Genomic DNA, 200166 nt, shown 5'->3' with positions numbered 1-200166 from the left:
ACCCGGCCGGCGTGTGATGGCCCCCTTCCCTCGGCTCAGCCGAGGGAAGGGGGCCTTCACGCGCTTCCCCCACGAGCCAGGCCCGCAGGCGGCAACAACCGGACACCCGGTGGGCGGAAAGTGTCCCGTGTGGACATAGCGCACGACTGGACCCGCGCCGCCCAGTCCGGAACCGCACCGCGAAGACCCGGCAGCGTCCAAGACCCCCGGTACCTTTCGGCTCCAGCTCCACGAAGACCGCCCGACCACGCCACCGACCTTAGGTTCCTGGCATTGACCTTGAGGGTAGGTAAGGGGACCTTCACGGCAGCGAGCCGGGGCCCTCCCAGGTGAGTCAAGCCTGGAAGGGCCCCGCCTGCTGCGGAGAGCCGGGAAAGCGAGGTCCGACGGTGCCCGAATCACCATCGGTCCCGGTTTCTCCCGGCGTCCCCAAAGGGGTGGCGGTGGGTGCGGAGGCCCAGCAACCCACCGCCACCTGGTGGGACCGCGGCCGCCGCGCGCGGCCCCGGTCCTCCTCGCGAACCCGGGTCACCCGGCGGGAACGCGAGCCCAGGGCATCTCCTCCTGCGCGGGAACGGCCGCGGTAGGCGTCTCGGACAGGAAGTCCCGCTCGAACGGGGCCAGGATGTCCTCCCCGATGGTCGCCGACGCGGCGAACGACGGTTCCGCGGGAGCGGGCGTGGGGAACACCGGCTCGGGCACCGGCAGCCGCCGGTCGAGTTCGGCGGTCCAGTGGATCATCGCCTTCGGCCGGTCCCAGCCCGCCGCGCCGATGAGCCTGCCGTCGCGGACGAAACCGGTGACCCCATCGGAAAGTTCGATCGTGTCCTTGCCGAGCGACGGCATCCCGACGGTCTGCAGCCGCGCGTCGTACAGCGACGACCAGGCGCGGGGGAGCGGGGTGTACGGCCGCGCGTTGCCCCGGCCCAGCATCAGGCTTTCCGCCGCCGCCCGCCCGGATTCGACGCCGTTCATCCAGTGCTCGACCCGGCGCGGGGTCTCGTCGATCCGCAGGTTCGGCCATTTCGCGATGTCACCGGCGACCACGACGTCTTCCGCCCCGACGGCGAACAACGTGGATTCGCACAGGACACCGTCGTCGATGGTCAGCCCCGAGCCACGCATCCAATCGACGGCGGGCACGCTGCCGATCGACAGCACCACGCAACTGGCGACCAGGAACTGGTTGTTGGTCAGATGCAGCCCGACCGTCTCCTTGGTGCTGATCCAGTTCCGTACCTCGGTGTTCATCGCCAGCTTGGCGCGGTGGTGCTGGTGTTCCTTCGTCAACGCCTCCGCGATCCGCTCCCCGAAGCGGTGCAACGGCGCCTTCGCGTGGCCGATGAGGGTGACGTCGCGGCCCATGTACCGCATCGACGCGGCGAACTCGTTCCCGATCAGGCCACTGCCGATCACCACGACGGATTTGTTGCTGTTCCCCAAGGCCCGCCGGACGGCGAGGGAATCCTCCACGGTGCGCAGGACCCGGACCCGGGGGTCATGGCGCGGCGAGCCGGGGAGATGCCGGGGGTAGACACCGGTCGCGACGATCAGGCCGTCGTACCAAAGGGATTCCCCGCCGGGCAGATGCACCGTGCGTTCCTTGGTGTCGAGCCAGGTCGCGCGGGTGCCGAGTCGCCAGTGGACGTCCAGGTCGAGGTAGGGCTCCAGACCCGCCGCCACCGGTTTCACCCCGCCGGTGATGAGTTCCTTCGACACCATCGGCCGGTGATACGGCTTCCGCGGCTCGTCGCCGACCAGCACGACCTCGCCGTCGAAACCGAGTTCCCGCAGGCGTTCCGCGGAGCGGAAGCCGGCGACGCCCGCTCCGACGATGACGATCCGATCTCCGTCACTCATCGTCGTACGCCCCTTCTCCCTTGACTCTGATGGCTTGTTTGGGGCAGAGCCGGGCGGCGGAAATGGCCTGATCCAGACCATCCCGGTCGACCATCCGGCGGATGCGGAGCTTGCCGTCCGGTCCGATCTTGAACGTGGCGGGCGCTTCCATCTCACAGAAGCCGAAGATCTCGCACCGCTCGTTGTCGACGCTGACGCGAGTACCGCGCCGTACGCTTCCGAAGATCATTTTTTCGTTTCTCCAAGTCTTTTCGCGGTCGCTAGACCAGTTCCTCGACCAGACCCAGTCGTTCGAGGTACCGGGTGGGCGTGAACCGCAGCGCGGTCAGCACTACCGCGGGGACCAGCAGCGTGATCCCGCCGAACCACAGCAGGCCGAGATGTCCGTTGGCGATGGCGCCGAAGAACGCGTGCAGTGCCGTGATCGCGACCGCCGGATAGGCCAGCCGGTGGATCCACAGAAAACGCCGGTAGGAACTGAACCGGCTGATCCCGCCGGTCAGCGCGACGGCGATCATGACCTCGAGGCCGACGACGCCGAGTTCGTGCCGCGCCAGCGTGCCGGGCAGGAGCGGGATGGAGATCTGCGCCAAGGTGAAACCGTCGGGCAGGAACAGGAACGACATCGCGTGCACTACACCGAACGACAGGGCGAGGATGCCGAGCACCATATGCGAGCTGCGCAGGGCCTTCCGGCCGGTCAGCGACTTGATCCAGCCGGTCGCGGTGAACACGCCCCAGCACAGGGTGAGACACATGAAGCCGTACGAGATCCGGGCGGAGGTCTGCGCCATGCCCTTGATGCCGGGGTCGGTGTCCGTTTTCTGGGTCAGGACGATCACCACCTCGGACCACTGGTCAAACATTGATCTCTCCTGGGGCACTGGGAACCAGTTCTGGTTCGGCTGCGACCGCGCGTTTGCGGGTCCGGGTGTTCTTGCTGCGCAGGGACCGGATGGCGAAGAAGAGCCCGCCGCCGAGCGCCACCGCGAGCACCAGGCCGAGGGCGAACTCGCCGAAACCGACGTCCATGGCGGAGTTGGGGTTGTTCGCCTGTGGCACGGGGGCTTCCGGCAGCAGTGACAGGTCGACGCCGCCGGTGCTCTCCAGCAGGGTCATATGCCGCAGCACCGCCTGGTTGGCCGTGGTGGCGTAGTCCCGCATGACGTCGTTGCGGGTACCCGCCCTGACCTGCGCGATGATGGGGAAAAGCACACCGTGCGCGTAGCGGAGCCGGGTGGCGAAGATCCGGTCGAACTCGCTGTCGTCGCGGGCGGCCTTCATCTCGCCGAGCCACGCCGACTGCTGATCCGAAGGCTCGCGCGGCAGGGCGATGCCGAAGCGGTCGGCGATCGCGTGCGTGGCGGTGTCGAGCCTGCCGTGATCGATCATCAAGGTCCGGCCGACCTCACGGGTCCGCTTGCTCTTTCCGCGTTCCTGCGCCCACATCCCGGCCGGCATTTCCCACAGCCCGGCCAGTTTGACGTTCACGATCAGGTTCTTGTCCGAGGCGGTGAGTTCTTGGGCGTGCGCGTCGTCGGCGGGGCCGAGCAGCGTCACCGAGGCGATCGTCAGCAACACCAGCAGCAGGCGGGAAAAACGGGAGAGGACCGGGCCGGGGATTTCCCCGGAGAGGTCAGATGCCGAGGTCATCGGCCTGCCAGGTGTCCGCGGTGAGCAGCACTTTCGTACCGTCCGGTTTGACCGGGAACCACGCGTCGTCGGCGCCCTGCCCGCCGGTGTCGCCGGGCATCGCGTCCTTCGCGTTGCGGTAGAGCGGCCATCCCGCGAGCGTGACCTGCTCGGTGCCGTCGTCCCTGGTCACGGTGCCGACCAGGGCGCGATCGATCCCGGTCACCACGAGATCCCCGCCTGCCTTGGCGGGAATCCAGGTCCGCGCGCAGGTGCCGGTGCAATTCGATTTGGGCGGGTTCACCGTGTCCTTGTCATAGCGGTAAAGCGTGAAGCCATTGGTGTCGGTGACCAACGGTCCGAGGTCGAACAGAATCGCCGCCGTGACACCGGGGGCCGGTTCGGCCGAGGGATCGGGCATTCCCGGGATTTCCGCCGCGCCGGCGGCGGGGGCCGCGCCCGGCGAGCCGTTCGGTCCCGCGGTACCGGTGGTGCAGGCCGCGATCGACGCGATCGCGGCGAAAGTGAGGGTCAGAGGTATGACCGAGCGTGACACGGGGTTCACGGAAATCCTCCTGTCGGGGCCAGAGGAGAAAGCCATCGCCGCGGGGCGATGGAGTGCGGGCGCGTTTAACTCCACTGTGGACAGTGAGGTTCCACGGTGGATTCGGCGGTGCGGGGGACAGCGCCGGGTCGGGGGTCTTCGGTAGGGGATACGGTCACGAGTCGAGAACGGTTCAAAAAACTTTCCCCCGTGCCAGAACCGGGGCTGATCGGTTTTGGTACTGGACTTATCGCCCTCGGGCACACAAAGATGTGCCGCGTGGGACGCCACTCTCGGATACTGCAGCCAATGGTCGATCATGAACCCGCGTCGAACGGGCATGACGACCTCATCAGGGCGTTGTACCAGGAGTTCGGTTCGAGCCTGATGGCGTTCGTGCTGAAGCTGACCGGTCACGATCGTCAGTGGGCCGAGGACGTGGTCCAGGAGACGCTCATCAAGGCGTGGCGCAACGCCGGCAAACTCGACCGGCAGCCGGAAATGCTGCGCGCGTGGCTGTTCACCGTGGCCAGGCGCATCGTCATCGACGGCTGGCGGAGCCGCAGCGCCCGCCCTCAAGAGGTGGAGGAACTGGAGTCGGATTCGATCGGCGTACCGGACGAGTCGGAGAAGACGCTCGCGGCCATGATCGTTTACGAGGCCCTGCGCAATCTTTCCCCGGAACAACGAGAAGCCGTCCAGCAGACCTACCTGCGTGACCGCACCGTGAACGAGGTCGCGGCGACGCTGGGGGTTCCGCCGGGTACGGTGAAATCGCGGATCCACCATGCCGTGCGCGCGTTGCGCAGGGCGCTGCAGGAGCGGGGGTGAGCGAGGTGTCCGGAGCGCCGCATACGGATATCGCCGCCTACGTGCTGGGCGTCCTCGGCGAAGAGGATCACGCCAGGTTCGAGGCGCATCTGCTGGAGTGCCCCGAGTGCCAGGTCGAACTGGTGGAGATGTACCACCTGCCCGACATCCTGGACATGGTGAAGAAGAGCTGGCCGGACCCGCCGGTGAAAGGCCCGGGGCCGCGGGTGCTGCGGATGCTGCTCGCGGACGCCGCCAAGGCGGGCCGCCGTCGCAAGATCATCCGGCTCGCCACGGCCGCGGCCGTCCTCGTGCTGATCGTCGGAGGGCCGCTCACCGTACTTTCGCTCACCGACCGTGAACCGGTCATCACGCAGGCCGCGCCCACCGTCGTCACCGCAGTGTCGCCTTCGCCGCCGCCTCGGGAGACCGGTCCGGACGGTGGCGCCGCCCCCTTCGGCTGGTCCGAGGCTGGCAATGCGGTCGCCGCCGAGGTCACCGTCCAGGAGAAGGAGTGGGGCAGCGCGGTCGAGCTCGAACTGCGCGGCCTCACCGGGCCGATGACGTGCCAGCTTTTCGCCTACTCCCACGGCGGAGAGGCCTACGTCGTCAACAACTGGAGGGTGCCGTCCAAGGGATACGGCGTTCCCGGTTCCCCGGATCCGCTCGTCGTCACCGGTTCGACGGCGTTGCAGAAGGCCGACATCGAACGCTTCGAGGTCCACAAACAGGACGGCACCGTCCTGGCGATCGTGCGCCGGTAGTTTTATAACGGAAAGATAACGGCGGGGTCGCGTTTTGAACCGGCCCCCTTCTGGAACCGTATCTCTCAGTAGCCGGATCTGGACCGGCGGGCGGACAGCAGGTCCGTCGCGAATTCGGCAATCGGCGTATTCGACAAATGCGTGGCTCATGACTGGGTACCGGTGGTTTTTTCGGTGTGCCCGGAAACGAATGAGGTGAGCAAGTCAATGGCACGAAATCAAGGGCGCCATCGTATCGCCCGCAGGACCAAGATCGCGACCGCGTTGCTGGGCCTGTCGATCGCGGTCGGTGGACTGGTGGTGGCCACTACGACCGGCGACTCCGACAGCGCCTCCGCGGACGAGGTGGACAAGTCGCTCTTCGTGGACATCACCAAGGTGCGGCCCAACGTCGACAAGCCGGTGCCGGGGGCGAACGCGTCCACGGGCTCGTTCACCGTCGACTGCGGCAAGAACGAGAACGGGCACTTCAATCCCGACAACTTCATCGCGCAGCCGGGTATCCGCAACGGCGCTCAGCATCTGCACGACTACGTGGGAAACCTTTCCACGAACGCGGATTCGAACAACAACAGCCTGCTGGGCGCCGGCACCACCTGCGAAAACGGTGACGAATCGGCGTACTTCTGGCCGGTGGTGAGGATCGACACCGAAGAGGAGGGTGAAGAGCAGCAGGGCGCCGATCAGAACCGTGACGGTGACCGGAACCGGCAGCGGAACCAGGACAACGAGCGGAACCAGGACAACGACAAGCAGAACAACCAGAACCAGCAGAACGCCGGCCAGAACCAGGCCGAGCTGGAAGAGCCGAACGCGGACAACGAACTCGCCGGCAACGACGGGGAGATCCAGCGTCCCGCGACCGTCGACATCACCTTCAAGGGCAACGCCAAGAAGAAGGTGAAGGAGATGCCGAAGTTCCTCCGGATCCTTTACGGCGACGCGAAAGTCACCGCGAACGGCCCCGCGAACGCGCGGGAGAGCTGGACCTGCACCGGCTTCGAGGACAGGGTCATCAAGCAGTACCCGATCTGCCCCGAGGGCAGTGACGTCAAGCGGGTGCACACCTTCCCGAGCTGTCTCGACGGCAACAGCATCGACAGCGAGAACCACCGGGACCACATCAAGTACCCGAACGAGAACGGCGAATGCGCGAAGGGCCTGACCGCCGTTCCCGAGCTCACCATCTCGCTGACGTACAAGATTCCCCGGGCGATCCAGGTCGCCGGGCAGTACAAAGTGGACTCCTTCCCTGAGGAGGACCACAACCCGTTCTCCGACCACGACGATTTCGCGAACGTGATGTCGAATCAGATCATGGATCGCCTCGTCGATTGCGTCAACGAGGGTCGCAAGTGTCGCGAATGAATCGCTGACCAACCGTCCATAGTGTACCCATTGGTGTGATGAAGTCCTTGCGCGCCAACGTAAACAATAATGCACACACTTGCATAGTGATCGTTGTCACGTGAATTTGTTTCGCTGGAACAGGTGACAATCGGGGCTGATCGAGTTTATTGTTCAATTCAGAACAGCGCACGAAGTTCACAACTTCAGCAGAGATTTCCCGAAGTGATCGGGTCTCAGGCGTCCTCGGCTCACTCCGACAGCCGGGGCGGTTCAACGGAAGCGAGAACCGGCGAACAGGAGGAAAATACTCCGGCCCGGCGGGTCCCCCCTTACACCTCACCCACCCGCCGGGCCGGCCCTACTCGCGAACCGATCGACACAACTGAAGAACGCTCCGCAAGCGTTTACCCGCCCTGGCGGTGGGCTTTTCCTCCGGGAAGCCCACCGCCAGGGTTTTTTCGCTAGGTTGGCGGCATGGGTGAGCAGAAGGACCGCATGCTGCGCGGCGAGTTGTACCGGGACAACGACCCCGAACTGGTCGCGGACCGCAGGCGCGCGCAGGCGCTCGTCGACCGGTTCAACGGCACGGGTGCCGAGGAGACCGGTGAGCGGGACACCATCCTTCGCGAGCTGCTGGGCAAGCTCGGCGAGGGATCCTGGATCATGCCGCGGTTCCAGTGCGACTACGGCTATCTGATCGAGATCGGCGCCAACAGTTTCCTCAACTACGACGCCATCCTGCTCGACTGTGCCCCGATCAAGATCGGCTCCGACTGTTCGATCGGCCCGCGTTGTCAGCTGCTGACCGCGCTGCACCCCATGGAAGACCACGAACTGCGGCGGGCTCGCTGGGAATCGGCCGCCCCGATCACCATCGGGAACAACGTCTGGTTCGGCGGTGGTGTCATCGTGTGCGCCGGGGTCACCATCGGAGACGACACCGTGGTGGGCGCGGGCAGCGTCGTCACGCGGGATCTGCCGTCGAAGGTGTTCGCCGCGGGCAACCCGGCTCGGGTCATCCGCGGACTTTGAGCGGCTCGTTCACCGGATGGCGGGCGTGATACGCGTGCGCCTGATGTGCTCGAACACCATCGACGTGCGCACGTCGGCCACTTCGCCCCGTTCGGTCAGCTTGTCGATGACGAAGGCGTAGAGGCTTTCGTTGTCGGGGACGGCGACGTGCAGGATGAAGTCCTCGGTCCCGGTCGTCACGTAGAGCCCGACGATGTCGGGCAGGGTGTTGACCCAGTTCCGGAAGGCTTCGATGTTCCGCCGTGACGGCGGCCGCACCCGGACGGCGATGAGCGCCTGCACCCCGCGGCCGATCGACGGGAGATCCACGTCCAGCAGGGCGCCGCGGATCACGCCGCGCTCACGCAGGCCGCGCGTCCGGTCCAGTGCGGTGGTCGGCGAGACCCCCACCGCCGCGGCCACTTCGCGATTGGTCTTCCGTGCGTCCGACTGCAATTCCGCCAGGATCGCCTGATCAAGTTCGTCCAACCGTGCCATAGCGGGCCTCCTGCCGTATTAAGTACGAACACGGTGGACTCTAGTCGTATACCCACTTAGCTTGGCCCTGTTCGTCCGTTGATGTGAGCAGGAGATCAGCTGAATGTCCGAGTACGGTACGGCCATCGGGTTCGCTCCCGAGGAGATCGACCCCACCGCGTCCACCCGATCGGCCCGGTTGAAGTGGGTCGTCGTGGTCAACAGCGAGCTGCCGCCGGGGCGTGCGGTGAACGCGGCCGTCTGCACGGCCGTGGCCACCGCGACGACCGTGACGGGGCTGCTGGGAGAGGACGCGTTCGACGCGGACGGCGAGCGTTATTCGGGCCTGCCGTGGACCGGCTGCTCGGTGCTGGCGGCCGACGCCGCGCAACTGCGCGCCATCCGCGCGAAGGCCGCGGCCTCGCCGGGGTGTCACGTCTCCGACATGCCGGGGATCGCGCAGCAGATCCGCGTCTACGCCGATTTCCTCGCGACGATGAAGGAGATCCCGACCGAGGAGATGGACTTCTGCGCGATCGGGATCGTCGGACCGCGGAACCGGGTCGACAAGCTCGTCGGGAAGCTGCCCTTGCTGCCGTGACCAGGTGCCCTGCCTGCGGCTCCACCACTACGGCGAGACAAGGCAAGGGGAGCACGCCCGGCTCTTGACTGTCCACAATGGACGCTCTTCGGGACAACTGTGCCCGGTTTGGGCAAGTTGCGCGATTTCACGAGGGGGTCGTGAGTGTTAATGAGGGTTCTAACCCGAATCGCCACTCACGACCCCGCGACGAAACGTGCAAAGCAACATCAATCGGACACTCAACCCCCCGGTGATGTCCCTGTGGACATCGAGGCCCCGCCGGCGTCCAGAATCAGGCCTGGCCTACCTCGGCTCACCCTTGATCAACGGAGGATCAGGGACGTTGAGCGTCCCCGATCCTCCGTTGATCAAGCCCCATCCACCGGCGCACGCGGCCCCGCGACAGTGCAGGAATAGCCGACTGCCCGGCAAGATCTCGACTTTGCAGGGTCACTGCGCCTAGCGCAAGGAAGGGGTCCTTCATGTACACCCCAGCCGGCTGGGGGCCCAAATCACTCACGACTCGAGCAGGTCGCGCAGCGCTTCGGTGAACTGGGCCGGGTTCCGCTGCGGCGCGAGATGGGCCCCGGGCATCTCGGTGAACGGAAGCCCCAGTTCCAGTGCGAGGATCTTCGCCGGCTGATAGTGGTAGTGCCCTCGGCTGCCGACGCCCGCCACCGGGAAGATCTCGGTCTCGACCCTGCGCAGTGCCCGCAGATCCGGGAGATAGTCGAGGATCTCGGACAGCTCGCGGCCGAACAGCCGCTTCCAGTCCTCCTCGTTCGGCAGCCGGATCGCGCGCAGTTCGGGCAGCGCGGCGCCGGCGATACCGTCGGTGAACCGTTTGAACGCCCCCATCAGGTCGCCGGCCTGCGCGAGCCGGACCTGCGCGTTGGCCTCGTCGAGCCAGCCGAGCGCGTCCGGCAGCAGCTGGACGGCGGGCGGTTCGTGGGCGACCAGCACGCTCACCGCTTCCGGGTGGCGGGCGACGAGGTCGAGGCCGATGAGCGCGCCCGCGCTGGTCCCGAACACCAGCGCGGGCCCGCCGCCGACCTGCTGGAGGACGGCGTACGCGTCGTTGGCCTGCTTCGGGACACTGACCGGCCCGGTGCTGGTGTCGGTGCTGCGGAAGTGACCGCGCCGGTCGTAGGTGACGACCGTGTAGTCCTCGGCGAGCAGCTTCGTCATCGCCCGGAAGGTGTCCGCCGAACCCAGCCCACCGGCGATCAGGAGCAGAAGCGGCCCTTCGCCGGTGCTGCGGACGTACAGCTCACCGTCCTCGACCGGACAACGACTCTCCGAGATCATGGCCGAAGTCAAGCACAGCGCGCTCGCCCCGTTACCCGGAGCCCAGCCGCCGCAGGATGTCCGTGGCGTCGGCCACGATCGTCTCGATCAGCTCACCGACGGCGGGTAGGTCGTCGAGCAGGCCGACGACCTGCCCGGATGCCAGCACCCCGGCGCTCCGGTCGCCCTCGACCAGCCCGGCGCGCAGGAGCATCGGCGTGTTGGCGGCCATCAGCACCTGCGACCAGGTCCGGTCGCCGCCGCGTTTCATCCGCAGCCCTTCGACAGCCAGCGAACGCCACGACAGCCCGCTCAGCCGCCGGAACTTCGCGGCGTTGCGGACGGCCCTGGCCAGCCCGCTCACCGGACCAGCGGATTCGAGTGCGTCGACCAGCTCCGTCCGGAGGACGCGATGCGGCATTCCGTCCACCTTGCGGGTGACGACGGTGCCGTTGAGATCACGGGCGAGGTATGCCTGCTTGATCTCCTCGGGGACGGTGCTTTCCTTCGTCAGGAGGAACCGGGTGCCCATGGCGACGCCGGCCGCCCCGTAGGCGAGCGCGGCGGCCAGTCCCCGGCCGTCGAAGAACCCGCCCGCCGCGACCACCGGGATGTCGACGGCGTCCAGCACCGAAGGCAGCAGCAGTGTCGTCGCGACGCCGCCGGTGTGCCCGCCGCCTTCGCCACCCTGCACGATGACCGCGTCCGCGCCCCAGCCCGCGACCTTCTCCGCGTGCCGCGCCGCGCCGACCGACGGGACGACGAGGACGCCGTTGTCCTTCAGTCGCGCGATCATGTCCTTCTTCGGCGCCAGCGCGAAGGAGGCGACGCGGACTTCCTCGGTGATGAGCAGCTCGACCCGGCGTGCCGCGTCTTCGGCGTCCGCGCGGAGATTGACGCCGAACGGCCGCGACGTGCGGCTCTTGACCTCCCTGATCGCCGCCGCCAGTTCGTCGTAGGTCATCGTCGCGGACGCGAGGATGCCCAGACCGCCCGCTTCCGCCGTCGCCGAGACGAGCCGCGGTCCGGCGACCCAGCCCATGCCGGTCTGCACGATCGGATGCCGGATCCCGGCCAGTTCGGTCAGCGCGGTCTTCACGACGGGACTTCCTTGTCCCGCACCGACTTCGGATCCAGGCTGTGCCGGATCAGCAGCAGCTCGGACTCGGTCGGCAGCCGGGATTCGGTGACGTCGTCGGTGATCAGCGGGAACGACGTCGCGTCGACGACCTCGTCCACCGAGACCCCCGGATGCACGGAAAGCAGCCGCGGCGCGTGGTCTTCGCCGCCGAAGTCCAGCACCCCGAGGTTGGTGACGACGCGGTGGACGTCGTGATGCCGCAGCCCGGCCGCGCGCGCCCTGGCGTAACCGACGCCGGACACGACGTCGACCTGGTCGACGAAGACGCGCTTGCCGTGGCGCGGAACCCAGTAGCTCGTGCGGTGGTTGGCGGTGTTGCCCGGTCCGCCGCGTACGCCGAGAAGTTGCTTCTTCGGCCGGGAATGGTCGCCGATCGCCGAGATGTTCTGGTTGCCCTCGCGATCGATCTGGTTGGCGCCCATCACCACATGGCGCTTTCCGCGCGGTACCACGGTGTCGAGGACCTTGCGGAACGGTTGCCAGCCTTCGACGACGGCTTCGGACGTCATCAGGTACGCCTCGCCGTCGGACAGCAGGATGTCCGGTTCGAAGGTCAGCCTGGCGAGCCGGGCGCCCAATGACGGGATGAAACCCATGGGGCTCACCACGATCTCACCGTCACCGCGGAACAACTCGGCGCAGGCCACGACGGCGACCTCGGCGCGGGTGATGTCACTCATGCGGACTCCCCGAATTCGGCGACGGCCTTCTGATAGTGCGCTTCGTCTCCGGAAAGGAACCTGTCGACGAATACCGGCCAGGCGTCGGGATCCTTGGCCGCCTCGGCGTAGTGGCGCTGGAATCGTTCGTCCCGTCCGTAGTCCGGGACGGCGGTGGTGAAATGCGCGCCGTTCGGCGTCTCGGCGACGCCGGTGACGAGCATCCGGCTCAGCAGCAGGCTTTGTACCGGTCCCGCTTCGGTGAGCTCGGCCGTGTCCACGATCTTTTCCGTTGACACGTAACACTTGTCGGCGGCGAGTGCGAACAGTTCGTCGAAGTAGGGGTCCGGTCCGAGATACTGCGCGTTGCCCCGGGCGTCGGCGCGGTTGAGGTGGACGAAGGCCGCGTCGAGGTTGAGCGCGGGCACGGCGAGCAGTTCTTCGGCGTCGTCGTAAGGGGAGCGGATCGTGCGCAACGACGGGTTCAGGTCCATGACGGCGGAGCCGAGTCCCGCACGTGTCGGCAGGAAGGGAAGCCGTTGCGCCGCGGCGGAAAGGCCGGTCCCGAAGACGCCCTCGTCGTATTCGGTGACGGTGATCGTCCCGGATTCCCTGGCGCGGGAGAACCACGGGTCGTACGGGATCGAGTCGAGCGTGACGAACCCGAAGACCAGATGCCTGATCTTGCCCGCCGACGCCAGCAGCCCGACGTCCGGACCGCCGTAGGAGACCACGGTGAGATCCTTGACCGGCGAGCGCAGGATCGCGCGCACCAGTGCCATGGGCTTGCGCCGGGAACCCCAGCCGCCGATCCCGATCGTCATCCCGTCGGTGAGTTCCGCGGCGATCTCGTCCGGCGTCATCCGCTTGTCGGCCATCACTTCCCCCGCTCGTCCAAGAACTCCTGGCGCGCCCCGTCGGAGACGCCTGCCAGGTTGAGTTCGAAGGTGAATCCCTGCTCGAAGCGATAACTGCGGTGCACGGGCTGGACGTCGATGCCGTTGATGGCCTGTTTCGCCGCGCGGATCACGCGGGTGTCCTTCGCCGCGATCTGCCGCGCCACGCCGAGCGCGGTCTCGTCGAGTTCTTCCTTCGGTACCACCGCGTAGACCGAACCGTGGTGGTGCAACTGGCCCGCGGTGATCGTCGACGCCGTGTAGTACAAGGCCCGCATCAAGTGCTGGGGGACCAGCCGCGCGAGATGGGTCGCCGCGCCCAGCGCGCCGCGATCGACCTCGGGGAGCCCGAAGGTCGCGTCCTCGCTCGCGACCACGATGTCCGCGTTACCGACCAGGCCGACTCCGCCGCCGAGACAGAAGCCCTGTACCGCGGCGATCACCGGGACGGCGCAGTCGTAGACGGCGGAGAACGCCGCCGCGCAGCCCTCGTTCGCGCCGATCAGCGCGCCGTACCCCGGATCGCGCTGGATCTCCTTGATGTCGACACCGGCGTTGAACCCGCGGCCTTCCGCGCGCAGCACCACGACATGCGTCGCGGGATCGCGCCCCGCGTCGGTGACGGCGGAGGCGAGGGCGAACCACCCCTTCACGCTCAGCGCGTTCACCGGGGGCGCGTCGACCGTGACCACGGCGATGCCGGGCTCCGGTGAGTGGGTGGAGACGCTCATCGTGCACCCTTTCCCGCTACCAAACCTAGCACTTGCTTGGTACGTTAGCAGGGCGTCCGGCCCGGGTACAGCGACGTGAAGGAGGTCCGGCATGGGACTCGAACTCCGGCTCGACGGCGCCGTGGTGCTGGTGACCGGTGGGGTACGCGGCGTCGGCGCCGGGGTCACCAGGACTTTTCTGCGGGCCGGCGCCGAGGTCGTCACCTGCGCCCGCACCGAACCCGAGCGGCCGGTCCGCGCCGAGGACAGGGCGTCGACGTTCATCTCCTGTGACGTCCGCGATCCCAAGGAGGTCGACGCGCTCTTGGAGGAGATCCTCCGGCGTCACGGCAGGCTCGACGTCGTGGTCAACAACGCGGGTGGCGCGCCGTACGCCGAGGTGGCGGACGCGTCGCCGCGGTTCCACGAGAAGGTGATCGGGCTGAACCTGCTGGCACCGCTGACCGTCGCCCGCGCGGCGAACGCGATCATGCAGAGTCAGGAGCGCGGCGGCGTCATCGTGAACATCAGCAGTGTCAGCGGGACGAGACCGTCGCCGGGGACGGCCTCCTACGGTGCGGCGAAAGCGGGTTTGGACAATCTGACCGCGACACTGGCCGTGGAGTGGGCGCCGAAGGTGCGGGTCAACGCGCTCGACGTCGGCATGGTCCGGACAGAGCACACGCATCTGCATTACGGCGACGAGGCCGGGATCGCGGCGGTGGGCAAGACCGTCCCGTTAGGACGGTTGGCCGAACCGGACGAAATCGGGTCCTGTGCGGTGTTCTTGGCTTCCCCGTTGGCTTCCTATGTCAGCGGTGCCTGTTTGGCCGTGCACGGCGGGGGAGAGGTGCCCGCCTTCTTGGCCGCCTCCAATTCTCGAACCGAACGAAAGGAGCCGGTGTGAGCGGGATCGCCGACGGCCGGATCGTGGTGGTGACCGGAGCCGGTCGTGGCATCGGCCGGGCACACGCGCTCGCGTTCGCCGCCGAGGGCGCGCGGGTGGTGGTGAACGACCTCGGCGCCGGCATCGACGGCAGCGGCGGTTCGGCCGGCCCCGCGCAGGACGTCGTCGACGAGATCGAGGCGCTCGGCGGCAAGGCTGTCGCGAACACCGACGACGTCGCGTCCTGGGACGGGGCCGCCGCCCTGGTGCGGACCGCCGTCGAAACCTTCGGCGGGCTGGACGTCTTGGTCAACAACGCGGGCTTCCTGCGTGACCGGATGCTGGTGAACCTCGCCGAGGACGAATGGGACGCGGTCATCCGTGTCCATCTGAAAGGGCATTTCGCGCCGACACGGCACGCCGCCGAGTACTGGCGCGCGGAGGCGAAAGCAGGCCGGACGCGGGCGGCGCGGGTGATCAACACCAGCTCCGGCGCGGGCTTGCTCGGCAGCGTCGGGCAGGGCAACTACTCGGCCGCGAAGTCCGGGATCCTGGGCCTCACCCTGGTCGAAGCCACGGAATTCGCTCGCTACGGCGTCACCGTGAACGCGATCGCCCCGGCCGCCCGGACCAGGATGACCGAAACGGCGTTCGCCGAGGACATGGCGGCGCCGGAGGACGGATTCGACGCCATGGCACCGGAAAACGTGTCACCGCTGGTGGTCTGGCTCGGCAGCGAGGAGTCGTCCGGGGTGACCGGGCGGGTGTTCGAGGTCGACGGCGGACGCGTCTCGATCGCGCAGGGCTGGCGGCACGGTACGGTGCGGGACAAGGGATCCCGGTGGTCACCGGCCGAACTCGGGCCCGTCGTCGCGGAGCTGGTGGCGGAGGCTCCAGCCCCTGAAGCCGTTTATGGCGCTTAAGGCTTCGGTACAGGTGTCGTGAGCGGCGATGACGGTTCTGGCCAAGGGTGTTTTGGTACCTATGGCGGGACGGCCCGGACGGCCATCACGAGCCTCACCTGTCACAAACGGCTGCGCGTGAAGGCCCCCTTCCCTCGGCTCAGCCGAGGGAAGGGGGCCTTCACGCGCTTCCCCCACGAGCCAGGCCCGCAGGTGACGAGCAGGTACCTAAGAGACGGTTCTGTTGAGGGGTAAGGCAAAGGTGGCGTGTTCGGGCGGGAGGCGGTCTGGGCGCTGTGGCACCGCACTCGCGTGCTTGACGCCGTACCTCGCGTGCTCAGAGCCGATAAGTGCTGCGAAAGCTTCTTTCACCACACCGAGCACTCTTTCCCGCAACCGATGGTCGGTGCCTCAAACGTCTCGCGCGAGGTCCCGGATCCCGGGAAGCGGCTCGAAACCCGCCGACCTGTAGGCGGCGACGGCGGCGACGTTGGCGCTCGGCGTGTAGACGGCCGCGCTCGACGAGCCGAGTTCCCGGAGCGCGGCCGCCGCGGCGATCGTGATCGCCCGGCCGTAGCCGTGTCCGCGATGGCCCCGGTGCACCCCCATCGGCTCGATGATCCCGGGCTTACCCCGGCCCGCCGACCACACCGTCACCGCGGCCACCGCTTCGCCGCGGTCGTCGTACGCGACCAGGCACCGCGCGTCGGAGTACGGCAGTCCGGACGCCATCGCGTGCCAGCGTTCCGTGGAGAAAGTCGACTTGTCGAACGACTCCCGCAGGACGGCGGCGTGGACATGCCCCTGTTCGGATCCGATCACCTCGATCCGCAAGCCGGGGTCTTTCACCGGCTCCGTGAGATCGAGGCGGAGCGGCGTCCAGGGTTCGTCGAGGCGCCAGCCGTGCTCGGGCAAGAGATCTTGGAGCAGCGCGTCCTTCGGTGATTCGATGGCCACCTTCCCGGCAGGCAGGACTCCTCGTTCCGGGTCGATCACGTCTTCGGCCAGCCGTCGCGCCAGTTCCTCTTCCCGGCGGACGTCCGGCGCGGTCGTGAGCCGCAGGAGGTCGGCTCCGTCGAGCAGCCCGACGGCGAGAATCCGGCCGTCACGGCGCCAGATCCGGACCGCCGCGGCCGTAGCGTCCGCACCGAAGCGCCAGAACCAGCCCAGATCGCCGGGATGCAGCTGCCAAGCCACCCCTTCGGATTGCCAGTCCCGCATCGCGTCCACGGCCTCATGCAGTCCGTCGAGGTCCGGTCGCTCCAAGCTGATCGCCATACCGGCGATCACACACCACACGCGAAGGGCTCGCATCCGGTTTTCGGCGCGGCCAAGATGGGGGAGTGAAGTCACTTCAGCGCCGCCTCTGGGGGGCGGTCGAGCCGCTGCACGCCGTCGTCTACTTCGCCCCGGAAACGGCGGCCGCGGCCAAGGCCGCCGGTCTGCCGAGCTGGTGGATGGGCTATTTCGCCGGACGGGTCGCGCCGCTCGGGCCGCTTGCGGAACCACCCGCGACGGCGATGTTGTTCGGGTTCGCGCCGCGGATGGTCGCGCGATCCCTGCCCGACGCCTGGAAATACGCCGAGCCGTCGGTCGTGCTGCGGAGCCGGATGGACGCCGTCGAGACGGCCTTGAAGCGGATCCTGCCCGCCGACGCGGCCCTGGAAGAACTCGCCGACCTGCTCGAACAGGCCGTCACGGGCTGCGATTGCGCGGCCAGGCCACTCGCCGCCGCGTGGTCGTCGGTCGCGAGGCCCGCCACTCCGGCGGGAAGGGTCTGGCTCGCGGCGACGGTGCTGCGCGAGCATCGCGGGGACGGCCACGTGCTCTCCGCCGTCGCCGCCGGATTGCGCGGGCTCGACACGACATTGACCCACATCGGCAGCGGGGCGGTGACCCGCGAGGTCATCCAGATCAACCGCGGCTGGTCCGACGACGACTGGGACGAGAGCGTCACACGGCTGACCGGGCAAGGCCTCCTCGACGGCGAACTGAAGCTCACCGACGCGGGAATCGCGCTGCGCCAACGGATCGAGGACGAGACCGACCGCCTCGCCACCGGCCCGCTCGACGCTCTCGGCGAGGACGGCGCCGCCGAAGTCGTGCGGCTCGCCGTCCCGTTGAGCCGCCACGTCTTCGACGCCGGGGCCATCCCCTTGCCGAATCCGATGGGGGCACCGCGGCCCTGACCGCTCGAAAACTGTCGGACCCCGGTGGGACGCTGTGCGGCATGGCTACGTGGCGACAGTTCAGTGAAGAGGCACCCGAGCTGGCGGCGAAGATCCGGGAGCGGTTCACCGCGGCGAAGTCACACGTGCTGGCGACCATCCGGCGGGACGGTTCGCCTCGCGTCAGCGGTAGTGAGGTCGATTTCCGTGAACAGGACCTGCTGATCGGTTCGATGATCGGCGCGATGAAGGCGAAGGACCTGCGGCGTGACGGCAGGTTCGCGATCCACGCCGCCTCGGCGATCGACGAGGGCGGCGCGGACGCGAAGGTGTCGGGTGTCGCGGTCGAGATCACCGATCCGGCGGAGGTCGCCCGCCTGCAGGGCGACGACGGGGAGGCCCACGTCTTCCGGCTCGACCTCACCGAGGCGGTGCTGACCTGGGTCGAGGGCAACACCATCTTTTTCGACTTCTGGAAGGAGGGCCAGGGGAGCAAACGGCTCGCGAGGCCGGACAACGGTCCGGTGGTCGAGGTCGCGCTGGGCGAGGAACGCTAGATCCGTTCGATGATGGTGCCGGTGGAAAGCGCGCCGCCGGCACACATCGTCACCAGTGCGGTGCTCGCGTCCCGGCGTTCCAGTTCGTGCAGTGCCGTGGTCAGCAGCCGCGCGCCGGTACTGCCGACCGGATGCCCGAGGGCGATCGCGCCACCGTTCACGTTGACCTTGTCCTCGTCGGGCCGGTGCACCCGCTGCCACGACAACACAACTGAAGCGAAGGCCTCGTTGACCTCGAACAGGTCGAGGTCGCCGATCGCCATCCCCGCCTTGGCCAGTACCCGTTCGGTCGCCTGCACGGGACCGTCGAGGTGGTAGTACGGCTCCGCGCCGACCAGAGCCTGGGAGACGATTCGCGCCCGCGGCTTCAGGCCCAGTGCCTTGGCCCGGTCCGAGTCCATCAGGAGGAGCGCGGCCGCGCCGTCGGAGATCTGCGACGACGTCCCGGCCGTGTGCACGCCGCCTTCGAGGACGGGCTTGAGCTTGGCGAGGCCTTCGACGGTCGTCTCGCGCAGGCCCTGGTCGCGGTTCACCAGGCGGGTTTCGCCGGTCGGCGCGCCGTCCTCGCCGAGCACGGGTGCCTTCACCGCGACGACCTCGCGGTCGAAGTGCCCGGCCGCCCACGCGGCGGCGGCCTTGGCCTGCGAGGCCGTGCCGAAGCGGTCGACGTCGTGGCGGGTGATCCCACGCCGCTGCGCGATCCGCTCGGCCGCGCCGTACTGGTTCGGCATGTCGATCGACCACGCCTGTGGCCGTGGCGTGCCGATGCCCTCACCGCGGTTCGCGCCCAGCGGTACCCGGCTCATCGCTTCGACGCCGCACGAGACGCCGACGTCGATCGCCCCGGCCGCGATGAGGCCGGCGATCAGGTGCGTCGCCTGCTGCGCCGAGCCGCATTGGGCGTCGATGGTGGTCGCGCCCGTCGTCTCGGGGAGCCCGGCGTGCAGCCACGCCGTGCGCGTGACGTTGCCCGCCTGCTCGCCGGCCTGGGTCACCGCTCCGCCGATCGCCTGTTCGACCAGCGCCGGATCCAGTCCCGCGCGGTCGAGCAGGGCGCGCTGCGCCGCGCCCAGGATCTCGGCGGCGTGCAGCCCCGCCAGTTGGCCCCTGCGCTTGCCGACAGGGGTGCGGACCGCCTCGACGATCACCGGACTACCCACGTTCGCCTCCTGGAGAACACCGTTCACTACCGAAAAAGTAGAACACGTTCTTAATTTGAGCAAGTCATCCCAGGGTTGGCGGGTTTTTGATCACTGGTCGCGGTTCCTGCTCCTGGCAGGGCATCCATGATCGCGCTAGGCCAAGTTAACGGGTTTCACTAAAAACTCTTCACTTGGTAAACACCGTATGCTTCAATCGGCTCTAGAACGTGTTTCATTGGCGAACCGCGTAGGAGGTAGCCCGTGGCCGCTCCCCTGATCCCCGCCGGTTTCGATTTCACCGATCCGGATCTGTACGCCACCAGACTGCCTCTGGCGGAGTTCGCCGAACTCCGGCGCACGGCACCGGTCTGGTGGAACCCGCAGCCGCACAACACCGCGGGATTCCGCGATGACGGCTACTGGGTGGTCAGCAGGCTGGAAGACGTCAAGGCGGTGTCGAGGGACAGCGAGCTGTTCTCCTCCCGGGAGAAGACCGCGATCATCCGCTTCGACGAGAACATGACCGACGACAGTCTCGAAGCCAACCGGCTCGTCCTGCTCAACATGGACGCGCCGCAGCATACGAAGCTGCGCCGGATCGTCTCGAAGGGCTTCACACCGAGGTCGATCGCGAAACTCGAGGACACCCTGCGCGACCGCGCGGAGCGGATCGTCAGCGAGGCCAAGAAAAAGGGCTCCGGAGACTTCGTCACCGACGTCGCCTGCGAACTTCCGTTGCAGGCCATCGCGGAGCTGATCGGCATCCCGCAGGAAGACCGTCTCAAGGTCTTCGACTGGTCCAACCAGATGGTCGCCTACGACGATCCCGAGTACGAGGTCGAACCGCTCGCCGCGTCCGCGGAGATCGTCGGCTACGCCTGGAACATGGCCGAAGAACGCCGCAAATGCCCGATGGACGACATCGTCACGAAGCTGGTCCAGGCCGACGTCGACGGCGAATCGCTGGCCTCGGACGAATTCGGCTTCTTCGTCATCCTGCTCGCCGTCGCGGGCAACGAGACGACGCGCAACGCGATCACCCACGGGATGAAGGCGTTCCTCGACCACCCCGACCAGTGGGAGCTGTACAAGAAGGAGCGGCCGAAGACCGCGCCGGACGAGATCGTCCGCTGGGCCACCCCGGTGGTCGCCTTCCAGCGCACCGCGACCCGGGACACCGAACTCGGCGGGCAGCGGATCCGCAAGGGCGACCGGGTCGGGATGTTCTACAGCTCCGCGAATTTCGATCCGGACCACTTCGACGAGCCGGAGAAGTTCGACATCCTCCGCGAGGACAACCCGCACGTCGGTTTCGGCGGCACGGGCTCCCACTACTGCATCGGCGCGAACCTCGCCAGGCTGGAGATCGACCTGATCTTCAACGCCATCGCCGACGTCATGCCGAACATCAGCGAAGCCGCCCCGCCCGACAGGCTCCGGTCGAGCTGGCTCAACGGGATCAAGCACTACCAGGTGCACTACGGCTGAGTCACCGGAGACTTCGTAGGGCACCATGGAGGCCATGGGTCCCCACGTGCAGGTCGACGTCGAAATGTCCTTCCGGGTCACCAAACCGGGCCCGGCCGCGTTCGTGGTCGCGATCGCCGGCGGGGCGGCACAGGAAGAGTTCGCCTATCCCGCGCCGCCGCGCCAGGTGGCGTTCGAGCACGGGACGCGGGCGCAGGTCGTCGACCTGCCGCCCGGTGAGCACGTCGTGCGCTACCGGGCCGAGCGCGCCTTCGGCCCCGCCGAGGGCGAACCGGTCGGTATGGAAGACCTCATCCGGTACACCCGGCCCAGCCGGTACTGCCCGTCGGACCGGTTGGGTGGGCTCGCGTTGTCCCGCTTCGGCGGGCTTCCCGACGCGCGCACCCAGGTCGAGGCGATCGTCCGGCACGTGGGCGAGCACCTGTCCTATGTGGTCGGTTCCGGCTCGCCGACCGACGACGCCGTCGACACCTACCTCGCCGGGCAAGGGGTTTGCCGCGATTACGCGCACGTCTGCATCTCGTTGTGCCGGGTGATCGACATCCCGGCCAGGTTCGTCGCGGTCTACGCGCCCGGACTGTCCCCAATGGACTTCCACGCCGTGTTCGAGGCCGCGATCGACGGCCACTGGTACGTGTTCGACGCCACCGGTCTCGCGCCGAGGCAGGGTATGAGCCGCATCGCGACCGGACGCGACGCCGCCGACACCGCGTTCCTCTCCACCCTCGGCTGTGAGCTGGACTTTCTCGGTAACACCGTCCTGGCGACCGCGGGCCCGTCGCTGCCGGAGGACGACGGTTCGCAGCTGATCGCGCTCGCTTGATCGCGTGTTGCCCACGAGCTGTGACCTCGCTGGGGTAGACAGTCCGTGTGAGGGAGAAGCAAGCACCGACGAAATGGAAGCGGCTGCGTGCCCGCTACCGCTGGCTGGACCACGTGGCGCGGGCGGTGAACCGCTACATCGAGTACGGCGGTTACCACTACGTCGCGTCGATCACCTACTTCAGTCTCTTCTCGCTGGTGCCCATCCTCATGGTCGCGGTGTCGGTGGCGGGATTCGTGCTGGCCAGCCAGCCGCAGCTGATCGAGACGATGCTGAACGCGATCACCGGCACCCTGCCCGGCGGTCTCGGTGACAAGGCCGGGGAACTGCTCACCGGGTTCGTGGAACAGCGCACCAGTGTCGGTGTCATCGGTCTGATCGTCGGGCTGTACTCCGGCTGGAACTGGATGAACGCGCTGCGGGACGCGCTCACCGCGCTGTGGGGGCAGAACCGGTCGGATCTCCCGCTGTTGCGCACGATCGCCGCGGACCTCCTCGCGCTGCTCGGCCTCGCGACAGCGCTGCTGGTCTCCTTCGCGATCACCATTTCCGGCTCCGCGCTCGGCCGGTACCTGCTGGGCCTGGCCGGGGTGGACGACACCGCCTGGGGGCACAACGTGCTTTCGGCGATCTCGATCCCGCTGGCGTTGCTGGCCAACTGGCTCGTGTTCCTCTGGGTGCTCACGCGGCTGCCGAGGAAACCGGTCGGGGTCCGCAGCGCGATGCGCGGCGCGGTCGCGCTGGCGCTGGGCTTCGAACTGCTGAAGCTGGCCGGGGGGATCTATCTGCGGTTGATCGGCAACTCGCCGACCGGCGTCGCGTTCGGCTCGATCATCGGTCTCATCTTCTTCATCTCACTGGTGGCCCGGATGCTGGTGTTCGTCACGGCCTGGACCGCGACCGCACGCGACGCGCCGCCCGAGCCGGTCCGCCCGCCGCCGCCCGTGGTGGTCCGGCCCGTGGTCGCGCCGTCCGATCGGCACGGTCTCAAACCGGCGCTGGTGGGCGCGGTGACCGGGGTGGTCGCCACCCTCGCCGCGCAACGGCTTCGCCCGCGCCGCCGCTCCTAGCCCCGCGCAAGGCTCAGGACCCGGGCTTCGCCGACCCCACCACCCACATCGAGAAGAACTGCGACCCGCCGCCGTACGCGTGCCCGAGCGCGACGCGCGCGCCGTCGACCTGGTAGTCCCCGGCACGCCCCATCACCTGTTTGGCCGCTTCGGAGAACCGGAGCATCCCGGACGCGCCGATCGGGTTGGACGACAGCACGCCGCCCGACGGGTTGACCGGCAGCCGCCCGCCGAGCGCGGTCTCGCCCGCCTCGGTGAGCTTCCAGCCTTCGCCCTCGTCGGTGAACCCCAGGTTCTCCAGCCACATCGGCTCGAACCACGAGAACGGCACGTAGATCTCCGCCGTGTCCACTTCGGACAGTGGATCGGTGATCCCGGCGGCCTTCCACAACGCGGCGGCGGCGTCGCGGCCAGCCTGCGGGTTGACCTGGTCGCGGCCGGCGAAGGTCGTGGGTTCGGTGCGCATCGCGGTCGCGTGGATCCACGCCGCTCCACCGGGAACGGCGTCACCGGCGGCCTCGTCACCGAGCACCATCGCGCAGGCCCCGTCCGAGGACGGGCAGGTTTCGTCGTAGCGGATCGGATCCCACAGCATCTGGGACGCCTGCACCGACTCCACCGTGATGTCGGGCTGCCGCAGATGGGCGTAGGGGTTCAGGGCCCCATTGCGCCGGTCCTTGGCCGCCACGATCGCACCGATGTGGTCAGGCGCGCCGGATCGCCGGATGTACGAGCGCACATGCGGCGCGAAATAGCCGCCCGCCCCGGCGCCTACCGGCATCTGGAACGGCGGCAGGATCGACAGGCCCCACATCGCGTTCGACTCGGACTGCTTCTCGAAGGCCACCGTCAGCACGCGCTGGTGCACCCCGGCCTGCACCAGCGACGCCGCCACGAGCGCGGTCGACCCGCCGACAGAACCGGCGGTGTGCACGCGCAGCAAGGGTTTCCCGGTCGCGCCGAGCGCGTCGGCGAGGAACAGTTCGGGCATCATCACGCCCTCGAACAGGTCCGGAGCCTTGCCGAGGACGACGGCGTCGATGTCCTCCCAGCCGGTCTGCGCGTCGATCATCGCCCGGTCGATCGCCTCCCGGAGCAGGCCGGGCATGGACACGTCGGTGCGCTTGGCCCTGTGGTGGGTCTGGCCGGTTCCCAGTACGGCCGCGAGGTGCTTCACGAGAGGACCTCCAAGGTCGCGACCAGGTTCTGCTGCAGGACGGGGCCGCTGGTCGCGTGGGCGAGGGTTTTGCGCGCGCTGCCGTCGAGGATGCGGTTCGCCGCCTCGCCGATCCGCGCCAAGCCGGCCGAGAACATCGGGTTGCCGGTCAGCACACCGCCGGAGGGGTTGATCCGCACCCGTTCGTCCAGGCCCAGCGCGGCGCGCAGGATCAGTTCCTGATGGGTGAACGGCGCGTGCAGTTCGGCGATCTCGACACCGTCGAGGTCGAGTGCCCTTCCCGCGGCCACTGTGGACGGTGACCGGGTGAGATCCCGCACGCCGAGAGCGGGGGAGTCGACCCGGTGCTCGATCCCGGTGATCACCGCGGGGCTGTCGACGAGGTCCGCCGCCCGCTCCGCCGAGGCGAGCACGATGACGGCGGCACCGTCGGTGACCGGTGCGATGTCGTGGGCCCGCAAGGGATCCGCGAAGTACGGGGTGTCGAGCAGTTCGGAGACCTCGACCGGGCCGGAGAACTGCGCGGCGGGATTCGCGGCGGCGTCGGCACGGCTGCGCGCGGCCACCTCGGCGAGATCCTTTTCCGACCACAGTCCCGCTTCGAGGCCCAGCCTGGCCTGGATCCCGGCGACACTCACCGAGTCCGGCCACAGCGGCGCGACGACGTAGGGGTCCATCTGCAGCGCCAGCACCCGCCGCAGCTGCCCGGCCGAGGATTTGCCGAAGCCGTAGACGAGCGCCGTTTCGACCTCGCCCATCCGGATCTTCAGCCACGCCTCGTAAAGCGCCCAGGCGGCGTCCATTTCGACGTGTGACTCGTGGATCGGCGGAAAGGCGCCGATGGCGTCGACAGCGGCGATGAACGAGAACGCGCGGCCCGCGAGGTAGTCCGAGGAGCCGGAGCACCAGAATCCGATGTCCTCTTTGGACAGACCGGTGCGCTCGAAGACCTCGGCGAAGATCGGCACCAGCATTTCCACGCCATTGGTGGTGCCAGGGGTGTCACGGACGTTGGGGGCCTGCGCGAAGCCCACTACTGCTACATCTGGCACAGCGGTCCTCACAGATGGTGGGCGAAGGATTCGTAGGGCGCGTCCGGCTCGCCGGTCGGCTCGAAATGGCCGATGTTCTCCAGCGACGTCCACCATTCGTCACGCGGTTTCCAGGCCGCGCGCACGCGCATGCCCATCCGGACGTCGGCGGCGTCGCAGCCGAGGACCAGGTGCAGGAACGCGATGTCCGCGCCGTCGAGCAGGATGTACGCCGCGACATACGGCGGTTTGATCCGCTGGCCGAGGAACGGCACGTTCACGATGCAGAACGTGGTGACGATGCCGGTGTCGGGGAGTTCGACCTCGTCGGTGGTCGGGACGCCGTCGGTCGGGCACGCGCCGCGCGGCGGGATGTAGACCTTGTCGCACGACGGGCAGCGCTGGCCGATCAGTTTTCCTTCGGCGAGCCCGCGCAGGTACCGGCTTTCCTCCGGCGACGCGGAATGCCGGTAGCGCAGGTGGATCGGCGTGATCACCACGCTGACCGGCGCGCCGTCCTCGCGTTTCGCGATCGGGGGAGGCGCCTCGGTGGGATCGGTGTCGGGACCGTCGGCGGGGACGAAGTAGGCGATGTCCCGGATGTGGCCGACCGTCTCGTCCGCCCAGCGGATCCGCACGCGCTGTCCGGTGTGGACTCCTCCCGGGGAGCCCGCGTCGACCGCGTGCAGGATCGCGGTGTCGGCGCCGTCGAGCTTGATCAGGGCCCACGCGAACGGCCGCGACAGGGGCTGGCCGTCGAGCGGTTCGGTGATCCACGACCAGGACACGATCTCGCCCTCGCTGGCGACCGGCACGAACTCGGACAGCGCCTCGGCGGTCACGGGGTCGTATTCCAGTGGCGGCACATGGACGCGGCCGTCGCTGCCGCGGACGCCTTCGACCCGGCGCTCGCGCAGGGCGTTGACGAACCGGCCGAGTACCGGTCCGACCGAACGGGTGTAGTCGAAGCCCACGTTGAGCGGGGCCGACAGCGGGAGTTCTGGTGCACTCACAACTTGAGTGAAACACGTTCTCGATTTCACGGCAAGCTCGGTCATCTGGGCGTCATCGACGCTTGCTCTTGAGTGGAACGCGTTCTAGATTTGCGCGTATGCCGACAGCCACGGGGACACTTGGGGTCTGGAACATCGCCGCGCGGGAGCCGGAGCGGATCGCGCTCGTCGATCCGGACGGCCGCTCCATCGGCTACGGGGACCTCGCCGCGAAAGCGAACGCGTACGCCCGGGGCCTGCAGGCCCTCGGGCTCGAGGCCGGGGACGTGGTCGTCGTCCTGCAGCCCAACGGGGACGAACTCGTGGCGGCCTACTTCGCCGCCATCCAGTCCGGGTTGTACATCGTGGTGGTCAACTGGCATCTGGTCGGTCCGGAGGTCGCCTACATCCTCTCCGACAGTGGCGCCAAGGCGTTCCTCGCGCACGAACGGTTCGCCGACGTCGCGATCGCGGCCGCCGACGAGGCCGGGATCCCGGAGCGGGCGCGGTTCGCGGTGGGCGACGTCGCGGGCTTCCGGCGGATCGAGGAACTCGGTTCGGGTGAGGGAGACGGGCGTCCGGAGCGGCGCACGGCCGGCTCGCCGATGCTCTACACGTCGGGGACCACGGGGCGGCCCAAGGGGGTCCGGAGGCCGCTGAGCGGCGCCGATCCCGACGAAGTCCCCGGCGCTTCGACATGGTTCTTCGGCATCTTCGGACTGGCGCCGCACGACGGGCACGTGCATCTGTGCGGGTCGCCGCTCTATCACACGGCGGTGCTCAACTTCGTCGCCATCTCGCTGCAACTGGGGCATACCGCGGTGCTGATGGACCGCTGGGACGCCGAGGAGATGCTGCGGCTGATCGAGCGGCACCGGGTCACGCACAGCCATATGGTCCCGACGCAGTTCCGGCGGTTGCTCGCGCTGCCGGACGACGTCCGCGCGGCCTACGACCTGAGTTCGCTGCGCGTGATGATCCACGGCGCCGCGCCTTGCCCGCTGGAGGTCAAACGCCGGATGCTCGACTGGTGGGGGCCGGTCGTCACCGAGTACTACGCGGCCACCGAGGGCGGCGGCACGGCGATCTCGGGGGAGGAATGGCTCAAGAAACCGGGTTCGGTAGGGCTGCCGTGGCCGGGTTCGACGATCAAGATCCTCGACGACGAGGGCAAGGAGCTGCCCGCCGGTGAGACCGGCACCGTCTACATGAAGATGGGCGACTCGAAGTTCGAGTACCACAAGGACCGGGCGAAAACCGACAAGGCGCGGGTGGGGGACCTGTTCACCCTCGGCGACGTCGGGCATCTCGACGAGGACGGCTACCTCTTTCTGCACGACCGCAAGGCGGATCTGATCATTTCCGGCGGGGTCAACATCTATCCGGCGGAGATCGAGGGTGAACTGGTGATGCACCCCAAGATCGCCGACATCGCCGTGTTCGGCGTCCCGCACGAGGACTGGGGCGAGGCGATCAAGGCCGTCGTCCAGCCCGCCGACGGTGTCGAGCCCTCCGACGAGCTCACCGCCGAGATCCTCGAGTACGCGGCGTCCCGGCTGGCGAAGTTCAAGCTCCCGCGTTCGGTCGACTACCTGCCCGAACTCCCGCGTGACCCGAACGGGAAGCTCTACAAGCGCAAGCTCCGCGACCCCTACTGGGCCGGTCACGCCCTGCCCTGACCGCATTTATTGAGGGGGTAAGGCAAGCGCGGCGTGTCTCGGCGCGGGACCGGGCTGCCTGACGAAAGCCGGACCGCGCCCCCAGTGCCCCAGTGTCCATAAGGGACACTTTTCCGGAGATGGGTGACCGCACATAGCGTCGTCAATCGGACACTGGGTCCCGAAAGGTGTCGCTTGTGGACAGTCGCGCGACGCACGCCCCCTCGGCGGGGAGCTCCTCGCCTGCCGCCAGGTAGCGAAGGCGTCTTGAGGGGCTCGCATTTTGCTTACCCACTGTGTGGAGCTTGGGCGGGTTACCGGGGCGGTCCGGGTGGGGAACATTCCGGACGTTGAGTGTCCGGAATCTTCCCCGCTCGATCGCCGGTCCACCGGTCGTGCTCGACCACGAGCTTGATCAACGGAAGATCCGGGACGTTGAGTGTCCCGAATCTTCCGTTGATCAAGGGGGTAAGACCGGGCGACGATGCCCGCGGAACCACCCTCGTCCAGGTCAGGCCCAAGCCCGGTCCGTGAAGGCCTCCTTCACTACCTTCAGGGTAGGGAAGGAGGCCTTCACGGCAGCCAGCCGATGACGCCACTTTGCCTCACCCCTCGATGGTCCTCTAAATGCGATAGTTCACTCCACGAACTATCGCGTTCAGAGGACGAAACGCGTGGGGTCAGCGGCCCCGGAAGACGGGCTTGCGCTTCTCGGCGAAGGCGCGGGGGCCTTCCTTCGCGTCTTCGCTCGCGAAGACCTCGATGCCGTACTGTGCGTCGAGCTTGAAGGCCTCTTCCTCGTGCATGCCCTCGGTGTCGCGCAGGGTCTTGAGGATCGCGCGGACCGCGAGCGGTCCGTTCGCGGAGATCAGCCCCGCCAGCTCCATCGCCTTGTCCAGCGCCGTGCCGTCGGGGACGACGTACCCGATCAGGCCGATCTCCAGCGCCTCACTCGCCTTGATGTGCCGTCCGGTCAGTAGCAGGTCGGCGGCGACGGTGTACGGGATCTGGCGGGGGAGCCGGACGGCCGAACCGCCCATGGGGAACAGGCTCCACCGCGCCTCCGACACCCCGAACTTCGCGCTCTCGCCCGCGACGCGCAGGTCCGTGCCCTGCAGGATCTCCGTACCGCCCGCGATCGCCGGACCCTCCACGGCCGCGATCAACGGTTTCGTCAGCCGTCGCCCCTTGAGCAGGCCTTCGATCCGGCTCGGGTCGAACGTGCCCTTCTCGAACGAGTCGGACGGCGAGTTCTTCGACATCGACTTCAGGTCCGCGCCCGCGCAGAACGCGCCACCCGCGCCGGTGAGTACGCAGCACCGGATGTCGTCATCGGTGTCGACGCGGTTCCACGCCTCGACCATGATCCCGAGCATCTCGCCGCTGAGCGCGTTGCGGACCTCCGGCCGGTTCATCGTGACCACGAGGGTGTGGTCGATCTTTTCCACCAGCGCGTGCGGTTCGCCCACCGGAGCCTCCACTGAAATCGCCACCATTGCCCAGAACGATAACATGTTCTACTTTGAGGGAGTGGCACTCAACATCGCGGATCTACTCGAGCACGCCGTCGACGCCGTGCCGGAGCGCATCGCGGTCGTCTGCGGCGATCGGCGGGTCACCTTCGCCGAATTGGAAGAGCGCGCCAACCGGCTGGCGCACCATCTCGCCGCACACGGCGTGGGACCCGGATCCCACATCGGTGTCTATTCCCGGAACTCGATCGAGGCACTGGAATCGATGATCGCCGCGTACAAGCTGCGCGCGATCGCGATCAACGTCAACTACCGCTACGTCCACGGCGAACTGCGGTACCTGTTCGACAACGCCGACCTCGTGGCGCTGGTCCACGAGCGCGGTTACTCGGACAAGGTCGCCGCCGTCCTGCCGGAAACACCCAAACTGAAACACGTTGTCGTTGTCGACGACGGAAGTGACGGCGACTGTTCGTCCTACGGCGGCGTGGACTACGAAGCCGCGCTCGCCGAAGGCTCACCCGAGCGTGACTTCCCCGAGCGCAGCGCCGACGACATCTACATCCTCTACACCGGCGGAACCACCGGATATCCCAAGGGCGTCCTGTGGCGCCACGAGGACATCTGGCGCGCGCTCGGCGGCGGCATCAACTTCGTCACCGGCGAGTACGTCCCGGACGAATGGACGCTCGCCGAACAGGGCAAGTCGGGCAGCCTGGTCCGGTTGCCCGCCGCGCCGCTGATCCACGGCGCCGCGCAATGGGCCGCGTTCGGCGCGCTGTTCACCGGTAGCCCGGTCGTGTTCGTGCCGCGATTCGACGCGCACGAGATCTGGAAAGCCGTGCAGGACAACAAGGTTCAGGTGCTCACCATCGTCGGCGACGCGATGGCGCGGCCACTGATCGAGGCCTACCGCGAGGGCGAGTACGACGCGTCGTCGATCGTCGCGGTGTCGAGCCACGCCGCCCTGTTCTCCCAGTCGGTGAAGCAGGAGTTCCTGGCGATGCTCCCGAACGTGGTGATCACCGACGCGATCGGATCCTCCGAAAGCGGCTTCACCGGCATCGGCATGGTCAGCAAGGACTCCGATCATTCCGCCGGTCCCCGGGTCAGTTTCGGCAAGGACGCGATCCTGGTGGACGACGACGGCGGGCTCGTCGACCCGAAGCCCGGCGCGATCGGGTTGATCGCGCGCCGCGGGCACGTCCCGCTCGGCTACTACAAGGATCCCGTGAAGACCGAGAAGATCTTCATCGAGGTCGACGGCAAACGGTACGTCGTTCCGGGTGACTACGCGCGCTACGAGGAAGACGGCACGGTGACCCTGCTCGGCCGGGGATCGCAGTGCGTGAACACCGGTGGCGAGAAGGTCTACCCCGAAGAAGTCGAGGGTGCCCTGAAGTCGCATCCTGACGTGTTCGACGCGCTCGTCATCGGCATCCCCGACGACCGGCTCGGCCAGCGCGTGGCCGCGGTGATCCAGCAGAGGCCCGGCAAAGAGCTGGACGTCGCCGCGCTCGAGGCGCATGTCCGGACCGAGATCGCCGGGTACAAGGTGCCGCGCACCCTCTGGCTCGCCGAGGAGATCGGGCGGTCTCCCAGCGGGAAACCGGACTACCCCTGGGCGCAGCGCTACGCCAGCGAGCACGAGCCCGTCACCATCCAACCGGCGTAAGAAGGAATTTCATGCGGACGTCTCTCTGTGACCGGCTCGGGATCGACCTGCCGATCGTCGGGTTCACCCCGTCCGAACACGTCGCCGCGGCGATCAGCCGGGCGGGTGGGCTGGGCGTGCTGGGCTGCGTGCGGTTCAACGACGCCGCCGAACTCGACGCCGTCCTGTCCTGGATGGACGAGAACACCGGCGGGAAACCCTATGGCGTCGACATCGTGATGCCCGCCAAGATCCCGGCCGAGGGGACGTCGATCGATCTCGCGAAACACATCCCCCAGGGGCATCGCGACTTCGTGGAGCGGACTCTGCGTGACCTCGCCGTCCCGCCGCTGCCGGACGACACCGACGAACGCGCCGGCGTACTGGGCTGGCTGCATTCGGTCGCCCGGTCGCATGTCGAGGTCGCGCTCAAACACCCCATCCGGTTGATCGCCAACGCGTTGGGTTCACCGCCTGTCGACGTCATCGAGCAGTGCCACGCGAAAGGTGTGCCGGTCGCGGCTTTGGCGGGTAAGGCCGAACACGCCGTCCGGCATGTCGACAACGGCGTCGATCTCGTGGTGGCGCAAGGTTACGAGGCGGGCGGGCACACCGGCGAGATCGCGTCGATGGTCCTGCTGCCCGAGGTCGTCGACGCCGTCGGTGACCGGGTGCCGGTGCTCGCCGCGGGTGGGATCGGCTCGGGACGGCAGGTCGCGGCGGCGCTCGCGCTGGGCGCTTCCGGGGTGTGGATGGGCTCGTTCTGGCTGGCCACCGAGGAATACCTGCAGACCATGGGGGAATCCGAGGCCATGCAACGGGCCCTGGTCGCGGCGGGCTCGTCCGACACCGTCCGGACGCGGATCTACACCGGCAAACCGGCGCGGCTGCTCAAGACGCGGTGGACCGAGGCGTGGGCCGCGCCCGACGCGCCCGAACCGCTGCCGATGCCGCTGCAGAACCTGCTGGTTTCCCACGCGCACAACAGGATCCACCACGCGGCGGATCCGACCGTGGTCTCGATGCCGGTGGGGCAGATCGTCGGGCGGATGGACCGGGTGCGGCCGGTCGCCGACGTGGTCGCGGAACTCGTCTCGGGTTACGAGGAAGCACTGTCGCGTTTGGACAAGACCCGCTGAAGTCGCCCCCCTCGAACGCTATGAAAGGTCCTTTCCTTGCAAAATTTGCAAGGAAAGGACCTTTCATGGCATGCCGTGCGATGAAACTAGAGCCCGGCGGCCGCGTTCTTGATCGCGGTCGCGAAGGTGCTCACCTCGGTGTAGACGCCGGGAGCGTGCGCCCGCGCGCAGCCTTCGCCCCAGCTGACGATGCCGACCTGGATCCAGGCACCGGCGCTGTCGCGGCGGAACATCGGGCCGCCCGAGTCACCCTGGCAGGTGTCGACGCCGCCGGAGTCGAGGTTGCCCGCGCAGATCTCGGCGCTGTCGATCAGGTCGGCGTAGCTGCCGCCCTGCGCCTTGCAGGTCGCGTCGGAGACGAACGGGACCGTGGCCTTGAGCAGGTAGCGCTGCTGCGCCCCGCCCTCGGTCGCGGCACCCCAGCCGGCGACGGTGAAGGTGCCGTTGTTGTAGGCCGTCGTGCCGGCGATCGGCAGCGTCGGGATCCCGCTGACCGGGCTCGCGAGCTTGATCAGCGCCCAGTCACCACCGGTGGAGGTGGGGTAGGTCGGCGACCGGTACACGTAGGTCGACTTGACCTTCTTGGCCGAGGTGCTCTGCAGGTCGACGACACCGAGAGTCGCGGTGATGGTCGTGTTGGCGCCGGTCCGCGACACGCAGTGCGCGGCGGTCAGCACGATCTGCTGGGTGTAGAGCGCACCACCGCAGCCCATGGAAAGCCTTACCATCCAAGGGAATTCACCCTGGGCGGCTCGGGTTCCACCGACCACGTCGGTGGACGGCGGCTGCGCGGCCGCGGCGGGCGGGGCCGTGGCGAGGGCCGCCAGGGTTCCGGTCGCCGCGACGGCGATCAGGGTCTTTTTGAGCAGGCTGAACCGACGCTTGATGTCCAAGGGTTCATTCCTTCCGGCTGTCCACAGTGGAGGCAGGGAGACTGACTGCGGCCATCTGACTACAGCAGGTGGGCGGACACCGGGACAACCGACTTTCTTCGGATCTTTCGCCCGATGATGGTGATTAACGGACGTCGGACGCGAAGCGCCGACGAATGGCGTAGCCCAGAGCGCCTAACGCCAGTACTCCTGAACCGGTGAGCACCGAAACCGCCGGAAGACTGAACGCGAGCACCAGGCAGCCGAGCAGCCCCACGATGGCTATCACCCGGGAGCCCGGCCGCAGAGTCAGCGCGCTGGCGTTCGCGACGGCGTAGTACGCCAGCACCGCGAACGACGAGAAGCCGATCGCGCCGCGGAGGTCGACGGTGCTCGCGAGCAGGGCGACGACGACGCCGACGGTGAGTTCGGCCCGGTGCGGGACGCCGAAGCGGGGGTGGACCGCGGTCAGACAGCGGGGGAGATGCCCATCGCGCGCCATGGCCAGCGTGGTGCGCGACACGCCCAGCACGAGCGCGAGCAGCGAACCCACCGCGGCGAGCACCGCGCCCACCCGCACGGCGGGGGTCAGCCACGACCAGGACGACCTCTCGACCCCCTCCGCGATCGGGTCCGGGCTGCGGCCCAGCAGATCCGGCCCGAGCTGGTACAGCAGGACGAAGGCGAGCACGGCGTAGACGATCAGCGCCAACCCGAGCGCGATCGGCACCGCGCGGGGGATGGTGCGCGCCGGATCGCGGACCTCCTCACCCAGTGTCGCGATCCGCGCGTAGCCGGCGAAGGCGAAGAACAGCAGACCGGCGGCTTCGAGGACACCGCCGACGCCGGGGGTGACCGCCGGGCCCGGGGCCCCCGCCGCGAGGCCGCCGCCGAAGAGCATCGCCGCCACCGCCAGCGCGAGGATCGTCAGCGTGATGGACACGATCAGCCTGGTCGCGAACGCCGAGCGCTGGACACCGCGGTAGTTGAGCCCGGTCAGCGCCGCCACGACGCCGACCGCGAACAGGCCTCGCCACGGCTGGCCGAGTCCGGGGGCGGCGTAGGTGACGACGGTCAGCGCCATCGCCGCGCAACTGGCGGTCTTGCCGACCACGAACCCCCAGCCGGCCAGATGCCCCCAGAATTCGCCGAGCCGTTCGCGTCCGTAGACGTAGGTGCCGCCGGACGCCGGATAGAGCGCGGCCAGCCGTGCCGAGGACGTCGCGTTGCAGTAGGCGACCACGGCGGCGAGGGCCAGCCCGGCCGGGAGCCAGGCCCCCGCGGCTCGCGCGGCGGGGGCGAAGGCGACGAAGACCCCCGCCCCGATCATGGAGCCGAGGCCGATGAACACGGCGTCGCGGGTGCCGAGCCGCCGGGCGAGGGAGTTCTGTTCGTCCACGAGTGTGAGCGTGGCATGAACACTTCGTTCGGGTCAGTACAGCCCAGGTGAACTCGGCCTAAGATCTGGACAGTGAGAACACGTTCACCAAGAGTCCATCCTTCTGCCGACGGTCCGGTCCGGGACGGTATTCCCGAACACGGCCGCGTTCCACGCTATTACGCGGTCAAAGTCGAACTGCTCGACGTGATCTCCGAATTGGGGCAAGGTGCGGTACTTCCCACCGAAAGGGAACTGTCCGAACGTTTCGAGGTTTCTCGCGCGACGGTCCGCCAGGCCGTCGGCGAGCTCGTGCTCGAAGGCCGTCTCAGCAGGCGGCAGGGGAGCGGCACCTACGTCGCGGGCCCCAAGCTCGTGCAGCCGCTCGCTTTGGTGAGTTACACCGAAGGACTCAGGAGGCAGGGCATCGATCCCGGCCGGAATCTGATCTCTTTGGAGCGCCGGGAAGCCGGTCCGTCGCTGGCTTCGGAACTGGAAATCGATCCGGACGACGACGTGATCCACATCGAGCGGGTACTGCTGGCCGACGATGAGCGGGTCGGGCTGGAATCGACCTATCTCACCGCCGCGCGATTCCCGACGCTCATGGATGTGTTCGATCCCACACAGTCGCTCTACGCGTGTTTAAGGGAAAGGCTCGGCGTGGTCTTCGACGGCGCCGAGGAGCGAGTCGAGACCGTGCTCGCCACACCCCGGGAAGCGCTGTTGATCGGGACGAATCCGGCATTGCCGATGCTGTTGATGCACCGGACGTCGTGGGGAACCGACGGCATCCCGTTCGAACGCGTCCGGTCGCTGTTCCGCGGCGACCGGCTGTCCTTCGAGACCCGCCTCGGCCGCGTGGAGTAACCCCCTCGCGCGCTTGGTCCTCCAGCTGCGGTATTTGCACTTTCAACGACCGCGTTCCGAGGACGAAACGCGGCGTAATGTAACGTAAAGATAACAGGTCTGGTCCAAGTTTCGGTGGTACTTCACCTAGGGTTAGGGCCAAGGTCACGAGGCGTTGGTGCGCGCAGGCGAGCGTCTCCGGTGTGCGAATCCTCATCATCGGCGGCGGAGTGCTCGGCACTCAGCACGCCTGGCAGGCCGTCGAACGCGGCCACGACGTCGTCCAGATCGAACGCGAACCCGAGGCCCGTGGCGCGTCCGTGCGCAACTTCGGGCTGGTCTGGGTCGGCGGCCGCGCCACCGGGCCCGAACTGGAGACCGCCGCCAGGGCGCGAGTGCTGTGGGAGCGCATCGGCGAACGCGTGCCCGGGATCGGCTTCCGGCCGAACGGCTCGCTCACCGTCGTCCGTACGGAGGCCGAGCTCGCCGTCGCCCGCGCCGCCGCGGCGAGCACGGAGGAGCGCGGCTTCAAACTGCTCGACGCCGCCGAGACCCGCGCGCTGAACCCGGCACTGCGCGGCGACTTCCTCGGCGCGCTCTGGTGCGACCGCGACGCCGCCGTCGAACCGCGCGTCGCCCAGCCCGCGCTGCGCGCCGAACTGGCGAAATCCGGCCGCTACAGCTGGGTGCCCGGCCGCGAGATCCGCGACCTGACCACCCGCGGCGTCGTCGACGACACCGGTGAGACCCACGAAGGCGACGTCGTCGTCCTGTGCACCGGTGCCTGGACGGGCGGGCTGGTGAAGGAACTCGCCGGGCAGACCCCGATCCGCCGGGTACGGCTGCAGATGGCCCAGACCGAGCCGCTCGGGGAAACCCTCACCACCACCGTCGCCGACGCGGACAGCTTCCGCTATTACCCCGCGTACCGCGGCGAGGCGCTCGACGACCTCAACGCACACCAGCCGCAGGGAGCCGTCGCCGCGGCGAACGCGATGCAGTTGCTCATGGTCCAGCGCCTCGACGGCTCGCTGACCATCGGCGACACCCACTCCTACGACGAGCCGTTCTCCTTCGACACCACTGAAGACCCGTACGACCACCTGGCGGAGGTCGCCGGGGCGCTGCTCGGACGGCCGCTCCCGCGGATCGCCCGCCGCTGGGCCGGGGTCTACGCCCAGACCGTCGACACCGCCCGGATCGTCCACCGCGCCCGTGTCGCGGACAACGCCTGGCTCGTCACCGGCCCCGGTGGCCGGGGCATGACCTGTTCCCCCGCCATCGCCGAAGACACCGCCGAGGAGCTGTCGTGGTGAACACCGAACTCGTCGTCCTGGACATGGCGGGTACCACCGTCGCCGACGACGGCCTGGTGATCCGTGCCTTCACCGAGGCGATCGCCGCCGCCGGAGTGTCCGAAGAGGACACGCGCTACCCGGGAATGCTCGACTACGTCGTCGAAACCATGGGCCAGTCCAAGATCGTCGTCTTCCGTGCCCTGCTCGACGGGAACGAGGATCTCGCCCAGCGCGCGAACACCGAATTCCAGGCCGCCTACGGGAAGCTCGTCGCCGATGGCCATTGCGAGCCGATCCCCGGCGCCGAGGAGACGATCCAGGAACTGCGCGCCCGAGGCATGAAGGTCGCGCTCACCACCGGCTTCGCGCCCGCCACCCAGAACGCGATCCTGGACGCACTGGGCTGGCACGGCCTCGCCGACGCCGTGTTGGCGCCGGGAGAGGGCGTGCGTGGCCGTCCGTTCCCCGACCTGGTTCTCACCGCCGCGTTGCGGCTCGAAATCGGTGACGTCCGCCGGATCGCCGTCGCCGGTGACACCCCGTCGGACGTCCAGACCGGTTTGCGCTCCGGCGCCTCGCTCGTCGCCGGAGTGCTCACGGGATCGGCGAAGAAGCCGGAGCTCGAAGCCGCCGGAGCCACCCACGTCCTCGAATCCGTCCGCGACCTGCCTGCTGTTCTGTCCTAAAAGGAGTTTTGACGACATGAAGAAACTCGCGGCCGCCGCCCTCGCCGGGCTGCTCACGATCACCCTGGCCGCCTGTGGTGGCACCGCCGGTGGCGCGTCCGGCGACCAGACCGTCACGCTGTACACAGTGGACGGACTGGAAGACTGGTACGCCCAGCGCGTCGAGGAGTTCAAGGCGAAGACCGGGATCACCGTGCAGGCGGTGACCGCCGGATCGGGCGAGGTCGCCTCGCGGGTGGAGAAGGAGAAGGCCAACACCCAGGCCGACATCCTCGTCACGCTCCCGCCGTTCATCCAGCGCGCCGCCTCGCAGGGGCTGCTCGCGGCCACGGCGCCGTCCGGGATCGACCAGGTCCCCGCCGGGCAGAAAGACGGCCAGGGCCGGTACTTCGCGATCATGAACAACTACCTCAGCTTCATCCGCAACCCCCAGGCCTCACCCAAGACCTGGGACGACCTCCTATCCCCCGCGCTCAAGGGCAAGATCCAGTACTCGACACCCGGCGAGGCGGGCGACGGCACCGCCGTACTGCTGCAGCTCCAGCACGTCCTCGGTGAACAGGGCGCGCTCGAATACCTCACGAAACTCGAAGCCAACAACGTCGGCCCGTCGTCCTCCACCGGGAAGCTGCAGCCGAAGGTGGCCAAGGCCGAGATCCTGGTGGCCAACGGCGACGTCCAGATGAACCTCGCCTCGATCGAGAAGAGCGGCGGATTCGAGGTCTTCTTCCCGGCCGACGCCCACGGCAAGCGGTCCACGTTCGCTCTCCCGTACTACGCCGGTCTCGTGAACAACGCGCCGCACGCCGAGAACGCCAAGAAGTTCCTGGACTTCCTGCTCTCGCCCGAGGTGCAGGGCAAGGCCGTGGACGCTTTCGGCGCCCCGGCGCGGACCGACGTGACGCCGTCCGGCCCGCGGGCGGACAAGGTGAAGGCCGCGCTCGACGGCGTCGAGATCTGGCAGCCGGACTGGGACGCCGTACTCGCGAAGCTCGACGCCGACCTCGCGGCGTACAAGAAGGCCGTCGGCCGATGACCCCGGCGGTCGAGTTCCGCGGGGTGTCCGTCCGCTTCGGACAGACGACCGCCCTCTCACCACTGGACCTCACCGTGGCGAGAGGGGAGACGCTGGCCATGCTCGGGCCGTCCGGCTCCGGCAAGTCGACGGCCTTGAAGGCACTCGCGGGTTTCGTCGTGCCGAGCACCGGCCGGGTCCTGCTCGACGGCGAGGACGTCACCGACCTGCCGCCGCATCGGCGCGGACTCGGCGTGGTCGTCCAGAGCTACGCGCTGTTCCCGCACATGCGCGTCGAGGCGAACGTCGCCTTCGGGCTCAAGGCACGCAAGACTCCTCGTGCCGAGACCGAGAGCCGGGTCGCCGAAGCGCTGGAACTGGTCGGGATGGGCAAGTACGCCCGCCGCTACCCTCGTGAGCTTTCGGGCGGGCAGCAGCAACGCGTCGCGCTCGCGCGGGCCTTGGCCATCCGGCCGCGGGTGCTACTCCTCGACGAGCCACTGTCCGCTTTGGACGCCGCCCTGCGCGAGGACATGGTCGCGGAACTGCTCCGGCTGCGCGCCGAACTGCCCGACACCACGCTGATCTACGTCACCCACGACCAGGGTGAGGCGCTGGCGCTGGCCGACCGGATCGCGGTTATGCGCGATTCGAAGCTGGTCGAACTCGGCCCGAGCCGTGAGCTGTACCAGCGTCCGTCGACGGAGTTCACCGCCGGCTTCCTCGGCGCGTCCAACCTCCTCCCGGTGGAGCTGATCCACACCGACGGCACCCGGGTCCGGCTCGGTGGCCGGGAACTGGCGGCGGATCCGTCCGGTGCGATCAGGGCCGGGCAGCCGGTCGCGCTCGGTGTCCGGCCGCACCGGGTCGGGATCACCGCGGTGGACGCCCCCGGCGCGCTGCCCGCGATCCTGCGCGGCGTCCAGTGGCGCGGCACAGGCTTCCGTCTCGATCTCGAACTCACCCACGACGGCGGCGAGGTACGGGCCGAGGTGCCGGACGTCGAGGGACTGCCCGGGGTGGGGGAGCGGGTCGGAGTGTCCATTCCGGACGGTTGCCCGCTGGTGGGGATCGGATGACCGGCCTCGCACTGGCCGCCACGTCGGCACCGGCGCGGCGGCGGGAGAAACCGGCGGCCCGCGGCTGGCTCCTGCTGCCGCCGGTGCTCGTCCTGCTCGGGTTCTTCGGCTATCCGCTCGTGCTGGTCGTCCTGCAGTCGCTGGAATCGAAGACCGGCGAGTTCGGTTTCTCGGTCTGGCTGGACGTGCTGGGTTCGGCGGAATTCCGCGACGCCGCCTGGAAGACCGTCGCGCTCGCCCTCGGCGCCACCGCGGGCTGTGTGGTGCTCGGGACGTTCCTCGCACTGGTGATCGCGTTCGTCCCGTTCCCCGGCGCGCGGACCCTTTCGCGGCTGGTGGACACCGTCCTCGCGTTCCCCTCGTTCCTCATCGCGCTCGCGTTCACCTTCATCTACGGCAGCGCGGGAATCCTGGGCGCCGGCGGTTTCCTGTACTCGCCGTTCGGGATCCTGCTCGCGGAGATCACCTTCTACACGCCGTTCGTGATGCGGCCGGCGCTCGCCGCGTTCGGCCAGGTCTCTTCGGCGCAGATGGAGGTCGCGGCCAGCCTCGGCGCGAAACCCGGACGCGTGCTGCGTCAGGTGATCCTGCCGGAAGCGTGGGTGTCACTGGCTTCGGGCGCCTGCCTGACCATGCTGCTGGCGATGAACGAGTTCGGCATCGTGCTGTTCCTCGGCGCCAAGGACGTCACGACGTTGCCGATGCTGGTCTACGGCAAGGGGATCGTCACGTTCGACTTCCCGCAGGCGTGTGTCATCGCGGTGGTCAACGTCGTGTTCTCCCTTGCCTTGTACGGAACTTACCGGCGTCTGACGAAGGGAGGCCGTCGTGCTGCTGTGGACGAGGCGTAGCCGGATCCTGCTGTGGACGGTGTTCGCGGTGCTGTTCACCGCGATCGTGCTGGCGCCGCTGCTGATGATCGCGCTGGCGTCGGTCGCCGGGAACTGGACCGGTTTGCTGCCGGGCGCGCTCACCGGTTCGCATTTCGCGCAGGCGTTGTCCGGGGAGACGTTCGCGAGCCTTTCGGTGAGCATCCAGACCGGTGTCATCGCCTCACTGGTCTCGGTGCTGCTGGGGACGTGGGCCGCGCTCGCCGCGCAGTCCGCCGGACCTCGGGTCCGCAAAACCGTCGACACCCTGTTCCACCTGCCGATCGCGGTGCCGTCGGTGGTGCTGGGACTGGCTTTGCTGGTGGCGTTCAGCCGTCCGCCGCTGGCCTTCAATGGGACGCGCTGGATCGTGCTGCTCGGGCACGTGATGATCCTGCTGCCGTTCTCCTTCAGCACCGTCTCCGCCGCGATCGCGCGGATGGACCCGCTGCTGGCCCAGGCGGCGGCGAGTCTCGGGGCGGGGCCGGTGCGGGTGCTGCTCCAGGTCCGGCTGCCGGTGCTGCTGCCGTCGATCTCGGCGTCGGCGAGTCTCGCGCTGGCGATGTCGATGGGCGAACTGGGCGCGACGATGATGCTGTACCCACCGGACTGGCGCACCCTGCCCGCGAGCATTTTCGCCCTCACGGACCGGGGACAGGTGTTCCTCGCCTCGGCGAGCACGGTGCTGCTGCTGGCCGTCACCCTCGCCGGGGTCGTGCTCCTCGGGCTGGTTCGCGGACGCGCGGCTCAGCGGTAATGCAACCGCATCGGGCGTTCGTTCCGTCTTGAAGCCATGAAGAACGCAGCGAAGACGCTAGGCGCGGGGCTCGTGCTCGCCGCGACGGCGGCCTGCGGCGCGGGCGGCCCGGGAGCACCGGCGAACACGGAGGTCCCGCCAGTCGTCACCACACCCTCGGATCTGCCCACCTCGCTCCCGGCCAGCCCGCCGGTCGCGAAACCGCCGATGTCGCGGCCGACCGTCGGTCCGCCGCCCTCGGACAAGATGCTGCCGCCGTCGCAGGTCGACGCCAAGGTGCCCGCCCAGGTCAGCGCCGAGAACGGCGGCCTGAACGTGTACCTCGAACTGAGCGGTTGCGACGAGGCGAAGGCGAGCCTCGCCGAGGAGAACGCGCAGCGGGTCGCGGTCAAGGTGAAGATCGACCACGGCAAGCCGGGGCAGATGTGCCCGCAGGTCATCCGTTACGCCGTCCTGCCGGTGAAGCTCGCCGAACCGCTCGGTCCGCGGACCGTCGTCCTGGAAGTGGGTTGAGATCATGTGCAACCCCACGACGGCCCCGTTCCGTCCCAGTCACATGAGGTACTTAACGAATGTCATCGGCCTAGGCCTGATCGTCGTTGCGGTATCCGCCTGCGGGGCGCAGAACCAGGCGGTGGAACCCGGGAGCGGCCAGGGCAGCGGCAACCTGAGTACCGTGCCGCCCTCCTCGTCGCCGTCTCCCGCACCGGGGAGCCAACCCGGTGTACCGGGCGCACCACGCCAGGAGGTTCCGGAAGGCAGCACCAAGCTGCCGGACAAGCAACTCGACGCGTCGGCGCTGCCCGCGGACTACCCGCGTGAGGTCCACACCAGCAACGGCGGGACGATCCTGAACATCCGCGGCCAGGAAGGCGGCTGCGGGCACGCGACCGCGGAGGCGGCGCAGCAGGACGGGACCCGGGTCACCATCAACCTGACCGAACTCAAGGGCCAGACCGGCCAGATGTGCACGATGGACATCCGGTACCCGGTGATCTCGGTGACGCTCGCGGCGCCGCTGGGAGAGCGGACCGTGGTGTTGAAGCAGATGCGGTAACGCGCTCGCGCGCGCCATGAAAGGTCCTTTCCTTGCAAAATTTGCAAGGAAAGGACCTTTCCTCTCACCGGAAGCTGATCTGCAGCACCGGCTCCGAGGTCGCCTCGAAGAAGTCGTTGCCCTTGTCGTCGATGACGATGAACGCGGGGAAGTCCTCGACCTCGATCTTCCAGACCGCCTCCATCCCCAGCTCGGCGTACTCGAGGACGTCGACCTTCTTGATGCAGTCCTGCGCGAGCCGCGCGGCCGGGCCGCCGATCGAACCGAGGTAGAACCCGCCGTGTTCCTGGCACGCGGCGGTCACCTTCTTGGACCGGTTGCCCTTGGCCAGCATCACCAGGGAACCGCCTGCCGCCTGGAACTGCTCGACGTAGGAGTCCATGCGGCCCGCGGTGGTCGGCCCGAAGGAGCCCGACGCGTAGCCCTCCGGCGTCTTCGCCGGGCCCGCGTAGTAGACGGGGTGGTCGCGAAGGTACTGAGGCATCTCTTCGCCCGCGTCGAGCCGCTCGGCGATCTTCGCGTGCGCGATGTCGCGGGCGACGACGAGCGGGCCGGTCAGCGACAGGCGGGTCTTCACCGGCAGTTGCGAGAGCTGCGCGCGGATCTCGGCCATCGGGCGGTTGAGGTCGACGGTCACCACCTCGTCGGACAGGTCGTCCTCGGTGACGTCGGGCAGGAACCGCGCCGGGTCGCGTTCGAGCTGCTCCAGGAACACGCCGTCGGCGGTGATCTTCGCCTTGGCCTGGCGGTCGGCCGAGCACGAGACCGCGACACCGACCGGGCAGGACGCGCCGTGCCGCGGCAGGCGGATCACGCGGACGTCGTGGCAGAAGTACTTGCCGCCGAACTGCGCGCCGATGCCGAACTGGCGCGTCATCTCCAGCACCTGCTGTTCGAGGTCGACGTCGCGGAAACCGTGGCCCAGCTCGGACCCCTCGGTGGGCAGGTCGTCGAGGTAGCGGGCGGAGGCCAGCTTCGCGACCTTCAGGTTGAACTCCGCCGACGTGCCGCCGACGACGATCGCGAGGTGGTACGGCGGGCACGCGGCGGTGCCGAGGCTGCGCAGTTTCTCGTCGAGGAACTTCGCGAGCCGCTTCGGGTTCAGGACCGCTTTCGTTTCCTGATAGAGGAACGTCTTGTTCGCGCTGCCGCCGCCCTTGGCCATGAACAGGAATTCATAGCTCGGGTTGCCTTGGCCGTCTTTGTGATAGAGCTCGATCTGCGCGGGCAAGTTGGTACCGGTATTGCGCTCATCCCAGAAATTCACCGGCGCCATCTGCGAATAGCGCAGATTCAACTCCTGATAGGCGTCGAAAATGCCTCGCGACAGCGCGCGTTCGTCGTCGGCGCCGGTGAGCACGCCCTCGCCGCGCTTGCCGATCACGATGGCGGTGCCGGTGTCCTGGCACATCGGGAGGACGCCGCCGGCGGAGATCGCCGCGTTGCGCAGCAGATCCATCGCGACGAACCGGTCGTTGCCGCTGGCCTCGGGATCGTCGACGATCGCGCGCAGCTGCGCCAGGTGCGACGAGCGCAGCAGGTGCTGGATGTCGGTGATCGCGGTCTTGGCGAGCTTGGTCAGCGCCTCGGGCTCGACCTTGAGGAACTTCCGGCCCGCCGCCTCGACGACCTCGACACCTTCGGTGCCGAGCAGCCGGTATTCGGTGTGGGTGTCCTTCGCGAGCGGAAGGACTTCAGTGTGCTGGAACGTGGTGGGCGCCACTGCGCGGGCTCCTTTGCCGGCATCGGGAACCCGCCCACGGTACTAGGCGGGCCTCGCGTGACCGGCGTCACGTCCAGGTGAAGGCGGCGGAATGCAATTCGCACTCCGCAATTTGTCGCGGGGCCGCACAAATTAGTTCGGGAGGCCGGGCCCACCCCGACGGACCCGACCTCCCGGGGAAAGCGATCCGGGCGCGAACACCCGACCGCGAAGACTTATTACCTGCTCGACGGTCTCGTGACGCAGGTCATAAGTCAACGCTGCCGAACGGGTGTCGCTTTTCGAGCGCCTAAAGGCGCAGTGAAGATTACGAAGCGTAAGCGCGCAGGCGGTCGGCCCGCTCGCCCTGACGAAGCTTCGACATGACCTCTCGCTCGATCTGGCGAACGCGCTCACGGGAAAGCCCGAAGTGCTTGCCGATCTGGTCGAGGGTGCGCGGCTGGCCGTCGTCGAGACCGTAGCGCAGGCGGATCACCTGGGACTCCCTGTCGTCCAGCGTCGCGAGCACGCGGCGCAGGTCGTCCTGGAGCAGACCGGAGATGACGGCGCTCTCGGCGTCGGTCGCCTCGGAGTCCTCGATGAAGTCGCCGAGCGGGGCGTCCTCCTCGGTGCCGACCGGCATGTCGAGGCTCACCGGGTCACGCGAGTGGTCGAGCAGATCGGAGATCTTGTGTGCCGGGATGCCCGATTCCGCCGCCAGTTCCTCGTGCGTGGCGTCGCGTCCGAGCTGCTGGTGCAGGTCACGCTTGATGCGGGCCAGCTTGTTCACCTGTTCCACCAGGTGGACCGGCAGCCGGATGGTGCGTCCCTGGTCGGCCATCCCCCTGGTGATGGCCTGGCGGATCCACCAGGTGGCGTAGGTCGAGAACTTGAACCCCTTGGAGTAGTCGAACTTCTCCACCGCGCGGATCAGACCCAGGTTCCCCTCCTGGATCAGGTCGAGCAGCGGCATCCCCCGGCCGGTGTAGCGCTTCGCGAGCGAGACCACGAGGCGGAGGTTGGCCTCCAGCAGGTGGTTCTTCGCGACGTGGCCGTCACGCACGAGGGCCCTCATCTCGGAGCGCCGCTTCGGCGTGAGATTCTCGGCGGTGTCGAGAACGTGCTGGGCGAACACCCCGGCTTCGATGCGCTTCGCCAGCTCGACCTCGTCGGCGGCGGACAGCAGCGCCGTCTTGCCGATTCCGTTGAGGTACACGCGAACCAGGTCCGCGGCCGGGCTCTGGGCGTCGAGGTCGGCGTCGGTGAGCACCCCCGCTGTCACCGGCTCCTGGGTGGATTGCGCCGGGATACGGCGCTCGCGAATCCCGCGCGCTTCGCGTTCGAGAGTCTGGACTGACATTCTGCCTCCCCGGTCACGGGCTGAACGTGCTGCGGTGTGTCCGCCGGATCCGTCTCGGCGTAGCAAGCCCTGTGGAAACCCGCTACTCCTCGCCGTCCCAGCTTGGCTGGACACTTGGCTCAACGCCGGGAGGTCCGAAAACGTTCCCGGCCGCTATTGAGGAGACGGGCGGCTGACCTGGGGCGTTGCTCGACCAACCCTGAGCTTTTCCTGAGAATGCCCGCGCCGGGGAGAAACAAACGTGGTCTAGACCTCTAGCAGAACCGTGAAGGGACCGTCGTTCACGCTCCGGACCGCCATCATGGCACCGAACCTGCCCGTTTCGACGCGGGCGCCGCGTTCACGCAAAGCCTCGACCACGGCCTCCACGAGCGGCTCGGCGGTTTCGGGCCGGGCGGCCGCCGTCCACGACGGACGCCGGCCTTTGCGGGTATCGCCATAAAGAGTGAACTGGCTTACGACAAGTAGGGGAGCGCCGGTGGTGGCACAGGACTCCTCGTCGCGAAGTATGCGAGCTTCGTGCAGTTTGCGTGCCATCGTCGCCGCTTTCGTCACGTCGTCGTCGACGTGGATTCCCAGCAGCACCAGCAAACCCGGCTCGGAGATGGCGCCGGTCACCTCGTCGCCGACGGTCACGCTCGCCTCCGTGACCCTCGCCACCACCGCGCGCATCAGACGGCCGGGAGGAGCATGCCGTGCCGGACCAGTTCGCGGACGACGGGCAGTGCGGCGGCGGCCAGTTCCTCCGGTTCGAGGCCCTGCGCGGCCGCCAGGAGCACGATCAGGTCTTCCAGGGGGAGCGCGCCCTGACAGCCGGCGAGCAACCGGGTCGCCAGTTCGTCCACCTCATGCGACCACCCGGGACCGTCGGTGCGGTGCAGCCGCTGGACGGTGGTGGCCCAGCCCTCCTCGCCCGGCTCGGCGACGCTCTCCAGCAGAACGCTCTCCGGAACGCGGAACCGGACATCGAGGAGCGAATCCCCGTTGGCGCGCAGCCATTCCACCCGGTCCAGCCAGTTCGCCGCCTCGGCGCCCAGCGGATCGTCGTAGGCCTGGCGGAGGTCCTCGCACACGATCGTCGGCGTCTGGCCCGCGGCGCGGCGAAGGGTGACGAAGCCGAAGCCGATGCCCTGGACGTTGTTTTCGGCGAACCAATCGAGCCAGGCGCCGGATTTCGCGCGGCCTTCGGGGGAGCGGGGGTCGATACCCGCGTCGCGCAGCCACGTGCCGACGTAGAGGCCCGGATCCGCGATGTCCCGCTGGACGAACCACGCGTCGGTCTCGGCGGGAAGCCAGCGGGTCACCCGATCGCCCCAATCCTCGCCCTCGACGTGCAGCCAGGACGCGAGGAGCTGGCCGGTCCCGCCGTCGTTGAGGAACCCGGGCAGCTGCCGCACCACCAGCGCGCTGGCGTCGTCGCCGGCGAGGCCGGAGTCGCGGTAGGTGTAGTCGACCCTCGGCGGGCCGACCACGAACGGCGGATTGCAGACGATCTGGTCGAACCGGCGGCGCGCGACCGGCGCGAACCACTCGCCCCGCACGAGTTCGACGTCCAGTTCGTTGAGCCGGAAGGTGGCCGCGGCGAGCGCCAGCGCACGGGCCGAGACGTCGGTGGCGGTGACCTTCTCCGCGTGGCGGGTGGCGTGCAGCGCCTGCACGCCGTTGCCGGTCCCGAGGTCGAGCAGGCTGCCGACCTCGCGGCGGCTGGTGGCGCGAATGAGACTGAGCGAGGCGTGCCCGACCCCGAGCACGTGGTCCTCGGGCACGGTCCGGCCGAGAACGTCGGCGTCGAGGTCCGAAACGACCCACCAGGAGCCTTCATCGTCGCCGTGCGGGCGGACGTCGAGCCCGGCCCGGTAGCCGTCGGCCGCCGGAACGAGCAGCGTCGCGGCGACCGCGTCATCCAGCGCCAGTGGCGCGAAAGCGGCTTCGACGTCCTTCTCCGGCTCGGTCGAGCCCAGGAGGAACAGCCGGATCAGCGTGCCGAGTTCCCCGGCGTCGCGTGTCGCGCGGTAGGCGAGTTCGGGCTCGCCGCGGCCGAGGGCGGCGTGGGCGGAGCCGAGGGCCTCGACCACGCCGTCGGCGTCGTAACCCGTCCGGCGGAAGGCGTCCCGCAGCCTCGCGCAGACTTCGTCGGACAGTTCGGGGAGGGCCGCTCGTGTGCTCACGTTGGGTAATACTGCCAGGATGAGGTCGTGAGCCTAGAAAGTGTCCTGGCACCGCTGAAGGCGGCGCTGCCCGGACTGGAAGACCTGTACACCGACTTCCACCGGCATCCGGAGCTGTCGTTCGCCGAAACCCGCACCGCCGCCGAACTGGCCAAGCGGCTCGAGGCCGACGGCTACGAGGTGCACACCGGCATCGGGCGCACCGGGGTCCTCGGCGTATTGAGGAATGGCCCCGGTCCGAAGGTGATGCTGCGCGCCGACATCGACGCGCTGCCGGTCGAGGAGAAGACCGGCCTGCCTTACGCCAGCACCGCCCGCGGAGTCGACGCCGACGGCCGCGACGTCCCGGTGATGCACGCCTGCGGTCACGACATGCACGCCACCTGGCTCTCCGGCGCCGCCTCGCTGCTGGCGGCCGGACGTGAGCACTGGTCGGGCACGCTGATGGTCGTCTTCCAGCCGGGAGAGGAAGCCGGGGACGGCGCCGCCGGGATGGTCCGCGACGGGGTCTTCGGGCCCGCGGGCAAGCCCGATGTCGTACTCGGCCAGCACGTTGTCCCCGGTCCCGCGGGCTGGGTGCTGACCAGGCCGGGCGTGCTCATGGCGGCCACCGACGCGCTGCGCATCACCCTGCACGGCCGGGGCGGGCACGGTTCGCGCCCCGAGACGACGGTGGATCCCGCGGTGCTCGCCGCGTCCGTGGTGCTCAAGCTGCAGACCATCGTTTCGCGGGAGATCGCGGCGACCGAGTCGGCGGTGGTGACCGTCGGTTCGCTGCACGTCGGCACCGCGCACAACATCATCGCCGACCACGCCGTCCTCGAGGTCAACATCCGGTCGTTCGACCAGGCGGTGCGGGAGAAGGTGGTCGCGGCGGTCGAACGGATCGTGCACGGCGAGGCGGCCACCGCGGGCGCGCCGAAACCGCCCGAGATCGAGCGCATCGGCGCCTTCCCGGTCACCGAGAACGACGAGACGGCCACCGACGCACTCACCGCCGCGTTCCGCGACCACTTCGGCGAGGGGCGGGTGATGCCGGCACCGCTGGTCACCGGCAGTGAGGACTTCAGCGAGTTCGGCCGCGCCGCCGGGGTACCGTCGGTGTTCTGGCTGGTCGGCGGGATGGACGAGCAGCAGGTCATCTCCGCGATGACCGCGGGGCGCTTCGAACAGGACATCCCGTCGAACCACTCGCCACTGTTCGCGCCGATCCCGCATCCGACCCTTTCGGCGGGCGTCGAAGCACTCGTCGTCGCGGCCTGGCATCGGCTCACCCACCCGGGTGTCGGATGAGCCCGGCGAGTGGGAGCATGGAAGCCGGAGGTGGTGCTGTGAACGCGCCCGCCCACGGTCCCGAACCGAGGGAACCCGCTCCGGTGCTGATCACCGAAGCCGCCCCGTCCTACGAAGACCAACTGGCCAAACGGAAGCGGAAGTACATCATCATGATGTCGTTCCGCATCCCGTGCCTGATCCTCGCCGGGATCTTCTACCAGACCTGGTGGCTGGCACTGGCGTTGATCGCGATCTCGATCCCGCTGCCGTGGATCGCCGTCCTGGTGGCCAACGACCGGCCGCCGCGCAAGAGCGAGGCGGTGAACCGGTACCAGGCCGAACCGACCCGCATCGAGGGCGGCGGGCACCAGGTCATCGACGGCGGCTGACTCGTTTCGCGCGTGCCATGAAAGGTCCTTTCCTTGCAAAATTTGCAAGGAAAGGACCTTTCATGGCGTGTGACGGGGGTGGCTACGGCCGCGGATCGGCCTTCGCCGTGAGACGAGGGCGAGGTCGTTCCGCCTGTTCGCGAGCTACGGCCACCCGTGCCGTGCTGAAGGGGCCTTTCCTCTCATCGCATGCGGTGAAAGCGTCCTTCAGCCCCTGCCGCAACCCCAGACCGCGGTCCGTGAAGGCCTCCTTCCCTACTTTGAAGGTCAGGGGCCCGGCAAAGTCGGCATCGTGCAGGTCGGGCACGTCTTCGTCATGGCGCAGGTCGTCGATGAAGGAATTGGGACGTTGAGTGTCCCAATTCCTTCATGGACGCGGGGCACATTCGGTCGCCGGGACCCTGACTCTGAAGGTAGGGAAGGAGGCCTTCATTTGTGTACCTACGGCTGACGTCCGGGCGGCGCGAGGTGTCTCGAAGGGGCCCTTTGAGACGTTCAGCGTCTCCGCGAGAGGGTCGCGAGCGCCACACTTGAGACGCTGAACGTCCCAGGCGAGGCGCAGGAGACATCCGCCCTCCTCATCATTCACGACCCACGCACCATGCGGCCCCTGGAACCCTCGAACGAAGACGCAGGTGCCGAAGTGCGCCGGTCGAAACAGCGACGCCGCGCGTCAGGGTTGCGGACCGACCTTCGCCACCGCCTGGGCACCCAGCCGCGTACCGGCCCGAAGGACCTCCACCGTGGACTCGCCGCGCAGCCACGCCGCGAGCACTCCGGCGTCGAAGGCGTCCCCCGCGCCGGTGGAATCGACGCAGTCGGCGGGCTGCGAAGGCACCGAAGTGATGTTGCCGCCCGCGTCCACCCAGCTGGCGCCGTCGAGACCGGCGGTGACCACGACCTCGCCGACGTAGCCCAGCAGTTCCTTCGCCGCCGCCGGATCGCTCGACCCGGTCAGCGCGACCAGTTCGCTCGTGTTCGGCATCAGCAGGTCGACGCCGCGCACGTCTTCGAGGAACTGCGCCGGATCGGTGATCAGCGTCGCCGCCTGCGGGTCGACCGAAGTCGTCAGCCCGGCCTTCTTCGCCGCGGCCAGCGAGGCGAGCGCCGCGGGCCGTGAGGTCGGGTACAGCAGGACGTAACCCGAGAGGTGCAGGTGACTCGCGCCGCTCAGCGCCTCCTCGGTGATGTCCTCGGGGCTGAACCGCGCGTTCGCGCCGCGGTCGGCGAGCATGCTCCGTTCACCGGCGCCGTCGACGAGCACCACGACGCAGAACGTCGGTTCCTCGGGATCCACCGCGAAGGAGCAGCGGACACCCGCCGCCTCCAGTTCGCTCTTCACCATGCGGCCACCGGAATCGTCGCCGATCCGCGCGATCAGCGTGGTCTCCGCGCCCTCGGCACGCAGCCAGAGCGCGGTGTTCGCGCCCGCGCCGCCACTGGTGAAGTGGACCTTCGCGCGGATGTCGCCGCCGTGCGGGATGGGGCCCTCGTGGCGCGCGACCACGTCCAGGCCGACGTCGCCGACGACCACGATGCCGCTCATGCCGCGGTCCCGGCGAGCGCGACGGCCACCGCGGTGGCGAGTTCCGCGTTGGACAGCACCAGTGCCTCGTTCGCGTCGAGGCTCACGCCACCGCTCGCGGTGTGGAAGTGCTCCAGCAGCACCGGCGTCACGTCGCTGCCGTGCACTCCTCGCGAGCGCAGGAGCTCCAGCCCTTCGGCGAGCAGCCGGTCGTGCAGTTCTTTGTCCATTTCGGACGCTTCGGGGATCGGATTCGCCAGCAGTACCCCGGAATTCGCGTAGGCCCGATGCGCGGCGATGACGGAGGCGGCCTGCGCGGCGTCGTCGACCCGCCACGGCACTTCGAAGCCGGACGAGCGGAGGTAGAAGGCGGGGAACTCGCCGGTGCGGTAGCCCAGCACGGGTACCGAGTTCGTCTCCAGCACCTCGAGGGTCGCGGCGATGTCGAGTACCGACTTCACCCCGGAGCACACGACCGTGGTCGGCACCTTCGCGAGCACGCCGAGATCCGCCGAGACGTCCCAGCTCTGCGCCGCGCCCATGTGCACGCCGCCCAGCCCGCCGGTGGCGAACATGCCGATCCCGGCCGCGGCCGCCAGCGCCGCGGTGCTCGCGACCGTCGTCGCCCCGGACCGGCCGAGGCCGACGGCCGGGCCGAGGTCGCGCAGGGAGAGCTTGTCCAGGTCCGCGCCGGGCGCGCAGACGCGCTCCAGCTGCTCGCCGGTGAGGCCGATCAGCGGGACGCCGTCGAGGACGGCGATCGTCGCGGGCACGGCACCGCCGTCCCGCACGATCCGCTCCAGCCGCTTGGCGACGTCGAGGTTGCGGCCGGGCGGGAGACCGTGGGAGAGGATGGTGCTCTCCAGCGCGACGACGGGATCACCGTCGGCGAGGGCGGAGGCGACCTCTTCGTGAAGGGACAGTTGCGGAGTCACGAGCGAACATCATCGGTGATGTGGGTCCGCGTCACGCCAGTGGGTCAGTTCGGTGGCGAGATTCTCCCTGGCCTTGCTCTCCCAGCGTGCCCGCGCGATGTCACTGCGGTACAGCCGCGGCCGGGCCAGCAGATTCTCCAGCACGGCCGTGCGGCCGGCGCGCCAGTCCTCGTCGGAGTAGATCGAGTACTCCGCACGGACGCCGCTGGCGTACTCCTCGTAGACCTCGGGCGCGGCCCCGAGGATCGCGAGATCGGCGTCGAGCAGCGTCGTGGCGAGGAGGTCGTCGTCGGGAGCGGAGTGCTCCATCGTGGCGAGGATCAGGCCTTCGGCGCGCGCGATGTCGGCTTCGGGGACTCCGGCGTTGGCGAGCTCGGCCCGGGTCCAGGCCGCGCTGGCTCGTTCGTCGTCGCCGGGGCGGGCGTCGTAGACGACGTCGTGTGTCCAGGCCGCGATGGCGACGAGGGCTCGTTCGCGGGCGCTCAGCCCGAAGGCGACGGCGAGCGCGCCGCTGTCGTGGGCGACGGCGGTGGCGTGCCGGAGATCGTGATAGTGGCGGTGCGGCTCGGCGTAGCGGGTTTCGAGGTCGTTCCACGCGACGGCGGCGATCTGATGGTCGCCGCCGAGCCGGGTGACCGCGGTGGTCCAGGTCATCAGTCGAAGATCCCGCGTGCTTTGGCCACCTCGTGCAGCCAGCCTTCGAGCTGGGGCTCCCAGTTGACCCGGTCCAGCGCGGCGTGGTCGACCTTGAACAGGCCGAGGAACTCCTGCCCGCGCCCGCCGAACCCGCCGCTCTTGGACACCCGGACCCGTTTGGTCACCTCGAGCACGACCTGCGTCTGGACGGCCGAGGACAGGAAGGTCACCGCCACCGAGGTGAAGACCGGCGCGAAGCGCGGCGAAGGGGTGAAGCGGATCTCCTGGAAGAACGGCAGCTGCTGGGTCGCGCCGTCGACCCGGCCGCGTTCCAGCACGGCCTCGCGGAAGACGAAACCGATCCGGCTGAACGCGTCCAGGATCCGCTTCTGCGCGGGCAGCGGTTCGATGGCGGCGCCGTCGACGTCGACCGGGTCGGTGACGGAGTTCGCGATGTCGAGGCTGGTCTGCAGGCCGACGGCCATCCCGGTCAGCGGCTTGCCGAAGACGCTGGAGATCGGCGTCTCCCAGGGCAGGGCCACCTCGAACGGGATGCGGACCTGCTGCCCGGCCGCGACGCGCTCGCGGCCTGCCAGCTGCTGGGTGCCGAACTCGAGGTCCTCGACGCCGGGGTCGCGCTCGTCCGGGATCTGGACGCGGGCGAGCAGTTTCACCGCGAGACCGTTGATCTCTTGATCGACTTCCCCGCCGAGCAGCAGGACCTCGCCGCGCAACGGGCGGCCGGGGGAGACCGTGCGGTCGAGCAGCCGGGCGTCGATCTTCGCCCCGCCCGAACCGAACGTCGCGAGCACCTTCTGGAACATGAGCGAGATCCTGCCAGGTCCCCGGTGTGCGCAGGAGGATTTGGGGCATTATGGAGGGGTGAGCACACAGACCCTTCCGAAGCCGGATACCCGTCCCGAGGGCACCGACGGCACCGACGACGACGCGCCGAAGATGTTCCACTACGTGCGCAAGAACAAGATCGCCGAAAGCGCGGTCATGGGAACGCACGTGGTGGCGCTGTGCGGTGAGGTCTTCCCGGTGACGAAGTCGGCGAAGCCCGGTTCGCCGGTCTGCCCGGACTGCAAGAAGATCTACGACGGCCTCAAGCCGGGCGACTGACGGCTGACCGTCCGGTGTCCGAAACCGGACAAAATCTGAAAATCCTTCACATGGTGGCTGCCCGGCCCGGTTTTCGCTGGTAATTCAGTACTCGCCAGCGAAAACCCGCCGGGACGGAGCCTTCATGCGTAGAACCGGGATCGTGCTCGCCATCGCCGCGTTGGTCGCGGTGTTCTCACCAGCCGCCGCCCAGGCCGTGACAGGCTGGACAACGGTCGGCTCGGACAACGCCCGCCCGCTCGACGAGGGCCAGGGCCTCGCCACCATCGAGCGGCCCGCCGGCACCATCTTCCGCTACACCGGGATCGCGACCGTGCCGGTGAACCTGTCGTCGCAGGGCTGGAACCACGTCGGCGACCCGGGTTCGGCGCAAGGCTGGTACGTCGAGCCGTACCAGCGCGACGACCGGGGAGCGAAGCTCTTCCGCGTCGAGTCACCCACCGGGACCTGGGCGAACTACACGCACACACTGGAATCGTGGGAGGCGAACAACAACTCGTTCGCCGCCGTCACCCCCGACGCGCGCTGGATGGTGGCGGGCGAGTGGGGCACGATGGACCGGCTGCTCGTGCACCCGATGCCCGGCGTCGCGCACACGAATCCGGCGGCGAACCTGCCCTACGTTTCCGCGATCCGGCTCGACAAGCCGGTGCGCGACATCCAGGGCTGCGACTTCGTCACCGCGACGCGGCTGCTGTGCGCGTCCGACGACCCCGAAGGCTCGCTGTTCGGGACCACCAAGCCGTTGCTGCAGGTGGATCTCTCGGGCGCGCTGTCCGGTTCGGATGTGACCGGGCGGGTGACCTCGCTGGGGCAGTTGCCGCTGAAGAGCACCTGTAGCGGGAACTTCGAGACCGAGGGCGTCGACGTCGCCGCCGATGGGACCCTGCGGGTCATCGTGCTGTCGCCGTCGTGGTGTGTGGCCTTCGACAGCAAGACCTGGCGGTTCCGGAAGGCGTAACACCTTTCGGCCCCAGTACATGATGGCCCCCTTCCTAGCGCCAGGCGCAAGGAAGGGGGCCATCATGTACTTCACTCGGACCACTCACGAGCCACCTACGAAGCCGGCTCCGGAGTCAGCGTCTCGGTCGCCGGGGCCGCCGGGGAACGCTTCGCGTCCTTCTTCGCGCGGCGCTTCTCTTTCCGCGTCTCGACCATCGTGTACAGCGTCGGCACCAGGATCAGGGTCAGCAGTGTCGAGCTGACCAGCCCGCCGATGACCACGATCGCGAGCGGCTGGCCGATGAACCCGCCCTGTCCGGTCAGGCCGAGCGCCATCGGGATCAGCGCGAAGATGGTCGCGGCCGCGGTCATCAGGATCGGCCGCAGCCGCCGCCTGCCGCCCTCGGTCACCGCGTCGGCGACGCTCATCCCCGAAGCCCGGTACTGGTTGATCAGGTCGATCAGCACGATCGCGTTGGTCACCACGATGCCGACGAGCATCAGCATCCCGATCAGCGCGGGCAGGCCGAGCGCCGTCCCGGTGGCCAGCAGCAGCCCGATCGCGCCGGTCGCCGCGAACGGGATCGACACCAGCAGGATCAGCGGCTGGAGCAGGCTGCGGAACGTCGCCACCATGATCAGGTACACGATCGCGATCGCGGCCAGCAGCGCGAGGAACAGGTTCCCGAACGCCTCCCGCTGGTCCTCGCTGACCCCGCCGAGCTTGTACGCCGCGCCACCGGTGAAGGTCAGACCGTCCAGTTTGGACTGGATGGCCCTGGTGGTGGCGGCCAGGTCCGCGCCGGTGTTCTTGGCGGTGACGGCGGTGCTCAGCTCACCCGACGTGCGGTGCACCGCGGCCGGGCCATCCACAGTGGACACGTTCGCGACCGAGTCGAGCCGGACGACGCCGGTGGCGCCCGGGATCGGCAGCGCCTTGATCGCGTCCACCGACACCGGGGCCGCCGTACCCGCGCGCAGCACGATGTCCGTGCGCTGCCCGTCGACCGGGAGCTGGGTCACCGTGCGACCGGCGATGGCCTGGTTCGCGATCTGGCCGATCGACGTCACCGAAAGCCCGCTCGCGGCGGCCTTGGCGGCGTCGACCTCGACCTGCACCCGCGGCGAGCCCTGCGCGAGGTCACTGGTCACCTCGGTCAGGTCCGGCACCTCCGACAGGGCTTGGCGGACCTGCTCGGCGGCGGGCTTCAGCGCGGCCTCGCCGGGGGCGGTGACGGTGATCGAGACCCCGTCGGAGTTGAAGCCGGACGCGTCCGCGCCGACCTTGACCTCGCCGAGTTCCGGCCGCTTCAGCTTGTCCCGCAACCGGTTCGACAGCGCGTCGAGGTCGGTGTCCTTGGCGACGGTGACCGAGATGCTGGTCGACGTCCCGCCCATGCCGAAGAAGCCTGCCCCGCCGATGCTCACCTGGTAGGTCTCCACGGCGGGTTCGGCGGCGAGTGCCTGCTCCACCGCACCCGCGGCCTTCTCCTTGGCCTCGGAGCTGGTACCGGGCGGCAGTTTCTGCGACAGGTTCAGTGTCGTGCCACCGGACTGGTCGAGGAAGTTCGTGTTCAGCCGTGCCGCCAGCCCGACCGTGCCGCCGAAGATGATCAGCGCCAGCAGGACCACGGTGACGCGGCGCCGGGTGGCGAACCGGATCACCGGCACGTACCCGCGCTGCAGCAGCCCGCGACGTTCCTTGTCCTCGGCCGCCTGCCGCGTGAGCTCGGCCTCGTGCTCGTTCGCCGGGGTCTTGGGCGGCTTGAGGAACCAGTACGCGAGCACCGGCACGATCGTCAGCGAGACCAGCAGCGACGCCAGCAGCGCCACGGTGACGGTGATCGCGAACGGCGAGAACAGCTCGCCGACGAACCCGCCGACGAAGGCGATCGGCAGGAACACCGCGACCGTGGTGAGGGTGGACGAGGTCACCGCGCCCGCCACCTCACGCACGCCGTCGAGCACCGCGCGCTGTTTCTCCTCGCCGTAGGCCAGATGTCGTTTGATGTTCTCCAGCACCACGATCGAGTCGTCGACCACCCGCCCGATCGCGATGGTGAGCGCGCCGAGGGTGAGCAGGTTCAGCGACAGATCACCGGTCCACAGCGCCAGCAGCGCCACCACCACCGAGAGCGGGATCGACACCGCCGTCACGAGAGTGGACCGCAGCGACATCAGGAACAGCAGGATCACCACGACCGCGAACGCCAGCCCCAGCAGTCCTTCGGTGGTCAGCCCGCTGATCGCGTCCTTGACCGGGGTGCCCTGGTCGAACACGACGCTCATCTCGGCGCCGATCTTCTTCGACAGCTCAGGCAGCTTGTCCCGCACCGAATCCGAGATCGCGACCGCGTTCCCGTTCTCCACCATGGTGATCGAGAGCCCGAGGCTCGGCTTGCCGTTGGTGCGCGTGATCGACGTCGGTGGCGCGAAGCCCGCCTGGACGTCCGCGACGTCACCCAGCTTGACCGGTTTGCCCGCCGCGGCACCGGGACGCGGGGTCGGCGCCAGGTAAAGGTCCCTGATCGTGTCCACTGTGGTCGGTCCGCCGCCGACCTGGACGGTGAGCGTCCGGTCGCCCTCGGTCAGCGTCCCGGCCGGGACCGCGGCACCGGCGGTCTGCAGGGTGGTCGCGATCGACGACGGGTCGACGCCCGCCGCGGCCAGCTTCGCGTAGTCCAGCGCGATGGTGACCCGCGGCTGCCGCGCGCCGGTCACCTGGACGTCGCGGACACCGTCGATCTTGCGCAGTTCCGGCGCGACCTCCCCGGTCAGCGCGGGTGCGAGCGCCTGCGGGTCGCCGGTGGTCCCGGCGGCGAGCAGCACCACCGGCAGGTCGTCGGTGGATCCCGCCGACACCGACGGCTCGGTGTTCTGCGGCAACCGCGCCTTGACGCCGTCGACGACGCGCTGGATCTGCCCGACGGCGGCGTCGATGTCCGTGCCGAACTCGAACCGCGCGGTGATCCGCGACAGGCCCTCCGACGACGTCGAGCTCAGCTCTTCGAGCCCCTTCAAACCCTGGAGCCCGCCTTCGAGCGGCTCGGTCACCTGCCGGTCGACCGCGTCCGGCGACGCGCCCGAGTAGGGCGTGATGATCTGCGCCTGCGGGAACTGCAGTGACGGGAACAGCTGCTGCTTCAGCTGTGGCAGGGCGAAGGCGCCGAAACCGATCACCACCAGGGCGAGCAGCCCGATGAGACTTCGGTTGCGCAGGCTCAATCCGGCCAGCGTGGACATGACGGTCTCCCCCAGGAATGGCTCGGGACGGGCGGGTCGCCGCGAGCCTTTCATGGCGGAGGGCGGACTGGATTCACACCACGGGTGGAATCCCGCCTACGACTCCGGGATGAGGGCATCCCCCATCCGGTGTCAACTTCGCCGTTCGGTCACCTGATCGGCTTCGCTCTGCGTCTCTTCGTTCACCGAGTGTTCCGATCCGGCCTCGTCGTCCTGACGGGGCCGTCGCAGCGGGACGGTGGTCCGTTCCCACCGTTTGCGGCCCTCCTCGGCGCGGATCCGTTCGCTGGCCCGTTCCATCTCCAGCCGCCGCCACTTCCGGCGCTGGCGTTTGGTCGCCTTCGCCGGCCACAGCTCCTGGATCGCGCTGTTGAAGTAGGCGCCCCCGACCACCGCGAGCCCGATGAAGAACATCAGCAGCAGGAACGCGATCGGCGCGGCGAGCGCGCCGTAGGTGTAGCCGGTCTTGGTGATCCAGTTGAGGTAGATGCGCAGGCCGACACTGGAGAGCAGGAACACGATCATGGCGAGCATCGCGCCGGGCAAGCCGCGGTGCCATGGCAGGCGGCGCGGCAGGGAGAGTTTGTAGAGCGTGGTGAGCGCCAGCACGATCATCCCCCCGAGAACGGGGTAGTACAGCGTGCCGACCCAGTACGAAACCGTGTCGCGCCAGTCGTTCGGGAAGAACTGGGGGAGCAGGTCCGGGCCGATCGCCAGCAGCGGCAGGCCGACCACCAGGATGACCAGCCCGGCAAGGTAGAGCAGCAGCGCGAAGATCCGCTGCCAGACGTCGTTGCGGACGCCGTACTGGTCGTGCGCCACGGTGATCGCGTCGACGAACGACGACATCGCCGACGAACCCGCCCACAGGGAGATCAGGAAGCCGATCGAGACGATCTCGCCCTTGCCGACGAACAGGATGCTGTTGACCGTCGGCTCGATGATGTCGTGGACGGCGTTGTCGCTGAAGATCGTCTTGCTGAAGGTGATGATCCGGTCGTGGACCGCGGTCACGACCTCCTGGCCGAACCAGTCGCCGACGAAACCGAGGCAGCCGAGGAGCCCGAGCAGCAGCGGCGGCAGCGACAGCGTCTGCCAGAACGCGGCTTCGGCGGCCTCGGAGAAGATGTTGCCTTCCCACGCCTTGTTGAGCGTGCGGCTGAGCAGGCGCAACGGACCTCTGCGGACCTTCACGGCCCCAGCGGCCGGCTCTTCCCGGCCGTTCTCCTCGCTCATGCAGCTCCTCCGCCAGCGCCGAGCGCCCTTGACGGTGTCCAGCATGGTCCATGTCGTGGCATTCGGCTCGTCACCCCTGGCATTTCGGGTGAGTAAACCGACAACGGGGGTGGCGCTTCCGGCGTTCCACGGGCCCGGCGGGTAGGCTCACTCCAGTGCCCTCACCTCAGGCGCCGGCGTCGCGGCCGGATACCAAAGTGGGGGCTTTTGCTTGTCAGACAGCGGTGAGCAGCGCTTTTGAGGGAGAGGGAGGTGACCGGCATGTCGGAAACAGTGGAACGTGATCGTGGCACGTTGGGTGCGCCTCCCGCGGCGAAGGACAGCACCGCCCGGCCGCTGCGTGCCTGGCAGCGCCGCGCGCTGACGAAGTACCTGACGAAGAAACCGAAGGACTTCCTGGCGGTCGCGACGCCGGGCGCGGGCAAGACGGTGTTCGGTCTCCGGATCGCCGCCGAGCTGCTGAGCGACCGGACCGTCGAAGCGATCACCATCGTCGCGCCGACGGAGCACCTGAAGCACCAGTGGGCCGCCTCGGCGGCGGCCGCGGGTATCGCGATCGACTCGAACTTCCGCAACGGCGCCGGCGCCACCTCACGCGACTACCAGGGTGTCGCGGTCACCTACGCGCAGGTCGCGGCACATCCGACGCTGCACCGCGTGCGCACCGAGAACCGCAAGACCCTCGTCATCCTGGACGAGATCCACCACGGCGGTGACGCGAAGTCCTGGGGCGACGCGGTCCGCGAGGCGTTCACGCCCGCCGTCCGCCGTCTCGCGCTGACCGGGACGCCGTTCCGCAGCGACGACTCGCAGATCCCGTTCGTCACCTACGAACCCGACGGCTCGGGTTTCCAGCGCAGCAAGGCCGACCATGCCTACGGCTACGCCGACGCGCTCGCCGACGGCGTGGTCCGGCCGGTCGTCTTCCTCGCCTACTCCGGTGAGGCCTCCTGGCGCACGAGCGCGGGGGAGGAGTTCACCGCGCGGCTCGGTGAGCCGCTGACCGCCGAGCAGAACGCGCGGGCCTGGCGCACGGCGCTCGACCCGGCTGGCGAATGGATCCCGGCGGTGCTGCAGGCCGCCGACACCCGCCTCGCGCAGCTGCGCGCCAACGGCATCCCGGACGCCGGTGGCCTGGTGATCGCCACCGACCAGGAGTCCGCGCGCGCCTACGCCAAGATCCTGCAGCGCATCTCCGGCCAGAACCCGACGGTCGTCCTCTCCGACGACCCCAAGGCGTCCGGGCGGATCAAGGAGTTCTCCGACTCGACCGACCGCTGGCTCGTCGCGGTCCGGATGGTGTCCGAAGGCGTCGACGTCCCGCGCCTGGCCGTCGGCGTCTACGCCACGAGCGCGTCGACCCCGCTGTTCTTCGCGCAGGCCATCGGCCGGTACGTGCGTTCCCGCAAGCCCGGCGAGACCGCTTCGGTCTTCCTGCCGAGCGTGCCGGTGCTGCTGGAACTCGCCAGTGAGCTGGAAGCGCAGCGCGACCACGTCCTCGGCAAGCCGCACCGGGAGAAGGAAGGCTGGGAGGACGAACTCCTCGCCCAGGCCAACCGCACCGAGGACGAGCCGGGCGAAGAAGAGAAGGCGTTCACCTCGCTGGGCGCCTCCGCCGAACTCGACCAGGTCATCTACGACGGCAACTCGTTCGGGACCGCGGTGTTCTCCGGTTCCGACGAGGAGCAGGAGTACCTCGGGCTGCCGGGGCTGCTCGAACCGGACCAGGTCCGCGCCCTGCTGCGGAAGCGGCAGGAAGAGCAGATCGCCGACGAGAAGCGGCGCAAGCCCAAGGCCGAGGAGGCCGCGCCGGTCGCGCGGCCGCAGTCGGTCAGTGAACGGCTCGGCAGCCTGCGCAAGGAGCTGAACGCCCTCGTGGGCGTGCACCACCACCGCACCAAGAAGCCGCACGGCGCGATCCACAACGAGCTGCGCCGGGTCTGCGGCGGGCCGCCGACCGCGATGGCGACGGTGGAGCAGCTCGAAGAGCGCATCGTCACCCTGCGTTCCTGGTAGCCGCTTCTTACTTACACACGTGGCTGAAGGGTGCTTTCCCCGCATTGCATGCGAGGAAAGCGCCCTTCGCCGCGTGTGATGCGGGGAAGGGGGCCTTCACGCGCAGCCGGGTCTTACTTACGGCCCGCGCCTCACACGAGCCCTCACGGTGCGTTGCCATGCGCCCCGGTCGGGAAGCGACTCAGCATCCGCGGGGCAGGGTGAAGACGTGCTATGAAAGGTCCTTTCCTTGCAAATTTTGCAAGGAAAGGACCTTTCATAGCGTTGGGGACCGGGACACCCCGGCAGTCGCAGTCACGCTCCGTGAGTGGTGGCGGTCACACTGTCAGCGCACCTGGACTTCGTACGCCTTGCTACGGCCACGTTGCCAAACCGTGTCCATTTGATGAGGCTTAATCGATTCAGCCGTCTTCCGCGAAACCCTTTCGGCGGCATATGTTGTCGCCCACAACATATGCGCGATGGTGCGACGGGTCCTCCTGGATCGCCGCCCGCGAGCAAGATTCGGAAAGGTTCGAGGATGCGCAGCAGAACCCTTACCCTCCTCGCCGCGACAGTGGGCGCCGGCCTGGTGCTCTCCGCCTGTGGCGCCAACACCGCGGACTCCGGGAGCGGCAATTCCTCGCAGTCCGCGCCCGCTCCCGGTGGTGCCGCCACCGGTGGCAAGGTCGGCGTCATCCTCCCGGAGACCGCCAGCTCCGCGCGCTGGGAGGCGTTCGACAAGCCCTACCTGACCAAGGCGCTCAAGGACGCGGGCTTCGACGCCGACGTCCAGAACGCGCAGGGTGACGTCCAGAAGTTCACCACGCTGGCCGACGGCATGATCGGGCAGAACGTCAAGGTCCTGATCATCGCCTCCATCAACAGCGAGGTCGGCGCGGCGGTGGCCCGCAAGGCGCAGGCCGCGGGTATCCCGACGATCGACTACGACCGGCTGAACCTCGGCGGCAGCTCCGACTACTACGTCTCGTTCGACAACGAGAAGGTCGGCCAGCTGCAGGGGCAGGGCCTCGCCGACGCGCTGAAGGACAAGAAGGGCGCCGAGGTCATCATGATCGAGGGTGCCCCGACCGACAACAACGCGACGCTGTTCGCCAACGGCCAGAAGTCCGTCCTGCAGCCGAAGTTCGCCAGTGGTGACCTGAAGCTCGTGCGCGAACAGGCCATCGACAACTGGGACAACCAGAAGGGCGGCCAGACCTTCGAGCAGATCCTGACCGACAACAAGGGCAAGGTCGACGGCGTCGTCGCCGCGAACGACGGTCTCGCCGGCGCGGTCATCACCGTGCTGAAGAAGAACGGCCTCAACGGCAAGGTCCCGGTCACCGGTCAGGACGCCACCGCGGACGGCCTCATGGCCATCCTGCGCGGCGACCAGTACATGACGGTCTTCAAGCCGATCAAGGAAGAGGCCGAGGCCGCGGCGAAGCTCGCCGTCCTGCTGGCCAAGGGCGACAAGCCGGGCGCCGACGCGCTGGCCACCGGCAAGGCGAAGGACCCGAAGGGCAACCGCGACGTCAAGTCCGTGCTCCTCGAGCCGAAGATGACCACCAAGGACGGCGTCAAGGAGGTCGTGACGCAGGGTTACGTCAAGGCCGCCGAGATCTGTGGCGGCGACCTGGCCGCGGCTTGCGCGCAGCTCGGTATCTCCTGACCCGTTAAATCCAGACAACCGGGCCGGGGCGCTCCTCCCGACAGCGCGTCCCGGCCCGGTACCCAGCCGGGAGAATTCGAGAAACCCCCATGAGCGAACCCATCCTCGAACTAAGGCAGATCAACAAGAGCTTCGGACCGGTCCACGTCCTCCACGACGTGGACTTCGACGTGCGGGCCGGTGAGGTCACCGCGCTGGTCGGCGACAACGGGGCAGGCAAGTCCACCCTGGTCAAGTCGATCGCCGGGATCCACGGCTACGACTCCGGCACGGTGAAGTTCCAGGGCGAGCCGGTCCATATCCACGGCCCGCGTGACGCAGCGGATCTCGGGATCGAGGTCGTCTACCAGGACCTCGCCCTGGCGGAGAACCTCGACATCGTGCAGAACATGTTCCTCGGCCGGGAACGCGGCAGTAAATGGCTGCTCGACGAGGCCAGCATGGAGAAAGCCGCCCGCGAGACGCTCGCGTCGCTTTCGGTCCGCACCGTCAAATCCGTCCGTACCCCGGTTTCGGCGCTTTCCGGTGGACAGCGGCAGACCGTCGCGATCGCCAAGTCCGTGCTGTGGGACTCCAAGGTCGTGCTGCTCGACGAGCCGACCGCCGCGCTCGGCGTCGCGCAGACCCGCCAGGTGCTCGACCTGGTCCGCCGACTCGCCGAACAGGGCCTCGGTGTGGTGCTGATCAGCCACAACATGGCCGACGTGTTCGAGGTCGCCGACCGCATCGCGGTGCTCTACCTCGGCCGCCTCGTAGCCAACGTGCACACCAAGGACGTCACCCACGGCCAGGTCGTGGAACTGATCACCGCCGGCCGTTCCGGCGATCTCGGCCTTGCCCGCCCCGAAGCCGCCGTCCTTTAACACGGGCGAGAAAGAACCGGAAATGACTGAGACACCTGCAAAGCCCGCCTCGCCGGAGGGGGGCAAGTCGGCGGCCGCCGCGCTCAACCCGTCGGCGGCCATCACGGACTTCGGCATCGACACGACATCGATGTCAACGTCGGAAGCGATCGGCGACTACTTCTCCCGGATCAAGGCGGGACAGCTGGGCTCGCTCCCGGCGTTGCTCGGCCTGCTCGTGCTGGTGATCGTGTTCGCTTCGCTGTCGGACACGTTCCTGACGATGAACAACATCGCGAACCTGCTGGCACAGGGTGCCGGCAAGGCGATCATCGCGATGGGCATCGTGTTCGTGCTGCTGCTCGGCGAGATCGACCTGTCCGCGGGTACCGCGTCCGGCGTCACCGCCGCCGTACTCGCGATGCACTACGTGCGCAACGGAAACCTGTTGGGCGGGATGGGGAACGGCGTCTTCATCGCGTTCCTCGTGGTACTCGCGATCGCCGGTCTGCTCGGGGTGATCCTGCGGATCTGGGCGGGCGTCGGGTTCGCGGTGCTCGCCATCGCGCTGGTGCTGTCGGGAACGGCCGCCAACCCGTGGATCGAGATCCTGCTCGCGATCAGCGTCGGCGGTGCGATCGGGGTGCTGACCGGGTTCCTGGTCTCGAAGATCGGCATGCCCTCGTTCGTCGTGACGCTGGCGCTTTTCCTTGCCTGGCAAGGTGTCATCCTGCAGTTCATCGGTGAGGGCGGCACGCTCGGCATCAGTACCTCGGACGTGTTGTTCAAGGTCGCCAACGGCAATCTGTCCACAGTGGGCAGTTGGGTCCTCTTCCTGATCGCGGCGGGCGGGTTCGCCGCGGTGACACTCGGCCAGCACTTCTCCCGGCTCAAGCGCGGCCTGGTCACCCAGCCGACGCCGATGGTGCTGCTCAAGGTCGGCGCGATCGCGGTGGTCGCCGCGGTGGCGACCTATCTGCTGACGCTGAACCGCGCGCCCAACCCGAACATCGTGATCTCCGGTGTCCCGTACGTCGTGCCGATCGTGCTCGGCCTGCTGGTGCTCGGCACCTACGTGCTTAACCGCACGCAGTACGGCCGCCACATCTACGCCGTCGGTGGCAACCGCGAGGCGGCGCGCCGTGCCGGTATCAACGTCGAGAAGATCCGGGCGTCGGTGTTCGTCATCTGCTCGGCGGTGGCGGCGATCGGCGCGATCGTCTACTCGTCGAAGGTCGGCTCGGTCGACCCGCAGGCCGGTGGCCTCAACACGCTGCTGTTCGCCGTCGGCGCCGCCGTCATCGGTGGCACGTCGCTGTTCGGCGGCAAGGGCCGCGTGGTCGACGCGGTGATCGGTGGCCTGGTGCTGGCGGTCGTGGAGAACGCGCTCGGCCTGCTGAAGCAGTCGGCGGCGGTGGTCAACATCGTCACCGGTCTGGTGCTGTTGCTCGCGGCCACGGTGGACGCGCTGTCCCGGCGCCGCGCGGCTGCGTCACCGCGCTGAGCCCGCATGGAATGATGAAGTCCGTGACCAGCACACCCGTTGCACGACCAGACGAGGTGCGCAGGCACAACCGCACGACCTTGCTCCGGTTGCTGCACGTCAGCGGCCCGAGCACCAGGGCGACCCTGGCCACCGAGCTGGGGCTCAACCGCAGCACCATCAAGACCCTCGTCGACGGGCTCGCGGAAGCGGGCGTCGTCGAGGAGAGGGTCCCGAGGCCGGGACGAGGGGCAGGCCGCCCCTCGCTCCTGGTCCTGCCGCAGCCGCACGCGGCGGTGGTGCTCGCGGTCGACCTCCAGGTCGAACACGTGGCGATCGCGCTGATCGGGTTCGGCGGCCAGATCCTCGGGCGCAACAGCTGGAACCTCCGCGGCCGGATGCGGGAGGCCGACGAGGTGATCACGCACGTGATCGAGTCGACCACCATGCTGGCGGGCGACCTCGGCGTGCAGCCGATCGCCGCGGGGGTCTCCGTGCCCGGCGTCGTCCGCCGGGCGGACGGGCACGTGCACGAGGCGCCCAACCTGCGCTGGACCGACGTGTCGCTCGGGGAACGGCTCGGCGGTGTGCTGCGCATTCCCATCCTCGTCGGCAACGACGCCGAACTCGGCGCCATCGCCGAACACCTGCGCGGAGCCGCGCGGGGCTCGTCCGACGCCGTGTACGTCTCCGCGGACGTCGGTGTCGGGGGAGGGATCATCGCGGACGGCTCGTCGCTGCGCGGGGGAGCGGGCTACGTCGGTGAGATCGGGCATATGGCGGTCCGGCCTGGCGGTCGTCCCTGCTACTGCGGCTCCCGCGGCTGCTGGGAGACCGAGGTCGGCGAGGCGGCCCTGTGCCGGGCGCTCGACCTGCCCGAGGAGACCACGCGCGGGGCGATCCTGGTCGAACTGCGCGAACTGGGCCGCGACCCGCAGGCCGCCGAGGAGCGGCTTTCGGAGTTCTCGGAATGGCTGACGGTGGGCCTGGTGAACGTCGTCAACCTGCTCGGCCCGCAGCTGGTCGTGCTGGGCGACCTGCTCACCGCCCTGCCGGATTCGGTGGTGGGGGCGGTCGCGGCCGAGGTCCGGCGGCGGAGCCTGGTCAGCCGGGCGGTCGGCGGGACGCAGATCGTGAGCTCGGCGCTGGGCGCCGACGTGAAACTGCTCGGCGCGGCCGAAGCGGCCTTCGAGATGATCCTGGACACCGTCTAGCTCGCGTTCAGTCCTCTGGATGCGGTCCTTGCGTGTGCAAGTACCGCGTTCAGAGGACTAAACGCGGTCTTTCACGAGGCCCGACAGCAGGGCCACCAGCGCCTGCAGGCACCGCGCCTTCGCCGCTTCGGGATCCTCGGCGTGCGCGATCATCAGCGCCGCCTCGCCGCAGGCGGTCATCACCAGTTGCGCCAGTTCCGGGATCGGCGCCGGGATCAGTTTCCCGTCGGCGGCGACCGACTCCAGGATCTCGGTGATCAGCCCCAGCCCGTAGCGTTGCTCGATCGCGCGCCACTCCTGCCAGCCCAGTACGGCGAGGGCGTCGGTGAAGGAGATCTGGACGACTTCGGGCCGCACACAGACGTCGAGGAACCGTGTCAGCGTCGCGAGCGCGGCCGTCCAGGGATCCTCCCCGGTCCGCAGGACGGCCTTGAGCTCGTCGGTGATCTCCGTTTCGAGCTGCTCGACCACGGCGCGGAAGAGCCCCTGCTTGTCCCCGAAGTGGTGGTAGAGCGCGCCGCGGGTGACGCCTGCCGCCCGGACGATCTCGTCGGCGGGCACGGCGGCGTAGCCCTGTTCGGCGAACAGCGGGCGCGCCGCGGTGATCAGGGCGGTCCGCGTCGACCGCGAGCGTTCGGTCTGGCTACGTCGTGGCGTGGGCACCCAGGAATTCCACCACCACGGCGCTCAGCCGCTCCGGCTGGTCCTCCGGCACGAAGGCGTAGGAGTCCTCGATCGTCTTCAGCTCGGCGTTCGGCAGGACACCGGCGAGCTGCCTGCCCAGCCACAGCGGGAAATGCCGGTCCTCTGGCGCCCACACCAGCAGCACGGGCTTCTCGAACGCGGGCAGCCGCTCGGCCGCGGTCAGCGTGTAGCGCCGGTCGATCGCGGCGGTGAACCGTACGACGTCCTCGCGGATCGCCGGATTCCGCCTGCTGGGCAGCAGGTACGCGTCGAGGACGTGGTCCGGGACCGGATGCTTGGCCAGCCACCCGAACTTCGTCGCCTTCACCAGCCGTCGTGAGCGCAGCGCCTGGATCACCGGCCGGAAGCCGCCGGGGATCCGCGCCAGCGTGGTCAGCGGGGCGAACATCGGCGGCAGGAACCGCTCGAAGGAGTCCGACGGGGTCAGCACGACCCGGCCGACGCGTTCGGGCGAGGTGGTCATGAGCAGTTGCGTGAGCGCGCCGCCGGTGTCGTTGGCGACCACCGTCACGTCGGTCAGGTCGAGCACGTCCAGGAACCGGGCGATGAGCGCGGCGACGCCGGGCGGGCTCAGGTCGGCATCGGGAACCGGGATTTCATGCGAGCCCAGCGGCCAGTCCGGGGTCAGGCAGCGGAACCCGGCGTCGGCGACCGCGGGGGCCACCTTGCGCCAGAGCAGGCCGTTGGTCAGCAGACCGTGCACGAAGACCACCGGAGGGCCTTCGCCGCGGTCGCGGTAGCGGATGCGGGCGCCGCCGAGGTCCACCTCGTGCGTCTCGCCAAGAGGGTCGCTGGTCATGTCAGAAACATACACACGGTATGTATGTTTCTGCTAGCTAAAACAGGGCGGCCGACCGCTCCATGGGGGAGCAGCCGGCCGCCGGGTGGTCGTGGACTGGTGGTTACCGCTGAATGTCCGCGGACATTTCCTTGAGCTTCGTTTCGTGTGCGCGGGCGTGGTGACCACAGAAGAGCAACTCGCCACCGGTGCTGAGAATGGCTCGAACCTGGGCTGCAGCTCCACACCGGTCGCATCGGTCGGCAGCGGTCAGTTCGGGGCGGGTGAGCGTCGGTGAAGTCATTGGAGTCTCCCTCCGTCCCGGCACCGGTGACCCGGTGCCATCGATCCAGCTACGACCACTTCGGCACTGATGCCTGAAACGTTCGTTCCCGGCTCCGCCGTGTTCGTGCTTCCACTCTTCCAGACGTTTGGCGGCCCGCAAGTGTTCCCGCCTGGGTGTCTCATTTGTCACTGGTAATTACCTCGGATGCCGTAGCGTAATCACGCAACGTAGGAGAAGACTCCCCCTGCACCCGGCTTTTCCCATGTCAGGCACCATGCGGGGGTGGGTATCGCAGTCGTCCGGAGCCGCCTCTCGAGCGTCCCGGCCCCGGTTCTGTTCGTTCTCAGCGGAATTTCCATGTACGCCGGCGCGGCCGTCGCCGTAGGTCTCTTTTCGGTCGCCTCACCCGCGGGGGTGGCTTGGCTCCGCTGTCTCGGGGCCGCGGTCGTGCTCCTGGCGTGGCGGCGGCCGCCCCGTTCGGCGTGGACCGGCCGCACGTTCCTGCTCGCCGGCGCGTTCGGCGTCGTCACCGCCGGGATGAACGTGCTCTTCTACGAGGCGATCGCGCGCTTGCCGCTGGGCACGGCCGTCGCGCTGGAGTTCGCCGGGCCCGTGCTGGTCGCGGCGTTCGGCTCGCGCACCCGCCGTGACGCCTTCGCGTTGCTGCTGGTGGTGGCCGGTGTGGTGGCCATCGCGGACGTCCGGCTCGAAGGCAGCCTGCTGGGCGTGCTCTTCGCGCTGGGCGCGGCGGCCGCCTGGGCCGGGTACATCCTGCTGGGGAAGCGGGTCGCGGTCGGCGGGAACGGGATCGACGGGCTGGCCGTCGGGTTCGCCGTCGGCACCGTCGTGCTCTCGCCGCTGGCTCTCGGCACCGGCGCGGTGTGGGCTTCGCCACGTCTGCTGCTGTTGGGCATCGGGGTCGGCCTGCTCTCGACCGTCGTGCCGTACGCGCTGGATCAGGTGGTCCTGCGCAAGGCGGGGCAGGCGCGGTTCGCGCTGTTGCTCGCGTTGCTGCCGGTCACGGCGGGCGTCATCGGCTTCCTGTGGCTGAAGCAGGTACCGACCCTTCCCGAGGCGCTCGGCACGCTGGCCGTCGTCGCCGGGGTGGCGCTGCGCTCGCCGGAGAAACGCGATGGCCCGGCGCCCCTCTGAACGCCGATACTGAGCCGATGTCCTCCGGAATCGACGGCGACCGGACCGGTCTGTCGGGACAGCGCTGGCTCCCCGGTGGCGAGCACCTCGTCGCCGTCGCGCGGGCCGAACTCCCGCAGAAGGACGGGCTCGCCGGGCCGTTCGTGGCGCTGGCCGCCCTGCGCGCCGCGGGCTTCGACGTCTCGGGCCAGGACGAGGTCTCCGCGGTGACCGGCACCACGCCGGACGGCCTCCCGCGGGCGATCGAGGCGCTGTCGGGCGGACGGCTCGCCGCCGTGCCCGCCACCGGGCACTGGGCGCCGCAGTCGCTGTTCATGCTCCTGGCCGGGCTGTGGCGGCTGCCGCGGGTCGCGGTGATCGCCGAGGTCGATCCGGCCGAATTCGGCGCGCACGACACCCCGGTGCGGGCGCTGCTCGACTACCTCGACACGGGTATCCCGCCGCTGTGGTCGTCGCGGTGGCGTCCCGCCGTCGGCCATGCCGTCCTGGTCGCCGGTATGCGGATCGGCGCGGAAGGCACCCTTCTGTCCATTATGGATGGTTACCCTTCCTTGGGGGACAACGGAATGCACGACCAGCCGGTGGAATGGGTGGCCGCGGCGCTGAACCGGATGCTGATCGTGGTGGACGAAGGCGACGCCGAGGCCGCCGTCGCCGCGATCACGACGGCCGGTCTGTGGAGCTGAGGTCGTTCTTCGCGAAGCGCGAGTGCTTGCGCCCGTAGAAGACGTAGATCAGCAGGCCGAGCACCAGCCACGCGGCGAACCGCAGCCAGGTCATCACGTCGAGGTTGAGCATCAGGTAGAAGCACGCCAGCGCCGCCACGATCGGCAGGTACGGCGAGAACGGCACGGTGAACGGGCGCTCCAGGCCTGGACGGCGTTTCCGCAGCACCGGCACGGCCACCGCGACGATGATCATCGCCGACAGCGCGCCGATGCTGACCATGTCGGCGAGTTCGGAGATGGGGATGAACGCGGCCAGCACCGCGATCAGCACGGCGCCGCTGATGGTCATCCGGTGCGGGGTGCCCCAGCGCGGATGCGCCGTGCCGAACTTCTTCGGCAGCAGGCCGTCGCGGCCCATCGCGAAGCCGATCCGGCCGATCGTCACCAGTTCCACCATCATCACCGACGTCAGCCCGGTGACCGCGCCGAGTGAGATGAGCGCGCCGACCCAGTGCTGCCCGACCCGGTCGAAGGCGTCGGCGAGCGGGGCGCCCGCGTCGATCTCGGCGAACGGGACCATCCCGGTCAGCACCAGCGAAACGCCGATGTAGAGCAGGGCGCAGACGCCGAGCGCGCCGAGGATGCCGACCCGGAGGTCGCGTTTGGGGTTCACGGTCTCCTCGCCGAGGTTGGCGAGCGCTTCGAAACCGGTGTAGGCGAAGAAGACGACCGCGGCGGCGGTGACCATTCCGGCGATGCCGTAGACGGACTGCTCCAGGCCGAGCGCCGCTTGCACGATCGGCTGGTGCAGGGCTCCGGCGGTCTCCGCGGGCGGCTGGGCGGGCGGGATGAACGGGAGGAGGTTCTCGCCGCGGATGTAGAACACGCCGACCGCGAGGATCAGCACGCATACCGCGACCTTCACCAGCACGAGCAGATTCGTCACCCGTGCCGACTCCTTGATCCCGATGACGGCGATCACGGTCAGCACGGCGATGATCAGCACGGCGCCGATGTTCACTTTCGCGTCTTCGCCGAACCAGTCGGGGGAGAGGCCCATCAGATTCGCGAGGTAGCCGGACCAGCCCCGTGACACGACGGCCGCGCCGAGGGCGAACTCGAGCAGCAGGTCCCAGCCGATGATCCAGGCGAAGGTCTCGCCGAGGGTGGCGAAGGCGTAGGTGTAGGCGCTCCCGGCCGTCGGCACGCTGGAGGCGAGTTCGGCGTAACAGAGCGCGGCCATCCCGGCGACGACGGCGCCGAGCACGAACGACAGCGTCACCGAGGGGCCCGCGTGGGTCTTGGCTTCGACGCCGGCGAGGGTGAAGATGCCGGTGCCGATGATGATGCCGACCCCGAAGCCGATCAGGTCACGCCCGTGCAGGCGGCGTTTCAGCTCACTGGAGTCCTGTCGCTTCAGGACCTCGTCCACGTCCAGAGTTCGGCGCATGAAGGGTCACGCTAGAAGATCGCCGCCCGCCTTGCAGAACGGTGGAGATCAGCTTTCCAGGGTGACGCCGTTCTCCTGCGCGAGGATCGCCGCCTGTACCCGCGACCGCAGTTCCAGCTTCGTCAGTACGCGTGAAACGTGCGTCTTCACCGTGGTCTCGCCGATGTGCAGCCGGGTGCCGATCTGCGCGTTGGACAGGCCACCGCCCAGACATGCCAGCACCTCGCGCTCGCGTTCGGTCAGGTCGGCGAGCCCGTCGGGGGCACTGGACGGTTCGCGGGTCCCTTCGGCGAACGCGGCGATCAGCTTCCGCGTGACCTGCGGGGCGAGCACCCCTTCGCCCGCCGCGACCAGTTTCACCGCTTCGATCAGCCGCGACGCTTCCACCGATTTCAGCAGGAATCCGGCCGCACCCGCCCGCAGCGCGGCGTGCACGTACTCGTCGAGGTCGAAAGTGGTCAGCACCAGGACTTCGCACAGTCCCTCCGCGGTCAGTTCCCGCGTGGCCGCGATGCCGTCGACGCCGGGCATCCGGACGTCCATGAGTACGACGTCGGGCTTCAGGGCCTTCGCCTGGCGGACGGCGGTGGCACCGTCCGCGGCCTCGCCGACGACCTCGATGCCTTCGGCGTTGCCGAGGATCATCATCAGCCCCGCCCGGATCGCGCCGTGGTCGTCGGCGACGAGCACCTTGATGGTCATGACCCCTCCAGAGGCAGTTCGGCGCGGACCAGCCAGCCGCCGCCGGACGGCCCGGCGGCGAGGGTGCCGCCCACCGCGGCGGCACGTTCCCGCATGTTCAGCAGGCCGAGTCCGGTCCCGCCGTCTTCGGGGTGCCCCGACTGAAGATCATTGCGTACCTCGACGGTGAGTATGCCGCCGCCCGAGCGGATGTCGAGGACGGCCTTGCCGCCGGGGGCGTGTTTCACCGCATTGGTGAGCGCTTCCTGCGCGATCCGGTATGCCGTCAGATCGACGGCGGCCGGGAGCGGCGCGGCTCCATCCACAGTGGAACGGACTTCGACCACCAGTCCGCTCGCCCTCGCCGATTCGACCAATTTGGACAGTTCGGCCAGCCGGGCGGGCGCGGTCGGTTCGATCTCGGTACTCCCGGTGGCGGGGTCCGCCCTCAGCAGCCCGATCATCGCGCGCATCTCCTCCAGCGCGCTCACACTGTTCTCCCGCACCGATTCCAGAACCTTCCTGGACAGCCGAGGGTCGGCGTCCGCCATCGACAACGCCGCTTCGGACTGGAGCGCGATCGCCGAAAGATGCCCGGCGATGACGTCGTGCAGATCCCGCGCCATCTTCGAGCGTTCCCCGGCGACGGCGGCCTTCCGGTCCAGTTCGCCGATCGTGGCCAGCTGGACCGCGTTCGCCCGTTCGTTGTCGGCGATGTCCCGCTGCTGCCGCACGTTCGCCGCCCACCACACCGGGGTGACGAGGAACGGCAGGAACGCGAACGCCACCAGGATCCCCGTCCGCCACTGCGAGGAGAGGACGAGCGCCAGGCAGACCACCGCGAGCGTCCCGGTCGCGACGATGCCGATCATCGCCCTGCTGGCCCGCCGCGATCCGTAGAGCGTCGCGGCGTAGAGGAAATCGGTGAAGACGACGAGGATCGGCAGCGAGGGGCCGATCGCCACGTCCGCGGCGACCACGACCAGCGCGCAGAGCAGCGCCCACGGGACCTCGCGCCGCAGCATCTCCAGCGAGCACAGCACGGTCAGTTCGGTCAGCCGGATCCACAGTGGCGTCGTGTCCGGTCCGTTGAGCAGTACCTGCATCCCGCTGAGGTAGACCAGGACGCCGATGAGCCAGGTGCCGAGCGCGATGACGAGGTCCTGCTTCCACCGCGGAAGGTGGCTCAGGCGCGGGACTAACGTGGGCACCGCCCCATCCCAGCACACCGGGACGGGCGGCGGGGTCCTACGAACTGATGACGATGATCTCCTGCCCTTCGCCGACGCGCCGGGCCGCCACCTCGGGCGAAGCTCGAAGCGTGAACAAGATCTGGGACTTCTTCGCGGAGAATCCGATGGCGGCGGTGATCGCCGCCGGGGAGATCGGTTTCTGGGTCGCCATCGGCGCCGGCCTGCTGGCCCGCTACCTGCTCCGGCTCAAGCGGACGAGCACCGTCCTGCTGGCCCTCACCCCGGTGATCGACATCGTGGTGCTGGTCGCGACGGTGCTCGACCTCCAGGGCGGCGGCAAGGCGAACTTCGTGCACGGCCTCGCCGCGGTCTATCTCGGCTTCAGCGTGGCGTTCGGGCCTTCGATGATCCGATGGGCCGACGTGCGGTTCGCGCACCGGTTCGCGGGCGGGCCGCCGCCACCGCCCAAGCCGAGGGGACGGGCGAAGGCCCGCGCCGAATGGCGTGAATGGGGTAAATGCGTGCTGGCCTGCGGGATCGCCGCCGTCTTGCTGCTGGCGCTGATCTTCATGGCCGGCGACACCGAGCAGGTCGCGCAGCTGTGGGGCTGGCTGCCGCGGTTGGGGGTCGTGACGGCCATCTGGTTCGCCACCGGCCCGTTGTGGCAGGAGCTTTCGCCCAAGGACGGCAACGACGAACCGGTTACGGACGGGATGCGACGATGATCGAACTGCTGGGGATCCTTCTGCTGGTGCAGGGCGGGGGAGGGTTGATCAACCGGCTGCTGGGCAGCGGCAACCCGAGCTGGTTCGTGCAGCTCCACCTGCTCCCGCCGGGGATGCACATCGTGGCGAGCGCGCTGATGGTGGCGGCGGGGGTCGGGGTGCTGTTCGCCGAGCGTGCCCGCAAACACCGCGGCGGCGGATCAGAGTGAGACGAGCACCTGCAGGACGCCGAGGACGAGGGTGACGACCGTCAGCACGATGGTCACCACGGTGAGCCGCGTGACCCGCGCGCTCACCGTGTTCTCGTAGGCATAGCGGGTCTCCTCGTCCATCGCCTCGGCCTGCCGGTCGAGCTGGGCGATGATCCGCTCCACCCCCATGCTGGTGACCAGACGGCGCTCCAGCGAATCGACCTCGGGCGGGAGCACCGAGTGCAGCATTTCGAGGATGTCGTCGAGCGAACCCCGGAGCAGCCGGGTGCGGTTCGCGGCCTTCTCTTTCGCCGTCAGCGCCCGCATCTCCCGCTGGGCGGTGCGCAGCCACTGGTCGGCGAGTGCCATCCGGATCAGGACCCGTTCGAGGATGAAGAGCATGCCGTGGTCGAGGCCGCCGACGTCGCTGTCGATGCCGAAGTACGGTTCGACCGCGCCGAACGGGCCGCGCATCAGCTCGGCCTGCTGCTCGACGTAGTCGGAATCCTTGCTGTTGAGGCAGACGATCCCGCCCGCCATCGGGTAGGCGGCGACGAAGGACCGGGTGCCCCAGGACGGGCCGAGCGCGTCCCTGGCGACCTCGCGGGGTACGAACCGCCAGCCCTCGTCGCTGGTCGCCAGCCCGTAGAACGGGCGGGGATCGGCCGCGACCCGCTGCGCGGGCGGATGTCCGTCGTGTGACCGCAATTCGACGCACCAGCCCTTGCGGCCGAGCCCTTCGGTCAGGCCGCAGCCCCTGGTCAGATCCTCGAAGATATGGGTGACGGCCTTGAGGAGCGAGGGGAACGACTTCTCGCCGTAGCCGCCGCGCAGCCCGTTCTCCCCGTTCGTCGCCTCACGGCCTTGAAGGCTCTGCAGGACGGCGATGGCGAGATCGAAGTCGGCGGCGGGTGGGGCAGGCTCCGGTCCGGTGATCGTGGTGGCGAGGATCAGCGTCATCGCGTGATAGGCCGGATGCCAGGTGACGATGAGCTCGCAGGGCAGGCTGACCGCGCCGACTCGGATCGACAGCCGGGAGCCACCGGTGCGTTTGCGCAGCACGCGGCGGTTCGGCGGAGTGGTGTAGGTGGTGAGGAAGTTCTCCGCGGCGGTCCATTCCTCGCCGAGTTTCCCGTCGAGATGGGTCAGCAGGCCGCGATCCCGGCCGCCGTCCAGTACCTTCCCCGCCTCCCGCTCGGACAGCGGGACCGCCCAGGCGTAGGTGAGGAGCACCGCCGTCATGCGGATTCGCGGCGCAGCACGGTGACCAGATCCCGGCCGAGGTGACGGCGGAGCGGGCCGGAGGCGTTGACCAGTTCGTCACGGTCGATGTGGTCGTCGGCGGGACCGAGGTCGTCGAGGACGTGGTAGGTCCATTCCCAGTCGGTACTCCAGCCGGCTTCGGCGGCTTCGGCGGCTACCTCCGCCGGGTCGAGATAGCGGACCGGGAGCACCGGGCCGTCGCCGTCGCGTAGCGCCTTGTCGAATTCTTCGCGGCCGATCCGGCGTGAACGGACCTCGCCGCCTTCGACACTGTCCAGGCTGAAGGCGCCCCGTCCGATCGGTGCGCGGCTGTAGGCCAGCACCAGGGCGCCGCCGGGCGCGGTGAGCTCGGCCAGCCGTCGCAGGATGGGCGCGACCTGCGAAGTCGGCACGTGCTGGATGACGTGACTGCAGACGACGAGGTCGTACGGGCCACCGTCGAGTTCGGTGATCGGGGAAGCGAAAAAGGAGAGCCGGGTGTCCCCGACGACGGTCTCGCTCGCCTTCGCCAGCCTTTCCCGGTCGGGATCCGCGGCGGTGATGTCGGCGGAGAACCGGGCGAGCCAGTGAAGAAGCCTGCCCTCCCCGCAACCGGCGTCGAGCGCCTTGATCCCGGCTCGCGCACCGAGGGTGGCGGTGAGCCGTTCGGCGACCTTCCCGAGCGCGCGCTCCTCGCTGGCCGCCCAGTAGCCGTCGTAGGGTTCGTGCCGTCGGATGAACATGCCGGTGACGTGGTCGCCGGTGTCCGGATAGCGGTAGCCCTCGGCCGGCTTCTCGGTCAGCACAGTCGCGAATATAGCCGGGTTCACGGCTTCTCCGACCCCTCCGAGCGGGATTACCATGGGTCATGGCCATCGTGCCTGTCGCGCTGTACGCCGTTGTCGCTGTGGCGCCGTCGGCTCTTTTCTGGTGCGCGCTGAGAGTCCCCGAGGCGGTGCGCCGCCGGCGACGCCGCCGCGAACCGGACATCCCGGCGGGCCCGCCCATCGAGAAACTCGCCGCCGATCTCCGCCGGGTGCACCGGCTGCTGGCGGAGCTCCCTCCCGGTGCTTCGGCCGTCCGCCGGTACGGCACTCGGCAGGCGTACGACGCGCTGCTCGTCCAGGCCTGCCGGGAGGTCGAGGTCGACCACCGGCTGAACGAGCTGCCGGAAGGGTTCGACCGCGGGATCGAACGGCTGCGCGTCGAGGAATCCTTGGCCGAGCGCGGGCTTTCGGTGTCCTGAGGCGTTTGTATCGAAAGTATGCGCGGGGCCGGGATGCTCGCGGGCATGAAGAGGTTGGGACTGCTCGCTTCACTCTTGCTGGTGTTCGCGCTCGTTCCCGGGATCGCCTCCGCCGCGGCCGCTTTCCCCCGGATGGACGCGGCCACGGTCGACGGCTTTCGCTGGACGCCGGGTACGAGCTTCGACGTCTACGGCGCGCGGATCGCCGCGCTGGAGCGACAGCTCCCGGCGCGTGGCCTGCCGGAGATCCTGTCGTCGGCGAACCGGACCGCGCGGCCGTTGTGCCACGGCACGTATCTCGCGACGGCGCTGAAACCGGCGGGATTCTGCTGGGAGGACGCAGGAGACGACAAGACCAACGACTGGATCCCGCAGGGCCTGACCGGTTCCGGCGACGCCGACGCGGCGACCGGGAAGGTCGGCGGCAAACGGGTCGTGGCCGCCTCCTGGCACACCCCGGGCGACACCATGGTCCGTCTGTCCTTTGTGGACGCGACTGGGCTCGGCTACCGGCACGTGCTGCTCGTCGAACCGACGTCGAACGACAACTTCGCCGTCGTGGCCGGGCACGGGCACGGGATGACGTGGATCGGGAACCGGCTGTTCGTCGCGACCACCGGGGGAGTGGTGCGGGTTTTCGACACGACGCACTTCTGGAAGGTCGACGACAGCTCCGGCGTCGTCGGGAAGGGCCCGGACGGCAAGTACCACGCGGCGTTCTACGACTACGCGATGCCGCAGATCGGCGCCTACTGGTATCCCGGCGGCGGAACCTGCACCGGCGCGCCCGGGGTGCGGCCGTGTCTCGCGACGATGTCCTTCGACCACAGCGACGGCTCGATCGTGACCGCGGAACACGTGCCCGGTGCCGCCGGGGGCCGGGTGCTGCGCTGGCCGGTCGACCGCGCGACGGGGCTGCCCAAGCTGTCGGACGACGGGACCGTGCACGCGAAGGAAGGATTCGTGTCACCGGTGTGGGGCATGCAGGGAGCGGTGGCGCGCGACGGGTACTTCGTGCTGACGGGGACCTGCCCGGAATACGCCGGGGTGGCGGGAGACCATCCGTCCTGTCTGCACGGCGGGGTCGGTGGCACGTCGACGTCGAGGCTCAGCGGCAAGGCGCCGGTGAACTCGCAGAACCTGTCGTACTGGCCGGCGACGGGGGAGCTGTGGCTGATGAACGAGCAGCTCCGGGAACGGGTGACCGTGCACGTCCCCTGGACGACCCTGACCGGTCGCCCCTGACGCGACGCTCACACGGCGAAATCCCATCGCGTGGCGCCATACGGTTCGGCGCCTGCCACGCCGATGGCGCGGTGGAGGGTGAGCCGGTACAGGTGCCAGGGCGGCGGCCCCGCGCTGGGCGCGCTGTAGGGCGCGGTCAGCGCGTCACCTTCCGCCGTGGCCGGCCAGCCACCGGCCCGGTACACCGCGGCCACCCGCTCTAGCGTCGCCGGATCGGTGACCCGATGGGCTTCGCCCTCCAGCGTGAGGTCGATTCCCCGCAGGCGCACCGAAACACCGCAGGCCGGATTCGCCGCGAGGTTGCGGGAGCGCCGGGTGCCGGGCCCGCCCTTGAAGTACAGGGCGTCGTCCACCCACACGGCGCCGACACCCGCGGAGTGCGGCCGTCCGTCGGGGCGCACGGTCGTCACGAAAAAGGTCAGGTCGGCCGTGGGCGTGTCTTCGGCGAGGATGTCGCGAGGACGGCTCCACGGCAGCTCCGCGGAGCCGTAGCGGTCGAGGTTCTTGGTCGCGATCGGGTTCGTCGTCATATCCACGCGTCGAACGAGCGGGCCGCGATTCGACACCGGACGCGAAAAACCCCGCCACCGAAACGGTGACGGGGTTTTCCGTGAGCCTGGGATCAGTCCAGGTAGTCGCGCAGCACCTGCGAACGCGACGGGTGACGCAGCTTCGACATCGTCTTCGACTCGATCTGCCGGATGCGCTCACGGGTCACCCCGTACACCTGGCCGATCTCGTCGAGCGTGCGCGGCTGGCCGTCGGTGAGGCCGAACCGCAGCCGCACCACACCCGCCTCACGTTCGGACAGCGTCTGCAGCACCGACTGGAGCTGGTCCTGCAGCAGCGTGAACGACACCGCGTCGACCGCGACGACGGCCTCGGAGTCCTCGATGAAGTCACCGAGCTGCGAGTCGCCCTCGTCGCCGATGGTCTGGTCGAGCGAGATCGGCTCGCGGGCGTACTGCTGGATCTCGAGGACCTTCTCCGGGGAGATGTCCATTTCCTTCGCGAGCTCTTCGGGGGTGGGCTCGCGACCGAGGTCCTGCAACAGCTCACGCTGTATACGGCCGAGTTTGTTGATGACCTCGACCATGTGCACCGGGATACGGATGGTGCGGGCCTGGTCGGCCATCGCGCGGGTGATCGCCTGACGGATCCACCAGGTGGCGTACGTGGAGAACTTGTAGCCCTTGGTGTAGTCGAACTTCTCGACCGCGCGGATCAGGCCGAGGTTGCCCTCCTGGATCAGGTCCAGGAACGCCATGCCGCGGCCGGTGTAGCGCTTGGCCAGCGAGACCACGAGCCGGAGGTTCGCCTCCAGGAGGTGGTTCTTCGCCCGCTCACCGTCACGCACGATCCACTTGAGGTCGCGCCGCATCTGGGTGACGAGTTTCTCGCCCTCCTCTTCGGCGTTGCGGACGCGCTCGGCGGCGTAGAGCCCGGCCTCGATGCGCTTGGCGAGCTCCACCTCCTCCTCGGCGTTCAGCAGGGCGACCTTGCCGATCTGCTTGAGGTACGCGCGGACCGAGTCGGCCGAAGCGGTGAGCTCGGCGTCCTTACGGGCCTGGCGCAGCGCCTCGGACTCTTCCTCGTCCCAGACGAAGTCCGGGTTGTCGGAGGTCTTTCCGGCGTTCTTGTCGGCCACCGTGCGGCGCCGCGGGGGCGTCTCTTCGGCGTCCTCGTCGGACTCGGCGTCCTCTTCGGTGTCTTCGGTGACCGTCGCGTCGACGACGTCCACCTCGACCTCTTCCAGGTCGGACAGATCCGGGGTTTCGAGGTCGGCTTCGTCGAGCTCGATCGGACCGTCTTCCGGATCGCCGTCTTCGGTCTTGACACCCTTGGTGGCGGGTTTCTTGGCCGGAGCCTTCTTCGCCGGGGCCTTCTTCGCGCCGGCCGCCTTGGCGGCGGTCTTGCGCGCCGCGGGCTTCGCCGCGCCGGTGGCTGCCTCGTCGGCCGGCTCGCCGGCTGCGGTCGCTGTCTTCGTCCCGCTTCGGGTTGCGGTTCTTGCGGCTGCCACTTACGCCCTTTCGCAGCGGTCGATCATGACGAGCCGAGGCGTGATGGTCTCGGCTGCCTCAAACTTCGGGGAACACCCCTCGGCCTGCGGTTTCCCTCGTTCTGGTGAGTGCCGCCGCCGGGGGCCGTGTTCCATTGTAACGACGATACGTGACAGCGTCGCGGCGCGGATCACCGCCCGGCGGGCGCGACACGCCGTCCGACCCGCCGAAGTGACATCCGTGGTGTCGATGTCAGCACGGGCGCGTCAGTGCTCGATGCCCTCCGCGGCGGCCGCCGCCGCGCCGACGATGCCCGCGTTGTTCTGCAAGGACGCGACGATGACCGGGGTCCGGATGTCCAGCAGCGGGACCCATTTGTGCGACTTCTTGCTGACCCCGCCGCCGACGATGAACAGATCCGGCCAGATCAGGTTTTCCAGCACGCCGAGATACCTGTTCACCCGTTCCGCCCATTCGGGATACGACAGGTCCTCGTTGTCCTTCACCGACGCCGCGGCCTTCTTCTCCGCGTCGAAGCCGTCGACCTCGATGTGGCCGAACTCGGTGTTGGGCACGAGCTTGCCGTCCTGGAAGACCGCGCTGCCGATACCGGTGCCGAAGGTCAGCAGCGCCGTCACGCCGCGCCGCGCGACCGGGTCGCCCCAGCGGATCTCGGCCATGCCCGCGGCGTCGGCGTCGTTGAGCATCGCGATGTCGTCCACGCCGCGGCCGAGGCGTTTGGCGAACAGCGCGTCGGCGTCGGTGCCGATCCACTTGTGGTCGATGTTGGCCGCGGTGTGCGCGACGCCCTTCTTGACCACCGCGGGCAGGGTGACCCCGACGGGCCCGTCCCAGCCCGCCTGCCCGGTGATCTCGGCGACGACGTCCGCCACCGCCTCCGGCGTCGACGGCTTCGGCGTGTCGAACCGGATCCGGTCGCCGATCAGCTGTCCCTCCGCCAAGTCGACCAGCGCGCCCTTGATCCCGCTGCCGCCGATGTCGATACCGAAACCTCGGGTCGCCTCCACCACGGACGTGGTCCCTTCTCGCACGATTCAGAAGCCTGCCTCGGAGACTTTAACCGGATGTGGTGACATGGCGGACGTGGGAGTTGACGAGACGTTGCTGAAGAGTGTCGCCGAGCGTGTCGCGGGCGAGGCCGCCGAACTGGTCCACGAGGCCTGGACCGGGATGAACGGGGGCCGTGAGGTGCGGGTGGACACCAAATCCGCCGACACCGACGTGGTGACCGCCGTGGACCACGAGTCGGAACGGCTGGTGCGGGCGCGGCTGGCCGAACTGCGTCCCGATGACGCCGTGCTCGGCGAGGAGGGCGGCGGGAGCGCGGGCGACGGCGTGACCTGGGTGGTCGACCCGATCGACGGCACGGTGAACTTCCTCTACGGGCTGCCGTGGTTCGCGGTGTCGGTGGCCGCGCAGGTCGGCGGGGTCTCGGTGGCGGGGGCCGTCGTCGAACCGGTCAGCGGCCGCCGCTGGACCGCCGCGCGCGGGCAGGGCGCGTTCCTCGACGGGCGGCGGCTGTCGGTCAACGCGCCCGAACGGCTCGATCTGACCCTGGTCGGCACCGGATTCGCCTACAAGGTCGAACGGCGCACCAAACAGGCCCGCTTCGTCGCCGGACTGGCGACGCGGGTGCGGGACGTCCGGCGCAACGGCGCCGCCTCGCTCGACCTGTGCGCGGTCGCGGCGGGCTGGCTGGACGCCTACGTCGAACACGGGCTCGGGCACTGGGACTGGGCCGCGGGCGCGCTCATCGCCGCCGAGGCGGGTGCCCAGGTGTCGCTTCCCGGGGAAGACACCGAGCTGGGACCGGACGCGACGTTCGCGGTGGCGCCGTCGATCGCGGCGCCGTTGCGTCAGGCGCTGATCGACTCGGGGGCGGGCGCGATCTGAGCCCCTGCGCGCGCCATGAAAGGTCCTTTCCTTGCAAAATTTGCAAGGAAAGGACCTTTCATGGCACGTGAGTACGGGTTCAGCAGGGGGCTTCGCGAGCGGCCTTCAGCAGTGCCTGGTCGATCACCGGGGCACCGCCGCCCGCCGACTGCTCACCGCCGCCGCTGCCCTGCTGCGCCTTCGACCACTGGGTGAGCTGGTCGAGGACCTGGCGCGCCTCCGCCTTCGGACGGACGTCACCCAGCAGGGTGCCGGTGGTGAGCGTGACCGAAGCGTCCTTGCGGTTGTCCTTGACCAGTTCGGCGCACGGGACCACCAGGCTCAGCGTGCGGGCCGCGGCCGCGCCGTTCTCGCCGAAGCGGATCTGGCCGCGGCATTTGGCTTCGACCTTCTCGTACGCCGGGTCGGTGCTCGGCTCGAGCGCCTGGGTGAAGCCCATTTCCTTGAGCGTGCTGGTGACGATGCCGCCCTGGCCGCGGATCTGGGAGCCGTTGAGCACCTGGAGGGCGACCTTGTCCGGGGGGACCGGCGCGCGGTCGTCCAGCCCGTTGTGCGCCAGCGGCGTGTAGGTGACGCCCGGTTGCGGGGCGGGCGGCGGATCGCAGCGGATCTTGGCCTCGATGTCGGCGTTGCTCGCCACGACGTTCACCCAGACGATCACCGCGCCGAGCGCCAGCACCCCGATCACGATGAGCGCGGGCAGCGGATTGCGCTTGCGATACGGCTTCGCCCCGCGGTCCCCGATGCCGTTCCCCGACGCCACCTGCCAGTCCCTTCCCCAAAGCCCGGATCCCCGGACGGTGCTTTATCTCACCGTCGTGTCCGATCAGCCTATGCGTTGCGGCGAAGGCGAGCGGCGCGGGCCTCCGGATAGCACCACGCGACGGCCACTCCGGGCAAGCGACCAGGCCCGAGGAGTGAGGTTCCCGATGTGGGGGCAACCCATTCGGAGGACAGGCGTCTCGAGAACGGGTTCCCCCTGTTGGGTGACGTATTCGCAGCAATGTCTGACTCGTTGCAGAGCCGGTATCGGCGTGAGCTACCCTTCGCGGGCTCAGGCGGCAGTAAGAGGCGCAAAAGAGAGACCTCGCTCACTGCCGGGCCGGGCACAAACAGGGGCGCTGGGACGTTAACCAGCGGCACGAAGGATCCACGAGCCGCGCGCTCGCGGGTCCGGGCCATCTGACATCGAAGCTGATCGCAGGGGTGAGGGACAAATGGCGACCGACTACGACGCTCCGCGCCGCAGCGAAGCCGACGAGCTGGCCGAAGACTCGTTGGAAGAGCTCAAGGCACGGCGCAACGAAAATCAGTCCGGCGTCGTGGACGTCGACGAGGACGCGACCGCCGAAAACTTCGAGCTGCCGGGCGCGGACCTCTCCGGACTTTCCGGGGAGGACCTGACCGTCAAGGTCGTGCCCAAGCAGGCCGACGAGTTCACCTGCTCCGTCTGCTTCCTGGTGCATCACCGCAGCAGGCTGGCGGAGGAGAGTGGCGGACGGCTCATCTGCCGCGACTGCGCCTGAGCCTACGGGCACAGGGGACGGCGCGACAGGGGTTTCGGGGTTCTAAACAGGAATAAGGGGGTCGGCCGCGAGGCCGGCCCCCTTTCCCTTTTTGTCAAGTGGTCAGGACCTGCTGACGGGATGGCGGAGCAGTTCGGCCACCTTCTCCGGGTGTCGGGTGCTGAACAGCCAGTAGGGCGTGGGGTCTTCGGGATCGGTGAGCCAGACCCGCACGACCGGGCCGACCCAGCCCCGATGCAGCACGAAGGCCGCCGGATCGGCGTCGCGGCCGAGCGCCTTCCGCTTCTCTTCCTTGTCGATCACCTCGACGACACCCGCGTACTTCAGCGGCAGGTGTGCGTCGCGGAGCCACAGTTCCGGCTCGTTCCCGCCGGTGACCTTCACCCGGGACCGGCCGAGCGAGATCATCAGCGCGATCACCGCGGGGATCAGCACCACGTACGGCAGCCAGCCGCGGAGCCCGGGATAACCCATGTCGATCTCCGCCGCGAGCAGCCCGCCGCCCAGCAGCGGTAACGGCCAGCCCCACCACGGGACGTAGAGCCGCTCTGAATGCTTGACGGCGCCGCCTTCGGCCGTGTTCACGCTTTCACCCACGCGTTCAGGGTAGTCTCGCCGCCCGTGTCCACCGTTCAGGTACTGCTTTCCCGGATCGATCCTTCGGTCCCCCTTCCCGCCTACGCGCGCCCCGGTGACGCGGGCGCCGACCTCGTCACCACCTCGGATCTCGTGCTCGCGCCCGGCGAACGCGGCGTGGTCGGGACAGGGGTCGCGATCGCCCTACCGCCCGGGTACGCGGGCTTCGTCCACCCGCGCTCGGGCCTGGCGGCCCGTGTCGGACTCTCGGTGGTGAACACCCCCGGCACGATCGACTCCGGGTACCGCGGTGAGATCCGCGTCTGCCTGATCAACCATGATCTCTCCGAGAAGGTCGTGCTCACCCGCGGCGACCGGATCGCGCAGCTGGTCGTGCAACGGGTCGAACAGGCCGAGTTCGTCGAGGTCGCCGAGCTCGAGTCGTCCGAGCGCGGCGAGGGAGGGTATGGCTCCACGGGCGGACACGCCACACTGGGAGCCGGAGCCAGGGAAGGAACGGAGAACTAGTGGGGATTTTCGGTCGCAAGCGCGGGGCGAAGCCCGGCGGACGGCACGCCGCGCCCGAGGTCGAGGACCGGCCAGGGGACGACGACGGCGCCGAGGAGATCGAGCCGCAGCTGTCGGAAACCTCCGACGGCCCCTTCGACATCGCCGACGCGCCCGAGGACGGTATCCCGAGGATCGACCTCGGCTCGGTGAAGGTCCCGGTGCCCGACGGTTCCCAGGTCCAGGTCGAGATGGACCCGGACAGCGGCGGTGTCCGGGCGGTGCACGTCGTCACCGAGCAGGGCCAGATCACCGTCAGCGGCTACGCGGCGCCCCGGTCGGGCGGCCTGTGGAAGGACGTCAGCACCGAGCTCACCGAGCAGCTGCGAGCCGACGGCGCCAAGGTCTCGGTCGGCATGGGGGAGTGGGGACTGGAACTGTCCGCGATCGTCGGCGACGTGGCACTGCGCTTCGTCGGGGTCGACGGGCCGCGCTGGATGCTCCGCGGCGTCATCGCCGGGCCACAGTCGCAGGCGTCACAGGCGCCCGCGGTGCTGCGCGAGATCGTGCGGCACACCATCGTCGACCGCGGTGACGCGCCGATGCCGGTCCGCACCCCGCTGACCATCACGCTGCCCGACGCGGTCGCGCAGCACATCGCCGAACAGAGTTGATTTAATCGCGCGCTGACGAAAACGTGCCGAAGGGGCGCCGTTGCGCAGGCAACTCACGTTGTGTGCAGAGGGCGCCCCTTCATCACGTTTCCGTGGGCCTCCGGCCCAAAAGAGGGCGCGCGACGGGTGAAGTCTCCGTCGGGCGCGGAGCGCCCTTTGGGAGACCGTGTAGTGCTGTCGTTTGGGGCGCGAAACCTGGCAGCGGCTTTCAGGTGACGGTCGCGTTCAGCCAGGCCAGCACGGTCGCCCGGCCAAGGGATTCCCGGTCCGCGCCGAGGGCGGTGAGCGTCGACTCGCCGACCTCGGCGCGCGGCAGGGCGTCCGCCCAGGCCCGCGCGACCGCCACCGGATGGATCGGATCGTCCACGCAAGCGCCGATCCCGGCGGGCACGTCGAGGCCTTTCAGGTCTTCGAGTTCCGGGGCAGCCCGGGAGGCCGCCGTCCGCAGGCTCGCCGCGAGCCCGTCGCCGTGCCGCCGCCACGCCCGGCCCAGTTCCGCCGAAAGCCACTCCGGGACGCCGTCGGACGATTTCGCCAGCGCGCCGTCGACCCCGTTTTCGGCCACCAGACCCGCTGACAGCCGCGCGGCGAGCGACGCGGGTGCTTGCCCGGCCGGACCGTTCCAGGCCGGGAGAGCGGCCAGCAGGCCGGTGCAGCGGCCGGAATCGCGGGCCGCCCACTCCGCGGCCAGGTGGGCGCCGAACGAAATGCCGCCGACCAGCAGCGAACCGTGCTCGTCGGCCAGCCGGTCCAGCTCCTCGAGATAGCCTTCCGCGAGCCGGTCTCCCGGTGGTGGCGGCGGGGCGAGCAGCCGGATGCCGAGTGCCCGCAGGGGGCCGGAAAACACGTCGCGGACGAACACTTCGTCGGACCCGGTGCCGGGGAGCACTACTGCCGTCGTAGGCGGAATAGCGGAGGTCACGTTGCGATCCTCTCCCAAACCGGTTTCCCTGGCTGAACACAGTTACGCTGGATTACGCACGGGCCGTTCAAGTCGGGGGCCCCGGAGCACAGGAGCACCGTTATGTCCGCCAAAGACGGCGGCTACTTCAGCCGGTTGGTTCGCAAGCTGACCAGCGACGTCGAGGATCTCGACGCCGACGACCTGTCCGAAAAATCCGAGGCGGGCGGGGCACAGCGCGCCTGTGACTGCCGTTCGGGCGAAGAGGTGACGGTGCTCGGCAGACTCCGCAGCGTGGAGCTCTGCCCGACCAACGAGGCCGCGACACTGCAGGCCGAGCTGTTCGACGGCACACAGGGTGTGACGCTAATCTGGCTCGGACGCCGCCGGATCGCCGGAATCGAACCCGGGCGAACCATCAAGGTGCGCGGCCGGATGGCCGAACGTGATGGTCAAAAGGTGCTGTACAACCCCTATTACGAACTTCAGAGCCCTGTGAGTTGATCCCGTATCGTGACTGAACCCGCCGGCGGCGAGCAGAAGAAGACCGGGGAACCGGACGAGGACAAGAAGCCCCAGCCCACCCTGCTGGAACAGATGGGCGGGCTGTCGGGGCTGTTCTACTCCTCGCTGCCGGTCATCGTGTTCGTGATCGCGAACGCGATCTTCGGCCTGACCGTCGGCATCTGGGCGGCCGTCGGCAGCGCGGTGGCCATCACGGTGCTCCGGATCGTGCGGAAGGAGCCGCTGCAGCCCGCCATCTCCGGCTTCTTCGGCGTGGCGATCGCGGCGTTCATCGCCTACCGGACCGGTTCGGCCAAGGGCTTCTTCCTGTTCGGGATCTGGACCAGCCTGGTCTACTGCGGCGTCTTCGTACTCTCGATCGTCGTCCGCTGGCCGCTCGCGGGCGTGGTGTGGAACGCGCTCAACGGCAACGGCCACGCCTGGCGCAAGGACAAGAAGTCGCTGATCTCCTATTCGATCGCGACCGCCGCCATGGCGCTGATCTTCGGCGCCCGCTTCGTCGTGCAACGCTGGCTCTACGACGAGGACTACACCGGCTGGCTGGCCTTCGCGAAGATCGCGATGGGATACCCGCTGTACGCGCTCGGCCTGCTCACCGTCGTCTGGGCGGTGCGGCGGTCGGAGAAGCACCTCAAGGCGCTGGGCGAGGAGACGCCCCCCGAGGAGACCGACGCCGAGATCGAGGCGCGGCTGCGGGAGAAGTACGCCCAGGCGCCCGGCGTGGAGAACTAGCCACGTCTGTCAAGACCCCCGTGTTATGAAAGTCCCGTTCATTGCAAAATTCGCAATGAACGGGACTTTCATAACACACACGTGGCCGTGACAGGGACGTTCAGTAACCCAGCGCGGTCCGGATCTCCGGTTCCACGTCCGAGGTCGCCACGAACAGCAGCTCGTCACCCGGCTCCAGCGGGTCCTCCGGCTGCGGCACGATCACCCGGTCCCCGCGCAGGATGGTCACCAGCGCCGCGTCGCGCGGCAGGCTGATCTCGCTGACCGCCTTGCCCGCCAGCGGCGTCTCCTCCGGGAGGGTGAGTTCGACCAGGTTCGCCTGGCTCTGGCGGAACGTCATCAGCCGCACCAGATCGCCGACGCTCACCGCCTCCTCGACCATCGCCGCGAGCATCCGCGGTGTCGAAACGGCGACGTCGACCCCCCAGGCGTCGTTGAACAGCCATTCGTTGGCCGGGTTGTTCACCCGCGCCACCACCCGGCGCACCGCGAACTCGGTCTTCGCCAGCAGCGAGACCACCAGGTTCGCCTTGTCGTCACCGGTCGCGGCGATCACGACGTCGCACTGCTCGATGCCGGACTCCTCGAGGATCGACACCTCACAAGCGTCGCCGAGCACCCAGTCCGCCTGCTCGACGGTGTGCGGCTCGAACTGGTCGGCCTCGCGCTCGATGAGCATCACCTGGTGGCGTCCGTCGATCAGCTCCGCGGCGATCGACCGGCCGACCGCGCCTGCCCCGGCAATCGCGACCCGCATCAGTTCTCCTCTTCCGGTTCGCGAGCGGCGACGCTGGTCACGTCGCTGACGGTGCCCGACTTCGCGGCGACGTACACGACGTCGTCTGCCTGGATCACGGCCTTGGTGTCGGGCAGCACACCGGTGCCGAACCGCATGATGAACGCGACCCGCGCACCGGTCGTGTCCTGCAGTTCGCGCACGCTGCGCCCGACCCAGCCCTCGTGCAGCGGCAGCTGCAGGAGCGCCACGCTGCCGGAGGGGTCCCGCCACGCCGAGGCGACGCCGTCGGGCAGCAGATTGCGGAGGAACCGGTCGGTCGTCCACGGGACGGTCGCCACGGTCGGGATGCCCAGCCGCTCGTAGACGGCCGCGCGCTTGTGGTCGTAGATCCTGGCGACGACCTTGTCGATGCCGAAGTTCTCCCTGGCCACCCGCGCCGAGATGATGTTGGAGTTGTCGCCGCTGGACACCGCCGCGAAGGCACCCGCGCGTTCGATCCCGGCCTCGATCAGCACCTGCCGGTCGAATCCGACGCCGACCACCTGCTGACCGTGGAAATCACTGCCGAGCCGCCGGAACGCCTGCTGGGTCTTGTCGATGATGGCGACTTCGTGCCCCAGCCGCTCCAGCGCCGCGGCCAGAGATGCGCCGACCCGGCCGCATCCCATGATCACCACGTGCACGCACTGCCTCCTTAATCAGCGAACGTTTCACCCGTCCGCAGGTACCCGGTCACACCAGCGCCGAACCTACCGTGAGCAGCGCTCGTCAGCTCCACCGTCCTCCCCTCCGCCAGCCTCAGGGGAGACGCGGCGCGCCGCCGTTACTTCCAACCGTCCTCCCCACCGCCACCCTCAATGGAGACGCTGCGCGCCGCCGTTACTCTCTTGAGGTGTCGAAGTTCCCGACCGTATTGAAGCGGCTCGTCCTCGGACGTCCATTCCGGAGTGACCGCCTCTCGCATACGCTCCTGCCGAAGCGCATCGCGCTGCCGATTTTCGCGTCCGACGCGTTGTCGAGCGTCGCCTACGCGCCTGAGGAAATCTTTCTGACCCTCAGTGTCGCCGGTCTGTCCGCGTACGCCTTCGCGCCCTGGATCGGGGTCGCCGTCGCGGTCGTCATGCTGGTCGTGGTCGCCTCCTACCGGCAGAACGTGCACGCCTATCCCAGCGGCGGCGGCGACTACGAAGTCGCCAACACCAATCTCGGTGGCAAATTCGGGCTCACCGTGGCCAGCGCGCTGCTGGTCGATTACGTGCTCACGGTGGCCGTGTCCACCTCGTCCGGCGTGGCGAACATCGGTTCGGCCGTGCCGTGGGTCGCGCAGCACAAGGTGCCCGCCGCGATCATCATCGTGACGGTGCTGACGGCGCTGAACCTTCGCGGAGTTCGTGAATCGGGCAAAGCGTTCGCCATCCCGACCTACGGGTTCATCATCGGCATTCTCGGCATGGTGGTCTGGGGCCTGATCGAGGCGGCCTCCGGCGCCGACATGCGGGCCGAGAGCGCCGGGTTCGATTTGCATGAAGAAGCCTCTTTGACCGGTTTCGCCTTCTTCTTCCTGTTGTTGAGGACGTTCTCCTCCGGTGCCGCGGCGCTCACCGGGGTCGAGGCGATCAGCAACGGCGTCCCGGCGTTCCAGAAGCCGAAATCCAAGAACGCGGCGACCACGCTGCTGCTGATGGGTGTGCTCGCGGTGACGATGCTGGTCGGCATCATCACGCTGGCGATCATCACCGACGTCAAGTTCGCCGAGCATCCGGAGACCCAGCTGTCCGGCACCCCGGCGGGGTACGAGCAGAAGACCATCGTCGCCCAGATCGCGCAGGCGGTGTTCCCCGACTTCCCGCCGGCGTTCTACTACATCTCCTTTTCCACCGGCATCATCCTGCTGCTGGCCGCGAACACCGCGTTCAACGGTTTCCCGGTGCTCGGCTCGATCCTCGCGCAGGACCGCTACCTGCCGCGCCAGCTGCACACCCGGGGTGACAGGCTGGCGTTCTCCAACGGGATCCTGTTCCTCTCCGCCTTCGCCCTGGTGCTGATCATCGCGTTCGACGCCGAGGTCACGAAGCTCATCCAGCTCTACATCGTGGGGGTGTTCGTCTCCTTCACGGTCAGCCAGGCCGGCATGATCCGGCACTGGAACCGCCTGCTGGCCAGGGAGACCGACCCCACGGCGCGGCGGCGGATGCGGCGATCGCAGACGGTCAACGCCATCGGCCTCACCATGACCGGCACCGTGCTGGTCATCGTGCTGATCACGAAGTTCCTGCTCGGCGCCTGGATCGCGATCGCGGCGATGGTGGCGATCTACATCCTGATGACCGCGATCCGGAAGCACTACGATCGGGTCGCCGAGGAACTGCGGGAGATGGACCGCAAGCCGGCCGTGCTGCCTTCCCGCAACCACGCGATCGTGCTGATCTCGAAACTGCACCTGCCGACCTTGCGCGCGCTTTCCTACGCCAAGGCCGTGCGCCCCGACGTCCTCGAAGCCGTCACGGTCAACGTCGACGACCTCGAAACGCGCAAACTCGTCCAAGAATGGGACGACCACAATTTCAAAGTGCCGCTGAAGGTGATCGAGTCGCCATACCGGGAGATCACGAAACCGGTGCTCGATTACGTGAAGCGCGTCCGCGGCGACAATCCGCGCAACGTGGTGACCGTGTTCATCCCCGAATACGTGGTCGGGCACTGGTGGGAGCAGGTCCTGCACAACCAGAGCGCGCTGCGGCTCAAGGGGCGGCTCCTGTTCCAGCCCGGTGTCATGGTGACCAGCGTGCCGTGGCAGCTCGAATCGTCGGAAAAGGCGATCAAACGCGACCGGAAGGCGCGTCCCGCGGCTGGCGACGTGCGGCGCGGATTCTCACCCGTGGTCAAGCCGACCGAAAAGACTGAAAAGACTAAGGACAAAGCAGAATGACTGTTGACGCGTCGACCGGTACGTGGCTCGGACGGACGATCGAGCTGGAGGTCGGCGCGGTAGCGCACGGCGGGCACTGCGTCGCGCGGGCGGAAGGGCGGGTCGTGTTCGTGCGGCACGCGCTGCCCGGCGAACGGGTACTGGCCACGATCACCGACGACAAGGGCGGCTCGTTCTGCCGCGCCGACGCGATCGAAGTGCTGGAGGCGTCGCCGGAACGCGTGGAGCCGCCGTGCCCGCTCGCGGCGCCCGGGGCGTGCGGCGGCTGCGACTGGCAGCACGCCGCGCCCGGCTACCAGCGTGAACTCAAGGCCACAGTGGTCGCGGAGCAGCTGAAGAGACTGGCCGGAATCGAACGCGAGGTCGTCGTCGAAGCGCTCGAAGGCGGCCCGCTGGACTGGCGCAGCCGCGTCCGCCTCGTGGCGGGCAAGGATGGCCGCGCGGGTTTCCGGGCGAACCACAGCCACCGCGTGATCCCCATCGACGACTGCCCGATCACCGTCCCCGGCGCGCTCGACGACGTGGTCTCGCGGAAGTGGCGGCCCGGCTCCGAAATCGAGGTCACCAAGGACGGCGAAGGCACGGTCCACCTTCGCGACCTGTCGACGGTTCACGGCAAGACCCGGTCCCGGCAGCTGACGGGCGGGCTCGCCGTCCAGCACGCCGCCGGCCGCGACTGGCGGCTGGACGCCCACGGCTTCTGGCAGGTCCACCCGGCCGCCGCGGACACGCTCGCCGCCGTCGTCGCCGAATGGGCCGAGGCGCCGCGCGATGGCGTGGCATGGGACCTGTACGCCGGCGTTGGCCTGTTCGCCTCGGTGCTGGCCGAGCAGGTCGGCCCCGGGGGACGCGTGCTGGCCGTGGAATCCGGCCGCCGCGCCGTCGCCGACGGTGAGGAGAACCTGGCCGATCTCCCGCAGATCCGCTGGCGCTCCGGCCGGGTCGAGCATCTGCTGGCCGACGCCCCGAAACCCGTCGACGTCGTCGTCCTCGACCCGCCGCGCAAGGGCGCTGGCAAAGCCGTTGTCGAGTCCATTGTGGAGGGTTCGCCGGACCGGATCGTCTATGTGGCCTGTGACCCGGCGGCGCTGGCCCGCGACATCGCACTGTTCGCGGAGCACGGGTATGGCCTCAGTGATCTCCGTGCTTTCGACGCGTTCCCGATGACTCAGCACGTCGAATGCGTTGCGTTGCTGCAATAACGGCGCGATTGTCGACCGTCGGAATGGTTGGGCTTCGTTTGCCTTGCCCGGGTGCCGGGTGCTCGCGAAGCTTCGGACCATGGACAGTCTTCCTTCGATGTTGCCGCCTGGAGTAACGGCGCAGGAAATCACTTACCGGAATGGCCGGAAGCAGATCATCTACACGGCGCCCTATGTCTCCGAAGGGCCGGTGCTCGTCCGGGATCTGCTGGGCAGGCAGGCGTGGATGTTCATGTACGCCCACTTCGTCTTCGCCTGGGCCGAGGGCGCGGTCCAGGTACAGGTCAGTCACGGCACCCTCAACGGGCCGAAGATGCTGCTGTGGAAAGGGGTCAGCATCTCCGCTCTTTGGTCGGGGCGCGCGTTGGCCGAGTTCGGGCAGGCGTGGGCGGTGGAGCAGATGACCGGCCGCAGGGGTGCCCTGGCCGTCGTCAAGGATCCGCTTCCCTGAAGGCGGGTTACCTCTCTCTGGTAGAGAAGCCGGGATCTCATTGCCGGAAAGCGGTAATGGTGGCGGGTTCGGTCGTGTGGTGTCTTTGTGAAGGGTGTCTGTCTTAGTTGGGGTTGGTGGGGAGTCTGTTGCTGGGAAGGGGCGGCTGCCTCAGGTTTGCTTGCCATTGAAGAAATACTCCGTTGCCGGAAATCGGCGATGTCTCGTGGTGGCTGCATGGTCGGAAACTGTCGGTGGCCGGTTGTACGGTTTTCGGCGTGGATACTTACCAGGCGGCGCCGGTGGCGCTTCTCGAGGAAATTGTTGATCCTGATCTTTTGGAGTTGGTCAATGCTTCGGTAGTTTCGTTGGGCGACAAGGATTCCGTGGCTGTGGCGCGGGCGGCGTCGGCGGGGATCGCGCGGTTGGAGGCGGTCCGGTTCCGCGCGTTGGCCCAGCTGAGCCGGCATCGTGGGGGTGCGCGGAGTGTGGTGCAGGAGGTCGCGGTCGAGTTGTCTCTGGTGGACAATCACGCGGGCTCGATGGTCTCCACGGCTGAGGCGTTGACCACGCGTCTGCCCCGCACGCTGGCGTTGATGGACCAAGGAAAGCTGGGTGGTTTCGGTGCGATGAAGGTCGCCGCGGCTACCGCGTGGTTGTCGGATGAGAACGCGCGTGCCGTGGATGCGTTGTTGGAGGATCGGTTGCCGGGCAGGAACTCGGAGCAGATCCGGAAGGCGGCGAATCATGCGGCGGGCACGGTTGATCGTGATGGTGCGGATAGGCGTGCTCGGCGGAATCGGGAGGGGCGTCGTCTGCGGTTGCGGCAGGGTGAGCTCGGGGTCGCCTCGATCGAGGTTGAGGACGGGCCGGTGGAGAAGGTCACGGCCGCGTACCGGCGGATCGACCGGGAGGCTCGGGCCTTGCGGAAGGATGGGGAGACCCGGACGCTGGATCAGTTGCGTGCGGATGTCGCGCTTGATCTGCTGCTGGGTGGGCAGGGCGGCACGAGTGAGCGTACCGAGGTGTTTCTGTACATGGATTTGTTCACTTATCTCGGGGTGAATAATGATCCGGCGGAGCTGGCGGGGCATGGGCATATTCCGGCGGGGTTGGCGCGGCGGATCGCGACGGGGCCGGACACGGTGTTGCGCCGGATCATCACGGATCCGCTGTCCGGGCAGGTGCTGGATTTGGGGCGGGATCGGTATCGGCCGTCGGCGGGGTTGGGTGAGTTTGTGCGGGTGCGGGATCGTGAGTGCCGAAGACCGGGGTGCGGGCGTCCGGCGCAGGCCTGCGATCTGGATCATGTGGTGCCGTGGCAGTTCGGCGGTCATACCAACGCTGATGAGTTGGTCGACCTCTGCCGCCGCGACCATCGCCTCAAAGACGAACCCGGCTGGAGTTATCGCCTCGCGGCGGACGGGACACTGACCGTCACCACCCCGACCGGACACAGCTACGACAGCACACCGCCACCACTCCACGAACCCCGGACCGAAAGCCCGCTGGACGACGAACCACCACCGTTCTGAGCGCCGTCGCCGGGAAACGGCGATGGCCCAAGCGGGTTTTCGGTGGCTGGAGGGCGGCGCCCTTCTGACCTACGGCTCCACTCCGGCGATGCTGGGTGGTAGACCCCTATTGCCGAAAAATGGCGATGACTTCTGCCTGGTCGCGAGTCTTGTGCTGGGATGAATACCTGAGGGCGCTTTCCCGGCAATGCCAGTGTGCTTGTGGAGAGCTGCCCGCCCGTCGGCTGGAGTGGCCGCCGCCGCGTTCCTGAACGACCGCTCGGCGGCAGGAGAGGGCGGGCGGGGTGTGCTGATGGTGTTGGCCGGGTGTCGTTGATTGGTCAGAATCGGTAGCGGAGTGTGCGGGTTCCTTGACGGGACAGGCCTGTGTTCAGGCTCATGAGGTGGGTGAGTGCGCGGAGAGGTTGGGGGAAGTCGGCGACTTCCGGGGCGCGGGTGAGGAGTTGCTCGTCGGTCAGGGTGAGGGCGGCGTCCCAGGTTTCGGGTTCGTGTGGGTCGTCGAAGCCTTGGGCGGCGGTGATGCCGAGGGTTTTGATGGTCGGGTGGTATTTCATTGCCCATGCGGCGAAGCGCGTGTAGCCGTTGAAGGCGAGTTCGCCGGCGGGGAAGTGTGTGGTCAATGCGCGCGTCATCTGCTGGAAGCTGTCGCCGGGCATGAAGGGCAGCAGGCCTTCGGCGACGATCATGGCGGGCCGGTCCCTGGGCAGCGCATCGAGCCAGCCGGGTGTGGTGAGGTCGGCGCCGAGGAGCCGGGACCGTTCCGGGAGGAACTGGGGGCGCAGGCTGACGACCTCGGGGAAGTCGATGTCGTACCAGTCGACGCCCGTGGGTGGGTCGCAGCGGAACACCCGTGTGTCGAGCCCGCAGCCCAGGTCGAGCACGATGGCGTCGGGATGCTCGGCGAGGAAGTTGACGACCGCCTGGTCCAGTTTCTTCGCACGGAGCGCGGTGCCGCAGATGAGGCTGGGTTTGACTTTGAGTTTGGCGAAGTCGTAGTCGATTTTCTCGGTGAGCTCGGAGGAGCGGGTGTCGCCGAGGATCGGATGGGGCAGTTCGCTGTCCAGGGCCCTCGCATAAAGGGTCAGCAGGAGGGTCTCCTGGATCGGGTCCAGGGTGAGGCGCCGACGTTGCATGACGGATGAGTCCTTCAGGTTTTGAGGGGATTGCGGGCGGCGATGTCGCGCAGCCAGGTCAGGGACTGCTGGGCGGTGCGGATGCGTTCGACGCGGGGCCCTTCGCCGCCGGCGAGGGCGAGGCCTTGTTCGGCGATGTCGCCAAACGCGGCGAGGCTGTCGAGTTTGCGTTGGATCACCTTGTGCCAGGCGTCGTCTTCGATGCGGTAGTACGCGGTGCGGTCACCGGGGACGCGGACCTTGCGGATGAGCCCGATGGCGGTGAGGAAACGCATGTTCGAAGTCAGCGACGCGCGGCTGGCCTGGATCGTCTCGGCGATCTCGCCGGCGGAGCGCTGGGGCGGGTCGCAGATCATCAGCAGGCCGAGGATGCGCCCCGTGATCGGCGGGAGCCCCCACTCTTCCACGCAGAAGGTGGCTACTTGCTCCACCCACTTCACTACCTCGTCCTGGTTGTCCTGACCGGGCATGGCGCGTCCTCCTCGGCTGCTTGTCGGCCCGTCACTGTGTCATGGCGGCCACCGACTCGCGGGTGGGCGGCGGGGTGACGGCGGCCGGGCAGGCGCTCCAGGTACCGCCACCCGTTCCACACGCTGGAGCTCTGCACCACGACACACTTCACGCGCCGGTCGAGCACCGCGACCGAGCCACCGACGCTGACACCCCACAACCCGATCCGTGCCGTGTCCACCTCCGGCAGGTACAGGTCGCCGGCACACCGGGTACCGAGGCCGGTGAACATCACCGGCTCGGGTCGCAGGACCATCTTCAACACCTCTCGGTCAGTCTTATTGCTAGTTGTTTCAGTCTCGACTGAAACAACTAGCAATGTCAACCCCGGTCTCCGGAGCCGCGCGCTGAGCTGATTTCGACGGACGTCCACTCGTCCACGGCAGAGAACCCCAAGACGAAGCCCGCCTTTCGGCATGAGGGAACGTCAAAGGCAAATTGCTCGACAGCTGTCCAAGGTGGTGAGCACACTGCCGGGGTGATCCGTTTCCACTTCCGTCTCAGGCCGCCGGCCGATGTGGAGCCCTGGGGCGATCGCAACCTGCACTGGTTCGCTTTGACGGACGGCTGGTACTGGATCGAAGTGGACGGGCACAAGTTGTTCCACCACCCGTCGAACGCCGATACAGGGCAGCCTTCGCCAGTCGACTACTACGTCGTCCGATTGTGGGAGGACATTCAGGAAGTGCTGCCGTCTCTGCTGGAACCGGTGCCCGCGGATCTCGTCGACCGCATGACCAGCGATCACGACGCGTGGTACAGGGCGGGTGCCGAGGACACGGAGACGGCTTTCGACTGGTACAGCGACCACGTCATGTACACCGGTTACCTCGCCGCCTCGCCCCGCATCCTGTGGTGGCGATCGATCGCCGACCGGGACACGATCACCGTCGACTGGCGGCACCCCACCGAGAGCGGGGTCGACTGCACCGTGCCGAGGCAAGGACGGGCCAGCGTTCCCACCGAGTTGTTCCTGCAAGCAGTCGAGGAGTTCGACCGGGAACTGATCGACGCGATGGACCGGCGTATCACGGAGATCGAGGCCGGCGGGCTGGATCCAGGCGTCCGGCTCGACATCGCTCAGCTGCGCGACGAACATCAGCGGCGTTCAGGATCCCTCGCCGCCGCCATGCGGCAGGTACCCGCGACGGACTGGACAGCCGTTCGCGAAGGCGCCGCGCGCATCTTCTCGACTCGAACTCGATAGCCACTGTCCTTCGCTGCCGAACCCGGATCACCGATCGCAAGGCCGCGGTCTCTGTGCCTGATTGCCCATGGCGCGGGTTTGTTCGTTTTCCGGCTGGTTCGGCCATCGAGCGGCGCTGGCCTGGTTCGCCAGGTGTGCTGCGTTGATCCGTTCAGGGAACAAAACTGGACACTGGCTGCCCGGCTTCGCTGGGTCGCTCCAGCCTCCGCCCCGGGGAGCTGGCTCCGGGCTCGATACAAGGGATTGGGGGAGGGGGGCCATGGGGGTGGTGCCGCGGTGGCGGCGGAAGGCGTATTGCAGGCCGCGGATGGTGACGTGCGCGGCAGCGGCGACATCGGCGACGCTGATGTCCAGATGTGCGTGGTCGTCCATGAACGCCATGGCGCGCCGCAGGGTGGTGGGGTGGGCGTCGTGACGGTCCTCGATGGTGGGGTCGAGCAGCGCCGTGTTGGGGAAGGCGCTCAACACCGCCGTGACGAAAAGGTGGGGCGAATCCCGGAGGGTCCACCCCACCCACCGCGGCTCAAACCAACAGCGACCTACCGCGTCGGCGAAACCACAGCCGTGCGCAACTCAGGAGCGCGCGTCCTCCTTCAGCATGTCCGCGCATTTCTCGCCGATCGCCATCGTCGTGATGCACGGATTCACCGCGACCAGGAACGGCATCGCCGAACCGTCGGCGACCCGCAGGCCCTCGACACCGCGCACCCGCAGCCGGGCGTCCAGCACGGCCGACGGGTCGTCGTCACCGCCCATTTTCGCGGTGCACGAAGGGTGATAGACCGTGTTGTGCGTCTTGCGCAGGTAGTCGGCGATCTCGTCGTCGGTCTTGACGTCCTTGCCCGGCGCCAGTTCCGTTCCGGCCCATTCGTCCAGTGCGGGCTGCTCGGCGATCTTGCGCGCCAGTTTGATGCCGTAGGTCATCACGCGCATGTCGTGCGGATCGCTGAAGTACCGCGGGTCCACCTTCGGCTTGTCCCGGTAGTCGCGGCTGCGCAACCGAACGGTGCCGGTCGACCGCGATCGGGTGACGTTCGGGGTCAGGCAGAAGCCGTTCTCCGTGGTCGGGTAGCCCTGCCGGAGCGTGTTCATGTCGAACGGCACGGAGCCGTAGTGGAACATCAGGTCCGGCCGGTCGAGGCCGTCCTCCGTGGTGGTGAAGATGCCGATCTCCCACCATTGCGTGGATTCGGTGGTCATCGGTTGCAGCGCGTCCCACTGGATGACGCCCTCGGGGTGATCCTGCAGGTTCTCGCCGACGCCGGGGGAGTCCACCAAGACCTCCACACCGACTTCGCGCAGATGCTCGGCCGGGCCGATTCCTGACAGCATCAGGAGTTTCGGGGTGTCGATGGCGCCGGAGGACAAGATGACCTCGCGCCGGGCACGCAAAGAAACGCCGTGGATCAGGTCGTCGGCGAGATATTCGGCGCCGGTGCAGCGTTTGCCGTCGAACAGCAGCCGCCGGACCCGGGCGCCGGTGATGATCTCCAGGTTCGGCCGCTTCCCGATGATCGGATGCAGGTAGGACACCGACGCCGACGAGCGCGTGCCGTCTTCGCGCGCGTTGATCTGGAACCAGTTCGCGCCGTGCGTCACGGTCTTGCCGGAGTTGAATTCCACCCGGGGGATCCCGGCCTGCTCGCACGCCTGGAGCAGCGCGACGCCGGTCGGATCTTTGGGTGGCACCGAGCGGATGGTCACCGGGCCCGAGCGGCCGTGGTGATCGCCGGGACCGTCGTTGGTCTCAAGACGTTTGTACAGCGGGAAAATATCCTGGGAAGACCAGCCGGGCAAGCCCAGTGACGACCATTCGTCGAGGTCTTCCGCCGGGGCCCAGAACGCGATGCACGAGTTGTGCGACGAGCAACCGCCGAGCACTCGCGCGCGGGCGTGGCGCAGGAACGAGTTCCCGGACTCCTGGGGTTCGACCAGGTAGTCCCAGTCGTACCCGGATTCCAGCAGGGCCATCCACTTCGTCAGTTCCAGCACCGCCGGATCGTCCACATCGGACGGTCCCGCTTCCAGCAACGCCACGGTGACGTCCGGGTCCTCCGAGAGTCTCGCCGCGACCACCGAACCCGCCGTCCCGCCGCCGACGACGATGTAGTCGAACTCTCCGGTCACTGTGCTGCCTCCTCGGGATGTGCCGCCGCGGCGTGATCGGCCAGGACGCCGCTCTTGTGCCGCAGAACGAACCAGTAATACGCGAAACCGACGATCGCCACCGCGCCGACGAACAGCACGGCCCCCCATTCGAGGTACCAGTGATACGGCTCGGTCGCGTTGTAGACCTCACGCCGCGGCCAGGCCAGGTTCACCACGATCGCGCCGCCCCACAGCACGCCGAGGATGTTGACCGGCAGCCCGAGCTTGCTGAGGGAGAAGTACTTGGTCCCTTCGACCTTCGGCGGCGGCCACTGCCCGCGCAGCCGCTTGACCAGCATCGGGATGGTGACCAGCAGGTACGCCAGGTAGATCATGATGATGCCGATGCTGGTGATCACCGTGAAGATCTGCGGCTGGCCGACGTTGACCACCAGGATCAGCACCGCGATGACGCCGGAGACGATCGCGGGGACCACGGGGGTCTTGGTCTTCGGCGACACCCTCGCCAGATGCTTCCCGGCGGGCAGGTTGTTGTCGCGGCCCATCGCGAACATCATCCGGATCGACGCCGACTGCACGGCCAGGTTGCACACCGTGATGGCGATGACGACCGCCAGCAGGAAGATCGTGCCGACGGTGCTGCCCAGGACGTCGAGCACGATGAACTGCAGGCCGCCCGTCGCGATCTGGGGGTCGTTGATGTCGCCGACGGCCATCAGCGCCAGCAGCAGGATCAGCCCGCCGATGACGAACGACGCGATCAGCGCGCGCAGGATCGCCTTGGGCGCGTTCTTGCGCGGGTCATGGGACTCTTCACCGAGCGAGCTGGCGGTGTCGAAGCCGTACATGACGTACGTCGACGCGAGCGAGGCGACCAGGAACGCGCCGAAGTAGCCCCACGGCTGGTCGGCACCGGTGTTGTTGGTCTGCATGACGACCTCGGGACCCCGGGTGATGTTCACCGCGAGCGCGATGATCAGCAGGACCGCGGCGATCAGTTCGATGAACACCCCGGCGCTGTTGATCCGCGCCATCAGTTTGACGCCCCAGGCGTTCACCAGCGTGGTGAACAGGATCAGGGCGGTGCCGAGGATGACCGCGTTGACCGCGCTGTCGCCGGAGAACGAGAAGAACGACGAGATCTGGGGGAGCGTGATCTGGTAGGCCAGCGCGACCGCGGCGATGCTGACGATCGAGGCGGTCAGCATCATCCAGCCCGCCAGCCAGGCGACGTGCGGGCTGCCGAGCCGTTTCGACCAGTTGTAGATCGATCCGGCGACGGGATAGTGCGCGGCCAGTTCGGCGAACGACAGCGCCACCATCAGCTGGCCGACGAACACCATCGGCCACGACCACCAGTAGGCGGGCCCGCCGAAGCTGAAACCGAAGTAGAACAGCTGGAAGGTGCCGGTCAGGATCGAGATGTAGCTGATCCCGGCGGCGAAGGTGTGGAAGTTGCCGAGGGTTCTTTCGAGTTCCTGTTTGTAGCCGAAACCGGCAAGGCCGTCGTCGGAAGGAGTGCTCATCGGCGGTTTCCCGTCTTCAGTTGGATGCGGCAGGCTCCCCGGAGAACCAGCGCTGTGGTGCGGGCCGGAGGTTCTGATAGATGTGCTTCGCCTCCGTGTACTCGGCCAAACCCGTCGGGCCCAGTTCGCGCCCGAAGCCGGATTGCTTGTAGCCGCCCCATTCCGCCTGGGGCAGGTACGGATGGAAGTCGTTGATCCAGATCGTGCCGTGCCGCAGCCGGTTCGCGACCCGCTGCGCGCGGGAGGCGTCCGAGGTGAACACCGCGCCCGCGAGGCCGTAGTGCGTGTCGTTGGCGATACGGACGGCGTCGTCCTCGTCGGTGAAGGTCTCGACGGTGAGCACCGGGCCGAACGATTCGTCGACGACGGCGCTGCTGCCCTGCTTCACGTTGTCGAGGATGGTCGGCAGGTAGTAGTGGCCCTTCGCCAGCTCGCGATCGTCGGGGCGTTTGCCGCCGGTGCGCAGGACGGCGCCCTCTTCCAGCGCGGCCGCGACGTAGCGTTCGATCTTTTCCAAATGGGCGGCCGAGATCAGCGGACCGGTTTCAGCCTTCGGGTCGAAAGGTCCACCCAGTCGGATCAGTTCGGCGCGGCGGACGAGTTCGTCGACGAACTTCTCGTGCCACTCCTCCTGGACGATCAGCCGCGCCCCGGCCGAGCAGACCTGACCGGAGTGCAGGAACACCGCGGTCAGCGCGTAGTCGACGGCGATGTCGAAGTCGGAATCGGCGAAAACGACGTTCGGGTTCTTGCCGCCCAGCTCCAGCGCGACCTTCTTGACGGTGGCGGCGGCGGACGCGGCGATGATCTTGCCGGTCGCGAGGCCGCCGGTGAACGACACCAGGTCGACGTCCGGATGCTCCGACAGCGGCGCTCCGGCCTGCGCTCCGGCGCCGAGCACCAGGTTCGCGACGCCGCCGGGGAGCCCGGCCTCGGTCAGCAGCTTCATCAGCATGATGGAGGTGTGCGGCGTCAGCTCGCTGGGCTTGAGGACGAACGTGTTGCCCGCCGCGAGCGCGGGGGCGACCTTCCAGATGGTCTGCAGGAGCGGGTAGTTCCAGGGCGTGATCAGCCCGCAGACGCCGACCGGTTCGTGCACGATCCGGCTGAAGGCGTCCGGGTTGCCGGTGTCGACCACGCGGCCCGCGTCGTTGGCGGCGAGTTTGCCGAAGTAGCGCAGGCAGGCGGCGATATCCGCCATGTCGTACTCGCTCTCGACCAGCCGTTTGCCGGTGTCGAGCGATTCGGCGCGGGCGAAGGCCGCGACGTCGCGGTCGAGCAGGTCGGCGGCCTTCAGCAGCAGGTCACCGCGTTGCGGAGCGGGTGTCTGAGGCCACGGGCCGGTGTCGAACGCCTTCCTGGCGGCGGCGATGGCCGCCTCGGTGTCCTCGCGGGTGCCCTCGGCGACCTCCGCGACCAGTGATCCGTCCGCCGGGCAGCGGATTTCCCTGCGACCGCGGCCGACCGCGTCGACCCACTCGCCACCGATGAAAAAATCCGCCATCAAGCCACTCCAAACGGGCTTCTTCTTAACCGTCGAAGAGCGATTATGTCGGCCACCCGACGTGACCGCTACTTGGCAAAAGAGACCATGTTCACACTGTTGGGTGCCGTGTGGTGATTTTCTGACATGTGACTCGTGACGCGGGCGCGGGAAGGTTCTCAGCGGCCCTCCGTAGACTGGCTGGAACGGCGGAAGAGGAACCAGGCGAGGTGGGAGAGTGACGTTGCTCGAGTCCGTACACGGACCGGCTGACTTGAAGCGGATGGACCAGGAGCAGCTCGGCGAGCTGGCCGCGGAGATCCGGGACTTCCTCGTCGAAAAGGTGCGGCTCGCCGGTGGTCACCTCGGCCCGAACCTGGGTGTGGTCGAGCTGACGATGGCGCTGCACCGGGTCTTCGACTCGCCGCACGACGCCATCGTGTGGGACGTCGGTCACCAGGCGTACGTGCACAAGATCGTCACCGGCCGTCACGACGGCTTCGGCAAGCTGCGCCAGCTGGGCGGCCTCACCGGCTATCCCGCGCGCTGCGAGAGCGAGCACGACCTCGTCGAGAACAGCCACGCCTCGACCGCGTTGTCCTATGTGGACGGTCTGGCGAAGGCGTTCGAACTCGGCGGTGGCGGCAGGCACGCGATCGCCGTCGTCGGCGACGGCGCGCTGACCGGCGGTATGTGCTGGGAGGCGCTCAACAACATCGCCGCGAACCCGCGCCGACCGGTCGTCATCGTCATCAACGACAACGGCCGCTCGTACTCGCCGACCATCGGCGGCGTCGCGGACCACCTGGCGTCGCTGCGGCTGAAGCCGGGCTACGAACGCGTTCTGGACCGCGGCAAGGAACTGCTGCGGCACACCCCCATCGTCGGCAAGCCGATCTACGCGGCGCTGCACGCGGCGAAGGCGGGGCTCAAGGACGCGCTGAGCCCGCAGATGATGTTCTCCGACCTCGGCCTGAAGTACCTCGGCCCGGTCGACGGTCACGACCTCGCGGCGCTGGAGAAGGCGTTCCAGAGCGCCCGCGACTTCGGCGGCGCGGTCATCGTGCACGTGGTCACCGAGAAGGGCCACGGCTACGAGCCCGCCGTGACCAACCAGGCCGACCAGATGCACCAGACCGACCCGATCGACCCGGAAACCGGTCTCCCGCCGGTCAAGGGCCCGAGCTGGACCGGCGTCTTCGCCGACGAGCTGGTCAAGATCGGCGCCGACCGCGAGGACGTCGTCGCGATCACCGCGGCCATGCTCCGCTCGACCGGCCTGCACAAGTTCGCCGAGGCGTACCCGGACCGCTGGTACGACGTCGGGATCGCCGAGCAGCACGCGGTGACCTCGGCCGCCGGTCTCGCGATGGGTGGCAAGCATCCCGTCGTCGCCGTCTATTCGACCTTCCTGAACCGGGCCTTCGACCAGGTGCTGATGGACGTCGCGCTGCACCGCCAGCCGGTGACGCTGGTGCTGGACCGCGCCGGTATCACCGGGCCGGACGGGCCGAGTCACCACGGCATGTGGGACCTCTCGCTGCTGGGCATGGTGCCGGGCATGCGCGTCGCCGCGCCGCGAGACGCCGGCACGCTGCGCGAGGAGCTGCGGGAGGCCGTCGCCGTCGAGGATGGCCCGACGGCGCTGCGGTTCTCCAAGGGCGGCGTGATCGACTCCGTGCCCGCCGTCGAACGCGTCGGCACGGTGGACGTGCTGCGCAAGCCGTCCGGAGACGCCGACGTGCTGCTCGTCGCGGTGGGCGCGTTCGCCATGCTCGGGCTCGCCGCCGCGGACCGCCTGGCCGATCAGGGCATCGGCGTGACCGTGGTGGACCCGCGCTGGGTCGTCCCGGCGCCCGCGGAACTCGTGGCGCTGGCCGAGCAGCACAAGCTCGTCGTGACCGTCGAGGACAGCGGCCGCCACGGCGGTTTCGGCTCCGCGCTGTCCGCACTGTTCCGCGACGCCGAATGCGACGTGCCGCTGCGCGATCTCGCGGTGCCGCAGGTGTTCCACGAGCACGGCTCGCGCGAAGAGGTGCTGGCCCGCGTCGGGCTCACCGCGCAGGACGTCGCGCGGCGGGTCACCGAGTGGTCGGCCAAGCTGGCCAGCCGGACTCCGGCGCCGGAGGACACGCACCGCTGAGGCGTTATGAGCTGACAAGCGCCATGAAAGGTCCTTTCCTTGCAAATTTTGCAAGGAAAGGACCTTTCATGGCACGCGCTAGGCCCGCCAGACGGTGCCTCGCCGCTCGTACTCCAGCACCACCTCGGCCCGCTGCGCGGCCTTCGCGTCCAGGAACCGCTCCACGAGCCAGAGCGAAACCTCAAGTCCCGCGGTGATCCCGCCGCCGGTGATCAGGTCCCCGTCGTCGACGACACGCGCGTCGATCACCTTCGTGCCCTGTGCGGCCAGATCCGCCTTCGCGCCGTTGTGTGTCGTCGCGTTGCGGCCCTTCGTCAGACCGGCGGCGGACAGCACCATCGTGCCGGTGCAGATCCCGACGGGCAGCGCCCGCGACGCGGCGAGACGCCGCAGAAAACCCTGATCGGCGTTGAGCCGGTGCACCCCGGGCCCGTTCCGGTCGGTGTAACCGCCGCCGGGCACCACGAGGACGTCGGCCTCGCCGGGCGACCAGCCGCGCGGGACCTCGACGACCGTGCCATAAGTGCATTTCACGGGTCCGGGCCGGCCCGCGGCCACGAGCGAGGTGACCACGGCGCCGCCGGTGAGTTTCCCCGCCAGCCCCAGTACTTCGACGGGTGCGATGAAGTCCTGTTCCTCCACGCCGTCGAACATCAGGATCTGCACCCGTAACGGGGCGGCGGCGGAAGCGGCGGGCGCGGTGACGCCCACGAGACCGGCGGACAAGGCTGAAGCACGCAGAAAAGTTCGGCGCTGCAAGACGACCTCCCAGGTGATTTACCCAGTGGTCGCGCGAAAAGTGTCTCAGGTTCCCACGATCCGGCCGACCGCGCGGACCACGAGATCACGGGTGGCGGCGGGGGAGGAGAACCCCAGGATCGACAGGTGCACGACGAGGCTCAGCAACTCCTCGGCGTCGAAGTGGTCCGGCACGGATCCGGTGCGCTGTGCTTCCTGGATCGCGGCGACCTTGTCCGCGTACGCCCGTCGTTCGGCTTCCGGAGCCGCGTCGAAACCCTGCTCCAGCCGGAGCCAGCCCATGAGCCGCAGGACCTCGGGGTGTTCGAGGTACCGGTCGAACAGCCGTCCCGCATAGCCGGGCAGGTCGTCGGGAGTGATAGGGACGGACCTGATGGCGAGGTCGACCTGCTCCTGCACGACTCTCTCGAAAAGCTCTTCCTTGCTGCAGAAATAGGCGTAGATCAGGGCCTTGTTGGCGCCGGCGTTCTTCGCGATCCGGTCCACCCTGGCGCCCGCGATGCCGTACGTCGCGAACTCGTCCGTCGCCGCGTCCAGCAGTTTCCGCTTGGTCGCTTCCTTGTCCCTGACCATGTCACGCAGTCTAACTAACTGGTTGGTTGACAGCTAGCCCGGCCACGTGGCAACCTGAGTTGGCAACCAACTGGTTAGTTAGGAGATGGACGATGAAGGTCGCACTGGTCACGGGCGCTTCGGCGGGAATCGGCGAAGCCACGGCACTCGCCTTGAAGGACGCGGGTTACACGGTCTACGGCGCCGCGCGGCGGGTCGAGCGGATGAGCGGGCTCGCCGAGCGCGGCGTCAAGGTTCTCAAGATGGATGTCACCGACGACGCGTCGATGGTGGCGGGGATCGAGCGGATCATCGAGGAGACCGGCCGCATCGACGTCCTGGTCAACAACGCGGGCTACGGCTCGTATGGTGCCTTCGAAGACGTGCCGCTCTCGGAGGGGAAGTACCAGTTCGAGGTCAACCTCTTCGGGCTCGCGCGGCTGGTCCAGCTCACGACGCCGCATATGCGCGCACAGGGCTCCGGCAAGATCGTGAACATCTCGTCGATCGGCGGCAAGATCTACGAACCGCTCGGCGGCTGGTACCACTCGACGAAGTTCGCCGTCGAAGGCCTGAGTGATTCGCTGCGGCTGGAACTCAAGCCGTTCGGTATCGACGTCGTGGTGATCGAACCCGGCGCCATCAAGACCGAATGGGGCGGCATCGCCATCGACAACCTGCTGAAGACCTCGGGCGACACCGCCTACGCGCCGCAGGCGAAGGCCTTGGCGAAGTTCTTCGACCAGGCCGCCCGGGGCTCCAAGCCCCAGGTGATCGCCGACGTCATCGTGAAGGCGGTCCGGACTCGGCGCCCGAAGACCCGCTACGCGGCGGGTTTCGGGGCCAAGCCGATCCTGTTCGTGCGCCGGGTGCTCCCGGACCGCGCCTTCGACGCGCTGTTCCTCGGCGCGCTGCGCCGGTTCGCCTAGACCGCGACGGCCGGTTCCGCGACGGGCTCCGCGTACGAGTAGACCTCACGCGGTTCGGGGAAGAGCTTCACCAGCAAGGGATACGCGACGGCCGCCGTGCACAGCGTCACCACCATGCTGATGTCGACACCGCCCGCGATGTCCTTGAACGGTCCGGCGATCATCGGCGTGTTGGCGGTCAGCAGGCCGAGCGTCGTCGCCGGGATCCACGCGGCCATCGCGCGCCAGTTCACGCCGCGGGTGAACCAGTAGCGGCCGCCCTTGCGGCCCTGGTTGAACACCTGGAGGTCGTCCGGGTCGTAGAACCCGCGCCGCAGCAGGAAACCGATCATCATGATCACCATCCACGGCGAGGTGCACAGCACGATCAGCGTGGCGAAGGCGTTGATGCTGGAGACCATGTCCAGCACGAAATTGCCGACGAAGATGAACACCACGCTGAGCGAGCCGATCAGCAGCGTCGCCTGGACCCGGCTCAGCTTCACGAAGATCGAACTGAAGTCCAGCCCGGTCCCGTAGAGCGACGTCGTGCCGGTGGACAGCCCGCCGATCAGCGCGACCACGATCAGCGGGATCGCGTACCAGAGCGGGGAGATCGCGGTCAGTCCGGTGATGTAGTCGGCCGGATCCGCGACCAGGGTCGCGGTGGCGATGCCGAAGCCGAACGGCAGCAACGTCGCCACCTGCGCCAGGAACGGCGCGGCCAGCAGGGAACGGCGGCTGTGGCGTGCGGGGATGTAGCGCGTCCAGTCGCCGAGGAAGGCGCCGAACGAGATCGGGTTCGCCATCGTGGTGAGCGCGGCCAGGATCCACGTCGGCCAGAACTCGCCGAGGGCGTAGACGCCGGTGCCGGCGAAACCGGGGTCGAAGGTGCCGCCGTAGGCCACGATCCCGAGCAGCATGATCGCCGTGCCCAGTACCACGGCGACCCGGTTCACCAGCAGCATGAACCGGTAGCCGTAGATGCACACCACCAGCGTCGCGATCGCGATGACGCCGTACGCCACCCCGCGGAGCACCTCGCCGCCGTCGAAGCCGAAAAGCCGTTGCGCGGCACCGGCGACGGCGTCGCCGCTGACCCAGACCGAGATGGCGAAGAAGGTGATCGCCGTCAGCAGGGAGAGGAAGGAACCGACACAACGGCCGACGACGCCGAAATGCGCGCCGGAGGAGACGGCGTTGTTGGTCCGGGTGAGCGGGCCGAACAACGACATCGGCGAGAGCACCAGCGCGCCGACCACCACCCCCGCGACGGTGGCCGCCACCGCTGCCCAGAAGCTCAGCCCGAACGCGATCGGGAGCGTCCCGAGGATGATGGTGGCGAAGGTGTTCGCGCCGCCGAACGCCATGCGGAACAGGTCGCGGGGCCGCGACGTCTGCTCCTCCGGCGGGATCGGCGCGATTCCGTGCTGCTCGACTTCGGTGATCTTCTCACCCATGGGGACCTCCGGCTACTGCGTCAGGCGAAGCGGGTCATGACGTGCTTCACGCGGGTGTACTCGGCGAAGGAGTAGGACGAGAGGTCCTTTCCGTGGCCTGAGTGCCCGAAGCCGCCATGGGGCATTTCGGCGACCAGCGGCCCGTGGGTGTTGACCCAGACGCAGCCGAAGTCGAGTTCGCCCGAGACGCGGGTCGCGCGTGCCAGGTCGTTGGTCCAGATCGACGACGCCAGCCCGTAGGGGACGCCGTTGGCCAGGTTCACCGCTTCTTCCTCGTCCACAAAGGACTGGACGGTGATCACCGGGCCGAAGATCTCCTCCTTGACGATCTCGTCGTCCTGCCGCAGACCCGAGATCACGGTGGGGGAGAAGAAGAAACCGCGCTCACCGGCGGGTTTGCCGCCGGTCTCCACGCGCGCGTGCGACGGCAGCCGCTCGACGAGCCCGCGGACCCGGCCGAACTGCGCCTCGCTGTTGAGCGGGCCGAAATCCCGGCCGGGTGCCTGCGCGGCGGCGGCCTTGGTCAGTTCCGCGACGAACTCGTCGTGGATCGCCGCGTCCACCAGCACCCGGCTGCCCGCGGTGCAGTCCTGCCCGGCGTTGTAGAACGCCGCGCCGACGATGCCTTCCGCCGTCTCGGCCAGGTCCACGTCACCGAAGACCAGCAGCGGCGCGTTCCCGCCCAGCTCCAGATGCGTGCGCTTGAGGTCGGCCGCCGCGACGGTGGCGACGTCGATGCCCGCCCGCGTCGACCCGGTGATCGACACCAGTTCGGTGATCGGATGCCTGACCAGCGCGCGTCCGGTGTCGCGGTCGCCGCACAGCACGTTGAAGGCGCCCCGCGGCAGGAACTCCGCCGCGACCTTCGCCAGCAGCACGGCCGTCGACGGCGTGGTCTCGGCGGGCTTCAGCACGACGGTGTTCCCGGCGGCCAGCGCCGGGGCGATCTTCCAGACACCCATCATCAACGGGTAGTTCCACGGCGCGATCTGCGCGCAGACACCGACCGGCTCCCGGCGGATCGCCGAGGTGTGCCCCGGCAGATACTCCCCGGACGCGGTGCCTTCGAGCTGCCGGGCGGCGCCGGCGAAGAAGCGCAGCGCGCTGACGCACTCCGGGATCTCCTCGTCCAGCACGACGGACCGGATCTTGCCCGTCTCCCGGATTTCGAGGTCGGCGAACTCCTCCGCGCGAGCCTCCACCGCGTCGGCGATCTTCAGCAACGCCAGTTGACGCTGGGCGGGTGTGCTCTTGCGCCACAGCTTGAACGCGCGGTCCGCGGCCGCCAGCGCGGCGTCCACATCGGACTGCTCGGACAGCACACTGGTGCCGAAGACCTCGCCGGTCGCGGGGTTCACCAGGTCGAGCGTCCGCGAGCCCGCCGCCGGTACCTCGGTGCCGTCGACGAAGTTCAGGACCTGAGTCATTTCTTCTCCAGGTGGGTCGGCTCGAACATCTTCAGCAAAGCGGGGAGGACGACCACGGACGGACCGGGCGTGGCCAGCGCGCCGGCGAGGTCCTTGCCGATCGTGTCCAAAGAGGACACCGTGGCGGAGACGCCGAAAGACCGTGCCAGCGCGGCGAAATCGGGTCGCGCCAGTTCGGTGGCGGTGGACTGGCCGAAGGCGCCGGTCAGGTATTCGCGCAGGATGCCGTAACCGCCGTCGTCGATGACGAGCAACGTGACGTCCAGTCCGTGCTGGACCGCGGTGGCGAGTTCGGCGACGCCGTACATCGCGCCACCGTCGCCGGACACCGCCAGCACCGGACCGCCGGTGGCGGCCGCGCCACCGAGCGCGCCGGGCAGACCGTAGCCGAGCCCTCCCGCCCCCTGCGCGGTGTGGATCGGCGCGCCATCGGGGTTCCACGCCGACCAGGCCCAGTAGGCCGCGATCGTCATGTCCCAGAACGTCTGCGTGCCCTCGGGCACCGCCGCCCGGATGTCGTCGATCAGCTTGCGCTCGACATCGAGAGGCTGGGCGTCGAGGCGTTCGCGCACCTTGGCCAGCAGAGCCGCCACCGCCGCTTCGGCGGCACCGTCGGACTGGCGGAACGGGACCTGCTCCAGAAGTCCTTGCAGGACAAGGCGGACGTCGGCGTGGATACCCAGCGCCGGGTAGTTCGACTCCAGTTTCCCGAGATCGGCCTCGACCTGGATCATCCGGCCGCGCGGGGCGAACTCGCGGTAGTTGCTGGACAGCTCGCCCAGCCCGGAACCCAGGACGAGCAGGACATCCGCGTTCGCGAGGAATTCCGTGCTGTGCCAGTCTTCGAGCCAGGACTGCCCGGAGAGTTCGTGGTCCCAGCCGAAGACGCCCTTGCCGCCGAAGGTCGACAGCACCGGCGCGCGCAACGCCTCGGCGAGTGCCTTCAACTCGGCGTGGGAACCCGAGCGCAGCGCGCCGCCACCGGCCAGGATCACCGGATTCTTCGCCGCTCCCAGGAGATTCGCGGCCTCGGTGAGCAGTTCGGGCAGCGGTGCGAGCGGCGCCGGCCGTGCCGTCACCGAGGTGATCCGGGGCAGCTCCGCCGGGGCCAGCAGGATGTCCTGCGGGATCTCGACCCACACCGGTCCGTACGGCGCCCTCGACGCCGACTCCCACGCCTCGCGCAGCGCCGTCGGGAGCTGGCTCACGGTCCGCACGACGTGCACCGACTTCACGACGTCACGGAAACTGGCCTGCTGATCGGGCAGTTCGTGCAGATAGCCGTGCCGTCCACCACCGAGCCCGGCGACCGGGATCTGGCTGGAGATCCCCAGCACCGGCACCGACGCCGCCCGGGATTCCTGCAATGAGGCCAAAGTCAGCAGCGCACCGGGGCCGGTCGACACGATCATCGGGGTCACCGGGACCGGGCCGTCGGGATCCGCCGCGAGCCGGGCGCGGGCGTGCCCGTCGGCCGCGAACGCCAGGTTGTTCTCCACCCGTGAGCTGATCACCCGCAGGTCGTCCGCGCGCCGAAGCGCTTCGAACAGGCCGAGCGCGTGCTGGCCCGGCAGGCCGAACACGGTGTCCGCGCCGAGCGCGCGAAGGGTTTCGACGACGACGTCGCCGCCTATCCGTTGTGTCATTCGCTCTTTCCCAGGCTGAGCAGGCTCACCAGGTCGTAGGCGACGTGGGAGGCCGCGATGGCGGTGATCTCGGCGTGATCGTAAGCCGGGGCCAGTTCCACCACATCCGCTCCGATGAGGTTGCAGTCCCGCAGTCCGCGCAGGATTTCCAGCAGTTCGCGGCTGGTCATGCCACCCGCTTCGGGGGTGCCGGTACCCGGCGCGTGCGCGGGATCGAGCACGTCGATGTCGACCGAGATGTAGAGCGGGCGGCCGCCGATGCGCTGGCGCAGCGCGTCGACGGTCTCGGCGACCCCGCGGCGCATGACGTCGCCGGAGGTGACGATGCCGAAGCCGAGGCGGCGGTCCTCTTCCAGATCCCGCTTGCCGTACAGCGGGCCACGCGTGCCGACGTGGGACAGCGCTTCGGTGTCGAGGATCCCTTCCTCGGACGCCCGCCGGAACGGGGTGCCGTGGGTGTACGGCTCACCGAAGTAGGTGTCCCAGGTGTCGAGGTGCGCGTCGAAGTGCAGCAGCGCCACCGGTCCGTGCTTCTTCGCCGCCGCGCGCAGCAGCGGCAACGCGATCGTGTGGTCGCCGCCGACGGTCACCAGGCGCGTCCCGTTCGCGGTCAGCGCCTCGGCCTCGTCCTGCAGGGTCTCGATCGCTTCGCCGATGTTGAACGGGTTGAGCGCGATGTCGCCGGCGTCGACCACCTGCGTTTCGGCGAACGGCGAGACGTCGAGTTCCGGGTGATACGGGCGAAGGAGCCTGCTGGCCTCACGCAGCGCGGCGGGGCCGAACCGCGCGCCGGGGCGATAGGACACCCCAGCGTCGAACGGCACCCCGACGACGGCGACGTCGGCACGCTCGACCTGATCGATCCGTGGCAGCCTCGCGAAGGTCGCGAAACCGGCGAACCGGGGCACCCTCGAAGAGTCGACGGGTCCGATCGGGGTCTGCTCAGGCACTGTGTCTCCTTCGAATGGTTTTCAGGACTGGGAAGCGGCGAGTTTCGCCTCTTCTTCTTCGGCGGCTGCGCTGCCGTTCAGGCGGCGCGTCCACACGGTGAGGATCTCGTCCGAGGTACGCGGGGTGAGGAAGCTGACCACCAGGTAGACCGCGAGGCTGGAGCCGAGCCCCCAGTAGATCGGGCTGTTCGCTTCGACGCCGTCGACGAACATGAACGCGATGACCACGACCGTGCCGACGACCATCGACGCGAGCGCGCCCTGGCGGGTACCGCGCTTCCAGGCCAGTCCGCCGATGATCGCCACCAGCAGGCCGCCGACGAGGATGTCGTAGGCGATGGTCAGCGCGTTGACGACGTCGTCCACGACCATCGCGATCCCGATCGCGACGATGCCGAGGACGAGCGTGGTGACCCGGTTCCTCGCGACCTCGTCGGCCGCCTTTTTGAGGCCCAGCTTGGAAAGCAGGTCCGAGGTGCTGACCGTCGAGCACGCGATCAGGGCGCCGCTCGCGGTCGACATCATCGCCGAGAGCGCCGCGGCGAGCACCAGGCCGCGGACTCCGGCGGGCAGCTGATCCTCGACGATGGTCGCGAACGCGTCCTGCGCGCTGGCCAGGTTCGGGTACAGCGTCTTGGCCGCGGTGCCGATCAGCGCGCCGGCGAGACCGTAGACCAGGCAGTAGACGCCGGAGATGACACCGCCACCGGTCGCGATGCCCGGCGTCCGCGCGGTGAACACGCGCTGCCAGATGTCCTGTCCGATCAGCAGGCCGAAGCTGTAGACGAGGAAGTAGGTGAAGATGGTGTCGCCGCCGATGGCGGTCAGTTCGAAGTAGCTCTCGTCCAGCCGCGCGGCCATGCCGTCGAAACCGCCCGCCGAGACGATCGAGACCGGCAGCAGGATCAGCAGGATGCCGATGGTCTTGATGACGAACTGGACGATGTCGGTCAGCGTGATCGACCACATGCCGCCCAGCACCGAGTAGAGCACCACGATCGAACCGCCGATGGCGATGCCCGCCCAGCTCGGCACGTCGAACAGGACCTTGAAGATGGTGGCGAACGCCAGCGTCGAGGTGACGGTCAGCATGAGCGTGTAGCCCCACATGACCACGCCGGAAATGGTGCTGGTGGAGCCGCCGTAGCGCAGGTCGAGCATCTCGCCGACGGTGTAGACGCGCAGCTTCACCAGCCGCCGCGCGAACAGCAAGTGGAGGACCAGGATGCCGACGCCGATCGCGATCACGAGCCAGGCGCCGGAGATGCCGTAGGTGTAGCCGAGCTTCACTCCGCCGACGGTCGAAGCGCCGCCGAGGACGACCGCGGACATCGTGCCGGAGTACATGAACCAGCCGAGACGGCGGCCCGCGACGAGGTAGTCGGATTTGGTCTTGGCGAGCCGCAGCCCGAACCAGCCGACCCCGATCATGCCCGCTATGTAGAGCGCGATCACCGCGTAGTCACCGGCCACGGTGTCCTCCTTGCCTTGGGGCTGTTCGCTTCGTTCGGGTCACCGTAGGTTCGTTCGCCCGGTGAACGACATGGGATGATCCAGCCAAGGTTGCGCAAAGTTGAGGACGAAATGACCCAAACCCCCGATCCACTCGGCTCCGAGGTGAATGTCCCGTTACGGGCGGTGGTCGGCAACCCGGAACTGGCACTCGACCCGGTCGTGGAGACGCTGCGGCCGGGCGCGCTCGACGCCCCGGTGCGCTGGGCCCACGTCAGCGAGTTACGCGACCCCGCGCCGTACCTCCTCGGCGCGGAGCTGCTGCTCACCGCCGGGGTGAACCTGCCGCTGGAACCCGCCGAGGTCGGCCGCTACGTCCGGCGGCTGGCCGACAGCGGGATCTCCGCGCTGGGATTCGGGCTCACCCCCGGCACCCACGAGACGCTGCCGCCGTCGTTGCGGTCGGCGTGCGCGCGGCACGGCCTGCCGCTGCTGATCGTTCCGCCGCGGACGCCGTTCCTGGCGATCAGCCGGGCGGTGTCGGTCGCGCTGGCGGAGGCGGGCCAGCGGGAACAGCGGCGGATCGCGGCCGCACGCGAAGCGCTGACCAGGGCGGCCGGTGACGGACTCGGCGAACTGGCGAGCGCGCTGGCCGGACGGCTGCGGGCGTGGGTGGCGCTGGTCGGCGTCGGCGACGTCCTCGCCGCGGATCACGGGGCGCCGACACCGTTGCCGCCGGAGGTCGGCGAGCTGCTCGCCACGCTGCGGTCGGGCCGGGGCATCCGCAGCGCGACGACGGAACTGGCCGACGGCACGCACGTCGTCGCGCAACCGGTGTACCCGCAGGCGACGGCGTCGCATCTGGTCGTGGTCGGCCGCGCCACCCGGTTCGACGGCGCGGACCGCTCGATCCTGTCGGTCGGGGCGGCGCTGCTCGGACTGGCCGGCCGCGCGGGTTCGGACGCGGCCGGACTGGGCGCCACCGCGACCGCGTTGCTGCTCGGCGAAACCGGCGTGCTCGGCGGGGACCGACGCCGCCTGGTCGCCGGGATCGCTTACCGCCGGGGGCCGAACGAGGCCGCCGCGCGCTACGACTGGCTGCGCGCCCGGCTCGACACCCCGCTCGTGCGGCTGCTGCCCGGGCCGCGCTTCACCGCGATCGTCGGTGAGGCGCCCGAGACCGAGGACCTCGACCGGCTCCGTGCCGACGGCTGGCTGGCGGTGGTGAGTTCGCCCGTTCCACCCGAGCGGCTCCCGGAAGCGGGCGCCGAAGTGGAGTTGCTGCTGCGGCGGGCCGCCGCGCTGGAGCGGCCGGTGGTGGCGGAGGCGGCCGGGCTCGGGCTGGACGCGCTGATCGCCCCCGGCGCGGCGGCCGGATTCGCCGCTCAAACGCTGGCGCCGCTGCGGGAACTCGACCGGAAAGGTGACCGCGAACTGGTCGACACGCTGCGGACCTGGCTCGCGCACCATGGCGGCTGGGACCGGACGGCCGCCGAACTCGGGGTGCACCGCAACAGCGTCCGGCACCGCATCGGGCAGATCGAACGGGCGCTGGGCGTGGATCTGGCGGATCCGGAGATCAGGATGCGGTTGTGGTTCGCGTTACGCTGGTCCAGTGGCTCCTGAGTGGTAACGAGGTCAGAGCACCCTCACACCCCCCCCGCGTCCACGAAGAAGCGCAATGAAAGGTCCTTTCCTGGCAAAATTTGCGAGGAAAGGACCTTTCCTCGCACGCCGGCGGGCAGCGAACCGCGTCTTCGCCGGTCTGGGCGCGTCGGTGCGGCGGGTGGTGAGTCCAATCAGGTCACTCTCAGGTAAATGTGGCAACGTGGGGTCGTGCGAATTCTGGTAGTCGAAGACGAAGAACCCCTCGCCGACGCGATCGCACGCGGCCTGCGGCGCGAGGGGATGGCGGTGGACATCGCGCTCACCGGGGACGACGGGCACGAGAAGGCCACCGTCACCCGGTACGACGTCGTGCTGCTCGACCGCGACCTGCCCGGCATGTCCGGTGACGACCTGTGCCGCGAGATCGTCGCGTCCGGCGAGCTGACCCGCGTGCTGATGCTCACCGCGAGCAGTTCCGTGTCGGACCGGGTCGACGGGCTTTCCCTCGGCGCCGACGACTATCTCGCCAAACCGTTCGCGTTCCCCGAACTCGTCGCGCGGGTGCGGGCGCTGGGCCGCCGGGCGACCCCGGCCGCGCCGCCGCTGCTGACCTCGGGCGACGTCGAACTGGACCCGGCGAGGCGGACCGTCCGCCGCGCGAGCGGGCCGGTCGAGCTGACCCGCAAGGAGTTCGGCGTGCTGGAGGTGCTGCTGTCGGCCGCCGGTTCGGTGGTCAGCAGCGAGGAACTCCTCGAACGCGTGTGGGACGAGAACGCCGATCCGTTCACCACCACCGTCCGGGTCACCGTGATGACGTTGCGGAAGAAACTCGGTGAGCCGGGGATCATCGAAACCGTCGTCGGCTCCGGGTACCGGGTGCCGGAGCAGGGGACCGCACGCGGGTGAACCTGTCCGGCGCCCGCAGCCTGCGCGCGCGGGTCACGCTGCTCGCGACCGGGCTGGTGGCTCTGGTCAGCCTCCTGTTGCTCTGGTTGACCTGGAACCTGGTCGGCGACGCGGTTTCCGCCGTTCCGCGACTGCCGCCGGGTACCACGGTGCGGGTCGACGGTATCGACGTCGACGCCTCCGCCGTCACCGAGCATCTGCGGGTGTACTCGCGGAACCGGGTGCTGCTGTTCGGCGGTGTCGCGTTCTGTTTCGTCGTGCTGGCGGCGGGGATCCTCGCGTGGACGTTCACCGCGCGGGTCCTGCGGCCGCTGCGGGAGATCACCGGCACGGCGAGGCGTCTCTCGATCGAGTCGATGGGGGAGCGGATCGGGGAGGTCCGCACCAAGGACGAACTCGCCGAACTGGCCGAGACCTTCGACGACATGCTCGACCGGTTGCAGGCCGCCTTCGACGCGCAACGGCACTTCGTCGCGAACGCCAGCCACGAACTGCGGACACCGCTCGCGGTCATCCGCACCGAACTCGACGTCACCCTGTCCGACGAAAACGCCGACGAAGCCGAACTGCGGCGGATGGCCGAGGTGGTCCGCGACGCGACCGAACGGGCCGAGCGGCTGGTCGGCTCGCTGTTGCTGCTCGCGCGCACGGACGGTGCGGGACTGGCGGCCAGGGAACCGGTCGATCTCGCGGTGATCGTCGCGAGTGCGTGGCGGGCGGTGCGGGCCGAAGCGGAGAAACGCGGTATCCGCACCGAATTCGCGACCCCGGGCGCGCCCACGTTCGGTGATCCCGCGCTCCTGGAACGGATCGCGGGGAACCTGCTGGAGAACGCCGTGCGGCACAACGTCGACGGCGGCTGGCTGGACGTCGTCACCCAGGCCGGTCCACAGTGGTCGGTGCTGCGGGTGCGTTCGTCCGGTGGTCTCCTCGATCCGGCAGCGGTACCCGAGCTGTTCGAACCGTTCCGTCGCGCGGGCGTCGCGCGGACCGCCCGGACCGGCGCCGGGCTGGGGCTCTCGATCGTGCGGGCCGCCGTCGACGCCCACGGTGGCACGGTGTCCGCGGAACCCGTGGTGGGCGGCGGCCTCTCGGTGACCGTCCACCTGCCCGCTCTGCCTTGACCCGTCGGCGGGGTTACGGTTCAAGGATGGTCCCCAGCATCAGGCTGAACAACGGAACGTCCCTGCCCCAGCTCGGATTCGGGGTGTACAAGATCGGCGACGACGAGGTCGTCGGTGCGGTCCGCATCGCCATCGAGGCCGGATACCGCGCCATCGACACGGCGACCCTGTACGCCAACGAGCGGGGTGTGGGCGAGGCCGTCCGCACCAGCGGGCTGCCGCGTGAGGAACTGTTCGTCACCACGAAACTCTGGAACACCGAGCACGGCTACGACTCGGCGTTGCGCGCCTTCGACACCAGCCTTCGTGAACTCGGTCTCGAGTATGTCGATCTGTACCTGATCCACTGGCCGCTGCCGTCGCGGGACAAGTACGTGGAAACGTGGCGGGCGCTGGAAAAGATCGCCTCCGACGGCCGGGCGAAGGCGATCGGCGTCTCGAACTTCCAGATCCCGCATCTGGAGCGGCTGATCGAGGAGACCGGGACGGTGCCGGCGGTGAACCAGATCGAGTGCCACCCGTGGCTGCAGCAGCCGCTGCTCCGGAACTTCCACGAGAAGCACGAGATCGTCACCGAGGCGTGGGGGCCGCTGGCGCGCGGCGGGGACCTGCTCACCGACGAGAAGATCACCACGATCGCGGAAAAGCACGGCAAGACACCGGCGCAGGTGGTCCTGCGCTGGCATATCGAGATGAACCACCTGGTGATCCCGAAGTCCGTGACGCCGCAACGGATCGCGGAGAACATGGACGTCTTCGACTTCGCGCTCGACGCGCACGACGGTGCCGCGATCGCGACCCTGGAGCAGGGGAAGCGGCTGGGACCGGACCCGGACACGCTTTCTTGAGCGCTCGCTCACCGCGTTCAGCGGTGAGCGAGCGCCAGCCCCGCCCGGAGGACCCCGGCCGCGTGCAGCAGGGCTTGCCGAGCCGACGGATCGACCCCCGCCCGGCTCGCGAATCCGTGCAGCTGCCCGGGATGCCGCCGGTGGATCACCGGGACACCGGCGTCGGCCAGTTTCCGGGCGTAGGCCTCCCCTTCGTCACGCAAGGGATCGAAACCGGACGTGGCGATGTAGGTGGGCGGCAGGCCCGCGACGTGTTCGTCGTACAGCACCGACGCGCGCGGGTCGCGGTAAAGCGTCTCGTCGGAGAGGTAGCGGTCGCGGTACCAAGCGCGTTCCTCGGTGTCGAGCCGGAACCCGAGGCCGAACAGTTCATGCGACGGATGCGTGCCGAACGCGTCGGTCGCCGGGTTCAACAGGAGGCTGAACACCGGCCGCGCGACCTCGCCGCGAGCGCCCGCGTGCGCGACGACGGCGGCGAGGTTGCCGCCGGAGCTGTCCCCGCCGACAGCGAGCCGTGCCGGGTCGATGCCGTAGCGGCCGGCGTTCGCGTGGACGTGGGCGAAGGCGGCGATACCGTCCTCGACGGCGGCGGGGAACGGGTGTTCCGGAGCGAGCCGGTAATCGACCGAGACCACCCGCGTCCCGGCCTCTTCGGCGAGGTAGCGGCACGCTCCCTCATGCGTTTCGATCCCGCCGAGCACGAAACCGCCGCCGTGGAAGAACACCAGCGCCGGACCCGGCGATGCGGCGCCCGCCGGTTCGTAGAGCCGGATCCGCACCGGCCCGGCGGGACCGGTGAAGACGTGATCGGACTGCCGGACGTCCCCGCCGATGCCGGCGCCTGCCAATTCCCCCGCCTGGTTCAGTTCGGCCCGCGCCCGCGCGACGCTCCCGTTGCGGTGCGGATAGTCGAACGGCGCCAATCTGGACATTTTGATCAATACCTGCGAACTGGTCGCCAGCCGCTGCCCGTCCAGGCGGACGGGGCGGCCGGCGACCAGACGCAGCAGCGGCTCCGGAAGACCGAGCAGGAACCGGAGGGCGGCCATGAGCGAACGCACGAGCAGTCTCCTGCTCAGTGAAAGCATGGGCGAACCCTACGCCTGACGGACGTCCACGAAGACCGGATTGCCGTAGAGCCACAGGTCCTCGAACGGGTTGGATCGCCCGATGACGTCGGCACTCGGCTCGATGCCGCCGGGCACATGCTCCCTGCCGTCCGTGCCGCGGGCCCGCACGAAGAACGACTCCCGCACGTTGCGGAAGGTGTGCCGGAAGGCGACCTGCCGTCCGGGCGCCCACCGCGGTTCGAAGGACTTCACCACCCGCGTGCCGGGAGCCGTCTGGGTGTCAGGGTCGGCTGCGGGGCCGGTGACCGGTCCCGTGATGAGGTCGAGCCGCGCGAGCCGGGGGATCGTGCCGCCGCCGTTCGGCCGGGCCGCGAGCCGCGCCGAGACCACGACCGTGACGTCGTCGCCGCGCCGGACGCGGAGCCTTCCGCCCATCGTGGCCGAGCTCCAGCCGCTGTACGCGCCGAACTCCAGTTCCTGTGCCAGACCGCCGTGGACCACCCAGACGCGGCCGGCGCGCAGCCCCTCCAGCACCCCTTCGTGGCTCTTGCGGGTCACGCCGACGACGGTCCGGCTGAACTCGGCTGGGGCGAAGTCCGCGTACGGGGGCAGAGTCTGCGGGACACCGGTGTCGATCGGGTCCGGATAGTTCCCGTGCTCGTCGTAGTACCCGTCGGGGACGCCGGGCCGCACGAACGTGTCGCCGCGGTTGTAGTGGGAGTCGGAGTTGCTGGTGATCCACCACGGCTTCCCCTCGGCGAGCAGGGAATCCCAGAGCCCGCCGACGGTCGCGGTGCTCCAGTCGAAGCCGCCGTAGGTGCGGTAGGCCGACTCCGGGAAGCCCGGCCACGAGTTCGAGCCGGGGGAGTTGCCGTACCCGCCGCGCGCGCCGCCGCCGCTCCCGAGCGGTTTCGGGAAACCGTCGGCCTGTGCGCCCGGCGCGCCTTCCATCCCGATGACGATGCCGGGCGCGGCGTCGCGCAGCGCGCGGATCTCGTGCGGTGCGATCCGGCCGTTGCGCAGCGGATGGTTGATCACCACCACCGGCGCGTGGATCCGCCGCGCGCGTTCTTCGGCCGCGAGCCAGCGGATCGCCGCGACGGCCAGTGCCTCGTTCGACGGCGTGCCGGGTTCGGTGCCGGTCAGGCGCCAGTCGAAGGCGCGCTCGAACTCACGCAGTTTCGCCGCCTGGTCCGCGCCGGCCTGGAAGAACAGCGTCGCGTGCTCGGCGCCCGGCACGTTCCACTCCATGCCCTGCCACAGCAGGAGGTCGGGGTGCTCGCGTTGCGCCGCCCTGACCGCGGCGTTCGTCCGCTCCACCGACGACTTCTCGTGCGCGGCGTGGCCGTGATCGGTGATCACCGCCCAGTCCGCGCCGTGACGGCGGGCGGCGTCGGCGATTCCGTCCACTGTGTACATCGCGTCGTAGGAATACTGGGTGTGGATGTGGTGATCGCCCACCAGCCACCGGTAGCGGTCCCGGCCGAAGAGCCGTCTGACGTCGATGTCGAGGTCCAGCTCGAGATCGAGGGCTTCGGCCGGGGCCGAGGCGGCGAGCGGCGCGCCCACGGCCGCCGCGGACACGAGCCCCGCCCGCTTGAGGAAACCGCGCCGGTCCACGCCGGGATTTTCGTTGTTCACCGGCGGCACGCTAAAGAGCTTCGCTGAACAGGTGGTGGCCGAACGGCCAACGGACGGCGCCGTGTGATGATCGTCCCTGTGGAAGAAGAGAGAAGCAGACCCAGAGCGTCGCACCGGTCGCTCTGGGTGCTCGGCGTCGGTGCCGTGCTGGTCGTCGCGGCCGTCACGACGGCCCTCGTGGTGCTCGGCGGGATCGGCGCCACGCCTGCCTCCCTGGTGGCCCAGGCCCGGGACACCGCGCCCGCCGCGCTCGGCAGGCGGGAACTCTGCGGGGTCCAGCTGGTCATGTACGTCGGAACAGACCAGGAGATGACCTCCGCCGCGGCAGGGCTCCGGGACGACCCGAAAGCGCGTCGCGTGCTGACCGAGACCAAGCAGCAGGCCTACGAACGGTTCAAGGAGATCTTCGCGAGCCAGCCGGAGCTGGTGAAGCAGACGACCCCGGAGGCCCTTCCCGCGGTCGTACACCTCTTACCCGTCGCCGGAACCGACCCCGAAGCATGGGCGAACGAGCTGCGGCAGCGATTCCCCAAGGCGCACAAGGTCGACGTCCTCGACCCCGCCCGGCTCGCCGCCCGGATGAACATCACGCCCCCGCCCTGCCCGCCGTCCGGGGAACGGTGAAAGCCCGGGATGGGCGGGGCCGGGCTCACCCGCACGACGATGTTCTTCATCGGGCACCCGCCACAAAATCGGCGAAATACGCGAAAAGCCACCGTCGGCGGAATATCGCCGACGGTGGCTTTCCGGCTGAGGTCAGGAGAGCGGAACGCTCGCCACGCCGGCGGCGAGGAACCGCTTGCCGTTGACCTTCTCGGACACTCCGGCCCGGTCCAGATACGGCGTGATGCCGCCGAGCCAGAACGGCCAGCCCGCACCGAGGATCAGGCACAGGTCGATGTCCTGCGCCTCGGCGACCACGCCCTCGTCGAGCATGATCCGGATCTCCTCGGCGATCGCGGCCAGCGCGCGGTCACGCACCTGCTCGGACGTCGACGGCGAGTCGCCGCGCTGCCAGAGTTCCGCGACCTCGGGATCGACGGTGGCGTTGCCCTGCGCGTCCCACTGCCAGACGCCCTTCTTGCCCGCCTTGACGAAGCGGTCGAGGTTCTCGCTGACGGTGAACCGGTCCGGGAACGCCTCGTGCAGGGTTTCCCCGACGTGCAGGGCGATCGCCGGGCCGACCAGCTGCATCAGCGTCAGCGGGGTCATCGGCAGGCCGAGCGGTTCGAGTGCCTTGTCCGCGACCTCGAACGGCGTGCCCTCGTCGACGGTCACCAGCACCTCGCCGAGGAACCGCAGCAGCAGCCGGTTGACCACGAACGCGGCCGCGTCCTTGACCAGCACGCTCGACTTCTTGAGCTGCTTGCCCAGCGCGAACGCCGTGGCCAGGGTGGCGTCGTCGGTCTTCTCCGCGCGGACGATCTCCAGCAGCGGCATCACCGCGACCGGGTTGAAGAAGTGGAACCCGACCACGCGCTCCGGGTGTTCGAGCTGCGAGGCCATCGCGGTGATCGACAGCGACGAGGTGTTCGTCGCCAGGATCGCCTCGGGGGAGACGTACTGCTCCAGATCGGCGAAGACCTTCTGCTTGACGCCCAGTTCCTCGAACACCGCTTCGATCACGAAGTCGGCGTCGGCGAAGGCGGACTTGTCGAGCGAGCCGGTGACGAGCGCCTTCAGCCGGTTCGCGCCGTCCGGCGAGACCCGCTTCTTGGCCAGCAGCTTGTCGATCTCACCGTGCACATAGGACACACCCTTGTCGACCCGCTCCTGGTCGACGTCGGTGAGCACCACCGGCACCTTGAGACGGCGGACGAACAGCAGCGCCATCTGGCTGGCCATCAGGCCCGCGCCGACGATGCCGACCTTGTTCACCTTGCGCGCCAAGGACTTGTCCGGCGCGCCGGCCGGCCGCTTCGCCCGCTTGTTGACCAGGTTGAACGAGTACAGCCCGGCGCGCAGCGTGTCGTCCATCAGCAACTCGGCGAGCCCGTCGGTCTCGGCCGCGTAGCCGCGGTCCAGATCGTTCTCGCGCGCCAGCTCCAGCAGCTCGACGGCCTTGGTCGCGCCGGGGGACGCGCCCTTCGTCCGGCCGTCCACAATGGACTTCGCGCGGGCGATCGCGGCGTCCCAGCCCGCGCCGCGGTCGATCTCGCGGCGGGCGGGGGTGATCTCGCCGTTGACGACCTTCGCCAGCCACAGCAGCGACTGCTCGAGGTAGTCGGCCGAACCGAAGACCTCGTCGACGATGCCGAGCTCCGCCGCCTGCGCGACCTTGAGCATCTTGTTCTGCGCCAGCGCGTTCTCGATGATCACGGTGACCGCGGCGTCCGGTCCGATGAGGTTCGGCAGCAGCTGCGTGCCGCCCCAGCCCGGGAACAGGCCGAGGAAGACCTCGGGGAACGCGATCGCGGCGGTGTTCTCCGACAGCGTGCGGTAGTGGCAGGAGAGCGCGAGTTCGAGCCCGCCGCCCATCACCGCGCCGTTGATGAACCCGAACGTCGGGATCTCGGTCTCGGTGAGACGACGGAACACGTCGTGCCCCGTCTGCGCGATCTCCCGCGCCAGCGCGGGATCCGCGACCGCTTCGACACCGGAAAGGTCGGCGCCCACGGCGAAGATGAACGGCTTCCCGGTGACCGCGATCGCGGCGGGCTCGGCCGCGAAGGCGGCGTCGATCGCGGCGTTGAGGCTCACCAGGCCCTGCGGGCCGAAGGTGTTCGGCCGGGTGTGGTCGTGGCCGTTGTCCAAGGTGATCAGCGCGACCGGCTTCTCAAGGCCGGGCACCTTCACCAGACGCGTGACCGCGTTCGTGACGACCTCGTCGGGGAAAGCGGCTTTCGCCTGCTCGGCGGTGAAAGTCATTACTTCGCCCCCTCGGAGCCGTTGTAGGCCGGGTTCTCCCAGATCACAGTGCCGCCCATGCCGATACCGATGCACATGGTGGTCAAGCCGTAGCGCACGTCGGGGCGCTCGGCGAACTGACGCGAAAGCTGCGTCATCAGCCGGACCCCGGAGGACGCGAGCGGGTGCCCGCAGGCGATCGCGCCACCCCACTGGTTGACGCGCGGGTCGTCGTCGGCGATGCCGAAGTGATCGAGGAACGCGAGCACCTGGACGGCGAACGCCTCGTTGATCTCGAACAGGCCGATGTCGTCGATCGACAGGCCGGTGCGCTTGAACAGCTTCTCGGTGGCGGGCACCGGGCCGATACCCATGACCTCCGGCTCGACGCCGGCGAAGGAGTAGCCGACGAGCCGCATGCCGATCGGCAGGCCGAGTTCACGGGCGGTGTCCTCGTCGGCCAGCAGCGCGGCGGTGGCGCCGTCGTTGAGGCCCGCCGCGTTACCCGCGGTGATCCGGCCGTGCGGCCGGAACGGCGTCTTCAGCCCGGCGAGCTGCTCGACCGTGGTGCCGGGGCGAGGCGGCTCGTCTTCGGTCGCCAGCCCCCAGCCCAGTTCCTTCGAACGCGTGGCGACCGGGACCAGCTCGGGGCCGATCTTGCCGGTCTTCACGGCCTCGGCGTACTTCTCCTGGCTGCGCGCGGCGTAGGCGTCGGTGCGCTGCTTGGTGATCTCGGGGAACCGGTCGTGCAGGTTCTCCGCGGTCTGGCCCATCACCAGTGCCGTCGGGTCGACGAGCTTGTCGGCGATGATGCGCGGGTTCGGGTCGACGCCCTCGCCCATCGGGTGGCGGCCCATATGCTCGACGCCACCGGCGATGGCGATGTCGTAGGCGCCGAAACCAATCCCGCTCGCGGTCGTGGTGACCGCCGTCATCGCGCCCGCGCACATGCGGTCCAGCGCGAAACCGGGCACCGACTTCGGCAGGCCCGCCAGCAGCGCGGCGGTGCGGCCGATGGTCAGGCCCTGGTCACCGATCTGGGTGGTGGCGGCGATCGCCACCTCGTCGACGCGCTCGGGCGGCAGCTCGGGATGCCGCCGCAGCAGTTCACGGATGGCGTTGACGACGAGGTCGTCGGCACGGGTGCCGGCGTACATGCCCTTTTCGCCTGCCTTGCCGAAGGGCGTTCGCACCCCTTCGACGAAGGCGACATTGCGTACCGACCGCGCGTTCGGCGCGAGCGGTGTTGCTCCTGCGGCCACGAATGCTCCTGAAGTAGAGGTAGTCCTGACCGCACCCTAGCCCCGGTTACCCGTCGGTAACCAGGATGGTGGCCCGGTCGAGTGGGGGAAGGCACACTCCCGGGGGCATTCCAGGGGCCGGTGTCGGCCGCTTGGCCGATCCGGCGACGGTCAAGAAGTTGCTATGTTCGAGGTGATCAGGGGGAGGGATCACGATGACATCGCCGGGTCCGGCCGTCACCCGTCGTGGGCTGCTGGGGATGGCGGTCTTCGTACCGCTGGCCGCGTGCACTCGAGGGGCCCCGCCTGCGAAGCCGTCCGTTCCCACACCGCCGCCTCCGCCGCCTTCGACCGCCCGGCAGTTCCATGACCGGTTGCTGGAGCTGGAGAAGAAGTTCGACGCCAGGCTCGGCGTGTACGCGCTCGACACCGAGGGCGGCGGCACGGTCGAACACCGGGCCGACGAGCGGTTCGCGTTCTGTTCGACGTTCAAAGGGGTCGCGGCCGCCGCCGTCCTGCAGCGCAATCCGTTGTCACACTTGGAAACCCGGGTCACCTATGCCCGGAGCGACCTGATGAAGCACGCGCCGGTCACCGGGCAGCACGTGGCCACCGGGATGACGATCCGTCAGCTGTGCGACGCCGCCGTCCGGTTCAGCGACGGGACGGCGGGCAACCTGCTGCTGCGTGATCTCGGCGGACCCGCTGAGCTGACGGCCTTCGCCCGCGGCCTCGGCGACACCGTCACACGGATGGACCGGCTCGAACCGGCGATCACCGAGGCCACCCCTGGCGATCCGCGCGACACCACGACACCCCGGGCGTTCGGTACCGACTATCAGAAGATCGTCCTTGGCGACGCGCTGACGGCCGACAAACGCGACTTCCTCCGCGATCTGCTCCAGCGCAACGTCACCGGCGCCCAGCGGATCCGGGCGGGCCTGCCGTCCGGCTGGACCGTGGCCGACAAGACCGGGACCGGTGACTACGGCACGATGAACGACTTCGCGATCGTGTGGCCCCCGGGCAAGGCGCCGATGGTCGTGGCGATCATGTCGAGCAAGGCGGCCAAGGACGCTCCGTACGACGAGGCGCTGCTCGCCGAGGCGACGAAGTACGTGGTCGAGGCGCTCGCTGTTTCGTGAGTGGTGGGAACATTCCCTGATCTTCCCCATTCGGACCACCTCGGCAAACCCGCACAAGCTCCACACCAGGTGGGTAAACAAAGACAAGTCCCTCAAGGAGGCCTTCACGGCGACGAGTGCTCAATTGCCGGTGGCGCTGGGGAGCAGGGCGGGGCAGCCGCCGGTGAGGTAGGCCGGGTCGTACTCGAAGTGCCACTTCTCGTTGTCGTAGCGGCGGCACCAACCCAGCGCGCCGCCGTTCTTGTCCACCCAGGACGCCGAATTCAGCGGCTGGATGTCGACGGCGATCCCCTTGACGTGCATGGACGTCTCCGGCTGCAACGCCCACTTCTTGGCCTGTTCCACCGAACCGAACCGCTGGACGGCCTTGTCGAACTCGCGTTGCTGCTGTGCCCGGCTGCGCTTGCCGTCGTTCACGCAGAGCGTGATGTTCTGGGCTTTGGCCTTGGCGCGCAGGGCTTTCCACGCGCCGACCACGTCCGGGCGCATACCGAAGGTCTCCTCGTCGACATAGCGTTTGTCGACGGCGCACGTCGGGCCGGTTTCGGGTCCCGGGACCTCTTCGAGGATCGCGAGCGGCTGACCGGTCACCGGTTTGACGGCGAACGGCAGACCGCCGGTGGCCCCCAGTGACACCATCGCGATCCCGACGAGTCCCAGCGCCACGAGCACGCTGATCGCGGTCCTGCGGCTGGCGGTGAATGTGGTGGACACCACTCCGAAGCTACCGCGCGACCGGCGGGCCGCCAGGGTTTGTGACCTTCTTCCCAGAACACCCCGGAAGGCCAACCAAATCGGAAAACGCCTGGTGAGCCTGGGTCACGTGAGTGGTAATGACGGTTTACGCGGCTGAGCACGCGAGTTATTCCTTCGCTCTGCCTCGCTCCTCGATAACAGGCATCAATACCGTCACCTAGCTTGCTAGCAATCTAGAGTGCTAGCATCAGCTCATGGGTGACGAGGAGGTCAAGCAGTTCAACGTGTACCTGCCGGTCGGGCTGATCAAGCAGGTCAAGTTCCGTGCCATCGAGTCGGGTTCGTCCCTGTCTGCGCTGGTCGCCGACGCCCTGCGCGCCTACCTCGATGAAGCCGACGAAGACAAGGAGAAGTGAAATGGCGACCGAAGGAATCGAAGCCGTCTTCCTGGAGACCAGGAACTGGGGCAAGACCGCGAAGTTCTTCCAGGAACTCGGTTTCGAGCTGGAACTCACCAGCGGCGACGGTTCCGGGGTCTTCCGCAACGGCGAGGGCGCGTACTTCGTCGTCGTCGAGGTGCCGGAGAACCGTGACCCCGGACTGCGGATCGCGCTGAAAGTGTCCGATGAGGACGGTTTCCGTCCCGACCCGGTGGTCGAAGTGGTCACGCCGTTCGAGGACACGCACTACGGCACGAGGGAGATGACCGTCCGCGACCCCGACGGCCGGATCTGGAGCCTCCAGGCCGCCAAGACGGCATGAGGCGCGGCGATCCCTGGGCGGTCCTGCTGATCCTCAGCCTGGGGTTCTTCATGACCCTGCTGGATCTGACGGCGGTCAACGTCGCGCTCCCTGGCATGCTCGACGAGTTCCGCGCGCCGCTGGACGAGCTGCTGTGGGTCATCAACGTCTATGTCCTGATGCTCGCCGCGCTGCTGATCACCGCGGGCAGGCTGGGTGATCTGCGCGGCCCGCGCACGCTGTTCCTCTGGGGTGTCGCGCTGTTCACCGCGGCGTCCATCCTTTGTGGACTCTCGCGTGATCCGGCCCAGCTGATCGCCGCCCGCGTGCTGCAGGGGCTCGGCGCGGCGGCGTTGATCCCGCAGTCGATGACGCTCATCATCGCCACCTTCCCGCCTGAGCGCCGGGGTACGGCGCTCGGCGTCTGGGGAGCGGTCGCGGGGGTGGCGACGATCGCCGGGCCGACGCTCGGTGGCCTGCTGGTCAGCACCGTCGGCTGGCGCTGGATCTTCTTCGTGAACGTCCCGATCGGCGCGCTCGTGCTCGTTCTGGCGTTCACCCTGATCCCGGACGTCCGCCGCGGCACGCGCCACAGACTGGACGTCCTCGGCGCCGTGATCGTCACGGCGGCCCTCGCCGCGCTGACGTTCGCGCTCACCGAAGGTCAGCGCTACGGCTGGAACGGCGGGATCTGGGCGTCGCTGGGCGGTGCCGTGGTGCTGCTGGTGGTGTTCCTCCTTCACCAGCGCGACAGGCAGGGCGGCGAACCACTGTTGCCGTTCGCGCTCTTCCGCGGCCGGGATTACGCGGTCATGGCGTTCGTGGCCGCGACCGTCCAGGTCGGCATGATCGGGCTCTTCCTCCCGGTGATGCTGTACCTGCAGACGGTGCTGCACTTCAGCGCGCTCGTAGCCGGGCTGGTGATGGCGCCCGCGATGGTGGTGTCGGCGGTCCTCTCGCCGATCGCGGGCCGGGTCGCGGACCGGTTCGGCGGCAAGTACGTCCTGATGAGCGGGCTGGTCCTGTTCGCGGCCGGGCTCGCCTGGTTCGCGGTGATCGCCGACGACGGCCGCGAGGGGTGGGAGTTCCAGCCCGCCTTGATCGTCGCCGGATTCGGGATCGGCTGCGTGTTCGGCCCGATGGTCTCGCTCGCGATGGCGGGGGTGGCACCGGAACTCACCGGGGCCGCGTCCGGCGTGCTGAACACGATCCGCCAGGTCGGCACCGTGCTCGGTAGCGCCGCTGTCGGTGCCCTGCTGCAGAACCGCCTCGCCCACCACTCGACGTTCACTGACGCGCTGCGCCCGACACTGGCGTTGCCGATCGCGGTGGTGGCGCTCGGCGCGGTGGCCTGTTCCCTGGTGCGGCGTGAGCCGGGCCCGCGCCGCACCAGGGAATCACCGCGCCAGGTGACCGAGCCAGCCGCCGAACCGCGTGATGTCCTCGGCACCCTCGATCGCTGAAGGCTCACAGACGAACCCGGACACCTCGCTCCCGTCGGCCAGCCGTACCTTCCCGATCGCCAGTGGCGCGGGGACACCCGCCACGAACTCGCCGAACCCGGCGAGCGGCAGGTCCCACACCTCGGCCTCGATCGGTTCGCCGCCCGAGGCGACCCGGACGAGGCCGGGTTTGGGCGGCACGGTGTCCAGCGCGTAGAGCCGGTACTCGGCCGCCGTCGGTCCCGCCGAAACGAACCGGCCGCCCCGCGAGGTCAGTTCGTGGTTCAGCGGCTGCCCGCGCAGATGGGCACCTACGACGGCGATCCGCGTCCGGCGCGGCACCAGCCGGGCGACGTCGGCGAGGATCCGGTCGGCGTGGGCGGCTCCGACGAGCATCACCCCGAACGGCAGGCCGGCGACGGTTCCGGCGGGAACCGCCAGCGACGACAGGCCCAGCAGGTTGGTCGAGTTCGTGAACCGGCCCAGCCGCGCGTTCACGCCGAGCGGGTCGGCCTCGACTTCGGCGATCGTCGGATGCCCGGTCGTCGTCGGCGTCAGCAGGCAGTCCACAGTAGACAGAACGGCCGCCGCCTCCCGCTTGAGGCCGTCGAGCGTCGCCAGGTCGGTGCACAGCCGATGCGCCGGGATGTCCTTGGCCGCGCCGATGATCTGCCGTACCGAAGGATCGACCACCTCCGGATGCGCGTCGATGAACTCGCCGACCGCCGAGTACCGCTCGGCCACGAAGGCACCCTCGTACAGCAGGCTCGCCGCGGCCAGGAACGCCGATATGTCGACAGGGACCAGTTCGGCCCCCGCGTCGCGGAATTCGTGAGCCGCCGCGGAGAACGCCTCGGCCCACCCGTCCTGCACCGGACCGAGAGCCTCCGGCACGCCGATCCGGACGGGGCGGTCGACCGCGGGAAGCTCCCGAGGCTCGCTCAGGCAGGCGAACGCCGCCGTCGCCTCGTCGACCGTCCGCGCGAACACCGTCACGCAGTCGATGCTCGCGCACGCGGGCACCACACCGGCCGTCGGCAGGAGGCCCCGCGTCGGCTTCAGGCCGACGATCCCGTTGAACGCCGCCGGAACCCGGCCGGATCCGGCGGTGTCGGTGCCCAGCGCGAGATCCGCGATCCCGAGTGCCACCGCGACCGCCGAGCCCGAACTCGACCCGCCCGAAACGTAGGCCGGGTCGATCGCGTTCCGGACCGCGCCGTACGGACTGCGCGTGCCGACCAGGCCGGTCGCGAACTGGTCGAGGTTGGTCGTGCCGAGGATCAGCGCCCCGGCCGCGCGCAGCCGCGCCACCACGGGCGCGTCCTCGTCCGGACGGTAGGCGTACTCGGGACATCCCGCCGTCGTCGGCAGCCCGGCGACGTCGATGTTCCCCTTGACGGCGGCGAGTTTCCCGTACAGCGGCAAGGGTTCCCCGGCCGCGCGACGGGCTTCCAGCTTTTCGGCGTCGGCGAGCACGTCGGCCTCGGGGCGCAGATCGATCCAGATCTCGGGCCGGTCGACCCGGGCGATCCGGTGGTACGCGGCGCGTACCCGCTCCAGCACACTCATCCCGCGCTCCTTCCCAGTACCACCAGCGGGGTGCCGGGGGCGACCTGATCGCCGGGGGAGACGAGTACTTCGACGACCTCCCCGGCGGTGGGCGCGGGAATCCGCGCCTCGGTCTTCATCGCTTCGAGGATCACCAGCGTCTCCGCCGCGTCCACCCGCTTGCCCGGCTCGACGTCCACCCGCCACACCGTCGCGGCGAACGGCGCCTCGACGACGTGGCCGCCGGGAGGTGCTTCGACCTTCGTGGCCGGGGCCTTCGCGCCGGCGGGCTCGGGACGAGGGTCGAATTCGCCCGCGGCCGCCCAGGCCCGCCGTTCCGCCTCGAACGCGGCGGACTGCTTCGCCCGGAACGCGGCGATGTCGGCGGCGTTGTCGGCGAGGAACCGTTCGTGGTCGGCCAGCGCGAACTCGCCGTCGGTGATGTCGAGTTCCAGTTCTCCCGCCGAGCTTTGCGCCCGCAGGTCCAGCAGTTCCTCGGCGGAGACGGGATACCACGAGATCCGGTCGAAGAACCGCAGCAGCCACGGCGATCCCGGCTCGAACGACCCGCGTTGCCGCCAGCCGCTCCACACCTGCACGGTCCGCCCGACGAACTGGTAGCCGCCGGGGCCTTCCATCCCGTAGATGCACAGGTACGAGCCGCCGATGCCGACCGAGTTCTCCGCGGTCCACGTGCGCGCGGGGTTGTACTTCGTGGTGACCAGCCGGTGCCGCGGGTCCAGGGGAGTGGCCACCGGGGCGCCGAGATAGACGTCGCCGAGGCCCAGCACGAGGTACTCCGTGTCGAACACCGTGCGATAGACGTCGTCCACACTGGACAGACCGTTGACCCGCCGGATGAACTCGATGTTCCACGGGCACCACGGCGCGTCGTCGCGCACACCCGCCATGTACCGCTCGATCGCTTCGCGGGTCGCCGGGTCGTCCCAGGACAACGGCAGCCGCACGGTCCGGCTCGGCACCACCAGATCGGCGGTGCGCGGCAGATCGTGCTCCACCTCCTGGACGAGACCGAGCAGCTTCGACACCGGCAGCACGTCCGGGTCGACATGCACCTGCAGCGACCGGATACCGGGCGTCAGGTCGACGACGCCACCGAGCCCTTCCTCGGCCAGCCTGTCGGCGAGGGCGTGGACCCGCATCCGCAAGGCCAGATCGAGCTTCATCGGGCCGTACTCGATCAGCAGGTTGTCGTCGCCGCTGCGCCGGTAGGTGACCTCGGGATTCTCGTCCGATGTGGACAGACGGCCGAAGATGCCGCCGTCGTCGATCGGCTTCCGGCTCGCCTTGACCGCGGTGGCGGGGTCCGTCCGCAACGCGCCCGCGTGCTCGATGGTGATCGGCACGAACCGCACGGTGTCGCCCGGCCGCAACTGGCCGAGCTTCCAGCGCTGCCCGGTCACCACCGTCGCCGGGCAGACGAAACCGCCGAGGCTCGGCCCGTCCGGGCCCAGCAGGATCGGCAGGTCGCCGGTGTAGTCGACGGCGCCGATCGCGTACGGCGTGTCATGGATGTTCGACGGATGCAGCCCGGCCTCGCCGCCGTCCTCCCTTGCCCAGCGCGGACGCGGCCCGACGAGCCGGACACCGGTGCGCGCGGAGTTGAAATGCACTTCCCAGTCGGTGGCGTAGAACGTTTCGACGTCGTCCGCGGTGAAGAACTCCGGAGCCGCGTGCGGCCCCTCGGCCGCGCCGATCTCCCAGCGCGTCCCGAAAACGGGGCGTTCGGCCTCGGGAACCGGGCCGGTGAGGGCGTTCTCCGGCAGTGGCCCGGGGGAGAGGACGTCGCCGGTCGCGAGCGCGCGCCCGCCGTGCCCGCCGAAACCGCCCAGGGTGAACGTCGCCGCGCTGCCCAGGAAGGACGGCACGTCGATCCCGCCGCGGACGAGGACGTACGCGCGGAGCCCGGCGGTGCCGGTGCCGACGTCGAGGACGCCGCCCGCGGGCACCTCGACCGGAGTCCACTGCGGAACGGTCTCGCCGTTCACCGTGACCGGTGACGGGGAACCCGTGACGCAAACGATTGCGGCGTCGGTGAACCGCAGCGACACACCGTCCACAGTGCACTCGAGGCCCGGCGCGCCTTCGGGATTGCCCAGCGCGCGATTGCCCAGCCGGAGCGAGAGGTCGTCCATCGGTCCGCTCGGCGGCACGCCCACGTGCCAGAAGCCCAGCCGTCCCGGCCATTCCTGCACGGTGGTCATCGTGCCGCCCCGCAGCACCTCGATCCGCGGTTCGGGATCGGTGATCGCGTCCAGCGTCGCGGTGTCGTGCGTGACCTCACGCAGCCGATGGTCGGCGGTGACCGCGCGCAGCTGCCCGAGGTTCGTGCGGACGCCGTCCACCCGGCTTTCCGCGAGCGCGGTGCCCAGCGCGGCCAGCGCCCCGGCCCGGTCCGGTCCGACGGTGATCACCTTGGCCAGCAAGGGGTCGTAGTGCGTGGTCACCGTCGTCCCGGCTTCGACCCAGGTGTCGACGCGGACCCCGGCGGGGAAGTCGGCGCGGGTCAGCAGACCGGCGCTCGGCCGGTGTCCGGCCGCCGGGTCCTCGGCGTAGACCCGGGCTTCGACCGCGTGCCCGCGTGGTTCCGGCGCGGTGGCGAACATCCCGGTGTCGCCGTCGGCGAGCCGGAGCATCCACGAGACCAGATCGATCCCGTAAACCGCCTCGGTGACCGGATGCTCCACCTGGAGCCGCGTGTTCACTTCGAGGAAGGCGGCCTCTTCCCGGTCCGGGTCGTAGACGAACTCGACCGTGCCCGCCGACCGGTAGCGCACCGACGCGCAGAGATCGACGGCCGCCGAGACCAGTTTCTCCCGCACCCCTTCGGAAAGGCCCGGGGCAGGACATTCTTCGAGCACCTTCTGGTTGCGCCGCTGCAGGGTGCAGTCCCGCGTGCCCAGCGCCAGCACTTCACCCGTACCGTCGCCGAACACCTGCACCTCGACGTGCCGGGCGCGGGTCACCAGCCGTTCGAGGAAGACACCCGAGGTCGAGAAGCTCTTCGCCGCGATGCTCTGCACGGCGTCCCAGGCGTCCCGTAGTTCTCCGGCCGAAGCGCAGGCGCGCATGCCGATCCCGCCGCCACCACCGGTGGCCTTGAGCATCACCGGGTAGCCGATCTCGGCGGCCGCGGCTTCGGCGTCGGCGAGCGTGTCCAGCAGCCCGGTACCCGGCAGCAGCGGGACACCGGCGCCGACTGCCTTGTCACGAGCGGTGTGCTTGCTGCCGAACACCTCCAGCTGTTCGGCGGTGGGTCCGGCGAACCGGATCCCGGCCGCTTCCACCGCCCTGGCGAAAGCGGCGTCCTCGGACAGGAAACCGTAGCCGGGGTGGATCGTGTCCGCTCCGGTCTTCAGCGCGGCCTCGATGATGGCGTCGCCGAGGAGGTAACTCTCCCTGGCCGGCGCCGGGCCCAGCCGGACGGCCTCGTCGGCGAGCCTCACGTGTGCGGCGGTGCGGTCCGCGTCGGAGTGGACCGCCACCGTCGGAATGCCCATCTCCTTGGCGGTCCGCAGGATCCGGACCGCGATTTCCCCCCGGTTGGCGACGAGCAGTTTCACTCGCCACCGCCGGTGACGATCATCCTGACCGGCGTCGGGTCGAAACCGTTGCAGGGGTTGTTGATCTGCGGGCAGTTCGACACCAGGACCAGGACGTCGGTTTCGGCGCGGAGCTTGACTTCGAGACCGGGCGCGGAGATGCCGTCGACGATGCCGAGTGTGCCGTCCTGTTCGACCGGGACGTTCATGTACCAGTTGACGTTGCTGACCAGGTCCCGTTTGCCGAGACCCCATTTCGCGCCCTCGGTGAGGAAGTTCTCCACACAGGCGTGCTGGTAGCGCGTGTGCTGGCCGTACCGGAGGCTGTTCGACTCCTTGCTGCACGCGCCGCCGATGGTGTCGTGCCGTCCGCAGGTGTCCTCGACGACGGTCAGCAGCGGCGCGCCCTCGCCGGTGCGCAGCACGCTGCCGGTGGTGAGGAAGATGTTGCGCTGCGCGGCGATCGTAGCGGCCGCGGAGTACCTCTTCGCCGTGTCGGCGGCGTCGTAGCAGAGGAAGTCGACGGCCTGGTTGCCGCCGAGGTCGATGATCGCGAGGATCTCACCGCGCCGGAGCACGGTGGAATACGGTGCCCGCGCGGCGACCTCGGTGTCGGAGACGATCGTCGTGGTCATGCGATCCCCCTGGCGGTGAGGTAGTCGGCGGTGTTCTCGAAGGCACGCTGGGCTTCCGGCGACGCTGTCCACTCAGGACTGTCCGGTGTGGACGGCGCGCAACGCTGCGCGAGGACACGCAGCGGGGTGACCGTGTAGTCCGGGCGCGGGTCGAGCGGATGCGCCACATTGGCGATCAGGACGACGACCGGGAGTTCGGTACGCAGGACCACGGATTTGCCAGGTCCGGCCGAACCGGTGAACGTCAGCCCGCCGTCGGCTTCCACGTGGACGCCCTGGAAGAAGGAAAGGCTCGGCGGCAGATCGCGCGGCGTGAGCCCGTGTTTCGCCGCGGCGAGCGTGAACAGCGCGTTGCCCGACGGCGAACCGCCTTGCGGGCTGCCGTCGCCGTACCGCTCGACATTTCCGTCCACAGTGGACGTGCCGCACAGGGCGTCGTGCTTGCCGCTCTCGTCGGTGACGACCGTCGCGAGCACGCGGGCCTGATCGGACAGCAGCGCCATCGCTTCGCCGAGGTAGGCGTTCCACTGGACCTTCACCGTGTCCGCCACGTTCAGCCGCTCCCACGGCTGATCGGCGTTGAACAGCAGCAGATGCGCGCAGGCGTCGCCCTCGACGTCGCTCAGCCGCAGCTCGGTGCCGCGAGCGAGCACTTTGTGCGTGTAGCCGCCACCGGCGACGGTCTCGGCCCAGACCAGCTTCGCCGGGTCGACTCCGGGCGGTGGGTCCGGCCAGGTGGACGCCGGGATGGACGGCATCGCGTCGGCGACCGATCCCGCCTGGGCGCGGGCATGGTCGCGAGCGCCGTACGTGGTCGATGTCGTGCTCATGGAACCTTCCTTCAGATCGTGGGGACGGGAACCGTGGTGAGCGCGGAGCGGCGGCGCCAGCAGAGGTAGCCGGTGAGCAGCGCGGCGCCGACGAATTCGATCGGGAACAACCGGACCCAGACGGAGCCGGTGCCCGCCAGGTCGTAGATCTCGGCTCGTGGCCAAGCGATGTTGACGATCATCATCGCGCCGTACCCTACTGCCGCTGCGTTGACCGGAATAGCCCATCGCCCGAGGGAGAAATGGCCTGGTTCGGCGGTGAAACGGCCCTGGCGGCGCCGCCGGAGCAGCGGTCCGGTCACCAGGAGATAGGCGAGGTAGACCACGACCACCGAAGTCCCGGTGATGGTGCTGAAGATGGTCGGATTCCCGAGGTTCACCAGCAGGAGGCCGATGGCGAGCGCGCCGGACAGGAGTGCGGGCGCGATCGGGGTGCCGGTACGGGAGTTGACCGCGGAAAGCCGTTCGGCGCCGGGAAGCGCGCCGTCGCGGGCCATCGCGTAGATCAGCCGGACGGTGCCGGTCTGGATGGTCAGGGTGCAGACGACGACCGCGATCGCGACGTCGGCGAGGAAGATCCGGCCGAGGGTGTCGCCGAAGACGGCCGTGATCACGTACGGCAGGCCCTTCCCGGCCAGCTCTCCGTCGGTCAGGCTCGGTGCCGCCATCAGCGCGGTGAGGACGACCGCGAGCCCGCCGAGCCCGGAGATCAGGAGCGCGCGGAGCACGGCGCGCGGTGCGGTGCGGCGGGCGTCCTTGGTCTCCTCGGCGACCGAGGCGGCGGTGTCGAAACCGTAGAGAACGTACGCCGCCATGAGCGCCGAAGCGAGGACTCCGCTTACGCCCGGGTTTTCGCCGGCGGGCTGGAGCACGACCTGCGGACCGCGGACGGCGAACAACGCGAGACCGGCGATCAGCACCAGGACGCCGACGAGTTCGGCCGCGACCCCGACGTCGTTGATCCGTGCCATGAGCCGCACGCCGCCGGCGTTGACCGCCGTGGTGAAGACGATCAGCAGGGCGCCGAGCAGGACCGCGTTGGTGGCCCCGGTCGGCGACGTGACCGCCGGGTCGCCGCCGACGAGCTGGAAGCCGCTCCAGACCGAGGGGAGCACCACCTGCAGCGCGATCGCGGCCGCGGCGAGCGCGACGACACAGCCCACCAGCATCATCCAGCCCGCGAGCCAGCCCGCGAATCCCGGTGAGAGGTGTTTCGCCCACTGGTAAACGGATCCGGCCAGCGGGAAACGGGCGGCGAGTTCGGCGAAGTTGAGCGCGACGAGCATTTGCCCGGCGAGCACCAGCGGCCAGGTCCAGAAGAACAGCGTGTCCCCGAAGGAATAGCCGAAGGCGAACAGCTGGAACACCGTGGTCAGGATCGAAACGAAGGAGAAACCGGCGGCGAAGGCCGAGAAACCGCCGAGCGTCCGGCGGAGTTCTTGGCGATACCCGAAGGCGGCAAGGTCTTCGGAGGGCATTTGCGAGGGCTCCTGTCTGGAGGGCCGAATTTCGATCGACTGACCGAAATTAAGGGCATGCGGGGTCCTGCTCATCTCCGCCTGGTAAGTGCGGTGTTAACAGATACCGGATTCGGTAACCTGGGCCGACCACCGGACGTAACAAAGATCGCCGCGAAGAAATGGCAGGATCGGATAGATGACGAAAACGACCGGGGTGGGCAGACCGAGGGCCAGCGGCGCGGCGGCGAGCAAGCGGGAGGCGCGGCTCGCGGTTTTGGACGCGGCGGGGGAGCTGTTCACCGGCGCCGGGTACGCGGCGACGACCACGCGGGCCATCGCCGAACGCGCCGGCCTGCGCCAGGCGTCGCTCTACTACCACTTTCCGTCCAAAGAGGACATTCTGGCGGCGCTGCTGGAGGACACCGTCCGGCCGTCGCTCGACGTCGCGGGCGAGCTCTCGGCCGTGCACGCCCCGGTCGGCGTCCGGCTGTGGGCGCTCGCCTACGCGGACATCCACCTGCTCGGCAGCGCGCGGCACAACCTCGGCGCCCTGTACCTGCTACCGGAGATCTCCTCGCCGAGGCTGGCGCGGTTCCGGGCCGAACGGGCGGAACTCAAACGCGTCTACGGCGCCCTCGTCGAGGCGGCCGGGGTCCCCGGTGACCTCGCGGGCATCCGGACCGACCTCGTGTTCGGCCTCGTCGAGAGCATCGCGATCGTCCGGCGCGACCGGCCGGACCTGGACGTCGAGGCGCACGCCGTCGAAGGTGCCGACAGCGTCCTGAGGCTCGCCGGCCTCGGGGAACCGGACGCCGGTCTGCGGACTTCCGCACGGGCCCTGCTGGAGAGCTGAAGGGGACTTTCCCCTCATGCGATGAGACGAAAGCGTCCTTCGCCGCGTGAGATGCGGCGAAGGCGTCCTTCAGCTCCCGTCAGGCGGCGGTGGCTTGCAGGGCCTTGCTCAGCGCCGCCACGGTCAGCTCGATCTGCCACGGCCGGGCGCCGGCGTCGCCGAGGACCTTGGCGACCGAGTCCTCGCTCAGGTCGGCGGGCGGACGCCAGCAGGTGCGGCGCACGAGTTCCGGCAGCAGCAGGTTCTCCACCGGCAGCCTGCGCTCCTCGGCGATCGCGGCCAGCGCGGCGCGGGCGGCCGAAAGCCGGGCGGCGGCGTCGGGGTCCTTGTCGGACCAGCGGTTCACCGGCGGCGGGCCGTCGGTCTGCTGGGCGGGGGTCGGCAGCTCGTCGGCCGGGAGCGAGCGGGCGTTCTGCAGATGCCGCAGCCAGCTCGCGGTGTACTTGCGCTGGACCCGGCCGCTGAACACCGGGAGCGCCTGCAGCTGGTCGACGGTCTTCGGATCCGCGGTGACGGCGTTGATGATCGCGCTGTCGGGCAGGATCCGGCTCGGCGCCCGGTCGCGTTTGCGGGCGAGTTCGTCCCGTGCCTGCCACAGCTCGCGCACCGCGGCGAGGCCACGGGCACTGCGGATCTTGTGCACCCCGGACGTCCGGCGCCACGGCTCGGCCCGAGGGGCGGGCGGCGGCGCGGTGCGGACGGCCTCGAACTCCTGCTGGGCCCATTCGAGCTTGCCCTGGGCGGCCAGGTCGGCTTCGAGCTTCTCGCGCAGTTCGAGGAGCAGCTCGACGTCGAGGGCGGCGTAGTTGAGCCAATCGACCGGGAGCGGTCGCTTCGACCAGTCGGCGGCGCTGTGCCCCTTCTCCAGCTGGTAGCCGAGGAGGAGTTCGACGAGGGTGCCGAGGGCGACCCGTTCGTACCCGGCGAGACGTCCGGCGAGTTCGGTGTCGAACAGGCTCTTCGGACGCAGGTCGAGTTCGGCGAGGCACGGCAGGTCCTGTGAGGCCGCGTGCAGCACCCATTCGGCGTTGTTGAGCACTTCCGCGAGGGGTGCGAGCTGCCCCTCGAGCGGAATGGGGTCGATGAGGAAGGAGCCGGCACCTTCACGGCGCAGCTGCACCAGATAGGCCTTGGGCCAGTACCGGTAGCCGGACGCGCGTTCGGTGTCCACCGCGATGGCCCCGCTGCCGCCCGCGATCTTCGCGCAGGCTTCGGCGAGGGCGGTCGCGTCGGCGATCACCGGTGGAGTGCCCTCGGAGGGCTCGCGTAGCAGAACCGGTGCACCGGGGTCTTCGGTGCCGGTCGTCGAGTCCGCCTCTGGTGCTCCTGGTCGGTCGCCTTCCATAGGTGAAGACCCTACGGGACGGGCGGACCGCGCCTGGTCCGCCCGCCCCGCAGGGCAGTTCGCCTTTGTCAGCGGATCACGCCGGCACGCATGGCCAGCGCCACCATCTGAGCCCGGTCACCCGTGCCGAGCTTGCGCCCGATGCGGGAGAGGTGAGACTTCACGGTGAGAGCGGAGAGGCTGAGTTCCTCGCCGATCTCCTTGTTGGACTGGCCGTCGGCGACGAGCTGCAGCACCTCGACCTCGCGCGCCGAAAGCTCGCGCGGGGTGTTGTCGGTGCCGGCGACTCGGGTGCCGGTGGCCAAGACCGGTGCGACGCTCGGGTCCGCGTAGACGCCGCCCTCGAGCACCCTGCGGACGCCGTCGGTCACTACGACCGGCGATGCCGACTTGAGCAGGTATGCCTGGGCGCCGGCCTGGAACGCCGACCTGACCGCGTACGGGTCGTCTGATGAAGCGAGCACCACTACTCGAGGCCAGCCATGGCTACGGAGTTCCGTAACCAGCTCGATGCCGCTGCCATCCGGCAGTCCGAGATCGAGGATCGCCAGATCACAAGGCCCAGTGGCCTGTGCTCGCGCCCTCGCCTCGGCCACCGTGGCGGCCTCGTGGACGGTGCCCGCACCCATCTGTGCGAGTCTTGCTGAGATTGCCTCCCTCAACAGCGGGTGGTCATCGACCACCAACACGGAAAAAAGCTCTTCCCGCGGGTGCGGAACCATGCTCGCCGGCAATGAACCGGCTGGCGTGGATCGGACGGCCTGAGAAATGCCGACGGTAGCCACGTCACTACCTCCCTGGAGTCGGTCGTGCCCCCCGACCGGCACCGGGACTTTCGGCCGTTCAGCCGCGCCAGCTTTAGACCGAAAGTGGTGTCGTCGATGGCACTGTAGCCGCCCTGAGGCCTTCGCGGGGGGATCGAACGGGTATCTATCTCAAACCAGTGGTTACTCAGGGAGTTCGTAGTAACACGATCGGGCTAGTACACAGCCGGTGGCTAACACATCGCCAAATGAACGCGATGGACTTCAGTTACCGGGGCTCAACCGACTGTGCAGATGGGTCGTGCACCTGCCGGTGCCTCTTCCCGGTACCGCTGTACGGCGGTGCGGCAGAGGCCGGAATGTCCCTCCGGCATGGGGCTTGATCAACTTCGCGGAGCGTCATGATCGCTTCGCTCGGTGACCGTCATGGTAACGCTCCGGAGGCGTTCAAGGGTGTCGGGAGAGCCGGTTCCGGCCGACTTGATCTTGTTGCGGTCCGTGACACTGTGCGTAGCACGAACGGGGTGGTCCAGACCTCTGGTCGGCTGGCTCTCCGCTGGTGGGAGCTGGTCTAGTCCAGATGGCCCTGTGGAGGGTCTCGACGGCGTACGGACGCTCTCAGGGCCTCGCGTACGGCGTAAGCGAAGGCGTCTACGGACGCTTCGCGGCCGCTCGCGAGTACATGAAGGACCCCTTGCTTGCGCTAGGCGCAATGAAGGGGTCCTTCATGTACTTCCGGCCGCGGTTCGCGCGGGGGAGCAAGGGACCTTTAGTATCGCTAGCTTTCCTAGCGGCGCTAGCTGGCTGGGAATCGCAAAATAACCCGAATGCTATGTCTCGATTAGTGGGATTCCGGCGTGTCGGGACCTCGGCGAGCCCGCTCCGGTGCTGATGCGCGTGAAGGCCCCCTTCCCTCGGCTCAGCCGAGGGAAGGGGGCCTTCACGCGCGGGTCAGGAGGACTGGCGCTGCCCGAAGAGGGTCACGCCCACCGGAGGCAGCCCGACGACACTCGCCATCACCTGACAGAACGCCTGCCCATGCGGCCGCAGCGCGGCGTCCGTCGGCGTCCAGGACGCCCGCAGCTCCAGATCGTCGGTGCGCGCGGGACCGGAGATGTCGCCGAAGCGGGCCGACGACGTCTCGGTGACGGTGCCACCCAGCGCCGTCCACTCCGCGCCGGAGCTTTCCAGCGCGTCGGTCAGCCACGACCAGCCCACGGCGGGCAGGAAGGGATCGGTCGCCAGTTCCCGGTCGAGTTCCGCGCGGACGTACATGACCAGCCGCAGGACGCCGTCCCAGCCTTCCTGGCCATCCGGATCGTGCAGCAGCACCAGCCGTCCCGACGCCAGCACGTCCGCGGGCCCCTCCACCTCGCAGCTCACCGCGTACGACCACGGCGCGAGGCGCTGCGGCGGGCGCATCGTCTCCAGCTGCACTTCGGGACGGGGCCGGACCGATTGCAACGCCGCGACGGCTTCACGGAAGAGGTCGGGTACTGACGTCATCGCGGTCACCAACCGACTGTAGGACGCGATAGTCCGGTTCGGGGCGCAGACGCGCCGAGAGTAAGGCCGCTGAGCGCCCATGGCACCATGAACCGTGATGTCTCCTTCAGCTGCTTCTCCCGCGCAGACCGTCCCGGCGGCCCGTCGCGCCCTGCCCGGCGCGCCGTTCCTGGCCGCCGCGCGCGGCGAACGCCCGGTCCGCACCCCCGTGTGGTTCATGCGCCAGGCCGGCCGGTCGCTGCCCGAGTACCGGGCGCTGCGCGAAGGCACCTCGATGTTCGAAGCCTGCTTCGACCCCGAGATGCTCGCGGAGATCACCCTTCAGCCGATCCGCCGTCACGGCGTCGACGCGGCCATCCTCTTCAGTGACATCGTCGTCCCGCTCAAGGCGGCGGGTCTCGACATCGACATCGTCGCCGGTACCGGCCCGGTCGTGGCCTCGCCGATCCGCGACGCCGCGGGCGTGCGCGCGCTGCCGGTCCTCGACCCGGAGCAGGTGGAGCGGGTCGCCGAGGGTGTCCGGCTGCTGGTCGGGTCGCTGGGCGAGACGCCGCTGATCGGTTTCGCGGGCGCGCCGTTCACCCTGGCCTCCTATCTCATCGAGGGCGGGCCGAGCCGCAACCACGAGCACACCAAGGCGCTCATGCACTCCGAGCCCCAGCTGTGGCACGAGCTGGCCGGGCGCCTGGCGGACATGGCGATCACCTTCCTGTCCGCGCAACTGGACGCCGGCGCCGACGCGATCCAGCTGTTCGACTCGTGGGCGGGCGCGCTCTCGGAGCGGGACTACCGCGAGTTCGTCCTGCCGCATTCGGCGAAGGTGCTGGCCTCGGTCACGCGCTACGGCGTGCCGCGGATCCACTTCGGCGTCGGCACCGGCGAGCTGCTGGTGGCCATGCGCGACGCGGGTGCCGACGTGGTCGGCGTCGACTGGCGCATCCCGCTCGACGAAGCGGTCCGGCGGCTCGGCGGCGGGGTCGTGCAGGGCAACCTCGACCCGGCGCTGCTGCACGCGTCCTGGCCGGTGCTCGAAGCGGAGGTCCGGCGCGTGCACGCCGAGGGCCGCGCGGCCGACGGCCACATCTTCAACCTCGGCCACGGCGTGCTGCCCGGCGTCGACCCCGATGTCCTGACGCGCGTGGTCGGGCTGGTGCACGAGCTCCAGCCGTGAGCACGATCGCCGTCGTCGGTGGCGGTGTCTCGGGACTGACCGCGGCCTACCGCCTGCGGACGCTGCTCGGCGAAGACGCCAGGATCGTCGTCTTCGAAGCGACGGGGACCCTCGGCGGGAAACTCCGCACGGTCGAGCTCGCCGGGGAACGCTACGACGTCGGCGCGGAGGCCTTCCTCGCCCGCCGCCCCGAGGCGCTCGCGCTGGTCCGCGAGGTCGGGCTGGGCGAAAGCCTGGTCCACCCCACCAAGGCCAGGGCCAAGATCCACGCCGGTGGTTCCGTGCTCGGCCTGCCGCCGGGCACGGTCATGGGGGTTCCCGCCTCGGCCGACGCCGTCGCCGGGGTGCTGTCGGAGAAGGGCCGCGCCCTGGTCGAGGCCGAGGCCTCGTTGTCTCCGGTGGAACTGCCCGCCGGTGACGTGCCACTCGGCCCGCTGCTGCGCGAGCGGTTCGGCGACGAACTGGTCGACCGGCTCGTCGACCCGCTGCTGGGCGGCGTCTACGCCGGGGGAGCGGACGGGCTGGGGCTGCGTGCCACGATGCCCGGTCTCGCGTCCGCGATCGATCGCGGCGCGCGTTCGCTCACCGAAGGCGCCGCGTCGCTCATGCCCGCCTCACCGAGTACCGCCCCGGTCTTCGGCACCCTGCTGGGCGGGCTCGGCACCCTGATCCACCGGCTCGCGGAGCTGTCGCGCGCCGAGGTCCGGACCGGGGCCACCGTGACGGCACTTCAGCGCACCGCCACCGGCTGGCAGGTCGACGACCTCGAAGCCGACTCCGTCCTCCTCGCCGTCCCGGCGCCCGCGGCGCGACGGCTGCTCGACGGCGTCGTGGCCGTGGCTTCGTCGGCGTTCGCGGACGTCGAACTGGCGTCGATGGCGGTGATCGCGCTCGCATTGCCGCCGGGTACCGCATTGCCGGAGTCCTCCGGGGTACTGATCGGCGCGGGTGAGCGTGACGCGGCCGGGAAACCGTTCGCGGCCAAGGCGTTCACCTTCTCCTCACGCAAGTGGGCGCAGTACGGCGAAGGCCCGGTGCTGGTACGAGGCTCGGTCGGCCGCTTCGGCGAACCGGGGGCCCTGCACGCCGACGACGACGAACTGGTGCGCGTGGTCCGCGACGATCTGGCCCGGCTGACCGGTGTCACCGCCGAACCGATCGACACCCTGGTGACCCGCTGGGGCGGCGGGCTCCCGCAGTACGGCACCGGTCACCTCGAACTCGTCGAGCGGATCGAACGTGCCGTCGCGGCCGTCCCGGGGCTCGCGGTGGCGGGCGCGACACTGCACGGCGTCGGGCTCCCGGCGTGTATCGCCACCGCGGACGCGGCCGCCCGGCGCATCGCCGGGATCACACCGACCCACGAGGGCTCCTGAGCACCGGCAGTGCCAAGATGGCGGTATGGCGCGGCTGAACTACAACGAGCTCAATGACACCATCCGCTACACCGCCTGGTCGGTCTTCCGGGCCGAGCAGGGCAAGCTCGGCGAAGACCGCGCGCGGGCGACCGCGGAGACCACCGAGTACCTCGACGCGCTGGAGGCCAAGGGCGTCGTCGTCCGCGGTGTCTACGACCTCTCGGGGCTGCGGGCCGACGCCGACTACATGATCTGGTGGCACGCCGAGGAGATCGAGCAGGTCCAGGCGGCCTACAGCGGTTTCCGGCACACACCGCTCGGCCGCGCGTCGGCGCCGGTGTGGAGCCAGGTCGCGCTGCACCGCCCGGCGGAGTTCAACAAGAGCCACATCCCGGCGTTCCTCGCCGGTGAAGAGGCCCGCAAGTTCATCTGCGTCTACCCGTTCGTGCGGTCCTACGAGTGGTACCTGCTGCCCGACGACGAGCGCCGCAAGATGCTCGCCGATCACGGCAAGGAGGCCCGCGACTACCCGGACGTCCGCGCCAACACGGTCGCGTCGTTCGCACTGGGCGACTACGAGTGGATCCTGGCCTTCGAGGCCGACGAACTGCACCGCATCGTCGACCTGATGCGCCATCTGCGCGGCACCGAGGCCCGCCTCCACGTGCGCGAGGAGATCCCGTTCTACACCGGGACCAAGGTGGCCCCCGCCGAACTGATCGCCCTGCTGCCCTAGTGAACGCCAGCGTCTGGACCACGCTCACCGGCGACACCCTCGCCGAAGACGCCGTCGAGGTCACCGGCCCCGAGTCGGTGCTGCCCGGGATCTTCCGGGTCGAGGAGGCGGCGACGTCGAGTATCGCCGCGGCGACGCTGGCGGCCGGGGAACTGTTGCGGGTGCGGGGAATCGAGCCGGGCAAGGTCTCGGTCGACACCCGGCACGCCGCGGCGTCGTTCCACAGCGAGCAGTACATCCGGGTCGACGGGGAGCCGGTGCCGTTCAGCGCGCCGCTGTCCGGCGACTACCGTGCGAACGACGGCTGGGTGCGGCTGCACTGCAACTATCCGCGGCACGTCTCCGCCGTGTGCTGGGGCCTCGGCGTGCCCGCGACCCGCGCGGCGTTCGAGAAGGTCGTCGCGGCCAAATCGAAGTACGAGGTCGAGTCCGCGGTGGTCGGTGCCGGTGGGGCCGCCGCCGTCATGCGCACGCGTGAGGAATGGCTGGCGCACAAGCAAGGGCAGGCCGCCTCCGCGCTGCCGGTCGCCGAGATCCGGCCGCTCGGCCCTTCGGAACCCCGGCGGCTCTTCGAATCCGACCGGCCGATGGGCGGCGTGCGGGTCCTGGAACTGACACATGTCATCGCCGGACCGGTCGCGGGCCGGGTACTCGCCGCGCACGGCGCGACCGTGCTGCACGTCGGTTCGGCGAATCTGCCGACCGTGCCGCCGCTGGCGGTCGACACCGGGATGGGCAAGCGGTCGGCGTACGTCGACCTGGAGTCCGAGGCCGGCCGGGCACGGCTGCGGAAGCTGGTCGCCCGCGCCGACGTCGTCCTGCAGGGTTTCCGGCCGGGATCGCTGGTGGCCAAGGGGTTCTCGCCGGAGGCACTCGCCGAACTCCATCCGGGGATCGTGGTCGCGGACCTGTCGGCCTACGGCTGGGAAGGGCCGTGGGCGCGCAGGCGCGGGTTCGACAGCCTGGTGCAGATGGCGTCGGGGATCGCCGACGAAGGCGGGAAGGCCGCCGGGCTCGACGGCCCGGGGCCGCTTCCGGTGCAGGCACTCGACCACGCCACCGGCTGGCTCACCGCGGCGGCGATCATGACCGCCCTGCGCCGGGCGATGACCGAGGGCGGCAGCTGGCACGTCCGCACCTCGCTCGCCGGCACGGCGCACTGGCTGGACTCGTTGGGGCGCAAGGACCCCGGTCCTTCAGGCTTTGACGGGACCGAGTGGCTGGAGGACGTCGACAGCCAGCTCGGACGCCTGACCAGGGTCAGGATGCCCGGCGTGCTGCCCGGAGCGAATCCACAGTGGACGGAAGCGACGCATGTGCCGGGCAGCGACCCCGCGTCGTGGAACAACACCGGTGTCTGACTGACCGCTGGGGCAGCGGTGACGACACACCTGCGGGCGCACTCATCGGAAGCCTCTGGTCAGGAAAGTCCGTGAAGGCCTCCTTCCCTACCTGGAGAGTCACGGTCCCGGCAAAGGCGAGGTGGGCAGGCCTGAGTCTGGACGTCAGCGGGGCTTCAGTGTCCACAAGGGACATCGCCGGGCGATTAGGTGTCTGATTAATGCCGCTATGGACGGTTCCGCGTGGGGTCGTGAGTGGCGATTCGGGTTAGAACCCTCATTGACACTCACGACCCCCTCGCGAAACCGTGCAACTTGCCCAAATCGGGCGCATTCGTCTCGAAAAGTGTCCCTTATGGACAGTCGAGAGCCGGGTGAGGCTCCTTTGCGTGAGCCCACTCCCGCCGGGTCCGCCACGACAGGTTCGCTTTGTCCCGCTCTAGCGGTGGAGCCGACCAGCGGTTATGCGACTTTGCCGAAACCACTTCCCACACCCGTCACGAGCCGCGTCGTAGCCACCTCGTCAAGCGCCCCGGTGGCTTCGGCACTTCGCCGCGCTCCACGAGCCACCTGCCGAAAGCGTCGGCGTAGGCGCGTGCGCGGATGGCGTCGGTCTTGGGGTGGCCCGCCGCGTACTCGCGGAACAACGCGCCGAACCGGTCGCCGAGGGCTTCCGCGAGGTCGGGCCGGAGATAGGCGGCCAGCCTGCTTTGCTTGTTCCGCAGGACGTTCGCCTCAATACGGAGCCTGTCCGCGTCGAAGCCCGCCGGGGCGTCACCCCCGGCGAGCAGCGCCCTGAGCAGCTCGGCCTGCTGCCCGGCGAGCCGCTCCCGGGGCGAAGTCACGGCGAGACCGCTTCCCGCAGCGCGGCCAGTTCGGCCGCCAGTTCACTGTCGGGCGGGTAGTCGTCGTCGCGTTCCAGGAGCACACCCGGCGGCTCGGTGCGCCTCCGCAGTTCGCGCAGCAGGTCCAGCACTTCCGGGACCACCGGATGGGCATGCGTGTCGTGGTAGACGCCGTCGCGTTCGACGCCGCCCGCCATATGCGTGTACGCCAGCCGCTCCCACGGGATCTCGTCGAGGAACCGTTCGGGGTCGGTGCCGAGGTTGCGGGCGTTGGCGTACAGGTTGGCGACGTCGATGATCAGCAGGCAGCCGGTCCGGTCGGTCAGCTCCCGCAGGAACTCCGACTCGGAGAACTCCGCGTCCGGCCATTCCAGTACCGCGGCGATGTTCTCAAGCGCGAACGGTACGTCCACAATGGACTGGGTGAGTTTGACGTTGTCCACCAGGACGTCGAGCGCCTCCCGGGTGCGGGGCAGCGGCATCAGATGTCCTGAATCGAGGCCGCCCGCGCGGACGAAGCACACGTGGTCGCTGGCCATCGGCGCGCCGAGTTCGCGGGTGACCTCCGCGAGCTGCTCGACGCGCGCGGTGTCCAATGGTTCGGCTCCGCCCAGCGACAGCGAGACGGCGTGCGGCAGGACCGGGATTCCCTTGTCGCGCAAAGCGACCAGGGTTTCCGGAAGGTGTCCGGCGTGCAGGTTCTCGGCGACGACCTCGACCCAGTCGACGCCGGGCAGCCGCGCGATCGACAGGTCCAGCTCGTGCCGCCAGCCGATCCCGATCCCGAGCCTGCCGGGCCCGTCAGCCACCGCAACCCCCGCCACCGCAGGAGCTGCCTCCGCCACAGGAGCTACTGCTGGAGCTACTGCACGAGGAGCCGCTGCTGCACGAGGAGCCGCCGGACGAACCGCCGCCGAAACCGCTGGAGACCGGAGGCGGGATCAGAGCCGCGCTCAGTTCCTCGTCCGGGAAGGAGGCGAGCCCGCCGAACGCGACCGCCGCGGCGGCACCGCCCAGCACCGCGCCACCGGCCATGCCGACGTACCCCGGTCCGTTCGGGATGCCGCGTTTGCGCTCCCGTCCGTGGGCGGACCTGGCCCGGTGAAGCACCCGGTCGCCCTCCCCGGTCGGGCGCGGGCCCGACCTCTTGTTCTTGACGGCGCGGGCGACCAGCGTCGCGAAGCCGGCCACGATCAGCAGCGGGATGAGGAAGCCGACGGGGTGGTCACCGGAGATCCCGGCGATCAGGCGCACCACACCGAGGACGAGCACGGCGAGGTACAGGAAGAACACGACCTGGCGGATCCGGGGCGCCCGGTCCGCGACCACGAGCCCCCGGGCCTGGAGATCCTTGGCGAGCGCCTGCATCGGCCCCGACATCCGCAGCCGGTCGCGGATGCCGCGGGTCGTGGCGTTGTAGCCCGGCCGCGCGCCCTTGGCGACGGCCTTCTCGATCGGGTCGGCGGGTTCGGGGCCCGTCAGCTGGAGCTGCTTCAAGCTGCTGACCCGCAACGTCCCGCGGTCGACCAGCGCCGCGATGGCCGTGTCGACCACGCGGTCCGGCCCGCCTGCCAGGAAGGCGAGCTCGTACACCGTCGGCTGCGGTCCGTGCACGGCGGCGCGCGGTGCCGTGCGGCCCAGCTTGACCACGGCCGTCCACAGCAGACCGACGACCAGCGGGAACACCAGCAGGGCGGCGTAGATCGCCAGGAAAGTCGGTCCGGGGATACCCCAGGTGTCCTTCATCGCACGGGCCTTTCACGAGCAGGTGCAGTTACCGTAGTCGGACGTCTTTCCGTCCGGTCGTGGTTCCGTCAGTCGAGCAGCCGGGGTGGGTTCTCACGACGGCAGTTGGACCCTCAAAAGCCGGGCTGCCCAGGGCTCAGCCACCGCAACCACCACGTCCGCCAGCACCGGATCGGGGTAGGCGGCCAGTCCGCGGAGCGCCACCGCTCCCGCGACCCCGGGAACCGGCAGCGGGTTCCGCCGCGCCGCGCCGACGACGCCCAGCCCGGTCATGGCCGTGCCACCGGCCAGCGCGGCGAGGTAATACGGGCCCGGCGGCGTCCACTCGCCGGCGGTACGGTGCCGGAGCGACCGTGCCCACAGCCCCGCGAAGAGGTAGGGCAGGACGACGAGGACACCGTAAAGCCAGGCGAAAGCCGGTCCGGAGATTCCCCAGGGTTCGTTCATGAAAACACCGCCCTCCCCGACGCTGCTCTGTGCCCAGGGAACGCGTCGGGGAGGGCGGTGGTTCGCTTCGGTTGGTTACGACTCGGGAACGAGCTTCAGCGAGATCGAGTTGATGCAGTACCGCTGATCCGTCGGTGTGGCGTATCCCTCGCCTTCGAAGACGTGCCCGAGGTGGCTGTGGCACGACTTGCACAGCACCTCGATCCGGCGCATCCCCATCGTGGTGTCCTCGCGGAGGAGGACGGCGTCGGAATCGGCCGGGTCGTAGAACGACGGCCAGCCGCAATGGCTCTCGAACTTCGTGTCGCTGCGGAACAGTTCGGCACCACAGGCACGGCACTGGTAGACACCGGTGGTCTTCTCGTCGGTGTACTCCCCGGTGAAGGGGCGCTCGGTGCCCGCCTGGCGGAGCACCGCGTACTCTTCGGGGCTGAGCTGTTCCCGCCATTCCTGCTCGGACTTGACCACGCGAGGCGTGGCTCCGACAACGGGTTTCATGCCTTTCACCGGTTCCACGTTACCCCGCGAGCCAGGCGATGGCCCGGCCGATGATGTCCCATGCGGTGACCATCACGCCGAGCACGATGAGGATCACGACGAGCGCCGAAATCCACCAGCGCAGACCGCCGAGGCGGTTGCTGGAGTCGGCGAAGTCGGAGACACCGTCGAGGCAGGCCTCCACGGTGAAGTTCGGGCCGCAGCGTTCGATGCGGTCCAGATGCTCGGCGAAGGCACGGGCTTCGGGGTCGTACGGGTCGAGACCTACCAGGTCCTCGCGGAAACGAGGATTCGGGCCAGGTCCGAAAGGTCCGCTATCGGCCATACGAGCAACAGTAAGCCACGAGCGGCGTTTGTCCTACCACCAGCGAGGCGGGTCTCACGCCCGCCACGGTGGGTCATTGCGGCATGACCTGACGTCGCGGTCTTGTGACATGGCGACCTCGGAGAGTGATGACTCTCCGAGGTCGCCATGCGAAGCCGGCACGAGTCAGGGATTTACCACCACGTAAATCTCGGCAAAATACCCTCTGACGTGAGTCCTTTTGTTTTCGTGGAAGGCCCACGATGACGTATTCGTGCCTGGAATCGGATCCCCGATATAGGTTCCGTAATGCCAGAGGCCATCGCCTGGTCGGCCTTGGCCGATAATGTTATCGGAACGAATATGAGGAGAGGAACGAATGTTGACCACGGTGCCGTAGTCGTACGTGTACTCCTGCGTCGCGCGTACTGGCTCGGAGTTGCTTCGAGATGGTGCCGCCTCTGGGATCCAGGCTCTCGGTGGCTTTAATTGCGATGATCACCAATGGGCATAGTCGGACTTTGCTCTGCTCGGGTGATCTTGCGGGACTGACATCCCTCATGAGTGGCGATCCGGGTTATTGAGCCGAAAGTCAAGACTGTCGTATCGGGGGTCAGATCCTTCGCGGACCACGGGTTCGAGGTTGTCCCAGCGTCACCAGCGATTACCTCGGCGGGGTAGTGAAGGGCTCCTTCGCTACCCATAGCTTAAGTTGATCTTGCCGGGGCTTCGGCGGCTGCCAGGCCGATCGCTCAGGCCGGATGCTCCACCATCGAGGGCCCGGAGGCATGGCTGTCGTCGTGAGCGGAACCCGGGAAACGCCTCACTGGTTACCCTGCGCGCCGCGGGTGTCACCGGAGAGCAACAGTTGGCCGCCGCTGTCGATGACGCGGACGGTCTTCGCCTCGGTGCCGCCGGATTTGTACGTGAGGTTGATCGTGATGTCGACCGACCCGTCGGCGTTGTTGCCCTTCAAGGCGTTGGCGCCCTTGTAGCTGCTCAGCGCGTTCGTCGCCCAGTACGCCTGGTACGCCGCCTGGTCGCCGTAGACGGCTTGCGCGTCGGGAGCGAGCATCGCCCAGCCTTCGGGCGAGCCCGCGCTGCTGTAGAAGTCCACGACGCGTTGTCCGGCCTGCTGGTACCCGATTTTGCCGCCGCTCGAAGCCGCCGACGAGGTGGGTGCGGTGCTCTTCGGGCCCTGGGACGGCTTCGCCGAGGCAGAAGTCTGCGGGTGCGCTCCGGCGTTGTCGCCGCCCGGGTTGTTGCCGGTGGTGGGGCCGCTGCTCGAATTGAGCACCAGGAACACGATCACGGCGATCACCACCACCGCGGCACCGGCGCCCGCGAACAGGGCGGCCTTGCGCTTGCCGTCGGCGGGTTTCGCCGGGGACGGCCGCATCGGGGCGGCCGCGGACGGCGGCGGGGACGCCGCGGCGACCGGGCGCGGCGGCGTGTTGGGCGGTGCCGCCGGTGAACGCATCGGGATGAACGCGGCGGTCGGCGTGTGCTGTTTGGCAGGAGAGGGTGGTGCCGGCGTCGTGGCGGGCTGGGCCGAGGGATCGACCCGCTGCCATGGCGGCCGGTCCCCGCCGGGAATGCCGCGTCCCGGGGTCTCGGGCGCGGCGGGCTGTCTACCGCCACCGGCTCCGAAGAGCCGCGGCGACGACGCCGTTCCCGCGGCGGATTCGCTCGCCGCCAGCGCGGCGAGCCGCTCCCTGGCCTCGGCCATGGTCGGCCGCTCGGTGGGTTCGGTGCGCAGGAGGCTCATCAGCAGCGCCGTCGCGGGACCGGCCTGCTGCGGCGGGTTGATCTGCCCGTTCGCGGCCGCGTACAACAGCGCGAGCTGGTTGGAGCTGTTCCCGTACGGCGTCTGGCCCTCGATCGCCTGGTAGAGCGTCGCGCCGAGTGCGAAGACGTCGGAGCTGGGCACCGGGTCGGAGCCGCGCGCCAGCTCGGGTGCGAGATAGGCCGGGGTGCCGCCGATGAGGCCGGTCTGGGTGAGTGTCATGTCACCGGCCGCGCGGGAGATGCCGAAGTCGGTGATCTTCGCGGTGCCCGCCTCGTCGATCAGGATGTTGCCCGGTTTGACGTCGCGGTGCACGATCCCGGCGCGGTGCGCGGCGACCAGCGCCGACGCGACCTGCTCGCCGATCTTCGCGACGCGGCCCAGCGGCAGCGTGCCCTCCTCGGAGATGATCGCCGAGAGGCTCGGGCCGTTCAGGTACTCCATAACCAGGCAGGGATCGCCGCCGTGCTCGGCGATGTCGAACACCACGATCGCGTTCGGATGCTGGAAGCGGGCCGCGTTCTTCGCCTCGCGCATGGCGCGCTGGCGCATGTTGTCGCGTTCGGCTTCCGAGACACCGGGCTGGGGGAGGATCTGCTTGACCGCCACCGAGCGTTCGAGGCGGACGTCGATGGCGCGCCAGACCACCCCCATGGCACCGCTACCAATTTGCTCGACCAGGCGGTAGTGCCCAGCGATCAGCTGACCGGTGTCGATGGCGACTGCTCCTGACACATTCTTTGACGAACACATCCCGGGTGATGGTGGCGCTACGCGGCCTGACAGGTCCCGCGCACCCGTTCGAGTGTAGCGGGCGGCGGTTTCGGCTCCCCGTCAGCTCGCCGGTGCGGAGACGGGCGATTCTTCCTCGACGCTCGGTTCGGGCACCGGACGGGCTTTCCGCCGGAAGACCTTGACCAGGCCGATGGCCCCCGCCGCGGCGAACACGGCGTAACAGATCAGCAGGGCGGGGGGTGTTTCCCCGGTCAGCGCGTCGCCGAGGACGACGACCGCGACCGTACCCGGCAGGCTGCCGAGCGCGGTCCCGAGAAGATACGGAGCGAAGCGGACCGATGACACTCCGCACAGGTAACTGAACGGAGCGAACGGCACCATCGGGATCAGCCGTAAGGAGGTGATCGCCAGGACGCCGCCGTCGGAAAGCCGGTCGTTGACCGCGCGGACCTTGGCCCGGTGCAGATGCCGGGTGACGAGGTCGCGGCCGAGCGCCCTCGCGAGGGCGAACGAGAGCCCGGAGGCGACCGTGGTCGCCAAGATGCCGACGACGATGCCCGTCGTGGCGCCGAGCAGGAGCCCGCCCGCCAGGTTGAACACCGTCCGCGGGATCGGCGCGACGGTGAGCACCGCGTAGAGGAGGAAGAAGACCAGCGGGGTGGCCGGGCCGGTCTCGGCCGCCCAGGCCCGCAGCCCGGCCGGGCTCGGGATCGGCAGCAGTACCGCGGCGGCCACGAAGAGGGCGAGCACGGTGAGCGCGAGCATTAATTTGGTACGGCCGGACACCACATCAACCGTACGGTATCCGCCATGATCGATACCGACGCGCTGCGACGGCAGCCGGAACTCACCGGTGAGCAGGTCGTGCTGGCGCAGCTGGACGAGTCTTATCTCGAACCCGCGTGGCGAGCGGTGCAGGAGCCGGAGACGATCCGGCTGACCGGCACGCACACGAAGTTCACCGAGGAGCAGATCCGCAAGTGGCTCGCCTCCAGGCCGGGCCTCGACGATCGGGCGGACTACGCGATCCTCCGCAAGGAAGACCGCGCCTACCTCGGTGACGTGGTGCTTTCCGACATCGACGAGCACAACCGCTCCGGGGCCTTCCGCATCGCCTTGACCGGCCCGGACGTCTTCGGCAAGGGCTACGGCACCGAGGCGACCAAGCTCCTCCTGGGCTACGCGTTCGACGTCGTCGGCCTGCACAGGGTCTCGCTGGAGGTCTTCGCTCACAACCCGCGGGCCCAGCGCGTGTACGAGAAATGCGGGTTCGTCCGCGAAGGGCTCCAGCGGGAAGCGCTGTGGTGGGACGGCGAGTGGCATGACGTCGTCGCGATGGCCGTTCTGGCGACGGATCCCCGGCCCTGATCGGCGATACGGTGGGCGCATGCCCAAGAACGGTGAGCCGATCGAGGTCGAGGCAGGCGAGCGCAAGGTACGGGTGTCCAGCCCGGACAAGGTGTACTTCCCCGCCCGCGGCATCACGAAGCGCCAGGTCGTGGAGCACTACGTCGCGGTCGGCGAGCCGCTGTTGCGCGCGATCGGGGAGCGGCCCACGACGCTGAAGCGCTACGTCGACGGCGTCGAGGGCGAATGGTTCTACGCCAAGCGCGTGCCGAAGGGCGCCCCAGAGTGGGTGGAAACCGCGAAGATCACCTTCCCGTCCGGCCGGACGGCCGAGGAGGTCTGCCCGACCGAGCCCGCCGTCTTCGCCTGGGCGGCGAACCTGGGCACCTTCGACTTCCACCCGTGGCCGGTGCGGCGGCCCGACGTCGACCACCCCGACGAACTGCGCATCGACGTCGACCCGCCGGACGAGGCCGGATTCTCCGACGCGGTCGAGGTCGCCGGTGTGGTGCGCGAGGTACTGGACTCGGCCGGGCTGGCCGGCTACCCGAAGACCTCGGGCGGCCGCGGCGTGCACGTCCTGGTGCGGATCCGGCCGGAGTGGGACTTCATCGACGTCCGCCACGCGGTGATCGCGCTGGGCCGCGAGGTCGAACGCCGGATTCCGGACAAGGCGACCATCGCCTGGTGGAAGGAAGAACGCGGCGGCCGGGTCTTCATTGACTACAACCAGGCGGCCCGCGACCGCACGGTGGCCTCGGCCTGGTCGGTCCGCGGCACTCCGCGAGCGACGGTGTCGACGCCGCTGACCTGGGATCTGCTCACCGAGGTCGACCCGGACGACTTCGACGTCCTCACCGCCGGCGCCTTCTACGCCGAGCGCGGCGACCTGCACGCGCGGATGGACGATCAGGCGTTCGGCATCGAGACGCTGCTGGAGTGGTACGCCAGGGACGAGCGCGACCACGGTCTCGGCGAGATGCCGTACCCGCCGGACTACCCCAAGATGCCGGGTGAGCCGAAGCGGGTCCAGCCGAGCAAGGCGCGCGAGGACTAGCCCTAACCGTCGGTTTCGACGTTTCGTGACGGCGCGTGCTGTTTCGGTGACCAATTCGTACTCGGCGCCCGTCTCTTCTTCGGTTTCCTCGCGGAGTGATTGCGAACTCGTGTCGATCTCGAAACCTCTTCCCGGTGGGAGAGTGATCGATACGAGACTGTGTGACGCGTGGGACTCGGCCGTAACGGCAGGCTTCCTGCCAGCGACCTTTCCCTCCGAACACCTAGGCTGGGGGAGACGAAGGAGTATCCGTGGACGACCTGATCGCCTTTCTCGCCGCGCGTGTCGGACAACGCCAGGCGTTGATCATGCAGGCGGTCAAGAAAACCGAGATCAGCGAATCGCTCAATCGGGGTGAGACCAAGGTCGTCATCGAAAAGAAGATCCGCTCGCTGAACGACATCGAACTCGACGTGGTCAATCAGATGATCAACGAGATCGAGGCGACCCGGCGGCTCCTGCAGGCGCACCGCACCACGGTCTCGGAGAAGGTGCCCGGCTTCCCCCTGTACGGCAACGAGTACTGGTGCGAGACGTGCCACGTGCCCGCGGACGAGGCCGGGACGAACTGGTGCCTGACCCTGCGGCTGCTGGCCCTGCCACACGCCGACCACCCGGACTACAGTGAGCGCTGGCGCCCCTGACGTCCCGAGGTTCGTGAGCGTTCAGTCACCTATGGCGGGCGCGAGCCCGGTAGCGACTGCGCGTGAAGGCCCCCTTCCCTCGGCTCAGCCGACATGCCAGGAACTTATTTGAGGGGTAGCTCAAATGTGGGGTGTCCTGAAGGCCCCCGTTGAGACGTTGAAGGTCTCAACGGGGTCCTTCAGGACATCACGCTGCGACGCTGAGGCAGCGGGCGCCGACCGCGCCATATTCGCCTTACCCCCCAATAAGCGGCTGTTCCCGAGGCTCTCCAACTGTCCATAAAGGATTCGCCGAGGGGTGATTCGTCCGATTGATCGCCCTTTGCCCGTGTTATCAAGTCCGTGAAGGCCTCCTTGAGGGACTCTGAGTCCCTCAAGGGGAACCCGCATTTGTGTACCTACGCCTGACCTGGACGAGGGTGGTTCCGCGGGCATCGTCGCCCGGTCTCACCTCTTGATCAACGGAGGATTCGGGACACTCAACGTCCCGGATCTTCCGTTGATCAAGCTCGCGCTCGCTCACGACCGGTGGACCGGCGATCGAGCGGGGAAGATTCCGGACGCTCAACGGCCGGAATCTTCCCCACCCGGACCGCACCGGCAACCCGCACAAGCTCCACACCAGTAGGTAGACAAATACGAGTTCCCCAAGGAGGCCTTCACGGACCATCGACACCATCGACCTTCGTCGGCGAACGGTCACTGCCCGAACGGACGGTACTTCCTGGAGCCAGGCCCCCGACCTGCGCGAACATGTCCGACACGCGACCGCCCCACCGGCCTTAAGTTCCTCGGCTCAGCCTAGGGAAGGGGGCCTTCACGCGCACACGGCCATCCTGCCCGAAGGGTGCCCCTGAGCGGGGAATGTCCGCCGGTCCCCGGCGCGTTGGACCGAGGGTGATCACGCTTTCGGTACTGGACCGGTCCCCGACCCGTCGCGGCGGCGACGCGCCCCGCGCTCTTCGGGACACCGTCGCCTTCGCGCGGGAGATCGAAGCGCTCGGGTATCACCGGTTCTGGGTGTCCGAACATCACAGCGTGCCCGGCGTCGCCGGTTCGGCGCCCACGGTGCTGGCGGCCGCGGTCGCCTCGGCGACCGAGCGGATCCGGGTCGGCACCGGCGGTGTGATGCTGCCGAACCACCGCCCGCTGGTGGTCGCGGAGCAGTTCGGCGTGCTCGAATCGCTGTTCCCCGGCCGCATCGACATGGGGCTGGGCCGGTCGGTCGGGTTCACCGGCGGGGTCCGTCAGGCGCTCGGGCACGAGAAGGACGACGCCGACCGCTTCGATGACCAGGTCCGGGAACTGCTGGGCTTCCTCACGGGCGACCAGACGGCGTTCCCTGGCGTGCACGCCATCCCGGCGGAGGGTCTGCGCGTGCCCGCGTTCCTGCTGGCCACCGGCGCGGGCGCGAAGCTGGCCGCGGGACTGGGGTTGCCGCTGGTGATCGCGCCGGTCCGCGGTGAGGGGCCGCTGCTCGAAGCGATCGACGGTTATCGGTCCGGGTTCCGTCCCTCCGTGCAGGCCTCTCGGCCGTACGTCGTGGTGTCCACGGCGATCGCGGTCGCCGAGACGGCCGAGCGGGCACGGCGGTTGCTGATCCCCGAAGCGTGGTCGACGGTCTACTCGCGGACGCACGGCGTCTTCCCGCCCCTGTCGCCGGTGGAGGAGATCCTCGCGGCGCCGCTGTCCGAACGCGACCGCGAGCGGCTGGACCGCGCGCTCGACGGCCAGATCGCCGGTACCCCGGACGAGGTGGGCGACCGGCTGGCCGACCTCGTCGCCAAGACCGGGGCCGACGAGATCCTGGTGACCACGAGCACCTTCGACCAGGCGGAGCGGCTGGAGTCCTATCGCGGGCTCGCCGAGGTCGCCGGACTGCGAAGGCTCACCGCGGTTTCGTGACTTTTGCTAAGGTCACGGCCATGACTGCCGGGTCGGCCTCGTGCCGTGAGCGGACGGGTTCCCCGGCCGCCGCTTGATCTCCCAGCGGGCTCGCAGCCCGCCTCCGCGTAGGTGTCCCCTCGGGTGGACCATGCGCGGAGAGGAGGTGAATCGCATGTCTCCCCACGAAAACTGGCGCGAGTTCGTCGCCGCGCACGCTGATGGCGGCGTGCTGGACGGCGTCGTCACGCGGGTGCTGCCGTTCTGCGCGTTCGTCGAAGTGGCCAACGGGATGGAAGGGCTGCTGCCGACCGTCGGCGGAACCGGCCCGCTCACCGCCGGTGCGGCCGTCGCGGTGCGGCTCGACAAGCTGGACGTCCAGAACCGGCGGTTCAGCCTGACCCTGGCCTGACGCCCCTCGCGTTTCGTCCTCTGGACGCGGTGGTTCAGGTCGCGAACTACCGCGTTCTAGAGGCGCAGCAGAAGCTGGGCCAGGATGCGCTGCGAGGGGTCGGTCAGGTCGATCCCGGACACCTCGGACGCGCGCCGCACCCGGTACCGGACGGTGTTCGGATGGATGTTCAGCTCACGCGCCGCGCGCCGGACGTCGCCGAAGGCGTCGAGGTAGGCGAGTACCGCGGGGACCAGGATGCCGCCGTGTTCGGCGTCGTGCGCGACCAGTTCCGTCAGCCGCGGATCGCGGATTCTCGGTTGCTCGCCGAGGAAGGCGAGCACCTCCGACAGCAGGACCTCGGCGCGGACGTCGGCGAGTGAGGCGACGTCCGCGGTCCCGTGGCCGCGGGCCATCGTCGCCAGCACGCGGTCCGCGTCGCCCCGCGAGGCCGCCGCGTCGGAGAGCCGGGGCACGACACCGCCCAGCGCGGCGCGCACCCGGACGTCGAGATGCCGTTGCGCGGTGCCGACGATTTCCTTGGCCAGCGCCAGGATCCGCGTCTCGGCGTGCTCGGGGAGATCGGGGAGGAGGGCGTAGACGCGGCCGCCGATCACGCTCACCAGCGCGCTCCGCCGGTACGCGGCGGTGTGCACGGTGATCAGGTGCACCAGTTCGGCGCGCCGCAGCTGCCGGTCGCTCGCCGCCCGCTCGCGGGGCAGCGAGAACGCCAGCACCATGGCCGGTTTCCCGGGGTCCGCGCCGATGTCGTCGGCCACGGATTCGGCGTCGAGGCGGCCGTCGAGCAGCCCGGCCAGCAGGTCCTCGCGGAGCCGGAGTTCCGGGCTGGGCAGCGTGCGATGCCGGATCAGCTGGGGCGCGAGCGCGCGGCTCGCGCCGAGCAGCGCGACCTCCGCGCTCTCGGTGAGCGGATGCGCGCCCTCCTGTACCCAGATCGTGCCCAAGGCCTGTGACCCGGCGTGGATGCCCGCCGCGATCCGCCGCCGGATGCCGAGATCGGGCCGCTCCTCGATGCGGACGATGCCTTCCCCGGCGCGAAGCCGCTGGTAGACACCCCATTCGCGCAGCATCGCGAGGTAGCGCTCCGGACCCTCGCGGCCGAGGATCGAGAGCCTGCGCAGCTCGTCCACCTCGTCGCCCGCCCGCGAGTAGGCCAGTACCCGGCTCGCGGTGTCCTCGATGCTGACCAGGCCGCCGGTCAGCGTCGCGATCGTCTGCGCGAGCGCGAACAGATCACCCAGCACCTCGCCGCTGTCGGCCTCGCCCCCCGCGCGGGCCGCGTCGACGACGCCTCTGGCCAGCGCCTCGACCTGCTCCCAGCGTGCCTCGTGGCCGACCTCGATCAGCGCGATCCCGGCGTCGGCCGCGACGTTCACCACCGCCGAGCCGTTCTTGACCGCCACGGCGGCCGCGCCGGAGCGTCCCGCCGCCCGGATCGCCCCCGCCGCCGACCGCCCCCGCGCCCCGATCACCAGCACGAGGTCACCCGGATGGGCGTCCGGCGGGTCTTCCGGATCGTGGATGACGACGTCCTCCACCGCGACGCCGAGGCCGCCTGGCGCCGCGAGCACCCTGACCAGCGGTTCTCCAAGCGTGGCCAGGACATGCCGCAGCGAGGCGACGGTGGTCGGTGGGGTAGTCGCTGTCATCACCGGTTAAGCCGATCGGACAAGATGGTCACCCTGATTCTAGCCAGTCGAACAAGCCGTTCGGGAGTCGTCCGGTCTACCGTTCGACAAGAGACCTCTAACCGGCGAAGTGAAGTCAGGAGCAGTCAGTGGACGCCGTGACCCAGACCCCCGCCCCGAAGAACGAGCCGGTGCTGAACTACGCACCGGGCAGCGCCGAGCGCGCTGAACTCGAGGGCGCGCTCAAGTTGCTGGGCGGCGCCGACCCCATCGACATCACCGCGACGATCGGCGGTGAGCAGCGCAAGGGCGGCGGCGAGAAGATCGAGGTCGTCCAGCCGCACAACCACCGCTCGGTGCTGGGCGTCATCCACAGCGCGACCGCGCAGGACACCCACGACGCGATCGCCGCCGCCAAGGCCGCCGCCCCCGGCTGGCGCGCGCTGTCCTTCGACGACCGCGCCGCGATCATCCTGCGTGCCGCCGATCTGCTGGCGGGCCCGTGGCGCGCCAAGCTGAACGCCGCCACCATGCTCGGCCAGTCGAAGACCGCTTTCCAGGCCGAGATCGACTCCGCTTGCGAGCTGATCGACTTCTGGCGCTTCAACGTCGCCTTCGGCCGCCAGATCCTCGCCGAGCAGCCGACCAGCTCGCCCGGGATCTGGAACCGGATGGAGCACCGCCCGCTCGAGGGCTTCGTGTACGCCATCACGCCGTTCAACTTCACCGCGATCTCCGGCAACCTGCCGACCGCGCCCGCGCTGATGGGCAACGTCGTGCTGTGGAAGCCGTCGCCGACGCAGAGCTACGCCGCGCACATGCTCATGCGGCTGCTCGAAGAAGCGGGGATGCCGCCGGGCGTCATCAACCTCCTCCCGGGTGACGGCAAGGCCGTCTCCGAGGTCGCCCTGACCCACCGCGACCTGGCCGGGATCCACTTCACCGGGTCCACCGCGACGTTCCAGCACCTGTGGGGCACCGTCGGCGCCAACATCGGCGGCTACCGGACGTACCCGCGCCTGGTCGGCGAGACCGGCGGCAAGGACTTCGTGCTCGCGCACGCCTCGGCCGACGTCGACATCCTGCGCACCGCGCTGATCCGCGGCGCCTTCGAGTACCAGGGCCAGAAGTGCTCGGCCGCGTCCCGCGCCTACGTCCCGCGTTCGGTCTGGACGCGCCTGAAGGACGACCTGGTCTCCGAGACCGAGGCCATCACCTACGGCGACGTCACCGACCTGAGCAACTTCGGCGGCGCCGTGATCGACCGCCGCGCCTTCGACAAGCACGCCGCCGTGCTGGCCAGCGCCGCGGAAGACGCCGAGGTCGACGTCATCGCCGGTGGCACCGCGGACGACAGCGTCGGCTACTTCGTGCGCCCGACGATCCTCGTCTCGGACAACCCGAAGCACGAGATCTTCCGCACCGAGTACTTCGGCCCGATACTCGCGATCCATGTCTACGAAGACGACGACTTCGACGCCGTGCTGAAGCTGGTCGACGAGACCGCCGACTACGCGCTCACCGGCGCTGTCATCGCCAACGACCGCACGGCTGTCGCGAAGGCGTCCGAGGCGCTGCGCTTCGCCGCCGGCAACTTCTACGTCAACGACAAGCCGACCGGCGCGGTCGTCGGCCAGCAGCCGTTCGGCGGCGGTCGCGCTTCCGGCACCAACGACAAGGCCGGTTCGGTGTTCAACCTGCTCCGCTGGACGAGCCCGCGCTCGATCAAGGAGACGTTCGTTCCGCCGACCGGCGTCCGTTACCCCCACCAGGGCTGAGATCTCCAGGAGTCCGTGATGTTGCGTGCCCCGCTGCTCGCCGCCGCCCGATCCAGGCGGATGCGGAAGCTGGTCGAGGTCGTCCCCGCCACCCGATCGGTGGTGGGCCGGTTCGTCGCCGGTTCCGGGACGTCCGACGCCGCCCGGGTGGTTCGCGAACTGGCCGATGACGGCCTTCGGGTGACCCTCGACCACCTCGGTGAGGACACCACCGATGCCGAACAGGCCGCGACGACCGTCCGCGCCTACGAAGAGCTGCTGTCCGCGCTGGCGGCCGACGGCCTGGCGTTCGGCGCGGACGTTTCGGTGAAGCTGTCCGCGGTCGGCCAGTTCCTGCCGTCCGACGGCGAGAAGGTCGCGCTGGAGAACGCCCGCAAGATCTGCGCGGCGGCCGAAGCGGTCGGTGCCACGGTCACCCTCGACATGGAGGACCACACCACCACCGACTCGACGCTGGGCATCCTGCGGGAACTGCGCACCGAATACCCGTGGGTGGGCGCGGTGCTGCAGGCCTACCTGCGGCGGACCGAACAGGACTGCCGCGACCTCGCCGGTGAAGGCTCGCGCGTCCGGCTGTGCAAGGGCGCCTACGCCGAACCCGAGGAGGTCGCGTTCCAGGACAAGTCCGAAGTGGACAAGTCCTACGTGCGCTGCCTGAAGATCCTCATGCGGGGCAAGGGTTATCCGATGGTCGCCTCGCACGACCCGCGGATGATCGCGATCGCCGGGAAACTCGCCATGGACGCGGGCCGCACGGCGGACGACCACGAGTTCCAGATGCTGTACGGGATCCGTCCCGACGAGCAGCGGCGGATCGCCGGCGACGGCAAGACGATGCGCGTCTACGTCCCCTACGGCGACGAATGGTACGGCTATTTCATGCGCAGGCTGGCGGAACGCCCGGCGAACCTGGCGTTCTTCCTGCGCGGACTCGCCACCCGGGGCTGACCCGGCCCCCGGTGGCACTGTTCCGCTGAAAGACAAAGGGGCCCTTCCCGGCGCAACCCGCCGGGAAGGGCCCCTTCTCCATGCTCGTCAGGCTTCTTGGGCCTCTTCCTTGAGCTTGTCCATGTCGATGTCGCGTGCCTGCTGGATCAGGTCTTCGAGCGTCTTCTCCGGGAGCGCGCCGGGCTGGGCGTAGATGACCGTCTTGTCGCGGATCACCGCGAGGGTGGGGATCGAGCGCACGTCGAAGGCGGCGGCCAGCTGCTGCTCGGCTTCGGTGTCGACGCTGGCGAAAACGATGTCGTCGTGGTTGCCCGACACCTTCTCGTAGGTCGGCGCGAACTGGCGGCACGGCACGCACCAGCCCGCCCAGAAGTCGATGATCACGAAGTCGTTCTCGGACACGACCTGATCGAAGTTGGCGGCGGTCAGCTCCACTGTGCTCATGCCGGGCGTAACGAAACAGGCGTGGCGCACATTCCCGAGATTGCGCGTAGCGTCTCGGATGGAGCAACCAGGTTTCGCAGGAGGCGCAAATGGCCGACGGTGACATCCTCAACCGCATCGACGAGCTGGTCAGCGAGGAGCACGAACTCCGCGCGCAAGCGATCGGGACCGGGCTGAGCTCGGACGGCCGTGCCCGGCTGGCGGCCGTCGAGCAGCAGCTGGACCAGTGCTGGGACCTGCTGCGGCAGCGGCGGGCGCGGGTCGAGTTCGACGAGGATCCGGACCAGGCCGCGGCGCGGCCGATCAGCGAGGTGGAGTCTTACCGGCAGTAGCGGGTAAGCGCCGTTGGACACCTCACGCGCGCTATGAAAGGTCCTTTCCTTGCAAAATTTGCAAGGAAAGGACCTTTCATAGCGCGCGTGAGGAGTGGGACCGGGGTCACGCTCCGTGGGGAGTGGATCAGGCCGGGCAGAGCGTTCCGTCGACCGGGATCTTCCCGTCGATCAGGAAAGCCCGCGTCGCGTCGGTGACGCAAGGCGACAGCGGCAGCGCCCCGTGTCCGGCGCCCTGCCAGGTGATGGTCACCGCGCTCGGCATCTGGTCCGCGGCCCGGCCGGTGCCCTGCTCCGGGGTGACCGGGTCGGTCGCGGTGCCCGCGACGAGGATCGGCGGAGCGCCTGGCGCGCCGGCGGGCGGGAGCGGTTCGCGGCGGACGGGCCACGGGCTGCACCACGCCAGTTGCTGCGCGGCGAAGACCCCGAACTGCGGGTATTTGTCGCGCAAGGTCGTGGTCACGCGCGTGAGTTCTTCGGCAGAGAGCCGTGTCGCGCTGTCGTTGCATTTGGTCGCGAGCGAGCCGTCCAGCCGGGACGGCCGGGCCCGCGTGTCCTTCAGTACCGGTTCGGCGAACGCGGCCAGCGGCGTGATGTCGCCGGTCTGGGCGGTCTTGAGCGCTTCGGCGAGTTCCACCCAGCGCGAGCGTTGCGTGAGGCCGGCGTAGATGGCGTACAGCGCGATCCCGGGCGTGATCTCCACGCCGTCGGTGGTCGTCGCGGGAGCGCCGCGGAGCCGGTCCGCGACGGCGGTCACGGCCGAGCGGGCGTCGCCGATCGGGCAGCCCCTGGCGATGCAGTCGGCGCCGAAAGCGTCGAGGGTGGCCTGCGCGCTCGCGGCGACGGACTCCTGGACGGCGGCCGCGTCGGCGGCCGGGTCGGGCAGCCCGTCGAGCATGACCCTGCCGACCTGCGCCGGGAAGCGCACGGCGTACTCGGCGAGGACCTTCGACCCGTCTCCGCGTCCCAGCGCGTGCAGTTTGTCCAGACCCAGCTGTTCCCGTAGTTCTTCGAGGTCACCGGCCGCCCGCCAGCTGTCCATCGCGACCTGCGAGTCGTCCAGTTCGATCGCGCACTGCTGGCCTGCCTTGCGCGCCGCGTCGACCACGGGTTCGAGGTCAGCGGCGGCCGGATCGGCGCTGAGGAGGTCGGTGCGGATCTCCGCGGGGATGCACTGCACCGGCATGGACGCGCCCGTCCCGCGCCGGTCGACGCCGATCAGGGAGAACTTCTGCAGGTACTCGGGCGGCAGCGTCGCGGCCAGCCGTGCGGCGTAGAGCGACCCCGGCTCTCCGTCGACGTCGTTGACCACGACCAGCGGGATGGGCCCGTCCCCGGTCTTGACCACCGCCAGCCGCGAGAGCCCGCGCCCCGGCAGGTCCGGCGCGTCGAGTGTGGTGGGCACCCTGGCGCAGGAGAACTTCAGCGTGTCCGGCACGGACGGCTGGCCCAGCCGCTGCCGGGTCGCCTCGTCGCAGTCCTCCCATTTGATCGACGGCGACCGCGGTTCGGTCAGCGGCGGCAGCGGCACCTGCTGCGGCGCCGCCGAGGAGCCGGGAGTGGTCTTGCCGTCGTTGTCGATCACCGCGGGGCGCACCGACGGGCCCGCCGTGCAGCCCGCGAGCACGGCCGCGACGGCCGTCATGAGGATCAGCCGTGGCCTGCGGCGGACGGTGCTGGCGGGGCGCACGGGCGGGTCCTCACTTTCCGGGCATGACAAAAGCTCGTAGGTGAGCTTCGCAGGTGGTGTGTCAGGCGCCGGTTAACGGGTGCGCGGAGCTGAAGGGGCCTTTCGTCGCATCGCATGCGGTGAAGGACGCTTTCCCCGCGTCCGATGCGGGTAAAGCGTCCTTCAGCTCCTGCCTCAGGCGCCGGTTAACGGGTGCGTTTGACCTCGCCGCGGAACACCGCGTCCAGGTCGTACCTGGCGACCTCGTCGAGCTGGGCGTAGGTGCAGGACTCCGGCTCGCGGTCGGGACGCCAGCGTTTGAATTGCGCGGTGTGGCGGAACCGCGACGGATATCCGCCTTCCGTGTGCTCGTAGCCGACCTCGACCACCTTTTCCAGCTTCAGCGGCACCCACGGGGCTTCCTTCGCCTTCCACCGGGTGATCCCGCCGGGGATCCGCTGCTTCTCCCGGACGTTGTCGCCCAGCCAAGGGTGATCGGTCCCGTCGGTGATCAGCGGCGCCAGTTCCTCGGCCAATTCACGCCGACGGGTGACCGGGAACGACCCGACGACACCGGGGTGGTGCAGCACGCCGTCCTCGTCGTAGAGCCCGAGCAGGAACGAGCCGACCAGCTCGCCCGGTTCGCCGTCGACGTGCCAGCGCAGTCCCGCCAGCACGCAGTCGGCGGTGCGCGAGTGCTTGTACTTCAGCAGCACGCGTTTGCCGGGGCTGTACGGCTCGTCGAGCGGTTTGCCGATGACGCCGTCGAGGCCGGCGCCCTCGAACAGCTCGAACCAGTGCCGCGCGATCGCCGGATCGGACGTGGCGGGCGTCAGGTGGATGCCGTCCGAGGCCAGTTTCTCCAGCCGTTCCCGCCGCTTCGACGTCGGTTCGTCCAGATAGGACTCGTCACCGAGTGCCAGCAGGTCGAACGCGACGAACTCCGCCGGGGTCTGCTCCGCCAGCAGTTTGATCCGGCTTTCGGCGGGGTGGACCCGGTCGGTGAGCGCGTCGAAGTCCAGCTTCCCGTCCCGGCCGACGACCAGCTCGCCGTCGAGCACGATCCGTTCCGGCAGCGTCGCCTTCAGCCGCTCGACGACCTCGGGGAAGTACCGGTTGAGCGGCTTCTCCGACCGTGACTGCAAAGTCAGCTCGTCGCCGTCGCGGAACACCAGGCAGCGGTAGCCGTCCCACTTCGGCTCGAACAGCAGGCCGCCGGAATCGGGGATGGCCTTCGCCGGTTTGGCGAGCATCGGTTTGAGCGGCGGCGTCAAGGGCAGCGACATGACGGCCATTCTTGCCGTATCGACGCGTTCAGCGCACCCGTTGCGGCGCACCCGTGTCGAGTTCGAGCCGGACCGCGGTGGGCAGGACCTCGACCCCGAGTGATTCCCGCGCACGGGCCAGTACGGTGCGGTCGAGCTCCTCCCAGACCCGTTTCAGGTCGGTGCCCTCGTTCAGCCAGAGCGTGATCCGCAGTGCCGGGTTCTCGCTGTCGCCGACCGCGCGGACCCGGGCCCGCGCGACGCCGTCGACCGTCTCGGCGTCGGCGCGGACGGCTTCGGAGATGGCGGAGGAGGTCACCACGAGGTCGTCGTCGAGTTCGAGGTCCGGACGGCCTTCCGGGCGCAGTGACCGGAAGAACCACCACAATCCCAGCCACAGCAGGAGAATCCCGAGCACCAGCGCGCCGACGCGGGAGGGAAGGGCGTTCCGCGCGAGCCAGTCGAGCGCCATGGGGTCGGCGAGCGGGCGACGGCCGCGGTAGATGCCGAGCCAGCCGGCGCCGAGCACGAGCACCGCGGTGCCGCCGAGCAGCGCGAGGAGTCCGATGAGGACGGTGAGGGTGCGTTCCGTGCCGGTGGACCGGCCGAGTGCCTTGGCGGAGACCGAACGGCTCATCGGCGGTCCTTCGGGGAGTCGACGACGACGGACACCTTCGGCCGCCGCACCAGCGGGATCTCGTCGAGCAGGCCGGAAACCGTTCCCAGCAGCCGCGGCCGCAGCTCGCCTTCGGTCTCCAGCCTGCTGGTCGCGCGGACACGGATCTTCTTGGCGGTGGCGGTGACCTTGGCGCCGGAGACGTTTTCCTGCGCGCGCACGGTCACCCCCACCAGCCTCGCCAGCGAACGCGGCGAGGTGGTCACGCTGACCTCGTTCGCCGGATCGGTCAGCCGGATGGCCCGCCGCCCGGCCGAGGCCGCCGCGATGATCAGCAGGAGTCCTGCCACCGCGACGGCGATCGCGATGAGCCGCACCTGGGAACTGTCCCAGGACAGTTCACCGAGCCGGTCACGCCAGTCGTCCCACGGGATGAACAGCGGTCCCCGCCCCGGCCGCCACCAGCCCCAGCCGACCTCCAGTGCCAGCAGGACCCCGGCGGCGGCCAGCGCCAGCCCGATCAGGGCGGACAGCAGCCGGACGAACAAACGCATGCCTTTGGCTCCTTCTAGCGGACGCGGGGCGCGATGTCGGGCAGGAGCGCGGAGACCGTCACGGAGATGTCGCGGACCCGGTACGAGGTGATCCGCTCGACCTCCTCGGAGACCCTGGCGCGCAGATCGCCGACGATCCGCCGCACCGGCGCCGGATAGTGCAGCGCCACGTCGAGGACGAGGTCGACGTCGTTGCCCTCACCGCCGACCTTCGCGCTCGCGCCGTGCGTTCCCAGCCCGAGCCCGGCGATCCGCCGCTCCGCCGGCGTGGTCCCGTCGACCTGGTCCGCGGCGTGCTGCGCGATCTTGCGGACCACGGCGGGCGCGATGGTGAGGGTGCCGCGATCCTCGGGTTCGGGCGGGACGGTCATTTGTCGCGGCCCCGGCCGAACAGATCGCCGAGGTCGAGTTCGCCGTCGAGGACGCGGCCGAGGACGAGGCCGATGACGCCGACGGCCAGCGTCACCAGGAACGCGGTGAAGCCCTGTGTCGCGGCGAGGCCGAGGATGAGCCCGGCGAGCAGGCCGGTCTGGGTGCCGTTCATCATTCGACCCGCGAGGTCTCGGTCTCGCCACCGTTCTCGTCGGGCAGGTGGATGTCGTTGACCGCGATGTTGACCTCGATCACCTCGAGGCCGGTGATCTGCTCGACCTGGCCGATCACGTTGCGGCGCACCGCCCGCGCCACGTCGACGATGCGTGCGCCGTACTCGACGACGACGTCGAGGTCGATCGCCGCCTGCTTCTCGCCGACCTCGACCGAGACCCCGGACGTGGTGACCGTGCCGGAGCCGGGGATCCGCTCGCGGATCGCGCCGAAGGCCCGCGAGACCCCGCCGCCCAGCGCGTGGATCCCGGTCACCTCACGGGTGGCGAGCCCGGCCACCTTCTGGACCACCACCGACGAGATCGTGGTCTTGCCGGCGGCTCCTTCCTCGTTGAGGGTCGACCCGGTCCCGGCGCCCGCCAAGGGGGCCTCGGGCCTGCTCGCGCTCGGCTGTGCCATGAAGTTCGCTCCTTCTCGCACCTGCGCCGCACGACCTGCGCGCGCGGCGATCCCTACGCTCTCACCGACCAGGACACACGCGCATGCCGAGTCGTCCCGCGATGTCACCCGGATGGGGTAATCAGTTCTGGTGGTCAGTCGGGATGGACGTCGACGACGTGGATGTTGATCGCGGGCGGAGCCGAGCCGAGCTGGCCGGTCAACGCCTCGGTGACCCGGTGGCGCAACAGGTCCGCGGCCGCCGCTTCGACGCCGAACCGGACCGTCACCAGTACCTGGAGCACTTCGTCTTCCAGCGCGACGGCCGAGACGTGGACCCCGCCGAGGTCTCGCCCGATCTCCGCGGCGAGTCTCCTGGTCATCAGCACCAGCGCCCGCTCCGACACCTGGGTCTTCCCGCCGGCGGACGGCAGCTCGAGTGGCGGCGTGGTCCGCCCGCCGCGGACGCCGCCGACCGAGCGGAGCACCCGTTCGACGAGTCCTGGCGGCGTCGGCACCGGACGGCTCGCGGCGGCGCGCACCTGCTCCCACCGGGGGTCGTCGCGCGGATCCTCGCTCATCACCGTTCCCCGGGTCGGAAGTTGTCGCCGAGTTTCGCCAGCAGCGCCACCCTGGCGCGGTGCAGGCGGGCGCGCAAAGCGGGTACGCTGACTTCCAGAACCTCGGCCACCTCGTCGTAGGTCATCCCCTCGAATTCTCGCAGAATCAGCGGGATCCGCTGGCCGACGTCGAGTTCGGCGATCGCGCGCAGCACCGCGCCGACCTGTTCGGCGCTCACCACATGACCCTCGGGACCGGGTACGACACCCGCGTCGCCCTCGTCGAGCGGCACGGTCGGTTTCCGGCGCCGGACCTGGCCGAGCGCGCCGTTGGTGGTCACCCGGTACAGCCAGGTGGACACCGCGGATTCGTGCCGGAAGCCGGGCAGCGCGCGCCACGCGGAAAGCCAGGCCTCCTGGACGACGTCTTCCGCCTCCGAAGAGCTGCCGGTGATCCGCAGCGCCACCCGGTACATCCTGGCCGTGTGCCGCCGCACCAAGGTGTCGAAGGCACCGTGGTCCCCGGCGGCGGCCCTGGCCGCCAGTTCCTTGTCCGGAACCGGCGCGGGCTCGCTCACCCGCCCTCCCGGCGGCGGTAACGCAGCATGGTGAAACCGTCCTCGAACAGCACCGACGCGAGGTCCATCCGGCGTGGTTCCGGGGTGGGCGCGCCATCGGAGATCCGGCGCGCGCCCGCGCCCGCCAGCAGCGGAGCGACCGTGAGACACAACTGGTCGACGAGATCGGCGGCGATCAGGTCACCGAACAGCTTCGGCCCGCCCTCGCAGTCGATGCGGTACAGCCCGCGTTTCCCGAGGAGTTCGAGGGCGTACCGCAGATCGACGTCGCCGGTCCCGGCCACGAGCACGTCGGCGCCCGCGCGTTCCAGGGCGGCGCGGCGGGACGCGGGCGCCCGCTCGGTGGTGAGGACGATCGGCGGCACCTTCGTGTCGGTGAACAGCGGGCCCTCGGGGTCGAGATCACCCGACCGGGTCACCACCGCGATCGGCGGGACCTCCGACAAACCGCGCGAAACCCGGCGGGCGGCCCGTTCGGCGTCGATCCGCGCGCCGCGGTAACCCTCGGCACGCACCGTGCCCGCGCCGACCAGGATCACGTCGGAAAGCAGCCTCCCCAGCAGGAAGACGCGCTTGTCGGCGGGATGCGAAAGCCCCTCGGACAGCTCGTCGACCGCGGCCGCGCCGTCGGCCGAGCTGACGAAGTTGACCTGGACCCAGGGACGGGTCAGGCCCTCGGGATACCCGTAGAGCCGCTCCAGGTCGGCGTCGGAGACGGGTTCCGCCGGTGTCGTTGGCCACAAAAGCTGCACACGGCTATCCCAACACGCGCCCGACGGCACCGCTGAGCGGGGGATACGCCCGTTCAGGGAGGGTGAACGGCCACCGCCGGTGCCGTTACTCTCGGCGAATGCCAGCCCGCCTGATCGATCGCCGTCCGGAGCTGTCCGCCGACGAGCTGATCACCGCGCTCGTCCCGCCGCCGCGGTTCGACGCGGTCCGGTTCTCCACCTACGTGCCCAATCCGGACGAGCCGAGCCAGGCCGAGGCCGTCGTCACCTGCGGCGTGTTCGCGAAGCGCGTGGCGGAGGCGTCGAACCGGAAGCCGAAGTCGAAGCTGCGCGCGTTGTTCGGCGGCGGGGACGAGGCGCCGTCCGGACCGATGGGGCTTTATCTCGACGGCGGCTTCGGCGTCGGCAAGACGCACCTGCTCGCCTCGACGTGGCACGAGACCCCGTCGCCCAAGGCGTACGGGACTTTCGTGGAGCTGACCCACCTCGTCGGCGCCCTGGGGTTCGCCGAGGCGGTGCGGCGGCTGTCCGAACACCGGTTCCTGGCGATCGACGAGTTCGAACTCGACGACCCCGGCGACACCATGCTCGTCACACGGCTGCTGCAGGAACTGATCTCGGCCGGGGTCTTCGTGGCGGCGACCTCCAACACGCTGCCGGACAAACTCGGTGAGGGCCGGTTCGCCGCGGCGGACTTCCTGCGCGAGATCCAGTCGCTGTCCGCCCGGTTCGGCGTCTGCCGGGTCGACGGGCCGGACTACCGCCATCGCGGCCTCCCGGACGCGCCGCCGCCCGCGGCTCCCGAGGAACTGGAGTCCTCCGCCGCCACCCATCCCGAGTCCACTGTGGACGATTTCGACGCGCTGTGCGAGCACCTCGCCGGGTTGCACCCCTCGCGGTACGGCAGGCTTCTCGACGGCGTGACCCGCGTGCACCTGCGCGACATCCACCCGGTTCCCGACCAGAACGTCGGACTGCGGCTGGTCGCCTTCGCCGACCGGCTCTACGACCGCGCGATCCCGCTGGTGGTCTCCGGCGAGCCGGTGCCGCTGCTGTTCACCGAGGAGATGGTGAACGGCGGCTACCGCAAGAAGTACCTGCGCGCCGTCAGCCGTCTGACGGCACTGGCGCGCGACGCCGTGCAGCCCAGGTGAGCGGCCCCCAGGTCGCGCAGACGGTCGCGACGGCGAACAGCGCGCCGCCCACGACGTCGGTCAGGTAGTGGTAGCCGAGGCCGATCATGCCGATCGTGACCCCGGCGAGCACCACCGCGCCCACCATCGAGATGACGGCGGTCGCGACCCCGGGCCGGGCGAGCAGGACGAGCGCGGTCAGCACCGCGACCAGCGCGACGGTATGCCCGCTGGGATAGGCGAGATAAGTGTTCTTCCAGCGGTCGAAAAGCGGTTTGAGCACCCACATGTTGGCGGCGATGGCGACGAGCGGGCCCACGACGGTCAGCGCCGCTTCGGGCTTCCGCCGTCCGAACAGGCACAGGACGGCGGCGAGGAGTGCGACGGGGACCAGGACGTAGGCCTCGGTCGGCAGTACGAGTAGCCGCAGAAGGCCGGTGTCGGCGCCGAAGGTGCGCTCCACCCACTTGGCGGCGAGCTCGTCGGGGCCGGAGAGACCTTCGCCGGAGACCAGGAAGCCGAGTACGGCCATGATCGCGGCACAGGTCACCGCGACGAGCCCGTACGGCGCTCTTCCGCTCATCCGGCGAGATTACGTGACGGGTGATCAGTCACCATGCAGGGACGGCTCGCGAGGACGAAGGGGGCTTTCGATGCGGATCAGTGTGGTCGGCGGCGGCGTGATCGGGCTGAGCTGCGCGCACCGGCTGGCCGGGGCCGGGCACGAGGTCACGGTGATCACCGGCGCCGGCCCGGGGGAGACGACGTCGGCGGTCGCCGGTGGCGTGCTCTTCCCGCCGCTGGCGGCGAACTCCGGCAGGGTCGATCGCTGGACCGCGGCGAGTGTGAAGGAATACCGCTCGCTCGGCGCGCCTGGCATCCGCATGCTGCGAGGGGCGTACTTCATCCCGCGGGAGGCGCTGACACCGTCGTGGGCGTTCAGCATGCCGGACCTCGACCACGAACCCGGACGGCTCACCTTCACGACCGCGGTGGTCGACACCCCGGTGTACCTCGCCTGGCTCGCCGGACAGGTCGCCGCGCTGGGCGCGCGCACCGAATACCGCACCGTCTCGCGGCTCGACGACCTCGACGCGGATCTGGTGGTGAACGCGGCCGGGCTCGGCGGCGGGCGGCTGGCGGGGGACAGCACCGTGGTGCCGGTCGGCGGCCACGTCGTCCATCTCGCCGATCCGGGGCTGACCGAATGGATCGTCGACGGCTCCTCGCCGGTGCTGCGGCACGTGATCCCGCACGGACGGCACGTCGTCTGCGGCGGAACGCAGGAACCCGGACGTGCCGACGTCACGCCGGATCCCGGGGTCACCGCGGACATCGTGCGGCGGTGCCGGGAACTCGTGCCCGAGCTGGCGGAGGCGCCGGTGCTGGGCGCGAAGGTGGGGTTGCGGCCGTTCCGGCCCGAGGTCCGGCTGGACCGCGAGGGCGACGTCATCCACTGCTACGGGCACGGAGGCGCCGGGATCACGCTGGCGTGGGGCTGCGCCGACGAAGTCCTGGCCCTGGTGGTGAGCTGAAAGGGCCCTTCGCCGCATGTGACGCGGTGAAGGGCCCTTTCAGTGCGTCGCATGCGGTGAAGGACGCTTTCAGCCCGCCCCCCGCAGTTAGAGGACTAAATGCGGGGAGTCAGAGGGCGGCGAAGGCGGCGAAGTCCGCTTCGGTCTGGTCCGCGTACCGCACCGCGTAAGCACCGATCGCCTCGTCGAGGTCTTCGTCGTCTTCGAAGTATCCCGCCAGCATCCGCGGATGCAGCGACCGCGCGTGCGCCCGCGCCAGCAGCGCGCCTGCCAGGCGGCCGTAGTCGTCGAGGTGGTCCTTCTTCAGTTCCGCGGGATCGATGTCGCCCTTGAGGTTCCGGAACTGCCGCACGATGTACGGAATGCCGTCGATGGTCGTCCAGCCGAGCAGGATGTCGGTTTCGGCCTGCACGAGCCGCGCGCCCTCGACGATCCGGCGGCCCTCGTGTTCCGGCGAAGCCAGCCCGAGATAGGGCGACAGCGCCGACGGATTGGCCTGTTTCACTTGCAGGACAAGGTCTTCACCGCTGTTCCCGTGCAGCAGCGCGACGTAGCTGCGTAGCCCGACACTGCCGGTGCCGACCACCCGGAAGGCCACATCGGACACCCGGTACCGCGAGATCAGGGTCCGCCGCGACTCGCGCAGCGTGTCCACATAGGACACCAGTCCGGTGATCACGGCTTCGGCCGTCGCGTCGTCGACGTGCGTGAGGACCGGCGGGTCTTCGACGAACCGGTGCCGTTCGAGGCCGGTACGGTGGTCGTCGATGCGCCGGGTCCACTTCGCGGTGACCTTCGCGCTGGTGTTCTTCCGCGCCTTCTCGGCCGCTTCCTCGAAGTCGTCGACCAGGTCGTGCGCCTTGACCTTGCTGAGCACCGACGCGTCCGGCAGCGCGTTCCACGAGCGCAGGAACGGCAGTTCCGCGAGCCCCCGGATGGTGCGCCGGTAGGACTTCACCGCGTCCTCGGCGGCTTCGCGGCAGCCCGACTCGCCGATCCCGCCCTCACGCCCGGCCAGTACGAGACTCGCGGCGAGCCGCTTGAGGTCCCACTCCCACGGTCCGGGCACGGACTCGTCGAAATCGTTGATGTCCATCACGATCTGGCCTTCGGGCGTGCCGTAGAGCCCGAAGTTCGCCGCGTGCGCGTCTCCGCAGAGCTGCGCCGTCAGCCCGGACGCGGGCGTTCCCGCCAGATCCGCGGCCATCAGCCCAGCCGCGCCCCGGTAGAAGGTGAACGGCGACGCGAGCATGCGCTCGCGCCGCAGTTCCACCAGTTCCGGCAGACGGCCTTCGTTGCTCCGCGCGAAGAACTCCGCCACGCCGGGCCGGTCGGCGCTCGCCGCCGCGTGATCGTGCGCGGACGTCGGCGCCTTGTCCCGCAGCGCCTTACCCCTCGCGGACCAGTCCTCCGGCGACACCGTCTCGGTGCCGACCAGCGGCCGCTCCACCCACTCCCGCTCGTCTCCCATGGACAGCCAACGTACCGGCCGCCCGAAAGGTTCACCGGGTCCCGACGACCTCCGTGATCGCGTCGATACCGCGGTCGAGTTCCTCGCGGGTGATCACCAGTGGCGGCGCGATCCGCAGTGTGTGGTCGTGCGTCTCTTTGCACAGCACGCCGCGTTCGGCCAGCGCCGTGGACGCCTCCCGGCCGGTCGGCCCGCCGGGCGCGATGTCGATACCCGCCCAGAGCCCGCGGCCGCGGACCTCGGCCAGTCCGTCGCCGACCAGTTCGCCGAGCCGGGAGTGCAGGTGCGCGCCCAGTTCGCGGGACCGCTCCTGGAACTCGCCGGTCTTCAGCAGCCCGACCACGGCCCGCCCGATGGCGCAGGCCACCGGGTTCCCGCCGAAGGTGGAACCGTGCTCGCCCGGCCGCAGCACGCCCAGCACGTCCTTGCCGCCGACCACCGCCGACACCGGCATGATCCCGCCGCCGAGCGCCTTGCCCAGGGTGTAGACGTCGGCGCGCACACCTTCGTGGTCGAGCGCGAGGACGGTGCCGGTGCGCGCGAGACCGGACTGGATCTCGTCGGCGATCAGCAGGACGTTGTGCTCGTCGCAGAGCCGCCGTGCTTCGGCGAAGTAGCCGGCGGGCGGCACGATCACGCCGGCCTCGCCCTGCACCGGCTCCAGCAGGATCGCGGCGGTCCGCTCGGTGATGGCGTCCCGCAGCGCGTTCGCGTCGCCGTACTTGACCGTGACGAAGCCCGGCGTGAACGGGCCGAAGTCGGCACGTGCCGTCTCGTCGGTGGAGAAGGACACGATGGTCGTCGTGCGGCCGTGGAAGTTCGACCCGGCGACGACGATCTCGGCGGTCCCGTCGGGGACCCCCTTGACCCGGTAGGCCCATTTCCGGGCGATCTTCACCGCGGACTCGACGGCCTCCGCGCCGGAGTTCATCGGCAGCGTCATCTCGGTGCCGGTCAGCTCCGCGAGTTCCCGGCAGAAGAGCCCGAGCTGGTCGTGGTGGAAGGCGCGCGAGGTCAGCGTGACCCGGCCGAACTGCTCGATCGCGGCGGCGATGAGCCCGGGGTGGCGGTGCCCGAAGTTCAGCGCGGAGTAGCCGGAGAGGAAGTCGAGGTAGGTCTTGCCCTCGACGTCGGTGACCGAAGCGCCCTCGGCGGTGGCGATCACCACGGGCAGGGGGTGGTAGTTGTGCGTGCTCCACTGCTCGTCGAGCGCGATGAAGTCGGCGGTCGTCATGCGTTCAGGTTAGATGGCCATCCGTCCGCTTTCATCCGGGAAACGTTGCTTTGACCCGTTGTTCGTTGCGTATCGACTCCTTCGAGTGGCGAAATCGTGCATGGGAGGACTTGATCACCGCAGGCGGGACGGCCCGAGCGCGGTTATCGTCGCCGGATGGCGAAAAAGGACCACGTCTCCGTCCGGGACACGCTGAGGATCGGCAAGGGGCCCGAGCGGCACGATCCGGGCTCGTTCCCGATCGGGCCGCACAAGAAGCCGAAGGGGCTCAAAGACCTCGCCGGCTTCGGCGGCAGGCTCGCCGAGCTGCAGGAGGCCCTGTACGCGGAGGGCGTCGGCGGAGGGAACCGCAGTGTCCTGCTGGTCCTGCAGGGGATGGACACCTCCGGCAAGGGCGGCACGGTCGGGCACGTCCTCGGCCTGGTCAACCCGATGGGCGTGCGGTACGCGGGGTTCAAGAAGCCGACCGCCGCCGAGGCGCGCCACCACTACCTGTGGCGGATCCGCAAGCAGCTGCCCGTGCCGGGGCAGGTCGGCGTCTTCGACCGCTCCCACTACGAGGACATCCTGGTCCCGCGGGTGCAGAAGCTGGTCCCGGCCGCGGAGTGGCGCAAGCGCTACGCCGAGATCAACGAGTTCGAGCGGGAACTGACCGGCGCGGGCACGACGATCGTGAAGGTGTTCCTCGACATCTCGCCGAAAGAACAGCTGAAGCGGCTCAAGGCGAGGCTGGAGACCCCGGCGAAGTGGTGGAAGTACAACCCCGCCGACCTCGACGCGCGGGCACAGTGGAACGACTACCAAAAGGCCTACGCCGACATCTTCGCCAAGACCTCCACCCCGGCGGCGCCCTGGTACGCGGTCCCCGCGGACCACAAGTGGTACCGCAACTGGCTGGTCGCGCGGCTGCTGATCGAGACGATCGAGGAGATGGACCCGAAGTTCCCCCCGGCGGACTTCGATCCCGACGCGGAATTGAAGAAGCTGGAAGGCGTTGGCGTATCGGGATGAGTGTCTGAGAGAGTGCGGACGTGACCGACACCAGCCTCGAAGATCTCCCGTTCCTCCGCCGTCAGGCCCGCACCCAGCGCTTCACCCTCGGCGCGCCGAAAGAGTTCAAGGTCGCCCCGGACGCTTCCCGCATCCTGTTCCTGCGGACCGAGTCCGGCACCGACCCGCGGCACAGCCTGTGGTCGTTCGACGTCGCTTCGGGCGACGAGACGAAGCTGGTCGACGCGGCCGAACTGCTGCCTGGTGAAGAGGACCTGCCCGCCGAGGAACGCGCCCGTCGCGAGCGCAGCCGGGAGACCGGCGGGGGTGTGGTCGGCTACGCGGTCGACGACGCCTTCACCGTCGCCGCGTTCTCGCTGTCGGGCAAGCTCCACACCCTCGACCTGACGACCGGCGCGGTGTCCGTGCTGGTGGAGGGGTCGGTCGTCGATCCGCGGCCGAGTCCGGACGGCAGCCGGGTCGCCTACGTCCGTGACCGGCGCCTGCGGGTGATCGACCGGGCCACCGGCGAGGACCGTCTGGTCGTCGAGGAAGAGGGCGAAGACATCGCCTGGGGGCTCGCGGAGTTCATCGCGGCCGAGGAGATGGGCCGCACCCGGGGCTATTGGTGGTCCCCGGACGGGAAGAGCCTGCTGGTCGAGCGGTCCGACCGGGCGGCCGTGCCGCGCTGGACGATCGCCGACCCGGCCAACCCGCAGTCGGCGGCCAACGTCGTCGCGTATCCGGCGGCGGGGACCGAGAACGCCGACGTGACGCTGGCGATCATCGGGCTCGACGGCTCGCGGGTCGACGTCGCGAAGACCGACTGGGAGTACCTGGCCGCGGTGCACTGGTCGGCGGCGGGCAAGCCGCTGCTGTCGGTCCAGTCGCGAGACCAGCGCCGGCTCGAGATCCAGGCCGTCGACCCGGCGGACGGTTCGGTCGAGGTACTGCACACCGAGACCGACGAGCACTGGGTCGAGCTCGTCGCGGGCGTTCCGGCGTGGACGGCCGACGGCCGCCTGGTGCGCGAGAGCGCCGCCGACGGCGACCACCGGCTGATCGTCGACGGGGTAGCGGTCACCCCGCCGGGACTGCAGGTGCGCCAGATCCTGCACGTCGGCGCCGAGGTGCTGTTCAGCGCCTCGGAGGCCGACCCGACGCAGATCCACGTCTTCCGCACCGAAGGCGGCGAGCTCCGTCGTCTGTCCACTGAGGACGGTGTGCACGTCGGCGCCGGGACCGCCTCGCTGACCGTGCTCTCGTCGTGGAGCCTGGAGCGCAGCGGGCCGGTGGTGACCGTCGTCTCCGGTGAGAAGACCGTGGCGCGGATCGGCTCCTGCACCGTGGATCCCGACGTCGTGCCGAATCTGACCTGGCTGACGCTGGGGGAGCGGGGCCTGCGCGCCGCGCTGCTGCTGCCGACCGGATACGAGGAGAGCGAAGGCAAGCTCCCGGTCCTGCTCGACCCGTACGGCGGCCCGCACGCCCAGCGTGTCCTGCAGACCCGCAACGCCTTCCTGACCCCGCAATGGCTGGCGAACCAGGGCTTCGCGGTGCTGGTCGCCGACGGACGGGGCACGCCCGGCCGGGGCGCGGCATGGGAGAAGGAGATCGCGGGCAAACTCGCCGACGTCACCCTCGCCGACCAGGTCGACGCCCTGCAGGCGGCGGCCGCGCTCCATCCGGAACTGGACACCGAGCGGGTCGCGATCCGCGGCTGGTCCTATGGCGGCTACCTGTCCGCGCTGGCCGTCCTGCGCCGCCCCGACGTCTTCCACGCCGGTGTCGCGGGCGCTCCGGTGACCGACTGGTCGCTGTACGACACGCACTACACCGAGCGCTACCTCGGGCTGCCGCAGGAGGAAACGGCTTCGTACGAGCACAACTCCCTGATCGCCGACGCCGGTGAGCTGTCCAGGGCGTTGCTGATCGTGCACGGCCTCGCCGACGACAACGTTTTCGTCGCCCACTCGTTGCGCCTGTCGTCGGCGCTGCTGGCCAAGGGACGCCCGCACGTGTTCCTGCCGCTGGCCGGCGCGACGCATATGACGCCGCAAGCCGAAGAGGTGGCGGAGAACCTGATGCGCACGCAGGTGGACTGGATCGTGCGCGAGCTGTCCGGCGAGGCGGCGAAGAGCGAGGAGAACGCATGAAACGGTGGGGCATCACCATTCCGCTGACCGGGGTGCCGCTCGCGGCGCACAAGGAGCTGGTCGAGCAGCTGCCGGACCTGGGCTACACCGACGCGTGGTCGGCCGAGACGGCGGGCAACGACGCCTTCACCCCGCTGGCGCTGGCTTCGCAGTGGGCGCCGGAGCTCCGGCTCGGCACCGCGATCGTGCCGGTGTACACCCGAGGGCCCGGTCTGCTCGCGATGAGCGCGGCCACCGTCGCGGAACTGGCGCCCGGCCGGTTCGTCCTCGGCATCGGGGCGTCGTCGCCGGTAATCGTGAAGAACTGGAACGCCGCCGAGTTCGAGGCCCCGTTCGCGCGATCACGGGACACGTTGCGCTTCCTGCGCTCGGCGCTGGCCGGGGAGAAGGTCACCGAGGAGTACGAGTCCTTCTCCGTCAGCAAGTTCCGGCTGGAGCGCCCCGCCGACCCGCCGCCGTCGATCATGCTCGCCGCGCTGCGGCCGGGCATGCTGCGGCTGGCCGCGCGGGAGGCCGACGGTGCCATCACCAACTGGCTCGCGGCCTCCGACGTGCCCAAGGTGCGCAAGGAGATCGGACCGGACACCGAACTGGCCGCGCGGATCTTCGTCTGCCCCACCGAGGACAAGGCCGCCGCGCGCGGGCTCGGGCGGATGCTCATCTCGAGCTACCTGACCGTGCCGGTGTACGCGGCGTTCCACGACTGGCTCGGCCGGGGTGAGGCGCTCGCGCCGATGCACGAGGCGTGGGCCGCGGGCGACCGGCAGAAGGCCAACCAGGTCATCCCGGACGAGGTCGTCGACGAGCTGATCGTCCACGGCAGCCTCGATTCCTGCCGCGAGCAGGTGCAGTCCTATGTGGACAACGGGCTGACGACGCCGATCATCGCGCTGCTGCCGACGGGTGAGGATCCGTTCGCTCAGGTGCGGGGGTTGGCGCCTCGGTCCTGACTTGGGTCGCCGGCTGCTTGGGTCACCGAACGCTATGAAAGGACCTTTCCTTGCAAAATTTGCCAGGAAAGGTCCTTTCATTGCAAGATTCGCGAGGAAAGGTCCTTTCCTAGAGCCTTTTTCGGCCTGGGGTTCACGGTGCAGACAGTCGCAAGTGGTCGATTGCCTGCGAGGTCAGGCCTGGTCGGGCCGCTCAGGGCCCGCGACACACGCTCGCCGATAACACGCCGCTGGTCGGAGCCACCGGCTCACGTCACCGGGCCCGGAAGCTGTTGGTCGTGAGGGGCAAGTGAAGCGCGTGAAGGCCCCCTTCCCTCGGCTCAGCCGAGGGAAGGGGGCCTTCACGCGCAGCCGTTGCGGTAGGCACCTGAAACACCCTTGGTCAGAACGACACACTCACGACACCCACACCTTTGCATCGCGAACCAAGAGGGAAAGGCTCCTAACACGCGCGAGCGCACTCAGGCGACGTTGAAAAGCTCCTCGTACCGGGAAGCCATCATGTGCGAGCCCTTGATCTCCGACGTCGTCGCCGCGTCCAGGACGCCCACCTCCTCCGCGTAGGTCGCACCGCCGGAAGGACCGAGCGGCAGCGAGATCATCGGCCCGCCGGGCGTGTGGGTCCGCAGCTCACCGCCCTCGATCAGGGCCCGGATGTTGGCGACGACGACCTCCGCGTGGTCACCGGCCACCTTCGCCAGTTTCCCCTCCGGCAGCGCGGTGATGTCGCCGAGCGCGAACACCCGCTCCTGTCCGGGAAGCCGCAGGTCGGCGGTCACGGCCACCTGTCCGTTCGCCTGCCGGGCGGCGGCCAGGTCGCCGTCGAGGTACGCCGTGTGCGGCGCGCCTCCGAAGCACTGGAACCACAGGTCGGCGGTCACCTCGCCGCCGGAGGTCAGCGCGGCGGTGAACGTCTTGGCCTGTCCCGGTTCCGAGACCGGTGACTCGGTCAGCGAAGTGCCGAGCAGGAGTTCGACGCCCAGTTCGTCGAGCTGACGGCGGATTTCGGCGCGGAACTCGTCCGGGAAGCCCGGCAGGATCCCCTCCGCCGGGTCGACGATGGTCACGGCCTTCTCCGGCCACACCGACTTGATCTCACCCGCCAGTTCCAGTCCCACCGGGCCCGCGCCGAGCAGCAGGACCTTCTCCGCGCCCGCGAGTTCTTCCCGCGTGGCATGGATCTTCGCCTTCGCCGAAGCGCTGTCCCGGAAATCGATCTTCGCCGGGAACGGGTACGCCGAACCGGTCGCCAGCACGATGTAGTCCGGCGTGAGCCGTTCCCCCGAAGCGAGCGTGATGCCGCCCTGATCGACGCTCGCCGCGTGATCGCGGAGGACCCGTCCGCGTTCGAGGAGACGGGCGTACGGGTAGAAGAGCCGGTCCGTCCACTCGGGATCGACGAGCCCGCGCAACGCGGCGACGTGGTGGACGAAATCCTCGCGCGGCTCGACGAGGACGACGTCGGTGAACGAGTCCAGTTCCTTGGCGACGGTGGTCCCGCCGTATCCCCCGCCGATGACGGCCACGGTCGTGGTCATGAGATCCCCTAGTTCGTAGTACGGAATGTTGGTACTGCGAACTACAGTAGTTCGTACTCCGAACGATCGTCAAGTAGACTTCGGTCATGACCACGGCCGAAGACCTCGGATTCGCGACAGCGCTGGTCCGGCTCTCGCATCTGGTGCAGCGGGCGTTCATCGACGTCGGCCGCTCGCACGACCTCACGCCGCAGCAGGCGCAGCTGCTCTGTGTGCTGGCGCAGGGGGAGACGGGGGTCGGGATGACCGAGCTCGGCCGGATGCTGAACCTGGAGAAGTCCAGCGTCACCGGCCTGGTGGACCGGGTGCAGCGGCGCGCCCTCGTCGAGCGGGTCGCGGACGCCGGCGACCGTCGCGCGCTGAAGATCACGCTGACCGAGGAGGGCCTCCGGCTCGCGAACGCCGCTCACGAAGGCGTTGTCGAGAAGCTGGAGGAGATGGCTTCCGATCTCCCGGTCGAACAGCGCGAGGCGGTCGCGGCGGCCGTGTGGCGGATGGCGCCCGAAGACTGAATCAGGGCCAGAGCGCGGCGGCCAGCCCCAGCCCGGCCGTCGCGGCACCGATCCCGGCGGCCACGGTGACCCCGACGTTCAGCACGGCCCGCAGCCGCGCTTTCCCGGTGAACAGGCGCAGCGTTTCGTACCCGAAGGTCGAGAACGTCGTGAGCCCGCCGCAGAACCCGACGGCCAGTAGCGACCGGACCGCGTCCGGCTGGCCGCCGTGCAGCGCCCAGCCGGTGAGGAAACCGAGGATCGCCGAGCCTGCGATGTTGACCGCCAGCGTGCCCCACGGGAACGCGCCGCCCAGCCGCGCGCGCATCCGCAGATCGGTCAGATAGCGCAGGATCGCGCCGGTGCCGCCACCGAGCGCGACGAAAAGAACGGTCATTTCACCACCGCGCGGGTGATCTCGTGCCCGGCATAGACCGCGATCAGTGCGGCGGCCACGGTGCCGAGCGCGTAGGCCAATCCGGTGAACGGACGCCCCGCCGTCACAAGATCGAGTGTTTCTGTCGCATAGGTCGAAAACGTGGTGTAACCGCCCAGGATCCCGACGCCGAGGAACGGGCGGAGCAGCCGGTGCGGGTCGGCCGCCGCGGTCAGCAGTGCCATCAGGACGCCGATCAGCAGGCAGCCGGAAACGTTGATGGCGAAGGTCGAAAGCGCGAATTGCCCCCGGGAATGGGGGAGTGCGACCGACAGGCCGTAGCGGGTCAGACTGCCCAGCGCGCCGCCCGCGCCGATGGCCGCGAGCACGTCCCATCGCGGGCGCGGGACGAATGCCGGATCAGCCATGGATGGCAGCTTAGAACCGCTGTCCGGGTGAACCGGGGCCACGGTGGCGAAGATCGCTCACAAGGCCGTTCTTCCCTGCTGAGCGGTGAATTTTCGCCGGACGTGTCGTAGGCTTGGCGGCGCTCCAGGCCGATTTTCGGTCCGTCCGCTCGTCTAAGTGAAGGTGGCAGGATGGCACAGGAACAGTCAGGTACGCAGGCTCCCGACAGCGGTTTGCTGATCGAGGTGGAGAAGATCCCGACAGCGGTGGATCGCGGGAAGGCCAACGGCGCCGCCGCGGACAACGACGGTAACGACGGCTGAGTGCCCGAAACGCCGACGCTGGCTGACCTCGTGGCTCCGCTCGGGGTCAGCCAGTTCTTCCAAGAAGTCCAGGGCGAGACCTACCGCCGTTTCGAAGGCCCCGCGGGCCGGTTCGCCGAGCTGCTGCCGTGGCCGGCGCTGAACGCGATCCTCCGGCAGCACCGCCTGGAGTTCCCGCGGCTGCGCCTGGCGCTCGACGGGACGCCCGTCCCGATGGAGAGCTACACCGATCTCGTCCCCACCCGCCGCAGTGGCACCGTCCCCCGGCTGCAGGCCGCTCCGTTCACCGAGCACCTCCGCGGCGGCGCGACGATGGTGCTCGACGCCATCCAGGAACTCAGCGACCCGATCGGTGACCTCGCCAGGAGTCTCGAACACGACCTCCGCGAGAGCGTCCAGGTCAACCTGTACGCGGGCTGGGGCGTGACCCACGGCTTCGACGTGCATTGGGACGACCACGACGCCTTCATCATCCAGGTCGCCGGGCGTAAACGCTGGCGGATGCACGGGCCGACCAGGACCGCCCCGCTGCACCGCGACGTCGAACAGCCCGAGCGGCCCGGCGAACCGATCGACGACTTCATCCTCGAAGACGGCGACGTCCTTTATGTCCCGCGCGGGCATTGGCACGACGTCACCGCGGTGGGGGAGATGTCGCTGCATCTCACGCTCGGTTTCAGCCCGGCCACGGGGATCGATCTGGTGACCTGGCTCGCCGACAAGCTGCGGGCGAGCACCGTGTTCCGCCAGGACCTCCCGAGGTTCGGCACGGCGGAGGACCGGGCGGCCCGCGCCACCGCGCTGCGCGAAGAGCTGGAAGCCGCGCTCACCGAGGGCGTCGTCGACCGGTTCCTCGCCGATCGCGACGCGTCGGCCCCGGCGCATCCGCGGATCGGCCTGCCCTGGGCGGCGACCACCGGCCTGCTGCCGGACGGCGACGAGACCGAGGTCCGGTTCCTCGTCCCGAGGGCGGTGCTCGAAGAAGGCGACGGCCGGGTGACGCTGCTGGCGGACGGAAAGCGGTTCGTCTTCTCCGGCGCCGCCGCCCCGGTGCTGAAGGCGCTGCTCGACGGCACTCCCCAGGCGGTCAAACGACTCGCCGAACTGTCGGAACTCGATCGGGGGACCGTGCGGGCCTTCCTCGGCGAGCTCACGGCGCAGGGACTCCTCTCAGTCGGTTGAAAGTCACAAGGGAGGAGAAGTGTGAAGGGAGAGTGGACGGGGTAAGCTAAGGCATGCCTAAGGTCAAGTCCGGAGTGGTCAGCCTATGACCGCTCAGCTCTCGGACACTCCAGCGCCGCCCGCCGCGTTGCCGGGCTGCGCGACCGTCGCGCGCATGCTGGGCGCGAACCCCGCCGGCACCGCGGCCGACATGCGCTGCTGGCTGCTGATCGAGCAGCCGGGCCCGTGGACGGCGGACGCGCTGGAGAACCTCCTCGACGAGGCGTTCCCCGCCGAGCGGCGTGAGCTGCTCGAGAACTTGAGGGGCTCGCACGGCCTCCGTCCGCTGCTGATCCGCCGTCCCGGCAAGCATCGGCGCGACCCGGATCGCCCTCGTCTGGTGTACGTCGGCGGTGGCGAACCGGGCAACCGCTGGCTGGAGCGCCTGGAGATCCGCGACCTGAGCGAACTGGCCGGACTGGACCTCGAAGCGGTCGCGAACGGCACCGGCGGCCTCGGCACGCGGGTGCACGGGCCGCTGTTCCTGGTCTGCACGCACGGCACCAAGGACATGTGCTGCGCGGTGCTCGGCCGCCCGCTGGCCTCGGCACTCAACACCAACCACCCCGGCCGGTCCTGGGAGGTCAGCCACGTCGGCGGCGACCGCTGGGCGGGCAACCTCCTCGTGGTCCCCGACGGTTTCCTGCACGGCCAGCTCAATCCGGCCGAGGCGGCACTGGTCGCCAAGTCCGCGCTGCGCGGGCAGGTCGAACCGGAGCAGCTGCGCGGCCGGACCTCCGCACCCACGGCGTGGTCGCAGTTCGCGGAGATCGCCATCCGGCGGCAGACGAATCTGTCCGGTTTGGACGATGTGATCGCCGTCCAGGAGGAGCCACTGCTCGAATCCGACGCGCGAGTGGTCACCGTGCGCGGTGGCGAGGACTTCTACTCGGTGACGGTGCGCCGCCGGTCGGCGACGCCGCGCGGCGAGAGCCGGTGCGCCGGGCTCATCCAGCCCGCGGGGTATGTCACGGAGAACATCGCGCAGCTCTGATCTCGCGTTCAGTCCTGCTGTGAAGTACGTGAAGGCCCCTTTCCCTCGAATGGAAAGCTTCCCCGGTCGTAACGGCCCGATGCGAGCGACAGTCGGCCGCCGACGAGGTACGGACTTAATAATACGGTCAAACAGTAACTAAACGGACCTTTCTACTTGACTTGTGTCCCTTGTGGACGATCGGGAACGGCGGGTGTCACCCCTTAAGTCCCTGGCATTGCGGCTCAACCGGGGGAAGGGGGCCTTCACGCGCCGTCGATGTGACCGGTGGTGCTGCTGATGCGCGTCCGCGTCGCCGACCCCGCGGCTAGTTCGCTGCTGGGGGCGGTGCTTGCACGCGCAACACCCGAAAGATCACCCTCGTTCGAACACCTGTTTGACACCTGTCTAGAACATGTGTTCGACTGGCCGGGTGCGATGGGATCGACAGCGGGCGGACGGCGGCGAGCCGGTCCTGCCCGGAATGAGCGGGCTGGGGCGGCCGGTGCGCTCACCCGAATTCGACGGCGTCACCTTTCACGAGGTGCACGCCAAATCCGTGCTGAACAAGGTGCCGGAGGGTTCTGGTGTCCCGTTCGGCTGGACGGTGAACCCGTACCGCGGCTGCTCCCACGCGTGTACGTACTGCCTCGAAGGCGGGACGCCGGTCCTGATGGCCGACGGCCGGACGAAGCCGCTGGCGGAGCTGGCGCCCGGTGACGAGATCTACGGGACCCGCGGACGCGGCGCGGGCCGGCGCCTGGTGCCGACGACCGTCCTCGCGCACTGGTCGACGCTCAAAGCGGCCTATCGCCTGACCCTCGACGACGGCACGTCCATCGTGGCCAGCGGCGACCACCGGTTCCTCACCGGACGCGGGTGGAAGCATGTCACGGGCACCCGGTGGGGCGCGGCGCAGCGGCCGCATCTGATCGGGGGTACCGAACTCGTCGGGGTCGGGAAGCTGGCCCGCACCCCCGACGACACCATCGGATACCGCGCCGGGTACCTCTGCGGGATGCTGCGGTCCGGCGGCTTCTCGGCCGAAAAGGACGCCGCCGACCGCGCGCTCAGGTACCTGCCCGACTTCGGGGCGTCGGTCGGGTTCGTCCAGGTGCCGCCGTCGCCGGATTCCCATTGGCAGCGCGGATTCCTGGCCGGGCTGTTCGACCTCGCCGGCGGATACCGGCACGGTGCGCTGCGGGTCACCCATGACGAACGCGACATCGTCTCGACCTTCTGCGCCGCCCTCGACAACTTCGGTTTCCGTTACGTGAAGACCGAAAACGTCAAGTTCCGTCCGTTGTGGACGGTTCAGCTGCTCGGCGGGCCGTCGGAGGAGATGCGCTTCTTCCACCTCACCGATCCCGCCGTCGGATGGAAACGGTCGCTCGACGGCCTCGCGATCGGCCGGACCAGACGGAAGGTGTCGGCCATCGAGGAGCTGGGCATCGAGCTGCCGCTGTTCGACATCACCACCGGCACCGGTGACTTCATCGCCGACGGCATGGTCACGCACAACTGCTTCGCCCGGAACACCCACACATACCTGGATCTCGACGCCGGACGTGATTTCGACACCCAGGTGATCGTGAAGGTCAACGCGCCGGAAGTGCTGGCCGCGCAGCTGCGGCGGCCGAGCTGGACACGCGAGCACGTCGCCATGGGCACGAACACCGATCCGTATCAGCGCGCCGAAGGCCGGTACAAGCTGATGCCGCGCATCATCACCGCACTCGCGGATTCGGGTACGCCACTGTCCATCTTGACCAAGGGGACCGTGCTGGCCAGGGATCTGCCGTTGCTGGAATCGGTGTCGAAGGACGTGCCCACCGGGTTGGCGATCTCGCTCGCGCTGCTGGACGAGGAGCTGCAACACCGTCTCGAACCGGGGACGCCGAGCCCGCGGGCGCGACTCGATCTGATCCGCAAGGCGCGGGGGGCCGGGCTCCCGTGTTCGGTGCTCGTCGCTCCCGTCCTGCCCTACCTGACCGACTCGGTGGAAGCGCTCGACGCCTTGTTCGCGCGGCTGGCCGACGCCGGCGCCACCCGGGTCACCGTCATCCCGTTGCATCTGCGGCCGGGCGCGCGGGAATGGTTCGCGCGCTGGCTGGGCCGGGAACATCCGGAGCTCGTGCCGAAATACCGCGAGCTGTACGCGCGTGGTGCTTATCTCCCGAAGTCCTATCGGGAGCGGCTGGGAACGCGGGTCGGCCCGTTGCTGCGCCGCCACGGCTTCGGTTCCCGCGCGGACGACGACGAACGCGGTCCGGTGACGGTTCCCGTGCAGCGCGTCGAGGAGGCCGCCGTCCCGGAGGTGGAGCAACTGAAACTGCTGTGAGGCGGCAAGTCCGCGCCCGCAGGGTCGTGAGTGGCGATTCGGGTTCTAACCCGAATCGCCACTCACGACCAACTCGACCGACCCCCGACCCGCAATGTGAAAATTCTTACGCACCAACGGATTCGGCCGTTCGGCGCAGCGGCTTGGCGGAAAACCTTTTCGTGCCTAATCTCAGAGAGAGGAAGGCGAGGAGGTGCCTGTTGACCACCAGGACGGATCGCACCGCCGCTGTTCGCATCGCCTGGGCGGCGACCAAGCTGACCAGGGCGGGAAGGCACCCCATCGCCATCGGCAGACTGGCCGCGACCGTCGGCTTCGATCCCGGTGAGGCACACCGGCTGATGGAGTTGATGGGGTTCGACATCCGCGACGGCCTGGTCATCATGGACCGCGGCGCGCGTCCCGGTACGGCGGATCGCGGGGGTCCGGATCGCTACCGGGTCGATCTGTTCCTGCTGGCCATCGCGACGGGCGAACCCGTGCACGCGGACGCCACCTGCCCGGCGACGGGCGCGCGTGTGCGCGTCCACTTCACCCGGGACAGGGTGCTGAGCGTCGATCCACCGCACGCCGTCGTCGCCGCGTCGAGGCTGCCCGGAATCGACCTCACCCTCGGCCCGGACTACGTCGAGGCGCTGGTCTGCACGCAGTTCTTCGCCTCGAAGGAGGCCGCCGCGGGCTGGTTGCTGGAGAACATCGACGGCCGGGTGCTGTCCGTGCCCGACTATCTGGCGCATACGCGGCGGATGGTCGCCGCGCTGGAGGCCTGGCCGACGATCTAGCGGGGACGCTTGTACCTGGTCGCGAGGCATCGGGGGCGATTCGTTAGCCTTTGACGTCGGCGAAAAGCCGTCGAATCGCAGAAACGTGATGCCGAAGGAGAGCACCCGCAGTGCTTCGCACCCACAAAGCCGGCACCTTGCGTGCCGAGCACGCCGGTCAGACGGTCACCCTCACCGGATGGGTGGCTCGGCGGCGCGATCACGGCGGCGTCATCTTCATCGATCTTCGTGACGCCAGCGGCGTGAGCCAGGTCGTCTTCCGCGAGGGCGAGATGGCCGAGCGCGCGCACCAGCTGCGCTCCGAGTACTGCGTCCGCATCACCGGTGAGGTGTCGAAGCGCCCCGAGGGCAACACCAACACCGAGATCCCCACCGGCGAGATCGAGGTGCTGGCCACCGAACTCGAGGTGCTGTCCGAGGCCGCCGTGCTGCCGTTCCCGATCGACGACAGGGTCGACGTCGGTGAGGAGGTGCGCCTCAAGCACCGCTACCTCGACCTGCGCCGCAGCGGCCCCGCCGCCGCGATGCGCCTGCGCAGCGAGGTCAACCGGGCCGCCCGTGAGGTCCTGCACGCGCAGGACTTCGTCGAGGTCGAGACCCCGACCATGACCCGTTCCACCCCCGAAGGCGCCCGCGACTTCCTGGTTCCGGCCCGCCTCAAGCCCGGCTCCTGGTACGCGCTCCCGCAGTCGCCGCAGCTGTTCAAGCAGCTGCTCATGGTCGGCGGGCTCGAGCGGTACTACCAGATCGCGCGCTGCTACCGGGACGAGGACTTCCGCGCCGACCGGCAGCCGGAGTTCACCCAGCTCGACATCGAGATGAGCTTCGTCGAGCAGGACGACGTCATCGCGCTCGGCGAGGACATCGTGACGGCGCTGTGGAAGCTGGTCGGCGCCGAGATCCCGCGGCCGTTCCAGCGCATCACCTACGCCGAGGCGATGGAGAAGTACGGCTCGGACAAGCCGGACCTGCGCTTCGACCTCCAGCTCACCGACATGACGGCGTTCTTCGCCGACACCCCGTTCCGCGTGTTCCAGGCGCCGTACGTCGGCGCCGTCGTGATGGCGGGCGGGGCCGACCAGCCGCGCCGCACCCTCGACGCCTGGCAGGACTTCGCCAAGCAGCGCGGTCACCGCGGCCTCGCCTACATCCTGGTGAACGAGGACGGCACGCTCGGCGGGCCGGTCGCGAAGAACCTGTCGGAGAAGGAGCGCGAGACCGTCGCCGAGGCCGCCGGTGCCAAACCCGGCGACTGCGTCTTCTTCGCCGCCGGCAAGCCCGCCGACGCGCGTTCGCTGCTCGGCGCCACGCGGCTGGAGATCGGCAACCGCCTCGGCCTGATCGACGAGAACGCCTGGTCGTTCGTGTGGGTCGTCGACTTCCCGATGTTCATCTCCGCCGAGGAATCCGACGACGTCGCCGTCGGCAGCGGCAAGTGGAAGGCCCTGCACCACGCCTTCACCTCGCCGACCCCGGAGTGGATCGGCAAGCTCGCCGACGACCCCGGCGGCGCGCTGGCCTACGCCTACGACATCGTCTGCAACGGCAACGAGATCGGTGGCGGCTCGATCCGTATCCACCAGCAGGAACTGCAGAAGCAGGTCTTCGAGCTGATGGGCCTGACCGAGGAGGAGGCGCAGGAGAAGTTCGGCTTCCTGCTCGACGCCTTCGCCTTCGGCCCGCCGCCGCACGGCGGTATCGCGTTCGGCTGGGACCGGATCGTCATGCTGCTGGCCAAGGCCGAATCGCTGCGTGACGTGATCGCGTTCCCGAAGACCGGCGGCGGGTTCGACCCGCTGACCGCCGCACCGGCCCCCATCACGCCGGAGCAGCGCAAGGAGGCGGGCATCGACGCCAAGCCCGCGCCGCCCGCGAAGAACTGATGCTCCATCTCAGAGCCGTGTGCCCGCCGGACCGGACCGAAGAAGCGGTCCGGATCCTGCGGGCACACTCCGGGACCGCACACCTCGTGGTGCATCCTGGGGTGGCGATCGCGCCCGAAGGTGACCTGATCGAGGCGGACATCGCCCGTGAGGCGACCGATGAGATCATCGAGTCGCTGTGCGGGCTCGACCTCGACCACACCGGCGGGATCACGCTGGAAGCGCTGGACACCGCGGTGTCCGACGCCGCCGACAAGGCCGAGGAGGCCGCGCCGGGTGAGGGCGCGGACGCGGTGGTGTGGCAGGAACTCGTCGGCCGCAGCGGCGAGGAGTCCCGGCTCACCTGGACCTTCCAGGCGTTCCTGACCATCGCGTGCCTGCTGGCGTCGGTGGGGGTGATCACGAACTCGGCGGTCACCATCGTCGGCGCGATGGTGGTGGGCCCGGAATTCGGCCCGCTGGCCGCGATCGCGGTCGGGCTGGTGCTGCGCCGGGGAGATCTGGTGAAGCAGGGCGGGGTCGCGCTGCTCGGCGGGTTCCCGATCGCGATGGTGATCACGCTCGGCGTGGTGCTGGTGGGCAACGCGGCCGGAGTGCTCGAGGTGAGCACGCTCGCGGACAACCACGAAGTCGATTTCGTTTACAAGGTGGGGATCGCTTCACTGGTCGTCGCGCTGCTGGCCGGCGCGGCGGGGATGCTTTCCATGACGTCGGCCAAATCCGCCGCGTTGGTCGGCGTCTTCATCTCGGTGACCACCGTCCCGGCCGCCGGGTACGCGGTCGTCGCCGCGGTTGCCGGTCAGTGGGAACGGTGTCTTTATTCGGCCGGTCAACTGCTGGTCAATCTCATCGGAATCGTTGCAGCTGCGGCCATTGTGCTGACATTGCGCCGTCGTGGGCAACGATCGAGGGTAACGGAACGTCCGCTTTCACGCGGATGAGTCCCAGATCGCGTCAATGCGCGCGATTGCCCGGATCTCAGTGGTCATGGTTGCTCAGTCACGAGTAGGGTCGGTGGCAATGACAGTCGATACCTCCTCTGCCGATGATTCGACAGTCGGAGCCGAAACGCTTGCCGTCGCAGCGGCGGTCGCCGCCGGCGAGTCGGTTCTTTCACGCCGATTCGGCAGCGCGATCACGCTCGTCGCCCCGGAGGACCTCGCCGGCAGCGGTCCGGCGACGGTGGTGCGGGCGCGGGTGGCGACGTCACCGTTCGCCCTGCCGCGAACCCTGGTCATCAAGCACTACCCCGATCCACCCGAACCCGGCCGTCCCGATCCGTTCGCGCAGGAAGCGGTCAGCTATCAGCTGTTCACCGCGCTCGCGCCGGAGGACCGGATGTGCCCGGAACTGCTCGCGCACGACGGCCGTGACCGCGTGCTGGTGCTCGAGGATCTCGGCGGCCTCCCGACGCTGCACGACAAGCTCCACGCCCGTGACGCTCGCGCCGCCGAACGCGCGCTGCTGTCCTGGGCCCGGTCGCTGGGCAGGCTGCACGCGAGCACCGCGAGCCGTGAGGCCGATTTCAACGCGCTGCTGCGCCGTCTCGGCGGTCCGGCGAAGAACGAGGACGTGCCGCTGCCCGCGGTCTGCGCGCAACTGCCGGACCTGCTGGAGGAACTGCTCGACGTCGAGACGCCGGAGCCGGTGCAGCGGCGGGTCATGGAGGTCGCCGAGCGGGCCGGTTCGCCGTCCTACCGCGCGTTCAGCCCGGTCGACCTCAGCCCGGACAACAACCTCGTGACCAGCGACGGAGTGCGTTTCCTCGATTTCGAACGCGGCCGCGTGCGCAGCACACTGATCGACGCGGCGTACCTGCGGCTGCCGTTCGCGTCCTGCCCCGACGCGCTGGCGCTGCCGCCGGGGATGAGCGAGGCGATGATCGCCGCCTGGCGGTCCGAGGTCGTCTCGGTCTGGCCCGCCCTCTCGGACGAGGACGCGCTGGCCGAGCACCTGATGGACGGTCAGCTGCTGCTGTTGTGGTTCGTCACCTGGGAGATCCTCCCGGAGCTCGACCTGACCAGGCACGCCACGCCGATCAGCCGGGAGGCCGCGCTGGTGACCTGGTGGCGGGAGCTGGCCAAGCATTCGCTGCGTGCCCGCCTGACCGACATCTCCGAACACGCCACCCGGGTCGCCGCGGCACTCGGGGCCCGGCTGGGGCCGCACGCGGACCTCGCCTTCTATCCGGCGTTCCGGTGAGCTGAAGGGGACTTTCCCCGCATGACACGCGGTGAAGGACGCTTTCCTCTCGTGGGACGCGGGGAAAGTCCCCTTCAGCCCCCGCCCGCACGGACTTTTCGCTCGACCGTCCTCGTCGCGTTACCCAGGCATCACCGCTGGTGAGTCTGCGTGGCCGATGGTGGCTACCGTGACCGTGATCAGTGTCGAAGTCACTCCGAGTCCCGAACCTCTCCTTCCTCCCGCATCGGCCGTCCCGAGGTCCGCTCGCAGACTGGTCGTGCTCGGCGATTCCACCGCGGTGGGCCTGGGTGACCCGCTGCCGAACCGAGGTGGCTGGCGCGGTGTGGGCCCGCTCGTCGCCGAGGCGCTGGGCGTCGAACCGGACGGCTACCTGAACCCCTCCTTCACCGGGGCTCGCATGGGGTGCGTGCTGACGAAGCAGCTTCCCGCGGCTGTGGCGCATCGCCCGGACGTCGCGCTGGTGGTGGCGGGGATGAACGACACGCTGCGGCCCGATTTCAGCGCCGCGAAGATCGCCGCGGACCTCACCGAGGTGATCCGCTCGCTGGCCGCCGTCGGCACCACCGTGGTGCCGGTGCGCTACCACGACCACGGCAAGGTGTTCCGGCTCCCGAGGTCGCTGCGGCGGGCGCTGAGCGAGCGGGTGGCCGAGCTGAACGCCGCCATCGCCGGTGTCGTCGAGCGCGAGGGGGTGCCGTGTCTCGACCTCGAACTGCTGCCCGGCGCCTACGATCTCGCCGCGTGGAGCGTGGACCGGCTGCACCCGTCGGAACTCGGGCACCGGATGCTGGCGACCGGATTCACCGAACGGCTCGCCGAGGCCGGGTTCGCGGTGCCGCGTCCGGTCAGCCTGACCTGCTCGGGAGGCGTGGAGCCGAGCACCGCCGGCCATGTCGGCTGGCTGCTGCTGAAGGGGGTGCCGTGGGTGTGGCGGCGGGGACGCGAGTTCGTGCCGTACGCGGCCGTCATCATGTGGCACGCGTTCCGGGAGCGGCTGCGCTGACCTGTGCCGGACAATGTCGGTGGCAACGGCTACCGTCGACACCGTGGCACAGGACGAACTCTTCACCGTGAACCCCGATCTCGGGCCGCCCCCGGAGCAGGCCGAGCCGAGGGAGACCGCTGTCCCTGCGGGCTCGCCGCTGGCGGTGCGGATGCGGCCGCGGTCGCTCGGCGAGGTCGTCGGCCAGCAGCACCTGCTGCGTGAGGGCGCGCCGCTGCGGCGGCTCGTCGAGGGCGCGGCGCCCGCTTCCGTGCTGCTCTACGGCCCGCCGGGGACGGGCAAGACCACGCTGGCGAACCTCGTGTCGGCCGCGACCGGACGCCGGTTCGTGGCGATGTCCGCGCTGTCGGCGGGGGTGAAGGAGGTGCGCGGGGTCATCGAAGAGGCCCGGCGCCGCCGCAACTACAACGCCGAGAACACCGTCCTGTTCATCGACGAGGTCCACCGGTTCTCCAAAACCCAGCAGGACGCCCTGCTCGGCGCCGTCGAAGACCGGACGGTGCTGCTGGTGGCGGCCACCACGGAGAACCCGTCGTTCTCGGTGGTCTCCCCGCTGCTCTCACGGTCGCTGGTGCTGCAGCTGCGGCCGCTGACCGACGACGACATCGTCGCGCTGATCGACCGCGCCTTGACCGACGAACGTGGCCTCGGCGGTGAACTCACGCTGACCGAGGACGCGCGGGCGCATCTGGTGCGGCTCGCCTCCGGTGACGCGCGGCGCGCGCTGACCGCGCTGGAGGCCGCCGCGGACGCGGCGAGCGCGACGGAGGCCAAGACGATCGATCTCGCCATCGTCGAGTCCACAGTGGACAAGGCGGCGGTGCGCTACGACCGAGACGGCGATCAGCACTACGACGTCATCAGCGCGTTCATCAAATCGATCCGCGGGTCCGATGTGGACGCCGCGTTGCACTACCTGGCGCGGATGATCGAAGCGGGGGAGGACCCGCGGTTCCTGGCCCGGCGGCTGGTCGTGCACGCGAGTGAGGACATCGGGATGGCCGATCCGACGGCGTTGCAGTCGGCCGTCGCCGCGGCGCACGCGGTGCAGTTCATCGGGATGCCGGAAGGCCGTCTCGCGCTGGCGCAGGCGACCGTGCACCTGGCGACGGCGCCGAAGTCGAACGCGGTCATCACCGGGATCGACGCCGCGCTCAGCGACGTCCGGTCCGGGCGGATCGGGACGGTGCCGCCGCATCTGCGCGACGGGCATTACGCGGGCGCGGAGAAACTCGGGAACGCGAAGGGCTACCGGTACCCGCACAATGTGCCGGAAGGTGTTCTGCCGCAACAGTATCCGCCGGACGAGCTGGTCGGGCGGGACTACTACGAACCGACACAGCGAGGGGCCGAACGGACCCTGTACGAGCGGGTGCCGAAGCTGCGGCGCACCATCCGGGGTGAGCGCTGAGGTTCGGCGTGCCAAGTGCAATGAAAGGTCCTTTCCTTGCAAAATTTGCCAGGAAAGGACCTTTCCTTGCACGCCGACCGTCGGTATGCCGGAGCCGTCGGTAAAGGCGTCTTGAGCGGCCCTTGAGTCCGCCCTGGGCAACTCGACGGCCGCCGTTCGCTTCACCGTCGCGAGCCGGGCACGTCCGTGAGCGAGTATCGCGCGCATGGAAACCCCCAGGGTCGGTGTCCCCGACGCGCTGGCCTCGCGTCTGTCGATGGCCGAACAACACGAATACCTGAGCCGCCGCTCGATGCTCAAGGGCGCCGCCGCCGGTGGCGCGCTCCTCGCGGCGGGCCCGCTTCTGCTGCAGGGCACCGCGTACGCCGACGGCGACAAGGTCGTCCCGGTGGGGCGGCATCTCGCGTTCGGCCGGAACCCGCGGACGTCGATGCGGATCGCGTGGCAGGTGCCGGCACCGGTGCGCAAGCCGTTCCTGCGCATCGCCGACCGGCACGGCGGCTGGAGTCACCGGATCCCGGCCGAGGTCCGGGTGCTGCATTCCGAGGTCGCCGGGGTCATCGCGCCCTACGACCAGTACTACCTGCACGCCGAGGCCGATCACCTGTGGCCCGGCCGCACCTACCGGTACGCCGTCGGGCACGAGGGTTTCGACCCGGCTTCGGGGGACGGCGGGCCCGCCGCGATCTCGACCTTCACCACCGCGCCGGCCAGGGGTGTCCCGGCGGACAAGTTCACCTTCACCGCGTTCGGTGACCAGGGCGTGTCGACGACGGCGCTCGCGCAGGACGGGGCCGTCGCGCGCCAGAACCCGCGGTTCCACCTGCTGGCGGGCGACATCGCCTACGCCGACCCGAGTGGCGCGGGCAAACCGCCCGGGTCCAAACCGGACGCCGATCACGATTTGTTCGATCCGAAGGTCTGGGACGCCTACTACCGCCAGATCGAGGGCGTCGCGGCGTCGGTGCCGTGGATGGTCACCACCGGCAACCACGACATGGAGGCCCTCTACTCGCCCGACGGTTACGGCGGCCAGCTCAAGCGCTGGGATTTCCCCGGCGGCGGCCCGCACGACTGCCCGAGCGTGTACTCGTTCATCTACGGCAACGTCGGCGTGATCTCCCTCGACGCCAACGACGTCTCCTACGAGATCCCCGCCAACCTCGGCTACTCGCACGGATCCCAGACCGCGTGGCTCAAGCGGCGCCTGCGGTATCTGCGCTCGCAGCCGGACGTCGACTTCGTCGTGGTGTTCTTCCACCATTGTGCCTACTCGACGACGAATCAGCACGCGTCGGAGGGCGGTGTCCGCGAGCAGTGGGTCCCGCTGTTCGACGAGTACCAGGTCGACCTCGTCATCAACGGGCACAACCACATCTACGAACGCACCGACGCGCTACGCGGCGGCAAGGTGACCCGCGAGGTCAAGATCGGCGACACCGTCGAGCCGGACCGCGACGGCACGGTGTACGCGACCTGCGGCGGGGGCGGGAAGAGCCTCTACAGCTTCCCGGTACCCGACACCTTCGCCGGGGAGTTTCAGTCGTACCACTGGGTCAAGGGCGGCGAAAAGGTGGCCGAAACGGTGCCCTGGTCCCGCGTGCGCTACACCGGCTACTCGTTCCTCGCGATCGACGTCGAGCCCGCCTGGTTCGGCAGGCGGACGACGCTGACCGTGCGGACCCTGCGCAACGACGGCGCGGAGATCGACCGGTTCACCCTCCGTCGCACCGCCGGTCTCCACCGTTCGCGGTACGCCGCCGCCTCGGTGCTCGGTGCCGATCCGGGCGATGCCTGACGTATAACGACCTATACCCCTCCGCGGAAGGCCTTCACTGCCTTCAGGGTCAGGGTCCTGGCAAAGTCGAGGTGAGAAGGCCTGAGTCTGGACGTCAGCGGGGCTTCAGTGTCCACAAGGGACACCATTGGGCGATTGAGTGTCCGATTGATGTCCCCATGTAAGGTTTCGCGTGGGGTCGTGAGTGGCGATTCGGGTTAGAACGCTCATTGACACTCACGACATGGACAGTCAAGAGCGGGGTGAGGCTCCTTTGCGTGAGTTCACTCCCGCCGGTCCGACACGACACGTTCGCCTTGTCTCGCTCTGGCGGTGGAGCCGACCAGCAGCTATGCGCCTTTGCCGGGGCCCCGACTCTCAAGGTAGGGAAGGAGTCCTTCACGCCAACCCGGAGCCGGTCAAGCCTCGTGAGTGGTCATGACGGTCAGACCGTCATGACCACTCACGAGCGCGCTGTCGGGGTCAGGCGGGTGCCCAGAGGGCGGGCACGTTCGGCGGCTCCCAGCCCGGCAGGGACCGGTGCCCCTGACGGCAGACGTAGGAAGCGCCGTTGTAGGTCACCCGGGCACCGGTGGCGTAGTCGACGTTCGGTGCCCAAGCGCCCGACGGGGCCGAGGTGGTCGTCGTCGGGGTCGTGGTGGTCGTCCGGGTGGTCGTCGGACTGGTCGTGGTCGTAGGTGTCGTGGTCGTGGTGCCGGTGGTGGGTGTCGTGGTCGTCGTCGGCGGAGCGCCACCACCACGCGGGTGGTCCGACGTGATCGCGTACGTCGTGCCGCCGAAGGTGAAGGTGAAGTTCGACGGCGACGCGATCGGCATGTAGTAGTTCAGCCGGATCTCGATCGTGGCGCCCGGTGCGATGGTCTGCCAGGTCGGCACGGTCACCGCGACATGCTGGAAGTCTCCTTTCAGCCCGCCGACGTTGGGCCCGCTGTGGCCCTTGCTCGTGACGGCGAGGCCGAAGCCGGATTGGTCGGACATGCTGCCGGGCGCGCTCGTGCCGTAGTCGAACTCGATCTTCGTGCCACCGGGGATGGTGGTGGCCGAGTTGTTCGTCACGCGCATCCGCGGGGTGATCGGGTAGTTCGCGTCGCCCAGCGCGAATCCGGTCAGGTTGACGTTCACGTCGAGCACCGACGAGGGAGCCGGACGCGATGACTTGGTGTTGCCGTAGGGGGCCGCACCGCGCAGGCCGTCGTTGATCTTCGTGATCAGCGTGTCGCCCATGAAGTACTGGCCCTTGGCGTTGTCGAAGGCGTAGTCGCCCGCCAGTTCCCAGATCATGATGCCGCCGATGCCCTTGTCGGCCACGTACTTGGCCTTCGTGGCGATCGAGGTTTCGTCCTCAGTGGACAGGAACACCTTCTTGTCGTTGTTCCACAGCCACGGCGTCACCATCGTGTTGTCGTAGAACCTGTTGTAGGTGCCCGAGATCCGGTCCGCCGGGTCGGTCTTGGGGCTGAGCCCGTACGCCTCCAGGTAGTCCGGGGTGATCTCGTTCTCGAGGTTCTTGGCGTGCCACATGGGGTTCGCGCCCGCCGGTACCTCGTCGCCCGCCAGGCCGAGGTCGTGCCACAGGTTGTCGATGCCGATCGCGCCGTTACCGCACGGCACGGTCGAGCCGACCTGGGATCCGGTGCCCGGTGGACATTGTTTCTGATCGGGCAGCGGCGCCTTGCCCCACAAGCCGTTCGTCCCGCCGGACACGCCTTGCCAGCCACGGGTGTAGAACCCGACCCCGATGTTGATCCGGCCTGCCTGCATGGCGCCGCGGAAGTAGTGATAAGCCCAGTCGGTGTTGAGATACCCCTGTCCGTCGTACTGCGGTGTCGTGTACACCTGCCAGTGCGCGAGCTCCGCGTCGTTTCCCGCGTCGTAGAGCGCGGCGTTCGGCCCGGCGAACTGGTTCCACGCGCCGTGCAGGTCGTAGCTCATCATGTTGGCGTAGTCGAGATAGCGCGTGACGCCGTAGACCTCCTGGCCACGCAGCAGCCAGCCGGACGCGGGCACGGCCGCGGTCAGCAGGTAGTGCCTGCCGTCGGCGGCACCGGCCCTGTCGAGCTTCTCGCGCAGCGTGCGCATCAGGTTTTCGTATCCGGCCCACAGGGTCCCGCGGTTGGACTGCGCGATCCAGTAGTCGTCGGGGTTTCCGGCGTAACTGGCCGATGTCGCGTATTCGTAGTCGATGTCGGCGCCGTTGAATCCGTAGGTGCGCAGGAACTGCACGACGGAATCCGCGAAGACGTCGATGCCCGCCTGGGTCTGCGTCATCTTGTAGAACCCGCCTGAGGCGTTGCGCGTGCCATCCGGGTTCAGGAAGCCGCCGGTCTCGGCCCAGCCGCCGATCGAGATCAGTGTCTTCACGTTCGGGTTCTGCTTCTTGTACTTGGTCAGCAGATTGAAATGTCCCTTGTACGGCAACGACGGATCCATCTCCGCGCCGGGGACGCCCGGCCATTCCATACCGATGGACTCGTTGGCCGGGCCAGGGGCACCGACCGAAACCTTGTTCTGCGCGTCGATGTGGGCGAACGCGTAGTTGAGATGGGTGACTTTCGACCACGGGATGTTGTTGACCAGATAGGACGGCGTGCCGTTCTTTCCGGTGCGCCAGCTGGTGAAGTAGCCGATCACGCGACGGGAATGCCCGTCTCCCAGCGTTTCCCGGCCGGTCGTGTCGTAGACGGTGCAGTAGGGGGTGTCGGCACCGGGCGTCCGGTAGAGGCCGTCGGGGCGGCAGTCCTCATGGCCTGCCGCGCTCGACGTGGACGGGGTGATGACGACGATCATGAGTCCGGCCAGCGCGATGAGCGACGCCAGCAGGGGGAGTAGTTTCCTGGTTCTCCTTGGCACGCCGAACCTCCGACAGTGGAAGATGGCCCTCGGTCTCAGCAGCTTGAGCCGCTGACCTGCCGCGCGTCAATAGGTGTAGACCAATTTCCATCCTGTGCCGCACTGCCGGACGTACCTGCGCTTCGTCAGGTCTGGTCTTCGTCGAGAAGTGAGGGTGTTTCGGGTGCCGGGGTGTAAGTCAGGCCCTTCAACAACGTTAGCGGGTGGCCATACTCTCGGCCACATCCCGTGAGTGCTATGACCCCGTGCCCTTCGACGCGGGTGTGCGGGCCGATCTTGCCGGGATGCACCGAAAGCGCTTCGGCGATCGTGTCCGCGTCGCAGTGGTCCGGGATCTCGAGTTCCGCCTTGAGCCGCCGGTAACGCCGGACCCATTCGCGTTGCCAGTCCAAGGGATTTTCGGTGTGCGGGATGTCGTCGGCCCAGCCTTCGGGCAACGGCGTGTCTTCATGGGGGAGCAGGTAACCGTTCTCCGCCGCGAGTTCGCCGACGGACTCCTCCGGCGCGGAGACGTCGTAGAACCGGACCAGCTCGCCTTTTTCGGCGATGCACCACGATGTCATCGAGTCGCCATGGCTGCGGAAGTACAGGTGCGCCGCGCCGAACCGGCGGCTCAACCCGGCGCAGCGCTCACGATCTACTCCGCGCCAGGCCTTTTCGTTCGCGAGCATGGCTTGATAGTGCGCGCGCGGCTCGGTGCTCCAAGAACTTTCTTCGGTGATGTCCGCGGGGTGCTGATCTTCCGACGGCCTGCCGAAAACGAGCGTCCATCCGTCGAGGGCGGGGGTGACGTAGAGCCGGGCGCATCGTTGGTGCCCGGGGCCGAGGTGGTGCTGGTTCCAGATCTCGGTGCCCAGCGACATGGTCACCGGTTCCGGATCGGACAGGCCGAACGCGTCGAGTACGGCCGCTTGGTCCGTGGTCGGGATGGCGTACCAGAACTCGCAACCCCGCATCGCGACCGGGACTTCGCCGCCGATCTTGCTCCGGATCAGGCGCCGGACGAGCGCGAGATCGTACTCGCCGAGTGCTTCCGGGCCGCCCAAGGCGAAAAGCAGCGCGCGCGCCGCGTTGCGCAGCGCCGGATTCCCGGTTCGCCGGATTTCGCGGAGTTCGGGAAGATCGTCCGGCCCTGCCTTGTCCAGGTCCCAGACGCTGAAGCGTTCCCCGGCGACGAGGGCTTCGGCCGCGGCTCTCATGTCCATGGCGCGAAGGTTAGCCGGACACCACGACAGAAAACTCGTTGCCGTCGGGGTCCGCCAGTTCCACCTGCCCGTTTTCCCCGGTGCCGAGCCGGGTCGCGCCAAGCGAGACGAGCCGATCGACATCCGGAAGAAGGCCGCTCAAAGCGAATCGCACCCGCCTCTTTTCGGTCTTGGCATCGAAAGGAGGGCCACCCCAGGTGATCTTCGGACCCCCGTGCGGGGAACGGATCGCGGTCTCCTGGTCCTGATCCCAGACCAGCGGCCAGCCCAGCGCCTTGCTCCAGAAGTACCCGACCTCCTGAGAGCCGTCACAGGCGAGCGCTCCGACGAAACCGCAGTCGGCCAGGAAATCGTTGCCCGGTTCGATGACGCAGAACTCGTTGCCTTCGGGATCGGCGAGCACCACGTGCTCCTCTTCCGGGCCCTGACCGATGTCGATATGCCTGCCACCGGATTCGAGGGCCTTCGCGACCGTTTCCCGCTGGTTTTCGAGAGAGGTGCTCGTCAGGTCGAAATGCGCGTGGTTCTTGACGGACTTCTTTTCTCCCGTGTGGACGAAGCGGATCCGGAACCCGGTGTCGTCGGCAGGCAGGAGTGTTTCGCCGTCCGGCGTCCAGCCGAGGACGCCCGCCCAGAATTTCGCGAGACGGAGCGGGTCGTTCGCGTCGAAACAGACGGCGTGCAGGGTGAGGGTCATCAGTGAAGCCACCTCGTGAGTGGTAGTGACGGTCAGCGCCATCACTACCACTCACGAGTCTTCAGCGCCTCCGGTTTTCCACCTTCCCCGTCAACGCGCGCAGGAACGCCGGGTCCCCGTCGGCCGTGACCTTCACGTCGTACCAGCCGTTCGTGACCGGCCAGTCCACCGTGACCGACCGTCCGGCCCCGACCCGCACCACGCGCGTCAACCGCGACGACGTCAGCCGCAGCGTCAACGCCGAGGAGCCCGAGTTGGACACTTTGAACTCGACACCCGAACGCCAGGTCAGGAACCGCGTCCGCACGTCGACACCCGCGGCCGCGCCCTGACGGTTCCCGCGCAGTTCCCACCACGACCGGTTCGGCCCCTGGACGACGACGCGGTATTCGTCGCCCGGCAGCGCCACGGTTTCACCGGCTTCGCCAAGGACGTCGCGGTGCGCGGGTTCGGCGAATTCGCCCTTGTACGGGTACA

The 200166-nt window shown here is 69.1% G+C and carries 193 protein-coding genes (1 of these 193 only partly in view); 91 read left to right on the top strand and 102 right to left on the bottom strand.

The annotated features are described in order from the left end of the window. Positions 1 to 528 precede the first annotated feature (528 nt). Genes ACZ5ZX_RS20905 through ACZ5ZX_RS20885 form a run of 5 tightly spaced genes read right to left on the bottom strand, consistent with a single transcriptional unit; the run spans position 529 to position 4057 of the window. The gene (locus tag ACZ5ZX_RS20905; protein WP_465503647.1) at positions 529 to 1860 is read right to left on the bottom strand and encodes an NAD(P)/FAD-dependent oxidoreductase; all 1332 of its coding nucleotides are present in this window, start codon (positions 1858 to 1860) and stop codon (positions 529 to 531) included. After that, the gene (locus ACZ5ZX_RS20900) at positions 1853 to 2089 is read right to left on the bottom strand and encodes a ferredoxin (protein WP_005164337.1); all 237 of its coding nucleotides are present in this window, start codon (positions 2087 to 2089) and stop codon (positions 1853 to 1855) included. The genes ACZ5ZX_RS20905 and ACZ5ZX_RS20900 overlap by 8 nt, the downstream gene beginning before the upstream one ends. Before the next feature lie 31 nt (positions 2090 to 2120). Further along, complete coding sequence (locus ACZ5ZX_RS20895) at positions 2121 to 2726, bottom strand: ferric reductase-like transmembrane domain-containing protein (RefSeq protein ID WP_465503646.1); 606 nt, start codon at positions 2724 to 2726, stop codon at positions 2121 to 2123. Next, entirely contained in the window at positions 2719 to 3513 is a 795-nt protein-coding gene (locus ACZ5ZX_RS20890; protein WP_465503645.1) for a DUF4142 domain-containing protein, read from the bottom strand. Before ACZ5ZX_RS20890 ends, ACZ5ZX_RS20895 begins: the two co-directional genes overlap by 8 nt. After that, the gene (locus ACZ5ZX_RS20885) at positions 3497 to 4057 is read right to left on the bottom strand and encodes a hypothetical protein (RefSeq protein WP_465503644.1); all 561 of its coding nucleotides are present in this window, start codon (positions 4055 to 4057) and stop codon (positions 3497 to 3499) included. The genes ACZ5ZX_RS20890 and ACZ5ZX_RS20885 overlap by 17 nt, the downstream gene beginning before the upstream one ends. Before the next feature lie 288 nt (positions 4058 to 4345). On the opposite strand from ACZ5ZX_RS20885, the gene ACZ5ZX_RS20880 reads away from it, so the two are divergent. The 4 genes from ACZ5ZX_RS20880 (at position 4346) to ACZ5ZX_RS20865 (ending at position 7992) form a co-directional block, all read left to right on the top strand. Continuing rightward, entirely contained in the window at positions 4346 to 4867 is a 522-nt protein-coding gene (locus ACZ5ZX_RS20880; RefSeq protein ID WP_233224236.1) for a sigma-70 family RNA polymerase sigma factor, read from the top strand. Beyond that, entirely contained in the window at positions 4864 to 5610 is a 747-nt protein-coding gene (locus tag ACZ5ZX_RS20875; RefSeq protein ID WP_465503643.1) for an anti-sigma factor family protein, read from the top strand. Before ACZ5ZX_RS20880 ends, ACZ5ZX_RS20875 begins: the two co-directional genes overlap by 4 nt. Positions 5611 to 5817: 207 nt before the next feature. Next, a complete protein-coding gene (locus ACZ5ZX_RS20870) occupies positions 5818 to 6978 on the top strand; it encodes a DUF1996 domain-containing protein (protein ID WP_465503642.1) in 1161 nt (386 codons plus the stop codon). Between the two features lie 456 nt (positions 6979 to 7434). Continuing rightward, a complete protein-coding gene (locus tag ACZ5ZX_RS20865; RefSeq protein ID WP_465503641.1) occupies positions 7435 to 7992 on the top strand; it encodes a sugar O-acetyltransferase in 558 nt (185 codons plus the stop codon). A gap of 9 nt (positions 7993 to 8001) precedes the next feature. Here ACZ5ZX_RS20865 and ACZ5ZX_RS20860 read toward each other — a convergent pair whose 3' ends face one another. Next, complete coding sequence (locus ACZ5ZX_RS20860; RefSeq protein ID WP_465503640.1) at positions 8002 to 8469, bottom strand: Lrp/AsnC family transcriptional regulator; 468 nt, start codon at positions 8467 to 8469, stop codon at positions 8002 to 8004. 103 nt (positions 8470 to 8572) lie between these two features. Between ACZ5ZX_RS20860 and ACZ5ZX_RS20855 the strand changes: the two genes are divergently transcribed. Beyond that, complete coding sequence (locus ACZ5ZX_RS20855) at positions 8573 to 9049, top strand: DUF2000 domain-containing protein (RefSeq protein ID WP_465503639.1); 477 nt, start codon at positions 8573 to 8575, stop codon at positions 9047 to 9049. A 498-nt stretch (positions 9050 to 9547) separates the two neighbouring features. Here ACZ5ZX_RS20855 and ACZ5ZX_RS20850 read toward each other — a convergent pair whose 3' ends face one another. The 5 genes from ACZ5ZX_RS20850 to ACZ5ZX_RS20830 are packed head-to-tail and all read right to left on the bottom strand — an operon-like array spanning position 9548 to position 13745. Then, positions 9548 to 10339 carry an alpha/beta fold hydrolase gene (locus ACZ5ZX_RS20850; RefSeq protein ID WP_465503638.1) on the bottom strand — a complete coding sequence of 264 codons (792 nt, stop codon included), beginning with the start codon at positions 10337 to 10339 and terminating at the stop codon, positions 9548 to 9550. A 31-nt stretch (positions 10340 to 10370) separates the two neighbouring features. Beyond that, positions 10371 to 11417: an NAD(P)H-dependent flavin oxidoreductase gene (locus tag ACZ5ZX_RS20845; protein WP_465503637.1), complete on the bottom strand. Its 1047-nt coding sequence runs from the start codon at positions 11415 to 11417 to the stop codon at positions 10371 to 10373. Then, positions 11414 to 12139, bottom strand: coding sequence for a CoA-transferase subunit beta (locus ACZ5ZX_RS20840; protein WP_465503636.1), 726 nt, complete (start codon positions 12137 to 12139; stop codon positions 11414 to 11416). The genes ACZ5ZX_RS20845 and ACZ5ZX_RS20840 overlap by 4 nt, the downstream gene beginning before the upstream one ends. Then, entirely contained in the window at positions 12136 to 12996 is an 861-nt protein-coding gene (locus ACZ5ZX_RS20835; protein ID WP_465503635.1) for a CoA transferase subunit A, read from the bottom strand. Before ACZ5ZX_RS20835 ends, ACZ5ZX_RS20840 begins: the two co-directional genes overlap by 4 nt. Further along, a complete protein-coding gene (locus ACZ5ZX_RS20830) occupies positions 12996 to 13745 on the bottom strand; it encodes an enoyl-CoA hydratase family protein (RefSeq protein WP_465503634.1) in 750 nt (249 codons plus the stop codon). The genes ACZ5ZX_RS20835 and ACZ5ZX_RS20830 overlap by 1 nt, the downstream gene beginning before the upstream one ends. Positions 13746 to 13836: 91 nt before the next feature. Here ACZ5ZX_RS20830 and ACZ5ZX_RS20825 point away from each other — a divergent pair, with 91 nt between their 5' ends. Beyond that, a complete protein-coding gene (locus tag ACZ5ZX_RS20825) occupies positions 13837 to 14631 on the top strand; it encodes an SDR family oxidoreductase (protein WP_465503633.1) in 795 nt (264 codons plus the stop codon). Further along, positions 14628 to 15533, top strand: coding sequence for an SDR family oxidoreductase (locus ACZ5ZX_RS20820; RefSeq protein ID WP_465503632.1), 906 nt, complete (start codon positions 14628 to 14630; stop codon positions 15531 to 15533). Before ACZ5ZX_RS20825 ends, ACZ5ZX_RS20820 begins: the two co-directional genes overlap by 4 nt. A 390-nt stretch (positions 15534 to 15923) precedes the next feature. Here the strand turns inward: ACZ5ZX_RS20820 and ACZ5ZX_RS20815 are convergent, their stop codons facing one another. Beyond that, positions 15924 to 16790, bottom strand: coding sequence for a GNAT family N-acetyltransferase (locus ACZ5ZX_RS20815; protein WP_465503631.1), 867 nt, complete (start codon positions 16788 to 16790; stop codon positions 15924 to 15926). Between the two features lie 65 nt (positions 16791 to 16855). Between ACZ5ZX_RS20815 and ACZ5ZX_RS20810 the strand changes: the two genes are divergently transcribed. Together ACZ5ZX_RS20810 and ACZ5ZX_RS20805 are read left to right on the top strand one after the other, a co-directional pair. Then, positions 16856 to 17701, top strand: coding sequence for an SCO6745 family protein (locus tag ACZ5ZX_RS20810; RefSeq protein ID WP_465503630.1), 846 nt, complete (start codon positions 16856 to 16858; stop codon positions 17699 to 17701). Positions 17702 to 17742: 41 nt separating this feature from the next. Next, the gene (locus tag ACZ5ZX_RS20805) at positions 17743 to 18237 is read left to right on the top strand and encodes a pyridoxamine 5'-phosphate oxidase family protein (RefSeq protein WP_465503629.1); all 495 of its coding nucleotides are present in this window, start codon (positions 17743 to 17745) and stop codon (positions 18235 to 18237) included. On the opposite strand, the gene ACZ5ZX_RS20800 is transcribed toward ACZ5ZX_RS20805, so the two are convergent. Further along, the gene (locus tag ACZ5ZX_RS20800) at positions 18234 to 19397 is read right to left on the bottom strand and encodes a steroid 3-ketoacyl-CoA thiolase (RefSeq protein WP_465503667.1); all 1164 of its coding nucleotides are present in this window, start codon (positions 19395 to 19397) and stop codon (positions 18234 to 18236) included. The two genes, ACZ5ZX_RS20805 and ACZ5ZX_RS20800, sit on opposite strands and share 4 nt — an antisense overlap. Positions 19398 to 19640: 243 nt before the next feature. On the opposite strand from ACZ5ZX_RS20800, the gene ACZ5ZX_RS20795 reads away from it, so the two are divergent. Genes ACZ5ZX_RS20795 through ACZ5ZX_RS20785 form a run of 3 tightly spaced genes read left to right on the top strand, consistent with a single transcriptional unit; the run spans position 19641 to position 22760 of the window. After that, positions 19641 to 20867, top strand: coding sequence for a cytochrome P450 (locus ACZ5ZX_RS20795; protein WP_465503628.1), 1227 nt, complete (start codon positions 19641 to 19643; stop codon positions 20865 to 20867). A 34-nt stretch (positions 20868 to 20901) separates the two neighbouring features. Then, positions 20902 to 21690 (top strand): transglutaminase-like domain-containing protein, encoded by a 789-nt coding sequence (locus ACZ5ZX_RS20790; protein ID WP_465503627.1) that lies wholly within the window; start codon positions 20902 to 20904, stop codon positions 21688 to 21690. A 47-nt stretch (positions 21691 to 21737) separates the two neighbouring features. Further along, positions 21738 to 22760, top strand: coding sequence for a YhjD/YihY/BrkB family envelope integrity protein (locus tag ACZ5ZX_RS20785; protein ID WP_465503626.1), 1023 nt, complete (start codon positions 21738 to 21740; stop codon positions 22758 to 22760). 13 nt (positions 22761 to 22773) lie between these two features. On the opposite strand, the gene ACZ5ZX_RS20780 is transcribed toward ACZ5ZX_RS20785, so the two are convergent. Genes ACZ5ZX_RS20780 through ACZ5ZX_RS20770 form a run of 3 tightly spaced genes read right to left on the bottom strand, consistent with a single transcriptional unit; the run spans position 22774 to position 26026 of the window. Beyond that, complete coding sequence (locus ACZ5ZX_RS20780) at positions 22774 to 23937, bottom strand: thiolase domain-containing protein (protein WP_465503625.1); 1164 nt, start codon at positions 23935 to 23937, stop codon at positions 22774 to 22776. Beyond that, the gene (locus ACZ5ZX_RS20775; protein WP_465503624.1) at positions 23934 to 24989 is read right to left on the bottom strand and encodes a thiolase domain-containing protein; all 1056 of its coding nucleotides are present in this window, start codon (positions 24987 to 24989) and stop codon (positions 23934 to 23936) included. The genes ACZ5ZX_RS20780 and ACZ5ZX_RS20775 overlap by 4 nt, the downstream gene beginning before the upstream one ends. Positions 24990 to 24997: 8 nt before the next feature. Beyond that, on the bottom strand, positions 24998 to 26026 hold the full coding sequence (locus ACZ5ZX_RS20770; protein ID WP_465503623.1) for a Zn-ribbon domain-containing OB-fold protein: 1029 nt from the start codon (positions 26024 to 26026) through the stop codon (positions 24998 to 25000). Positions 26027 to 26079: 53 nt separating this feature from the next. Between ACZ5ZX_RS20770 and ACZ5ZX_RS20765 the strand changes: the two genes are divergently transcribed. Next, entirely contained in the window at positions 26080 to 27639 is a 1560-nt protein-coding gene (locus ACZ5ZX_RS20765; protein ID WP_465503622.1) for an acyl-CoA synthetase, read from the top strand. Between the two features lie 659 nt (positions 27640 to 28298). On the opposite strand, the gene ACZ5ZX_RS20760 is transcribed toward ACZ5ZX_RS20765, so the two are convergent. Beyond that, entirely contained in the window at positions 28299 to 29087 is a 789-nt protein-coding gene (locus tag ACZ5ZX_RS20760; RefSeq protein ID WP_465503621.1) for a crotonase/enoyl-CoA hydratase family protein, read from the bottom strand. A 61-nt stretch (positions 29088 to 29148) separates the two neighbouring features. On the opposite strand from ACZ5ZX_RS20760, the gene ACZ5ZX_RS20755 reads away from it, so the two are divergent. Both ACZ5ZX_RS20755 and ACZ5ZX_RS20750 read left to right on the top strand, forming a co-directional pair. Then, entirely contained in the window at positions 29149 to 30765 is a 1617-nt protein-coding gene (locus ACZ5ZX_RS20755; RefSeq protein ID WP_465503620.1) for an acyl-CoA synthetase, read from the top strand. A gap of 11 nt (positions 30766 to 30776) precedes the next feature. Continuing rightward, entirely contained in the window at positions 30777 to 31883 is a 1107-nt protein-coding gene (locus ACZ5ZX_RS20750; RefSeq protein WP_465503619.1) for an NAD(P)H-dependent flavin oxidoreductase, read from the top strand. 86 nt (positions 31884 to 31969) lie between these two features. Here ACZ5ZX_RS20750 and ACZ5ZX_RS20745 read toward each other — a convergent pair whose 3' ends face one another. Continuing rightward, positions 31970 to 32776: a S1 family peptidase gene (locus ACZ5ZX_RS20745; RefSeq protein WP_465503618.1), complete on the bottom strand. Its 807-nt coding sequence runs from the start codon at positions 32774 to 32776 to the stop codon at positions 31970 to 31972. Positions 32777 to 32900: 124 nt separating this feature from the next. Continuing rightward, a complete protein-coding gene (locus tag ACZ5ZX_RS20740) occupies positions 32901 to 34154 on the bottom strand; it encodes an APC family permease (RefSeq protein ID WP_465503617.1) in 1254 nt (417 codons plus the stop codon). Positions 34155 to 34226: 72 nt separating this feature from the next. On the opposite strand from ACZ5ZX_RS20740, the gene ACZ5ZX_RS20735 reads away from it, so the two are divergent. The 9 genes from ACZ5ZX_RS20735 (at position 34227) to ACZ5ZX_RS20695 (ending at position 41743) form a co-directional block, all read left to right on the top strand. After that, positions 34227 to 35003 (top strand): GntR family transcriptional regulator, encoded by a 777-nt coding sequence (locus ACZ5ZX_RS20735; RefSeq protein ID WP_465503616.1) that lies wholly within the window; start codon positions 34227 to 34229, stop codon positions 35001 to 35003. Between the two features lie 182 nt (positions 35004 to 35185). Further along, a complete protein-coding gene (locus ACZ5ZX_RS20730) occupies positions 35186 to 36298 on the top strand; it encodes a TIGR03364 family FAD-dependent oxidoreductase (RefSeq protein WP_465503615.1) in 1113 nt (370 codons plus the stop codon). Further along, positions 36292 to 36966 carry a phosphonatase-like hydrolase gene (locus tag ACZ5ZX_RS20725; RefSeq protein ID WP_465503614.1) on the top strand — a complete coding sequence of 225 codons (675 nt, stop codon included), beginning with the start codon at positions 36292 to 36294 and terminating at the stop codon, positions 36964 to 36966. Before ACZ5ZX_RS20730 ends, ACZ5ZX_RS20725 begins: the two co-directional genes overlap by 7 nt. Positions 36967 to 36982: 16 nt before the next feature. After that, on the top strand, positions 36983 to 38002 hold the full coding sequence (locus ACZ5ZX_RS20720; RefSeq protein WP_465503613.1) for a 2-aminoethylphosphonate ABC transporter substrate-binding protein: 1020 nt from the start codon (positions 36983 to 36985) through the stop codon (positions 38000 to 38002). Then, a complete protein-coding gene (locus ACZ5ZX_RS20715) occupies positions 37999 to 39060 on the top strand; it encodes an ABC transporter ATP-binding protein (RefSeq protein WP_465503612.1) in 1062 nt (353 codons plus the stop codon). Before ACZ5ZX_RS20720 ends, ACZ5ZX_RS20715 begins: the two co-directional genes overlap by 4 nt. Continuing rightward, positions 39057 to 39911, top strand: a complete 855-nt coding sequence (locus tag ACZ5ZX_RS20710; RefSeq protein WP_465503611.1) for a 2-aminoethylphosphonate ABC transporter permease subunit — start codon at positions 39057 to 39059, stop codon at positions 39909 to 39911. The genes ACZ5ZX_RS20715 and ACZ5ZX_RS20710 overlap by 4 nt, the downstream gene beginning before the upstream one ends. Then, the gene (locus tag ACZ5ZX_RS20705; protein WP_465503610.1) at positions 39889 to 40686 is read left to right on the top strand and encodes an ABC transporter permease; all 798 of its coding nucleotides are present in this window, start codon (positions 39889 to 39891) and stop codon (positions 40684 to 40686) included. The genes ACZ5ZX_RS20710 and ACZ5ZX_RS20705 overlap by 23 nt, the downstream gene beginning before the upstream one ends. Positions 40687 to 40722: 36 nt before the next feature. Further along, positions 40723 to 41199, top strand: a complete 477-nt coding sequence (locus ACZ5ZX_RS20700) for a hypothetical protein (protein WP_465503609.1) — start codon at positions 40723 to 40725, stop codon at positions 41197 to 41199. 163 nt (positions 41200 to 41362) lie between these two features. Beyond that, entirely contained in the window at positions 41363 to 41743 is a 381-nt protein-coding gene (locus tag ACZ5ZX_RS20695) for a hypothetical protein (protein ID WP_465503608.1), read from the top strand. Between the two features lie 64 nt (positions 41744 to 41807). Here the strand turns inward: ACZ5ZX_RS20695 and ACZ5ZX_RS20690 are convergent, their stop codons facing one another. The 4 genes from ACZ5ZX_RS20690 to ACZ5ZX_RS20675 form a co-directional block, all read right to left on the bottom strand. Next, the gene (locus ACZ5ZX_RS20690) at positions 41808 to 43466 is read right to left on the bottom strand and encodes a fumarate hydratase (protein ID WP_465503607.1); all 1659 of its coding nucleotides are present in this window, start codon (positions 43464 to 43466) and stop codon (positions 41808 to 41810) included. 307 nt (positions 43467 to 43773) lie between these two features. Further along, positions 43774 to 44805, bottom strand: coding sequence for a sigma-70 family RNA polymerase sigma factor (locus ACZ5ZX_RS20685; RefSeq protein WP_465503606.1), 1032 nt, complete (start codon positions 44803 to 44805; stop codon positions 43774 to 43776). A 246-nt stretch (positions 44806 to 45051) separates the two neighbouring features. Further along, the gene (dtd, locus tag ACZ5ZX_RS20680; RefSeq protein ID WP_465503605.1) at positions 45052 to 45477 is read right to left on the bottom strand and encodes a D-aminoacyl-tRNA deacylase; all 426 of its coding nucleotides are present in this window, start codon (positions 45475 to 45477) and stop codon (positions 45052 to 45054) included. Beyond that, positions 45477 to 46973, bottom strand: a complete 1497-nt coding sequence (locus tag ACZ5ZX_RS20675) for a DUF7782 domain-containing protein (protein ID WP_465503604.1) — start codon at positions 46971 to 46973, stop codon at positions 45477 to 45479. The genes dtd and ACZ5ZX_RS20675 overlap by 1 nt, the downstream gene beginning before the upstream one ends. 27 nt (positions 46974 to 47000) lie before the next feature. Between ACZ5ZX_RS20675 and ACZ5ZX_RS20670 the strand changes: the two genes are divergently transcribed. Next, positions 47001 to 48266, top strand: a complete 1266-nt coding sequence (locus tag ACZ5ZX_RS20670) for an amidohydrolase (RefSeq protein WP_465503603.1) — start codon at positions 47001 to 47003, stop codon at positions 48264 to 48266. 17 nt (positions 48267 to 48283) lie between these two features. Beyond that, on the top strand, positions 48284 to 48637 hold the full coding sequence (locus ACZ5ZX_RS20665; protein ID WP_465503602.1) for a DUF3099 domain-containing protein: 354 nt from the start codon (positions 48284 to 48286) through the stop codon (positions 48635 to 48637). Positions 48638 to 49310: 673 nt separating this feature from the next. Here ACZ5ZX_RS20665 and ACZ5ZX_RS20660 read toward each other — a convergent pair. The 4 genes from ACZ5ZX_RS20660 to ACZ5ZX_RS20645 are packed head-to-tail and all read right to left on the bottom strand — an operon-like array spanning position 49311 to position 52557. Beyond that, positions 49311 to 50183, bottom strand: a complete 873-nt coding sequence (locus ACZ5ZX_RS20660) for a carbohydrate kinase family protein (protein ID WP_465503601.1) — start codon at positions 50181 to 50183, stop codon at positions 49311 to 49313. Further along, a complete protein-coding gene (locus ACZ5ZX_RS20655) occupies positions 50180 to 51097 on the bottom strand; it encodes a pseudouridine-5'-phosphate glycosidase (protein ID WP_465503600.1) in 918 nt (305 codons plus the stop codon). Before ACZ5ZX_RS20655 ends, ACZ5ZX_RS20660 begins: the two co-directional genes overlap by 4 nt. 9 nt (positions 51098 to 51106) lie before the next feature. Continuing rightward, complete coding sequence (locus ACZ5ZX_RS20650; protein WP_465503599.1) at positions 51107 to 51751, bottom strand: HD domain-containing protein; 645 nt, start codon at positions 51749 to 51751, stop codon at positions 51107 to 51109. Continuing rightward, positions 51751 to 52557, bottom strand: coding sequence for a sporulation protein (locus ACZ5ZX_RS20645; protein WP_465503598.1), 807 nt, complete (start codon positions 52555 to 52557; stop codon positions 51751 to 51753). The genes ACZ5ZX_RS20650 and ACZ5ZX_RS20645 overlap by 1 nt, the downstream gene beginning before the upstream one ends. Positions 52558 to 52615: 58 nt before the next feature. Between ACZ5ZX_RS20645 and ACZ5ZX_RS20640 the strand changes: the two genes are divergently transcribed. Next, complete coding sequence (locus ACZ5ZX_RS20640; protein ID WP_005164469.1) at positions 52616 to 52858, top strand: DUF3039 domain-containing protein; 243 nt, start codon at positions 52616 to 52618, stop codon at positions 52856 to 52858. 124 nt (positions 52859 to 52982) lie between these two features. Next, the gene (locus ACZ5ZX_RS20635; RefSeq protein WP_465503597.1) at positions 52983 to 53819 is read left to right on the top strand and encodes a hypothetical protein; all 837 of its coding nucleotides are present in this window, start codon (positions 52983 to 52985) and stop codon (positions 53817 to 53819) included. A gap of 95 nt (positions 53820 to 53914) precedes the next feature. Here the strand turns inward: ACZ5ZX_RS20635 and ACZ5ZX_RS20630 are convergent, their stop codons facing one another. After that, on the bottom strand, positions 53915 to 57043 hold the full coding sequence (locus ACZ5ZX_RS20630) for an efflux RND transporter permease subunit (protein WP_465503596.1): 3129 nt from the start codon (positions 57041 to 57043) through the stop codon (positions 53915 to 53917). A 132-nt stretch (positions 57044 to 57175) separates the two neighbouring features. Further along, positions 57176 to 58279, bottom strand: coding sequence for a YihY/virulence factor BrkB family protein (locus ACZ5ZX_RS20625; protein ID WP_465503595.1), 1104 nt, complete (start codon positions 58277 to 58279; stop codon positions 57176 to 57178). Positions 58280 to 58540: 261 nt separating this feature from the next. Between ACZ5ZX_RS20625 and ACZ5ZX_RS20620 the strand changes: the two genes are divergently transcribed. The 5 genes from ACZ5ZX_RS20620 to ACZ5ZX_RS20600 all read left to right on the top strand — a co-directional run bounded on the left by ACZ5ZX_RS20620 (position 58541) and on the right by ACZ5ZX_RS20600 (position 65488). After that, positions 58541 to 60295, top strand: coding sequence for a DEAD/DEAH box helicase (locus ACZ5ZX_RS20620; RefSeq protein WP_044854448.1), 1755 nt, complete (start codon positions 58541 to 58543; stop codon positions 60293 to 60295). A gap of 520 nt (positions 60296 to 60815) precedes the next feature. After that, on the top strand, positions 60816 to 61949 hold the full coding sequence (locus tag ACZ5ZX_RS20615) for a sugar ABC transporter substrate-binding protein (RefSeq protein WP_465503594.1): 1134 nt from the start codon (positions 60816 to 60818) through the stop codon (positions 61947 to 61949). A gap of 89 nt (positions 61950 to 62038) precedes the next feature. Continuing rightward, positions 62039 to 62812: an ATP-binding cassette domain-containing protein gene (locus ACZ5ZX_RS20610; protein ID WP_037303892.1), complete on the top strand. Its 774-nt coding sequence runs from the start codon at positions 62039 to 62041 to the stop codon at positions 62810 to 62812. Between the two features lie 22 nt (positions 62813 to 62834). Then, a complete protein-coding gene (locus tag ACZ5ZX_RS20605; RefSeq protein ID WP_465503593.1) occupies positions 62835 to 64295 on the top strand; it encodes a sugar ABC transporter permease in 1461 nt (486 codons plus the stop codon). An 11-nt stretch (positions 64296 to 64306) separates the two neighbouring features. Continuing rightward, the gene (locus tag ACZ5ZX_RS20600; RefSeq protein ID WP_465503592.1) at positions 64307 to 65488 is read left to right on the top strand and encodes an ROK family protein; all 1182 of its coding nucleotides are present in this window, start codon (positions 64307 to 64309) and stop codon (positions 65486 to 65488) included. Between the two features lie 57 nt (positions 65489 to 65545). On the opposite strand, the gene ACZ5ZX_RS20595 is transcribed toward ACZ5ZX_RS20600, so the two are convergent. The 3 genes from ACZ5ZX_RS20595 to ACZ5ZX_RS20585 form a co-directional block, all read right to left on the bottom strand. Then, on the bottom strand, positions 65546 to 66151 hold the full coding sequence (locus tag ACZ5ZX_RS20595; RefSeq protein ID WP_465503591.1) for a TetR/AcrR family transcriptional regulator: 606 nt from the start codon (positions 66149 to 66151) through the stop codon (positions 65546 to 65548). Then, complete coding sequence (locus ACZ5ZX_RS20590; RefSeq protein WP_465503590.1) at positions 66132 to 66992, bottom strand: alpha/beta fold hydrolase; 861 nt, start codon at positions 66990 to 66992, stop codon at positions 66132 to 66134. Before ACZ5ZX_RS20590 ends, ACZ5ZX_RS20595 begins: the two co-directional genes overlap by 20 nt. A gap of 103 nt (positions 66993 to 67095) precedes the next feature. After that, on the bottom strand, positions 67096 to 67275 hold the full coding sequence (locus ACZ5ZX_RS20585) for a DUF7455 domain-containing protein (protein ID WP_016332937.1): 180 nt from the start codon (positions 67273 to 67275) through the stop codon (positions 67096 to 67098). A gap of 339 nt (positions 67276 to 67614) precedes the next feature. Here ACZ5ZX_RS20585 and ACZ5ZX_RS20580 point away from each other — a divergent pair, with 339 nt between their 5' ends. Both ACZ5ZX_RS20580 and ACZ5ZX_RS20575 read left to right on the top strand, forming a co-directional pair. Further along, positions 67615 to 68409: an EamA family transporter gene (locus ACZ5ZX_RS20580; protein ID WP_465503589.1), complete on the top strand. Its 795-nt coding sequence runs from the start codon at positions 67615 to 67617 to the stop codon at positions 68407 to 68409. Positions 68410 to 68426: 17 nt separating this feature from the next. Further along, the gene (locus ACZ5ZX_RS20575) at positions 68427 to 69095 is read left to right on the top strand and encodes a DUF6885 family protein (RefSeq protein ID WP_465503588.1); all 669 of its coding nucleotides are present in this window, start codon (positions 68427 to 68429) and stop codon (positions 69093 to 69095) included. Here the strand turns inward: ACZ5ZX_RS20575 and ACZ5ZX_RS20570 are convergent. The 3 genes from ACZ5ZX_RS20570 to ACZ5ZX_RS20560 all read right to left on the bottom strand — a co-directional run bounded on the left by ACZ5ZX_RS20570 (position 69070) and on the right by ACZ5ZX_RS20560 (position 72419). Next, positions 69070 to 70509, bottom strand: coding sequence for an APC family permease (locus ACZ5ZX_RS20570; RefSeq protein WP_465503666.1), 1440 nt, complete (start codon positions 70507 to 70509; stop codon positions 69070 to 69072). The two genes, ACZ5ZX_RS20575 and ACZ5ZX_RS20570, sit on opposite strands and share 26 nt — an antisense overlap. Positions 70510 to 70575: 66 nt before the next feature. Beyond that, on the bottom strand, positions 70576 to 71229 hold the full coding sequence (locus ACZ5ZX_RS20565; protein WP_465503587.1) for a response regulator: 654 nt from the start codon (positions 71227 to 71229) through the stop codon (positions 70576 to 70578). Beyond that, positions 71226 to 72419: a sensor histidine kinase gene (locus tag ACZ5ZX_RS20560; protein WP_465503586.1), complete on the bottom strand. Its 1194-nt coding sequence runs from the start codon at positions 72417 to 72419 to the stop codon at positions 71226 to 71228. The genes ACZ5ZX_RS20565 and ACZ5ZX_RS20560 overlap by 4 nt, the downstream gene beginning before the upstream one ends. A 110-nt stretch (positions 72420 to 72529) precedes the next feature. On the opposite strand from ACZ5ZX_RS20560, the gene ACZ5ZX_RS20555 reads away from it, so the two are divergent. Beyond that, entirely contained in the window at positions 72530 to 73126 is a 597-nt protein-coding gene (locus ACZ5ZX_RS20555) for a hypothetical protein (protein ID WP_465503585.1), read from the top strand. After that, on the top strand, positions 73123 to 73335 hold the full coding sequence (locus ACZ5ZX_RS20550; protein WP_465503584.1) for a hypothetical protein: 213 nt from the start codon (positions 73123 to 73125) through the stop codon (positions 73333 to 73335). Before ACZ5ZX_RS20555 ends, ACZ5ZX_RS20550 begins: the two co-directional genes overlap by 4 nt. Here the strand turns inward: ACZ5ZX_RS20550 and ACZ5ZX_RS20545 are convergent. Further along, on the bottom strand, positions 73327 to 74559 hold the full coding sequence (locus tag ACZ5ZX_RS20545; RefSeq protein WP_465503583.1) for a hypothetical protein: 1233 nt from the start codon (positions 74557 to 74559) through the stop codon (positions 73327 to 73329). The genes ACZ5ZX_RS20550 and ACZ5ZX_RS20545 overlap by 9 nt on opposite strands. Continuing rightward, positions 74556 to 75365, bottom strand: a complete 810-nt coding sequence (locus tag ACZ5ZX_RS20540) for a class I SAM-dependent methyltransferase (protein WP_465503582.1) — start codon at positions 75363 to 75365, stop codon at positions 74556 to 74558. The genes ACZ5ZX_RS20545 and ACZ5ZX_RS20540 overlap by 4 nt, the downstream gene beginning before the upstream one ends. Before the next feature lie 62 nt (positions 75366 to 75427). Between ACZ5ZX_RS20540 and ACZ5ZX_RS20535 the strand changes: the two genes are divergently transcribed. Continuing rightward, positions 75428 to 75805: a hypothetical protein gene (locus tag ACZ5ZX_RS20535; RefSeq protein WP_465503581.1), complete on the top strand. Its 378-nt coding sequence runs from the start codon at positions 75428 to 75430 to the stop codon at positions 75803 to 75805. Positions 75806 to 75850: 45 nt separating this feature from the next. Then, the gene (locus ACZ5ZX_RS20530) at positions 75851 to 77050 is read left to right on the top strand and encodes a hypothetical protein (protein ID WP_465503580.1); all 1200 of its coding nucleotides are present in this window, start codon (positions 75851 to 75853) and stop codon (positions 77048 to 77050) included. Between the two features lie 8 nt (positions 77051 to 77058). Here ACZ5ZX_RS20530 and ACZ5ZX_RS20525 read toward each other — a convergent pair whose 3' ends face one another. From ACZ5ZX_RS20525 to ppgK, 3 genes are all read right to left on the bottom strand, one after another. Then, positions 77059 to 77580 carry a pyridoxamine 5'-phosphate oxidase family protein gene (locus ACZ5ZX_RS20525; RefSeq protein WP_465503579.1) on the bottom strand — a complete coding sequence of 174 codons (522 nt, stop codon included), beginning with the start codon at positions 77578 to 77580 and terminating at the stop codon, positions 77059 to 77061. Positions 77581 to 77672: 92 nt separating this feature from the next. Then, the gene (locus tag ACZ5ZX_RS20520) at positions 77673 to 79070 is read right to left on the bottom strand and encodes an RNA polymerase sigma factor (RefSeq protein ID WP_465503578.1); all 1398 of its coding nucleotides are present in this window, start codon (positions 79068 to 79070) and stop codon (positions 77673 to 77675) included. A gap of 246 nt (positions 79071 to 79316) precedes the next feature. After that, complete coding sequence (gene ppgK / locus ACZ5ZX_RS20515; protein WP_465503665.1) at positions 79317 to 80078, bottom strand: polyphosphate--glucose phosphotransferase; 762 nt, start codon at positions 80076 to 80078, stop codon at positions 79317 to 79319. Positions 80079 to 80145: 67 nt separating this feature from the next. Here ppgK and ACZ5ZX_RS20510 point away from each other — a divergent pair, with 67 nt between their 5' ends. Then, the gene (locus tag ACZ5ZX_RS20510; protein WP_465503577.1) at positions 80146 to 80964 is read left to right on the top strand and encodes an inositol monophosphatase family protein; all 819 of its coding nucleotides are present in this window, start codon (positions 80146 to 80148) and stop codon (positions 80962 to 80964) included. 79 nt (positions 80965 to 81043) lie between these two features. Here ACZ5ZX_RS20510 and cei read toward each other — a convergent pair whose 3' ends face one another. Continuing rightward, a complete protein-coding gene (gene cei, locus ACZ5ZX_RS20505; protein ID WP_465503576.1) occupies positions 81044 to 81727 on the bottom strand; it encodes an envelope integrity protein Cei in 684 nt (227 codons plus the stop codon). Positions 81728 to 82181: 454 nt separating this feature from the next. Here cei and ACZ5ZX_RS20500 point away from each other — a divergent pair, with 454 nt between their 5' ends. Continuing rightward, positions 82182 to 82490: a DUF4193 domain-containing protein gene (locus ACZ5ZX_RS20500; protein ID WP_005164528.1), complete on the top strand. Its 309-nt coding sequence runs from the start codon at positions 82182 to 82184 to the stop codon at positions 82488 to 82490. A gap of 102 nt (positions 82491 to 82592) precedes the next feature. Here ACZ5ZX_RS20500 and ACZ5ZX_RS20495 read toward each other — a convergent pair whose 3' ends face one another. Next, a complete protein-coding gene (locus tag ACZ5ZX_RS20495; RefSeq protein WP_465503575.1) occupies positions 82593 to 83087 on the bottom strand; it encodes a DUF3093 domain-containing protein in 495 nt (164 codons plus the stop codon). A 24-nt stretch (positions 83088 to 83111) separates the two neighbouring features. On the opposite strand from ACZ5ZX_RS20495, the gene dut reads away from it, so the two are divergent. Beyond that, the gene (dut, locus tag ACZ5ZX_RS20490) at positions 83112 to 83594 is read left to right on the top strand and encodes a dUTP diphosphatase (protein WP_026467910.1); all 483 of its coding nucleotides are present in this window, start codon (positions 83112 to 83114) and stop codon (positions 83592 to 83594) included. After that, positions 83594 to 84247: a DUF3710 domain-containing protein gene (locus ACZ5ZX_RS20485; RefSeq protein ID WP_465503574.1), complete on the top strand. Its 654-nt coding sequence runs from the start codon at positions 83594 to 83596 to the stop codon at positions 84245 to 84247. Before dut ends, ACZ5ZX_RS20485 begins: the two co-directional genes overlap by 1 nt. Positions 84248 to 84455: 208 nt before the next feature. On the opposite strand, the gene ACZ5ZX_RS20480 is transcribed toward ACZ5ZX_RS20485, so the two are convergent. Next, the gene (locus tag ACZ5ZX_RS20480; protein ID WP_465503573.1) at positions 84456 to 85169 is read right to left on the bottom strand and encodes an alpha/beta fold hydrolase; all 714 of its coding nucleotides are present in this window, start codon (positions 85167 to 85169) and stop codon (positions 84456 to 84458) included. A gap of 102 nt (positions 85170 to 85271) precedes the next feature. Between ACZ5ZX_RS20480 and ACZ5ZX_RS20475 the strand changes: the two genes are divergently transcribed. Together ACZ5ZX_RS20475 and ACZ5ZX_RS20470 are read left to right on the top strand one after the other, a co-directional pair. Further along, complete coding sequence (locus ACZ5ZX_RS20475; RefSeq protein WP_061987160.1) at positions 85272 to 85652, top strand: OB-fold nucleic acid binding domain-containing protein; 381 nt, start codon at positions 85272 to 85274, stop codon at positions 85650 to 85652. A gap of 9 nt (positions 85653 to 85661) precedes the next feature. Beyond that, on the top strand, positions 85662 to 86405 hold the full coding sequence (locus ACZ5ZX_RS20470) for a DUF3159 domain-containing protein (protein WP_465503572.1): 744 nt from the start codon (positions 85662 to 85664) through the stop codon (positions 86403 to 86405). Between the two features lie 100 nt (positions 86406 to 86505). On the opposite strand, the gene ACZ5ZX_RS20465 is transcribed toward ACZ5ZX_RS20470, so the two are convergent. Further along, positions 86506 to 87162, bottom strand: a complete 657-nt coding sequence (locus tag ACZ5ZX_RS20465; protein ID WP_465503571.1) for a potassium channel family protein — start codon at positions 87160 to 87162, stop codon at positions 86506 to 86508. Continuing rightward, the gene (locus ACZ5ZX_RS20460) at positions 87162 to 87827 is read right to left on the bottom strand and encodes a potassium channel family protein (protein ID WP_465503570.1); all 666 of its coding nucleotides are present in this window, start codon (positions 87825 to 87827) and stop codon (positions 87162 to 87164) included. The genes ACZ5ZX_RS20465 and ACZ5ZX_RS20460 overlap by 1 nt, the downstream gene beginning before the upstream one ends. Positions 87828 to 88036: 209 nt before the next feature. Between ACZ5ZX_RS20460 and ACZ5ZX_RS20455 the strand changes: the two genes are divergently transcribed. The 4 genes from ACZ5ZX_RS20455 (at position 88037) to ACZ5ZX_RS20440 (ending at position 93240) form a co-directional block, all read left to right on the top strand. After that, positions 88037 to 90073 carry an APC family permease gene (locus tag ACZ5ZX_RS20455; protein ID WP_465503569.1) on the top strand — a complete coding sequence of 679 codons (2037 nt, stop codon included), beginning with the start codon at positions 88037 to 88039 and terminating at the stop codon, positions 90071 to 90073. After that, on the top strand, positions 90070 to 91275 hold the full coding sequence (locus tag ACZ5ZX_RS20450; RefSeq protein ID WP_465503568.1) for a class I SAM-dependent RNA methyltransferase: 1206 nt from the start codon (positions 90070 to 90072) through the stop codon (positions 91273 to 91275). Before ACZ5ZX_RS20455 ends, ACZ5ZX_RS20450 begins: the two co-directional genes overlap by 4 nt. Positions 91276 to 91354: 79 nt before the next feature. Then, positions 91355 to 91726, top strand: coding sequence for a hypothetical protein (locus tag ACZ5ZX_RS20445; RefSeq protein ID WP_465503567.1), 372 nt, complete (start codon positions 91355 to 91357; stop codon positions 91724 to 91726). Between the two features lie 317 nt (positions 91727 to 92043). After that, on the top strand, positions 92044 to 93240 hold the full coding sequence (locus tag ACZ5ZX_RS20440; protein WP_465503664.1) for an HNH endonuclease signature motif containing protein: 1197 nt from the start codon (positions 92044 to 92046) through the stop codon (positions 93238 to 93240). A gap of 320 nt (positions 93241 to 93560) precedes the next feature. On the opposite strand, the gene ACZ5ZX_RS20435 is transcribed toward ACZ5ZX_RS20440, so the two are convergent. Genes ACZ5ZX_RS20435 through ACZ5ZX_RS20425 form a run of 3 tightly spaced genes read right to left on the bottom strand, consistent with a single transcriptional unit; the run spans position 93561 to position 95139 of the window. Beyond that, positions 93561 to 94373 (bottom strand): class I SAM-dependent methyltransferase, encoded by an 813-nt coding sequence (locus ACZ5ZX_RS20435; protein ID WP_465503566.1) that lies wholly within the window; start codon positions 94371 to 94373, stop codon positions 93561 to 93563. Positions 94374 to 94387: 14 nt separating this feature from the next. Beyond that, positions 94388 to 94843: a GbsR/MarR family transcriptional regulator gene (locus ACZ5ZX_RS20430; protein WP_465503565.1), complete on the bottom strand. Its 456-nt coding sequence runs from the start codon at positions 94841 to 94843 to the stop codon at positions 94388 to 94390. Beyond that, positions 94813 to 95139: a hypothetical protein gene (locus ACZ5ZX_RS20425; RefSeq protein WP_465503564.1), complete on the bottom strand. Its 327-nt coding sequence runs from the start codon at positions 95137 to 95139 to the stop codon at positions 94813 to 94815. Before ACZ5ZX_RS20425 ends, ACZ5ZX_RS20430 begins: the two co-directional genes overlap by 31 nt. A 222-nt stretch (positions 95140 to 95361) precedes the next feature. Here ACZ5ZX_RS20425 and ACZ5ZX_RS20420 point away from each other — a divergent pair, with 222 nt between their 5' ends. Beyond that, positions 95362 to 96090 (top strand): DUF5984 family protein, encoded by a 729-nt coding sequence (locus tag ACZ5ZX_RS20420; protein WP_465503563.1) that lies wholly within the window; start codon positions 95362 to 95364, stop codon positions 96088 to 96090. A 27-nt stretch (positions 96091 to 96117) separates the two neighbouring features. Here the strand turns inward: ACZ5ZX_RS20420 and ACZ5ZX_RS20415 are convergent, their stop codons facing one another. The 4 genes from ACZ5ZX_RS20415 to ACZ5ZX_RS20400 all read right to left on the bottom strand — a co-directional run bounded on the left by ACZ5ZX_RS20415 (position 96118) and on the right by ACZ5ZX_RS20400 (position 101229). Beyond that, positions 96118 to 96558, bottom strand: coding sequence for a hypothetical protein (locus tag ACZ5ZX_RS20415; RefSeq protein ID WP_465503562.1), 441 nt, complete (start codon positions 96556 to 96558; stop codon positions 96118 to 96120). 105 nt (positions 96559 to 96663) lie between these two features. Then, entirely contained in the window at positions 96664 to 98217 is a 1554-nt protein-coding gene (locus tag ACZ5ZX_RS20410) for a GMC family oxidoreductase (protein ID WP_465503561.1), read from the bottom strand. Further along, a complete protein-coding gene (locus ACZ5ZX_RS20405) occupies positions 98214 to 99725 on the bottom strand; it encodes an APC family permease (RefSeq protein WP_465503560.1) in 1512 nt (503 codons plus the stop codon). Before ACZ5ZX_RS20405 ends, ACZ5ZX_RS20410 begins: the two co-directional genes overlap by 4 nt. Before the next feature lie 16 nt (positions 99726 to 99741). Continuing rightward, entirely contained in the window at positions 99742 to 101229 is a 1488-nt protein-coding gene (locus ACZ5ZX_RS20400) for an aldehyde dehydrogenase family protein (protein ID WP_465503559.1), read from the bottom strand. Positions 101230 to 101446: 217 nt separating this feature from the next. Here ACZ5ZX_RS20400 and dxs point away from each other — a divergent pair, with 217 nt between their 5' ends. Continuing rightward, positions 101447 to 103351, top strand: a complete 1905-nt coding sequence (gene dxs / locus ACZ5ZX_RS20395; RefSeq protein ID WP_465503558.1) for a 1-deoxy-D-xylulose-5-phosphate synthase — start codon at positions 101447 to 101449, stop codon at positions 103349 to 103351. 78 nt (positions 103352 to 103429) lie between these two features. Here dxs and ACZ5ZX_RS20390 read toward each other — a convergent pair whose 3' ends face one another. Beyond that, positions 103430 to 104110, bottom strand: coding sequence for a DJ-1/PfpI family protein (locus ACZ5ZX_RS20390; protein WP_465503557.1), 681 nt, complete (start codon positions 104108 to 104110; stop codon positions 103430 to 103432). 45 nt (positions 104111 to 104155) lie between these two features. Beyond that, a complete protein-coding gene (locus tag ACZ5ZX_RS20385) occupies positions 104156 to 104683 on the bottom strand; it encodes a TetR/AcrR family transcriptional regulator (RefSeq protein ID WP_465503556.1) in 528 nt (175 codons plus the stop codon). A gap of 92 nt (positions 104684 to 104775) precedes the next feature. Between ACZ5ZX_RS20385 and ACZ5ZX_RS20380 the strand changes: the two genes are divergently transcribed. Then, a complete protein-coding gene (locus tag ACZ5ZX_RS20380) occupies positions 104776 to 105591 on the top strand; it encodes an oxidoreductase (RefSeq protein WP_465503555.1) in 816 nt (271 codons plus the stop codon). On the opposite strand, the gene ACZ5ZX_RS20375 is transcribed toward ACZ5ZX_RS20380, so the two are convergent. Genes ACZ5ZX_RS20375 through ACZ5ZX_RS20355 form a run of 5 tightly spaced genes read right to left on the bottom strand, consistent with a single transcriptional unit; the run spans position 105588 to position 112526 of the window. Then, entirely contained in the window at positions 105588 to 107030 is a 1443-nt protein-coding gene (locus ACZ5ZX_RS20375; RefSeq protein WP_465503554.1) for a purine-cytosine permease family protein, read from the bottom strand. The genes ACZ5ZX_RS20380 and ACZ5ZX_RS20375 overlap by 4 nt on opposite strands. Positions 107031 to 107050: 20 nt before the next feature. Continuing rightward, positions 107051 to 108457: an aminobutyraldehyde dehydrogenase gene (locus ACZ5ZX_RS20370; RefSeq protein WP_465503553.1), complete on the bottom strand. Its 1407-nt coding sequence runs from the start codon at positions 108455 to 108457 to the stop codon at positions 107051 to 107053. After that, on the bottom strand, positions 108454 to 110103 hold the full coding sequence (locus ACZ5ZX_RS20365) for a thiamine pyrophosphate-binding protein (protein ID WP_465503552.1): 1650 nt from the start codon (positions 110101 to 110103) through the stop codon (positions 108454 to 108456). The genes ACZ5ZX_RS20370 and ACZ5ZX_RS20365 overlap by 4 nt, the downstream gene beginning before the upstream one ends. Beyond that, positions 110100 to 111053, bottom strand: a complete 954-nt coding sequence (speB, locus tag ACZ5ZX_RS20360; protein WP_465503551.1) for an agmatinase — start codon at positions 111051 to 111053, stop codon at positions 110100 to 110102. The genes ACZ5ZX_RS20365 and speB overlap by 4 nt, the downstream gene beginning before the upstream one ends. Positions 111054 to 111074: 21 nt before the next feature. After that, on the bottom strand, positions 111075 to 112526 hold the full coding sequence (locus tag ACZ5ZX_RS20355; RefSeq protein WP_465503550.1) for a sodium:solute symporter family protein: 1452 nt from the start codon (positions 112524 to 112526) through the stop codon (positions 111075 to 111077). Between the two features lie 111 nt (positions 112527 to 112637). On the opposite strand from ACZ5ZX_RS20355, the gene ACZ5ZX_RS20350 reads away from it, so the two are divergent. The 4 genes from ACZ5ZX_RS20350 (at position 112638) to ACZ5ZX_RS20335 (ending at position 116991) form a co-directional block, all read left to right on the top strand. After that, the gene (locus ACZ5ZX_RS20350) at positions 112638 to 114131 is read left to right on the top strand and encodes a PucR family transcriptional regulator (RefSeq protein WP_465503549.1); all 1494 of its coding nucleotides are present in this window, start codon (positions 112638 to 112640) and stop codon (positions 114129 to 114131) included. A 210-nt stretch (positions 114132 to 114341) separates the two neighbouring features. Then, the gene (locus ACZ5ZX_RS20345; RefSeq protein WP_465503548.1) at positions 114342 to 115019 is read left to right on the top strand and encodes a response regulator transcription factor; all 678 of its coding nucleotides are present in this window, start codon (positions 114342 to 114344) and stop codon (positions 115017 to 115019) included. Beyond that, on the top strand, positions 115016 to 116143 hold the full coding sequence (locus ACZ5ZX_RS20340; RefSeq protein ID WP_465503547.1) for a sensor histidine kinase: 1128 nt from the start codon (positions 115016 to 115018) through the stop codon (positions 116141 to 116143). The genes ACZ5ZX_RS20345 and ACZ5ZX_RS20340 overlap by 4 nt, the downstream gene beginning before the upstream one ends. Positions 116144 to 116169: 26 nt before the next feature. After that, complete coding sequence (locus ACZ5ZX_RS20335) at positions 116170 to 116991, top strand: aldo/keto reductase (protein WP_465503546.1); 822 nt, start codon at positions 116170 to 116172, stop codon at positions 116989 to 116991. A gap of 17 nt (positions 116992 to 117008) precedes the next feature. On the opposite strand, the gene ACZ5ZX_RS20330 is transcribed toward ACZ5ZX_RS20335, so the two are convergent. After that, positions 117009 to 118079, bottom strand: coding sequence for an alpha/beta hydrolase (locus ACZ5ZX_RS20330; RefSeq protein ID WP_465503545.1), 1071 nt, complete (start codon positions 118077 to 118079; stop codon positions 117009 to 117011). Positions 118080 to 118088: 9 nt separating this feature from the next. After that, positions 118089 to 119702: a PHP domain-containing protein gene (locus ACZ5ZX_RS20325; RefSeq protein WP_465503544.1), complete on the bottom strand. Its 1614-nt coding sequence runs from the start codon at positions 119700 to 119702 to the stop codon at positions 118089 to 118091. Between the two features lie 78 nt (positions 119703 to 119780). On the opposite strand from ACZ5ZX_RS20325, the gene ACZ5ZX_RS20320 reads away from it, so the two are divergent. After that, positions 119781 to 120326: a permease-like cell division protein FtsX gene (locus tag ACZ5ZX_RS20320; protein ID WP_465503543.1), complete on the top strand. Its 546-nt coding sequence runs from the start codon at positions 119781 to 119783 to the stop codon at positions 120324 to 120326. A 132-nt stretch (positions 120327 to 120458) separates the two neighbouring features. On the opposite strand, the gene ACZ5ZX_RS20315 is transcribed toward ACZ5ZX_RS20320, so the two are convergent. Both ACZ5ZX_RS20315 and ACZ5ZX_RS20310 read right to left on the bottom strand, forming a co-directional pair. Beyond that, complete coding sequence (locus ACZ5ZX_RS20315) at positions 120459 to 122570, bottom strand: 3-hydroxyacyl-CoA dehydrogenase NAD-binding domain-containing protein (protein ID WP_465503542.1); 2112 nt, start codon at positions 122568 to 122570, stop codon at positions 120459 to 120461. Then, on the bottom strand, positions 122570 to 123811 hold the full coding sequence (locus tag ACZ5ZX_RS20310) for a thiolase family protein (protein WP_061988715.1): 1242 nt from the start codon (positions 123809 to 123811) through the stop codon (positions 122570 to 122572). The genes ACZ5ZX_RS20315 and ACZ5ZX_RS20310 overlap by 1 nt, the downstream gene beginning before the upstream one ends. A 194-nt stretch (positions 123812 to 124005) precedes the next feature. Between ACZ5ZX_RS20310 and bla the strand changes: the two genes are divergently transcribed. Beyond that, positions 124006 to 124935, top strand: a complete 930-nt coding sequence (gene bla, locus ACZ5ZX_RS20305; RefSeq protein ID WP_465503541.1) for a class A beta-lactamase — start codon at positions 124006 to 124008, stop codon at positions 124933 to 124935. 120 nt (positions 124936 to 125055) lie between these two features. Here bla and ACZ5ZX_RS20300 read toward each other — a convergent pair whose 3' ends face one another. Then, the gene (locus ACZ5ZX_RS20300) at positions 125056 to 125652 is read right to left on the bottom strand and encodes a D-alanyl-D-alanine carboxypeptidase family protein (RefSeq protein WP_465503540.1); all 597 of its coding nucleotides are present in this window, start codon (positions 125650 to 125652) and stop codon (positions 125056 to 125058) included. 233 nt (positions 125653 to 125885) lie between these two features. Between ACZ5ZX_RS20300 and ACZ5ZX_RS20295 the strand changes: the two genes are divergently transcribed. From ACZ5ZX_RS20295 to ACZ5ZX_RS20285, 3 genes are read left to right on the top strand one after another with little or no spacing between them, the layout of a single operon-like run. After that, positions 125886 to 126047, top strand: coding sequence for a CopG family transcriptional regulator (locus tag ACZ5ZX_RS20295; protein ID WP_465503539.1), 162 nt, complete (start codon positions 125886 to 125888; stop codon positions 126045 to 126047). Position 126048: 1 nt separating this feature from the next. Further along, entirely contained in the window at positions 126049 to 126393 is a 345-nt protein-coding gene (locus tag ACZ5ZX_RS20290) for a VOC family protein (RefSeq protein WP_465503538.1), read from the top strand. Then, on the top strand, positions 126390 to 127835 hold the full coding sequence (locus tag ACZ5ZX_RS20285; protein ID WP_465503537.1) for a DHA2 family efflux MFS transporter permease subunit: 1446 nt from the start codon (positions 126390 to 126392) through the stop codon (positions 127833 to 127835). Before ACZ5ZX_RS20290 ends, ACZ5ZX_RS20285 begins: the two co-directional genes overlap by 4 nt. Here ACZ5ZX_RS20285 and ACZ5ZX_RS20280 read toward each other — a convergent pair. Genes ACZ5ZX_RS20280 through ACZ5ZX_RS20260 form a run of 5 tightly spaced genes read right to left on the bottom strand, consistent with a single transcriptional unit; the run spans position 127770 to position 135868 of the window. Further along, positions 127770 to 129383, bottom strand: coding sequence for an allophanate hydrolase (locus ACZ5ZX_RS20280; RefSeq protein WP_465503536.1), 1614 nt, complete (start codon positions 129381 to 129383; stop codon positions 127770 to 127772). The genes ACZ5ZX_RS20285 and ACZ5ZX_RS20280 overlap by 66 nt on opposite strands. Beyond that, a complete protein-coding gene (uca, locus tag ACZ5ZX_RS20275) occupies positions 129380 to 132946 on the bottom strand; it encodes an urea carboxylase (protein ID WP_465503535.1) in 3567 nt (1188 codons plus the stop codon). Before uca ends, ACZ5ZX_RS20280 begins: the two co-directional genes overlap by 4 nt. Then, positions 132943 to 133560, bottom strand: coding sequence for an urea amidolyase associated protein UAAP2 (locus ACZ5ZX_RS20270; RefSeq protein ID WP_465503534.1), 618 nt, complete (start codon positions 133558 to 133560; stop codon positions 132943 to 132945). The genes uca and ACZ5ZX_RS20270 overlap by 4 nt, the downstream gene beginning before the upstream one ends. Further along, a complete protein-coding gene (locus ACZ5ZX_RS20265; RefSeq protein WP_465503533.1) occupies positions 133557 to 134390 on the bottom strand; it encodes an urea amidolyase associated protein UAAP1 in 834 nt (277 codons plus the stop codon). Before ACZ5ZX_RS20265 ends, ACZ5ZX_RS20270 begins: the two co-directional genes overlap by 4 nt. Positions 134391 to 134401: 11 nt before the next feature. Continuing rightward, positions 134402 to 135868, bottom strand: a complete 1467-nt coding sequence (locus ACZ5ZX_RS20260) for an amino acid permease (protein WP_465503532.1) — start codon at positions 135866 to 135868, stop codon at positions 134402 to 134404. Positions 135869 to 136046: 178 nt separating this feature from the next. On the opposite strand from ACZ5ZX_RS20260, the gene ACZ5ZX_RS20255 reads away from it, so the two are divergent. Beyond that, on the top strand, positions 136047 to 136703 hold the full coding sequence (locus tag ACZ5ZX_RS20255) for a TetR/AcrR family transcriptional regulator (protein WP_465503531.1): 657 nt from the start codon (positions 136047 to 136049) through the stop codon (positions 136701 to 136703). 79 nt (positions 136704 to 136782) lie between these two features. Here ACZ5ZX_RS20255 and ACZ5ZX_RS20250 read toward each other — a convergent pair whose 3' ends face one another. The 3 genes from ACZ5ZX_RS20250 to ACZ5ZX_RS20240 all read right to left on the bottom strand — a co-directional run bounded on the left by ACZ5ZX_RS20250 (position 136783) and on the right by ACZ5ZX_RS20240 (position 140327). Next, positions 136783 to 138048, bottom strand: a complete 1266-nt coding sequence (locus ACZ5ZX_RS20250) for an HRDC domain-containing protein (RefSeq protein WP_465503530.1) — start codon at positions 138046 to 138048, stop codon at positions 136783 to 136785. Between the two features lie 68 nt (positions 138049 to 138116). Continuing rightward, complete coding sequence (locus ACZ5ZX_RS20245) at positions 138117 to 138833, bottom strand: response regulator transcription factor (protein WP_034318331.1); 717 nt, start codon at positions 138831 to 138833, stop codon at positions 138117 to 138119. Positions 138834 to 139763: 930 nt separating this feature from the next. Then, positions 139764 to 140327 carry a DUF3000 domain-containing protein gene (locus tag ACZ5ZX_RS20240; RefSeq protein ID WP_037304423.1) on the bottom strand — a complete coding sequence of 188 codons (564 nt, stop codon included), beginning with the start codon at positions 140325 to 140327 and terminating at the stop codon, positions 139764 to 139766. Between the two features lie 88 nt (positions 140328 to 140415). Here ACZ5ZX_RS20240 and hemE point away from each other — a divergent pair, with 88 nt between their 5' ends. The 4 genes from hemE to ACZ5ZX_RS20220 are packed head-to-tail and all read left to right on the top strand — an operon-like array spanning position 140416 to position 144944. Beyond that, the gene (gene hemE / locus ACZ5ZX_RS20235; RefSeq protein WP_465503529.1) at positions 140416 to 141489 is read left to right on the top strand and encodes a uroporphyrinogen decarboxylase; all 1074 of its coding nucleotides are present in this window, start codon (positions 140416 to 140418) and stop codon (positions 141487 to 141489) included. Further along, a complete protein-coding gene (hemG, locus tag ACZ5ZX_RS20230; protein ID WP_465503528.1) occupies positions 141486 to 142865 on the top strand; it encodes a protoporphyrinogen oxidase in 1380 nt (459 codons plus the stop codon). The genes hemE and hemG overlap by 4 nt, the downstream gene beginning before the upstream one ends. 25 nt (positions 142866 to 142890) lie before the next feature. Further along, the gene (gene hemQ, locus ACZ5ZX_RS20225) at positions 142891 to 143583 is read left to right on the top strand and encodes a hydrogen peroxide-dependent heme synthase (protein WP_465503527.1); all 693 of its coding nucleotides are present in this window, start codon (positions 142891 to 142893) and stop codon (positions 143581 to 143583) included. Further along, positions 143583 to 144944 carry a CoA transferase gene (locus tag ACZ5ZX_RS20220; protein WP_465503526.1) on the top strand — a complete coding sequence of 454 codons (1362 nt, stop codon included), beginning with the start codon at positions 143583 to 143585 and terminating at the stop codon, positions 144942 to 144944. Before hemQ ends, ACZ5ZX_RS20220 begins: the two co-directional genes overlap by 1 nt. 476 nt (positions 144945 to 145420) lie before the next feature. On the opposite strand, the gene ACZ5ZX_RS20215 is transcribed toward ACZ5ZX_RS20220, so the two are convergent. From ACZ5ZX_RS20215 to ACZ5ZX_RS20180, 8 genes are all read right to left on the bottom strand, one after another. Next, a complete protein-coding gene (locus ACZ5ZX_RS20215; protein ID WP_465503525.1) occupies positions 145421 to 145768 on the bottom strand; it encodes an SCO6045 C-terminal-like domain-containing protein in 348 nt (115 codons plus the stop codon). Beyond that, positions 145765 to 146577 (bottom strand): MbnB/TglH/ChrH family RiPP precursor modification enzyme, encoded by an 813-nt coding sequence (locus ACZ5ZX_RS20210; RefSeq protein ID WP_465503524.1) that lies wholly within the window; start codon positions 146575 to 146577, stop codon positions 145765 to 145767. Before ACZ5ZX_RS20210 ends, ACZ5ZX_RS20215 begins: the two co-directional genes overlap by 4 nt. Further along, complete coding sequence (locus ACZ5ZX_RS20205; protein ID WP_465503523.1) at positions 146570 to 147514, bottom strand: TIGR04222 domain-containing membrane protein; 945 nt, start codon at positions 147512 to 147514, stop codon at positions 146570 to 146572. Before ACZ5ZX_RS20205 ends, ACZ5ZX_RS20210 begins: the two co-directional genes overlap by 8 nt. Positions 147515 to 147607: 93 nt before the next feature. After that, complete coding sequence (locus tag ACZ5ZX_RS20200; protein ID WP_465503522.1) at positions 147608 to 147961, bottom strand: hypothetical protein; 354 nt, start codon at positions 147959 to 147961, stop codon at positions 147608 to 147610. 75 nt (positions 147962 to 148036) lie between these two features. Further along, positions 148037 to 148459 carry a peptide-methionine (R)-S-oxide reductase MsrB gene (gene msrB / locus ACZ5ZX_RS20195; protein WP_465503521.1) on the bottom strand — a complete coding sequence of 141 codons (423 nt, stop codon included), beginning with the start codon at positions 148457 to 148459 and terminating at the stop codon, positions 148037 to 148039. Positions 148460 to 148478: 19 nt separating this feature from the next. Next, positions 148479 to 148784, bottom strand: a complete 306-nt coding sequence (locus ACZ5ZX_RS20190; RefSeq protein WP_465503520.1) for a hypothetical protein — start codon at positions 148782 to 148784, stop codon at positions 148479 to 148481. Positions 148785 to 149586: 802 nt separating this feature from the next. After that, positions 149587 to 151203, bottom strand: a complete 1617-nt coding sequence (locus ACZ5ZX_RS20185) for a serine/threonine-protein kinase (RefSeq protein ID WP_465503663.1) — start codon at positions 151201 to 151203, stop codon at positions 149587 to 149589. A 180-nt stretch (positions 151204 to 151383) separates the two neighbouring features. Continuing rightward, a complete protein-coding gene (locus ACZ5ZX_RS20180) occupies positions 151384 to 152070 on the bottom strand; it encodes a TVP38/TMEM64 family protein (RefSeq protein ID WP_465503519.1) in 687 nt (228 codons plus the stop codon). Positions 152071 to 152094: 24 nt separating this feature from the next. Between ACZ5ZX_RS20180 and ACZ5ZX_RS20175 the strand changes: the two genes are divergently transcribed. The 5 genes from ACZ5ZX_RS20175 to ACZ5ZX_RS20155 all read left to right on the top strand — a co-directional run bounded on the left by ACZ5ZX_RS20175 (position 152095) and on the right by ACZ5ZX_RS20155 (position 156628). After that, a complete protein-coding gene (locus ACZ5ZX_RS20175; RefSeq protein ID WP_465503518.1) occupies positions 152095 to 152652 on the top strand; it encodes a GNAT family N-acetyltransferase in 558 nt (185 codons plus the stop codon). A 19-nt stretch (positions 152653 to 152671) separates the two neighbouring features. Beyond that, positions 152672 to 153688 (top strand): DNA polymerase domain-containing protein, encoded by a 1017-nt coding sequence (locus tag ACZ5ZX_RS20170; RefSeq protein WP_465503517.1) that lies wholly within the window; start codon positions 152672 to 152674, stop codon positions 153686 to 153688. A 251-nt stretch (positions 153689 to 153939) separates the two neighbouring features. After that, on the top strand, positions 153940 to 154332 hold the full coding sequence (locus ACZ5ZX_RS20165; RefSeq protein ID WP_465503516.1) for a DUF6221 family protein: 393 nt from the start codon (positions 153940 to 153942) through the stop codon (positions 154330 to 154332). Between the two features lie 864 nt (positions 154333 to 155196). Beyond that, the gene (locus ACZ5ZX_RS20160; RefSeq protein WP_465503515.1) at positions 155197 to 156237 is read left to right on the top strand and encodes an LLM class flavin-dependent oxidoreductase; all 1041 of its coding nucleotides are present in this window, start codon (positions 155197 to 155199) and stop codon (positions 156235 to 156237) included. A gap of 154 nt (positions 156238 to 156391) precedes the next feature. Beyond that, positions 156392 to 156628: a S1 RNA-binding domain-containing protein gene (locus ACZ5ZX_RS20155; protein WP_465503514.1), complete on the top strand. Its 237-nt coding sequence runs from the start codon at positions 156392 to 156394 to the stop codon at positions 156626 to 156628. 56 nt (positions 156629 to 156684) lie between these two features. Here ACZ5ZX_RS20155 and ACZ5ZX_RS20150 read toward each other — a convergent pair whose 3' ends face one another. Beyond that, positions 156685 to 158277: a PucR family transcriptional regulator gene (locus tag ACZ5ZX_RS20150; RefSeq protein WP_465503662.1), complete on the bottom strand. Its 1593-nt coding sequence runs from the start codon at positions 158275 to 158277 to the stop codon at positions 156685 to 156687. Between the two features lie 128 nt (positions 158278 to 158405). On the opposite strand from ACZ5ZX_RS20150, the gene pruA reads away from it, so the two are divergent. Continuing rightward, positions 158406 to 160034, top strand: a complete 1629-nt coding sequence (pruA, locus tag ACZ5ZX_RS20145; RefSeq protein ID WP_465503513.1) for an L-glutamate gamma-semialdehyde dehydrogenase — start codon at positions 158406 to 158408, stop codon at positions 160032 to 160034. Positions 160035 to 160052: 18 nt separating this feature from the next. Then, the gene (locus ACZ5ZX_RS20140) at positions 160053 to 160982 is read left to right on the top strand and encodes a proline dehydrogenase family protein (protein ID WP_465503512.1); all 930 of its coding nucleotides are present in this window, start codon (positions 160053 to 160055) and stop codon (positions 160980 to 160982) included. An 87-nt stretch (positions 160983 to 161069) separates the two neighbouring features. Here ACZ5ZX_RS20140 and ACZ5ZX_RS20135 read toward each other — a convergent pair whose 3' ends face one another. After that, positions 161070 to 161426 carry a thioredoxin family protein gene (locus ACZ5ZX_RS20135; RefSeq protein ID WP_039917837.1) on the bottom strand — a complete coding sequence of 119 codons (357 nt, stop codon included), beginning with the start codon at positions 161424 to 161426 and terminating at the stop codon, positions 161070 to 161072. Positions 161427 to 161515: 89 nt separating this feature from the next. On the opposite strand from ACZ5ZX_RS20135, the gene ACZ5ZX_RS20130 reads away from it, so the two are divergent. Further along, positions 161516 to 161758, top strand: a complete 243-nt coding sequence (locus ACZ5ZX_RS20130) for a DUF2630 family protein (RefSeq protein ID WP_465503511.1) — start codon at positions 161516 to 161518, stop codon at positions 161756 to 161758. 127 nt (positions 161759 to 161885) lie between these two features. Here the strand turns inward: ACZ5ZX_RS20130 and ACZ5ZX_RS20125 are convergent, their stop codons facing one another. The 10 genes from ACZ5ZX_RS20125 to ACZ5ZX_RS20080 all read right to left on the bottom strand — a co-directional run bounded on the left by ACZ5ZX_RS20125 (position 161886) and on the right by ACZ5ZX_RS20080 (position 168736). Further along, positions 161886 to 163448, bottom strand: coding sequence for an alpha/beta hydrolase (locus ACZ5ZX_RS20125; protein WP_465503510.1), 1563 nt, complete (start codon positions 163446 to 163448; stop codon positions 161886 to 161888). Positions 163449 to 163633: 185 nt separating this feature from the next. Then, positions 163634 to 164713, bottom strand: coding sequence for an ATP-dependent DNA ligase (locus ACZ5ZX_RS20120; protein WP_465503509.1), 1080 nt, complete (start codon positions 164711 to 164713; stop codon positions 163634 to 163636). A gap of 28 nt (positions 164714 to 164741) precedes the next feature. Beyond that, entirely contained in the window at positions 164742 to 165329 is a 588-nt protein-coding gene (locus ACZ5ZX_RS20115) for an alkaline shock response membrane anchor protein AmaP (protein WP_465503508.1), read from the bottom strand. Further along, complete coding sequence (locus ACZ5ZX_RS20110) at positions 165326 to 165862, bottom strand: DUF6286 domain-containing protein (protein WP_465503507.1); 537 nt, start codon at positions 165860 to 165862, stop codon at positions 165326 to 165328. Before ACZ5ZX_RS20110 ends, ACZ5ZX_RS20115 begins: the two co-directional genes overlap by 4 nt. Before the next feature lie 14 nt (positions 165863 to 165876). Then, on the bottom strand, positions 165877 to 166233 hold the full coding sequence (locus tag ACZ5ZX_RS20105; RefSeq protein ID WP_465503506.1) for an Asp23/Gls24 family envelope stress response protein: 357 nt from the start codon (positions 166231 to 166233) through the stop codon (positions 165877 to 165879). Beyond that, positions 166230 to 166406: a hypothetical protein gene (locus ACZ5ZX_RS20100; protein ID WP_005157087.1), complete on the bottom strand. Its 177-nt coding sequence runs from the start codon at positions 166404 to 166406 to the stop codon at positions 166230 to 166232. The genes ACZ5ZX_RS20105 and ACZ5ZX_RS20100 overlap by 4 nt, the downstream gene beginning before the upstream one ends. Then, complete coding sequence (locus ACZ5ZX_RS20095; RefSeq protein WP_465503505.1) at positions 166406 to 166867, bottom strand: Asp23/Gls24 family envelope stress response protein; 462 nt, start codon at positions 166865 to 166867, stop codon at positions 166406 to 166408. The genes ACZ5ZX_RS20100 and ACZ5ZX_RS20095 overlap by 1 nt, the downstream gene beginning before the upstream one ends. A gap of 134 nt (positions 166868 to 167001) precedes the next feature. Beyond that, entirely contained in the window at positions 167002 to 167427 is a 426-nt protein-coding gene (locus tag ACZ5ZX_RS20090; protein WP_465503504.1) for a hypothetical protein, read from the bottom strand. After that, positions 167427 to 167984 (bottom strand): RNA polymerase sigma factor, encoded by a 558-nt coding sequence (locus ACZ5ZX_RS20085; RefSeq protein WP_465503503.1) that lies wholly within the window; start codon positions 167982 to 167984, stop codon positions 167427 to 167429. The genes ACZ5ZX_RS20090 and ACZ5ZX_RS20085 overlap by 1 nt, the downstream gene beginning before the upstream one ends. Next, positions 167981 to 168736 (bottom strand): pyrimidine reductase family protein, encoded by a 756-nt coding sequence (locus tag ACZ5ZX_RS20080; protein WP_465503502.1) that lies wholly within the window; start codon positions 168734 to 168736, stop codon positions 167981 to 167983. The genes ACZ5ZX_RS20085 and ACZ5ZX_RS20080 overlap by 4 nt, the downstream gene beginning before the upstream one ends. A gap of 98 nt (positions 168737 to 168834) precedes the next feature. On the opposite strand from ACZ5ZX_RS20080, the gene zapE reads away from it, so the two are divergent. Further along, entirely contained in the window at positions 168835 to 169869 is a 1035-nt protein-coding gene (gene zapE, locus ACZ5ZX_RS20075) for a cell division protein ZapE (protein WP_465503501.1), read from the top strand. On the opposite strand, the gene ACZ5ZX_RS20070 is transcribed toward zapE, so the two are convergent. After that, positions 169823 to 170431 (bottom strand): phosphatase PAP2 family protein, encoded by a 609-nt coding sequence (locus ACZ5ZX_RS20070; RefSeq protein ID WP_465503500.1) that lies wholly within the window; start codon positions 170429 to 170431, stop codon positions 169823 to 169825. The two genes, zapE and ACZ5ZX_RS20070, sit on opposite strands and share 47 nt — an antisense overlap. Before the next feature lie 70 nt (positions 170432 to 170501). Here ACZ5ZX_RS20070 and ACZ5ZX_RS20065 point away from each other — a divergent pair, with 70 nt between their 5' ends. Further along, positions 170502 to 171383 (top strand): FAD-dependent oxidoreductase, encoded by an 882-nt coding sequence (locus ACZ5ZX_RS20065; RefSeq protein ID WP_465503499.1) that lies wholly within the window; start codon positions 170502 to 170504, stop codon positions 171381 to 171383. Positions 171384 to 171492: 109 nt separating this feature from the next. Here the strand turns inward: ACZ5ZX_RS20065 and ACZ5ZX_RS20060 are convergent, their stop codons facing one another. Together ACZ5ZX_RS20060 and rocD are read right to left on the bottom strand one after the other, a co-directional pair. Continuing rightward, positions 171493 to 172854, bottom strand: a complete 1362-nt coding sequence (locus ACZ5ZX_RS20060) for a DUF2252 domain-containing protein (RefSeq protein WP_465503498.1) — start codon at positions 172852 to 172854, stop codon at positions 171493 to 171495. 31 nt (positions 172855 to 172885) lie between these two features. After that, positions 172886 to 174088 carry an ornithine--oxo-acid transaminase gene (rocD, locus tag ACZ5ZX_RS20055; RefSeq protein ID WP_465503497.1) on the bottom strand — a complete coding sequence of 401 codons (1203 nt, stop codon included), beginning with the start codon at positions 174086 to 174088 and terminating at the stop codon, positions 172886 to 172888. Positions 174089 to 174244: 156 nt separating this feature from the next. On the opposite strand from rocD, the gene ACZ5ZX_RS20050 reads away from it, so the two are divergent. From ACZ5ZX_RS20050 to ACZ5ZX_RS20040, 3 genes are read left to right on the top strand one after another with little or no spacing between them, the layout of a single operon-like run. Further along, positions 174245 to 175099, top strand: a complete 855-nt coding sequence (locus ACZ5ZX_RS20050) for a PPK2 family polyphosphate kinase (protein WP_465503496.1) — start codon at positions 174245 to 174247, stop codon at positions 175097 to 175099. A gap of 20 nt (positions 175100 to 175119) precedes the next feature. Next, a complete protein-coding gene (locus ACZ5ZX_RS20045) occupies positions 175120 to 177234 on the top strand; it encodes a S9 family peptidase (protein WP_465503495.1) in 2115 nt (704 codons plus the stop codon). Continuing rightward, the gene (locus ACZ5ZX_RS20040; RefSeq protein WP_465503494.1) at positions 177231 to 178184 is read left to right on the top strand and encodes an LLM class F420-dependent oxidoreductase; all 954 of its coding nucleotides are present in this window, start codon (positions 177231 to 177233) and stop codon (positions 178182 to 178184) included. The genes ACZ5ZX_RS20045 and ACZ5ZX_RS20040 overlap by 4 nt, the downstream gene beginning before the upstream one ends. Positions 178185 to 178645: 461 nt before the next feature. Here ACZ5ZX_RS20040 and ACZ5ZX_RS20035 read toward each other — a convergent pair whose 3' ends face one another. Further along, complete coding sequence (locus tag ACZ5ZX_RS20035) at positions 178646 to 179722, bottom strand: NAD(P)/FAD-dependent oxidoreductase (RefSeq protein WP_465503493.1); 1077 nt, start codon at positions 179720 to 179722, stop codon at positions 178646 to 178648. 86 nt (positions 179723 to 179808) lie between these two features. On the opposite strand from ACZ5ZX_RS20035, the gene ACZ5ZX_RS20030 reads away from it, so the two are divergent. Then, positions 179809 to 180234, top strand: coding sequence for a MarR family winged helix-turn-helix transcriptional regulator (locus ACZ5ZX_RS20030; protein WP_465503492.1), 426 nt, complete (start codon positions 179809 to 179811; stop codon positions 180232 to 180234). Position 180235: 1 nt separating this feature from the next. On the opposite strand, the gene crcB (ACZ5ZX_RS20025) is transcribed toward ACZ5ZX_RS20030, so the two are convergent. Beyond that, the gene (gene crcB / locus ACZ5ZX_RS20025) at positions 180236 to 180610 is read right to left on the bottom strand and encodes a fluoride efflux transporter CrcB (protein WP_465503491.1); all 375 of its coding nucleotides are present in this window, start codon (positions 180608 to 180610) and stop codon (positions 180236 to 180238) included. Continuing rightward, positions 180607 to 181017: a fluoride efflux transporter CrcB gene (crcB, locus tag ACZ5ZX_RS20020; protein WP_465503490.1), complete on the bottom strand. Its 411-nt coding sequence runs from the start codon at positions 181015 to 181017 to the stop codon at positions 180607 to 180609. Before crcB (ACZ5ZX_RS20020) ends, crcB (ACZ5ZX_RS20025) begins: the two co-directional genes overlap by 4 nt. A 171-nt stretch (positions 181018 to 181188) precedes the next feature. On the opposite strand from crcB (ACZ5ZX_RS20020), the gene ACZ5ZX_RS20015 reads away from it, so the two are divergent. The 11 genes from ACZ5ZX_RS20015 (at position 181189) to ACZ5ZX_RS19965 (ending at position 194937) form a co-directional block, all read left to right on the top strand. Beyond that, complete coding sequence (locus ACZ5ZX_RS20015; protein WP_465465969.1) at positions 181189 to 181320, top strand: hypothetical protein; 132 nt, start codon at positions 181189 to 181191, stop codon at positions 181318 to 181320. Then, a complete protein-coding gene (locus ACZ5ZX_RS20010) occupies positions 181321 to 182502 on the top strand; it encodes a cupin domain-containing protein (protein ID WP_465503489.1) in 1182 nt (393 codons plus the stop codon). Between the two features lie 85 nt (positions 182503 to 182587). Continuing rightward, positions 182588 to 183535: a sucrase ferredoxin gene (locus ACZ5ZX_RS20005; protein ID WP_465503488.1), complete on the top strand. Its 948-nt coding sequence runs from the start codon at positions 182588 to 182590 to the stop codon at positions 183533 to 183535. 412 nt (positions 183536 to 183947) lie between these two features. Beyond that, positions 183948 to 185855 carry an intein-containing Rv2578c family radical SAM protein gene (locus ACZ5ZX_RS20000; RefSeq protein ID WP_465503487.1) on the top strand — a complete coding sequence of 636 codons (1908 nt, stop codon included), beginning with the start codon at positions 183948 to 183950 and terminating at the stop codon, positions 185853 to 185855. Between the two features lie 200 nt (positions 185856 to 186055). Then, positions 186056 to 186637, top strand: coding sequence for an organomercurial lyase (gene merB / locus ACZ5ZX_RS19995; protein ID WP_465503486.1), 582 nt, complete (start codon positions 186056 to 186058; stop codon positions 186635 to 186637). Positions 186638 to 186747: 110 nt separating this feature from the next. Further along, the gene (gene aspS, locus ACZ5ZX_RS19990; protein WP_465503485.1) at positions 186748 to 188520 is read left to right on the top strand and encodes an aspartate--tRNA ligase; all 1773 of its coding nucleotides are present in this window, start codon (positions 186748 to 186750) and stop codon (positions 188518 to 188520) included. Beyond that, positions 188520 to 189461, top strand: coding sequence for a DUF389 domain-containing protein (locus tag ACZ5ZX_RS19985; RefSeq protein WP_465503484.1), 942 nt, complete (start codon positions 188520 to 188522; stop codon positions 189459 to 189461). The genes aspS and ACZ5ZX_RS19985 overlap by 1 nt, the downstream gene beginning before the upstream one ends. Before the next feature lie 79 nt (positions 189462 to 189540). Next, entirely contained in the window at positions 189541 to 190722 is a 1182-nt protein-coding gene (locus ACZ5ZX_RS19980; RefSeq protein WP_465503483.1) for a phosphotransferase, read from the top strand. 157 nt (positions 190723 to 190879) lie between these two features. Further along, the gene (locus tag ACZ5ZX_RS19975) at positions 190880 to 191728 is read left to right on the top strand and encodes an SGNH/GDSL hydrolase family protein (RefSeq protein ID WP_465503482.1); all 849 of its coding nucleotides are present in this window, start codon (positions 190880 to 190882) and stop codon (positions 191726 to 191728) included. Positions 191729 to 191771: 43 nt separating this feature from the next. Next, complete coding sequence (locus ACZ5ZX_RS19970) at positions 191772 to 193139, top strand: replication-associated recombination protein A (protein WP_465503481.1); 1368 nt, start codon at positions 191772 to 191774, stop codon at positions 193137 to 193139. A 205-nt stretch (positions 193140 to 193344) separates the two neighbouring features. Then, the gene (locus ACZ5ZX_RS19965; protein WP_465503480.1) at positions 193345 to 194937 is read left to right on the top strand and encodes a purple acid phosphatase family protein; all 1593 of its coding nucleotides are present in this window, start codon (positions 193345 to 193347) and stop codon (positions 194935 to 194937) included. A 462-nt stretch (positions 194938 to 195399) separates the two neighbouring features. Here the strand turns inward: ACZ5ZX_RS19965 and ACZ5ZX_RS19960 are convergent, their stop codons facing one another. The 4 genes from ACZ5ZX_RS19960 to ACZ5ZX_RS19945 all read right to left on the bottom strand — a co-directional run. Beyond that, the gene (locus ACZ5ZX_RS19960; RefSeq protein ID WP_465503479.1) at positions 195400 to 197787 is read right to left on the bottom strand and encodes a chitinase C-terminal domain-containing protein; all 2388 of its coding nucleotides are present in this window, start codon (positions 197785 to 197787) and stop codon (positions 195400 to 195402) included. Positions 197788 to 197912: 125 nt separating this feature from the next. Continuing rightward, on the bottom strand, positions 197913 to 198992 hold the full coding sequence (locus tag ACZ5ZX_RS19955; protein ID WP_465503478.1) for a hypothetical protein: 1080 nt from the start codon (positions 198990 to 198992) through the stop codon (positions 197913 to 197915). Between the two features lie 10 nt (positions 198993 to 199002). Next, complete coding sequence (locus ACZ5ZX_RS19950) at positions 199003 to 199689, bottom strand: VOC family protein (protein WP_465503477.1); 687 nt, start codon at positions 199687 to 199689, stop codon at positions 199003 to 199005. A gap of 61 nt (positions 199690 to 199750) precedes the next feature. Further along, on the bottom strand, positions 199751 to 200166 hold the 3' end of the coding sequence (locus ACZ5ZX_RS19945; RefSeq protein WP_465503476.1) for a phosphocholine-specific phospholipase C. Its footprint extends 1648 nt past the window's final position; the window shows 416 of its 2064 coding nt (coding positions 1649–2064); its start codon lies beyond the right edge, outside the window; it ends in the stop codon at positions 199751 to 199753.

It is taken from the genome of Amycolatopsis sp. NPDC033938 (genome assembly GCF_055575975.1).
Note: the sequence above shows the minus strand (reverse complement) of the source record. Positions and strands in the feature narration are given on the sequence as shown.

Excerpts from the sequence above, each read along its gene's own strand:
- ACZ5ZX_RS20905 (WP_465503647.1), bottom strand. The coding sequence starts at position 1,860 with ATGAGTGACGGAGATCGGATCGTCATCGTCGGAGCGGGCGTCGCCGGC.
- ACZ5ZX_RS20900 (WP_005164337.1), bottom strand. The coding sequence starts at position 2,089 with ATGATCTTCGGAAGCGTACGGCGCGGTACTCGCGTCAGCGTCGACAAC.
- ACZ5ZX_RS20895 (WP_465503646.1), bottom strand. The coding sequence starts at position 2,726 with ATGTTTGACCAGTGGTCCGAGGTGGTGATCGTCCTGACCCAGAAAACG.
- ACZ5ZX_RS20890 (WP_465503645.1), bottom strand. The coding sequence starts at position 3,513 with ATGACCTCGGCATCTGACCTCTCCGGGGAAATCCCCGGCCCGGTCCTC.
- ACZ5ZX_RS20880 (WP_233224236.1), top strand. The coding sequence starts at position 4,346 with ATGGTCGATCATGAACCCGCGTCGAACGGGCATGACGACCTCATCAGG.
- ACZ5ZX_RS20870 (WP_465503642.1), top strand. The coding sequence starts at position 5,818 with ATGGCACGAAATCAAGGGCGCCATCGTATCGCCCGCAGGACCAAGATC.
- ACZ5ZX_RS20865 (WP_465503641.1), top strand. The coding sequence starts at position 7,435 with ATGGGTGAGCAGAAGGACCGCATGCTGCGCGGCGAGTTGTACCGGGAC.
- ACZ5ZX_RS20860 (WP_465503640.1), bottom strand. The coding sequence starts at position 8,469 with ATGGCACGGTTGGACGAACTTGATCAGGCGATCCTGGCGGAATTGCAG.
- ACZ5ZX_RS20855 (WP_465503639.1), top strand. The coding sequence starts at position 8,573 with ATGTCCGAGTACGGTACGGCCATCGGGTTCGCTCCCGAGGAGATCGAC.
- ACZ5ZX_RS20850 (WP_465503638.1), bottom strand. The coding sequence starts at position 10,339 with ATGATCTCGGAGAGTCGTTGTCCGGTCGAGGACGGTGAGCTGTACGTC.
- ACZ5ZX_RS20840 (WP_465503636.1), bottom strand. The coding sequence starts at position 12,139 with ATGAGTGACATCACCCGCGCCGAGGTCGCCGTCGTGGCCTGCGCCGAG.
- ACZ5ZX_RS20835 (WP_465503635.1), bottom strand. The coding sequence starts at position 12,996 with ATGGCCGACAAGCGGATGACGCCGGACGAGATCGCCGCGGAACTCACC.
- ACZ5ZX_RS20830 (WP_465503634.1), bottom strand. The coding sequence starts at position 13,745 with ATGAGCGTCTCCACCCACTCACCGGAGCCCGGCATCGCCGTGGTCACG.
- ACZ5ZX_RS20825 (WP_465503633.1), top strand. The coding sequence starts at position 13,837 with ATGGGACTCGAACTCCGGCTCGACGGCGCCGTGGTGCTGGTGACCGGT.
- ACZ5ZX_RS20815 (WP_465503631.1), bottom strand. The coding sequence starts at position 16,790 with ATGGCGATCAGCTTGGAGCGACCGGACCTCGACGGACTGCATGAGGCC.
- ACZ5ZX_RS20805 (WP_465503629.1), top strand. The coding sequence starts at position 17,743 with ATGGCTACGTGGCGACAGTTCAGTGAAGAGGCACCCGAGCTGGCGGCG.
- ACZ5ZX_RS20790 (WP_465503627.1), top strand. The coding sequence starts at position 20,902 with ATGGGTCCCCACGTGCAGGTCGACGTCGAAATGTCCTTCCGGGTCACC.
- ACZ5ZX_RS20770 (WP_465503623.1), bottom strand. The coding sequence starts at position 26,026 with ATGACCGAGCTTGCCGTGAAATCGAGAACGTGTTTCACTCAAGTTGTG.
- ACZ5ZX_RS20765 (WP_465503622.1), top strand. The coding sequence starts at position 26,080 with ATGCCGACAGCCACGGGGACACTTGGGGTCTGGAACATCGCCGCGCGG.
- ACZ5ZX_RS20750 (WP_465503619.1), top strand. The coding sequence starts at position 30,777 with ATGCGGACGTCTCTCTGTGACCGGCTCGGGATCGACCTGCCGATCGTC.
- ACZ5ZX_RS20720 (WP_465503613.1), top strand. The coding sequence starts at position 36,983 with ATGAAGAAACTCGCGGCCGCCGCCCTCGCCGGGCTGCTCACGATCACC.
- ACZ5ZX_RS20715 (WP_465503612.1), top strand. The coding sequence starts at position 37,999 with ATGACCCCGGCGGTCGAGTTCCGCGGGGTGTCCGTCCGCTTCGGACAG.
- ACZ5ZX_RS20710 (WP_465503611.1), top strand. The coding sequence starts at position 39,057 with ATGACCGGCCTCGCACTGGCCGCCACGTCGGCACCGGCGCGGCGGCGG.
- ACZ5ZX_RS20700 (WP_465503609.1), top strand. The coding sequence starts at position 40,723 with ATGAAGAACGCAGCGAAGACGCTAGGCGCGGGGCTCGTGCTCGCCGCG.
- ACZ5ZX_RS20685 (WP_465503606.1), bottom strand. The coding sequence starts at position 44,805 with ATGTCAGTCCAGACTCTCGAACGCGAAGCGCGCGGGATTCGCGAGCGC.
- dtd (WP_465503605.1), bottom strand. The coding sequence starts at position 45,477 with ATGCGCGCGGTGGTGGCGAGGGTCACGGAGGCGAGCGTGACCGTCGGC.
- ACZ5ZX_RS20665 (WP_465503602.1), top strand. The coding sequence starts at position 48,284 with ATGGAAGCCGGAGGTGGTGCTGTGAACGCGCCCGCCCACGGTCCCGAA.
- ACZ5ZX_RS20660 (WP_465503601.1), bottom strand. The coding sequence starts at position 50,183 with ATGAGCGGCATCGTGGTCGTCGGCGACGTCGGCCTGGACGTGGTCGCG.
- ACZ5ZX_RS20650 (WP_465503599.1), bottom strand. The coding sequence starts at position 51,751 with ATGACCTGGACCACCGCGGTCACCCGGCTCGGCGGCGACCATCAGATC.
- ACZ5ZX_RS20645 (WP_465503598.1), bottom strand. The coding sequence starts at position 52,557 with ATGTTCCAGAAGGTGCTCGCGACGTTCGGTTCGGGCGGGGCGAAGATC.
- ACZ5ZX_RS20635 (WP_465503597.1), top strand. The coding sequence starts at position 52,983 with ATGCGTAGAACCGGGATCGTGCTCGCCATCGCCGCGTTGGTCGCGGTG.
- ACZ5ZX_RS20630 (WP_465503596.1), bottom strand. The coding sequence starts at position 57,043 with ATGTCCACGCTGGCCGGATTGAGCCTGCGCAACCGAAGTCTCATCGGG.
- ACZ5ZX_RS20625 (WP_465503595.1), bottom strand. The coding sequence starts at position 58,279 with ATGAGCGAGGAGAACGGCCGGGAAGAGCCGGCCGCTGGGGCCGTGAAG.
- ACZ5ZX_RS20620 (WP_044854448.1), top strand. The coding sequence starts at position 58,541 with ATGTCGGAAACAGTGGAACGTGATCGTGGCACGTTGGGTGCGCCTCCC.
- ACZ5ZX_RS20615 (WP_465503594.1), top strand. The coding sequence starts at position 60,816 with ATGCGCAGCAGAACCCTTACCCTCCTCGCCGCGACAGTGGGCGCCGGC.
- ACZ5ZX_RS20610 (WP_037303892.1), top strand. The coding sequence starts at position 62,039 with ATGAGCGAACCCATCCTCGAACTAAGGCAGATCAACAAGAGCTTCGGA.
- ACZ5ZX_RS20605 (WP_465503593.1), top strand. The coding sequence starts at position 62,835 with ATGACTGAGACACCTGCAAAGCCCGCCTCGCCGGAGGGGGGCAAGTCG.
- ACZ5ZX_RS20600 (WP_465503592.1), top strand. The coding sequence starts at position 64,307 with ATGATGAAGTCCGTGACCAGCACACCCGTTGCACGACCAGACGAGGTG.
- ACZ5ZX_RS20590 (WP_465503590.1), bottom strand. The coding sequence starts at position 66,992 with ATGACCAGCGACCCTCTTGGCGAGACGCACGAGGTGGACCTCGGCGGC.
- ACZ5ZX_RS20585 (WP_016332937.1), bottom strand. The coding sequence starts at position 67,275 with ATGACTTCACCGACGCTCACCCGCCCCGAACTGACCGCTGCCGACCGA.
- ACZ5ZX_RS20580 (WP_465503589.1), top strand. The coding sequence starts at position 67,615 with ATGTACGCCGGCGCGGCCGTCGCCGTAGGTCTCTTTTCGGTCGCCTCA.
- ACZ5ZX_RS20575 (WP_465503588.1), top strand. The coding sequence starts at position 68,427 with ATGTCCTCCGGAATCGACGGCGACCGGACCGGTCTGTCGGGACAGCGC.
- ACZ5ZX_RS20565 (WP_465503587.1), bottom strand. The coding sequence starts at position 71,229 with ATGACCATCAAGGTGCTCGTCGCCGACGACCACGGCGCGATCCGGGCG.
- ACZ5ZX_RS20550 (WP_465503584.1), top strand. The coding sequence starts at position 73,123 with ATGATCGAACTGCTGGGGATCCTTCTGCTGGTGCAGGGCGGGGGAGGG.
- ACZ5ZX_RS20545 (WP_465503583.1), bottom strand. The coding sequence starts at position 74,559 with ATGACGGCGGTGCTCCTCACCTACGCCTGGGCGGTCCCGCTGTCCGAG.
- ACZ5ZX_RS20535 (WP_465503581.1), top strand. The coding sequence starts at position 75,428 with ATGGCCATCGTGCCTGTCGCGCTGTACGCCGTTGTCGCTGTGGCGCCG.
- ACZ5ZX_RS20530 (WP_465503580.1), top strand. The coding sequence starts at position 75,851 with ATGAAGAGGTTGGGACTGCTCGCTTCACTCTTGCTGGTGTTCGCGCTC.
- ACZ5ZX_RS20525 (WP_465503579.1), bottom strand. The coding sequence starts at position 77,580 with ATGACGACGAACCCGATCGCGACCAAGAACCTCGACCGCTACGGCTCC.
- ACZ5ZX_RS20510 (WP_465503577.1), top strand. The coding sequence starts at position 80,146 with ATGGCGGACGTGGGAGTTGACGAGACGTTGCTGAAGAGTGTCGCCGAG.
- ACZ5ZX_RS20500 (WP_005164528.1), top strand. The coding sequence starts at position 82,182 with ATGGCGACCGACTACGACGCTCCGCGCCGCAGCGAAGCCGACGAGCTG.
- ACZ5ZX_RS20475 (WP_061987160.1), top strand. The coding sequence starts at position 85,272 with ATGTCCGCCAAAGACGGCGGCTACTTCAGCCGGTTGGTTCGCAAGCTG.
- ACZ5ZX_RS20465 (WP_465503571.1), bottom strand. The coding sequence starts at position 87,162 with ATGCGGGTCGCGATTGCCGGGGCAGGCGCGGTCGGCCGGTCGATCGCC.
- ACZ5ZX_RS20450 (WP_465503568.1), top strand. The coding sequence starts at position 90,070 with ATGACTGTTGACGCGTCGACCGGTACGTGGCTCGGACGGACGATCGAG.
- ACZ5ZX_RS20445 (WP_465503567.1), top strand. The coding sequence starts at position 91,355 with ATGGACAGTCTTCCTTCGATGTTGCCGCCTGGAGTAACGGCGCAGGAA.
- ACZ5ZX_RS20435 (WP_465503566.1), bottom strand. The coding sequence starts at position 94,373 with ATGCAACGTCGGCGCCTCACCCTGGACCCGATCCAGGAGACCCTCCTG.
- ACZ5ZX_RS20430 (WP_465503565.1), bottom strand. The coding sequence starts at position 94,843 with ATGCCCGGTCAGGACAACCAGGACGAGGTAGTGAAGTGGGTGGAGCAA.
- ACZ5ZX_RS20425 (WP_465503564.1), bottom strand. The coding sequence starts at position 95,139 with ATGGTCCTGCGACCCGAGCCGGTGATGTTCACCGGCCTCGGTACCCGG.
- ACZ5ZX_RS20405 (WP_465503560.1), bottom strand. The coding sequence starts at position 99,725 with ATGAGCACTCCTTCCGACGACGGCCTTGCCGGTTTCGGCTACAAACAG.
- ACZ5ZX_RS20400 (WP_465503559.1), bottom strand. The coding sequence starts at position 101,229 with ATGGCGGATTTTTTCATCGGTGGCGAGTGGGTCGACGCGGTCGGCCGC.
- ACZ5ZX_RS20385 (WP_465503556.1), bottom strand. The coding sequence starts at position 104,683 with ATGGTCAGGGACAAGGAAGCGACCAAGCGGAAACTGCTGGACGCGGCG.
- ACZ5ZX_RS20380 (WP_465503555.1), top strand. The coding sequence starts at position 104,776 with ATGAAGGTCGCACTGGTCACGGGCGCTTCGGCGGGAATCGGCGAAGCC.
- ACZ5ZX_RS20375 (WP_465503554.1), bottom strand. The coding sequence starts at position 107,030 with ATGGGTGAGAAGATCACCGAAGTCGAGCAGCACGGAATCGCGCCGATC.
- ACZ5ZX_RS20370 (WP_465503553.1), bottom strand. The coding sequence starts at position 108,457 with ATGACTCAGGTCCTGAACTTCGTCGACGGCACCGAGGTACCGGCGGCG.
- ACZ5ZX_RS20365 (WP_465503552.1), bottom strand. The coding sequence starts at position 110,103 with ATGACACAACGGATAGGCGGCGACGTCGTCGTCGAAACCCTTCGCGCG.
- ACZ5ZX_RS20350 (WP_465503549.1), top strand. The coding sequence starts at position 112,638 with ATGACCCAAACCCCCGATCCACTCGGCTCCGAGGTGAATGTCCCGTTA.
- ACZ5ZX_RS20335 (WP_465503546.1), top strand. The coding sequence starts at position 116,170 with ATGGTCCCCAGCATCAGGCTGAACAACGGAACGTCCCTGCCCCAGCTC.
- ACZ5ZX_RS20330 (WP_465503545.1), bottom strand. The coding sequence starts at position 118,079 with ATGCTTTCACTGAGCAGGAGACTGCTCGTGCGTTCGCTCATGGCCGCC.
- ACZ5ZX_RS20315 (WP_465503542.1), bottom strand. The coding sequence starts at position 122,570 with ATGACTTTCACCGCCGAGCAGGCGAAAGCCGCTTTCCCCGACGAGGTC.
- bla (WP_465503541.1), top strand. The coding sequence starts at position 124,006 with ATGACATCGCCGGGTCCGGCCGTCACCCGTCGTGGGCTGCTGGGGATG.
- ACZ5ZX_RS20295 (WP_465503539.1), top strand. The coding sequence starts at position 125,886 with ATGGGTGACGAGGAGGTCAAGCAGTTCAACGTGTACCTGCCGGTCGGG.
- ACZ5ZX_RS20290 (WP_465503538.1), top strand. The coding sequence starts at position 126,049 with ATGGCGACCGAAGGAATCGAAGCCGTCTTCCTGGAGACCAGGAACTGG.
- ACZ5ZX_RS20285 (WP_465503537.1), top strand. The coding sequence starts at position 126,390 with ATGAGGCGCGGCGATCCCTGGGCGGTCCTGCTGATCCTCAGCCTGGGG.
- ACZ5ZX_RS20280 (WP_465503536.1), bottom strand. The coding sequence starts at position 129,383 with ATGAGTGTGCTGGAGCGGGTACGCGCCGCGTACCACCGGATCGCCCGG.
- ACZ5ZX_RS20270 (WP_465503534.1), bottom strand. The coding sequence starts at position 133,560 with ATGACCACGACGATCGTCTCCGACACCGAGGTCGCCGCGCGGGCACCG.
- ACZ5ZX_RS20265 (WP_465503533.1), bottom strand. The coding sequence starts at position 134,390 with ATGAGCACGACATCGACCACGTACGGCGCTCGCGACCATGCCCGCGCC.
- ACZ5ZX_RS20260 (WP_465503532.1), bottom strand. The coding sequence starts at position 135,868 with ATGCCCTCCGAAGACCTTGCCGCCTTCGGGTATCGCCAAGAACTCCGC.
- ACZ5ZX_RS20255 (WP_465503531.1), top strand. The coding sequence starts at position 136,047 with ATGACGAAAACGACCGGGGTGGGCAGACCGAGGGCCAGCGGCGCGGCG.
- ACZ5ZX_RS20250 (WP_465503530.1), bottom strand. The coding sequence starts at position 138,048 with ATGGAAGGCGACCGACCAGGAGCACCAGAGGCGGACTCGACGACCGGC.
- hemE (WP_465503529.1), top strand. The coding sequence starts at position 140,416 with ATGTCTCCTTCAGCTGCTTCTCCCGCGCAGACCGTCCCGGCGGCCCGT.
- hemQ (WP_465503527.1), top strand. The coding sequence starts at position 142,891 with ATGGCGCGGCTGAACTACAACGAGCTCAATGACACCATCCGCTACACC.
- ACZ5ZX_RS20205 (WP_465503523.1), bottom strand. The coding sequence starts at position 147,514 with ATGAAGGACACCTGGGGTATCCCCGGACCGACTTTCCTGGCGATCTAC.
- ACZ5ZX_RS20200 (WP_465503522.1), bottom strand. The coding sequence starts at position 147,961 with ATGAACGAACCCTGGGGAATCTCCGGACCGGCTTTCGCCTGGCTTTAC.
- msrB (WP_465503521.1), bottom strand. The coding sequence starts at position 148,459 with ATGAAACCCGTTGTCGGAGCCACGCCTCGCGTGGTCAAGTCCGAGCAG.
- ACZ5ZX_RS20190 (WP_465503520.1), bottom strand. The coding sequence starts at position 148,784 with ATGGCCGATAGCGGACCTTTCGGACCTGGCCCGAATCCTCGTTTCCGC.
- ACZ5ZX_RS20185 (WP_465503663.1), bottom strand. The coding sequence starts at position 151,203 with ATGGGGGTGGTCTGGCGCGCCATCGACGTCCGCCTCGAACGCTCGGTG.
- ACZ5ZX_RS20175 (WP_465503518.1), top strand. The coding sequence starts at position 152,095 with ATGATCGATACCGACGCGCTGCGACGGCAGCCGGAACTCACCGGTGAG.
- ACZ5ZX_RS20170 (WP_465503517.1), top strand. The coding sequence starts at position 152,672 with ATGCCCAAGAACGGTGAGCCGATCGAGGTCGAGGCAGGCGAGCGCAAG.
- ACZ5ZX_RS20160 (WP_465503515.1), top strand. The coding sequence starts at position 155,197 with ATGTCCGCCGGTCCCCGGCGCGTTGGACCGAGGGTGATCACGCTTTCG.
- ACZ5ZX_RS20155 (WP_465503514.1), top strand. The coding sequence starts at position 156,392 with ATGTCTCCCCACGAAAACTGGCGCGAGTTCGTCGCCGCGCACGCTGAT.
- ACZ5ZX_RS20150 (WP_465503662.1), bottom strand. The coding sequence starts at position 158,277 with ATGACAGCGACTACCCCACCGACCACCGTCGCCTCGCTGCGGCATGTC.
- ACZ5ZX_RS20140 (WP_465503512.1), top strand. The coding sequence starts at position 160,053 with ATGTTGCGTGCCCCGCTGCTCGCCGCCGCCCGATCCAGGCGGATGCGG.
- ACZ5ZX_RS20135 (WP_039917837.1), bottom strand. The coding sequence starts at position 161,426 with ATGAGCACAGTGGAGCTGACCGCCGCCAACTTCGATCAGGTCGTGTCC.
- ACZ5ZX_RS20130 (WP_465503511.1), top strand. The coding sequence starts at position 161,516 with ATGGCCGACGGTGACATCCTCAACCGCATCGACGAGCTGGTCAGCGAG.
- ACZ5ZX_RS20120 (WP_465503509.1), bottom strand. The coding sequence starts at position 164,713 with ATGTCGCTGCCCTTGACGCCGCCGCTCAAACCGATGCTCGCCAAACCG.
- ACZ5ZX_RS20115 (WP_465503508.1), bottom strand. The coding sequence starts at position 165,329 with ATGAGCCGTTCGGTCTCCGCCAAGGCACTCGGCCGGTCCACCGGCACG.
- ACZ5ZX_RS20110 (WP_465503507.1), bottom strand. The coding sequence starts at position 165,862 with ATGCGTTTGTTCGTCCGGCTGCTGTCCGCCCTGATCGGGCTGGCGCTG.
- ACZ5ZX_RS20105 (WP_465503506.1), bottom strand. The coding sequence starts at position 166,233 with ATGACCGTCCCGCCCGAACCCGAGGATCGCGGCACCCTCACCATCGCG.
- ACZ5ZX_RS20100 (WP_005157087.1), bottom strand. The coding sequence starts at position 166,406 with ATGAACGGCACCCAGACCGGCCTGCTCGCCGGGCTCATCCTCGGCCTC.
- ACZ5ZX_RS20095 (WP_465503505.1), bottom strand. The coding sequence starts at position 166,867 with ATGGCACAGCCGAGCGCGAGCAGGCCCGAGGCCCCCTTGGCGGGCGCC.
- ACZ5ZX_RS20090 (WP_465503504.1), bottom strand. The coding sequence starts at position 167,427 with ATGAGCGAGGATCCGCGCGACGACCCCCGGTGGGAGCAGGTGCGCGCC.
- zapE (WP_465503501.1), top strand. The coding sequence starts at position 168,835 with ATGCCAGCCCGCCTGATCGATCGCCGTCCGGAGCTGTCCGCCGACGAG.
- ACZ5ZX_RS20070 (WP_465503500.1), bottom strand. The coding sequence starts at position 170,431 with ATGAGCGGAAGAGCGCCGTACGGGCTCGTCGCGGTGACCTGTGCCGCG.
- ACZ5ZX_RS20065 (WP_465503499.1), top strand. The coding sequence starts at position 170,502 with ATGCGGATCAGTGTGGTCGGCGGCGGCGTGATCGGGCTGAGCTGCGCG.
- ACZ5ZX_RS20060 (WP_465503498.1), bottom strand. The coding sequence starts at position 172,854 with ATGGGAGACGAGCGGGAGTGGGTGGAGCGGCCGCTGGTCGGCACCGAG.
- rocD (WP_465503497.1), bottom strand. The coding sequence starts at position 174,088 with ATGACGACCGCCGACTTCATCGCGCTCGACGAGCAGTGGAGCACGCAC.
- ACZ5ZX_RS20050 (WP_465503496.1), top strand. The coding sequence starts at position 174,245 with ATGGCGAAAAAGGACCACGTCTCCGTCCGGGACACGCTGAGGATCGGC.
- ACZ5ZX_RS20040 (WP_465503494.1), top strand. The coding sequence starts at position 177,231 with ATGAAACGGTGGGGCATCACCATTCCGCTGACCGGGGTGCCGCTCGCG.
- ACZ5ZX_RS20035 (WP_465503493.1), bottom strand. The coding sequence starts at position 179,722 with ATGACCACGACCGTGGCCGTCATCGGCGGGGGATACGGCGGGACCACC.
- ACZ5ZX_RS20030 (WP_465503492.1), top strand. The coding sequence starts at position 179,809 with ATGACCACGGCCGAAGACCTCGGATTCGCGACAGCGCTGGTCCGGCTC.
- crcB (WP_465503491.1), bottom strand. The coding sequence starts at position 180,610 with ATGACCGTTCTTTTCGTCGCGCTCGGTGGCGGCACCGGCGCGATCCTG.
- crcB (WP_465503490.1), bottom strand. The coding sequence starts at position 181,017 with ATGGCTGATCCGGCATTCGTCCCGCGCCCGCGATGGGACGTGCTCGCG.
- ACZ5ZX_RS20015 (WP_465465969.1), top strand. The coding sequence starts at position 181,189 with ATGGCACAGGAACAGTCAGGTACGCAGGCTCCCGACAGCGGTTTGCTG.
- ACZ5ZX_RS20005 (WP_465503488.1), top strand. The coding sequence starts at position 182,588 with ATGACCGCTCAGCTCTCGGACACTCCAGCGCCGCCCGCCGCGTTGCCG.
- ACZ5ZX_RS19985 (WP_465503484.1), top strand. The coding sequence starts at position 188,520 with ATGCTCCATCTCAGAGCCGTGTGCCCGCCGGACCGGACCGAAGAAGCG.
- ACZ5ZX_RS19980 (WP_465503483.1), top strand. The coding sequence starts at position 189,541 with ATGACAGTCGATACCTCCTCTGCCGATGATTCGACAGTCGGAGCCGAA.
- ACZ5ZX_RS19975 (WP_465503482.1), top strand. The coding sequence starts at position 190,880 with ATGGTGGCTACCGTGACCGTGATCAGTGTCGAAGTCACTCCGAGTCCC.
- ACZ5ZX_RS19965 (WP_465503480.1), top strand. The coding sequence starts at position 193,345 with ATGGAAACCCCCAGGGTCGGTGTCCCCGACGCGCTGGCCTCGCGTCTG.
- ACZ5ZX_RS19955 (WP_465503478.1), bottom strand. The coding sequence starts at position 198,992 with ATGGACATGAGAGCCGCGGCCGAAGCCCTCGTCGCCGGGGAACGCTTC.
- ACZ5ZX_RS19950 (WP_465503477.1), bottom strand. The coding sequence starts at position 199,689 with ATGACCCTCACCCTGCACGCCGTCTGTTTCGACGCGAACGACCCGCTC.